Origin of the sequence: Candidatus Tisiphia endosymbiont of Dascillus cervinus, from assembly GCF_964026405.1 — a bacterium.
Classification (GTDB): domain Bacteria; phylum Pseudomonadota; class Alphaproteobacteria; order Rickettsiales; family Rickettsiaceae; genus Tisiphia.
Genome location: NZ_OZ032146.1, coordinates 807,400 through 1,038,085, shown reverse-complemented (window position 1 = coordinate 1,038,085; position 230,686 = coordinate 807,400). Strand labels below are relative to the sequence as shown.

The window sequence follows — 230,686 nt, the reverse complement described above, 5'->3', positions numbered from 1 at the left end:
CACTAATGTCATAGATACCTGAAAGGTCGTTAGCTGCATAGCGGACAACGACTACATTTTAGTATAAATGATATCGCACTTTAAATATTGATAGATTATTTGAGGAGGAAAAATGGAACAAATAACAGATGGTCTTAAAGAACAATTTGCTAAAAATATCAGCCTAGTTATTCAACAAGAAGGTTCTAAACTACGAAAATGCGTTACTAATGGTACGCAAGACACTGAGGTAATTAGTTTTGAGTCAATGACTACCCATGAGGTAGAGAGTAGAACTAGACACCCTATTGACCCTGATAATCATCTACATGGACATTATGCGGATGCTAGACACCCTGCTAGGCTAGAACAAATAGAGTTTAAAATTCCAACTATTTCAAGACGCTTTTTGACGGCATCGAGCTATCATTGGAACGCTACCATGGATAGGAATGATAAGTTAAACCTATTAACCGATCCCACCTCACATTTTCCTAAAATGGCAGGTTGGGCAATGGGTAGACAACAAGACCGGGTAATTATTAGTGCTTTTGCCAGTCCAGTCAGAGCAGGACGAACAGGCAATAATGTTATTAACTTTGACGTCGCTAATAATGTGATACCGGTAGGAATTAGGGTTACTGCTGCTAATTTAACCTTAAATGCTCAAGCTGCAATTGCTGCCAACAGAGGCATCATTAATTCGAAAAGAGCCGGGTTAACTGTCGACAAACTAATAAAAGCTCATCATATCTTAAAAAAACGCTCCTTTGGTATGTATGATAAATTATACTTACTATGTTCAAGCAATCAAATCTCAGACTTACTACGCGATCCACAAATTACCAATTATGACTATAATAACGTTAAAGCTTTAGTAAGTGGTGAAGTTAATAGCTTCTTAGGCTTTACTTTTATTACTAGTGAGATGTTGGGTGGTATATTTGATAATACTGGGGATGCGGTTCAATCTAGATATGCTGTGAAGGATTGCTATGCCTTTAATGAAGGAGCTATAAGATTTAACACGGTCAGTGGTTCTAACAAGAAGGGTATTGAAGAGCTGGTACAATACCACTATGCCAAAGTATTATATTACAGTGAAGCCTTTGGGGCTAGCCGTGATAATGAACAAGCAGTAGTAGTAATTAAATGTTTAGAGAATTATGACCGAACCAGCCATAATGGCTTACTGTGGCAAGCAGTAGCCAACCGTCCTCACCAAAAAGGAATACATAGCATGACTGTGCCATGGCAGATGTTTGGTAATCAGTGTCGTAATATTGATGATAGTGCGAATATCAATGATAATGATTTAGCAGTAATAGCCAACAATAACTTAGCTACTACTAAAAAGCCACAAGTAGTAGTAATGAGAAGAGCAGGTGATGTTGCTGCTGATGGTGTTGATATTGGTATTGGTGGTGTTGGCATTGCTGGCGTTGATGTTGCTATTGGTGATGATATTGTTGAGGATGATAACTTTGGTGTTGTTGAGAGTGAGTATGAGGATGCATAGTTACAAAATTTATTCAATAATGTAACTACCGTGAAATATGAGATTATCAAGAAGGCAGTAGTACTACTTGGCTCAAATGTTGGTATTAGTAGCATTGGTGGTGGTAGAGTATCAAAAACTGAGGAATTGTGTGAGGAGTTTGTTAATCCTGCCATTGAAGATACTGTGCTAATAGTTAAATGGTCATTTGCCTTACGGAGAGTCGATAATATTGAAGGTAATAGACAAAACTTTACCGAAGTGCCGGACATTAATGATTGTATTAAATGTGCGGTAATAGTGCCATCTAATCTACAATTTTATACGGAAGCAGGTAAGATTTACTTCAAAGGTGGTAAACTTACCTCGCTTTTTTACTACAGCAGAAAGATTGTTGATAATTTACTAAATAACGATACGGCTATTTGGCAACAAGTGCCTGCTAGCTTTAAGTTATTAGCGGCTTTATCGTTAGCCTCACAAGTATCATTTGCTATGTATTCCGATAGTGTGTTTACTGATGGGTTAAAGAAACAATATTTAATCAAATTAGAAGAAACAAGAAGGATTTACGCGGTTGATTATAATCTGATTAATTCCGGCGAAGTATGAAAAAAAATTTTTCACATTACGCGTAAAAATAGCAAATAATTTGTTTACATGTAACCTTAAGCGGAATATTTATTATTAAAGTAACTACTAATAATTAAAAAATATCATGCAACAAGAGCAATTTGTATATTCGCAAAAAAACAACTTTTCAGGTGGTGAGCTAACGCCAACCATTGAAGGAAGGACGCGGAGCTAGCATTATATCAGAATGGTGTTAAAAAGCTGATTAATTTCATGCTATTGCCATCAGGTGGCATTATGCGTAGACATGGTACACAATTTTTCATTTGTTCACTGATAATGTGCCAAAGAAAATGGCAGCTGTGATGTTCTCAAGGAAATTATCCTACTTGCTGGTTTTTGAATCGCACCCGCTAGAGACTCGTTGCTTATTCTTTGTTGGTGGTGAATTGCTGTTAACTAGTAAAGTTATACAGGATGAAGGGCAAAATTTTCATTTTCGTCCTAAGGATTTTTCTTATGTAGTGTTTCAAGGAATTGCTTATATTTCATTTGGTGATAAGAGACCAATTTTTAAATTCTCCGTTGATCCACAAATTGTCGAGCAATTTTACCAACATATTGAAGAGGAAGCAAGAAAGAGACAGGCAGAATATGGTGAAAGAGCTGAGATAGCGTCCAGTAGCAGCTATGAGCTATCCAGCAATTTCCCTAACAAAACCCGAGTTGCCAATTAATTATACTGGCAAAAGCTATATTTAACGCTGGTTTCATGTGAGGCTCGATACTAAAACATTTTTAATACAAACATATTTCTAAAAAATATAGTTTTTATTAAGTGTTTTAATGTTACAAATTAACTTCAAATGTTCATAAAACCTAGCTCTGCTCTTATAAATTAATTGGCAACTCGGGTTAACAAAGATAAGATGTTTATCATTGAATCATTGAAATGTCAGGTTAACTATTTTTCGACAGGACGAAGTGACCAAAGAGAACGCTTAATACAAAAACCTTTTAATGAAGTAATCTACGGAGCAGAGGTAGACAAAATTAATGATGAGCTAAAAGCTATTCACCAACGAGCAGCTAACCTATCAACTGGGCAAAGCGATATCTACCAAGCCACGTCGGAGAAATTATATTGTACTTCAGTGGTTACTTTTGAAAACCGATTATGGTGCTTTGGGGTTAATAAAAATATTCATTCAATTTGGGCAAGCTATAAAGGAGATTTTAGTGATTTTAGGATGGCATATAGGACTTTACTAGAAGCTCGTAACCCGTTAAGTGCTTTTTCGGCAACCTTCTCTTCATCTACTTTTGATAATGTCCTATGGTCAGTGCCTTTTGCCGATGAATTATTATTAGGTACTAGTGACGGCATTTATTTAGTCAAAGAAGGAGATCGAGCTAAGGGAGAGTTTGTTAAAATCCATAAAGAGATTGAGCTACCTATATCACCACTGAAACCAGTAGTAATCGGTAAGACTATCTTTTTTGTTGAAGGTAATGGTTGTAAAATCAATAGTTTGTATTATTCACAAGAAAAAGGCGGTTTTCAGATATCAGACATCACTGCCTATGCTGAGCATATATTTGCTGGCGGTATTAGACAAATTGTCGGCTGTAATAGTCCATTTTCAATGATAGTGGCAGTGCTAAAAAATGGCTCTTTTGCTAGTTTCATCTATTCGCATGATTTAAAAATTATGGGCTGGTCACAACATTGGCTGGGTGGCAATGGTCAAGTATTAGGCATCACGCCAATCTATGCTGAGAGTAGCGATATGTTATATTTGCATGTTCGGAGAAGTGATGATACTGGTAGAAGCAGCAAGGAATATCTAGAAGTGCTGCAAACTCGTTATTTTTCTGCTAAGCATTTTGTTACTGATAAAGCAGTTTATGCTGATTGTCATGTGAATATTCAACAGCCCGGAGAGAATGCCGCCTACCGAACAATCATACAGGCATTAAAAGACGATAGTGATTATGAGTTTAGAGGTGATATAACCAAGCTAGAGCATATTGTACAAGCTCAAGCAGAAACTATTTTGAGACTTAAGCTCGATAATGTTGGTGATTGTTTTAAATACAAAAATAGGCTAGTTGCTAATTATGATGAACATAGAGCTGAGATAGAGAATTTTTTACAAAAATATTATCAAAATTATTTGCCTAAGATTATGAATATTTTGGCGGTATCTTTTGCCTATCATCGAATATTCTCGCGTATTTATGCAGAGTTAGACAATTTGTTTTTAAATAATCCTGAAAGCTTTGTGACAATCGAGCAATTATTATATGATGGGGAGCGACTTGGTGGTGATATTATTGAACTCGTGAAACTACTAAACGAAATAGATGTGCCGGATATTTTAAGAGATGGTGGTTTGATGGAATATCTGCCTAATAGTGCTTTTTCCTTTCGTCCAACTATTTGTGTACAAATAAAGAAGCTAAATACCGAACTAATTAGGTTCATTGCTGGTACGGTGCAAGATATTATGGCAACTGCTAAGCAAAATATTGATCTGCAATTTGAAATAAGTAGAGAAATACAAGAGATGCGACTAGCGGTTAGCCACATCAATAAAAAAATATTGCTATATTATGCCGAGCAGGATAGTGATAAAAAATCCGGTCTGCTAGTTAATTTAAAAAAGTTTTTTGCCAAAACTGGAGTGGATTTTTACTCGGAATTGCTAAATATCGCTCATCCGGAACTGACTAAATATATATTTGGTGAGCAAACCAAACAATTAATTGACCAGCAAATTATTGGATTTAACCAACATACTAGTAAACAACAAATAAATGATAAATTATCAACTATTACTAATCAATTAATTGATAAATTACAACAAATACATAATGATAACAAGATTTATGAGCTGACCAATTCAAAAAGACGAGAAGAAATAGTTGATTGTCTAAGAAATATCATACTCGATAAACCATTAAGTAAAGATGTTAGGGAATATATTCTGTCTGATAGTTTTAGTCAAACTATCGATAGGATTTTAGATGAAGTAACAAACAGAATTGCCCCGATAATGGGAAGAAGATCGTAAGTCTTCATTATCGTCCTCTAGAGCATCAGTATATAGCGAAGCAGATTATACTGACCCATTAGCGAGTAGAATATTTGAGCAAATGCAAGAACTCAAAGAAGGGCTAGCTTATTTGCAGCGTAACATTATTGAGTATTGTCAGTTAATTATGCCGAGCTTTCATCCAGCTTTACTGAAAGATATCCTTGAAGATGAGAAGAGTATAAAATTAGAGAAATATTTACTATTATCAAAAAGATATTTTCCAGTTTTTAAAAAACTATTTCCTGATATTGGTGGTTATGAATTAAGTAGTATAGCCCGTAACTGCTTGCCATCATTTCAGCAAATAAATATTGCAACTATATTGCCAATTTTTCAGAAAATTGTCGTATCTATCATTGGTGATGAGGAATTACATGATTTGAGGATTATCGATAATGAGCTGATTAAGCTAAAACATCCGGTAAGACATTTGTCGGTAGGCTTTCCTTATTCTTCGATATTACAGACTTTTCCCCTAATATTCCCGGATGAAGTAGAACACGCTCCGAAAAAAGATGCGGAACTTGGATTGAAGGTCTTTAATAGTAAAGGTGGCTATATTGAAGAAAGGCTTGATAATGGGCAAATAGACAGGCAACATATTAATAATAGATATGTGGATAGTGATGCGTTGATTAGATTGGTTAATGATAAAAAATATTTAACAACATCAACAGCTACCAAAGAGGTGTATGACTTATTTGCCACTCCTTACCAATCAGGCTGGGTGAATTTTATTATGCACGGGGAAATTAAAACTGATATTGATGTTACTTTTAAGGTTGATAAACCTTATCCAGTTAGTATACTGAAAATATATGCTAAGGCAAAAATCTTGCCAAATTATAAGGATATAGCTTAAGAAAGGAAAATGGTGAAAGGTTTTGCATTCGAACAAAGTTTGCCTTATTGTACGCTTCCAAATTATTTTAAGTGTTGGTTATAACTTGCTTGTTAGATTAAAGAATTGCTAAAAAAAATAACTAATTAAAGTCAAGAATTGTGGTAATTTATAAAAAGGAATCTTATGAAAGATAAACTTAGTCCTCCAATTTCTGTAAACCTATCTTGTAATAATGTACATCTTACAATTTTTGGTTTTGATCACCGTATGGAATATGATAAATGTCCTAAAGAGTATATGGATTGGCTAAAAGAAGCTAATATATTACTTCAAGAGGGGGAGCATGGTATTATTGGGGTAGAGCCATTTAGCCATAAGGAGGAGTGTGTTAGAAATGATGAAGATACATGGTATGAACAGTTAGATGAAGAAAAACAAGCTCTTGTACAAAAAATAGTAAATGAATATTGTGCAAATATTTTTTATGTTGCAAGTACTCCATCTGCATCTAGTTTATCATTTTCAGCTATATATCAAATAGTCGAGAATTTTGACTATTGGTATAATACTATTCATCCTAAAATTGATAAACTATTTAGGACACAAAGCAAGACCATTGTAGATTTAGATGTTGAAGATACGATACCATTGGAGGACTCTGACCCAAGGACATTCAAAATATTTTTAAAAATTTTAGAGAAGGTGCAGGAATTGTTAAAGCAAAACTGTGGAAAAGTTAGACCAGAATTAGAAGAATACTTAGCAGTTAAAGCAACACGTAACGATATTGAAAAGCTACGTAATGAAGAAAAAGAGTTTTGGCTCAACAAAGATAGTGACGAATATAACTCAATGGTTATTAACAGAAATCAGAAATGGTGTGAGCTACTAGGTAAAATTATTACACAAGATCATCCCGATGGGGAAGTTGTACAAATTGCTCTAGTTTGTGGTAAGCTGCATATACCAGGGTTAGTGGATTTATTAGGTGAACCTAATGGAGAGTTTTACCTAGAAGAGCTATAATTAAGCTCATTGCTTATTACGTATAGTTTAACCAAACAATATGGCGACATCAGTCAAGAGTACACAAACTGCCTGAAATAAACTAGAGAGATTATAACTTTTTGCTGATTTTACTATACTTTTATCCTCTTGTAGGCATCTCCCCTATTTAAACTATAATGGATGAAATGATATTAAAGCGAGAGACCCCTAACTAACACAGGGGTCTCCGACCGAGTTCCTCAGTCCATGTCATCCTTGCAGACAAGTACCAATCGTATAATGCCCTAATTCCCCGAAAGAATCGACTGCCAAAAGCAGATTTTTCAGCACATTACACAACTAATACTAATTATAGTGTAACATATTTTTCAGCTAGCTCAAACAAATTAAATGCTAAAAAGTAAAATTCTAGGTAATGATAAAAAAACGATAAAATAACTTAGTGACAGAATAATTAGTGATAAAATAATTTAGTAAGTAATAAAAAAGAAAAAACTATGTTTGATTTTTTAAATTTTTTCTCGAGTGGAGCAAGTATATTTGCTACAGGAGCATCTTTATTTAACACTTACGCCCAACTAAGAAGTAATAAAGAGAAAACCAAGCAGTCTTTATATGAACAGCAGCATTTATTGAGACAACAACAGGAAAATGTCAGGTTTGACCGTCAACAACTAATGGAAAGAACTGCGGAATATGGGGCAATATCAAGTTATCATGTTGATATGCTGAGACAAGAGCAGTTATATAATCGCCAACAGTTGGGCTATAATATCCTGAAAACTGGTATTGGTATAACTGGCACTGATTCAGCTGGCTTATTACTACGACATATGGCTTATATGGATGAGATGAAGGCAAGAAGCGTAGAAGCTGAACATTTTCACCAACGACCGAGATCAAACTTAAATACAGCAATGATTGACTTAAATAAGGAAGCAATTAACCGTAATATTAGTTCGATCAAGTCAGCCTCACCTTGGCAGAATCTTGGTACAATTTCAGGCGGTATATCTGACCTTGCTAAGATATCAAGAATTAATGAAGGAATAATAGAAAAGAAAAAGTGAAGTGATAAACAAAGATGAAATGGCAAGTTATAGCAGGGATAAGTCAGAAAATTAATGAAGAAGCTAAAGGCTATTTGATACGCAAGCTTGAGAAAGATGCTAGCGTAGAAATGCCGAATTTATGGGCAGACTTTATTAAAGATACCACTAACCACTTGCATCAATCACAGAGCAATATTGAAGTAGCTAGCGATAACAAAACTGGTGGTTTTAGTTGCTTGACGCAATTTGATGAACTGCATCCAGATTTCTCAGAAAACAACAAACCGTTCAGCGACTATTTTTTAGGCAAGTATGATCAGCGGGCTGTAGATTATCTGCAACGAGCTAAGAACCCACTGACCAAGCGTATGTTACAAGCTAAGATTAATGAATATAAAATATCTTTAGCTGGGCATATAAGCCATACAGAAGGCAAGCTAATTGATGGTAAACGTCACCATTTAGCAATTGAAGCTATCGAAAAGTTTAAGATTGCTACTTATGATAATCCTGAGTTTTATAGTAGTAATTTACAAGATAGCATAGTAGCTATTAGCTCTTTATCGTTACTGCCCCAAGAAAAAGAACAAATGCTGATTAATGCTAGACAATCTTTGGCATTTGCTGCGGCACTAGGTACTTTAAAACATTCGCCGGATGCTATATTAAATCCCAATATCAAGGCTGAATGGAAGGAAGATTTATCGCTTGAACAAAGGGTTAAGCTAGAGCATCAAGCAAATAATCTACTGCATCATCAGCAATTACTGAGACAACATCAATTTAGTTCGCTTATCAATGCCGATTTGCACAGTATCCTAAATACTGGAGAGCGTGTTAAGGGCATTGAAAACCTACTGCAAGCCAGCTTTAATGCTGGTGATCCACGATTACTGCAATTTAGAAGCCAAGAAGCTTTGTATAAGCAGGCTTTTGTTATCTCACAACAAATAAAACACTTACCATTCAACCAATGTCAGGAAATATTACAACAAATTGCCCCAAAAGGCGGAGATGTTGATTATGACAAAAAAGAGAAACTATATCATATTTTAGCTGAGCAGTTTAATAAACAACTTAAATTGGCTCAAACAGACCCGGCTAGGCTGGCTGAAGAAAACGGTGAAATACCCAAAGAGACATACCATTGTTACAACGTTTATTGCTTAGGAAACAATTGCAACAGCAAAAAGGCATCCCTAGTTACGATCAGAGATATTTAATGAACAAAGAACGTGATGAGTATTTAAAAAAAATTGAGACTAAAGATGTTAACCAAATTCAACAAACCACTGACAGTATAATTAGTCTGCGAGATGATGAAGGGGGTAGTAATCAATATGGTTTGGAGATACTGGAAGAAATCTTAAGGGATAAGGGGGATTTAGGGTTATTAACTCGTCTGTATGCTGAAAATAGACTTTACGACCGTAAGACTGCTTCAGCCTTTATACAGATGATAGTATTAGCTAACGAGCTATCATTAAAAAGTCAGCCTTTATTTACCAATCATGAAATTACAGAATTTAACAAAGAAATGAACGAAAATGGTATATTCAAACAATGGAGTAGCGATCTAGTAAGAAGTAATATACAAAATGAGACAGAGATTAATCAAATACGACAAGGCATAAAATATTTAGCTAAATATTACCAACATACTGAAGATTTAGATATTGACAAAGCAGTAAGAAAAGCAACAATCAAATTGATTAGTGAGGTCGATATGCGAATTAATAATATGCAAATACCCCGTCAAGTGGTGGTACAACGTATGATTCATGATTTGAATGCTGATAACATAGAGGCTAGTTTAGTAGAGATACAACTTGCTATTATTAATGGTAGTATAGCTTGTGATTATGGGACTATCGTAGCTGAGGGTAATGTTAATGACCCAACAGGACAATATACTGCCGCTGCAAAAGTACGCGAATCTTTACAACAAGGTAAATGGCAACTAACATCTGACAAAAAGAGTGTCTATTATACTTTCCCTACCAAAGATGGTCGGTATTTGCCGGTTGTAGCAAAGGATGGTAAAATATTAAAATTTGATTTGCTAGAGTTAAATAACCCTCAAGCTTTAGAACAACAGAAGCAAAGAATATTACAAGGTATCTCTGAATCATATACAATAGATTAGTATGATGAAAAATAATGACAGCTTAAATAATTACTCAAATGACCAATCACTTTACTATTCTATCTTAATACCGAGTTTTAGAACTAATAGTATCGTTGATTTATTAGGTAGTAGTAAATTAGATGTTTGGTGGGCATCAGCTAAGCAAGCTTATGCCGATAGTCCAAGCCTATCAACTTTATGGCAAGCTTTTGACCCACAATATGTTATTGATCCTGAACTGCAGGATATTGTTGAATATTTTAAAACTTACAATAATAAATTAACCAAGAAAGAGTTTGAGCAAAAATATGCTGAATCAGGTTTAAAGTATGACCCTAATTTTACCGAAACACAAGTAGAAGATATTTTAGAGAGGAAAAAGCAGCGAGAAATTAATGAATATATTATTGCTGCGGGTAAAGGCGGATTAGTTGAAGCTATTGGCAAATTTGGAGCTGAGATAGTATTTGGTAATTTATCACTAATTAACATTGCTGCTAGCTTCGTTCCTATTGGTAAACCAGCAATGTGGGCGGCGGCTAGCCTAAAATATGGCAAACTTCCAACAACATTAGCTAAGGGTTTGGTTGGTGGTGCTGTAGGTCAGGCAGCTATCGAACCATTTCTTTATAATGAGCGACATACTGAACAAAGACCTTATGACTGCTCGAACAGTTTGATTAATATTATAGAAAGCGGTTTATTTGGTGCAACATTGCATGGTCTTGGTTATTCAGCTAAATATTTGCGAGACAGATTGTATTTATATTCGAATAAGCTACGCCCTGAAATTGAGACCTTACATCCGATAGTTGATAGTCAGTTGAAAGATAATATTGACACTGTACTAAAAGAATCATCTCCTCAGGAGAATATAATAGAAACTGAGCAAGTTGATAGTCAAGTACCAACAAGTACCGATGCTAATATTGGAAACAGTTCTTTATCAAGGTTAGCTGAGTTACAAGCAAAGAAGTTACAATTAATTACGGCAGCCGAGCAACAATTTCCCTCATATTCTGCCCAGCAAAGGCAAATAGCAGAATTACAACAACATATGCATGATCAGTTTGGTACTAATGGCAAGACTGAAGCAATACCAAAATGGTTCTTGGATATTTTACTAGAGGAAGAAGGCAAATTACAGCAATTACATCAGGAGCATATTAATAACCCGGAGTTTCAGGAATATTTGATAGCAGTAAAACAATTAGATCAGCAAATTATCAATAATTTACGACGTCAGCAATGGGAAACTAAAGGCTATGATTTATCACCTGAAGAGTTATATATAGCAAGAAAGCAGTTAGAGGAAGGCAAACATATCAATCTTGATAATCCACAAGAAGCTGAATCTTTTTACCATGGTGATGATGAGAAATTTGATAATAACAATGCCACCCCCAATCTACAAGAACATCTAGCTTCTTTAGAAACTGAAATAGCCAATTTACCTGAACAACAAAAGGTTAGTTATCAAGCAGAAAGCAACAAGCAAGATGTTATTTACCAACGAACCGAAGAAATCTTACGTAAGATTAAGCAAGGGGCTAACCCTTCAGAACTAGAGGAATTATTTAAAACTCTAAGTCTCATCAATCCACAGCTAGTGGATGAGCTAAAAACTATCCATAAAGAGTTTGTCGGACAGAAAAGATTAGATTTGTTAGAGAGAGACAAAAAAATAGATATGTTCATTGATGATTTTAAGAAGGAGTACTTTGTAAAAAAAAGAAATAATGCCCTGAATTTAATCAAAATGGCTACCATAGAGAGATTTGTTAGAAATCATCCCAATAAGGTTGCTGCGATAAAAGAATATTTACGGCAAGTTGATTTACGGCAACAAACTATTGCTAAAGAGCTGTTATTTGGTCTTACAAGAGATTTAGAGAAAGCTGGTGTACTACACGAGTACGGCGATATTGCTTATGAAAAGGACGTAATACAGGAATTATGGAATATCAGCCATCCTAATAAAAAGCCGACTGGGAGTAGGAGGGCAATGATAGTTGCTCAAATAATCAATAAATGGCAAACAATCGCCATCAATAGAGCTAATCTAGCAGGTGGTTATATAATCCCGCTAGAGGGTTATATTACTAAACAACAGCATAATAGTCTTAAACTCCGAGAAGCTGGTTATGAGGCATGGTTGAATTTTATCTATCCGCTACTTGATCACCAAAAAATTGCTAAACTAAATGATAAAATAGATTATAAGGCAATATTTAATAATCTTGCTAGTAGTATTCATTTAAAAGATACTGACCAATATTTAAATATAGCATTTACTTACGTTAGAGGAAGTAACGTAGCTGATGTGGTGTCAGCTAGTAGGAAACTACATTTTAAATCGGCAGAAGCTTGGTTAACATATCAGAAGGAGTTTGGTAATTACGTACAAAATAACCTTGTTGACAAGCTCATTAGCCCTTTAATTAAAAGTCGATCCTTCATTGCTGATTCGATAGTTAGTAACCTTAATATACTAGGTCGGAGTATTGGGGTGATGGAGAGTATGGGTTGTAATCCTGAGTTAATGCTACAATCAATTAAAGGTACTTTTACCAAGGAGCTACAAGAGTCAGCAATTAAAGACCCAGCTATTTTAAAGCAATTAGCAGTACTTAGTAACCCAAACAGTTTTGTCAATCAATTAGACCTAATGCTAGGAGTTAAACCACAAATACCATCAGTTGACCGTATCCTTGGGGCTTATCGTGCTTGGAACTGTATGGCAAATCTTGGCAAAGTGGTACTTTCTTCAATACCTGATATGATAAGTTTTATCAGTGAGTTACAGAATAATGGCATACCACTAATGCAATCTTATACGAATATATTGCAAGTGGCGGCTACAGGCTTTAATGGTGAAAAGAAAAAGGAAATTGGCAGGTTGCTTGGTATCGCTGTAGATTCACTGCTTAGTCACAGTCATTCTCGTTTTGCAGGAGAATACCCAGTATCTGGTAGCATATTTAAACTTACCAATGCATTTTTTAAACTAAACTTTATGGAATGGTGGGATAATACTTGGAAATCTACAGTTGGTAATTTGTTATCGCATAATTTAGCATTACAAGTCAATAAGCCCTTTAACTTACTATATCATAACTTACAAACTTTGCTTAATAGATATGGCATTAATGAAAGTAATTGGCATCTTTATCAGCATTTAGTACAACAAATAGAGAATAAACCATATTTAATACCTGATATGACATTACTACCTGATCATTTGCTAGACCAGTATTTACAACAAAATAGTAATAGTATAGTCAGTGATCTCAATAGAACTAGACTTAAGCAGGATTTGACCAATAATTTACGAAGATATTTACTTGACCGGGTCGATACAGCTATTGCCACTCCGCATACTGCCGAAAGAAATGCCGTGTTACTCGGCAATTTAGGTGTTAAAGCAGGTTCGCCAGCTTGCCGCGGTAATTCAGTGTATAATGCAATTCAAAACTTTTGCCTATACTTACATTACTAGACCGTTAAAATCAGTAACCATCGATCAGATACCACTTCATCAACAAGTAGGTAGTGGCAATTTATTGGATTTAGCAACATGGAAGGATATTGCTAAATCAATGAGAAACCCAACTACTATTAAAATGTTGTTTCAATTATTACCGGGTTCTATAGGGCTTGGTTACTTATCGATCAATGCTAAAAGGTTATTTGACGGAAAAGAATGGATTGCACCAGATGAAGAAGGAGTATTTATGGCATCTTTATTACAGGGCGGTGGTCTTGGATTATTTGGGGATTTTTTCTTTAATGAGTATGATAGTTATAATAATCTGCTTAAAGCGTTAGCAGGAACGACAGGTAGTGACATCATTGATTTTGGCACAATGCTTACTTTAATCAAAAATGGCGAGTTGGATAAGGCAGAAGAATTGCTTAAAAAATCCCTTCAAAGACACATCCCGGGTAGGAATTTATTCTATCTACAGCCAGCTTTATGTGGTTTCCATGACTGCCATAGCTTGAATTGGTAGGAGAAAATTATAAATCTAATTTAAGCAGACATATGAAGTAATATTTTAACATGGGAAACATCAATATTTTTTTTGGCATTCCAGATATCATACTGCTGTTGAAGATTAAGCCAGTATTCAGGGTTTGTGTTTGGAAATGCTGCAGATAAACGAATAGCCATAGAAGAACTAATGTTAGATTTTTCGTTGATCAGAAATGATAAAGTTTTACGGGTAACTCCAAGCGATAGAGATGCTTCAGTGACAGTTAAATTTAAAGGCTCTAAATATAATTCTTTTAATATACTACCTGGGTGTGGGGGATTGAACATAATAACCTTGCTTTAATGATAATCTAAATAATCAACGTCATAGGCATCTCCATTATTAAAACGAAATATCAGACGCCAGTTGCCATTAATTTTAACTGACCAAAAGTCTTTCATATGACCTTGCAGCTTGTGCAGTCCAAGCCCTGGTAAATTCATGTTTTCTACCTTAGTTGCAGCATTTAAGTTAGCCAGTAACAGCCTGAGTTTTTTTATATGATCGCTCTGTATTTTTGTAGTATCGCCATTATTAAAGAAATTGTTTAGACCTTTATGGCTAAAAGTTTTGATCATATCCTAAACAATATTACCTTATGATAACTATAACATATAACGTTACAGTTATCAAGATAATTATCTAATAAAACTAAATTTACTAATGAACTTTATAGTTTCAATTTAACGGATATTGATTAAAAAAATAAGTTTATTATTGATGGCTTACAGTAGACAGCTCTAACATCCATGCTGTAAGCCATATTCTCTATGACTTACAGCGTAAAAGAAAATCTGCAGAAATTGAAGCTGATAACTCATTAAAATCCAAAGAACTAATTTGCCAGCAAATTAAAATCAAAGTTCAATACCCTAAACTTTCGGTATCCCCAGTTATTCCAACATCTTGTTCACCTGTTTCAGATAGTGGATGATTATATATATCATACTCTAGTTGTCCTACTTGCTGTTGCAATCCATAGTAGTCTGTCACAAACTGTTGCAGAACTTTATTTTCTGCTAACTCAGCGATTATAATCTCATATTCCTCAAATTTTGGCATTGTACTATTATAATTAAATAAGTAATCTTTGATCTTTTCTATAAATTGGTTGACTTGTGCTAAAATCTTTTGTTGTGCTATGGTAATATCCTGTGGTGCTTTAACATCTATCATAGCTGCTCCCAGTTCTGCAAGGCTCTCTTTTAATTCTGCTTTCTCTTCAACAAACTTTATTAATTCTTCAGTTAATGCAGCAATAAATTCTTGAATATTGCTTTCTGTAATAGACGTCCTTTCTTTTTCTTTTTTAGCCTCTTCTTCTTTCAATTTATTGAACTTATCAAGAAATATTGGGTTTATTTCAGTTGCACTATTAATAATCTGGCTCCATGTTCCTAAAATGCAAGCAGTCATGTCGTCATAAGTTGTAGCAGCCATGTATATTCTTGCTGCTAAAGCAAATTCTTTTTGTTCTCTCCATGTTTCTTCTATATCTAAATTACTAATATCTTTAAATAGTTCTGATATTATCTGAGGAGTCTTTTGTATAATAGGATTGCTTTCTAAGAATTTATGACAATTGCTAGAATTTACTAATACTTTTAACGGAACATCTATTCCCAACTTTTCTTGTATTATTTTTAGTTTATCTTTTACTAATTTCGGGAATTTTACCATTAACGTTACCAGCAATTCCCGTTTATCAGCAACCGGAATTTCCATAGTATCTATTAATGATTTAACAAGTCCCAAAGATTCAGGAATAGTAACTGTATGATCTTTATTATCATCATATCGTAGTTCATTTGTAGAATACCCCCTTACTAAATATTCTGCTGTTAGTGCTTTACTAGCTGTATCCATTATAGTATGAACAAATTTTTGATCATCTGGTACAGCTTGCCCACTCTTTAATGCATTTCCCATTGTGTCCCGCTTAGATGCATCAGTCAAGCTAAGTAATGCTAATTTAACTGTAGTATTAAAGAAATTAGTAGAGTCTTTTAATTTATTATTATATGCCGTTGCTATCTCTTGTAACGATTCTTTTGTACCTTTATAGTCTTCAACTAACTTATCTGTAATAAAATTCGTTAAATCTACTACTTCTTTTGTATGAATAGATTGCCTATCCTTTACTAAGCTGGGCAATATTCCGTCTTGTGGTTCTTGCTCTGGCACAATACCATGTTGAAAAAGGAATTTCTGTATCTTAGGTTTGTCATTATAAAAATGTAATAATGAGTGTCCTTCTAAGTCTCGTGAGTTTATAGCAAAGGGGTATTTTTCTGGATGGTTTATTATATGTTTTATCAAATCTTCTTCATATCTGACGTTATAATCATGCAGTGTAAACATCATATTTTTAACTTTTTCATGCGTAAGATTAACTTTTGGGTTGTTTGCATTTTGCATAAACTTAATGATCTCTGTGTCTTCTCCCTTAAATAAGATTTCACAATTAATCAAATTAGATAATTTTTCTATCACTGTAAAATTGAAGTAGCTATTTTTAATCTTAAGTTTACTAAGCTTAGGAAGCTTAGCTATTTCAACTTCCCATTTATTGTTTAAGAAATTATCGCTTATGTTTAGTTCAGTAAGATTAGTGAGTTTAGCTATTTCATCTACACCTGTATTATGTACTTTATTATTCCCTATGTTTAGATTAGTAAGTTTCAAGAGTTTAGCTATTTCAGCTGCACCTTCATCACCTAGATCATTATAGTTTTCATCAAGGATAGTAATATTACTATTATTTATCGGCTTTATTAATAATTTAATTTTATCGCTATTAATCTTACATTTTCCTAGCTTAAGTCCTGAGACACGTTCATTCCTTTGTATAAATGAACTAAATGCCTCTAAGCTCTTCTGATTACTTAATATATTAGACAATATCATTGCCTTGTCATCAAAATTTAGGTAAACACCTTCTGCAAATATACTAAAATCTGTTATCGGTGTTGTTGCCTCTGTTGTCGTTGTTGTTGCCTCTATTGTCATTGTTGTTGCCTAATTAAGATTAATAATTTTAATGAATGGACTACCCAACCCATAATTTTCTGCCGTATTAAACGGATTTATATTTTATGGCGGGGATACTATCAGATAAAATTAATATTGCAAGTATTATTTTTATTAATCTCTGTGGTTATATTATTGATCTGCAAATATTTCTAAGTGTTTGTGCTTTTTTATTGGTAAATTTGTTTTGTTATTGATTTTTAACATTAGTAGTCATAAAATTAATTCCTATTTTTGTCATAGATAATAGACGCTGGGGTTAGGTTGCATTGCTTTCCCTAACCTCAGTGTGTGACAACCACCACACGTGATATCCTGATTTAAGGCAGTTTTACCGGTATTTGCAAAGTAAAGGTTGTACTTTTACCCTGCTGGCTATTAACATCAATTGTGCCCTTTATTTCATGAATAAATTGTTTGACTAGACTTAAACCTAGACCTAATTCTAAATTTGATTCTGAGTTTGAATCCGTCGCTAATTCATCATCACTAGCTTCGAGACCATTTAATTGTTGATAGATAGATTGTCGCTGTTTTTCAGACATACCAACCCCTGTATCATGAACAATCAATTGTAAAATATCTTTGACTTTTTGTGTGTCTATAGTGTTTGTACTATTATACTCTCTATCCTTTTGTAATGTTTTAGTACCTCCAGGAAAAAAATAGGTGGTTAAGGTAATACCGCCTTGTTCAGTATATTTAATGGCATTGGTAATTAACTGGGTTAATATTGCCTCAAGTCGGTAACCGTCACCAATGATGATGGTTGGAATGTCCTTGGTGAAATTATTTGCAAACCTTATGCCTTTATTCTTAGAGGATAGCATTAGTTTATTAATAACGTTGTTTACTAACGTTTCAGGGTTGAATTTCCTAGAAGTTGTAGGGGCAGGTACTACGCTTGTGGTAGCAATTGAGATTGGGTAGCTAGTAAAATTTACTATATTTCTAGAGTAATACATTAAGTCCTTAGCATAAGCGACAATCGCAGCTATAGTACTCTTTTTGTTGTGTTCATCCTCGCATTCATATAGTACTGTAGAAAGAGCAAACATCTCACTACAAGGTTTGTTTATGCTAATGGATATAGTTCTTACAGAGTCTTGGTGGATAAAATTAGCTAGTCCTAGATTTTTTTCATGGGTAGATTTGTTTTCTTGTTGATTTTTAATATCGGCAGGCATAGAATTAACTCCTATTTTACTATCGTGAAGTAGACACTGAGGTTAGAGAAAAATTTTGCGATTGTAATCTAACCTTAGTGCTTAACATTTACATTATTGTAACGTCGTCTTAACAAATACTCTTATTTTTCCTCAGAGTACAGCGGTTTTTCCACGATTAGTAATTTTTTTATAAAATTTTTTAGAATAGTGTTAAACTAGAGACAGCAAGTAAAGATTATCATTGATAATTGATGGATAAATAGCTGAGAAGTAAGCCGTAAATTAGCTGTTCAACAAGCTGGCTAATGCGGTTAATTGAATAAATATCTAATTATCTACTTACATTTTAAGGCAAATATCAGCCTAAAATTGTATCAGGTTTTTTTGCACCAAACAAAGCTAATTATTTAGTAGAAGAAATGGTGTACTTTCATTAACTGTGATTTTTAAACCACCATTTTTACCAATATACTGACGATTTTTGTAGCATTTCTGTGATATTTATGATACAATGAGTAAGATATTTATGTACCTGAATAATGAATACTTACCATCGTGGCTACTACTAAAAATAAGCCGTTACCATTCTTTAATTGGGTTGGCGGCAAAAGAAAACTTGCCGATCAATTGATACAATATGTTCCTGATACTTTCAATAATTATTATGAGCCTTTTCTTGGTGGTGGGGCATTATTCTTCAAAATAAAAGATAGGTGTCAGAAATGTTTTCTATCTGATATTAATTTAGAATTAATTACCAGCTACAATGCTGTAAAAAAGAATCCAACGGCAGTAAGTGATTTATTTGCAACCCATAAAGGACATCCACTCGAAAAAATATTATTATCGTGTACAAAAACGTAATGACAGTAATGACCCGACTAGTATAACGGCTATATTTCTCTATTTAAATAAATATTCTTTCATGGGTATGTATCGAGTTAATAAGAGTGGTAGGCTTTGTTTGTCCTTTTCTTCTAAGAAATATAATAGTGCTAATATTGATAAGAAACTACAGCAATGTAGCAATTTTCTAAGTGATGCCTCAATTTACGTTACTGACTTTTCGTTTATCGAACCTAAGGAAAATGATTTTGTTTATTTTGACCCACCTTATTGCCAAGTCGGGGAAAGATTTTATACTAGGCTGCCCTTTGATAAGAATGAACAAGTTAGACTAAGAGATTTCGTTAAAGAACTAACTAGCAGAGGTGTAAAACTAATGATTTCTAATAGTAATACTGACTTCATCAGAGAAATATACCAAGACTTTACAATAAATACTATTGACGCCAAATATGCCCTAACCGGACAGAAGAAAATAACTAGAGAACTTGTAATTACTAATTATGTAAGGTAATTAGTAATTACACACTTTACATTGCCCTTGCGTTTTGCCTATATTTAAGCTCTCTTATCTGTTGTTCCAATTCTTCTATCTTTCTTTGTCGTGTTTCATTTTCCCTTCTATGTGTTTCCATAGATTTTCTAACTTGATCGTTCATAATATCACATATTTTGGTTGTGCTGATATCTTGATAACCTAAAGTTTCCCATATTCTCTCTTTATCCTTTCCAGCTTTACTCATCCAAATATCATGCGTCATTAAACCGTCAATACCAGTCAATTGGCAAATTTTCTGCCAACTCTTAATCGCCTCTTGTAAATGATTACTATTTTTACTATCAGGAAATACCCATACTGAATCAAGATTATTCTCCTTATACCTTCTTGCTAATATGGTTAGGGCATCTTTCACTAAATGAACTTTTTTTGACTGGTTGCACCATGTCATATCTTCAAAATTAATATCCTGCCATCTCATAGATAAAACCTCACCTTTCCTTGCTCTAGTGAATAACACTATTAAGAAAAAATCTGCCATTTTCCTATTTAGCTCGGCATTAATTACCTCAAAAAACTTTGACATTGCTTCTTTAGTACCGATAAATCTTCTCCTGATTTCTTTTTTACGTAGTTCAATATCTCCTGTTGGATTTTTCTTTTTTATAGCTTTGTTAGTACAATAAAGTAAAGTGGTTGTCATATGATGCCTACTTAAATTATGTTGTTGGTGTCAGTAGTGTTTTTTTTGTCAAAAATATTATCAGCTTTTTCCATAAATTCTCTAACAGGGTCTATACTTAATCGTGCATAAATTGCTGTTTATCTAGGGCTTTTATGGTTAAGAGCTTTACCAATAACATACTGACTTGCTCCAGCAATAGCCATCCAACTTCCCATAGTTCTACGAAGATCATGTAACTTAAAATCTTTAAGTTCAGCTTTTTCCCTAATCTTGTTCCATGCTCTTTTGGGATCTTCTAGGTGTCCACTTTTACTATTATGATCACTTGGAAACACCCAAGGACATTTGCTATGACGTTGCTCATTTCTTGCCTTTAAGATTTCCACAGCTTGTTTTTTTAAAGGAACTAAATAAGGTTCACCCTTTTTAGGGTTGGGTACATACCATGTGCATCAGCTAAATTGATATTATTCCATTGCATTGACAAAATATCGCCCTTCCTAGCTGCAGTATACAAATGTATAAGAATAACATCTTGTATTATTTGAGGTTCTTCTTTTACAACCGCAAGAAAGCGTTCTTTTTCTTCAGCTAGTAAATATCTATCCCTTGACTTTTCCGGATGTTGTATAATACCAGTTATCGGATTGTTTGCTACTATCCCCCATTCAACAGCTCTATTAAATATTCCTATGAATCTCTGAACACATTTATTAGCCATAGTTTTTTTGCCATCTTTGGTGAGGTCATTAAAAATCTTTTGTACATCATCTCTATTTATACTAGATAGTTTTCTAGTAAAGAGATGATCTGCTTGCCTATTAATATCAGCATCAACGTTCTTCCAACGCTTTATTTTGTGTTTGGCGTAGTCTTCAATATATTTTTTATAAAAAAATTCTTTAAAGGTCATTTCCTGTTTTTTCTCTTGTAACTCTTGAGCTTTTGGCAAAATAGGATTTATCCCTTTAGCAAGCTGGTTTTTTAATTCTGCTGCCTTTGTTCTTGCTTCTGTAATAGAAATATCATCAGGAGAAGGATTTAGTTTATTAGGAAAAGAACCTAATTTAATTTTGTAACGTGTACCATTAATTTTTTTGCTTAGAAAAAAACTTTTAGGTCCTAAATATGATACATTTAGGACTAGTCCTTTTTCTTCGGTATCTCTATAAACATGTTGGACAATTTTAGGGCGAATAATTTTGCCCTTACTATCTTTTTCTGCTTTAGGTGGAATAATTTTTTCTAGAATCTCTTTAGTAAAGTTAAATGAATTTTTTGCCATAAATACCTACCTTAAAATTATATTTATTAGGTGATAAAACTAACCTAGCTCAATCTAATTGTCTTAAAGTTAGTTAATTGAATTAACTAATTTTACACTAGTCATAATTAAATAATTACCGCTGATAGAAATAGTTTGCAAGAGTTAATTTATAAGAATGAGAATTAAAATAAGGAAGTGTTTAAAAGTGGTATTTTGACAACTTGAATTATATTTTTAGTAATTAAAACTAGGACAAGCAATTATTTTTAAAATTGTAAGACTCAATTTTAAGTTGATTTAATTCATTGTTGATGATAGAAATAATTAACTATTTTTAGTTGTATATTTTAATAATGAAGTACTTAAAAGTAGTATTTTGATATGTAATCGATATGTAACTTTTCCACCAAAAAAACCTATAAATTAATTGTAAATTGACAAGTAATAAAATTTTCTATACTATTAAAATTTAGTCTAATTAACCGGAGGAAACACTATGGATATAAGGTTTTTAACGAAAATATCACTAAGTAATTGGTGGGCGATAGTGGATTCGAACCACCGACCTTTACGATGTCAACGTAATGCTCTAACCAACTGAGCTAACCGCCCTTGCTTTTCTGATTTAATTTTATACTTAAAACAACAAAGTATACTCTTCTGCTTTAAAGAATTGCTTTTTCAAATACTTGCAGAGTCTATCGCGTACTCACGTAGCAAATGTACGCCTAGTCCGGTTACCCCTTGTTTGTTGTCCCAATTCTTCAAATCATTTGAAATATATATTAAGTTTTCATAGTAACATCTCTAATCTATAATAGCTTCAATTTCAAGTTTTATTTGCATTATTTTAAATATTCAGCTAGAATTCGGCATAAAATTATAAGTAAATGACCTTAAAATCTCAAGCTTTTAATATTAGCAATAATTTTGTAGTGGCACTGGATGGTCCAGCAGCATCGGGTAAGAGTACAATTGGTCAAATGTTAGCACAAAAACTTAAGCTTACTTACTTTCAATCAAGTATTGTATATAGAAGCCTTGCTATTTCTTGTATAAACCAAAAAATTGATCTTACTGACATAAATGGAATAATTGAATTATCCAAATCTACGGAATATGTACAAAATTCAGAACTTGATAGTGAGATTGTAGGTAATGTAGCATCAAAAATTGCTATTATACCGGAAGTAAGAAATAACCTAGGAAAATATCTAGGAAAATTAATAAAAACAACTCCTAGAATTATAATGGAAGGTAGAGATATTGGAACAGTAGTGGCCCCAAATGCTGACTTAAAGATTTTTATCAGAGCAGATATTGTTATTAGAGCAAAGAGAAGATATAAAGAGTTGCAAGAAAAAGGAGGAGAATATATATTTGATACAGTTTTGGAACAACTAAAAATAAGAGACAAACGGGATATAGAGCGTGATATTGCTCCAACTCTTCCCCCACAAGGAGCTTTAGAAATTGATACTTCTTATCTATCACCAAAAGAAGTGATTGATAAGATCATGGAGTTTATTTCAGTTAGGTAACATCAACATATTTTATGTGCCATAGGTTGTTTTATCTACATTTTATTAACCATTCATAGTTAATTTAGTTGAATTTGATTACTTAAGGCAAAGAACAACTTGCTTATGTAAATTCAAGTCAATTAACTATAATTTTTATACTAGACGGCACAACTAGTATTAGAGAATAATATGCAAAAATTTAAGAAAAAATTTGTTTCTCAGCTTGCTGAAATTAGCATTCAATCTCACGAAGATTTTGCACAAATGCTTGAAGCCGTAAGTACTAGTCACGTAAAAGAAGGTACTGTTGTCAAAGGTCAAGTAGTAGGGATTGCTAAAGGCATTATCATAGTTGATGTTGGATTAAAGAATGAAGGCAGAGTTCCTATAGAAGAATTTGCTCTAGTTAGTAATCAACCTTTACCAGAAGTTGGCGAGATAGTTGATGTATATATTGAGAAAATTGAAGGACGTAACGGTAGAACTATATTAAGTCGTGAAAAGGCCATTAGAGAAGAATCATGGGGACATTTAGAAATTGCATGTGCCAATAAACAGTTTGTTGATGGTGTAATATTCGGACGTGTTAAAGGTGGATTTACTGTTGACGTATCAGGGGTTGTTGCCTTCTTACCTGGAAGTCAGGTAGATGTTAGACCAATAAAAGATATTGCTTCGTTAATGGGTATCAAGCAGCCATTCCAAATTTTAAAGATGGATAAGAAACTTGGGAATATCGTAGTTTCTAGAAGAGCTATACTTGAGGAATCAAGATCTGAGGCTAGAGACGAAATGTTATCGAAAATTAAGGAAGGAATAATATTAGATGGTACAGTAAAAAATATCACTGATTACGGTGCGTTTATTGCTTTAGGTAATTCAGGTAATGTAGACGGTCTATTGCACGTTACTGATATTTCATGGAGCAGAATAAATCACCCTTCTGAAGTTTTATCTCCAGATCAAAAGGTTAGGGTTATAGTTATAAAATTTAATGAAGAAACTAAGAGAATTTCACTTGGTATGAAGCAACTTGATCATAATCCATGGCAAAGTATAAAAGAAGAATTCCCAGTTGGCAAAATAATGACTGGCAAAGTAACAAATATTGCTGATTATGGGGTATTTATTGAATTAAAAGATGGTATTGAAGGACTCGTTCATTCAAGTGAAATTAGTTGGGTAAAATCAAATCAACATCCTAAGAAAATGCTTACTATTGGTCAAGAAGTTCAATTCACAATTCTAGAAGTTGATACCGATAAACATAGAATATCTCTAAGTATTAAACAGTGTCAAGATAACCCAATTATTGGGTTTGTGCATAGTCATGCAATAGGTAGTATAATTAAAGCACCAATACGAAATATCACTGACTTTGGTATGTTTGTAGCACTTGATGACAACATTGATGGTATGATTCATGAAACAGATATAAGTTGGGAAGGCAATGGTACTGAGCTGTTAAAAACATATAAAAAGAATGATCAAATAGAGTGTAAAGTCTTATCAATTGATATTGAAAAGGAACGTATAAGCTTAGGTATTAAACAACTAAGCTTTGACCCCCAGCAAGATGAATTTGACATGTACAAAAAAAATATGGTCGTTACTTGCTCAGTTACTGAAGTTAAAGATGATGGGATAGAAGTTATTTTAGACGACAAAATACCGGGCTTCATCAAAAAAGCTGATCTTTCTAGTGAAAAAGCTGATCAAAAAACTGAAAGATTTGTCCCTAATGACAGAATTGATGCAAAAATCATTACCATTGATAAAGCATCTCGTAAAGTTACTTTGTCAATAAAAGCACTTGAAATAGAAAAGAGAGAAAAAGCTATTAAAGAATATGGTTCTGCTGATAGTGCTGCTAGTCTAGGAGACATACTTGGAACAGCTCTTGACGATAGTAAAAAATGATAAATTTTTTATTTAACTAATACAGCTACTATATCGCTTTAAACCTAATTGACTTATACCCGAATTTGATATAACAAGTTATATCAAATTCGGGTTATAGCACTTAACATATATGTTCATATTAGTGCTACAGTTGTAGATTGAATAAATTCTCTAACCGTCATTGCGAGAAGCCACTTTAGGCGACGAAGCAATCCAAAAGTTGTAACAGCACGCTGTTTATTTGGATCGCCACGAAATGGCGTGGCTCGCGATGACGGTTGTTCGTTCTTATAACCTAGCACTAATATGAACATATATGTTAAGTGCTATATTATATATATTGAGGAATTCCTATGGATAGTTTAATAATTCAGGGTGGTATCCCCCTTGAAGGTAGTATTAGTATTAGCGGAGCTAAAAATGCAGCATTACCGATTATGACAGCTGCACTGCTTACGGATAAGCTTAGTATTAATAATATTCCAAAGCTTACCGATATTCTCACAATGAGAAAATTACTTGAGAATTTAGGTAGTGTTGTCACTGTAACTGAGCATCAAGATCACTTGAGCATGGATATCGATAGCAGCAATATTAATAATTTTACTGCCCCATATGATATAGTGCGTAAAATGCGTGCTTCTATTTGGGTTCTAGGACCTCTACTCTCCAGGTTTTCTAAAGCTAAGGTTTCCTTACCTGGAGGATGTGCTATAGGGGCTAGGCAAGTAGATCTACATATAGCAGCTCTGCAAGCTATGGGAGCCAATATTAATGTTGATCATGGTTATATTAATGCTACGATCAAAGGCAGATTAAAAGCTGTACATTTTGTTTTTAAACAAATATCTGTTGGAGCAACAATTAATTCCATAATGGCAGCTACTTTGGCTGAAGGAGAAACGATATTATTTAACTGTGCTAGAGAACCAGAAATTGTTGATCTATGCCATTGCCTTAACAAAATGGGTGCAGAAATAGATGGAATTGGTACAAGCGAAGTAAGAATTATTGGTAAATCTTATTTAAAAAATACCAACTATTCAGTCATGCCGGATCGTATTGAAGCTGGTACCTACATGATGGCGGCTGCCATTACTAAAGGCAATTTAAATATTTATGGAATTAACAGCAATATTGTTGAAAATATAGTATTAAAGCTCATTGAAGCTGGCATAAAAGTTGAACCTATTGATAATGGTTTAAGAGTTTCTTATGTAGACAGATTAAATCCCGTGGATATCCATACAAGTCCATATCCAGGTTTTGCAACAGACTTACAAGCTCAGTTTATGAGCCTTATGACTCTTTGCAAAGGTTCTTCTATAATTACAGAAAATATTTTTGAGAATCGCTTTATGCATGTTCCTGAATTATGCAGAATGGGTGCAAATATAACAGTTAACGGAAAGAGTGCTATAATACGGGGTATACCTTTTTTGACAGGAGCAGAAGTAATGGCAAGCGACCTCAGAGCATCAGTATCCCTAGTATTAGCTGGACTTGCCGCCAACGATACAACAAGAATACACCGAATCTACCACTTAGATCGTGGATACCAAACATTGGAGAAAAAACTAACCAGTTGCGGGGCAAATATAGTACGAATTACTGGAGATAATGTTTAAAAAAACAGATAAGCAATTCTAATATGACCCCAAATATTCATCCATCAATAAGAAAGCTAAATATATCTGAAAAAGCTAAGATGTATTTTAATGAGCTAGAGTTTTATGAAATTATCGAAGATCCCATTGTTTTGAGTACTAAGGATAATCGGATTAATGAATATAGCGAAAATCGTTGGGGTTTTCAAGTTGATTACAACTTTAAACTATGTACAAAAAAAGAACTAAAAACTTTTTATGAAGCTGTAATTGCTGCTAGGGCAAAAGATTTAACAACAAATCATCCTGGTATAAGAATGATATTTTATACTTGGTATGATGATATGTCTGGTAATCTTTATTTCTCTTTAACCCAAAATCAATGGAAAAATTATAATATTAATGAAGTAACTTCTATAGACAATATTATCCAAGATTTTATTGATGGTCCCGATAGAGGGGTAATTCCAATGGTTAGGCTAGAAGTAGCTTAAGTTTTATAATACGGAATAAAAAAATGACTAAGCCCCTTCCTTACGATTTTTATAAATATAGGTGTATAAACATAAATGATGTTGTGGTAACATCAAGAATGCTTAGACGAAGATTAAATGTATTAAAGAAATGGTCTGAGAGTTTTAAGGATTTTTATCCTAATGATGTATATAAAGGTATATACTGGAACTTCAAGATACCGATTTTAGATAGTATCTTAAATAAAGATACAACTTTTGAAATTAGAAGAGAATGTATACAATATTTAGTTGATGCTGTTTGTCATATGCTAATAACTAAAGTGTACAATAATATAACAACTCCATCAAAAATTATGTGTCTAATTGATGTACCTAGAATGTTCGGCAGCGAAGTAACAGTATTTGTTGATAAGGAATATTATGAAAATTTTTTTATTCGTAACTCAAAAAAACACAAGCTAGTTTTAATTACAGATACGAATAGAAGCCTTATAAAAGAGTTTAATATTAAAATATCAGATACTGTAGTACTACAGGAGCAAGGTTATATTGAAACTATTAACGATGAAGATACAAAATACCAAGGAGAATTATGGTCTATTGGACAATTAGACTCTTGGTAAGTATTTATTTAAACTGTATAATACACGGAGTACCTTTTTTGACAGGAGCAGAAGTAATGGCAAGCGACCTCAGAGCATCAGTATCCCTAGTATTAGCTGAACTTGCCGCCAACGATACAACAAGAATACACCGAATCTACCACTTAGACCGTGGATACCAAACATTGGAGAAAAAACTAACCAGTTGCGGGGCAAATATAGTACGAATTACTGGAGATAATGTTTAAATAAATTTATTCTACTTAGGTAGAACTTCAAGAATTAAGATTCCCGTGACCTAAAGATTGAAGCTGCCCCATTACTCATGTACGTTACGCTGCTCGACTTTGCTACTGCCTAGCTCTTCCTGAAGTTATATACTCTTCTGCTTTGAAAAATTGTTTTTTGGAAATATCATGGATTCGCATGCGTGACTATACTATATGTACGTTCCGCTTGCTCACCATTCATTTTCAAATCCAATTCTTCAAATCATTTGAGTATACTATCGTCTATCAACTCTTGAAATCATAGCAGTATATCACCTCAGGAAAATGAATTTTCAATTTACGCAGCGAGCTTATCTCTCAATACTTCAATTAATTTATTAATTGCTTCGTCAGGATTTATATTCTCAAGAATTGCAAGCTCCCCAGCTAGCCTATTTAAGGCTGATTCATAAATAGTCCTTTCACTATAAGATCGGTCACTATCAACATTCTTATAGAGATCTCGTACCACTTCTGCTACAGATACTACATTACCAGAATTTATTTTACCCTCATATTCTTGTGCTCTTCTACTCCACATCCTATTACCTTGCTTAGCTTTACCCTGAAGCGTTGAATATATTACAGCTAAATCAGTTTTACTAACAAGTTTTCTAAGACCCGAAATAGCAGCTCTGTTTACCGGTACTTTCAAAGTCATTTTGTCTTGAGGGAATGATATTACATAAACCTTAATATCAGTACCAGCTATGATTTGGTGTTCTACATTTACTATCTCTCCAACTCCATGAGATGGATATACAATTCTTTCTCCTACTTTAAATTCAGACGATGTTGACATGCTTACTCCTTTCCATTATAAAAACTTAGACCATGGTCAATTGATTTGAATTTGTGTCAGTGAGTTGCAAATAATTAAATCATAACTATAGATATTTTGCAAATCACAATACTAAAGATAACACTCCCTAAATATACTTGAATGTGACTCCAAATTAGATTTGAAAATGAGGAGAGAACACACTAGACGTACATACGGTACGGGAGTCCTTGATATTTTCAAATAACAATTCTTCGAAACAGAATTAGTATACAATACAAACTAATTTTACTCTGTGGTAGTATAGCATATTTTAGAAGGATAACAAAGTATAAGTTATAAAAAAATATTACCCTACCTAAAACAAAAGAAAAACAAGTTGCCTTTTGCTCTAATATTGGTTAATATCTCAGCTCTTTAGGCTAGGTAGCAAAGTGGTAATGCCGTGGACTGCAAATCCTCAATGCGCCGGTTCGATTCCGGCCCTGGCCTCCATTAAAACAAACTGTACGTAATATGGTAGAGTTTATCGAACAATTCCTAGAAATGATGATAGCGGAGCGTGGTGTATCTAATAATTCCGTACTTGGCTACAAAGGTGATCTGTTAGATTTCCAGAAATTTTTATCACAGAATAAATTGTTAGAGCTGAATATTAAAGCTGAAAATATTAGAGACTGGATAGAATATTTGGCGGGAAATGGCTTGCAGGCAAGATCAATCAACCGGAAGATATCCACTATAAAAAACTATTATGAATTTTTAATTAGCGAAAAGCATATCAATTATAATCCTGCTTTGATGGTAGATTTACCAAGATATCAAGCTAAACTTCCTTCTACATTATCAATTGATAAAATCAAAGATTTACTTTTCTATTGCAATCAAGACAAAAACCCTGATTCCATACGCCTAAAAGCAATGATTCATTTATTATATGCAAGTGGGTTACGTGTTTCTGAGCTTGTCAGTATAAGGTTAACTGATATTTTAGTAAATCAAATGTCCCAAAATATTAGAAAAATATTTTCAATAATCGGTAAAGGTAATAAAGAAAGAATGGTGATAATCAACGAACAGGCTACCATAAGTTTGTCTGATTATTTAACTATTCGTAGTAAATTTATAAGCAAAAAACACCCTAAAAGTCAAATTTATTTATTTTGCTCTTCTTCAACTAATGGTCATATGACTAGGCAGAATTTCGCAATTCTGTTAAAACAAGCATCTATTAAGGCTGGGCTAGACCCAAGTAATATCTCCCCACATACTTTACGTCACAGTTTTGCAAGCCATTTGTTAGAAGGCGGTGCAGATCTTAGGGTAATTCAAGAACTACTTGGACATGCTGATATTAGTACTACCCAAATTTACACACATATACAAACAAAGCATCTAAAACAGGCTTTAGATCATCATCCGCTTAAATTATCTATACTCAAATGATGTAAAGAATTAGAGCGTAAAACAAGGGGTGAATGAGCATTTTCTAAAATAGCAATTTATAGTTTAATCCTCTTTGGGGATGATGATTGTCCCATTTTTTAACTTTTCAAGTCGTGCTTACCACGCCTCCTAGCAATAACGAAGTAGCTATGGTTAAAACATTTCCAAGTTAGCTATATAATAGACCTCTTTCGAAACTCGCTTGTGCTGAGAGATTTGAAGGAGACGCTTCACCTCGAACCGCAGCGTACTCTAATTCCGTTACGGATTCGAGTACCGCATCGATGTACAAATCACCAACAGAAGTAGAGTTTCGAAGGAGGTCTAATGGAGTTCTGCCATTTATATCTTTGGCATTAATATTAAAGTTAGGCGACTTTAACATTCTGCGTACTAACTCAATATTTCCCATCTTAACTATATCATGTTGTGGTGCAGTGCTAGTTACTGTTAGAACACTACAGTTATTACTCTCTGAAGTATCTTTACTCATCTTATCCTCTTTTATATAATCATTATAGTTGAATTATATCATATTTTTCCTACCCACTAAGCATATTTATAAAAAAATTTATACAACATAGGTTAGAAAATATGCATCTTTTTAAAAATAAAAAGCAATAAATGCTTTAAATAGTAAAAATTTTAGTTTATAATAACTTTATAATTAAAATATCATGGTTTCTTATGGAAGATGTTAATAAACCCGAGTTGCCAATTAATTATACTGGCAAAAGCTATATTTAACGCTGGTTTCATGTGAGGCTCGATACTAAAACATTTTTAATACAAACATATTTCTAAAAAATATAGTTTTTATTAAGTGTTTTAATGTTACAAATTAACTTCAAATGTTCATAAAACCTAGCTCTGCTCTTATAAATTAATTGGCAACTCGGGTTAATAACTATTGGGATAATTCAAAATACCAGTATTGTGCATATGCTGAGAGGTTGCTTAAGGAGTTAATTTTGCTAAATGAAAAAGTAAAGCAACCAATAAACATGTATGAAGTCAAAAAAGCATCTACTATGCTAAAAAATATCATGGCAGTCAAATGAGACAATCCGGCGAGCCGTATTATTCCCATCCGATTGAAGTGGCGTATATGCTTGCCCAGTACACAGCCCTAGAAATTCCACGATTGTTTAGAACCGACATGATTGTGACTGCGTTACTACACGACACAATTGAAGATACAAAACTGACTGAACCCATGATTACTTACATCTTTGGCAGTCAAGTAGCTAGTCAAGTGCAAGACTTGACTAGGGTCAAGCCTCATGGCAAGATTAGCTCGGCAGAAACACTAGATTTATTAATTCAACAAAAAAAATATGATGTAGCATTGATTAAACTTTTTGATCGGATTCATAATTTAGAAACTGTTGGTGTAAAATCTCCAGAAAAGATTAAGAAGATTATAGAGGAAACTTTTAAAAGTTTTATAACTGTCAGCATGTATTATAGAACAACACAACTAGAAAATATACTAACTGCTTTATGTTACAAACATTTATCAATTACTGCATGCCCCTTAGATTCTACAACAATTAGCCGACATAAATACCGGCTTCCTTCTCTAACTTTTGAAAATGACACAAAGCAAAAGCAAATCCTAGACCTATTGGAATCATAATAATTAATAATCCCCAATGACCAAAATATTTTGTTAAAAAAATAATACCAAAAGAGGTAATAACATACATAAAAGCACGTGCTACAGCATATATCATACTATTGTAAGTATAACGCTTAAACACTGGAAAATGTCTGAGAAATATCGAAACATCTGGTACACGACCAAAATCGAATAGTACAAGAACAGCTTGAAGTAAAAATAGAAAAAATGGATTGGTTATATTGTTCAAAATATAAGGAGAACATAAAATAAAAATAGAGAATATTACAAATTTTACCTTTAGGATTTTCAGTGGATATATCCTATAACTTAAATAGCTTATAAATGACATACCAGCGAACTGTATCATTGAAACAATAAAATTTTGGTGTATTACTTGTTCCGCACTATAGCCAAAAGAACTTTTTAGGAGATTGCCACAATGTATATAAGCAAAATAAAAAGATACAGGACACGCACAGTTAATTATAAACAAATACAATACTGATTGTTTATTAACTTTTTCGTTAACAATTGGGTCATTGTCTAATTCTTTTATATCAATATTAGCTTTCTCATATTTCTTTTTTAATCGAAGTTTTGCATTGACAAACTCAGGTGTTTCTCTGAGAGTTGTTCTAGCAATACCGCCAATCAAAGCAATTACTGCTCCGATCCAAAAAGCAATACGCCAATTAAAACCGTAAGATGTAACAAGCGAAGCAATACCTAAAGCAGCTACTGTACCTATAACAGAAGCAACGGCAATAAAGGCTACTACTGGATATTGTATTGGTGGTTTTATAGTTTCTGTTAAATAAAGTTCTGCTCCTACTATTTCGCCTACTGATGACATACCTTGTAGTACACGACAAACCGTAATTATTACAGAAGCGGTAATGCCAATTTGGGCATAAGTTGGAACATTGGCCATTATTACACATGAAATTGCCATCATAATAGTGGTAATAATAACTGTTGCTTTACGTCCTACTCTATCCCCGATATAACCAAAAATTAATGCTCCAATTGGACGGAAAATAAAAGTAGAACAAAAGGCAAAAGCTGTCAGTATAGATGCAGCAAAAGCTTCATATTTAGGAAAAAACAACTCATTTAGTAATACGGCTAAATGCACATAAAGCATCAGATCAAAATACTCCAAAAATGTACCGATTGAAAGTAATCCAACTGCTTCTTTTTGTTCTTTAGTGAGGCTTCTTTGTTCTTGCTGATATCCTATCATTTATTCACCTTAATATATTTATTAATACTAATAGATATTATGATTTGGTTGAACGATAGCAAGAAAAAATAATATAGAAAATTGAAATAATAAATCTTGGTTGTAACAATATCACGGTTCTATAAACAAATTAGAAAGGGAAAAAGAGATATTGGTAAAAATGTAGGCTTAGATCAAAGGATGTTAAATATCAGAACTAATATAGTTGCGAGTAGAATATTGGACATTGTTTATATATGAAAAAATAATTAATTTTTTTATTAAAAATTAAGTTGACTATTATTTTAGAATTGATTCTAATTAAAATATGGTAACATAAATAATACAGATACCAGTACTTTAGTAAACAATCCTATTTGGACAGAAAAAGTTAATAAAAAAACAATATTAGCTCTTTTTTTCTTACAATGTGCTTTACCTGTAGGTTTTGATTTTATTTATATATATTGTAGTAATATTTTACAAAATAACTTTGGTTATACAATTGCTGAGGTTATTCATCATAATTTTATTCTATGTCTAATACAGCTCTTGGTCGTATCAATATTATCTTATTTAAGTTACAAAATATATCCACTATTAACCATGAAAATTATACTCATAATATGTTCTATTTTTATCATATTTTGTCCATATTTTTTGAATAATCTTCATTCTCCGTTTGAGTTATTTTTAATTCAACTCTTTATCATTTTATTTAACGAATGTTTAGGTCCTGCTATGCCAATTATTTATAAACATTTTCCTGTATTTAAACGTTTCACCTGTGCTAGCATTATATTCGCTATATCACGTGCTTTCGTATCCGTTATTACTGCTTTTGGCTTCACTTATCTTGTTAACCATTTTGGCTATTGGGGATTATGGGTTATTATGATCCCTACAATTGTGGGGTTCGCATACGGGCTATTACATTTTGAAAAGTTGGAGAAAGTGGCGAATTATCCATAGAATTTTGATGATTATGTTGATCAAACTGCTGTATGGATAAATTTTTATAACATAATGCAGTTAAGTCTTGTGTTATTGTTGGTATTTTTAAATGCATAGCAATGATTATAAAATTTTTTACGGTTTCTTCAATAATCTTCCTAGCTTTTTCAGGTGATTTAACTCCTAGAGTTTGTAAGTTGTGAACTCGGTCAAATAATTTAATCAATGCCACATCATATTTTTCTTGTTGAAGTAATATATCTAATGTTTCTGCCGAGCTAATCTTCCCGTGAGGCTTGTTCCTGCTTAAGTCTTCTACTTGACTAGCAACCTGCTCCCCAAAGATATAGGCAATCATCTTTTTGGTAAGTTTTGTATCCTCAATGGTGTCATGCAATATGCTGGTAACAAGAATGTCAGTGCGGTAAAGATAATCAGAGATCATATACGCCACCTCTAGTGGATGAGAGTAATAAGGCTCGCCTGACTGCCTCATTTGGCTGCCATGATATTTCTTGGCGTAATAAATAGCCTTTTTAACCTCATCAATATCTATTGACCGGTTTATTTTCTCATTCATCTTACGTAATTTGTCCAGTAACCTAGTAGCATATTGACAAGGTGCATACTTTGAGTTGTCCCAATAATTAATATCTTCTTCCATAAAAACCATAAATATTTTTTATATTCAATTTATAGATTAAACTAAAATATAAATTATTACCAAGGATTTTTTATCTATTTTTAAAAAAGATGAATGTTTTTGCATTTTGTTGTTGTATAAATAGACAGCTACTCCCTTTATGTTCACTTATCCCCCTCCTCTAATTCCTTATGATATAATTTATAATATTCGGCTTTATTTTCTATAAGCTGCGAATGAGTTCCTTGTTCAAATATCATACCAGATTTCATAACAACTATATGATCAACATCCTTAATACTCGATAAACGATGTGTTATAATTAGGGTGGTTTTATTCTCACGAATATTTACTAAAGAATTTAGAATTAATCGCTCAGAATTTTGGTCTAAAGAGCTTGTTGCTTCATCCCAAACCAAAATTGCTGCTGATTTCAAAAAAGCTCTAGCTATCGCTAAACGCTGACGTTGTCCACCTGAAAGTGTTGAACCTTGATTACCAATGATCGTATCATACCCTGCAGGCAGATTTGAGATAAATTGATGAGCATCAGCATATTTTGCTGCTATAATAATCTGATCACGAGTTGTATTTGGATTACCATAAGCAATATTTTCTGCAACACTAGTGTCAAATAATGTAGTATCTTGAGTTACTAAAGAAATTTGCTGCCTTAAAGAGTCAATCCTTATATCTTTAATATCATAATTATCAATTAAAATCTGTCCGCTAGTTGGGTTATAAAATCTTACTAATAAATTAGATAACGAAGTTTTTCCACTGCCAGAACGTCCAACAAAAGCTGTAGTTTTCCCTGGCATTATTTTTAGATTAATGAGCTTTAAAGCTACTTTATTATTAAATTTTAGCTCGACATTATTAAAAATTATTTGTGGATTAACTAACTGAACATTTTGAGCATTTACACTATCTTTAATAATAGGCTCAGTATCTAGAACATTAAAAACTCTTTTTGTTGCAGCAATACCCTCTTGTAAATTTACATTTAAAGAAACCAAGCTTTTAAAAGGTCTATAGGCTGCAAGAAAGGCAGTAATAAAAGCAAAAAATGCTCCTGGTGTAGTTTCTCCTTTTATGACTAACAACCCACCGTACCAAATAAGCCCTCCAACTGTAATACCACTTAACACTTCCATGATTGGTGAGACCAATGCATCCAATTTTGCAGTTTTCTTTAAAAAATGTAAAATATTACTAGAGAGCAATAAAGCTCGATTGCTTTCAATTTTCTCTCCTAAGAAAGACTTAACAATTTTAATTGACTGAAAAGTTTCGTCTAACCTAGAAGTATAATTAGCTAATTCCTCTTGAGCTTGTCCTGATATTCTACGAATTTTTTTCCCTAATTTCTGTATTGGATAAATTGCTAGGGGAAATGCTAGAAATACTATACAAGATAACCTAGGTTCTAACTTAAACATCACTACGATAAGACCTATTACTGTTAAAAAATGTTTGGCACATCCTACTAGTAAATTTGATACAGCACCTCGCATCATGGCAATATCGTTAGTAAAACGTGATATTAAACGTCCCGATGATTGAGATTGAATAAAGAGAATATCAGCAAACAATAAATGCTCATACATCTTAATTTGTAGATCAGTTAAAATTCTCTGACCAACAAATTTAATTAAATAATTTGAATAATATTCAGCTATCCCTTTAATAGTAAATGTTATTACTACCATTAACGGTAAAAATAATAACATTTGACGATTGCCTGTTAAAAATATTTGATCAATAGTTGGTTGCACTAAATTAACGCTGTAAGCAGCACATATAGCCGCAATTACCATACAAAATACCGCCATGCCGATCTGTTTAAGATATGGCTTTATATGATCAACTATTAACCTTCTTAAAGTATTATAGGCACTATAGTCATAATTTATTAGGTTATGTTTTTTTTGCAAAATTCTCTCCTTAGATCTAGTGGTTTGTTATAACGTTTGTACTATACAGAAAAATTACTGTACTGAACAATATTAGTAATAATAGCATAAAAAATCCTAGCACTAAGTATATTGCATTAAAATATTGCCATAATAACATACAAAAAAATGGTGTTGTCGATGAAAGTATCATACCGCCAAGTGAATGGGATAGACTACACATTCTTGCCCTAATATTAGTTATAAACATAGATTGGACAATAATTTGTAATGGCACTACGTAAAATGGGGCAAGTCCGATAAGCATTACTGGAAAGTAAATTACCAAGATTTCTTTATATAGTAAAAATTGTACAATAATTATCACTAACAAACTTAATAATAATGCGATGATGATTTGTTTTTTAGGGTAAAATCTATCAGCTAAAAAACCAGACAATACTGACATAATAGCGTAAATGCTTATTAAAGCTATATTGATAATTTGAGCTTGATTGCTATCCATAATTAATGCACTTTTTACAGCAAATACTCCCCAAAAATAAATTAGAAAATGGTAAATACCTCCTATGCAACCACTTATTAATATTGCTATAATAAATTTTTTAAATGAATCTTTTACAATCTTTGTTAAATAAAAAAAGTTATAATCTGGAGATTTATGATCCTTTTTAGAATTTAAGAACTCCTCACTTTCATGAAAATAGTGCCTTAGGAATATGATAAATAAGCCAAAAACTCCACCAATAATAAAATTTGCCCGCCATAAATAAGCTGCTGAGTCAAATTCTGTAGAAAAATGATAAATTGTTGCAGCAAGCAATGCTCCAACCTGACTACAAAATGACACGATACCACTAGCACAATTTTTGCTAGTCTTACCTACTTTTTCTACAACGTAAATTTTTATAGCATCACTTTCTCCTGCTAAGCTCATTAAAAATGTCATACGACAAAATATTAAGATTATTGTAGCCACTATGCCAATTCTATCAAAATTAGGAGTTAATCCTATAAGAATTGTCGAGATAGTAGCTAAAAATACCGAGATTCTAACTGATACAATTCTACCATATTTATCGCTAATAAAGCCAAAAATGATAGAGCCAATAGGGCGAGCTATTACAGCTATACTAAATATAGCAAAAAATAATAATATTTGTTTATCATTTGAGTCTAATGGCAAAAAGTTCTTGGATAAAACTATTGCTGATAAACCAAAAAGAGCATAATCATAATAACGCACAATTGTTGTAAAAAAAGCAATTAGGAATGCCGGTCTTGTCATACATCTATATCTATTATGTTTTTCATGGTATACTCTTCACCGCCCATATGGTAACTAAAGTAATTATTGCAATATAGACTCCTATGGTTATAGAAGAGCCAGTAAAATGCCAAAGAGCTATACATATTGAGGGAGTAAATTTCCCAAATACTGAAGTACCTATAGCATCACCAATACTAACCAGCATATATTTATCTGAACCATGGAACAGACTATTAAGCCAATAATTTAGTGGACATAAGAAAATTACCCCTAGGATAATAATCCATAAACGAACAAAATTAACATACCATACAGAAGCATCAGACATATATAACCATAGTGGTACTATGCTAATAAATAGAATACTAGTGCTTACAATCATTACATCAACAGGGCGATATTTCTTAACAAAATATCCTATTATTGGAATCATTGCTGCATTCATAATTAATAAGATTGTATTAAACGTCATCATCCTCTCCAAAGATATAGAGGTAATAAGAGGTATAAAACTATTCATCACGACAAAAGGTATCACATATGTCATATAGGAAAAGCCACTAACTATAGACACACGCAGAATATTGCATTTATTATTCAATATCGTATGTAAAGTATAAGACTTTTGTTTTATTGCATTCTGCAACATATTAGAATAACGTCTAAGATAAACCCCTACAATCCCAGTACTTCCTCCCAATATAAAACATAAACGCCAATATTCATGATGATTAGAACTAACTAGAATGGTACTTACAAAAGAGGCAATAATAATGCCAAACATTGTTGACAGTTGGTATAGATAAGATGCTTGTACGCCTTTAGTCTGTACCTTATTTTCTAAAATATATAATTTGGCAATAGAGCATTCTCCTTCGGCAAAAATTCCTTGTATCATTCGAATAATGGTCAGCATAAACGGTGAAAACCAGCCAATTGTTTGATAAGTTGGTATAAATCCTATTGATATAGTGGTAATGGCAACACCTATTAATGAGTAAGATAGAGCCAAAGCTGCTCCTCGTTTTTTTACAATTATACTAAAAATTATTGCCCCAATTGGTCTAGTAATTATTGAAGTTGCTAGTACGCTATAAGTTAAGATCAAAGCAACTATAGGATCGTCTTTGGAGAAAAAGATTATTGATAAAACTGGAGCAAGAAAACTATAAATAGCCGTATCAAAATGATCTAGAGCATTAGCTATTAAAATTGATAAATCTTTCTTTTTCATGAGGAACCCTAAATTTCTTGTTAACAAATTATCTACTAGCTTTACATGGGCTACTATATACTGCTATGATTTCAAGAATTGGTATACTCAAATGATTTAAGTATATACGTGGTAAACATACACTTAAAAACTAATTAGGCTATATTTAAATTGCAAAAATTATTTGACTATTTAAAAATTACCTCTCAGATTGAACCTAAAATTTTATGTTGTGACTCTAGACTAGTTAAATCAACTAGTCTATTCTTCGCCATTAAAGGAGTAAGTTCGGATGGTAATAAGTTTATTGATGATGTAATAAACAAAGGAGTAAAATTCATTATTACCGATGATGCTGAAAGTTTAAAAAACCCTAACATTATCGCTAATGGTGTACATATAACGCTTGTAAGTGATGTGCGGGTGGCACTAAGCCAAGCTGCTAATATTCTCTACCCTTTATTACCACAATATATGGTAGCTGCTACTGGTACTAACGGTAAAACCTCGGTAGTATCCTATTGCAGACAGCTATACACATTGCTAGGAGCATCCAGTTGTTCTATCGGGACCATTGGCGTAGAATGTTCGGGTGGTTTGGATTTAACAAGCATCCAAGAAATTTTAGACAAATCCCCGGCTCTTACTACTCCTGATCCTGTAACTTTCAGGCATATTCTACATAAGCTAGCTGAGAATGGCACAAAATATCTAGCTTTTGAGGCTTCTAGCCATGGTCTAGAACAGCAAAGATTATGTGGTATAAAAGTAGATGCTGCCTGCTTTACTAGTTTTAGTCAAGATCATCTTGACTATCATAAGAATATGGATAATTATCTTTTAGCCAAACTAAAATTATTTACAGATAATTTATCGCAGACAGGAGTTGCTGTACTAAACTCGGAAATAGAACAATTAGATTATATCAAAAGTTATTTACAGGAACGTAATATAAAATTTTTAACCGTTGGTATGAATGGTGATCTGAAAATTATCGACAGCACAATTTGTACTTATAACGGGCAGAAATATAAGTTTACTACCGATATAGTTGGTAGTTTTCAAGCAACCAACTTGCTGATTGCCGTTATGATGGTGCATTTGACTGGCTTTCCTTTTGAACAAGTCATATCGAAATTACCACAAATTAAAGCAGTTAAAGGACGTTTAGAGAGAGTAGCTAATAGCAATATTTTTATTGACTACGCTCACACTCCAGATGCCTTAGAAAAAAGCTTGCTAGAACTAAAAAAAATAAAATCAAATAAGGGGTTATTGAAAGTAATTTTTGGTTGTGGCGGGAATAGAGATAGCAGTAAAAGACCCTTAATGGGGGAAATTGCGGCAAAAATTGCTGATGAGGTTATTATCACTGACGATAATCCAAGGAATGAAGACCCAAAATTCATACGGCAGCAAATTATACAAGGTATTATAGCTATCACTAATAGATATATAGAAATAAATAATAGAAAAATTGCAATTATTGAAACAATAAATAATCTACAAGAAGATGATATTTTGCTGATTGCCGGCAAAGGTCACGAAAATTATCAGATAATCGGTAATGAGAAACTACCATTTAGTGATTTCGATATAGCCAAGGAAGCTCTACAAAGCAGAAAAAGATTTTGAATTAAAAAATATCAACTAATAATAAAATTATATGCAAATTTTTAGAATATTCTTAGTCTCCTTCTATATAATTCTACCATCCTTATTAACTATACATTCTGTATATGCCACTCCATTTAACCATCCAGAAACATGGAAAAAAGTTGATATCTCAAAATTACTTAAAACATCTACAATACACCATATAGAACCTATGAGAAAGTTTCTCACAGAGAAATGTAAAAAAGCGGAATTCAATGGAGAAGTTTTTTTAGTTACTTTAGATGATCAGGTAAAAGCTGTCTTTAAAAAATTACCTGCAGATGATTTAGGAGATGCACAAGCTGAAGTAGCAGCGTATCAAGCTTCTCTAATTCTAGGTTTCCCTCATATTCCTCCAACAGTAATGCGTAAAATTAATGGAATGACAGGATCATTGCAACTCTACATTGATACTAAAATTGATCCTTTAGTACCTGAAGAGTATGAAAAAGCTCTTCAAGAGGTTTCCATAGAAGATCAAATGAACCTACGAACTTTTTACTTTATTTTTGGGCAGTGGGACTCTGGATCACATAATTTATTAATATTTAAAGATATTAATAAAACATATTTTATTGCAATAGATAATTCAGGTATTCGTAATCGCCAACATGTTAAATTTGGTGAACTTCCTTTTGTTAGAGTACTGTATAGTGATAAATTAAATACCAATGATTGGGATAAACCATTTCCTTTTGATAAACCAGAGGTTATTGATCTCCCTAATGAAGAAAAGCTAAAACAAAGATTTAAAAAATAAATACCTCATACCTTTTACAAAAATTTTCAGTCTTATAACAAACCTTTGCGGTTTGTTATTTATCAAAATAACCTATGGCGTCAATATCATGCATTTGATAAGAGTTTTATAATATCTTATCCAACACAATGTTATGACGACACTATAAAAGCTATAAAAAAATTAGACTTACCTATTCTTAGAAAGATTTTTATAGCAGCAAAAGGTTCTGATTTTTTAAATAATTCTTACCTTAATGCTATATTAGAACGCCGTGATCAAGTTTTAAGGCATTGCCTTAAAATTAAATAAGAGAAATTTCATCCTATAATTTTATTAATTCTGCTTTTTTTGTTAAAGATTCTATGCCATTTAAGTCAGTTGCAGTCACCCATAGTTGTAATCCTAATTCTAGGAAGAAATCAATTAAGTACTGTCTCCTTTTGTTATCAAGATGTACAAAAACCTCATCTAACAGTAAAATAGGCATAGCAATGTTTTCTTTAATAGAATAATTAACTTGGGCAAGTATTATGGCAATGAGCATAGCCTTCTGTTCACCGGTGGAACAGTGTTTAACTAAAGCATTTTTTTCTTTATGAATAACTACAAAATCACTTTTATGCACTCCAAAATTAGTTCTATTAGATATCTTATCACGAACACGAGACACCACTAACTCATTTTTTATAAAATCAATATCTATTTCAGAATTTTTTAATATTATATCTTCTATAACCCCATTAATTGATAAAATAGCTTTAGGAAAATCATTATCCAAATCTGAGATAGCTTTTTGCATATGTTCTAAAATTTTTAGCCTATTAATAGCGATCTCAATTGATAATTCTGCCATTTTTTCTTCAACCACTCTTAGCCAATTTGTATCCACTTGGTCTTGTGCTAGTATTTTGCTACGTTCATACATATAATATTCGTATTTACTAACTATTCCTGCATGCGATGGATTAAAGTTATAAACAATCCTGTCAAAGAATTTACGCCTATCGCTAATACTGGAAGAAAAAATACCTTCCATTTGGGGTGTAAGCCAAATCATAGCAGAGAACTTACTTAGTTCATTATTTTGTATTTTAACACCGTTAAATTCTGTAAAATGTCTATTAGATTCACGCTTTAAATTCGTTGAAATTTCAACTAAGCCAAGTTTACTGTGTAATAATGCATAAGCTAAGCAATGATCTTCTCCCCTTTGACAAATATCATCTAATTTAGCTGATCTCAAACCTTTACCAGGTGAAAATAGTGATATTGATTCTAAAATGTTAGTTTTTCCACTACCATTCCCCCCTATTAGTATAACAGGATTATTACCAGCACTAATATCTAAATTCTGAAAATTACGATAATTTAGTAATTTTAATTTTTGTAGATAAATATTATGCATAACTTATTTGAAATAGTGAGAAAAAAACCTAATCAATTAAAATCAAAAGCTCTTTTGAATCTAAACATATACTGCTATACTCAAATGATTTGAAGAATTGGATTTGAAAATGAATGGTGAGCATGCTAGGTGTACATATAGTATAATTACGCATGCGAATCCATGATATTTTCAAAAAACAATTCTTCAAAGCAGAAGAGTATATAATTTCAAGAGTGGGTAGACGATAATAACTTCAAGAAGAGCTAGCTGTGCTGTGATATTTAGGGTACGATGACCTTAATTCTTGAAGTTCTATACCCTTCGCCTTTCAAGTGTTGGCGTTGTGGCACGATGGGACTTCGCGTAGGAACAACGGTTTGACTACGCCTAGTCCGCTCGCCACTCGTACGCCTAGCCAACTCTTGAAATTCATCGGGTATACCTGAGTATATACTCAAATCTAATTCAAACAACTAAAATATATCCATGACTTTATCCATGTCTTTAGAAGAATTTCGCCATAAATATAATTATGATCAATCAACAAAGATGATGCAACAATATTTAGACATCAAATTTGCCAATCTTGATTGTCTTCTATTGTTTAGAATGGGTGATTTTTATGAAATGTTTTTTGATGATGCAGTTCTTGCCAGCCAAGTTTTAGGTATTGCTCTTACCAAAAGAGGGTCTAATGGAGCCTCTGAGATTGCTATGTGCGGAGTACCCCATCATGCTCTTGAGACATATTTAAATAAATTAATTGAAGAAAATTACAAAGTTGCTATTTGTGATCAACTAGAAACACCGGAAGAGGCAAAGAAACGCGGTGGCTATAAAGCTGTAGTAAATAGGGATGTAACGCGTATTATCACCCCAGGTACTATTATCGAGGAATCTTTAATTTCGTCATGCGAACCTAATTATTTGGCAAGCTTAGTTTTGCTAAAAAACAGGGCATCAATTTGTTATGTTGATCTTTCCACTTCAGAAATTTCAGTTATAGAGATTCCGCAGGATGAGATTCTAAATGAACTATCACGTCTTAAGCCTAAAGAGATTTTACTTAGTGAAAATTTGCAGGGAGAGCAATTAGCTAGTAGTATTCAGCACCAATTACATTTCCGTGTCTCGTATCAAGTTGATAGTTTTTTTGCTCCTAAAAAATGCCATAAAATTATTTTAGATTTTTACAAAATCAATGATCTAAAAGCCATAGGGGAAATATCTGAATGTCAAACAAGTAGTATTGGTAGTATCTTAGAATATTTATCACTAACGCAAAAGCAAAATATACCTTCGCTACCTTTGCCTCGGTTGGTCAATTACCATAATTTTATGATTATTGATTCGGCGACTCGGCGGAATTTGGAAATTACTAATAATTTATTAGGAAAAACCAAGGGTAGTTTACTGGTCACTATTGATCATACAGTTACTAAGGCTGGTAGTCGTTTACTATATCACTTTTTATCTACACCACTAATAGATATTGATGAAATAAATTATCGACAAAATATCACAGAATTTTTTTATTCAAATATTGAACTAGTAGGGAATATTAAAAAGTTACTCAAGAAAACTGGGGATTTAGAACGTTGCTTGGCTAGAATTACCATGAATCGTGGCTGCGGACGAGATCTGCTAAATATTAAATATACGTTAAATGCTGCACTGGAAATAAAAGGAGAGTTTATTTCCCATTATGGGCTAAATTTGCTAGATTATATAGAGAAGTTAATTAAACCTCTATCTGGAGATGAACAGTTATATTCATTAATAGATCAAGCAATTAGAGAGGATGCACCTAATACTATCAATGAAGGTGGGATAATAAATCATCATTATCATCCTAAAATACAAGAATTATATGACTTAATTAACAATGGCAAAGCCCATGTAGAAAAATTAAAAAATGTATATCGCCTTGATACTGGCATCGACACCCTAAAAATATCTCATAATAATGTACTTGGGTTATTTATTGAAGTTACCCTAAGACATAGTGATAAAATGTACGCATCAAAATTTATTCACCGACAAACAACTTCTAATGCTAGTCGCTATACTACTATTGAATTACAAAAGTTAGAAAGCGATATGGTGAATAGCAGGAGTTTAGCGTTTAGTCTTGAACTAGAATTATATAATAAAATATGCCAGCAAGTTATTGATAAAGCTATATTTTTACGATTACTTAGCTGTTCCTTAAGTCAGCTTGATGTATTTTGTAATTTTGCTTATATTGCTGATGAATATAATTATGTCAAGCCTAGATTAAGCAATGATTTGAGTTTTGAGATTATTGAAGGGCGGCATCCAGTCGTTGAGCAAAGTTTATCAAATGATAAAAAAAGCTTTATTCACAATAACTGTACTTTATCGGAAGCTAATAGAATTTGGTTAATTACTGGACCTAATATGTCAGGTAAAAGTACTTTTTTACGGCAAAATGCCCTAATAGCCATATTAGCTCAAATTGGTAGTTTTGTGCCGGCTAAAAGTGCCAAAATAGGTATTGTAGACAAGATATTTAGTAGGATAGGTGCAGGGGATGATTTACAAGCAGGTCAATCAACTTTTATGGTGGAAATGCTTGAAACATCAGCTATTTTAGCACAATCTACTAAAAATTCTTTAGTCATATTAGATGAGGTTGGTCGCGGAACTTCTACCTATGATGGTGTATCAATTGCTTTCGCGGTGCTGGAATATATTCATGATAATCTCAAATGTCGATGTTTGTTTGCATCGCATTATCACGAATTAACCAGCATGAGTAATTTTTTGCCAGCCTTGCAAAATTATACGGTGGCTATTGAGGAATTAGGGAAAGAAATATTATTTTTGCATAATATTATAGCAGGGATGGCTGATAAATCTTATGGAATTCATGTAGCCTACTTAGCGGGCCTACCAAAATCTGTTATAATTAGGGCGAATGACATTTTAACAAAATTAGAAAAAACCGCAACGTACAAAAGCAAAAATATATTAAACACTGAATCAAACAACTTAAGTTTATTTAGCCTGCCAGTAGAAAGTAAAAAAGAAATAAAATTTAATAAGTTAGAAGAAGAACTTATTAAAATCGATCCTGATCAGCTCTCCCCTAAACAAGCCTTAGAGTTGGTTTATAAATTAAAGAAACTAATTTTTTAAAATAGGGTTGCCTTACATGATAGTACCACTAGAACCCAAACGTTCAGTAAATGGAAAAATTTGGCAACAGCGATCAGTAAACGAGGATGATGTTTCAGAACTTTGTCGTTCTGTAGGAATCAGTGATTTTCTAGCACGGGTTCTATTTCCTCGCTTAGAGAACTTGTCACAAGCTATAGATTTTTTATCACCTAAGCTCAAGAATTTACTGCCAGATCCTTTTCATTTACTTGATATGCAAAAAGCAGTAGATAGGACTATAGAAGCTATTATAAATAAACAGAAAATCTGTATATTTGCTGATTATGACGTTGACGGAGCTACCTCTTCATCACTACTTAAGAATATATTTAGAGATTTGGGGCAAGAAGCTGATATTTATGTTCCAAACCGAATTGCTGAAGGGTATGGACCAACCCCAGCTGCTATGCAGAAAATTAAGGATAATGCTACTGAGCTACTTATTACTGTTGATTGTGGAGCAATGGCACATGAGGCTCTAAAATATGCAGCACAAGTAAAGCTTGATGTAATAGTTATCGATCATCACATTAGTAGTGATATATTGCCTGACGCTGTTGCTGTTGTTAACCCGAATCGTATCGATGAGACCAGTAGATATAAGTACCTAGCAGCTGTAGGAGTATCATTTTTATTTGCTACCGCCTTATTATCCGAGTTAAAAAAACAAAATTTCTTTACCGATCGTCATTGCGAGGAGCAGCTTCGCTGCGACGAAGCAATCAAGAAAAATGGTGATAAAAGAAAGCATTTAGATTGCTTCGTCGCTGCTGAAGCATCTCCTCGCAATGACGCCAGTTTGCTACGGACTATACCCAACTTAATGCAATATTTAGACTTAGTCGCACTTGGAACAGTATGCGATGTAATGAAGCTTATTCACTTAAATCGTGCTTTTGTTGCTCAAGGATTAAAAATCCTTGGTCAAAGAAAAAATTTAGGTATGAAGACTTTATGTGATGTTGCTGGTTTAAATGAAAAACCAAACTGTTATCATTTGGGATTTGTGTTGGGGCCTAGGATCAATGCCGGTGGAAGAGTTGGTAAATCATCCTTGGGTGCTAGTCTTTTATCTACCGAATGTGCAACAGAAGCAAATCTACTTGCACAGGAATTGGAGAAACATAATAATGAGCGAAAAGTAATAGAGCTGATAATGATAGAGGAAGCTACTCAAATAGCTTTAACCCAAGAAAATGATAGTTCATTATTTATAGTTGGTAAAGGGTGGCATCCGGGTGTTATCGGCATTGTCGCTGGCAGATTAAAAGAAAAATTTAATAAACCAGTTGCAGTTATAGCTTTAAATAATGCAATCGGTAAGGCTTCTTGCCGTTCTGTCAAAAATGTTGATTTTGGTAGTAAAATTATCAATGCCAAGGCTAAAGATTTAATCATAGCTGGCGGGGGACATGCAATGGCAGCTGGATTTACAGTATTGGAAGAGAAATTACAAGAGTTACAAGAATTCTTAAATCACGCCTTTAAGATTGATATTAGTAATCAAAATGATATTGTCTATGAAGAATATGATGCGGAACTTACTACAAGTAGTGTAAATTTACCTCTAATGGATGAGCTAAGTAAACTCGAACCATTTGGCCAAGGAAATCATGAGCCAATATTTAAATTCTCTAATCTTTTTGTATTAAAAGCTGACATAGTCGGTGGTAAACATATAAGATGTTTGCTTGCTCCTTCTAAGGAAGCTTTTGGTTCTAAACCGCTGCATGCTATTGCGTTTAATAGTGTATCTAGTCCTATAGAAAATATTTTACTTAATATTAAGTCATATAATATTTCTGTAATTGGTTCATTAAAAATGAACAGTTGGAAAGAGTCTAATACTATTCAATTACAAATAAAGGACTTGATAATATGATATTTGTTAGCTATAGAAAATTAAGAGGATGGATATACTCTTCTGCTTTAAAAAAATGTCATCCCTGCTTCGGTGCAGGATATCATAGTACATTTTTTATATAACCACTATTAAAATGGCTGCTGATCGTCATTGCGAGGAGTCGCTGAAAGCGGCGAAGCGGCAATCTTTATGCAATATTACACCTCACTTCACTAGATCGCCACGGCACCTAAAGGTACCTCGCGATGACGATTATACAAAAAATGTACTACGCTATTAGCCTTACAGGCTGACTTTAAAATTACCCTAGCTTGAAGTGGTAAGTTTGTGGTTTATTCTTTAGAGCCTTCGCTGTCGTCTCCTAATATTGGTCGATCATCCTGCTCGTCTGAACCGTAAGGTAGCATTTAAATTAGACGTTAAGGAAGGCTGTAAGGTATTATCAGTAGCATTAGGAAACTGTAAGGCATTACTAGGGGTAGTAGTATTATTAGGGGGAGTAAACTGTAAGACTAAGTCATTAGCTTTGCAAGTAGTGTAGTGGTCGAGAGTCTTGATCTCGTATAGGAAACGCGTCATATATAATTGTCCTTTATTAATTTTTAGAAGTATATTATACACATAATATCAACTGTTAATTAGGAAATGATAAATTCTTTATTAGACTTTCTGCATCTTCGATGTTACCCCACAACTGTTGAAAGTTTACAAATACCTATACCACAGCGTCATTGCAAGCGTAAGCGAAGCAATTATAATTTCACCGAATTTGAGTATATAAGAATTGACAAATTCTTATCCTAAATTCGCGTGTCTTGAAAATATATTAGACTTACCTAAATAACTTATCTATATTAGATGTATATAAGCTATATTAAACTCATAAATTAAATAAAGCGGAATCATGTCAGGGGAAGTTGGAAAAAAAGAATTAAACTGTTCTTTTTGTGGTAAAAATCAATATGAAGTAATAAAATTAATTGCTGGACCAACAGTATTTATTTGTAATGAATGTATTGAACTGTGCCGTGATATTATAAAAGAAGAGACTAAAGTAACTCTTAAACAAGTTGCCTCTTTAATTCCAACACCACAAAGAATTTTTTCTACTCTTAATGATTACGTAATTGGTCAAGATCAAGCAAAAAAAGTTTTATCAGTTGCGGTATATAATCACTATAAACGATTAGAATATATCGAGTCAGGTAATAATGATGTCGAATTAAATAAATCAAATATCCTAATTATTGGTTCTACTGGCTCTGGTAAAACCCTTTTGGCACAAACTTTAGCAAAGATTCTTGATGTACCTTTCACTATGGCAGACGCCACTTCTTTAACCGAAGCTGGCTATGTTGGTGAAGATGTTGAAAATATCTTGCTAAGATTATTACAAGCAGCAGACTTTAATATAGCCAAAGCCCAACGAGGCATTGTTTATATAGATGAAGTAGATAAAATCGCTAGAAAATCTGAAAACCCTTCCATAACAAGAGATGTATCGGGAGAAGGAGTCCAACAAGCATTACTTAAAATCATGGAAGGAACTATTGCTTCTGTTCCCCCCCAAGGTGGCAGAAAACACCCACAGCAAGATTTTGTTCAAGTAGATACTTCCAATATTTTGTTCATATGCGGTGGAGCTTTCATGGGGATAGATAATATCATTAATGCCCGTACTGCTCAAAGTTCGATTGGTTTTGCGGCAAATGTCCAATCAAAACAAGAAAAAAACCACAGCGAAATACTCAAATCATTAGAAATTGAAGATCTAGTAAAGTTTGGGTTAATTCCAGAATTCATCGGTAGGCTTCCAGTAGTAGCAACTTTAGATGACCTAGACAAAGCATCTTTGGTGGCAATTTTAACTCAACCCAAAAATGCTGTTATCAAGCAATATCATAAATTATTTGAGTTAGACGATGTTGAACTATCAATTGATAATGATGCTTTAGAAGGAATAGCCGAGAAAGCGCTGGCACGAAAAACCGGAGCTAGAGGTCTTAGATCGATAATTGAGACACTGCTACTTGACAGCATGTATAATGTTACCAATCTGAAAAAAATGCATGTACATATTTCAAAAGATGTTATAGATGGCAAAGCTACCCCCATAGTTACACCAAGAAACTACGGAAAAGCTACTAAAAAGCGTATAGCGGTTTAGGGTAAATTCTATGAATTTATTAATCTATTCTAGATTTATATAATTAATAGTTGATATTCTTTCTACAGATAGTTATAATTTCCTTTATATTTCAAATTAATAGAGGGTTATATATGATAAATAATGATTCAAAGAATAATTAACCGGAATTGTCTACATCCTAAGCATGTAGCAGCTTTAAAAACCGCCCTTATAAATTATTTCAGAAACAACGGTGATAATAATTTTAATGCTAACGACAGGGTAGAGGGTAATGATTTAAATGTTAACAGCCAAAGTGTTGGCAACTTTACTACTACAGAGGCAGCTAGTCTTAATACATCTGATGCCACACTACCACTAGCAGGAGAAGCCGAACATCCTACAGAATAACTACAAATACTACCGCTTCAAGAGCTGTAAAAACAGCCCTTGAAGTTAGTTGCAATATAGTTAAAAAGGTTTTACTAATTTGTCATGAAGTAACATGATTCCCGTAGAGAAAAATGGGGTGAATATATTCTTTACTTCCAATAATAAGGATTCATTACTAATTTCTTGTTGGAAATCTTCTCTGATTAAATCAAAAATTTCCTGTAAATTTTTACCACCATCTATCATTTGTTTAAAAACATATTTGGTATAATTAGAAATTGGTATAGTAACCTCAGTTTAACGTAAGGAGCAATTTTTGTGCTTTTAATTTATTAGGCTTTATTGCTAGTTTGCGTGGCTTGAAGCAATAAGCCCTGAGATTATATTGACAAATGCATTAGTTGGACTTCGATGCCTTGAATGCTCAATTTGGCAGCAATTTTTTAACTGATCTATTACAGTCTCTACGATACCCCTTTTACCTAAAAAGAACTCTTGAATCTCTGTCATTATACGTGCTTTTATGTTCTTTCTTACTTTGGTAAATATATCTACGACTTGCTTTTTAAGCTGCTTAATAATAGGTCGTCCTAAATACCCCTTATCAACAAATAGCCAACCTTGCAATTTTTTCATTAACTTTGCTACAGGAAAACGATTATCAACATTTGCAGATGTCATTTTACAAGCCATTAACTCACCTTCATTATTAATTATCAAGTAAAGTTTTAAGCAAAAAAACCATCCCATTGAGTTTTTGCCTTTTGTTGCTATGCCCTTAAAGACCTTGTGTCTTTTTTCTCCTTTTATATGATTATATGACAAACATCTAGTGTTGTTGAATCTGCAAAATATATTCCTGTTTCTTTATCGGTAATGCCATGTAAAAAAATAGTAAGGGGCATCAAGCTACTTTCCATTAATTCAACAAATCTATTATAACTCACTACCTTTGGAAAATAAGCTTTTAGAACTCTTTGTACGCAGTCAATATAATAGTATTTAAAGGTTCGATAATGACTAATATGAAACAATATTATAATAGTCATTATCTCGGATAAACTCATGCTACAGGGCTTATTTCTTTTCTTGCCTGAATTTGCTAAAAAATAATTTTGATTATTTTTATCAAAATACTTACAAAAATCATCAATTGAACAGAATATTTCCTCTAGGGAAGCCAACATAGTTACCTCTTTAATTGTCAGTTAAAATTAGTAACTTTAATTCACTTCCCACTACACCGCAACCCTTATATCTTTATATAATCCTTCTACACTTATATCGAACTCAGGTTATATTACAACTTTAAGTAAAGTTGAGATTGAAAGCTTAGAGAAAAGCGGAGTTTTGCAATATAGTTTTTTTGAAGAACAGCTATGCGAAATAACTAGTAATGGTAAAAGATATATTTTAAGAAAAAATGGTTCTATAGCCCGAAAAGTTGAGTTTGATAGGAATAACCGAGTTAAAAAACTAGTTAGCAAGGTGGAAGAACGTAATATATATGTATCAACGCATAAGAAAGCAAAGCCAAAAACTGGTTTAAATAATATTCAAAAAATTGCTGAAGAATGGCGGATAGATAAATTTATCAACCTAAAATTAGACGGCAACCAAATAGTGGTTGAAATTGATCAAGATAAGAAAAAAGAGTTATTTGCTCTTGATGGTTGTTATGCGATTGAAACACAGATTGAAATTAAACTGATGAGTAAAGAATTGGTTGATAAAGCTTACCATAATTTACATGAAGTAGAATCGAATTTTAGCAGTATGAAGACGGGATTACTCGAAGTAAGGCCGATTTTTTTAAGGAAAAGCAATAGAACAAAGGGACATGTATTTGTCTGTATATTGGCATTAAAAATATGACACTATATGAAAAATAAGTTGAAACAGGGTTGTGGAGTAACTAAGGATGGTAAATATAATGTGACCATTGAGGAAGCATTAAGAGAGTTGGAAAAATATGTTTTTTATATTACACTATCAAAGGTTGTAAAGTAGCAAGATTATCAAAATTAACGTCTCTTCAGCAACATTTATTCAATTTATTTGATCTAACAATGCCCCAAATGACAAAATCTGCAAAATGATAAAATGTAGTCAGTAAAGAAAATTTAATTTTCTATCCCATACACCGCATACTAACCTCGTTTTATGGCACAATTTTGATCCTATCCATCTCGAAGATAAGTCGCGTGATATCACTCATCTCCTATTTTAAGAGCAGCTATAAAAGCAGATTGAGGTATCTCAACATTACCAATATTACGCATACGTTTTTTGCCAGCTTTTTGTTTTTCCAGTAATTTACGCTTACGAGTTATATCACCGCCGTAGCATTTAGATAAGACATCTTTACGCATTGCTTTGACAGTTTCTCTAGCAATTATTCTACTACCAATAGCAGCTTGAATAGCAATTTGAAATAATTGCCTTGGGATTAGATCACTGAGGCGTTTACACAATTCTCGACCTCGATATTCTGACCTTGAACGATGTACTATAGTAGATAAAGCATCAACTGGCTCGCTATTAACTAAAATAGATAATTTTACCAAATCGCTTTCCTGATAAACATCTATTTCCCAATCAAAGCTAGCATAGCCTTTTGTATAACTTTTTAACTTATCATAAAAATCAAATACTATCTCATTTAACGGTAATCGGTAAATTACCATAGCTCTACCGGCTACATAAGTTAATTCAATCTGCACCCCTCTTTTATCGGTACATAAAGATAACACATTACCTAAAAACTCATCTGGTACTAATATTGTTGCCTTAACCCAAGGCTCTAACATTGAATCGATATTTTGCACAGGTGGCAAATCAGCTGGATTATGTATTTCTAATTGATTTCCATCACGCATATTAATCTTATAAATCACACTAGGAGCGGTGGTGATCATATCAAGGTCAAATTCGCGTTCCAATCTTTCTTGTACTATTTCAAGATGTAGTAACCCTAAAAACCCACAGCGAAAGCCAAAACCTAAGGCTGTTGAACTCTCTGCTTCAAATTCAAAGCTAGCATCGTTAAGTTTTAATTTAGCTAAAGAATCTTTTAAATGCTCAAATTGCGAAGCATCTGAAGGATATAAACCACAAAACACTACCGGTAAATGCGGCTTAAAACCAGGCAGAGATTCCTGACAAGGTCTTTTCTCGTCAGTTATTGTGTCCCCAACTTTACAATCAGCAACTTGTTTTATTGAAGCAGTAAAGAAGCCTATTTCTCCTGGGTATAAAATATCTGATATATGTTTTCTAGGAGTAAAATATCCAACATTGTCAACATTATAAGTAGAATTGGTAGCCATCATTTTAATACGCATATTCTTGCGTAAAACTCCATCGATAACTCTAACTAAAATTACTACCCCTAGGTAAGAATCGTACCAGCTATCAACCAATAATGCCTTTAGAATATCTGTTTGATTAGTTTTTGGACATGGCAGCCTATTAACAATTGCTTCCAGTACCTCCTCTATTCCTATACCACTTTTTGCAGAAATCAATAATGCATCGCTTGCATCTATGCCAATTACGTCCTCTATCTGTTGCTTAACTTTATCAGGATCAGCAGCTGGTAGATCAATTTTATTTAGGACTGGAATAATTTCATGATTATTATCGATCGCTTGATAAACATTTGCTAGAGTTTGTGCCTCAACACCCTGGCTACTATCCACTACTAACAAAGAACCTTCACAAGCAGCTAACGATCTACTCACCTCATAAGAGAAATCCACATGACCAGGAGTATCCATTAGGTTTAGATAGTAGGTATTACCATTTCTTGCTTTGTAAGTTAATCTAACAGTCTGTGCTTTGATAGTGATACCACGTTCTTTTTCTATGTCCATTGAGTCAAGTACCTGATGACTCATTTCCCGAGCTGCCAACCCCCCACAATATTCAATTAATCTATCTGCTAGAGTAGACTTACCATGATCAATATGAGCAATGATTGAAAAATTTCTGATAAAGTTTTGATTATTCATGGTATATTTGGTATAATGTTAAAATTAGAAAGAAGTTTTATCTTTATATAATAAAATTCCATTTTATAGTAGGAAAATTAATAATGCGTGCTGAAATTGAACATTATGTAAAAAAAATCGAACAGTCTTTAGAGCTGCTCAGGAGGTCGCTTTGATTTCGATAACGCAAGCAAAAGGCTTTTAGAGCTAGAAAATATATCAGAAGATCCGGATCTGTGGAATAATCAAGAGAAGGTCTCGAGTATTCTAAAAGAAAAAAGACTTCTAGATATCAAGCTTAACTCGTTTAAACAACTTCAGTCTAATTTTACGGAATGTTTAGAACTTGAGGATTTGGCATTTACTGAAAATGATCAACAAGTTTTGCAGCAAGTTCAAGAAGATTTAGGGAAACTATCTATTATTGCCGGAAAATTTGAGACTGAATGTTTATTTTCTGGAGAATTTGACAGTAATAATTGCTTTCTAGAAATCAACGCCGGAGCTGGAGGAACAGAAAGCCACGACTGGGCATCAATTATGATGCGTATGTATTTACGCTTCGCAGAAAGGCTGGGTTTTAAAAGCGAAATTATTCATCTTATTAATGGCGAAGAAGCTGGAATAAAATCATGTACTATCAAAATTAATGGCTACCAAGCATATGGTTGGTTTAGAACAGAATCTGGTGTGCATAGGCTAGTTAGGATATCACCTTTTAATGCCGCAGGTAAAAGGATGACTAGTTTTGCTAGCAGTTGGGTATATCCAGAAATTGACGATGATATTTCCATTACAATAGATGAAAAAGATCTTAGAATTGATACTTATAGGTCTTCCGGGGCTGGGGGGCAACATGTAAACACTACCGATTCTGCAGTAAGGATTACCCACTTACCGACTAATATCGTAACCCAGTGCCAAAATGATAGATCGCAGCATAAAAATAAAGCACAAGCTATGAAAATGCTTAAAGCAAGGCTTTATGAGTCGGAGTTAAAAAAACGTACCGATGATATTAATGAACAAAATGCATCCAAGACTGAAAATGGTTGGGGACATCAAATAAGATCTTATGTATTACAGCCTTATCAGATGGTTAAGGATTTACGTACCAACCATGAAACTTCTGATACTAAGGGGATACTTGACGGAGATTTAGAGAAATTCGTTTCAGCCAGCCTATCAATGAGTGTTGGTAATATTAGTCATTAGACTAAACTATTTATATACTCAGGTAGAACTTCAAGAAGAGCTAGCCTGAATATTGTACAATCAATTATCATAATACCCACAAAGTATTGATAATATCAGGAAGTACAGTAATTTTATAAAAAATATAAATTTACAAAGTGTATTTTTAGATAATCGACCTGCATGCCTTTTAGTATAAGGTCTACACGACAGAAAATTGCTGTCATCATGCAATATTCAGGCTAGGCAGTAGCAAAGTCGAGCAGCTATATACTCGATGAAAATCAAGAATTGTGTTGTCGTTTTCAGAGATCGTAGGTAGTCACGTACTAAATGTCATATCTTTACCCACATCTTTTTAAATAGGTTATACATATCAGGTTTTAATATCAAAGATGTATTTTTAAAGCCTAATAAGTATGCCGCTTTTAAAAGATGTGGGTAAAGATATGACTAAATGTACGCCTAGCACCTCGACTTGGTAATTCCTAGCAATTCTTGATTTTCATTGAGTAATCGTAGATTCTTAAAATTCTGCTTAGTCAATTAAGAATAATTATTCTTATATCGATACTTGCTTTGTTATAAGGAAAAATGTACTCTTGAAGCAGCTGACGCGGATGCATTTTAACTTTTTTTATTATTCAATATGTGATTTTAATTATTAAAATCACATATTGAATGGAGTATTATATTTTAACAATCAGGTGGGCAGCCGCTTCAAACCTGATTGTTTCTATATATAATACTGAATTCGATGTAACTTGTTACATCGAATTCAGGTTAATTGACGTAAGTGGAGTTATTTGCCTCCCCACGAAACACCACCATCAACAGTAATACATGAACCTGTGACATACCTAGATGCTTTGTTTGAGGCAAGGTATAAAATTGCACCATCAAGGTCAGTAGGTTCTGCTACAAAATGTAGTGGTATAAGTTCCTCTAATTCTTTACGTTGTTTCTCTGTACTTAATTTGTAATCTGTAAGCGGTGTATGAAATACGCCAGGTATAATACAATTAATTCGAATATGTGCAGTTGCCAGCTCTCCTACTAATGCCTTTGTCATTTGAATCACAGATGCTTTAGAGGCACAGTAGCCAGCGATATTTTCACGTAAACGATTTGCTCCATTGACACTAGCAATATTGATAATAGTTCCGTGGATGTCATGGTTTTTCATATGATTGGCAACCATTTTGCTAACGTACCAAACTCCCATTACATTAGTTTTTATGACAGACTCAAAGTCATCCAGTTCATCTAACTCAAAGATTGGTGTGAGTTTTGCAATTCCGGCATTATTAATACAAATATTTATGAGTTCTCTTTGTTGCTCCAGTCTATCAAAGCCTCTTTGAACGGAGGTTTTATCTGCTACATCCATTTCCAAGGCAACAGCATTGTTAAGCTCAGAGGATAAAGTTTGCAGTTTATCTAGTCTTCTACTAGCTAATATGACTCGTACCCCTTGGCTAGAAAGAAGGCGTGCGAATTGTTCTCCAAGACCACTACTAGCTCCTGTAATTAAAGCTGTCTTGCCTGTTAAATTAAAAAGTTCCATTATTTTAACCTCAATTACTATGCTTACATTCTATTTATTTAGCAAATGAGAGTATATTCTTCTGCTTTGAAGAATTGTTTTTTGAAAATATCATGGATTCGCATGTTCACATACTATAACGCTTGCTCACCATTCATTTTCAAATCCAATTCGTAGGATCATTTGAGTATATATTCCCATAGTACCCTAAATTTTTTATGCCACTGTTGTTAAGAGTCTTTCCGAGCGTCATTGCGAGGAGTCGCTGAAAGCGGCGACGCGGCAATCTAGGATACACGAAGCGTACTAGAAAAAAACAGCTTCGCTGTTTACCTAGATCGCCACGGCATCTAAAGATGCCTCGCGATGACGATTATAAAAAAATGTAGGGTACTATGATATATTCCTAATTTGATAAAGTTTTTATTGAAAAAATACCTCAGGAAAAATAATCACATTAATTCTTCTTTATTAATCCTTTCTAGACATATCTTTTCAGTCACTATCTTTAATTCCTCTACGCGGTTAATAAGGTAAAGTAATTGTTCTTTACTAATTGTATAATCTTGATCATATCTTGCATCAACATAAGCATTTCTCAGTAACGTAAAGCACTCTTCTTGCTCAGGAGTCTCATGTGGAAATATCTTATAGAGATCGTAATGATGACTTCTAGCCCTATCGCCAAGTCCTAGTATATCATGTGACTTGGCCTTGTAACCAGTAAAAACTAACAGGATAGCATTATAAAAGCTCTCGGTAGCTTGATGGAGTTCAAAAGCACACTTATTAAAATTATTTCTTTGTAAGATATTATGGACGTCAATTATGCATTCTATACCTTTCCTAAACCAATATTTAAAATCTTTCTCAGCTATTGGTCTACGTTCCTGCCATGATAGTTCCTTAGCTTCAGATAGTATAAATTCACCACTATCATATAAAAGAATTCCCTCTTTCTTGATATCACTAAAGAAATACTGACCTTTTTCCAGTTGCCTATTTACCAGTTTAATAGGTTCAAGTATCAGAGTAATTGGTGGTTTTTCATCTAATGAGAATTTTTTACCTAGTCTGTTCTCTATCTTATATTGTAGGTTTATAGCTGGATAGCCAGCATATTCTCCGTTCTTTAAAATCAACAAAAGATCAAAATCACTTTGATACTTATAATAACTAATATCTCCTACCTTCTCTATATCTTCTACCCAATCTCCTCTAGCATAGGAGCCAAATAAGATAATCATTGCTATTTTTGATTTGCCTACATATAGGATTTCTTTAACAATATTATCTAGCTTTTCTTTAATCACTAGTGAACGACTAGGTAAGGTAGTTTTCATAAAACTGCTTTTTTATTCCAAATCAATCATATACTAAATATAGCAAATAGTCAACAATAATTTAACTGTAAATTGATTTATTTTCTCAAAGTTGCTATGAAAGTTAGCAACACTTCTTTTATTAACTTAAACCATATTTAACTCATTAATAAAGCAATGATCTATTTTGATAGTGTTTATCCAAGTTTTTATTACTTGTTTATGAGTTACAACTATTACGTATTTATAATCTAAATACCTTCTTAATACATTATTTGCTCTATTACTTAATAACTCTTTTGATTCCCATCTTTTACTAATACCAGCTGGATATACCCCCTTATTTTTTTCATAATCCTCAATTGTACTTTTTAATTCGTATTGATTTTTTATCATAAGATTTAAATCCGGTTGCCATTCTCTTAAATCAAATTCAACAATAATATCTAGATTAATATTTTTTGATATAATTGCAGCAGTTTGAAGTGCTCTAGTATAAGGAGAAGATAAAATTATTTCTGCTTTTTTTAATCTATGGTCTTTAGATACTTCGTTAGCTTCTCTTGTGCCATTTTCTGTCAAACAAGGTAAATCTCTACTTGCCCCTTTTAGTTTATACTTTTCGTTTAATGCCCAATCGGTTTCACCATGCCTTATTAAGAAGAAAACTGTCATTTTTTCAATAATCCAATTAAGAATCCTCCAGCTGTAAGCACAATAGATAGCCAAATAAAACTCATCATCGGTTTGTAATATATTTTTGCGTGAATTACATCATCGTCAATTTTACTTAATACTGCGTAAAGATCATAAGTTAAATAAGAATATATATTACTTTCTTGGGATAGTTGTTTTTCTATTATATATAATCTATTCTCAGGCTTTAAGATGGTGATATTATTTTGTTGATCCTCAATCCAAAATTCAGCAATTTGCCGATAATAATTTTGGGCTGAGGATACTCTCATATCTTTTAAGGTAACTTCAAACCCACCGGCTGTTACCTTGTCTCCAACTTTTCCTATAAAATCTACTTCACTTTGTAATAATGAATTAACAGTAATAGTTAAAACAAGTAAGCCAAAGCCTAAATGCCCTAAGATCATAGCAATATTGGCTTTTAGTTTGGTTCTAAAAAAATTGCTTTTTGCTAATACATAATAACAATTTTGTATTATTAGAAAAAGAGAAAATGTCACGGCACATGCTGAAATAAAACCATACTGAATTTGGTATGAGCTAATAACAGTTATTGCAAAAGAAATAAATAGTAAACAGACGTCATTGCGAGGATGCATAAGCCTACGAAGCAATCCATTTCTAATTACTTTTCTGGATTGCTTCGTCGACATTATCTCTCCTCGCAATGACGTCTGTGAGTTAGTCGGGTTAGCTATATGATTTGTTTGAGCAATGCCAGCTAGTAGAACTGTTGGAATAATAAAGATTGTGAAATTATTAATAAAGAATATTTCACTAATGGTAATAGATTCTTGATATAATAAAGAATAAACTACTGGGTAAATGGTGGCACATAGTAATATTACTAGGGCTGTTAAGAAAAATATACTACCCCAAATAATAAGTTTGTACTTAAATTTATGCTTGTCTAATCCTGCTGGATCGGGTTGAGTGATATTTTGTCCTTTTACTAATAGTAAAACTAAACTTGATATAGCAATAATAGCAAATATTACCAACATGTAAATTGCTCGCTCAGGTGATGAGGCAAAAGAATGGATTGAGATGATTAGCCCTGAGCGTACCAAAAACGTACTAAATACTACCAATAAAAAAGTGATGATTGATAAGGTTATCGTCCAATTTTTCATTTGCCCAGATTTTATCGTTACCAAGATTGAGTGATGTAGAACGATAGCCGACAGCCATGGTAGCAGGGAAATATTTTCTACTGGATCAAAAAACCAAAAACCACCCCAGCCAAGTTCTCTATAAGCCCACCATGATCCTAAAGCTATTCCTAAGGTTGAAAATAGCATTCCTAGATTGGTAAATATTTTAATTGCTCTGAGATTAACAAAGTCTAAACTAGACGTAAGCAGGATTACGCAAGCAGATGTGAAAGGTACGACGTAACAGACGTAACCTAAATATAATATAGGTGGATGTATTATTAGTGCAATATCTTGCAGCATGGGGTTTAAGCCGAGCCCCTGGGCGGGACGGAAGGATAGGCTATCAAATGGGTTAGAGGTAAAATAAATGAAACTACCGAACAAGATTTGTATTAGTGCTAGTACAATTATGTGATAGACTTGAATTGGACGGCTATTGAATAGTGCAATATAAATAACACCTATAGTTTGCAATAAACATAGCCATAATAGGATAGATCCCTCATGACTCGCCCAGCTAGCAGCAATTTTAAATCCAAGAGGTTTTAATGTACTAGAATTCAGAAAGACATTCTGCACAGAAAAATCTGATATGATAAATCCATATACTAATAGCAAGAAAGATAATAATGTTGACAGGAAACTAAGGTAGAAAAAAAAAGTAGCAGAACGATATAAATATAAAGAACTAACAACTGTTAGTATGCTGAATAAAATTGCAGATATTTGTAAATAATTGCCAAGACTACTTATCACTTTCAGATTCTTTATTTGGTAGAATAATGACTTTTATGCTATCAAGTCTGTTACCTATTTTTTTGTTAATAGTGATACTTAAATTAAATATCTTGATAGATTCTCCTTGATTGGGAATACGCTCAAGTTTATGGATAATTAAGCCAGCTATGGTATTTGCGTCATCATCAGGTAGACTCCAATTTAATTCTCTATTTACATCTCTTATGGTTACAGATCCATCAATAATAAACTCCACATCAGATTTTTTTACAATTGTGTTAATAGGATAATCATGCTCATCGATAATAGGACCAACAATCTCTTCTAGAATATCTTCTAGAGTAATAATACCTTGTAGATCACCATATTCGTCAACAACACAGGCAAAATGGCTCTTTCTTTCTCTAAAAGCATGAAGTTGATGAGTTACCAAAGCATTATCAGGTATAAACCAAGGCTGATTTACTAATTCTTTGATATTAATTTTTTTTGCATCGTTATTCTTTTCATAAAGAGTCCGGAGTAGATCTCCCATGTGAAGTACGCCAATTATGTTGTCCTGAGTATCCTTCCATAATGGTATTCTTGTATGGGGGCTAGATAATAATGCTCGCCTCACTATCTCCTCTTTAGGCAAATCTACATTAATGGCTACTATGTTACTTCTATGTATCATAATTTCAGATACTGTCATTTTCCTAATATCTAATATACCCCCTAACATGTCACGGTCAGATTTATAAACATTACCTTCTTGATGATAATGTTCAATAACTCCTCTGACTTCTTCTGCTCCCGAGATATTTTGTTGTAGATTAATACGGAAAATAAAACAGAACAGCTTAACTATAACTTCAAAAATAGAATTAATTGGTTTCAAAAGCTTTAGGAAAAATATAATTGCTGGAGAAGTGAATAATGCTAACTGTTCTGCTTTTGCTACAGCAATAGCTTTAGGTATTATCTCGCCGAAAACAATTATCACGAAAGCCATCACTGCTGAAGCTACGACAGTGCCGCTATCACCTAGGCAATCGATAAATATACTGGTAGCAATGGTAGTGCAAACAGTATTAAGCAGAGTATTACCAATCAATAATGTGCCAATTACTTTTTCTTTATTCTTGAGAACTTGTAATACAGTGTTACGTTTAATAGCTTTTGCCTTAAACTTTTGTATTTTCCCCGGAGAAGACGCGGTGATGGCCGTTTCAGTAGCTGAGAGCAGTGCGGCACATCCTATCATTAGAACAATAATGATTGTCAAAAAAATAGTCATTGATCCTTGTGTAAATTATTAGCGTAAATCTAATTATATTGGCAACTGTGCAATTCCCCTAATACTTTTTTAGTATGCTCTTGCCTCATGGTAATTTAAAAGTCGTAACTGTAAATAACCTAAATCTACTAACTTACGCCAGTTCGACGTAAGGAACAATTTGGGGGCTTTTAATTTATTAGGCTTTATTGCTGGTTTGCGTGGCTTGAATCAATAAGCCCTGAGATTATATTGACAAATGCATTAGTTGGACTTCGATGCCTTGAATGCTCAATTTGGCAGCAATTTTTTAACTGATCTATTACGGTCTCTACGATACCCCTTTTACCTAAAAAGAACTCTTGAATCTCTGTCATTATACGTGCTTTTATGTTCTTTCTTACTTTGGTAAATATATCTACGACTTGCTTTTTAAGCTGCTTAATAATAGGTCGTCCTAAATACCCCTTATCAACAAATAGCCAACCTTGCAATTTTTTCATTAACTTTGCTACAGGAAAACGATTATCAACATTTGCAGATGTCATTTTACAAGCCATTAACTCACCTTCATTATTAATTATCAAGTAAAGTTTTAAGCAAAAAAACCATCCCATTGAGTTTTTGCCTTTTGTTGCTATGCCCTTAAAGACCTTGTGCCTTTTTTCTCCTTTTATATGATTATATGACAAACATCTAGTGTTGTTGAATCTGCAAAATATATTCCTGTTTCTTTATCGGTAATGCCATGTAAAAAAATAGTAAGGGGCATCAAGCTACTTTCCATTAATTCAACAAATCTATTATAACTCACTACCTTTGGAAAATAAGCTTTTAGAACTCTTTGTACGCAGTCAATATAATAGTATTTAAAGGTTCGATAATGACTAATATGAAACAATATTATAATAGTCATTATCTCGGATAAACTCATGCTACAGGGCTTATTTCTTTTCTTGCCTGAATTTGCTAAAAAATAATTTTGATTATTTTTATCAAAATACTTACAAAAATCATCAATTGAACAGAATATTTCCTCTAGGGAAGCCAACATAGTTACCTCTTTAATTGTCAGTTAAAATTAGTAACTTTAATTCACTTCCCACTACACCGCAACCCTTATATCTTTATATAATCCTTCTACACTTATATCGAACTCAGGTTAACTAACCAACTGATGTAATGAAATAACATTGTAGAGGTAAACAGAATATTAAGAAATTCCAACCTAGAATATGCGAAAGAAAATGATAATGATGGTAAATAAGACAACCTTAGCTTACAAAAAAACTGATTTATCCAATGGCTCTTTGAAGGCGACAAGTCGATAAGTATAGTTTGTAAGCCAGCGAATTCCATCAGGGTTGTAGAGTAAATTTTATCTGTATTATTGAAAATATTAATAAAATTCACTTTGCTATAAGCCGGATACATGGCTGCATTTGCTTTTTTGCTATTGACGTTATTTTTTTTTCTTGCATTATAGGGTAGATCCATACATGAACTAGGGGCGATTCAAAAATTGCTGGATTTAAACATAGTAATAAGGTATTGTAGGCTGAATTTAGTTCGTTATTAAATAATAATTATGCAAACAACAACTGCGGTTACCAACAAAAAAACACAAATTAAAGAATATACGTCTTTTATCTTTACAATATTTTTGGCACTGATGATAAGATTTTTTGTCATGGAACTTTTTTTTGTGCCAACAGGTTCAATGAAAGCAACAGTGCTAGAGAATGATTATATTTTTTCAACAAAATATTCTTATGGATATAGTAATTATTCTTTTCCTTTTAGTCCCAATATTTTTAATGGGAGAATATGGGCGTCACAGCCACAAAGAGGAGATATAATAGTTTTTCGCCCACCAAATAATATGGATATTCGATTTATAAAAAGACTAATTGGGCTACCTGGAGATAAAGTACAATTAATCAATGATGTAGTGTATATAAATGATAAAGCCATAGAACGCACTGAAATTGGTACATATACAAGTGAAGAAGGGAAAAATTATATAAAATATAAGGAAATATTACCTAATAGTGTAAGTTATTTTTCTTATAAATTAAAACAAAATAATCATTCATTAGTAAACAAATATGGTAATACGGAAATCTTTTATGTACCTGAAGGTAAGTATTTCTTTCTTGGAGATAACAGAGATGAATCGAATGATAGTAGGATAGATCTAGGATTTGTACCGTTTAAAAACTTTATTGCCAAAGGACAATTTATTATTTTTTCTACAAAAGAAGAATTATGGCAAAGTGATATTGGGATAATTAATCAAATACTCCGTGTTGGTACTTGGCTGGCATCTATTAGATTTAACAGAATATTTACGTCCCTTTATACAGATAAAATACAAAATGATAACAAGTAAAGAATCAGCTCTTTCTGCTCCGGAAAAGCTTGAACAAGATATAGGATATAATTTTAATAATAAAGCTCTTTTACTCGAAGCGTTAAGTCATCCTTCTCTTAAGCAACATGTACTAAAGCATGGAATTCAAAAAAACTATGAACGTTTAGAATTACTTGGTGATGCAATAATTAATTTTATCATTACTGAAATTTTATTTAAAAATTTCTCTACTTATGATGAGGGGAAATTAGCAAAAATTAGAGCATATCTAGTCTGTAAAGAATCACTTTGCAAAGTAGCTGCAAAAATCAATTTGTCAGACTATATTATTATGACCCATGGCGAGGAAGTATTAGGGGGAAGGCAAAATCCTAATAATATTGAGAATACTATGGAAGCATTAATTGCTGCCATTTATCTTGATAGTAACATTGATACGACCCAAAAAATAGTATATAATTTGTGGTATGAGTTTATATCTATTACTGATTTAGCTGATTATGACCCTAAAACTACTCTTCAGGAATTAGCACAAAGAAAGGGAATTGAAAGACCCGTGTATGAAGTGATAAAAAGAGAAGGATCACCACACGCATCTATCTTCACTGTATTAGTAAAAATGGAAGCCTACCAACAAACTGGTACTGGTCATTCAGTTAAAGAAGCAGAAAAAGTTGCTGCTCGTAAATTAATGAACTATTTTAATCTGAGTTCGACGTAAGACATTGATTTAATGGTTTCGATGTTCCCTCTATATATCAAATTCAGGTTATTTTGAGCTGGTGAATTGTATGCCTCAGAAGACAATATCTTTATGTATAATCGGCAAACCAAATGCTGGTAAATCATCATTATTAAACAAACTTATTGGACAAAAAATCTCCATAGTAACGAATAAAGTTCAAACGACTCGCTCCATTATAACTGGAATAGTTACCATAAAAGATACGCAGCTGATAATATTAGATACGCCAGGTATATTCGAGCCAAAGAAACAACTGGAAAAAGCAATGGTACGGTGTGCATGGTCAAGTTTATATGGTGTAGACCTAGTTTTATTGATAATAGATAGTACGAAACCTATTGATCAATTTACGTTACAAATACTTAAAAAGTTGCAAACTCTTAAAATAAATTTAATCTTTTTGTTAAACAAGATTGATAACCCTTCTGAATATCTAGAAGAAATAGAAAATACTCTAAAATCTCAGTTCATAGATAATTATATATTGAAGACGTCCGTTTTATCCGGTAAAAATATCAATAAATTACTCAATTATATACAAAGCCAAGCTAAAGAATCGCCTTGGTTGTATGAAGAGGATGATGTTACTAATTTGCCTATGCGATTTTTAGCTGCTGAGATAACTAGGGAACAATTATTCTTGAATCTTCACCAAGAATTACCTTATAATTTAACTGTTCAAACTGAAATGTGGCAAGAGAATAATGATAAGTCTATTAAAATTCATCAGGTCATAGTGGTTTCAAAGAATTCTTATAAGACTATTATTTTAGGAAACAATGGTTGTAAAATTAAAGAAATAGGATCTAAGGCAAGAATAGAGATGCAGCTAGCTTTTGATTGTAAAATTCACCTTTTCCTTTTTGTGAAAGTACGTGAGCTTTGGGAAAATGATCCGCACTCATATAGATATATGAGATTGAAACAAGTTTAAATATGAATTTTAAAGATATAGGTATAATAATTGCCAAAAAACCACTAAAAGAAAATACGGCTATTATTACAGTTTTTACTGAGAATCATGGCTTATATTCCGGTGTAATACGAGAAACATCTAAAAAATTTGGTTCTGTAAATCAACAAGGTAATATTGTTGATTTTTTTTGGCAAGCTAGATTACACGAGCATCTAGGAATGGCTAAATGCGAATTAATAAAATCTTACGCTGGTCTTTTAATAACTAATAAAATTAAGCTTTACGCTTTTAATTCAATTATTAGCCTTATTAAGATGGCATTTCATGAAAGAGAAAATCACAATAAATTTTTTCCAATTTTTGTAAAATATTTAAGTAGTCTAGCAAATAATTTTATTTTTGAGGAATATATTAAATTTGAATTAGCCATACTTCAAGAATCAGGTTATGGTCTTGATTTGCATAAATGTGCAGTAACAGGTACTAGGGAAAATCTATCTTACGTCTCGCCAAAATCTGGAAGAGCTGTATGCTTATCAGAGGGATTACCATATCAAGACAGGCTTCTAATCTTACCACAATTCTTAACCTCCACTAATAGCCAAATTACTAATAATGATAAAAAACAAGCTTTTAATTTAACTACATATTTTTTTAACCGGTATTTCTTTCACAACCAACAACAACTACATGTACGAGAGAATTGCATAGAATATATTATTCGATTTGCAACATTCACATAAAATAAAACCTATAGAAAATCAGCCTCCAAAAGCAGATTCTGAAGAATTGTTTTGCTTTCTAGAACCACCCCGAAAACTACTAAGTTTTTTAGATCTAGTCGGATGCTTCAATTTGCGTAGTGCTTTGGACTCTATTTGCCTAATACGTTCCCTAGTAACGTTGAATTGTTGTCCAACTTCTTCTAGTGTATGATCGGTACTCATTCCTATACCAAATCTCATCCTTAGAACTCTTTCTTCACGAGGAGTAAGAGTTGCTAAAACTCTAGTTGTGACCTCTCGTAAGTTCGATTGAATTGCTGCGTCAAGCGGTAATATAGCATTTTTGTCTTCAATAAAGTCTCCAAGATAACTACCATCATCATCGCCTATTGGATTTTCTAAGCTAATTGGTTCTTTAGCTATTTTCATTACTTTTCGTACTTTATCAACTGGCATAGAAAGGCGAGCAGCAATTTCTGCCGGAGTCGGTTCATAACCTAGCTCGTTAAGCATTTGCCTAGAGGTACGAATAATTTTATTGATCGTTTCAATCATATGCACGGGAATACGTATGGTTCTAGCTTGATCAGCTATAGCTCTAGTAATAGCTTGCCTAATCCACCAAGTAGCATAAGTGGAAAATTTATATCCCCTACGATAGTCAAATTTATCAACAGCCTTCATTAACCCAATATTTCCTTCCTGAATTAAATCTAAAAACTGTAATCCACGATTTGCATATTTTTTAGCAATTGAGATAACTAGACGCAAATTAGCCTCTATCATAGCTTTTTTTGCCCTAAGGACTTGTCTTTCACCCTTTTGTATTGTATGCACTAACTTTTTAAATTCAATAATTGGCAAACCAATAGTCATTTCCATGGTTTTTAATTCACTAATTATTTGATCAATAGCATCAGATTCTTTAGCAAGGAAATTCTTCCAATTAGATTGCTTGTTTTTTTGCATTTGCCTTTTCCAGTTTTCATCAATTACTGCTCCCATATATTCATTTAGGAAGTTCTGACGACTTATGCCATATTTTTCAGCTAATTTAAGGAAGTTCCCTTCTTTAGTTACTAATTCTCTATTTAGACTATATATTCTATTAAGAATTTTTTCTGTCCTTTTAGAGTGAAAATGGATACTAGAAATTTCAATAATTAGTAATTGTAGATTCTTGGCATATTTTTTGTTATCATGCAATCCCTTAGGTTGAGGATAACGTGTGTAATGTTTTTTTGCTTCAATTAACAACTCTTCAGAAAGTCTAGAAACTCTTTCCATACGCTTGACAACACTAGGTAATAACTGTAACTCAATAGTAGCTATTGATAAATTACTAGCTTCTTCATGCTCTTCATGATCTGATTCTATATAATTATTTTGATTCTCTTCAGAACTACTATCATCCCCGTTAACCATATTAGCTTCTAGATCAATCAAATCTCGGAGTAGTATTTTTTCATTAACTAAATCTTCATGCCATTTTATAAAGAATTTCATCGATATTGGATTTTCACAAAGTGACTTAACCATTATCTCTTTGCCTTCTTCAATATCTTGGGCTACTTCTATTTCAACCTCACGAGAAAAAAGTCCAACTCCTCCCATATCTCGTAAATATAACCTTACTGGATCATCGGTTGTACCTAAGTTTTCTTCTTCACTTTCGTCTTCAGGCTCACGATCAACATTATTAGACAGTTTAAATTCATCATCTACATTAATATCAAGTTTGATCTCGTCATCATCACCTTCTATAATATCAACTCCAGCCTCAGAAAACTTTGATATTACCTTTTCTAGATCTTTTACTGATATATTATTAGTCATTGGAATGACTTTATTTAGATCATAATAAGTGACTGCAGTGCCTTTTTCTTTAGCTGTTTTAACTAGGTTATCAACTGCAGTACTTTTTACATCTATTTTCTCTTTTGCTTCTGTCATAATTTATAAACCTTGGGTCAATTAGTAAAAGATTCGTTTAGATTATAAATCTCTTTGGAGATTTTCAAAATTTCTTCTCGATATAATATAGCTTTTTTTAGCTCTTCGTCTGAGCCATTTTGAATAATTGAGCTATATTCTTGTTTTAATAGTACTAGGTGATGTTTTTTATGCAACCATTGCCAAAGTAAGTCAGAATCGATATCATCCTGATTAAATGACAAATCTAGAAATAGATTATTGGATTTTGACAATACTGAAAAAGTGTCATAAAATCCAGTTTTTTCTGCCAAAGCAATAATATTTTCCTGATCTAATATATCGTTGCTAATAATTTCTGCAAAATACCAATCACGAAAAGCTTCAAGCATTTTATTTTGGAAATTTAACGTTAATAAGAAATCCTTTATTTCTTGCTTTTTGATTATCTTTGGACACTTTACTAACATTATACAAAAGACTTGTTCTAACATCTCAATATCTGAATAATCCGGAGTTGACAATGTTACATTTGAATTTTTTACAGTTATTTTACTTTGATGTTTAATTAAATTCTGCCATATTTGATCTTTAAAATACCTATAGTAATTATGGCTAAGTAGCTTATCTTTTATTTGTTTACAATAATCTTCAAGATTCCTTTCCAAAATAGCTTTGTCTTCTGGAGTCGAGAAAGTCTTACCTTCATATTCGGAACGCCAAATCATTTCAGATAGATTAATTCTTTTATCAAAAATTTGTGTGAAACTTTCCGCTCCATCTTTATTTATAATATCATCAGGGTCACTTCCGCTAGGTAACATCACAAAGGAAATTTTCTTATTGCCATTTATCAGAGGTAGTACTAGATTAATTACCCGATGGGTGGCTTTTATTCCTGCTATATCACCATCTAAACAGAGTACTATTTCATCTCCAGCACGCCATAATTTTTGTAGGTGATTCTCTGTAACCGAAGTACCAAGACTTGCCATTGCCTCTTTAAAACCAGCTTGGTGCAAGGCAATAACATCCAAGTACCCTTCAACTAAGATTGAATGATTTTTTTTATAGGCAACACTAATTGCATTATTCTCCCCATATAATGTTTCATTTTTTTGAAATAATATGGTTTCCGGAGAATTTAAATATTTAGGTAATCCATCACCAAGCACTCGCCCCCCAAAACCAACTACTTTATTATAAACATTTTTAATCGGAAAGATTATCCGATTATAAAATATTTCATATATTGTACCATCATCTCGCTTGCCCACTAAGCCTGCTTTTTGAAGTTTTTTCAAAGATATTGATTTTTTTTCAAAAAATTTCTGTAGTGCTTTAGCTGGAGGAGCAAAACCGATAGAGAATTCCTTAATTGCTTCTTTACTAATACCGCGGTCATGTAAGTAGCTACATATTTCTTGTGACAATTGTGATGTAAAAAATCTTTCAGCCATCTCTAAGATATCAAATAGTTCATCCGATTCTTCATAGAGTTTTTGTTGTGCTGCTGTTAATTTAGGCAATTCAATGCCATAATCATTAGCAAGTTTAATAGCTGCTTCCTTATAAGATAAACCGCTAAAGTTGGAAACAAACTTTATAACATCCCCGTGAACAGCACAGCCAAAGCAATAATAAAACTTCTTGGCATCATTTACAGTGAATGATGGAGATTTTTCAACATGGAAAGGACATAGTCCCAAGTAATTTCCAGATTTCTTAGTTAAGACTACTTTTTGTCTAACAACATCTGATAAATTAATCCGAGTTCTAAGAAGTTCATAAAATTCTAATGGAATTCTCATAAACTTAAAATAAAGGTGAATATGATTGTAGAGAAGCAGTAGCTAAGAGGTATTAATAAATTATCGTTTATTGATAACTCTTTTGAGTAGAATTCACTAATAGTAGCAACTATAGAACTAATTATGATAACAGTAAAACTAGTGTGATAGCCGATGAAAAAATACACTAATATGCTAATAAAAATTGCAGAAATTAGAAAGGCAATGGAACCTTCCAATGACTTGCCATTTTTTAGAGGCGTACCTATTTTTGTACCCACTAGTGCAGCAAAACAATCAGCTATTATCAATATAAGCCAAGATGAAATCGCTAAACCTTTTGAAAATAAAAGAGCAGTTAAGAAAAATCCAACTACCATAAAACTGCTACCACTTAGTCTGAATAAACCACTCTGTTCTTCAGGTCTCATAAACTTTCCAAGAAATTTATCTGTAAATTTCTTAACATATAAATTATAATGCCTTGTAATATCTATATATAATACACATATTATAAGTAGAAATAATAGTGTAGTAACAACTAATTTAGATGAAAATAAATAAAAAAGTGGTATAATCAAGCTGTATAAGTGGAAAGTTTTACGTTGTATTTCAAAATTAAAGAGTTTAGTTTGCATAATAACCTAAAAGACCTATTTGACAAAGTTTGACACAACAAATATACTAGAAAACTTAACTTAGACAAGACATATTATTATGGCAGATTTTCCTATTACACATAAAGGGTTTGATAGTTTAGAAAAAGAAATTAAACATCTTAAACACATAGAACGACCAAAAGTAATTGAAGCTATAGCAACAGCTAGAGATTTTGGAGATTTATCTGAGAATGCAGAATACCATGCAGCACGGGAAAAACAAAGTTTTATTGAAGGTCGCATTTTGGATCTTGAAGATAAAATAGCAAGAGCTAAAATTATTGATACCTCAAAACTCTCCGGTGATACCATAAAATTTGGGGCGTTAGTTAAGTTGATCGATGATGAAACAGAGGAAATAGTTATATATCATATTGTTGGAGAGTATGAAGCAGATATAACCAAAAAGAGGGTATCCATAGTATCGCCAATTGCTAAGGCTCTCATCGGTAAAGGGGTCGGAGATATAGTAGAAGTAACCACTCCTAAAGGTTCAAAATCTTATGAGGTTTTAGAAGTATCCTATCAAGAATTAGTAGATATTTAAGATAATAACTATTAGTGCTAGCTTATTTATATGTTATAACCTGAATTCGATATAACAAGTTACATCGAATTCAGTATTGTATATAGAAACAATCAGGTTTGAAGCGGTTCTACTCGATAATCAAGTTTTTTAGAATTATTAAAAAATACGTCATTGCGAGGAGTCACTTTGGTGGCGACGAAGCAATCCACAAAAAATATAATAAGTAATTTGGATTGCAGTGTCGCCACTAAAGTGGCTTCTCGCAATGACGTTTGACTACAAAGTTGTATACATCTTACTAATTTTGTGTGCATCGCCTAGGTTAACGGGGTATTACCCCTGTGGAAACTTTTTAAGAGCTTAAAAAATGATTAAAAATGAAATATTATCTTACCCAGAAGTAAAAAGTTTGAATGGTCAATGTAAAAAGTTTGTTGTGTTGTTACATGGGCTTGGTTCAGATGGGCATGACTTAATAAGCTTAGTTCCCTTTATATCTAAGGAATTGCTAGATTGTCATTTTATCTCGCCGCATGGAGTTGAAAAATTTGACAATGCACCGTATGGTAGACAATGGTTTAGTCTAAATGATCGTACTCCTCATGTAATAGGGGAATTAGTTGCTAAAAATAGTGGTTTAGTTACAAAGATAATTCAAAAAAAACAAGCAGAACTAAATTTAACTAATAAAGATACTATCATAATTGGTTTTTCACAAGGCACTATGATGGGACTATATTTAAATTTGGTACAAAAAGAGCCTTTTGCTTGTGTGGTAGGCTTTTCTGGTAAATTAATCGCCCCACTAGAATGTATCAATAAAACTACGCCAGTTTGCGTAATACATGGCGAATTAGATGATGTGGTTGATGTAAGTAGCATGGACGAGATAATAGAATATTTACAGAAATATAATATTGATCATAGTAATTACAAGATACCAAATCTTATGCATTCTATTGATGATAGGGGACTACAATTTGCCGTCAAGTTTATAAATACTAAAGCACAGTAAATTGTAATACGACGTTTTTTTAAGTACTTAATCCCAAGGAGTTTAGCAGATGTTTTACTGCTTAGGCAAGTAGCTTAAAACTTCAAATCATTTGAGTATATATGATTAGCTTATTATTGAATTTTTTATATATATTAAGAGTGGTAAGCAAGCAGCAAATACTGACTTATCCTGGTACAATAAGATTACCATCTAGGTTAAAAATTCTTGGCTGGATGATAACCATAGTATTTTATCCAATTGGTCTATTGAAAACACCAAAAGATGATTTTGGTATAAGGTTAACCGATTGTTTTAAAAAATTAGGTCCTGTTTATATAAAATTTGGTCAAACTCTTTCCACAAGACCGGATCTTATAGGAGTTAAGATTGCCCATTATTTGCAGTCTCTTCAAGATAAGTTGCCACCTTTTAGCAGTAGTATAGCACGAAAGATTATTGATGAGTCTTTTGGTCAAAGTACCGATGAGTTATTCTCTGTCTTTGAGGATATACCAATTGCAGCAGCTTCGATTTCTCAAGTACACAGAGCTAAGTTGAAGTCTGGTGAATTCGTTGCAGTAAAAATATTACGTCCGAGAATTCATCATACATATAATAAAGATATTAAACTTTTATATATTCTTGCTAAACTAGTAGCAAAAATATTTATAAAATTTAAAAGATTGCGACCAGTAGCGGTAATAGATGTATTTAATACTACTATGAAATTTGAGCTTGACCTACGTTTAGAAGCAGCAGCAGCTTCAGAACTATCTGATAATCTGCAAAATGATGTTGATATATATATTCCTAAAGTTTATTGGCAACTGACTCATGAATATATAATAACCACAGAATGGGTAGATGGAATATCAATTTATGCTCGAGATAAGCTTATAGAGCAGGGCTTAGATCTAACTAAAATAGCCCAAAGATTTGCTACAATATTTTTTAACCAAGTATATAGAGATGGTTTCTTTCATGCAGATTTACACCCCGGCAATATTTTAGTTAGGTCGGATGGTAGCATAGTATTACTAGATTTTGGTATTATGGGTAGGTTATCTGATAAAGACAGAATGGCAATTGCTGAAAGCCTATTTGGTTTTTTAAGTAGGAACTATAAGTTAGTAGCACTTGTCCATCTTAGGGCTGGTTATATTCCTCAGAATACTGATCTTGATCTTTTTGCTCAGGCGTGTAGAGCAGTAAGCGAACCGATTATAGGATATGCCGTTAAAAATATTTCCATAGGTAGGTTACTTGCACAATTATTTAAAATCACCGAAGATTTTGGCATGGAGGTACAACCACAATTGCTATTGTTACAGAAAACTATAGTAGTAGTAGAAGGGGTAGGGCAGCAGCTTGATCCAAAAATTAACGTATGGCAACTTATAGAACCATGGATCAAGAAATGGGCGGCTAAGAATCTTAGCCCAGAGGCAAAAATTCTTAGAATTCTAAAGCATGTTGTAGTGGAAATATTGGAGAGATTTAATAAATGAAAATAGTAACCTGGAATATTAATTCGGTACGCTTGCGACTTAGTTTGCTCAAAAAGCTAATTGATGAACATCAGCCTGATATTATATCACTGCAGGAGATTAAAACAATTAATGAACTATTTCCTTACCAAGCTATTAATGATATGGGCTATCAGCATATATATTGTTCAGGAGAGAAGTCTTATAATGGAGTAGCAATTTTATCAAAATTGCCTTTTACCAATAAATTCATTCTTGAATTGCATAATAGCGATAAAAGGCATGTAGCAGTAGAAGTTTTAGGTATTGAGATACATAATTTTTATGTACCGGCTGGTGGTGATATAGCTGATGTGAATGTTAATGAAAAATTTAAACATAAATTGGCATACGTAAAATTAATACAAGAATGGTTAACCAATAATCGGAGTAAAGATAGTAAGATTATCATAACTGGAGACCTAAATATTGCTCCTCATGAACATGATGTATGGTCTAGCCGTCAATTGCGTAATGTTGTTAGCCATACAGACATAGAGCGTTCAACTCTGTTGGAATTACAGGATTCCTTAGGTTTTATCGATAGTAGCCGCTATTTCATACCGCATAATGAGAAATGTTATACTTGGTGGAGTTATAGAAATATAGACTGGCAAAAATCTAATCGGGGACGTAGATTAGATCATATTTGGACTAGTTCTAACTTACAAGATAAGATGCTATCTGTTAGCTCCTTATCAGAAGCTAGGAATTGGCTTATGCCCTCTGATCATGTACCTTATTTTTTAACATTGGGGAGTGTTGAGTAAAAGGTCAAAACTTACGCTATGAGAAAAAAAAATGGTACATTATGTTGAGTATAATTTACAAATGCCAAGAGGATAAAATTGCAAGCAATACCAGTTAATAGGACAGATTACTGTCAATTTCTAATAGTGAGTCAAAAGAATTATAGTTTGACCTACTATGCTGAACATGCCAAAAAATGTAGCCATGATGTTATTAATAGATTTTTAAAAAATGAAAAATATACACCTTCTTTGTTATGGGAACATATTAAGGATGATGTTATTTTATCGCCTAACGGATATACAATATTTGATGATACGGTGTTAAATAAAAGAAATACCAAGAAAATAGAAATTGCTAGATCACAGTACAGTGGGGCTACAGGTGGTATTACTACTGGTATAGGAGTAGTAAGTTTGGTATATTATAATCCGGATATTAATAAGTTTTGGGTAATAGATTACCGAATTTTTTCGCCCGAACATGATGGAGCGACAAAAGTAGAACACCTATTAAATATGTTAAATAATGCTGTGTATAGCAAAAAGATTCCTTTTCAAACTGTGCTTTTTGACACATGGTATGCTACGCATAAAATTATGCAACATGTTGATTCCTTGGGTAAATATTATTATGCTCCTATTAAAGCAAATAGAAACGTTACTAAAACTTCCTCTTCTAAGCCTTATAAAGCTGTTAGCAAGTTAACGTTTTCAGATGAGGAAATTAAGAGCGGAGTGGAGATTCATATAAAGGGCTTTGCAAAAGATAAGCATGTTAATTTGTTTAAACTTACTGTTTCTACCAACAGAGTTGATTATATTGTTACCAATAACAAAACTCAAAAATCTTCTAAAGCCGTACAAGATGAGTGTGGCTTTCGTTGGGTAATTGAGAGCATGCATAGAGAAATCAAGCAACTTACCGGTATAGAACGATGCCAATGCAGAAAACAACGCATCCAGCGTAATCACATTAGTTGTGCATTTTTAGTGTGGGCTTTTCTAAAAAGAACTGCACACAAAATAGGTAAGACGGTTTATCAAATAAAGTTAGGGCTTTTAGATCATTATATGCAACAGCAGTTACGTTCACCCTCTTTACGCTATTTAGAACCTTACATAGCGTAAGTTTTGTTAATAGAATGATTTAAAGCTTTTGCCACAACAGTACTGGAAAACATTAATGGTAAAATAGCCATGACTATCAACTTCTTGATATTTAACATAAATTTATCTCCATAATGTTTATTAATTTTCATCATCATTTTTATATCCTAGTAGTTTTATATTTCTCTTCTTAATAGCTTCTTGACTGATTTCAAGATTATCTGCTACTTGCTGGGCGGTTCTAACAATTGTAGAGTCTGAAACCTTATTAAATTCATCCTGAATTTGCTGAGTTTTATCTTTTATTTTATCAGGTAACTGATTAAGAGTTTTTACTTTTTCTCCTTCATATTCAGTTGTATTATTTATCAGCACTTGTTCTACACTCTTATCATAAATGTCATTTTTTCTATTATCAATAATAGCTTGATCATTTAATTGCTTGGTATTTTTATCAAAAGCTAATCGTAGTTCTTGTTTAGATGGAATATTACTACTACTGTTAGAACTAAGAGCTTTAGGTACAATATTATTAATTTTAGCTATATCTAAAGCTATTTGCTCTGCTTCTTTTTGGTGCGTACTTGCCCATCTAGCTGCTTGCTCTTTACTGGTAACTCCAGGAATATTTTTTGCTACTATGCTGTCCAGTACTGGTTCATTTAAATTACGGTCAATTGAAGCAGAGTTTTGTGATACATAATTCACATTATAACTAAGCTGCTCCATATTTTGTTTAGTTCTAGCTATTTCTTGTCCAACAGATTGTTGCTCAGAGAAGTTACTATTAAGATTATTACTTAGTGATTGCACGTCACTGTTAGATTGATTAAGTCTGCCTTCTTTAGTAGCACTCTTAATTTTCGATAACGCTTCATTATATGATTGTTGCTGATTTACGGTTTTTCCTTGATCTTGCTCATGTCTATTTTCTGATCCAACCTTAACTCCTATGCCTATCCCAACATTTCCACCTATACTTGCCTCTGCATTAGTACTAGTTCCTTTTCTATTGCTATTAGAAGTATGTTCTGTAGCAGACTCGCTATCTGAATTCGTTTGCTGCAGGGCTAAATACTGACTATCAGTAATTCCTATAGATTTAGCTTCCTCATAACTTAATCTCTTACCTATCTCAGTTGCTAAAGATTCTCCTGTTGTTGTCAGATCACTGTACCTATCAGTTAATCCATCAAGATAGCTTTGTGAGTTGGTAAACTGACTTTGATAGCTATCTTGTAATAATTTAGAGGAGCGATAATTATTTACCAGTGAATCTACTGACTCAGTAAGCATTTGCTTGCCACTATCGGTGCTGGTAACTCTCATGCCTCCATCATCTATAATACCTCCTGCCATTTGTAGAGTTGGGGTTAAACTCTGCTGGGCAATTGTTCTATTGCCGATATTATAGTTATCCATGGAAATATTATTATCAGCAATGTTTGCTCCTATGCCACTTGCCACTGATATTGGGGAAAATTGGTTAGCAAGCGTGGTGGTAGCGTGAACACATCCCTTTAATACTGCCCAAGATAACATGGGGACGCAAGTAGCTAACATCTGGAAGGTAGCGTAACTATGCAGTATCATTTCAGAAAAACTTCCTTGGGATAAGATATTTAAACCAGTTAATCCACTAGAGCTAGATTTACCAGCTAAACTAATCATTCCCAAACAATGAATGATGGTAAAAAATACTGACCAACTAGCAACCCAGATTATCAATAATAACCAGGTTTTTAGGATATTAAAGCCACCCGGCAGCATTGACATTGGAAATACTATAAAGATCATGCAGGTCACAAGTGCAAAAAATACTGACTGCAATATTGGCATAATAGTTGCTGCCATTTCTCCGGCTACTAAATAGGAAAATAATTGTTGAAATAAGCCTCTAGTGGCGTTCATTGATACTAATTGCGGATATATTCTAGCTAGCGAGAACTTTTCCCGCCAATCATCATATGATTCCCGATTAGCATTTAACAACATTGCTTGTTTCATCCATTGATGAATATCTGTTTGTTCCTTTTTGAGATATTTCAGCGTATCGCCGGTCATAGCTTTTAATCTTTGGTTTAACTGTTCTGGTCTATCAGATTGCACCCCTATGCTAGAGGCAAATTTAGTTAGTAATCCTTCATGTAACTCTTTATTAATAGCTGCCTTGATTAATGGCGTTACTTGCCTACAATTTTTAAAACTAATAGCAGAATTACTTGGATCTTTATAATAAATACCAAAATTATTTGGCATGTTTTGTTCTATAAAACCAATTATATCGTTTGTTTTTTGTGCTGCTCCTTTTTTACCTAAAATATTACCGATAACATAAGGTTTTATAAAACATTGTCGTAAAAACTCTTTACTATTGGTTAAAGTTATTGGATCTTCTATTTGGATATCTTTGATTTTACCTATAGCTTTAGCACCAAACATAATACCATTTTTTCTATTAGATAATCCCTCATCTGCAGGCAAAAGATGCTTTTCTAGCATCTCTGATAAAGAATAACTGATTTTTGATGCACTGGAAGCAAAAAAAGCAATGCCAATTGGAATATTATCAATTTTAACAGGAGCATTCATTGATACCTCATCTTTTAACCATATAGTGGCTTTTGGCGTGAATAAAAAAATAAAAATAAAAAAAGATGGAAAAAACCACTCCATGGCAAAAATACCAATATTGCCTTTAAAAATAGCTCTAGTTGCAGCCCAAATACCTCCCAAGGTTAAAGCAAACTTACCTACCGGGGTAAAATATTCGCTATCTGAAGCAAATACTCTACCTATGCCATTAAATATATGCCATAATATATCTCCACCACCAAATGTATGTATTACGTAATCCATAATTTTATCCAAATTAGTGTCATTGCGAGGAGCTACTTTAGGTTGCTTCGGCGGTGCTTTGCACCTTCTCGCAATGACAGCTTCATTTTAGCTCCGTTCTTTTACCATTAGATGTTTGTTCTATCAGTCTGGCTCTTCTATCTATCTGATTGCTACTTGTCAGCATGTTACTCCATTTCTCTTGAGCAAAAAGTTGCACTCGATCCAAGGCTTTTAAATATTCCACTAAATGTTGATCTGCAACTTGCTTAGTTTGTAGCAGAGTTACTGCTTTACGTACTTCAGATATTATTTCTTTCAAATGCTGCAATAAACTATAACTGGCAATTAATTCTGATGAACTATCTAAAATAGTTATTCCTGAAATTGATTCTAAAGTAATATAATCATAAATAGGAAATGCTTCACCTATTGAGGACAAGAACATTATATCTATGTTGTTAAACTCACTATTACTTGCTAATTTGCTTTTTAGACCATCCAGCTTGGTTTTTGCTTTACCTTGATAAGATTGCTCAGTTAGAATACTAATATTCCGCTGTAATGTTGGATTCAAACAACTACTATTATCACAAGCATAAATTGACGCAGATTCTCCACCTTTAAGATGTGTAATCCAACTTTTCTCATCTTTTGCTAAAGAATCAAAAAAATAGACATTTTTATTTTTAACGACAATAGTACCAGTCATCGACATAATTGAACTACGCATATCTAATGGAATACCAGCTTTTTCTGCCGCTTTGATAAAAATATTATAATCTTCTAACATTAACTCAGGGTTTTTATTTTGTGCTTGTTGCAATGCTTGTTTCTGCTCTAAGTCATTACGACATCTCTTACCAGCATCAAAATAATCCATACCAGATTGTGCTTGCATATCTTTACAAACTGATTCTCGCATAGCTGAATTTTTTGGCAGGACGGAAGCAAAAATCGCTTTCGTTATCTCACAATCGCCTTTGGCAAATTGATTCATTTCCATAGCGAGATTGCGAAAATCTTTTAAGGAATTCTCTATTTGTGGAGCAAATGTTTTCATACCCAATGAAAATACATATGGTTTAGATTGTGCACCAATATTTTTCATCAACTGTATTAGTTCATCACCTGAAATAATAGAGAAACTACCAAGGTAGGCATCTATACCATTACAGCTCATGCTCAAAGATGGTGCAGTCATTGAAATGGGATTAAAGGATGTTTTACTAGTTCGCATCGATAATCCTCCCGCAGCATAATAACCAGCCGCTTGGTCTTGGTAAGAACCTGGCTTAGTAACATTAGTACTCATTCCTTGAAACACATCCCCGATATTCCACGCTAAAGCAATAGGTACATTAATCAACCACATTATGACTATTATACTAAAATAATAATTAACACTAATAGCTAAACTAATATTTTTTACCATTATTTTTACTTTTTGCTAAATTTTGATAATGCAGATCAATTGCTATAATATTTTCTATTATTTTATCATCAGAAACCAAACTTCTAGCAATTGGATATATCCTCTTGCCATTATCAGAAACCAAGTATAATACCGGCACAACATTTTCAGGATTTAAAGCTTGTAATAATCCTGTATCTGCTGTAGTCTTAATATTTTGGAAATTCGCACCACTGTTAGAGACCAACAATAACTGAAAACCATATTTATTGGCAAATTGATGAACAATAGGAACGAAAGCATGACAATAAGGACACTTGTTATTTACCTGTAAAATCAGTCCCCAACTCTGTAACTTTTGACCATTATTTTGCTCAAGTAATTCTTGATATAATCTTTTATGTAAGCTGTTAACTGGTTCGTTAGCGTTAGTTAAACTAGGATCAATTAAAGTTGCTAATTGCCACATAGCAGCAAATTTTTGTGACTTCTCCATTATTATTTTTTGCAATCTTTGAGCCTTGATTACATTCTCTAAAGTTGGATTATCCAGTGCTATACGTTGAGATCTGTTAAATTGCTGCTTTAGAGCTTCTATTCTTTGATCATGAGGTTCTTGTTTGACTTCCGATGATAATTTTGACTTAGAATGTGATGGTGATTCTTGCATTTGTTTCTCATTATACCACAAGAACCCTTGTGGTTTGTTTAACCAATCTTTACTGTCATTTTCTTTTTGCATCAGCATTGTATTTTCTATCTCTGTTGTATCAGCCAATAATTCTGTCTGCCAATAATTGATTAAAGTCAAAACAGCTATTATTTTTATGAACCAATTCATTATTGTACACATAATTACCCACTTTAACCCCTCAATATGATAGGTTAGGGTTATGATTCTTACCATTAACAGGTATTTGCTTCTGTATTACCGGCATTTGATTATTCAGCTGCTGTGGAAAACTTTTGCCCATCTTATTTTTAGCTTCTATCAATAAATCAGCAAATAATTCTTCTAAATCAAACTTTGAAAAATCTATTCTTTGTAATTCATCTACGGTAAATCCACGACAATTTGGATATTCGCTGGAGCCAAAACCAATACCAAGCTGTCTTTTACCTTGCTCTTGAAAAACCCGTGCAAGCTTGGAGTTAAAACAACAATAAGTCGACTTTTTAGTTAAACATTTCTTAAATATTGGATCTCGCTCGCTGCAATAAGTGCCGATAAAATGGCATTGTCCTTTCTCTCGCTTTAAGGCAAGAGCTTTTTCCCCTGCTTTGCATCTAGCTAGTCCCAAATCCTTTCCCCAACCTTTCATCGATGAACAACAATTAAGGAAATTAATAATATTTTTCCGACAGCCATTTGATTCTCCTTGAAAGACATAAATCGGATTAGTTTGCATATCTTTCTTCATCTCATTTAACATGGCTAAATAACCAACATTTGATATGTCATTATTTTGCTCAATAGTAGGTGTATGACAATCTCCACCAAGACAGAAAATAGTTGCACCTTTTAAAGAAGAACTTATCTCTCTTTTCTCTCCAAAACATGTGTAATTTTTTTGCCATAATAAGCAGATATTACCGGTTCTTTTTAAACAATTACTATTTTCTAATTGGCATCCTTGGGATTTTAAATGTTTACAACCATCTTGTGGTTCAGAATAACATTGATAACCAATTTGTTCCTTCCAACATGGGCGGCTTATAATATATTTATCACAAAATGTCTTATTGCCACTTTCAAGACATCTTCGGCTTATTTCATGACATTCATTCTCTTCTGCTAATTTTTCTGCTTCTTCAGTGATAACTTGCCAATATTCGCCTTTTTCTTTAAATTCTTTTATTTTTTCTCGATACTTATAATTAAGTGCCGTAGCAATAGGCGTGGTTATACGATGAAATATATATGTTACCTCATCACTATATCCAACTTTTACCTCACCAATATTTTCGAGTAAGATATGTTGTTGAGTTGCAATCATCGCTCTTAATTGTTGTTGTACATTACCATCTTCTTCCTTTATTCTATGATATTCTGCTCTCCACCAATTATCTTTATCGTAATAATATTCCTTAGTTTTTAGTTCAGTCCAAGTATTATCAATATCATCCTCGCTTATCGGCATACTTCGTTCTTGCCACTCTCCCCATCCTTCAAATAATCCACATTCTACGACTAATTGTTTGATGATATCTATCTCAAACTCAACACCTTCCTTGCAGCTTTTACTAATCTTGGTTTTGCTAATTGTTTCACTGGAACTAAAGCTACCTTCAGTATGTCTTAACGGATCAGCTTCAATTTTCTGTGAGTTAATTAGTAAAGGATTGTTAGTGTTCAAATCATATTGTTGCATGGCATCAATTTTCTTCATCTCCATCTGCTGCAACAGCTTACCTTCTTCACTATTATTTATAATATGCCCACCTCTATTGGTTAAATCATGATCTCTCATGTTAGTTAAGTTTGATACATTAGCATCTTTATCAAATATTACCTTATTACCAGTTTGATCAGGATTACCAAGCCTTAAGCTGTTTCTATATTGCTCTGCCTGATTGTAACTATTTTGCATGCCATATGCTAAAGTACAATTTAAATCTTTGATCATTGACCATAAAATAACCATAATAACTATTAACCAATTACGACAAGTTTTTCCCAATATTTTTCTCCATGATCTCTATAGCTTTCAGTAAAGGTATATGACCTGTCAATTTTTTGATCAACCCCTGACCGTCATCAACTATTATTGCTGGTATCATTGTTACTTGATATTGCTTAAACAAATTTGGATCAATGTTAAAACTAATACCAAGTTTATCAACCTTTGCTTTAGTTTCAAAAAACGAATTATCTTTTAATCCTCGCATTACTAAAATAGCCCCTATTTTTTGTGCTTCTAAATAATAACTTTTCAGTGCTTGGTCATTCATAGAAAATGATACAAAAATATAAATTTGGGATTGTGCTGCAATATTAAAACTACTTAACAACAAACCTAGTAATGTTAGTATTATAAAATGTTTCATGATACTGCCTCAAATTTCCTTAATCAAAACATACAACAATCCCTACGACGCCAAATCAAGTAACCAAAATCCTCACCCTTAAGAGGAAATTCCCGTCCAGTTTGCCATAGTATCTCTGTCTCGCCAATCTTTTTACAAGAGCTAGTTTCTGGTATTGGATAAGTCATCTGCAAGCGATATTGGCTCTTCTGAATTATTGGCATTGGATATTTACCGCATAATCCTTCTGTGCCTATATAACCCCACAACATTAACTGCCTATGTAACTTTTGCCATGAATTTTGAGACTATCAACACTGAAGTTCCTACCCCGCCATTATGATGTCCTGTTGTTCCAGTAAATGGGTAAAGTGAACCCTGACAACCAGCACACCAAAACATTCCATCATTTGATAATTGCCCAGCACTACAACTGATACAATCAGCTATACAAGCTGACTGAGCAATAATATTACCAAATATTAACGCTTCTGGATTTAATATGGCTGACTTCATATCATCCCCCCACAATGGGTCAAATTCAGTGAGATATGCTACATCTACTCCTGACATCTCTAAACAAGCAAAATCAAGTAAGATTTCTAACCAATACATTACTGGATAAATATACCAATGGACGTGATAAAAGGCTGTACCTTCTATATCATCTTTTACTCCTCTTTGACTACTTGTCCCCAATTGCATGCCACCAAGACTAACAATACACATTGGTGATTTAGTAACATCGACTAACCTTACTGGCTCCCAAAAGCCAATTGGAATACCCGGTACTGGCACAGGGATACCTGGTCTTGGACAAAAACATAATATATTGCTAGGGGACTTTGTATCAGCCATAGGACTACCAGCTATTTTCACTCCTGCTATGGTAATGGGGAATAAGCATTTCCAACAAACATCAGTGATAGGATTAACAAATCTTCCTACGCAACCAATTGCTGCGTAACAATTGGTCGATGTTAAGAATAATAAAATTATTATTAATCTTTTAGTCATATAATTCTATATGTATTCAGTTAATATTAATTTCCTTAATCCTGAGTCTTTTACCATCTTGCACCACAATTGCTGGTACTGCTTAAATCTTAAAACGTTCAATTAACATTCCACCCTGATCAAAGTAAATATCCTGACCTAGCTTTTTACCTAATTCCATAGGACTACCATTGGTTAACACTATTATTCCTTGTTGTGATTTAGCCCAAACTACCTGACTTTGATCATCACCATCAATTAAAATTAGTGGTTCACCCCAACTTACACTATCTAATGGATTAACGCGAGTAGCAGCTGGCACTATTATTCTACCATTTTGGTCTTTTATGCTGGTTTTTTGTGTAAAAGTTGGATCATAAGTCCAACTTCTATCCTTGGTCGCTTTATGTAACCCTAATATAGCAGTAGGTCTTGCTACTTTCTCCTTTACTTTTTTTTTAAATTCATCTTGCATTTTATCTAATAAACCCTTTTGTTTTGCTAATGTAAGTTTTGTCATAATAACTTCAAGTAATGATTGTTCAATGATTGGAAAAGTATGACCTCTAACCCCATAATCTTTTATTATTGTTCTATTATCCTCTGCTAAACTATTAGAAACAACTATAGTACTAAAGCAAAAACTTAAGATCAGTCTCACTAGACTAAAACTCACTTGAGTCATCCTCTCTCGGTTAAAATATCATCAATTGCCTTTGTAACACTCATTCCTTGCTGCATACGATCTTCTATTGCTTGATAGTCCCTAGCATTAGTTGAAGTCAGTAACAAGGTAAATGGATCAATTATCAATCTACCAATAACTCCTGTAACATTAGGACTATAAATGGCTGCTTCACTATAATGCGGTGGATTGGAATGAATAGATTGTAGCAAATTTATCTTCCAATCCTCATCAACAAAACCCGCAAGTTTAGGGTTAGCACGCATTGCCTTAAAGACTTCCGGATTTTGTTTTAAAATTACTTTATGTGATGAATTCTCAAATGCTTTCTCAGCAGCAGAGCCTTCTGTACGAAAATAATCTGTTAGTTGTTGGGTAGCTAGAGTAATTGAACCATTATATTTCCTGGCTATTCTGCCTACTTCTTCAATAAATTCTCCTGAACGTTTGCCAGCTAGCAATTTCCATGCTTCATCAATCATAATCAAAAATGGTCTATCTCTACTGCCTTTCACCATTGTTTGGTTAATGTGAACAATCATTATCTGAACTATTACTACCAGTAATTCTGGACTACTGCGTAAATGATCAGTTTCGATTACTACTACATCAGAATTGAGTGATAATTTAGCCTTGCCACTGAAAAATTTACCATATTGACCATCTTTAGTGAATGGAAACAACATATTACCCAGTTCCTGAGCATATGATTCTTCTCGTAGCAACAACCAGTCAGCAATATCAGTGATTTCTGCACTACTACCCTTGGCTTGCCAAACGGCAATTAATGCCTTTTGCAGCATTGGTTGTTGTAAATCACTAGTGCCATATTGTGGAGCTGCCATGGTCGCTAATATCGATGGAAAACTTGCTAGAAAATCAGCTCGTGCTTCAAGTGCTTTGCTACTATCATCCTCTGCTACTTCGGAAAATGGATTGATAGAAATGGGATTTTTTGTATCAAATTCTATGTAATTACCTGCTAGAATTAAGCATGTTCTTTTAAATGATCTACCATAATCAAGGACAAATACTTTACCTCCTACTCCTAAAATCGACAACATTAATTCTTGCATAAATACTGATTTACCTGAACCTGGAACTCCTGCTATACATAAGTTAAAATTTTCATTAGGAGCTGTACTCTGTGATTTTACTGTAGGTAGTAAAGCAGAACCAAAAGGAGACCAATACATAATCTGACCCCGCCTACCAGTTAGTAACATACCAGGAGAGCTTAAATCGCCTTTCCATTCACCGACTATCGGTAGTAACACTTTACTTTCTGATGAAATAGTTTTTTTACCTCGACCAAGAGAGCTTAAGGCTACTCCTAATCCTCCTATTCTTGAGCCAAATATCTTATTAAACCTATTAGTTATGGAATATGGCATTTCCTCCACTAATTGCATTGGCATTGATGCTAGCACTACTGCTAAATGATCATATTTACAAGGAACAAAATACCAACCACTACGGCGTAACATTGAGCAAAACTGAGATGCTGATTGTTTAGCTTTTTCCTTTTTATCCCACATTATAACATTTAGATGAATATTTACTACTCTATCACCAGTTTGTAAGTAGGAGACTGCACTGCCTAAATCCTCTGCTTCATGTTGAAGATCAGGAAAAAATTTTGCCATGCCAGCTGCAATATTCCTCTCTAATGCTTCTCTTTTGGTAATGGCAGCTGTTCTAGCTACCATTTGCTTAGGTAAGATTTGCAAACCAAAATGAATTAAAAAATTTGATTTTATATATTCATCCCGTCTCATTTCATTGCCTAAAAATAAATCCATGGATGATAATCTCCACTCTGTTGGTCTTTTACCGGCTTCTAAGCTAATGAATATTTGATTATCATTAAGACTTACATAATCTTGTTTTTCAAACAAAGAAAAGTTGCTTGGCAAAATCTGCTCTGCTAATATCTCATAAGGATTTAATTCTGCTTGTTCGTTTGCAGATAAGCCAAATATTATCCGAATAAACTTTAATAATATTTTTGCATCAACATTTTCAGTTATTAGACCAATTGACTTAAAACTTCTCGTCTCCTTACCATTTCATTGATCTCAATATTGTGCTTTAAGGTAGGAATAGTAACTGAGATTAACAACACTACATCTTTTACAGTTCCGTTCTCTTGTGCTTTTTTCTGTAAAAACTCCGTTCTCTTTTTAGCTAGTTCAATAAAAATTTCACCTTTCCTATGTAATTGCCAATTAGTTAAAAAATGCTCAATATCATCAGAACCAATCATTAATACTTGTAAACTACTGCCATCTGGTAAATTTTCATCATTCTTCAAAAACTCAGCAATTTCTCCTTGAGCTTGTACACTAGTACCAACTAGTGGCCAGCCCAGTAAGACAAACCCTACTGATCCTCTATTGAAGAATAGCCCAGAATCTTGGTCATATGATTCATAGACAAAATGCTCTTGTAGTTTAGAAGGAACTTTAGAAAAATTTTTAACCTTATTAAAATTACTATAATGCTGATAATTTGTACCATTTTGAGAATAATCAGTAGTAGTTGGTGGTAATAATCTATTGACATTTTGACTTGCATCATCTTGTTTTAAATCAAAACCTTTTCTAAACACCACATCGACCACTCTACCAGAAGCCACGACAATTACTGGACTCATTGATTCAGCCCGTTTAATAGCAAAATCAGCTAATTTCTCTAAAGCATTACCAGCTCCTGCATAGATACCACCTTTTAGTGCATCTTTGGCTTTTAAAGCATTCTGATGACCAGTAATCGGTGATATTGGAAACATACCACTGGTTGCCTGGTTCTGGAAAAACTGAGCTATACCACCAAGTACACCATTAAGTACTGCCATTCTTGCTACGTCAGATGATCTATCTACTACTACTCCTTTAATGCCAGGTCTACCATCCTCCCCTATTATCCAGCCTTCTACTGACTTTTCAATAATATCACCGTTACAATTTAGCAGTGAGACAGTTTCTAAGCGACATTTAGCCCTTTCTGATGAAATATCTCCACTACAAGAACCGATGAGAATAGCCTCCTTTATTTGTTCTGTCTTATTGCCTTTCGAAAAAATAGCTGTATCGACTAACCTAAGCATTATTGGTTCAGGGGCTGCAGCATTATTAGTACCAGTACCTATACTACTGCTCCAGTTAGTAAGACTCCCCTAGCAAAACTGCCAGTGGTGATATAATCCTTAACATCTTTTTTTACTTGATACTCAGCTCTTTTAACATATCCAAATTGTCTTTTTGCTGGTAAATCTGCTACTATTTGTTCATGTTGCTCATTTGTTAAATCTTGTACTTGCTGATTATTATTAAAACTATTACCATCATATAATATAGTCTCCTCATGAGCCTTACTTTCTAATAATTCCAATTTTTGCTGAACATCATCAATTGTATTTTTAGTTTCTAAATATTTATTTTCTATTAAACTCTCTAAACGATTTTTCATATCTTTTACTTCATTTAACACTTCTTCTGTCCATCTAGCTCTTGGATCTATTGCCTTCTCTATTCCAGACATCTCAGCTCGTGACTTACGATCTTTTTCAAGACTTGCTATATTCTCTACTTTACTTTCAGAAAAATAATAAAATATTAAGATGGCTATTATTCCTATACAGGACAAGGAAATTATAGGTTGTTTGCTAATGATATCTATAAATTCTGATAATCTTTTATTACAAAACTTACGCTATGTAAGGTTCTAAATAGCGTAAAGAGGGTGAACGTAACTGCTGTTGCATATAATGATCTAAAAGCCCTAACTTTATTTGATAAACCGTCTTACCTATTTTGTGTGCAGTTCTTTTTAGAAAAGCCCACACTAAAAATGCACAACTAATGTGATTACGCTGGATGCGTTGTTTTCTGCATTGGCATCGTTCTATACCGGTAAGTTGCTTGATTTCTCTATGCATGCTCTCAATTACCCAACGAAAGCCACACTCATCTTGTACGGCTTTAGAAGATTTTTGAGTTTTGTTATTGGTAACAATATAATCAACTCTGTTGGTAGAAACAGTAAGTTTAAACAAATTAACATGCTTATCTTTTGCAAAGCCCTTTATATGAATCTCCACTCCGCTCTTAATTTCCTCATCTGAAAACGTTAACTTGCTAACAGCTTTATAAGGCTTAGAAGAGGAAGTTTTAGTAACGTTTCTATTTGCTTTAATAGGAGCATAATAATATTTACCCAAGGAATCAACATGTTGCATAATTTTATGCGTAGCATACCATGTGTCAAAAAGCACAGTTTGAAAAGGAATCTTTTTGCTATACACAGCATTATTTAACATATTTAATAGGTGTTCTACTTTTGTCGCTCCATCATGTTCGGGCGAAAAAATTCGGTAATCTATTACCCAAAACTTATTAATATCCGGATTATAATATACCAAACTTACTACTCCTATACCAGTAGTAATACCACCTGTAGCCCCACTGTACTGTGATCTAGCAATTTCTATTTTCTTGGTATTTCTTTTATTTAACACCGTATCATCAAATATTGTATATCCGTTAGGCGATAAAATAACATCATCCTTAATATGTTCCCATAACAAAGAAGGTGTATATTTTTCATTTTTTAAAAATCTATTAATAACATCATGGCTACATTTTTTGGCATGTTCAGCATAGTAGGTCAAACTATAATTCTTTTGACTCACTATTAGAAATTGACAGTAATCTGTCCTATTAACTGGTATTGCTTGCAATTTTATCCTCTTGGCATTTGTAAATTATACTCAACATAATGTACCATTTTTTTTCTCATAGCGTAAGTTTTGAACGATTAATAATATGATTGATAGTAGAAAATTTTTCATATAATGAAACTGTTAAAAAATAAATTATGCCCTAACGGTACGTATAAAACATATTATACGCATAACTATAAAGTATAAGCAAAAATAACTCAACTTAAGTTTGAATATTAATAATAATCATCATTAAAAATACGAATAGAGAATTTTTATGAGAAAAATTTTAATAATTCTAATTTTGCAATTTATCGTAATAGAAGCATTTGCAAGTATTGAAAGAATAAAGCTACATTCTTTTGATAATTTAGTTGATCAAATTAAAAATGACCCAATAAAAGGTAAAGATACGCTAATTGTATTTGATATTGATGGAGTTATTCTTTGTCCTAAGGACAGCTATTTAAGCCATAATAATCGTGAAGTACGTCATAAATTTCTTGATGACATTGAAAAATCACAAGGTCTAGCTCAGAGAAAAAATATATATGCACTTATTGCTGCTCAGATGGAATATAAGCTAATTGAACCAAGCTTAATGAACCCGAGTTGCCAATTAATTATACTGGCAAAAGCTATATTTAACGCTGGTTTCATGTGAGGCTCGATACTAAAACATTTTTAATACAAACATATTTCTAAAAAATATAGTTTTTATTAAGTGTTTTAATGTTACAAATTAACTTCAAATGTTCATAAAACCTAGCTCTGCTCTTATAAATTAATTGGCAACTCGGGTTAATGAAACACTTTTGGTTTCTAAAGTTCAATGGTTACGACGTTATTGCCTTAACATCAATGGGACCAAATAATCCATATTTTGATCAGGAACAAGATCGTGTTGATATGCTTAAAGATAAAGGATTATTGTTTGATAAAAGATATCACGGTCAAATAAAAATTGATAAACAAAAAAGACCCCAGCCAAAAGCCATTGAGGGAGTTATTTTTGCAAGAGGATATGAAAAGGGATTAGTTCTCAAGGCATACCTTGATCAACAACATACTGCCTATAGCAAGATAGTGGTGATAGACGATAAACCTCAAAATTTAGATTCTATTGAAAAACACCTAGAAAATCAGATTGGTAAAATAGTGCTAGTAGAATATAGCTATGATAAATTTGTAGAACAAAAATTTACAAACAATATTTCTACTTTGCAGCAAAACTTTCTTAAAACTCAATCTATTTGGTTAAGTGATAAACAAGCCTCAGTTTTATTACAAATGAGGAATAAAGCCAAAGTTGAATAATGTAAAGAAAAATTAGGTTAAATGTGAATTATAAAATTAGCCTTTGTGAACATTTCTAAGTAACCTCAGCTTCAATTCGACATACAGTTTACCATCCTACCACTATATATAACTGATCATGTTATATTTATCATGGTTTTTTTATTAGACTTCTTTCGAAACTCTACTTCTGCTGGTGATTTGTACGTCGATGCGGTACTCGAATCCTCACGTACATTAGAGTACGCTGCGGTTCAAGGTGAAGCGTCTCCTTCAAATCCCTCAGCACAAGCGAGTTTCGAAAGAGGTCTATTGTATGAGCATATGTTTTAATCTCGTTAACCGAAGATGCTTGTACAATTTGAGCATTTGCTTCAAAAGCGAAAAAGCCCATGAACACCATGAATACAATCTTAATATACTCAAATGATTTGGAGAATTGGAGCGTAAAACAAGGGGTGAGAGGACTAGGCGTAGTAAACCGTTGCTCGTATGCAAATTCTCCGCAAGTATTTGCAAAAGCCAATTCTTTAAAGCAGAAGAGTATACCCAATTTAATTTGGTTCAAGTAATTTTTCATCATTACACAACCTATCTTGATGATATCTATTTTTAGTCGCCATTTGGATGAATGGTATCCCAATATACTTCTACTTTTTGCTATAACAACTTAGTTAACGGTAGTGCCTATGAGTTTTAAACATCTAAATTAACTACATTCAAAGCATTTGCTTGAATGAATTGTCTTCTAGGTTCAACAAAATCTCCCATTAATGTTGAAAAAATCATCTCGGCACTATCTTGCTCATTTATTTTAACTTGCAGTAAAGTTCTTTTTTGCGGATCTAATGTTGTCTCTCCTAACTGATCGGAATTCATCTCTCCAAGACCTTTAAAACGTTGAATAGCTATACCTTTTTTACCATGTTCTAATATATAATTCAGCAACATACTAGGTAACGTAATCATAAATTCCTGGTTTTTGATCAACAGCTTTGCTTGTCCAATAAATAAATTTACAAGTGGGGTAAATGCTTTAGCTAGCTGAATAAATTCAAAAGACTCAAGCTGTTCTTTTGATAAAATTTTACTTTCTTTTACCCCCCGAACAAAACGGAAAAATTCTATATTATTTGCGTTAACTATAAACTGCCAGTCTGTCTTATCAGGTGTGATATCACCAAGATTTAAAATATTTAAAGCCTGATTTATTTCATTCGTTTTATTTTCATCAAATATTTGATTACCTAATAAACCTTTTATAGCTAGACATTCTGCAATTTGCCTATTAAATTTTTTGCTTACTTGGTCAAGTAACGTAGTAAACCTGATAACCGCCTTTATTGGCCCCTCAAGATCATTACCAATGATCTCTGCCCCATTATACAGCATAATTGTTGCATCACTAATAGTAGATTTGACTAAATAATCTTGCAGAGCTTGTTCATTTTTTAAGTAAAGCTCGTTATTACCTTTTTTTACTTTATATAAAGGCGGCTGAGCTATATATAGATATCCTTTATCAATTAATTGACGCATATGCCGGTAAAAGAAAGTAAGTAATAAGGTTCTGATGTGCGAACCATCAACATCAGCATCAGTCATAATAATTATTTTATGATATCTTAACTTATCCAAAGAAAAGTCTTCATTACCAATAGCAGTGCCAAGAGCTGTTATTAGAGTCCCTACTTGCTCAGAGTTTAACATTTTATCAAATCTAGCTCTTTCAACGTTTAAGATTTTACCTCGCAGTGGCAAGATTGCTTGAAATTTCCTATCTCTACCCTGCTTTGCTGTACCACCGGCAGAGTCTCCTTCCACAATAAATAACTCTGAAAGAGCAGGGTCTTTCTCTTGACAATCGGCAAGTTTCCCAGGTAAGTTAGAAATTTCAAGAGCCGATTTCCGACGAGTTAATTCCCTTGCTCTTTTTGCTGCTTCTCTAGCAGTTGCAGCTTCAATAATTTTATTAATAATTATTTTTGCGTCACTAGGATGTTCTTCAAACCATTCTAAAATCTTAGTATATACGGCACTTTCTACGATAGGCCGAACTTCAGAACTAACTAATTTATCTTTAGTTTGTGAAGAAAACTTAGGGTCTGGTACTTTTACTGATAAAATACATGAGAGACCTTCTCTCGTATCATCACCAGTGAAATTTACTTTATTTTTTTTGTTAAGCTGAGTATTCTCAATATAAGTTGTGACAACTCTAGTAAGAGCGGCTTTAAAGGCAATAAGGTGCGTACCACCATCACGCTGCCTTATATTATTGGTAAAACATAAAATATTTTCATGATATGAATCATTCCAATTCATAGCTAGTTCGAAAGTAATCCCTGTTACTTGGTTATTGGTATTAAGTGATATACATTTATGTAATGAAGTTTTAGCTTTATCTATATATTTGACATAAGCTTCTACACCACCAGTAAAACAAAACTCTACTTCTTGTTGTTCAGCAAAACGATGATCCTTTAGTAATATCCTAACACCGGAATTCAAAAAGGCTAGTTCTCTAAGTCTATGCTCTACAGTAGCAAAATTAAATTCAATTGAGCTAAAAGTGGTAATAGATGGAAGGAAAGTAATCTCAGTGCCTTTTTTTTCTACGGACTCTCCTTTTAGTACAAGTGGCGTTTCAGCCGCCCCATCTCTAAATTTTATAAAATATTCCTTATTATCCCGCCAAATTCTAAGTTCTAACCATTCTGACAGAGCATTTACCACAGATACACCAACACCATGCAATCCACCAGATATTTTATAAGAATTTTGATCAAACTTACCACCAGCATGTAATTGGGTCATAATAACTTCAGCTGCTGATATACCTTCTTCTTCGTGAATATCAACAGGTATCCCACGTCCATTATCACGTACTGTTACAGATCCGTTAGCATTTAGGATTACTTTAATTAGGTCACAGTGACCAGCTAAAGCTTCATCTATGGCGTTATCAACGACTTCGTAAATCATATGATGTAATCCTGAACCATCGTCAGTATCACCAATATACATACCAGGTCTTTTCTTAACTGCCTCAAGACCTTTTAAAACTTTGATGGAGTCAGCTCCATATTCTACTTCTGCTATTGATTTTAATTGTTGTTGATTAGTTGACATATTGTAATACATAAAATGAAAGATAAAGAATAACTATACACCAAAATTATGCAAGTGTATAGTTTTCAAGTAGTTTACTAAAATTATAGTCCATTCAGGAGAAGTGGGTAGTAGGAGCGACGAGTGACGACGTCACCAAATTCTCATCAATTGACTATATATACTAAATATTACCTTTTTCGTACTACACCTTGGGTTTTACTACTACTATTTTCAAGGACTACTTTCATAGCATTTCCTACTCGTAGTAGTTCAGGCAATGATTCTAACGGGGTTCTTAACGATGTAAGGTTTTTCAAAAAATATGCTGGTAGAATATTCTTTGTCTTATCCTTAACTAAATTCGCAAAAGATGTGGTGATTTTTTCCCTGTCAGGTATTAATTTGACTGTTTCTTGTATTTTTGATTCAATAATCAATATATTTTTGGCTGCTTTTTGGCAATATCCTAACTTCTCAAGAATGCTTTTATTGGGATCTAATGCAGCAATGAGGTTTTCTTTTATGTGAGATAATTCGGTTTCAATTAATTTTTTTAGATCTTTTCCTTGATTAGGTATATTTCCAAGGATTTTAGTCATACCTTTACGCAGAAGACCAATACCCCCCATTATACCATCTTTAGTATGAGGGATTTCTTCAGATAAGTCAATAAGTTTTTTAAAAGATTTTTTTTCTTTTGGATCTTGTACAACCAATTTATTAACTTTCTTCAAAGAGTCAATATCTAACCCTAATTCTGCTACAGCTACAGGTGATACTCCTGCTATTTCTGCGATTTCAACAATCTGCGTAGCTTTGGAATATTTTTCTTTAAGGTTTGTACTTTTTTCTATTTCGGCTCGTTTTTCTCTAACTATTTCTAGTTTTTCTTGCCAATTTTCTACTGTCTTCGTTAGATTCTCAGTACTGAGAAAAGATTTTACTGAGTCTAATAAGCCACTTCCCTTGAGTATTAAACCAACTACAGGCATTTGTACAGCTATTATACCAACTAATAAATTACCTAAATAATCAACTATATCTTTTGACGCTCCAGGATACAAGTTATCTAGTTTATTTTGAAACTCCAAAATACTTTCAAGAACTTTTATTATTAGCTCAATGAAAGCATCTTCAAAGAATAATATCTCTTCCTTTACCTGTTGCTGTTCATCAATGTACTTTTCTAATTCATCTAAGGAATTACCTACTGTTTCTCTGAATGATTCAGCTATTTCTCGTTCCCTTTGTTGATCTTCTGAATCTAGAAATATGTTATATATATAGCCAACTCTTTTTTTAATAGCTCTTAAGTTCCTAGGAAACGTTTTGAGTGTTTTCATAGAATCAAACTTTAACTGTTCTATAGCACTAGCAATAGAAGCATTTGATAAGATAGTGGGTAAAGCGACTTTTGAAAGGAAAGAGTATATATTAGGCATAATAGATAATTGAATTATATTAAAATTTTTAAATTATTACTCAAATAATACAAATAAAAACTACACTTTAAAACTGTTATATTGCTCTGACAGTTAGTTTTTGATATGTTATAGCTACTTACGCGAATTTGGGATAAGAATTAACTAATTCTTATCCCAAATTGTGGCTACTTGATCTGATTAAATATTTTGAGCTATACGTGCTAGCTTTATCACAACAAATCAAGTTTTAGATCAAGAATACCTTTAACTTCTTGCATAAGCTAGCAAAATTTTTTAACATAAACATATTTTTAGAAAACCAATTATGCATAAATTCATATACTTCACCGTTATCATTTTATTAAACTATTCAGTTTATGCTATTAACTTGTCTGATGCTCTAACTAGTGCGTATAATAATAATGGTGAGTTACAAATCAATAGGCAGACTTTTTTAAATGAAATTGAACAGTTCCCTGCAGCTTTTTCAGGTTTTATGCCCAGTGCGTCTTATAATATTGATTCTGCTATTAATACGAATAAACCAAATAGTCAATATGCTCCTTCTAATAAAAAAGAGCTGAAATCACAACAGGGAGCTTTAGTAATAGAGCTGCCTCTATTCAGTGGTGGGAGTAGTGTTGCAAATTTGAAAGCCGCCCAATCAGCTTTTAGGGCATCACGTGCTAAATATTATGCAGAAGAACAAAAAATTCTTCTTAACCTAATAAAAACTTATCTCGATTGTTATGAAACAAAAGAAAAATATGAGATTTCTGAAATTAGTGTAAAAGCTAACAAACAGCAATTAGAAACCATTGAAGAAAAACTAAAATTAGGTGAGGCAACATCAATAGATTTAGCTAGTGCCAAGGCTGGTTTTGCAAAATCTGAAACTGAGAAGTTAACCGCATATGCTAATTATCAAGCAACAAAAGCAAGCTTCATTCGAATGTTCGGTATAGAAGCAAATGATATTGATATGCCTCCTATACCTGATAACTTACCTACTTCATTAGAGGATTTAATGCAAAGAGCGATAAATGTTAATCCTAACATAGATAGTACAAGACATAGTGTTAAAAGTCATAAAGCTAGTGAACTGGCAGCAAAAGCTGAACTTTTACCCAAGGTAAGCTTTAAAGTTCAATCTGGTAAAACCTATTACACTCCAGAAAGTCCATATAATACCAACAATAGAAGTACTACATCTACATTATCAATTAATATACCTATTTATTCTCACGGGGGTAGCGAATATTCAAGAATTAGGAAAGCTAAAAATAGTACTAGGAGTGCAGCTATTCAACTTGATGATACAATAAAGCAAATTAGGGCAAGTGCTATTGGTAGTTGGGAAGGATTTGAAGCAGCAAAGTCTAAAATTATTGCCACATCACAAGGTGTAGAAGCCGCTCAAATAGCTTATAATGGCACAATACAGGAAGAAATTGTTGGTTCTAAAACAATCTTAGACGTTTTAACTGCTGAAGAAAAATTACATAGTGCTAGGGTGTCAAAAGTTGATGCACACAGAGACTCTATTTTAGCAGCTTACCAAATGAAATCTTTAATTGGGGAATTGACAGCAAAAAGCTTAAATTTGAAAGTTAAATATTTTACTCCTGAAGATGAGTTTAAAGGACTTAAAAAGAAACTTATTATAGGTTTTTAATGAGTAAAGATCATAGAAAAAACCAAGACATGTCAGTTGAAGAGATATTGAAATCAATTAAAGGAGTGATTGATAGTCGTGCTACAATCAATGCAGGAGGATTGGGTAATAGGAGCGATGGAGCGACACCGCCTACATATAAAGATGACTCTACCGACTTCTCCTCAATTAACTATAGTAATAGCCAATCTAACGATGATGAAATACTAGAATTGACAAATATAGTAGAGGATGAGGCAAATAAGTTAGAAAATAATAGGCATAGTGAACTAGAAGAGGAACTATTGCAGACATCCTTGGTATCCGATAAATCTGCAGCAGAAACTACTAAGATTTTTCAGCATTTCTCTAAAACAGCTCAGGAGATTAGTGCAAATGCTTCGAACCCTACGGTCAAAACATTAGAGGATATAATTATTGAAATGTTACGACCACAATTGAGTCAATGGTTAAATACAAACTTGCCTTTATTAGTAAAACAATTGGTAGAAAAAGAAATTCAAAAATTAATACCAAATGATAAAAAATGACTTAGTAGAGGATATCATTTGTGTTAGTCTTATTTTAACAATATACTGCTCGTAAATGAAGAGTTGATAGACGATAGATCAAAATCATGATAGTAGCAGGAGTCGAAAGATCGAGGTGCTAGGCGTATATATAGTACGTGGTCACCTATGATCCACAACTGTCGAAAGTTTACAAACACCTATACCACAGCGTCATTGCGAACGTAAGCGAAGCAATCTAGGAAACAATCTATAATGATGTTATTGGATTGCTTCGTCGGCCTTACAGCCTCTTCGCTAATAGACGTATAGGGAAGCTGTATTTACTAACTTTCGACAGTTGTGACCTATGATCCCTGAAGACGACAACGCAATTCTTGATTTTCATCGAGTATATAATAAATTTAACGTGAGAATAATTATAAATGTACTTTAACATGGAAAGTAAGAAGATTATCTTAGGTAACAAATTTTTTATAGTCCTAATAACTATCTTTTTGTTTATGGATAAGGCTGATGCTGCTCCACCACCTCTTCCTCCAGCACTGCCACAATTAGAAAGTGATAAAGTGAATAAACAGAAAGAAGAGGCAGATTCTTTGCTGGGAAAAATACAGCAATTTATGCATTCTAAGAAAATTGATAATGAAGTATCAGGATCAAGCAAACCAGCATCCACACCGCAAGATACTAATAATGAAGAAGGTGAGACAGATTCCTTCATTGATTTAGGGAATAATAAATTACCAACCTTAGAAAATACAAAAGAATTGGATCAATTAGATAAACATCCGTACCAAAAAATTGATCTAGATACACCTAGTAAGAATGACAGTAATACCAACAAAGATTCTCCTACTCTTCCAGCAACTGAGGTTAAAGATGCTGTACCTATTAAGCCACTTGATTCATCTGCCCAGTCTAAATCTCAAATAGATATTCCAAGTAGTAATAAGTCTGAGCCACAAGCTACTGTACCTTCTGTAACTATACCTGATAAAGAGAAATATCCAGTAATATTACAGCAGCCAAGTAATGCAGATAATAAAGAAGTGGTTGCTCCTAATCTAGATATATTGCCTTCTTCGCAAGAAAAAAAACCTACTGAACCACAAGTAACTGCTCCTATCGTACCGATAGTATCACCTAAGGAAAATACTGAATCTAAAATGACTAATCCTCAAACTCCTATACCAGTATTTGTAAAAAAGGATAAGCAACTAGATGACTCTAATAAAACTGTCCTAGAGAAAGATAGTAATGTAACCAAAGAAGTGCAAGAAGTAAATAAGCATCAACCTAATCAATCTACAATTACAAAAGATAAAGCTAGCACCATCAAAGAAACATCTCCTAAAATAACTGAATTTGTACAAGATGAAGCACAAATGTTACTTTTACCAAATGATGATGTCGTATTGGGAGAGCTTACAGAAGAGGCAAGATTAGAGCAAATGGATATGTATTCATTTATTCAAATGTTTAAGAAAATTTATGATAGTGACAATAGAAAGCAGCAAAGAAAGATGATAGATAATTTTATTGATAATTATGATAGTGCTTTCCATACTACTATAGTTAAGTGATGCAACGGATAGAGCATTTGAGGCAGTTAGAAAAAATAATTTATTTGTTCTTAGGGTTCTTTTGGATAATTATCCAATCATCCAAAGAAGGGGGAATGATAATTATACTCTTTTACATGAAGCTGCAGAAACTAATAATTACTATATAGCAAAATTGTTAATTATGCGTGGTATAAACATTAAGGCTACTAATTATCATTGTAGAACGGCATTGGACATCTCTGATGAACAAAATAATAATGTGGGCTGTTTGATAATGAAAACAACAGCAAATTAGTTTGGAAATGCTCTAATATCACTTGTTATAATTCAGGTAAATAATGGATTCAAAAGAAAATTAGTTTACTCACCTTACGCATAACCCCTATGGCAATTCAAAAATTGCAGAAAAGTACAAGACGTCATTGCGAGACCACGTAGTGGTCCGTGGCAATCCACATTTATTGGATTGCTTCGTTGCCACCAAAGTGACTCCTCGCAATGACTCTAGGCTATTTTCCCTATAACTTTTAAATGCCATGCGTAAGGTGAGTTAGTTTATTTTTGCTAATCTAGCACTATGCCTTCCACCTTCAAATTTAGTCGTTAAAAATTTATCGATCATTTTACAAGCTAGTTCCTCATTAGGTATTTTAGCTCCTAACACTATTATATTAGCATCATTATGAGCCCTTGATCTTTCTGCCATAAATAAGTCAAAACATAAAGCTGCCCTTATTTCAGACGTACGATTTGCGGCAATTGACATACCTATGCCAGTTCCACAAATTAAAATTCCCAAAGGAGCTACATTTTCTAAAATCCCATCAACAACTTTTTTAGAATAATCTGGATAATCCACTATTTCTTGATTGTAAGTACCACAATCAAGAATAGATATATTTTTATCGTGTAAATAACTGATAATTTTGCTCTTGAGTAGAAATCCAGAGTGATCACTGGCTATTATAAGATCGTAAGTTTTCATAATTACTTAATTTTGATAAAAAAATACTAGACTTGATTCTATATTAAAGTTAGTTTATTGCATAATAAAATTGCAAATTTTTTGGTAAGTTATGAAGAGTAATATAGTTTTTGTCTATTTTATAGTCTTTTTGATTTCTGGATGTAGCACACAACCTCCAGCCCCTATTGAGTATAATCATGGAAAGGATTTTACCAAAAAGTCTACAACCATCAATTCACCAACTACAGCATATTCCGAGAATAAGAACATATTAGAAAGCGATGAAGATGAAATAATAAGTAGAGAAATTGATGAGAAAGAAAAAGATTTTGACGCTCCAACTGGTTTCTTAAAAGATCGTAATGCCATAGAAACTGAAAATCGAGACGATGTAATAATAGTTCCAAAAGTGAAACCAAATGATAGTAAGCTAATCTACCACGAGGTGCAACAAGGAGAAACATTAGTATCAATAGCAAATGATTATGGTCAGAAGGTTGAAGAATTAGCTGAGCTAAATAACATATCTGCACCATATCATCTTAATGAATCCCAAATTATCACAATAAAAATTAGTACTGAGTTATTAAATAAAAAAAATCAAGAAAGTCTTGTAAGAAAAACGAAAAATGCTGTTCAAACTAATACACCAAAATTTATCAAACCAATTGAAGGTAAAATTATTATCAAATTTGGTGAACAAACATCTAAAGGAAAAAGCAAAGGAATTAATATTGCTGCAGACGAAGGAACTGCTGTAGAATCTATTGCAACAGGTCAAGTAGTGTTTGCAGGTAATGATACAAAGTTTGGTAATTTATTAATAATAAAGTTAGATAATAGCGACCTTTATGTTGCTTATGCTCATTTGCAAGACCTACTTATTCAAAAAGGAGCAACAATTTCACAAGGCAAGATAATAGGACATGTAGGGAGTACTGGAGATGCTAAATATCCTCAGCTACATTTTGCTATTCGCGAGGGAAAGATAGCTGTTGATCCGCTGAAATATGTAGACTATAAAAAATAATGAATAGGAATACAATAACAATTGTTATGTTTTTAAGAATTGATTAATAATAAGTTTCTTAGGAACTCACACTTGAAGCACTGCTATCAAGTTCACAATTGAAGAAACAGGATTGAGTGATTTGTTTCCTAGAAGGAGCGAATTCTATTAGGAACTATAGGACAAATTAAGTTGATTTATTAACTATGAGTCAAAAACGTAGCTGTATTTGTTTTTTCTACTATTGATATGATTTCTTCTTGCACTATCTATGTTAAGTCTATAACATAAGTAAAAAGGTTCTGATAAACAAATATAGAGAAATAATATGATTATTAACACTATGTTGATAGAACAACTTGCTGCAGAGGCTTTTTGGTTCTTTGTATATAAGTATGACATGCAAAGTACAGGCTTTCCTGACTCTATAGATGACATTCCTGACTTGATGTGGTCTAGGGAGATTGCTAGGAAAAAATTAATACAGTTAGGAGAAGCAGATGAAGAAAAACTAGTAGAACGACTCTATATGTTGGTTGCAAATGTAATTGCTACTCATGGGAAAGAAGAGAAAAATATTATTGGTACAATATATGTTGAAGACTTTAAAGAGTGTAAAGAAAAAGATTTTCCTTATACACATCTTATTACACAATTAGTTAATGATTCTGATGAAAATTATGATTTAAAAATAAAAGGACAAATACCACATGTTGGTACATTACTACTAAGAACTCCTTTTCCTTCTGGGGTGTTATTGAAAGAAATTCCTGTAAAATCAAATTTATTAATTCCAAATACAAACAATGCATTAGGATTTAAAAAAACGATGGTTCTAATGCCAAAAAGTATATCAATATTACCTGATAATGCCTACGGTTATCGTGCATTTATTTCAGGTATATTTTGTATTTCTACCACAAAACCTGCAGATACTATTTGGCATAAAATTATTCCAAATAGTATTTGTTCCCTTGAAACACAAAAGTTTTACAATATATCCAAATGATTTGAGTATATATTTGTTACTCTATATTTTCATGCTTTCTTATTTTTATCATCTGGCAGAAATCCTCCAATTTGTGCATCCCACAGGGTTTTGTAGATTCCTCCTTTAGCGATTAACATAGCATGAGTACCGTCTTCCACAATTTTGCCACGCTTGAATACTAAAATACGATCCATATGCAGCAATGTTGATAAACGGTGAGCAACGACTATAGTTGTAGCATTACTGGTCTCCAAAACTTCATCAATAGATTTTTGAATTAGAGCCTCGGTTGGTGAATCAAGTGCCGATGTTGCTTCATCTAAAATAAGGATTGGTGCATTTTTTAAAATAGCTCTAGCAATTGCAATCCTTTGCCGTTGTCCGCCACTTACTTTTACTCCTCGTTCACCAACTATTGAATGGTAACCATTGGGCATTCGTAGAATATCATCATGTATTCTAGCTTTTTTACATGCTTCTTCAATCTCTGGTAAAGTAGCATCATATTTAGCTAGCTGCAAATTTTCTAGAATAGAACGATGAAACATCGTAATATCTTGCGGGATTACTGAAATATTGCTTCTTAGCGACTCTTCCGTTACCTGTGAAATATCATATCCATCAACTAAAATAGCTCCGCTTTGCAAATTGAAATATCGGAGTAAGCATTTGATCAAGGTAGTTTTTCCAGCCCCTGATGTACCAACTATCCCTATTCTTTCTCCAGCTTTGATATGCAATGTAAGATTGTCAAATATATTATCTCCCACCACTACCATAGTTGAAGGTGACATCTTGATATTTAATGTCACCTTTGATAGGAGGAAGCAGCTTAGCATTTTCTGCATCGGTAACATCTGAGATAGTATTAATAAAGTTATATGAAGATTTGATGGCAGCGATTTTAGGATTGATGGAAAATATTATATTGTCTAATAACTGATCAATCGCCCATTCAATGTTAGAAGTAATTATTATACTAACGGCAAAATCACCAGCAGTGATTTGTCCAGTTTTGTATAAATATGCTGTCACAAATATTTGGGCTGCTGCCAATAGAGTAATTAATATGCTATCGGTTAAATCTACATAATAAGCATCATATACCCGAGTTTTTCGATCCCAACCTTTCCACTTATCAATGGCAGGTAGGAGTTTTAATTTCAGCTCTGTCCAAACATTGCCAATAATTTTAATACCAAAAATGTTGGCAATAGAGTCGTTGATAATGCCTACTGCTTCTTGTCGTGCCTTAACATATTCTTCTTGCAGCTGCCCTTGTTTTTTTAATAAAACTGACATTATTGGTACATACACAACAAGAAAAGCAATTACAACCCCTGCTATTTTATAATTCATCATGAACAAAAATATTATGCCACTTACCATAGTTGTAAGATGTACCAAAGAACGATTGAGAACAGTAATTATGGTTATAATACCATCTTGAAAATCAGTGATTTTACTGGCAATTTCTCCTGATAAATGAGAATCAAACCAATGTAAAGAGTGTCTGATAGTTTTGCCATAGGTGCTTTCGACGATTTCTGCAAGCATCGCTGGCTTGTATTTAATATCAAAGAGCCTAACGATAAAAAACGTACCGTGATTCATCATTTTATATAATACGAACAAGATAAGAAGTAGAGTAACATCTATTTTTGGATCTTTGGCAATAGTATCAGTAATTTCTTTAATTTGATAGTTAACGAATAAAGTAAATAGTGAAGCACCAATGGACATAAGCGTAAGGCTAGCTAGGTATATGCGGTATTTGTAAGCCAAGCAGTATAAATACGATTTTAGTTGGTAGTTTGAGTCCATAAAAATATTTCTTCTAGATTATGCAAAAATGCACTTTATTATAGCAGGTTACAATATCTCCACTAAGTACTATCTTCAGTATTTTTTTATTAGTGGTAAGGTTATAACCTGCTATAATGAATTCTTTACATAAATTAAAAGAGAATTGTAGTGCAAAAATTTCTAAAATATTCAGTAGCGTTACTCATTTTAATAATTGTTATACTGCTAATAACGCCTCTATTTATTTCCTTAGAGTCATATAAAAGACTAGCTTCTGATAAAGTCAAAGAAATAACTGGTAGAGAGCTGCAAATTAATGGAGATATCACCATCTCTTTGTTGCCCACTCCGACTATTACCATTAAGGATGTAACTCTTACTTCTCTACCTAATGCCCATTACCCTTCTTTATTGGAAGTTAAGGAAGTATCTGCTTCTCTTTCTATATTATCCTTACTTAAAGGAAAGATAGACATTTCAACGATTGAAATTAACAAACCAGTAGTTAATTTAGAACGGATGCGTAATGGTGTGGCTTCTTGGGAATTTTCCAAAATACCAGGCAATGTTAGTAAAACTTCAACGGGTGAAATGAATGATAGCAAGGCACCGTTTTCTTTATATATCAACTTAATTAAAATTGTTGATGCTAAGTTAAATTATGTTGATTTTGCTGATAAGACTAAGGGTAATAATGCTATCCCAACAACAATATATATTGATAGGTTAGAAATCAAAGAGCTTCACGGTCCATCTGATTTAGCTTGTCAGTTTTATTCTTCCGGTAAGAATTATGATGTCAAAGGTAATATACAAGACAAGCAAGGTGTCATAGCTTTAACCGTAGATTTAAATGCCCTACAAGAAAAGGTTAATTTCTCAGGTAACTTTGCTTACGACAATATGACTTTTGCTGGACAGCTCAAACTGGAAGGAGCTGCTAAAAATCTGCAAAGTATTTTTCCTGATATACCTATCCTACACGATTTAGATCATAAACTAACTTTTAATATTAATAGTGATAAGAAATCATTAAAAATTAGTGACATTGATTTTACTGCAGGTAAGATATTAGCTAAGGGTAACGCTAACTTCCATTTTGCAGATAATAAGGTAGATTTAAGAGTTAAATTATTAGATAAGACATTTTCTCTAGCAACAAGCTTTGCCTATTTAGATCAAAATTTATCTCTAAATGACATTAATTTTGCTGCAGATAAAGCTAATTTAACAGGCAATGTTGGGGTTAAGGATTGGGATAAAGAGCTAGTGGTTTCTTATAATGTAAAAATTAGTGAGATACCCACCATTGCTAGTTTATTTGGTAAGACTCTACCGACTAGTCTTGGAGATATGTGGCTAAAGGGTGAGACTATTAAACAACAAGAATTTTTTAAAACTAATATAAATAAATTTACTCTTGAGTTTAACAAGAAGCCTATAAACTTCAGTGGAGCAGTAACTATCAATTTAGCGTCTGCTAAACCAAAAATTTTATCAGATATAATGATAGCTTCCCTAAATTTAGATGATTTCACTGATGTGCCATCTAATAGCTTATCTACTAGTTCTGGGCAAAGTGTAAATAATTCTGTGCCTTGGTCTAAAGACATTATAGATTTATCATTTTTAAATAAGCTTGATGGAGACTTAACTTTAACTATACAAAAGATCATTAAAGGAAGCCTGATCTTTGATAATGTCAAAACTACTATGTTACTTGCAGGTGGTGTGCTGGATATTAAATCTTTAAATGGTAATTTATTTGGGGGAAGTTTAACCGCTACTGGACAAATTTCTTCACAAGTTAATCAACCTGTTAGTTTTAAAGCTAGTCTTAAAGATGCTAAGTTAAAAAATATAGTCTCACAGGGCAATAAAATTAAAGTTACGCAAGGGACGGTTAATCTAATAACAGATATCAAAACAAAAGGTCAAAGCCAATCTCAATATGTAGGTAACTTATTCGGTAAAGCAACATTAACAGCATCTGACGGTATAGTTAGTGGATTTGATCTGCAAAAACTATTAGATAGCCTTAGAAATATTAAAAATCTGGCAACTATTTTAAAAATGCTAGATGCTTCTTTGGCAAGTGGTGAAACAAAGTTCCAAAAACTAGTAGTAGATAGTGAAATAACAGAAGGTATAATTAACATAACAAACGGTAAGTTAGATGCTGCCTCGTCAGAGATAACAGTTACTGGAAATGTTAACCTGCCTAAATATACACTTGATATAGATAGTGTTGTTAATGTAAATATAAATTCGATACCACCATTGAAAGTTCGCCTGTATGGCAATCTGAATAATCCACAACATACACTTGATACTAACGCATTAAAGGAATATCTTACGAAAAATTTAGTAAATAGTGTGGTTGATGGCGTTAAGAAAGGTACAAAGCCTGAAGATATATTAAAAAATATTATTGGAGGAAGAAAAAATAAACAATCTGAAGGAGAAGGAACACAAAACGATCAACATGTAGAACCTTCTAATAATGTTCCTGTCAACAAAGTAAAATCTACCATTGAGAAAGGGTTGAAAGGGTTATTTAAATAGTCATCCTGAACCGTCATATATGGACGAAGTCCATTGATGGGTTTGGACGGAGTCCATGCCATCATCGCGAGCCACGAAGTGGCGTGGCAATCCAAATAAACAGCGTGCTGTTGCAACTTTTGGATTGCTTCGTCGCCACTAAGGTGGCTTCTCGCAATGACGGAAAGGCTTTTACCCAAACGTCATTGCGAGGAGCTGCGACAGCAGCGACGTGGCAATCTTTATGCAGTATTACGCCTCACTTCACCAGATCGCCACGACACTAAAGGTATCTCGCAATGACGATTACACAAAAAATGTAGCTATGGGTTAGTATACTCAAATAATTTTCTAAAAAAAAATCTTTTGTTATTAGTGGCACTAAATTTTATGCTATATTATCCATGTGATTAATAATATAACTCAAAAATAGAGGGTTTATGGCAAAAATTAAAATAAAAGATACTGATCTAAGCAAATACAAATCAGAATCAGAATTTTTAAATAAGGCTTTTATATATTCTATTAGGTCTCATAATGGTAAAGCACTCGATGTATTATTTGAGAAAACTGATTTATCAAAGTGCCTTAGCATTACTTCCGAGGATTTATTTCATGAATTAGTACCCTTAGTTAGAGATGATAAAAATAATAGTATAGTACAAAGAATATTCCGTTATGCTTCATCTCTCCTAGATCAGTTAAAACAACAAGAAGATTCAACAATAAAGGCAACTTTACTTGCCGAAGCTGTCATCTATGGAGCCGAAAACATTGTAGGTTTTTTACTCAGCATAGGATTTGATCCTAATCATCAGGATATTAAAGGACACACTCCATTACATCTTGCAGTAATAGCTAAGAATTTAAATATCGTTACTAGTCTCATTGTTAAGAATGTAAAGTTACACATTCAAGATAAGCAAGGCAATACGGCACTTCACCTAGCAACTATACAGCAAGATAAGAATATAGTAGATAAATTAAAATTTCATGGAGCACAGACACATTTAAAAAATAACGTAGGGCTTGATTATGACAAGCTCGATAGATTAGTGAAAGCAGGACAAGTAACAGCTAAGATGGGAGTAGTAAAGTCATCTAATGTAACTGAAGATTCAGAGTTTTATAAAGGAATGGCCTGTTTTTATCAGGCTATTTTTTCGCATGAGCATGATAAGCAAGTAGGATATTTTAACGAGGCTATTAGTTATATAAAAAAATCCCTTGGTAAATTACCAAGTCCTTTAAAAGAAGAAAAAACTGCTATCGCCCAGCAAAGTTTATCGATACTAATTGCAATATATGAGTACTACAAGTTTAAAGATAGTGATAAATTACAAAAATATATAATAGAGAAAGCTGAAAGTTTGAAATGCAATGCTCTGCTAGCAGATTTATATAATTTAATTTGTACAGAGTCCTTAGAAGTAGCAGATTACCATAATGCTATTAAATATGCTAATCTTGCATATGCTCAGTTGGGTGTCACAGAACAATCTAACCCCAATCTAGAAAGTCAATATAGTATCTTATTTAATCTAGGGTTAGCGTGGAAATATCTTGATACAACAAAGTCTTCAGACTATTTTGCCCAAGCAGAAGAAACAAAGCCAGGTGATCAGGACGCAATAATAGAGCAATTTAAACATTATCTTACTCTTGTTGATATTGCTAATGCTTCAAAGCAAATAGAGAAAATTAAAGATGGTGATCTTAGAGATTTATATGAAATAATGCTTAATATTGTTAAATTTACTCCAGATGCTCTCAGTGTAGCATCATTAACAAATCATGCACAGAAGGTAACAAATCCAACACTTAAAGATTTATCTAGTATAATGCTTGAATTTGCATCTAAACCAGATTCTGTCCTTTCGCAATTATTAAGTACGTTCTTCCAGGAGAATACACTTAAAGGTCTTGGATCTTATCTAGAGATTTATAAAGAAATATGGATAAAATTCTTTTTACAAAAGAAGGAATTTAATAAGGCCATTGAGTGTTGCGATGAAATCAATATTTGTATGGAGGAACATAATGTACCAACTCAGCTATTTAAAATATTGGAAATTTGTAAGAAAGCTGGGTTTTGGGATAAAGGGTTAAAATTTATTGAAGAGAAGTACCAAAAACATAACGAAATTTTACAACATCATGGTTTCCTTCCTCTTAAATATCTAGAATTTGTATTTTATAAGCAAAATAACTTGGAAGAAAAATCTGAAGCCTGCTTAAATTCCCTAAAAACTAATGCTAATTTAGGTGACAAGTCAGCTCTATTACTATCTTATGCTAATGAGTTTGCTTTTTACATAAATGTAGAAAAAGGAGAATTTGACAAAGCACTTTCTTATTTAGGGGATGCAACTAGTTTAGATTTGTTAACAAAAGAGAAATTTATTTTATTATTAAAAGTGCTTCAAGCGAAGCAAGAAGAAATAGAAAGACAGCAAGCGAAGCAAGAAGAAACACCCGTCCAGCCTGCTATCACAGAGACTACAAAAGAAAGTAATATTGTTTCAATCGGTTTTATAGAAGGGTTTGAAGAGTTAGACGATTTTATTGCTAAGCTTGATCCAAGGATAGTTCATGATTTCTTTCAGAAAAGAAAACAAGATTTACTTACAAGATCAGTAGACACTACTATTAAAGAACAACCATATATTTGGTGTATTGGTAAAGATACTTATGCTTCTAATCAACAGGATGTTTATCCTATAGAAGGCAAACCAGACTTCTATGCGGCGATCGATCGAAAGCTAGCGGGTAAATTGGATCATCAACTACTCAAGAAATTTGAGATTGCCATATCACAAGGGTTAATTAATAAAGAGCATAAGAGTAAAGGGATAAAAATTATACCTAACAAATTGATGGAAGTTAAAATTCCTAGCGACAATAAGCGAATATATACAGATGAGATATGTAAAAATCCTGAAAACAAATACTTAATTGTTTTTAACAATCACGGTGATCATAATGATGTAAGGAAGGCGGCAATAGCAAGCAAATATTTAAAAATTATTTGCGTAGATGATGAAACATCTTATTTAGCTTCTCTTCCTAGAGAGCCTGAGTGTAGTACTAGTACACAAGAGTTAGATTTAGACTTGATTTTAGCAATGAACTTACAAAGAGAGGGGATAGAACCATTAGGCGTTAATGATGATAATGATACTAGCATTTAAGTTACGGCAAGATAGATTAGTTTTTTTGAGTTATTTTATAAAAAATGGTTCCTATTTCCTTCAAAACTTACGCTATGAGAAAAAAAATGGTACATTATGTTGAGTATAATTTACAAATGCCAAGAGGATAAAATTGCAAGCAATACCAGTTAATAGGACAGATTACTGTCAATTTCTAATAGTGAGTCAAAAGAATTATAGTTTGACCTACTATGCTGAACATGCCAAAAAATGTAGCCATGATGTTATTAATAGATTTTTAAAAAATGAAAAATATACACCTTCTTTGTTATGGGAACATATTAAGGATGATGTTATTTTATCGCCTAACGGATATACAATATTTGATGATACGGTGTTAAATAAAAGAAATACCAAGAAAATAGAAATTGCTAGATCACAGTACAGTGGGGCTACAGGTGGTATTACTACTGGTATAGGAGTAGTAAGTTTGGTATATTATAATCCGGATATTAATAAGTTTTGGGTAATAGATTACCGAATTTTTTCGCCCGAACATGATGGAGCGACAAAAGTAGAACACCTATTAAATATGTTAAATAATGCTGTGTATAGCAAAAAGATTCCTTTTCAAACTGTGCTTTTTGACACATGGTATGCTACGCATAAAATTATGCAACATGTTGATTCCTTGGGTAAATATTATTATGCTCCTATTAAAGCAAATAGAAACGTTACTAAAACTTCCTCTTCTAAGCCTTATAAAGCTGTTAGCAAGTTAACGTTTTCAGATGAGGAAATTAAGAGCGGAGTGGAGATTCATATAAAGGGCTTTGCAAAAGATAAGCATGTTAATTTGTTTAAACTTACTGTTTCTACCAACAGAGTTGATTATATTGTTACCAATAACAAAACTCAAAAATCTTCTAAAGCCGTACAAGATGAGTGTGGCTTTCGTTGGGTAATTGAGAGCATGCATAGAGAAATCAAGCAACTTACCGGTATAGAACGATGCCAATGCAGAAAACAACGCATCCAGCGTAATCACATTAGTTGTGCATTTTTAGTGTGGACTTTTCTAAAAAGAACTGCACACAAAATAGGTAAGACGGTTTATCAAATAAAGTTAGGGCTTTTAGATCATTATATGCAACAGCAGTTACGTTCACCCTCTTTACGCTATTTAGAACCTTACATAGCGTAAGTTTTGCCTTATATTTAGATCATAATCCGTCGCTGTTGTTTGTAGAAAAAGATCAAGAAGTAAAAATTTGTAATAAATGACTATTGACAAAAATATACCAAATTATCTGACGATAGCTCGTATAGTGGTTATTCCAATTATTGTAATGACCTTTTATTTAGATGGTTCTAAACTCGCTCATAGAATTGCAGCGATATTATTTATTTTGGCTAGTATTACTGATTTTTTTGATGGTTATCTTGCTAGGAAGTTCGATTTAGTATCAGGGTTTGGTAAAATGTTTGATCCAATAGCTGATAAATTATTAGTAGGTTGTGTAATTATAATGTTGGTAAAAAAAGGAGCAGCTGGAGAGATACCGTGCTTATTAATTTTAGCTCGTGAATTTTTAGTGGCTGGACTACGTGAATTTCTAGCTTTAATTCAAGTAAGTATTCCTGTGTCTAGATTAGCTAAGATTAAAACATTTACCCAAATGTTTGCTTTGTCAGCGTTAATTCTTGGTTCTAAAGGTTCAGGTATAATTTATATGGATTTAATAGGTCAAATAGCTTTATGGATTGCTGCACTTTTAACTGTAGTAACCGGATATTCATATTTGAAGGCCTGTAGTAAATATTTTTGAGCAAATTAGTCCCTAAGCCAAAATATCACTATTGATTTAAATTTTACCATCTAAGAGCAATTATTTATTATAATAAAAAAATAAAATTATTGATATAATAGTAACTTAGTGTAGCATAAAAAGTATGATATATAATTAAATAATAGGTATTAATCCTAGATGTTTTAGATATACTCGATGAAAATCAAGAATTGCGTCGTCATTATCCAATATCTGCGGTACTCACGTACTATATGTACGCCTAGCACCTCGACTTGGTAATTCCTACTACTATCATGATTTTGATTCTATCGTCTATCAATTCTTCATTTACGAGCAGTATACATTACGCAACTATTATAAGCAGCCAACTTACGTTTCGAACAAAAGAATAGCTGTGTAATCTCTAACTATTAGTTTATTGGGTTATGAAGGAGCAAAATTCACCATATTTAGATAAATTAAAGCAAAATTTATTCCATATATTTATCTTAATTTTTATAGTTTATAGTACAATCATAGCTTCATTGTATAAATATTATAATGCTAAAGTTGAAATGGAAAAAACACAAATTCTACAAAACCAGTATAATAAAATACTAGCAGTAAGTATGAATAAAATCTCTTCTCTAGCGTATCATTTATCTAGCAATATTCAGGAAAAAAATGTTACAATCAATAGTAATGGTAGTGAACTTGAGATATGTAATGAGGCAGAAAAATGTATAAACTATAATCTTTTTAATTTGGGAGCATTATTGAATAAGCATATTCCGGAATTCATTTATTACAAGATAGAACTCAATAAAAAATTTCTTTATTCAAATATCAAAACTCAAAATTATCAAATAGATAAAATATATCCTATCAACGCTTCTAACCAACTTAATATTAGTTTGGCAATTAATAGTACATATTGGCATAAAGTAAAAGCAGATATTAAAAGACCATTTTGGATATTAACAGCATTTATTACTGCTAATCTTCTATTGTTATATTTTCTCTTTAAAAGCTTATTTAAGAGTTTCAATAAATCGTATGCTTTACATTATCAAGACAAACATGCTACAGAATTAGAACAGCTTAAGTTTAATTATCAGCAGGAATTAAAAAATTGCGAGACCTCTTTAATGAGAAAAATTTGGAATAATGATTTCAATAAACAAAAAGATTTAGAAATTAATTGTTTATTTGCTCAGGAAGCTAATCAAATATCCTTGCTTGATAAGAGTTCTAACAATCAAGAAGATATGATCAAGGATTATAGGTTAAAAAACTTTGGTGATAAAGTACCTTGCTCTATACTTCTGTATCAAGAAAATAAAATAGCAAAACTTACGCTATGTAAGGTTCTAAATAGCGTAAAGAGGGTGAACGTAACTGCTGTTGCATATAATGATCTAAAAGCCCTAACTTTATTTGATAAACCGTCTTACCTATTTTGTGTGCAGTTCTTTTTAGAAAAGCCCACACTAAAAATGCACAACTAATGTGATTACGCTGGATGCGTTGTTTTCTGCATTGGCATCGTTCTATACCGGTAAGTTGCTTGATTTCTCTATGCATGCTCTCAATTACCCAACGAAAGCCACACTCATCTTGTACGGCTTTAGAAGATTTTTGAGTTTTGTTATTGGTAACAATATAATCAACTCTGTTGGTAGAAACAGTAAGTTTAAACAAATTAACATGCTTATCTTTTGCAAAGCCCTTTATATGAATCTCCACTCCGCTCTTAATTTCCTCATCTGAAAACGTTAACTTGCTAACAGCTTTATAAGGCTTAGAAGAGGAAGTTTTAGTAACGTTTCTATTTGCTTTAATAGGAGCATAATAATATTTACCCAAGGAATCAACATGTTGCATAATTTTATGCGTAGCATACCATGTGTCAAAAAGCACAGTTTGAAAAGGAATCTTTTTGCTATACACAGCATTATTTAACATATTTAATAGGTGTTCTACTTTTGTCGCTCCATCATGTTCGGGCGAAAAAATTCGGTAATCTATTACCCAAAACTTATTAATATCCGGATTATAATATACCAAACTTACTACTCCTATACCAGTAGTAATACCACCTGTAGCCCCACTGTACTGTGATCTAGCAATTTCTATTTTCTTGGTATTTCTTTTATTTAACACCGTATCATCAAATATTGTATATCCGTTAGGCGATAAAATAACATCATCCTTAATATGTTCCCATAACAAAGAAGGTGTATATTTTTCATTTTTTAAAAATCTATTAATAACATCATGGCTACATTTTTTGGCATGTTCAGCATAGTAGGTCAAACTATAATTCTTTTGACTCACTATTAGAAATTGACAGTAATCTGTCCTATTAACTGGTATTGCTTGCAATTTTATCCTCTTGGCATTTGTAAATTATACTCAACATAATGTACCATTTTTTTTCTCATAGCGTAAGTTTTGATAGAAGAAATTAATGCCAGTAAATTAGTTGACTTATTTACTGATAGATTTAATCAGGAAGACGAAAATATATCGATTGAAATTTTAAGCAAAGCAAAAGTATTATATTTTGCTTCTAATGCAGTGTTGTACCAAATCATTTATAGTGTTATTAACTATCTATTTTTTTTGTTAAAAAAACAATCTGCTACTACCAAACACAATATTAGGTTAACTATCGATAATATAAAACAAAAAATAGAGCTACGTTTTGAATATGACGGTTATCCTATAATGACAGCAGAAGAACTGCTCAAAACATCAAATCATTTTTTCAAAACGCATGCTAACCCTTTTTTACTTAATTTAAGTCAAGTATTTAATATATTAAGAGCTGATGGATTCAACTATAAAATAAGTTATAACCAAAGCAATATTATAGAAATCTATCCAAATGATTCAAGCATAAGACAGGAAAATAAAAGTAACCAACAACCAATAAAAACAGAAAATAATGTGATTATACTAGCTTCTTTAACGAGGAAAAAAAATGAATAAATATTTATTACCACTTATGGTGTTATTTATAGTCAATAATTCATTTGCCCATACACAAATATCTAATTTGATCACTCCAGTTAGCTATTTTATTAATCATGAGCAACAAATTAAAATGCTTGAGAAACATTTAGGTAAATATAGACAAGCAAGTATAGTTGGTACTAGTGGTATAGGTAAAACTCAGTTAATTAGGATGTATAGTTATGAGAATAAAAATAATTATGATCTAATCTGGTTGTTTGATTGTAACCTAGACCTTAATGAACAATTTGTTAAATTAGCCCAACAACTCAATATGGTCAAACAAACTAATATATCTGAGGCAGTAACTCTAGCCAAAAAAGAAGTAATGTCATATTTAACTTCTACTAGTAAATGGTTATTGGTGTTTGATAATTTAAAAGTTAATGAAAATAAAAAAGTGCAAAACTTTATTGATTGGGAACATAATGGTCAGGTCGTGTTTTGTTCTCAAAATAACGAAAGATTACCTAATGTTATATTAATGACCTTATTTGATAAACCTACTATCGTAACTTTGGCTAATACTTTATTAGATAATAAAGATAAAAATAGTATCGAATTTTTAACGCAATCTTTTAGTGGTTATCCAATACTTATAGTTCAAGGAATCCAATTACTAAATAAAATTAAAGGTCTAGATAAAGAAGAATATAAAAAGAAAATTTATCAATCAACTGATAAAATAGCAACAAATATTAGTATGGCTATAAAGGAATTAAAGCCTAGTGCGGTAAAGTTACTTAATAAAATAGCTTTGATAAATAACCAAAGTTTCTCAAAACAATTACTTGCTATAATTACTGATAACAAGAATACTCTCGATGATGATATATACCAATTATCTAAGTTTATGTTGATTAGCAATATTGATTCTAATCAGGATAATCCTATTTTTGAAATGAATGATGTAGTTAGCAACAAAATAATGGAGATAAATGGGGATAAAAACAATAAAATATGTTTAGAGGATATTATTCTAAAATTACCTAAACTCAAAGGAGTGCATTCTGCCCATGTATGGAGAGCTACTAAGACTATATCCGAAAATTTAGAGATTATTTTTCAAAATGCTGAAAAATATAATATTAACATATATTTAATGCTTAACTTAAGATTGCAATTGTTTGCCTCATATATGAATGCCTGGAATCTATACAAATCAAAGCCAATGGTTAACTGGTTTGAGCAAAAAGAACAAGACGAACAGTTTAAATTTTGGCAAATGTCTACTTATCAAAAATTCTGTTACGCTAGATATTTAGTAGGAGTAGGACTTTACAATAGAATAACATCGATAAATTATCAAAAAACTATTTCTTATTTAACTAAAGCACTTAAAGTTTTAGATACCCTAGGTGATGATTATGATTATATTTATTCTAAATTTAACTGTAGCTTAAACATTGCTCTAACTCATGTATATTTAGGTAATATAAAAACTGCTGAAGAAATTATTAACGAAATGGAGAAGCTATTTAAACATAGGATAGAGGGAGGAGATATATTTATATTATATCATGTAAAAGCTAGAATATTTTTTATTCAAGGTAAATATAATGAAGCTTTAGAATACGTCAATAAAGGCATCGAGGTATGGAAGACGTTAGATCCTAATGATCTAGGTTTTACTAGAGATTATTTACTTAGGGCAGCAATATTAAGCTCTATTGGCAAATATCAAGAATCTTATGTTCAAACTCAACAAGTATATAATATGCATAAATCTGTAAACCAAGAGGCATTAGGTTATATTTATACACAAATGGCAAAAAGTGAATTAGGATTAAATAAAATAGATATTGCTTTAGATCATATTAATAAAGCTATAACAATATTTTTAGCAGATGAACGTAGAAATCCTAAGAATATAGATCATTTGGAAGATCCAGATTTAGCAGCAGGTTATGTAGTACAAGGTGATATTTTACTTGCTCAAGGTAACATTAAAGGAAGTATAGAATCTTATAAAAAAGCTTATGCTATATACCACTATTTCTATGGGGATAAAAGTAAAAATGTTGTTCAAGTAAGTGAGTTATATAACAAAGGAGCAAAAGCAGCTTGTAAAAACAAAGATTTATATAATTATAAATTCTTTGGTAAACCACAAATTAAGGAATTTGGAATAAATCACCCTAATACTATTGCCATGTTTGAATATTGTAAACAATATGACATGGATTTATGGGTAAAGCAAGATTAAGGTTTGTGATATTTATCAATCATCCAATCTATAAATGTATTATCAACAGACTGTTTTTTCAGTGCATATTCATATACTTCTTTTATTAGAACTGTAAGATTTGTAAATGAAAAATTTAAGTTTCTTTCAATTAACATATTAATTGTTGCACTAGTGGCTTTACTAAAAATTTTCATTTGATCAATAGTTAGCACTTCATGGCTTATTTCGTTATCAACAACAAGAGCTTCTAGGCTAATATCTAAGGCTTTTGCAATTAATTGTAAATTATTAGCACTAGGGTTTTTTGAACTACCATACAAAATGCTATAAACAGTATTTCTACTTAATCCAGTTTTTTTCTCTATCTCTACAGCATTTATATTTTTTTGCACCATTAATGAGCTAAGTTTGGTTTGTAAATTTGCCATAGATAAGATTCTATATATAAAATTAATATTTCTAGATAATAAGGTATAACCATCAAAAAGTAAATAACTAAACCCCAGTTGCCAATTAAATAGGAGAGATGAAAGGTAGATTTTAAAAGGGACATAGGTTATTTTATCTTTTTCAACCAATAACAAAATAACCTATGAAAAAAGATTTTACCGCAATTTACTGTTTTGTCGACGATTTTATAAAGAATTTGGAAAATAATTTGCCTACAATTAATAGTAGTAAATTTAAACCTGGTGTAAGTAATTATTTATCAATAAGCGAAGTATTAACCATATTAATTGGTTACTATGATTCATATTGTGATTGTTTTAAGCATTATTACAAACAAGTAATCTTACATAATTATACAGAAGATTTTAAACTTGTTAGTTATGAACATTTTACTAAATTGATAGGTAGAAGTATGCCTTATTTAGCAATATTACTGAATCATTTGCTTGCTGAATGCACAGGTCTGTCTTTTGTAGATGCTACAGGTATAGCCGTATGTAAGAATTATCGTATAAGTTCACATAAGGTTTTTAAAGGAATAGCGGCAAGAGGAAAAACCACTAAGGGGTGGTTTTATGGACTAAAGTTACATTTAATCATAGATTCCGAAGGTAATCTGATAAAGGTATCTTTCAGCAGTGGTAATAAGGATGATAGGAAAGGACTTAAAGGAATGATATTTGGTATATATGGCAAAGTTTTTGGCGATCGCGGTTATATATCTAAAGAATTATTTGATGATTTGTATGACAAAGGCATCCAACTTATTACTCGGGTTAAAAAGAATATGAAAAATATATTAATCCCTATTATAGATAAGGTTATGTTGCTCAAAAGAACTCTGATAGAAACCGTAATAGGCAAACTTAAATTTCTTGATAAGTTAGAGCATTCTAGACATAGATCAGTTACAAATGCATTTAGTCATATGCTATCCTGCCTAATCAATTATCAGTTGCTAGAAAACAAACCTTCTATCAAAACTTTGCTTCCTATAGAACTTTTTGATATACAAAATTAATTGGCAACTGGGGTTAACTAAAATAATTAATTATAATTAATTATTTTAGATCATGGGAGTTTGTAACACTAATTTTTAATGATCTACTAAAAAATTTACAAAACTTACGCTATGTAAGGTTCTAAATAGCGTAAAGAGGGTGAACGTAACTGCTGTTGCATATAATGATCTAAAAGCCCTAACTTTATTTGATAAACCGTCTTACCTATTTTGTGTGCAGTTCTTTTTAGAAAAGCCCACACTAAAAATGCACAACTAATGTGATTACGCTGGATGCGTTGTTTTCTGCATTGGCATCGTTCTATACCGGTAAGTTGCTTGATTTCTCTATGCATGCTCTCAATTACCCAACGAAAGCCACACTCATCTTGTACGGCTTTAGAAGATTTTTGAGTTTTGTTATTGGTAACAATATAATCAACTCTGTTGGTAGAAACAGTAAGTTTAAACAAATTAACATGCTTATCTTTTGCAAAGCCCTTTATATGAATCTCCACTCCGCTCTTAATTTCCTCATCTGAAAACGTTAACTTGCTAACAGCTTTATAAGGCTTAGAAGAGGAAGTTTTAGTAACGTTTCTATTTGCTTTAATAGGAGCATAATAATATTTACCCAAGGAATCAACATGTTGCATAATTTTATGCGTAGCATACCATGTGTCAAAAAGCACAGTTTGAAAAGGAATCTTTTTGCTATACACAGCATTATTTAACATATTTAATAGGTGTTCTACTTTTGTCGCTCCATCATGTTCGGGCGAAAAAATTCGGTAATCTATTACCCAAAACTTATTAATATCCGGATTATAATATACCAAACTTACTACTCCTATACCAGTAGTAATACCACCTGTAGCCCCACTGTACTGTGATCTAGCAATTTCTATTTTCTTGGTATTTCTTTTATTTAACACCGTATCATCAAATATTGTATATCCGTTAGGCGATAAAATAACATCATCCTTAATATGTTCCCATAACAAAGAAGGTGTATATTTTTCATTTTTTAAAAATCTATTAATAACATCATGGCTACATTTTTTGGCATGTTCAGTATAGTAGGTCAAACTATAATTCTTTTGACTCACTATTAGAAATTGACAGTAATCTGTCCTATTAACTGGTATTGCTTGCAATTTTATCCTCTTGGCATTTGTAAATTATACTCAACATAATGTACCATTTTTTTTCTCATAGCGTAAGTTTTGTTAGTATTAGCAAAGCTTTAGAAAATAATAAAACGCTAACCCACATAAATCTTCGTAATAGTAATATTGACGATGAGGGAGTCAAGATAGTTGCTAAGTTTTTGCAAAACAACAACACAGTAACTAGAGTAGATATAAGCAACAATAAAATTGGTGATATAGGTATAGCATAACCCACTATGACACACTGCAAATATGGGATGTTTTTCCTAAATTTGGGACAATAAAAAGTTTGTATAAAGATTTACAATATTGTAAACTGGGACGTTTAAATAAGTACATCACAAATAAGGTTTAGAGTAATGGATAGAGCAAAATCAGAAAAAAGTAGAGAAGGGTTTAAGCAACCAGCACAAGTGATAGAAAAGCAGCAAAGTATAAGTTCTGCTAAATCTTCAGATTCATCAACATCTTTAAGAACCATCAGTGACAGTAGTATAATACCGCATTCTACACCTATGGCTTCTTCACGTATTATAAAAAAATATAAACCGTATATTTATAATTTTTTAGAGAATTTATTTAAAATAAATATGAGTCAAGATGCGTTAGTAGATATTATCATCAACGATGATATAGACAATAATCAAATCATAATAGTTGGACGTCCAAAGATATTAGGAAGTTCTAAAAAACAAATGCGCCATGTAACTCCATATTCTTTTGTAGAAGCAGCTATTAAAGCAACAATTGTGGCAACTGAAAAGCCTAAAGGATATGAATCATATATAAATAGTGTAGTAAAAGCTATTAAGCCGCTAATAAAAAGCAAGGAAGGTATATGTTTAACAAATGAACAATATTCTAAACTAAGTTCTAGTATTACATTACAAGATGAGGAATCTAAAGTGTTCAAGTTGTCCACTATCGGTAAGAAACAAAAGAAAAATGAATATCATTTGATATATAATGAGATAGTGATTACAAAATTTATGGCTGAAGAATGTCAGATTTTCTCAAAAGAAGAAAAAGAGAAAGCTAGGAGTGATTTCAAAAATAAATTTGAAAAATACATCAATTATGGTATCAGATACCTTACTAAGGAAATAGTGAATCCAAAAGATCTTAATGCTATAACAATAACTTGTGAAGGAATTGCAAGAATAATATTAACTTTATTTAATCAAGAGAAATACGCTGCTTTTCCTGAAGAAGGTAATTCTTTGTTAGAGGAAATTCGTGTATACACCTGTGTGGAGGATGCAGAACAAGCAGCAACGTTAAAACTAGAAAAGCAAAATTATAGTGTAGTATCTCATGCTAAAATTACAAAGAATATATTTAAATATGATAAACTTATCAGAATTGTAGATAATGAAGGATCAATAGTAAAAAGAGCAGCGAAAGCATTAGATATTATAAATTCCTTAGTATCTAGTAAGATACATAATCGTCTCACAACAGAAGTTCAGGATTATCAGAATCAATATAACACTAAGCAATATAATTTTAATATTAAAATAAATGGTGTAGATCTTGCTAAATATAATCAACAAATTGATTTCGATAATAATTTACATAATATTTTCTCACATCATGTAGCAAAACATTTATATTCAGTATTTGATTTTAAACCATTGGAAACAATGGTATTAGCACCTATGCAGAAAAATGAGAAGCGTACTATAACAGTATATCCTTCTGCTGGTGGCAAAACAACAGCACAATATTCACTACAAGAAGGCAAGGAGTATAGAAAGTTACAATACAATTCTAGAAAAGGTTATAATGAGGATGCAATATTTCGTTCAGAAATGGATGGCAATGATACAAAAGATATATTACAGAAGAAAATTATTAATCATGTAATCATCTCACTAATACCTTTTGAAGAATTAAAAATAGGATGTACACAAAATGAAAATCAAGAAGGAATGAAAGAAATACTTAGTGCATTTGTGGAATTAGTACGAAATGACTATAAAAATTCTAAGGATTGTTATGGAAAAAATATTTCCCTTACTAAATCTTGGGAAAAACAGATTACTGACGAATATGTGAGATATAATGAATCTATTAATTTAACTGGTGTATCTGAACCTGCAATAGATAATTATGAAGTATAATATTAATATTTTATTAAGTGAAATATCTGAACCCATGGTAATTTGAACTTGAGGTTGCCAAGAATCAATAACTTTATCGTAGTAAGTTATTGAATGCTTAGTAATAGATGGTGGAAGACCCACCGGGATTGGCTAGCACGAGCAGATCCCAAACAACCGCACGGGTGCTGTTTCTTTCAAAGAGATGGTGTTGAGCGGATGGGGAAAAGGCGATGTAGATCGTCACGTAGGATTCAAGGAGACGAGCGAAAGCGAACCAATCGATGAGGTGTCGAAATAAATTTTAACAACTGTCAAAACTAGAGATTCTGACTTATCTTTAGGATGTAAACTAATCGGTAATGTGTGTTTTGGATTAGTGACAGTCGGCGTAGAGCTTACTATTACCCACAAAATAACAATGGAGAGAAAGAAGTAAAAAGAATATACTGATTTGCAATTAAAATATTGCATTGTAGAGGTATGGTATGAGTCAAGAAATAATAAATAATTATTTGACCGAGGAATTTAGTGGAGCTATTTTGGGTGATAAAAGGCTGACAAATAGGTTAATAAAGATAGCTGATAATTTTGCAAATATACCTGAAAGTTCAATTAATCAAGCATGTGGAAATTGGGCAGAAACAAAAGCAGCATATCGTTTTTTTAAAAACGATAATGTTAAGGAATCAAAAATATTAGAAGCCCATATTGCTAAAACAGTAGAAAGAATTAAAGAGCATGATAAAGTTCTTGTGGTGCAAGATACTAGTTATATCACATATACTAGTCATAAAAAACTACAGGATTGGGTGTGTTATCAAGAAAAGAGGGCAAGAATGTTAAAAATATCGAATGTAAAGGTCTGATAATGCATACTGGCTTTGCGGTTGCTACCAATGGATTAGCACTTGGGTTGTTGGATCAAAAGATTCACAATAGACCAGCAGTGTCTGAAGAAATACAACAGTTAAAAAAACTAGTCATGGTAATGCGGTACATATTAAAGATAAAGAAAGTATGAAGTGGCTTAATGCATTAAATAACACTGTTAATGCAACGGATAATAGTAATACCCAAATTATAACTGTTTGTGATAGAGAAGCTGATATATATGATTTTTTTGAATTGGCAGAAGCTCAAAAATCTAAAGTTTTATTTAGAGCTGCACAGGATAGAGAAATAAATAAAAAGTCAAAATATTCCAAAAAAGATAGACAATATTTGTGGAAAGTAGCATCAGGTTTCCAGTGTGCTGGAGAAATAGTAGTTAAAGATACTAATCAAGAAAATAAAGCTAATAGGCTTAGACATTTGGAAGTTAGATTTGGAAAATTTATAATGAATCCTCCTGAATGTAAGACATAAAACAGAAATATTACCAAATTTACCAGTATATGCCATCAATGTTATTGAGCGTTGTCCTCCTAGTGGAACAACTCCGTTAGAATGGATGTTACTAACTAATATAGTTATCAATAATTTTGAAGAAGCATAGAGAAAGTAAGATGGTATTGTTTAAGATGGAGAATTGAAATTTTTCATAAAATTTTAAAATCTGGATTTAGGGTTGAACAATGTAGACTTGCAACAGGAGAAAGATTAAAAAAATACTTGACAATCATGAGCATATTTTCTTCTTTCTATTCTCCCATGCTGTAAATCTATATTCTCCGTAAAACTCTTAATTTCTTAACCTTCTGCCTGTATTTTATCAAATATTTGTGTACTATGGTAATGTAAATTAACCCCAGTTGCCAATTAATTTTGTATATCAAAAAGTTCTATAGGAAGCAAAGTTTTGATAGAAGGTTTGTTTTCTAGCAACTGATAATTGATTAGGCAGGATAGCATATGACTAAATGCATTTGTAACTGATCTATGTCTAGAATGCTCTAACTTATCAAGAAATTTAAGTTTGCCTATTACGGTTTCTATCAGAGTTCTTTTGAGCAACATAACCTTATCTATAATAGGGATTAATATATTTTTCATATTCTTTTTAACCCGAGTAATAAGTTGGATGCCTTTGTCATACAAATCATCAAATAATTCTTTAGATATATAACCGCGATCGCCAAAAACTTTGCCATATATACCAAATATCATTCCTTTAAGTCCTTTCCTATCATCCTTATTACCACTGCTGAAAGATACCTTTATCAGATTACCTTCGGAATCTATGATTAAATGTAACTTTAGTCCATAAAACCACCCCTTAGTGGTTTTTCCTCTTGCCGCTATTCCTTTAAAAACCTTATGTGAACTTATACGATAATTCTTACATACGGCTATACCTGTAGCATCTACAAAAGACAGACCTGTGCATTCAGCAAGCAAATGATTCAGTAATATTGCTAAATAAGGCATACTTCTACCTATCAATTTAGTAAAATGTTCATAACTAACAAGTTTAAAATCTTCTGTATAATTATGTAAGATTACTTGTTTGTAATAATGCTTAAAACAATCACAATATGAATCATAGTAACCAATTAATATGGTTAATACTTCGCTTATTGATAAATAATTACTTACACCAGGTTTAAATTTACTACTATTAATTGTAGGCAAATTATTTTCCAAATTCTTTATAAAATCGTCGACAAAACAGTAAATTGCGGTAAAATCTTTTTTCATAGGTTATTTTGTTATTGGTTGAAAAAGATAAAATAACCTATGTCCCTTTTAAAATCTACCTTTCATCTCTCCTATTTAATTGGCAACTGGGGTTAAATTAGGTTCATTAGCTTTAAGAGTAAGCTCAAATTCTCCACCTTGTTCAACAATTTTTTCACATATAGCTTCATGAGTAAAGGATGCATCTGATGTTACAATTTTTCCTTGCATGTCATAGTTTGATAAAAATTCAAACATTGATTTATATTCATCTTTATTTTCTATTTCTCTAAAACCAGTAAGAGCCTTGAGATGACTACTAAACGATGTTAAAATTTGTACTTGTTCTCCAGTACCGTAAGTATTACTACCTCTTAACGTTTTTCCATCAATATGAATTAGATCATAATTTCCCTTACTTTGGCATATATACTTGATACATTCTGATATCACCTCTTTTATACTATCAGGACAAAATTTACGAATCATTAATGTTAAATTACTATAGCACGGCTCTTGTTGCCTATGAAAACCTAGCATTTTCAATTCTTCTTTGCTAAAACTTTTTGCAAACCTTGATATCGATTTTAAGTTATTCTTATTGCTTAACAACCCTGCTACTATTAGTTTAACTACACTTGCAATGTCGTACCTTCGTCCCCGCACTTTTCTAAAATCTTTGACTTTTTCTAAACATGTAATTATGCTCATAAATAGCTCCGTTATTTTAAGTTGTAAATCTATTAACGGAGCATTTTATACAAACTTTTACATTTTACAACTATTCATTACAACTCTTTCTTGCTATCTTTACCACTTTCTAGATACCTCATCTCCTAGCTTGCAGTATCTTTTATTTCTGTTCTAAACATTTGTAATCTCCTTCTACTCACTGTTTCTATTCACAGTTGCGACTTTTAAACTGCCCTAGCTAGAATCAGTATATAACTATTGCTAAATCAAAAGTTATATACTATAATACCGTTTATTTGTATTATAGAAAAATTACAGGAGAACATATATATGTCTAAGAGTACTTTACAAAGAGCATTAGAGTCAAGTCATTCGAAATTTTTAGTTAATGGAATCCGTAAAGGTACTGATTCTATTACGCAATGGGTAGAAGAAAATTTAATTAAGGAGAATCCCAGTACAGATGCTAAATCAAAAATTGCTTTTTTTGAAGCAGAAAAATCACTGATCATTGAATATATTATGGAGAATGATTTTTCTGGATTAAAAAATCTTATTGACGCGATTGATAATGAAAAATTTGAAAATAATCAAAAATTAAAGGTAAATGAATGTAGGGTTTTAGCAAATGCTATACTAGAAGCACAAGAGTACAGATGCGTAAAAGAAAGTACAAGTATGCATAGTAATCTTTATAATTTATTAGATACTAAGTATAAAGAATTAACAGATGAGGGATATAAGAGTAAGATATCAGATAAAGTGATGGAAGCTTTATCAATTGTTCAATATACTGCTACTGACTTCTCAGAAGTTTCTGTTACAGGAGAAACAAGTGGTTAGTTAGTCGCTCTCCGTCAAAAAGGCTATAGACATAAGAGATGATACATGTTCGTGGTCAAAAATTACATCAAAATCCATAAGATTTTTACCTTATTTTGTCAAAAACCTTATGGATTTTCAGAACTTTATAGTTTAACCAAAGAATAATGTTTGTCATGTATGGAACTACCCAAAAATGCAAGAAAAAAATAATACTTGACAGAAAAAAAAGCAAATGCAGTCATGTATTCGACTTAAGGCTCAATAAAGTGCCATAGCCCTGATGGAATTCGCTAAACGAACTTTAACATTATCATTCCTACGGCTTCTATGAGCCTATGACACTATCAGTTTTTTCGTAAGCTAAGGTTTGTCTTATTCGCCATCAATATTATTATCTCTCGCATATTCCTTGGTAGGAATTCCTTACTTTAATTATTTTATTCCAACCGTTGATTCTTAAAATTTAAACCTTATTTATTTAAATTTTTAAAAAATCAGCCACCATCATAAAAATAATTAATATTAAACTTTTACTAACATACTTTTGTTTCACTATATGGCTGATCATTTTTCAGTACTGCAAATACTACTCTTGCTAATTTATTTGCCACCGCCACTACACTAGTATTGTAACCTCGTATCTCTTGTAGTTTGAGCATCCAATCAGTGCATTTGCTCTTATCATCTGTTACTTTATCTAATTTCTTAGTTCTTAATACCCTAGCTGTAAAAACAGCCCGGGCTCCATGGATTAATAAATTACGTAAATATACGTCACCTCTTTTACTAATTCCTAGCAACCTTTCTTTCCCACCAGTTGAGTGCTGTTTTGGCACTAAACCAAGCCAGGCTGATAATTGTCTACCATTTTCAAAGTTTGCTGCATTGTCAATTGAGGCTATTAATGCCGTTACAGTTATTAAACCTAAACCTTTTAAAAAATCAGCGGTTGGAATAAAATAATTAAAGTAAGGAATTCCTACCAAGGAATATGCGAGAGATGATAATATTGATGGTGAATAAGACAAACCTTATCTTACGAAAAAACTGACGACGTCATAGGCTCATAGAAGCCGTAGGAATGATAATGTTAAAGTTCGTTTAGCGAATTCCATCAGGGCTATGGCACTTTATTGAGCCTTAAGTCGAATACATGACTGCATTTGCTTTTTTTTCTGTCAAGTATTATTTTTTTCTTGCATTTTTGGGTAGTTCCATACATGACAAACATTATTCTTTGGTTAAACTATAAAGTTCTGAAAATCCATAAGGTTTTTGACAAAATAAGGTAAAAATCTTATGGATTTTGATGTAATTTTTGACCACGAACATGTATCATCTCTTATGTCTATAGCCTTTTTGACGGAGCGACTATTTAGCTACCAACTATTATAATAAATTTTACAAGAAAATCACTAATAGTGAAAAAAACCGCTGTACTCCTGAGATTAATGAGGATATCTGTGAAGATGACACTACGTGGTGTAGTTGAACACTGAGGTTGGAAGCAACAATCATCAAATTTTTAAATCTAACCTCAGTGTCTATTTTCCTAACGAACAATATGGGTTAATTGTATGACGAGCGATGTCAGAAATCAACAACAAAATAATTCAACAAATGAAAAAATAAATAATATCACTAACATTGCTGCCCAAATACTTAGAGAAGTTTTGCAGAGCAATAATATAACTTATATAGAACTTATCGAAGTTCGTATAGGGTTAGAAGGAATTGAAATAGTTGGCAAAATTTTAGAACATAATAAGCTTATAACTGCATTACGTCTTTGCGACAACGATATTGACCTTGAGGGGCTAAGTCTGCTTATCGAACTGTTAGAGAATAATCATAGTTTGAGTAATATAGATATTGGGTATAATAATATCGGGGTTCAAGGACTAATCATACTAGATGAATTTCTAGAAAATAATAAAACCATAAAGCAAATAAGTCTTAGAGGCAATGATATTGGTGATGAGGGAGTGGATATACTGGCAGGACTTTTAACAAATAATGAAATTATAAAGCAAGTGGATATCTGTAGCAATAATATTAGTGATAAAGGAGCAATCATACTAGCAAGATTTCTAAAAAATAATAACACTATAGAGAAAATATCTCTTAGCAATAATAATATTGGTGATGTTGGGATTGTCCAGCTTGTTAAAGCTTTGGAAACTAATAGAACTATCAGCCAAATAAACCTTAGCTATAACAATATTACTGACAATGGGGCAATAACACTGGTGGGACTTCTGGAGTCTAATAATAAAATTACAAGCAAAATAGTAATAGAGTTTACATATTTTGACAATGAAAATATTAGTTATCAAGTACAAGAGCTGTTAATTGAGACTCTAGAAAGTCACAACAAAAAACAGGGGGTATAATTTTAAAAATATTCATTTTCTGTGTTCTATAAAATAGTAAATATATTGATACGGTTAAAAAGGTATTTATTACACCAAAAAAGATTATGTTTTGCTTGCTACAATATCACGGTACTCAAATAAAAGCCTAAATGTTATAGGGGAGATTTTTGTACATAGGTGAATTTACAAAATTCTTTTTGCAATATCTGTGCCAATTGTAGTAATCTGCATTATAGATAGCTGCATTACTAAATATATGAAAACTGTTTTACCTGAACGATCCCTGATAATTCAAGAAAGACTTGATAATATTGTCAGAGAGATTATGAATGTATCAAAGCACAAGATTGCGATGATTATTTTATTTGGCTCTTATGCAAGGGGCGATTGGGTACAAGATGAGTATAAAAAAGGTCACATTACCTATAGCTATCAAAGTGATCTCGATATTATGTTGGTGATGAAGAAAGGCAAACATGCCAGTCTTGCCGGGTTAGCAATAGAAGATAAAATAGAAAGAAGGTTGGAAAAAAAATCATTAAGAAATCCTTTTGAGTTATGGGTAACTTTGGTGCTAGAATCAATCAAGACGTTAAATAGCCAGTTAGAGAAGGGGCATTATTTCTTTTCTGATATTAAGAAAAAAGGAATACTCTTATATGATAGTGGCGAGTTTCAGCTGGCAGAAGCTAAAAATTTACCTTGGACAGAAAGAAGACAAATAGCTGAAAAAGATTATGAGTACTGGTTTACAAAAGGAGCAGAGTTTTTTTAGAATGTGGATATCCTTTAGAAAGCACCAAACAAACTGCTGCACATTTGTAAAAACATAAACAAACTTTGGTAGTGAGCCATCAACAACAAGGTATAGTGTTTGCGATTATTGTGTGTTAAAGTTACAGTTAGCCGAGTTGGTTAAAGAGCTATAACCGACCACCACAATGGTGCAGCTTTAAGGCAGCCCGTATGATAGCATGGTTTTGGAGTTGTTGGTAATATCATTGATGGCATTATGTGTTTATGATACATAAGAGACCTCGTTTAGGAGATTAATTTTTTCATTCAATACTCCAACTTAAAATTAGCTCGGTCTAATTCTTAGTGTAGGAGATGATATGACAAATAAAAAGAATGATAAACAGAAACTATCTGTAATTAATCCTGATGCGGCAGGTATTGATATTGGCTCTAGAGAACATTACTACTTTACCTTATTGCTAGAGTTAAAAAATTAAAAACAGTGACGGAAAAAATTTGCTTGGAAAGGATTAATAAAGAGATAATTTAAGCTCCTTAATATAGACAAAGTACGTCTCGCAATGACCTATAAGTTTGAGGTATTGGGGTGTAGTAGTTTTATTGTTACAAATTATTATAACAATCTTTGCAGTGTTGAGTTATTAGTATATTGTTTTATCTACTAAAAGCTTTAGAATATAAGGCTTACAGCGGTGCATTATGGGATAGAAAGGTTAATTTTGTTGCATATAAAAATGATAAAAGTGAGTTAATGCTTTTGGTGTCTTCAATTAAAATGGAGTTTGCTTTAGCAATCAATCCCCTAAGTTCGATTAAGTGACGAGTACGCACTATTTCTTTCTATAATGTTAAGTTTAGCTTCTTTAGTAATAATTTTGGCTTTCTTTTGTTGTAATTTTAATCTTTGTTTTATGACATTATCCATATGAGTATAATATTTTAGACATTATTGTTTACATGTCATGAATGCACAATAAATTTAAGAAGTCCAACATATTATTTAAGTATCAATAAAAAATCCTTCATATTTTTTTCTGAACTAGATAATTGATACAATCCCCGTTGCCTACCGAACCAGCAAAATTAATATAAATTAAGATAATTGTCATTATTGTAAGTAACAGCTGAAAAGCTACGGAGGGAGAGGTTATTAACCTAACTTTAGATTAGGTTAATACGCAATATATAAACTAAAGTTTATTGCTTTTTTTGCCGGTTCATTTGATCTAGATTCTACTCAATGATTTAAAATTTGCATGGTAATGTAATGCAAGATTGAGATAATGAACAATAAAGAATTATGGCGATACAATTTGCAAGGATCGAGATAGTAAGTAACCCGAGTTGCCAATTAATTTATAAGAGCAGAGCTAGGTTTTATGAACATTTGAAGTTAATTTGTAACATTAAAACACTTAATAAAAACTATATTTTTTAGAAATATGTTTGTATTAAAAATGTTTTAGTATCGAGCCTCACATGAAACCAGCGTTAAATATAGCTTTTGCCAGTATAATTAATTGGCAACTCGGGTTAAGTAGAAGCTCAGGAAGAAATAGCTGTTGTAAAGCTGCTTATAATGCGAGGATGATTATTAAAGATCATCAGACTAATGTTACTTATAATTTTGCCAGAAAAGGAGATAACGTCTATCATACAGTTTTACTACCTAGCTATGTAGATGGAAGATTTAAAGACCCTGCAATATTGATGAATGATGTAGAACGAGCAGAAAAAAGAAAAAATAGCCAGTTATTAAAAGATGTTGTTATAGCCTTGCCTGACGATAAGGAGCTAGATTTACAAGATAGAATAGCCATTACCCATGAAATAATAGAAGAGATGGCATGGGTAAAAAATGGTTTAGGAGTGCAAGTAGATATACATAAACCCCATAATGGAGAACGAAATTGGCATGCTCATCTGCTTGTTACTACTAGGAGATTTACAGAAGACGGTAAGAGTTTAGGAGCAAAAGCAGTAGATTTAAACCCCGAATTTAAAAAAGTTAACGGTAAAGCATTTATTATTCCGGAATCACAGATGATTCATCAGAGAGCCAAAGAAGTAATGAACAGATATTTTGCTAAATTAGGTTTAGAAAATAGAGTGGATTCAATAAGCATGATACCACAACAACATCTTGGTCCTGTGAGAATGAGAGGCATCATTAATGAAATAGCAGAGCAAAATGAGCTACGCAAGCTAGCTCATCTAAAAATTATTAAAGATAGTGATAGGGTATTAAATCGTATTATAAGACATCAAGCTATTTTTACTAAACAAGATGTAGTAGGAGCGGTTAAAGAAATTCAAGGAAAAGAGGAAAAGCAAAAATTAATTCAAGATGTATTAAATTCCGACAGGTTAGTAAAACTATATAATGAAGATGGCAAAGATACTAAATATTACACTACTTGCGACGTTCGAGAGGAAGAATCGTGTTTACTTAGAATAGCTAATAAAATTCATGATAATATCAATTATCATATAGTCGGTAATATAGCAAGTTTAAAAGAAGATATAGCAAAACTTTCTAACATTAGCGAGTCTCAGAGAGAAGCACTACAACATATTTTACTGCAATATAATGGGATAAGAATGCTGCGTGGTAGAGCCGGTACTGGTAAATCACAAATACTAGCTACTGCCTATAAACTTGTTACTCACCATGGACAAAATATTATAGGGCTTAGCCCTACTCATAAAGCTGTATCAGAGCTAAAAAGTAAGGGTTATCAACAATGTTATACGGTAAAGGGATTTTTATTTAAATTGTATAATGGTAAAATTACTCTGCCAAATAATAGTTTGCTAGTAGTAGACGAAGCAGGAATGGTAAGTAATAGTGATTATTTAGAATTATTTAAGGTAGCAAGAAGCTCTAATTGTAATGTAATATTAGCAGGAGATGAGAAGCAACTAACCTCAATCGAACGAGGTGGAATGTTTGAAATATTTGCCAGTACATTTGGTTCATATGTACTCAGTGATATTAGAAGACAAAGCCAACAATGGGCAAGAGAAATGGTTTTATGTTTTGCTAAATCAGATATTGCAGCTGGGCTACTGTTATTAGAGAGGCATAATGGGTTAAAGATTGATCATACTTTGGAAGAATCAATGACAAGATTAATTAATGATTGGAATAGTAGTAGATTTAATCTGCAAGAACGTTTAATAATTACTGTGGGTAACCAAGAAGTAGATAGTATTAATCAAGGAATAAGAGAATTATTAAAAGTAAGTGGCATACTGACTGGTAAAGAATATCGTCTCTTTATTCTAGACTCAAAATCAGATAAGCAATATGAAGATTATATGCAAAACTTACGCTATGAGAAAAAAAATGGTACATTATGTTGAGTATAATTTACAAATGCCAAGAGGATAAAATTGCAAGCAATACCAGTTAATAGGACAGATTACTGTCAATTTCTAATAGTGAGTCAAAAGAATTATAGTTTGACCTACTATGCTGAACATGCCAAAAAATGTAGCCATGATGTTATTAATAGATTTTTAAAAAATGAAAAATATACACCTTCTTTGTTATGGGAACATATTAAGGATGATGTTATTTTATCGCCTAACGGATATACAATATTTGATGATACGGTGTTAAATAAAAGAAATACCAAGAAAATAGAAATTGCTAGATCACAGTACAGTGGGGCTACAGGTGGTATTACTACTGGTATAGGAGTAGTAAGTTTGGTATATTATAATCCGGATATTAATAAGTTTTGGGTAATAGATTACCGAATTTTTTCGCCCGAACATGATGGAGCGACAAAAGTAGAACACCTATTAAATATGTTAAATAATGCTGTGTATAGCAAAAAGATTCCTTTTCAAACTGTGCTTTTTGACACATGGTATGCTACGCATAAAATTATGCAACATGTTGATTCCTTGGGTAAATATTATTATGCTCCTATTAAAGCAAATAGAAACGTTACTAAAACTTCCTCTTCTAAGCCTTATAAAGCTGTTAGCAAGTTAACGTTTTCAGATGAGGAAATTAAGAGCGGAGTGGAGATTCATATAAAGGGCTTTGCAAAAGATAAGCATGTTAATTTGTTTAAACTTACTGTTTCTACCAACAGAGTTGATTATATTGTTACCAATAACAAAACTCAAAAATCTTCTAAAGCCGTACAAGATGAGTGTGGCTTTCGTTGGGTAATTGAGAGCATGCATAGAGAAATCAAGCAACTTACCGGTATAGAACGATGCCAATGCAGAAAACAACGCATCCAGCGTAATCACATTAGTTGTGCATTTTTAGTGTGGGCTTTTCTAAAAAGAACTGCACACAAAATAGGTAAGACGGTTTATCAAATAAAGTTAGGGCTTTTAGATCATTATATGCAACAGCAGTTACGTTCACCCTCTTTACGCTATTTAGAACCTTACATAGCGTAAGTTTTGAGGTAAAACTGTTATGTTAAATTCGTGTTATTGATGATTAATAATTTAAAAATTGTTGACATGAGTCCATCTCTAATTATATTAGATATGTACAATTATTTTTGTTTAATATAAAAATTGCTTTTTACGTTTAAATTATAAAAAATATCTTAATTATGTAAATAAGAGGGAAATGTGCGTTTAAGTACACTAATAATGATATTATCTGTTTTTCTATTTTTAACAGGGTGTGTTGGAGATGGGGTTTTGATGCCGAAGGCTAATTTAGCCCAAGATATTAAAGGTATCCAAGTAACATATATTTTACCACATGGGGTTGAACAAAGTGCTGGGACAGTTAATGGACTAAGGTTCAAGCAATATAATTGTGGACCTGAGAGTAAAAGAGAAAGGTTACATATTAATTCTAAACACAATGGTTTGTTAATAGAAAGAAGGACTGACAATGGGGTGGCAGGTTCTGGTGTGATTTACAATGTTGACGTAAATACTATATCTAAGCCTGATAGCACATGGGTTATACTAACGCCTAAGACTCAAGAAACATACCAACAGGGTGTAGTTTTGCCATTTCCTGTGCCTGATTTTGATATAGAATCTTATTTATCAAGTGCTGTATTTGATTATGTATTTGAACTCAATTCAGAATATAATGGTGATTCAATAAAAGCAAACTTTGATCGCCTGTTAGGTAAAGATAGCACTAATTACAGATTAAACCTTAATGATGAGCAATTTGACATTTCTATAAAAATATATCCTTACAGAAATGGAACAAAAGTTGTTGCCGATATTACGATATATAATCAAAAAACAAAAAATGGAGTGATTAATGTGATTCAAAAAATAGAAAGAGTCAAAGAAGAAATACGCAGAATAGTTAATTCTTAAGCAAGGTTAAGTAAATAATCTTAGGTATAGCTAACACGTTTAAGGTAGGTGATAGCCTTGGTGTCATTCCCGCGTAGGTGCGGAATCTAAATATGATCTTACGATGTCATCCCTGCGTAGGTAGATATCTAAAATAACTTTAACACCTATCTTGGTCATTTTTTAGATTCCTGCATACGCAGGAATGACATAAACCTTCGCGGGATGACATCGCTTTCTAGCTAAGCAAGATTAACATATACCTAAAACCTTTTCAGGTTAGCTATAATATAATTTTAAAATTGTGAAGATAACTTTATTGCAATCTAATCTTACCTCTTTATTATTTTAAAAAGTTATTAAAATAATAGAAGGTATGGAATTAATAAATGAAAGTTCAGGATTATAAATTTTATAATGATTTAATATCACAGATTGTGGTTGAGGAAGTTTGGTTATTTGGTTCTAGGGCAAGGAACGATAATCAGGATAGAGCAGATATTGATTTAGCTATAGTATGTCATAATGCTACTACTAAGGATTGGTTGAAATTACAAGAAATTGTTGATAATGCTGATACACTCTTAAAAATAGATTGTATAAGGCTTGACGAATTAGAGGATTCATCAGACTTAAAATTATCTATAATACGAGAAGGGGTGAAATTATATGAAAGATCCTAAAAAATATACTAAAATAGAGTTAGGTTTTTCAAAGCTAAGTAGAGCTTTAATATCTTTAGAAGATATTGTATTTAAGCCCGTGCTAGAAGATCGAAGTAATATAGATGCTACCATTCAAAGATTTGAGTTTACAATAGAACTATTTTGGAAATTATTAAGGGTAATTCTTGAAAGCAAAGGAGTAGAAGTACAATATCCTAAAGATGTTTTAAGAGAAGCATTTAAAGGACATCTGATTGATCATGAACAAGAGTGGTTAAAAATGCTGCTAGATAGAAATATTACCTCTCACACTTATGATGAGCAGCTAGCGGATAAAATTTATAATAATATTAGATCTTACATTCCCACATTAAGAAGTACATTTGATAAATTGAACTTTCTTAATCACTTACCTTACGTATAATCCCCATGGCGATTTAAAAGTTATAGGAAAAACAGCCTAGCGTCATTGCAAGGAGGCATAAGCCGACGAAGCAATCCATTTTTGGTTATTTTTTGGATTGCTTCGTCGACCTACGGTCTTCTCGCTAATAGACGTTGACCACATACAACTTTTAAACTGCCCTGCCTAAAACCGCTGCCTCTTCGAACTTTCGACAGTTGTGGATCGTAGGTAACCTGAATTTGATGTAACAAGTTACATCGAATTCAGTATTATATATAGAAACAATCAGGTTTGAAGCGGCTGCCCACCTGATTGTTAAAATATAATACTCCATTCAATATGTGATTTTAATAATTAAAATCACATATTGAATGATGAAAAAAGTTAAAATGGACTCGCGTCAGCCGCTTCAAGAGTGCATTTTTCCTTATAATAAAGCAAGTATCGATATAAGAATTATCAATTCATCGAACTGAGGTTAGGTAGCCACGTACTAAATGTACGCCTAGCACTTCGACCCTACGACTCCTGCTACTATCATGATTTTGATTCTATCGCGTCTATCAACTCTTCATTTACAAGCAGTATACCATTACTTACGTTGGCGTTTTTGGTCTACTTTTTCTGTACTCGTCTGTGCTATAACTTTATTTACAAACAGATAGCAAGGTAAAAATAAGAGTGCTAACCCTAAGTTAAACGTTGCTATCTTTAAGAATCCTTTTTTATATATCTCTAAGGACTCTAGACAATCTACTTCCCCATTTATGGAAGGGATTGACATGAACTTCGATATTAAAATTCCTGCTAAATTAGCAAATGCTGCAAATAACATTATTATACCCATTACCAAGCCTTTTAAGTGTTTAGGTGCAAGTAAAGTTGCTTGTTCTTGTATTAATGGTCCTATACATAGTTCTCCAAGCCCTATAAATGCTATACCACTTACTAAGTATAGTAATCCTATCTTTCCTTCTATATTTGCATTTAAACATCCTATATATAATATAAAAAAGCATATAGCCATGGTAGAAATACCAAAAGCAAATATAGGAGTGGCATATTTTTTATCAAATTTCATATATGCCCCTAATAGAGAACCAAATATTATAATTGAAAAAGGGTTTATTGCTTGAAAAGCAGCAGGTGGAATTGTTAACCCCAATATTTCATTTACAACATTTCTTTGAGTAAATAAGTTGACTAGTGAGCCAAGTTGCATTTCTAATGCAAAAAAACACATAAAAAATGTAATTAGTATTAATAATACTGTTAATCTTTTTCTTTGTAGTGGCGATGATTTTACTATTATGTAAATAAATATACCTAAAATTAGAATACCACACAAAGCAAGTATATTAGCAAAGAACTCACTTGATATAAGCATTCTAGCAACTACAAGAGCAAAAAGAAGGCTAGCTATCATTAATATAGTAAAAATATTTAACCCTAGTATTTTCTTATTCATCAGTTCTGGTCGTGGGGAAATACCATTATCTCCTAACAAATGTTGAAATTTGATAAAAATAGTAAGTCCTAAGATCATACCACCCCCAGCTATACCAAAACCATAGTGCCAACCATATAAATAAGCTATATAACTACATGATATGGATGCCATGAATGATCCTAGATTTACACCTACATAAAATAAAGTAAATCCTCTACTTCGTTCTGGGTCGTCTTCCTTGTAACATGAACCTAACAAATTAGTTATATTCCCTTTAAACATACCAGTACCTACAGCAATTAACGCCAGGCCTATATATATTAGCTCAGACTCCAATTCAACTAAAGTTAAGGACAGGTGACCAATAGTGATAATGATACCGCCAAGTAGTACCATATTACGAAATCCTGTTAATTTGTCAGCGAGGAAGCCGCCAAGCACAGGATCTGCATAACCAACCGCTGCAAATAATGAATAGATGGCATAAGCTTTTGCATCTTCATACCCTAGACGGGAAGTCAAGAAAAGCACTAAAAGAGACCTCATCCCATAATAACTAAACCGCTCCCACATTTCAACAAAGAATAGTATTATTAAAAATTTGGGAAACCTCGTTGAATTTGGTACATTTAAAATTGCACTCATAAAACACCTACAATATAATGTTAGAATTTGAATGTTATATGAAAGTAGGTCATTCTAAGGTCAAGCCAAAGAACTTACTAAAACTTAATAAGATTCTTTAGCACGCACGTCAAACGACAGCACTTTTCAATAACATTTTTTAAAAATTCACATAAATTAAGCAAGAAAACAAAAAATCGCGGTTAAATTATGTGTTGTTAAATTAAGAATTAAAGCTTTTTGGAAAAATAGAAATAAGGTGATTAGCACCAATACATGTGAAAATGATGAGGATATGCGGCAAAAGGAAAGAAGATAGAAGATAGAAGATAGAAGATAGAAGATAGAAGATAGAAGATAGAAGATAGAAGATAGAAGATAGAATTTTCGTTAGTATTTTTAACGATTATTGATAATCGAGGGTTTTTTAAATCATCTGATTCTTTTAACATAAAAATAACCTATAATAGATAGAAAATGTTATGCCATATATTTAATATGACATATTTAGTATAATATAGTAGGAAAAAGAGTCAAGTAATTTAAATATAAAGAATTTAAAATACGGTAGCATTTCACAAGCTTCTATAGTAGAATGAGCAAATCTACTATGTATAAAAAGGTTATTAGTATGTTAAAAAATTATTCGTGTTTAAAGGGAATCGTATCACAGGATTTAGAAGATCATATAAAACACACAATGACTCATCATAATCTTATAGTACAAGCTAATGGATTAGACTATCAAGTAAATATAAACACTCAGTCCGATTCGATACCTAATGTTAAGGTGTACTATACCGATCAGTTCAGTAATGAGCTATTAACTAATTTAGATAAACTAGGAAATGAAGGATTATTTAGTTTGGATAAGTACCTTACACTTCTAGGCTTGATTATCTTCGTAGTGAAATTTTAAAAGTAGCTGATTTAAAGAATATGCTACCAAAATCATGGCAAGAAATATCAGCTTTGTTAGACCAATATCTTATATGTGGTACAAAAGTGTGTATTTTAGGTGAATCGTATTATGATAGTGAAACAATGCAAGAGATGCCTTATGGCTTACATCTAAGACAAACATATAATCATCTACCTCCTAGAGGTATACATGATATACATATGAACCAAGGTGCTTCTTTAATGATGCCGCAAAGTGCAAGTAATGGTATTTATCAAGATGGAGCTATATTTGTAGAAACGCCTAATAATACAAATAAAGCTTTCTTCTTTAAATTCACGGAGCAATCTTTGGTTATTGATGATGACGGTAACCCTCTTGATGAACAAGGTAAGTCAAAAGCTTGGGCAGATGAATAGAACCTCATTTCGGGATAAGAATTAACTAATTCTTATCCCGAATTCGTGTAATAGACTTCTTGCATAAGCTTAATATAGAAGGTAGGAAAAGGAAAAGATTGTTATGAAAAATTATAGAATTGAAACTGATTCATTTGGAAAAATTAAAGTAGATAATCAATCTTACTGGGGTGCAGGAACTCAAAGGTCTCTTGCAAATTTTAAGATAGGTAACCAAAAAATGCCTATCCAATTGATTAAGGCATTGGCAATTTTAAAAAAATGTGCAGCAAAGGTCAATAAGGAATTAGGTGATCTTAAGCCTGAAATAGCAGAATCAATAGATCAAGCTACCACTAGAATATTAGATGGGGAATTTGATGATCAATTTCCTTTAGTAGTATGGCAGACCGGGTCTGGTACACAGACTAATATGAATATGAATGAAGTAATCGCCTCTATTGGTAATGAACAGCTAGTAGGTAAAAAGGGTGGTAAATCACCAATTCACCCTAATGATCATGTGAATATGGCACAATCATCCAATGACTCCTTCCCAACTGCTATGCATATAGCAACCGTACTTGCTAGTAAGCAACAATTGATTCCAGCCTTAACAAATCTGCATTCGGCGTTAAATACCAAATCTCAAGCTTGGAATAAAATAGTTAAGATAGGGCGTACTCATCTACAGGATGCTACACCTATAACTCTTGGACAAGAATTTTCTGGATATGTAGCACAAGTGGCATATGCTATAGAACGGGTTGAAGAGTCACTAAAAAGAGTATATTTCTTGGCACAAGGTGGCACTGCAGTAGGTACTGGTATTAATTGCCGTAAAGAATTTGCGATAAAATTTTCTGATAAAGTTGCCTCATATACTAACTATCCGTTCAAAAGTGCTGCTAATAAATTTGAAGCACTAGCTACTCATGACGCATTAGTAGAATTCTCTAGTACCCTAAATACTATAGCGGTAAGTTTAATGAAAATTGCTAATGATATTAGACTGCTCGGATCAGGGCCAAGATGTGGTTTTGGTGAATTACATCTACCAGAAAATGAACCTGGTTCGTCAATTATGCCAGGTAAAGTCAACCCAACACAAATTGAAGCATTAACTATGGTTTGTGTTCAGGTCATGGGAAATAATCTTGCAGTAACTGTAGCCGGATCAAACGGTTGCCTCGAGCTAAATACCTTTAAGCCTGTTATAATATATAATATTTTGCAGTCAATAGACTTAATGTCTTCTAGCATCAATAATTTTGTTACGCACTGTATTGATGGGCTAGTACCCAATATAGAACGTATTAATAAGCTCAGAGAACAATCGCTAATGTTAATAACAGCATTAAATCCACATATAGGCTATGATAATGCAGCAAAGATTGCAAAAAAAGCCTATCAGGAAGGTATAACTTTAAGAGAAGCGGCTATAAAATTAAATTTTTTATCAGGTGAAGAGTTTGATAGCTTAGTGCTAGCAGAAAATATGGTATGATATAATGGGCAGATGAAGTCTTGCAAGAAGTCTATTGACATATATCACGATATATGTCAATGTTACGTACATTATATGTATAATAAGGGGAATTTATGGATAATGTTGACATTAGGCTACGTATTTCTTCAGAAATTAAGGATGAGGCAGAATTAGTATTTCATGAGATGGGTATGACATTGTCTGAAGCTATCAGGATATTTATAAAGCAATCCATCAATTCTAGAGGACTACCCTTTAGACCACATGTAAAAAAGCCAAACCTTGAAACTTTACAAGCATTTAAAGAAAGTGAAGAAGGTGATTACACTAAGTCTTCCTTGGCTGAATTTAAACAATCTTTAAATATTGACTAAAGTTGAAACAGATTATACAGGTTACAGTTTTTAAGCGTGACTTAAAGCGTATTGTTAAAAGAAATAAAGATTTAAAAAAACTATATAAGGTGGTAGAAATATTGGTACAAGGTATTCCTTTGCCAAGTAAATATCGTTCACACAAATTAATTGGAAATTATGGTTCGAAATATGAATGTCATATTGAACCTGACTGGCTTCTTATTTATGAAATAACTGATGACTTAGTTATATTACACCGCAGTGGTACTCATGTTGATTTATTCGAGTAATTTAAAACAACTCTTAACTATAAGGAAGGTTATTTTATGGTAGAAATTTTTGGATTCTTTACTATACTAACAACAATTTAACTTAACAGGTAGAGTATTATTATGGCTTTACATTTCAAAGCACTAGAGAATATAGTTCTTAAACCAGTTATTACAGTATTTGGTGTTGGGGGAGCTGGTGGTAATGCGGTAAATAATATGGTACTTGCAAAATTACAAGGAGCAAATTTTGTTGTTGCTAATACTGATGCACAATCACTGGAACATTCTTTATGTGATAATAAAATACAGTTAGGAGTTGCTATTACTAAGGGTCTTGGAGCTGGTGCATCTCCAGAGATTGGTGCTTTAGCCGCTGAAGAATCAGCTAACGAGATTAAGGGATACTTAGAGGGTAGCAATATGGTGTTTATCACTGCCGGGATGGGTGGAGGCACTGGTACAGGTGCTTCTCCGGTTGTTGCAAAGATAGCCAAGGAACTAGGAATTCTTACTGTCGGAGTGGTAACTAAGCCTTTTCATTTTGAAGGAAAGCATAGAATTAGAACTGCCGAGCAAGGTTTACTAGATTTACAGAAATTTGTTGATACTTTGATAGTAATACCGAATCAAAATTTATTTCGTATAGCAAATGAGAGTACTACATTTGCAGATGCCTTTAAAATGGCAGATGATGTATTACATGCTGGAGTTAGAGGGGTTACTGATTTGATGATCATGCCAGGGCTTATCAATCTAGATTTTGCCGACATTAGAACGGTGATGAGCGAAATGGGTAAAGCTATGATGGGTACAGGGGAATCCTCTGGCGAGGATAGGGCAGTTAAAGCTGCTGAAGCAGCTATCTCTAACCCATTATTAGATCATAACTCAATGCGTGGTGCTAGGGGGGTTTTAATTAACATTACTGGTGGTACGGATATGACATTATTTGAAGTTGATAGTGCTGCTAATAGAATTAGAGAAGAAGTAGGTGATAGCGATGCTAATATTATTTTCGGCTCTACGTTTAATCCAGAATTAAATGGTGTTATTAGAGTATCGGTAGTTGCTACTGGTATTGATGCTGATCACTCAATAAGTAGCAAATCCCAACCTATTGAATTAATAGCAAGTACTACTACGAGTTCTGAACAGATGGATAGTCAGTCCAATTCGATAGAAACAACAATATTAGAAGAAATTCCAGATTTTGCTCAATATACTGGTGAAAAGCCTAGTTTAGTGGATTCTGAAACACAACATTTAAATTTAAGTGTTCAAGCAACATCAATTGATATGCTAAATCAGCAAACTATAAGCAGTAATGATGCAAAATCATCTTTACTAAGTAGAATGTGGAATTCACTCAGATCTAATACTACTCAAACTCAGGAGCAAATAAAAAAGCCTACACCCCCTATTCTTCAGAAGGATAATGTAGAAGTTGATATCCATGATATTCCAACCTTTCTAAGGAAACCAAAATAATTTGTTAACATAATTTATTTTTTTATGAGAGATTTTTTAGGGTAGGTTTTTAAATTACCCTACAATTTTCAACAAATATATTTTACTAAAAATATTTATTGTCTATTATCATCAGATTATCCTATAAGTATAGTGTGCAAAATGACAAAACTAGATTTTAGACATATTTCATCTGTAATAGATGATTATGATGTTTTTTTATTTGATCTTTGGGGAGTGGTAGTAGAAGGTAACCAAATTTATCCCGGAGTAGTTGACAATATTAACAAGATACTTAAACAACAAAAGAAAGTTTTTTTTGTTACTAATGCCCCACGCAACACATTTTCCTTATTTACTAAAATTAACAGCTGGGGCATTAACGCAACGAAAGAAATGATTATTAGTTCTGGTGAAGTAGCAATTGATATGATACTAGAAAGTGATAAAAGATTTGGTATAAAAAATCCTATAGTTTATCATCTTGGTCAAGAAAGTAACGATCTTATGGAAGGATTACAGACACCTACTACCACAAACATAAATGAAGCTAATATTTTGCTGTTAACGCTTTATCGTGATGAAGGAAAAAATTTAAATTTGGATGAGTTTGACGATTTATTAAAAACTGCAGTTAAAAGAAACATGGTTAGCATATGTGCGAACCCAGACCTTGGAATTAGACAACAAGGAATACAGAGATATTGTGCTGGATACTTTGCTGCAAAAATAAAACAATTTGGTGGTGAAGTAATTTTTACCGGCAAACCCTATATAGAAATATATCATAAAGTATTAACCCAATTACCAAATATTGCATTGGAACGTATTCTTATGATAGGCGATACTTTCTATACTGATATTTTAGGAGCGAATAAAGTAGGAATTAATTCAGCTTTAGTATTAACAGGTAATGCTACAAAGTTTCATAACCAGTATCATACTATTGAAGAAAAAATGTACCATTTGGAAATTGCAGCAACTGAGCAGGGAGTAGTGCCAAATTTTGTTATTCAATTGACTGCAGATTGACTCAGATACTTGAATACTTTGAAGAATTGGCTCTTGCAAATACTTGCGGGGTATTCGCCACAACTGTTGAAAGTTAAAAAAAACCGTCTATTAGCGAGGAGACCGTAGGTCGGACGTGTGAGTAGACCTAACCAATTGCTTGGTTAAGCTCCTCCTCAGAACCGGACATGCAGAGCTACCGGCATCCCCGGCTTCCGAAAGGTAAGATAGGCTACAAGCCTATCTTGTTGGTTTTAGAACATTGAAATGGTCTTCCACTTGATTTGGAAAGAGTCAATCATTTTTTTTGTGTAAGTTCATTTTTTATTTTCCAATAAATCATATTTAAAATCCCCACAAAGTATTTCAAATTGATGAGTCAATAATTTTTTTTGTGTAAGTTAGTTTGATCTATATATATATTACGTTGATCAACTCAAGCTTTTATTAAAGCATTATATTGCAAATCTGTATTCTATCTTTCATTTTCAGACAAAACTCTCATATATCCAACCAACATTCGTAAAACCAATGACAAAAGTTGACGAGAAGTTTTGCTTAATTGTTTACCACAATTGTTAGTAAGATTGCACCACTCAGGTGGGATAAAATTACCCACCAAATTGTAAAAAATGGTATCAGGATTTTCAATTAAATTGTCAGAAAATTAACGATTCTGTCATATTTCCTCCCCGTGAAAAACGGTTAAAAATAGACTATTTTGTAGGTCAAATTTGGAGACTTTTGGTGGGAAACCAAAATAAAACCAAAATAAAAATACTTTTAAGAAATTATAAAAACCTTTGAAAGGTTGGAGGTATTTGGTGGAGACAGGGGGAATCGAACCCCCGACCTTTTGAATGCCATTCAAACGCTCTACCAACTGAGCTATGACCCCTAAATACCCTATATATTCTTTTGCGGTGAGTATACTCATTATAGCTAACCCGCTTAGCATTTAGCCATAGTAAACTGGTGTCATTGCGAGGAGGCATAAGCCGACAAAGCAATCCATTGCTAATCACTTTTATGGATTGCTTCGTCGCTACTAAAGTAGCTACTCGCAATGACGTTTGTGAATTTGGCTAAATATTAGTCGGGTTAGCCATAGTCCAGTTTTATACTATAGTTATAAAGATGAATCCATAAATTTTTTGAATATTTCGTTATTTTCTAATATTTTAAGCTCTTCCTTACACCAAGGGGAAAATTTTGTTGGGTATTTTTCCATATATAACTTAAAGTCTACCCATTTAAGTAATTTTACTTCTGCTATTTCTTGTTCATTTATTTTTATGATATCATCTGATGAAGCCAAATATACCGGGCATATTTCATTTTCTATAATATTATTTATAGCAAATTTATAGCGATAATTAGCAATAATATCTACTCTCTGTAGGCTTACTAAACCTAATTCAAATTTTGCATGCCTATAAATTGCTTGTTCATAAGTTTCGTTAATTTGTGGATGTCCACAAAAACTATTTGACCAAAACCCACCCCAAGTTTTTTTGAGTAAACTTCTTTTTTGTATCAAAAATTCTTTTTTGCTATTGAAAAGAAATACAGAAAATCCCCTATGCAATGGAGTATTAGAATTATGAGATTTTAACTTATCCTCTATTCCAAGGATATTATCTTGTTCATCAACTAATACCACATGTTCTGAGTATAACATAACATTAATTTCCCACTAAGTGTTTTTCTATAATATTTAAATAATTACCCAAAATTTGTTGGTTTTTATTAACAAATTCCAAAGCATTAGCCTGATAAACTTTAGCTTCCTGAGTACCAGTCTCAGATAGAAGATACTCAATTTTATTCAGCAAATCGTTTTCATCTCGAATTTGAGTAGCAGCTTTATTAGTAAGCATTTCATTAGTAATATTAGCAGAATTACTCATATCTGGTCCAAATATAATATAATTGGCAAAATATGCTGGCTCAAGTACGTTATGTCCACCTTGTTTAAATGAACCGCCAACAAATGAGATATACGCTATGCTAAAAAATAATCCTAGTTCTCCAAATTTATCAACGATGTAAAGATCATCAGTCAGAATAGGTATGTTTTGTTCAGACTTAATGCTATAGGTTAAATTTAATTGAGTACATGCTTTTCCTATATCATTTTTACGTTCAGGATGGCGTGGAATTAGAATAAAATAGCAATTTGGATATCGTTGTTTTATTGGTTTTATAACATTAAGTAATACTGATTCATCTTCCAGATGGGTGCTGGCAAATACGATGATTCTTTTAGTACTCATATGTTGTGCTAAAATTGCTAACTCGTGTTCATTCACGGATAATTTTTTGTTGGCAAATTTGATGTTGCCTAAATTTTCTATATTGTTCATGCCAAGTTGCATGAATTTCTGAAAATCGGTGTTACTTTGAACAATAATTTTACTAAAATTACAGGTAATTGACCTAAAAAATGAACTTATTTTTTTCCACGATTCAAATGATTTATCAGAAATACGTGCATTCAATAATAATAGTTCACAATGTTTTGCCCCTTCACTAATGAGACATGGCCATAACTCTGATTCAACAAAAATTCCTAGGTTTGGTTGCCAATTTCTAAAAAACTTTTTAACAAAAATAATATTGTCTATAGGAATGAATTGATGAATGGCATTTTGCGGTAGTTTTTGTTGTAATATTTTTCCAGAAGATCTAGTTCCCGAAGTAACCAAAAACTTTAAGGAGGTTTTTGGCATAGTTCTTTTTAACCAAAGATTATTAATATTTTCAACTAAGGTAAGAGCTATAATAGATTCCCCTACACTGGCTGCATGTATCCAAACTAAAGTTTCATTTCGTTTAGTATGTGTATGCCCAATAGCAAAACGTTCACCAATATTTTTTATCTCTTCTTTACCAACAATAACTCTCCATAGTAGTAACAGAACATACAGTGGAAGGAACAAAAAACTTAAGACATGATATAAATAAATCATAAGTTTATTTCACTGATGTTTAATGCTTGTGCCAAATTAATATCATCTTGATTTTCATTGCCTATAAAAACTAGTGGTGAACCTATAAAAGCTGTTATTTTACCAAAAGGTAGCGGCATAATCAGTTTATCCCAACTCTTAAGTAAAAAATATCTAGAAGCCTGACAAGAAACCGGTATTAATTTTATATTATATTTTTGAGCAACTTTGTTAATATTACTATTTATTTTATAAATAGGTCCACGTGGACCATCTGGTGTGATCACTATATTACTACCGTTATGTAACTTTTTGACAATTGTTTTTAAAGCTGCTACGGAATTTTTATTAGTCGAACCATTTATTACCCCAAAGCCAAACTTATTGACAATATTACCAATTATTTTACCATCCGAATGAGGAGAAACAAGTGCATAAATATCTTTATGACCAGCAAATATTCCTGGACCGAAAGCCAGCCTATTATGCCAAAAAGCAAAAATCACCCCTTTTTGTGCCAAGAATTCTTGCTTATTGTAATTATCTGAAAAAACAAATTGCCAGCGACAGGTAAAATAAACCACTCTCAAATAAGTATACAATAACTTAGTAACTACACTAAGTACAAAATTGTTTTTTTTCAGAAGTTTCTTGATCATTTTAATTGATGACAAGCATTTTTTATACGCAAGCATGCTTGCTCCAAATTTTCTATCGAAGTTGCGTATGAAATTCTAAAATAACCTTCTAGACCAAATGCAATACCAGGAATAACCGCAACGTTACATTCTTCAAGCAGATATTCTCCAAAATCGTTACTATTTTTGATAATTTTACTAGTGGGAGTTTTCAAACCAAATAATTCATTACATTTAGGAAATAGATAAAATGCTCCTGCTGGTTTATCACAACTAACACCTTTGATATCACTTAGAATTGATAAGGTTAGGTCACGTTTTTTTTGAAAGTTTTTTGCATTAGGTTTAATAAAATCTTGAGTGCCAGTTAAAGCTTCAATAGCTGCCATTTGGCTTATAGAGCAGGGGTTAGAAGTACTTTGTGACTGAATAATAGTCATTGCCTTAATTAATGATTTAGGACCAGCCCCATATCCTATACGCCATCCTGTCATAGAATAAGCTTTTGATACACCATTAACAGTAAATATTCGATCTTTTAAATCCGGTGCTACTTGGGCAAAAGTATAAAATTTAAAATCATCAAAAATAATATGCTCGTAAATATCATCTGACATAACATTTACATTGGGATATTTGCGTAGTAACTCAGCAATATCTGCTAACTCTTGGTAAGAGTATGCAGCCCCTGTTGGATTACTTGGTGAATTAATAATTAACCATTTAGTTTTTTGGGTAATTACTTGTTCTAGAGCTTCAATAGTAAGTTTAAAATTGTTGTCAATGCCACAATTAACAAATACTGGAATCCCTTCAGCTAACATTACCATATCTGGGTATGAAACCCAATAGGGACTAGGAATAATCACTTCATCACCTGGGTTAAGAGATGCCATAAACAAATTATAGATTACTTGCTTTCCACCGCTGGACACGATTATTTCGTCTAAATTATAATCTATATTATTCTCATACTTGAATTTGTTCTGTACCGCTTGTTTAAGTTCCGGCATACCATCAACATTAGTATATTTTGTGAAACCATCTCGCACCGCTTTAATGGCAGCCTCTTTGATGTTATCTGGCGTATCAAAGTCAGGTTCACCAGCCCCAAGAGAGATTATATCTCTACCTAACTTTTTTAGTTCAAATGTTTTTTTGACTAAGGCTAAAGTTGGGGATGGTTTTATTAAATCTAAACGTTTAGCAATAAGTGACATGATTCTGTAGAACCTTATAATTATTTTCGTATTACGCGAATTTTGGATAAGAATTTGTTAATTCTTATCCAAAATTGGGGTGTATTATACTATAATTGTTAAAAAAAAACAATTCTTGAAAGCAGAATTTAGTACAATATAATTTATTACTATTAAGTATTAGTGTCATTTGATATATATGTTATCATATGATGAATATATGTTTAAAAAATCAAATTTATAGCAATTTATGTTCGGCAGCAAAATTATTCGTAACAGTTACGGCTCAATAAAAGACAAAATAAAATTATACTATAATTATATTAAGAATTTCCCATCTTGGTATAGGGAGAAAATCTTGACATCTATCAATTATTTTGTCGATGTAAAATATAAGGTAACGCACTTAAAAGAAACTAATTTTAATCTTGGTATAGAACATTTGTATAAAAATAACTTAAATGACGCTATACTAAGGCTTAAATTGGTTGACAAAATTCTTTGTCCTAACGACCATCAAGCTAATTATTGGCTTGGTTGGACATATTGCTTAAAAAATAATTATGAAAAAGCTTTGTATCATCTACAAAGAGCTTTTGAAGCTGATCAAATAAAGTTAGCATCTTTTCTACAAAATCATAATAATTTGTCAGAGATTCCACCGCAAATTTGGCATCAATATAAAAATCTTACCGCTGAATATTATGGCAATAAATTTCGTAGTAATAATAAACTATACCTACCTTACAGTTTTGTAAGTACAACTATGAATAACATAACAGACTTACCTGATAATTACCATATTTTGGAGTTAGGTAGTAATATAGGCTTAGTGGGTTATGAAGTGAAAAAGCGTTTTCCTGATGGCTTTACTTTTACCGGTGTTGAAAATTCAGAAATTATGAATAAGCTTGTTACCATATATGGCAATATTTATGATCAGTTATTAGAAATTTCAATATCGGATTTTATTAAACACAACTCTAATAAATATGATGTAGTACTGAGTTTTAACTCTCTTTCGTTTACTAAAAACCTATTAGATTATTTTAATTCTATTTATTCTATAGTTAATGTATTAGGATATTTTGCATTTTGTTTACCAATAGATAACGTCACAAACCTTTCATTAAAGAGAAAAGAATTTATTTTTACTATAGCAGATATTAAGAAAGCTTTAGGTCAAACTAAGTTTACCATATTAAATAGTGAAGAATTAGCTCTAGAAAAAAATGATAAATACTATATGGTGATTTGTAAGAAAAACCATTAATGAAGCCATGAAGCAATTTATATTACTGTTGTTAATTAATTTTTCTAGTATAATTGCAATAGCGAGTACTCAAAATACTCAAGATGATGAAGATTTTAGGTATGTTTATAATGAAGGTAAGGGATGTGCTCAAGTCTATGACCCTTATGAGAAACTAAATCGTAAATTTTTTGCCTTTAATTCTGTTTTAGACTATCTATTCTTACACCCTATTAGTATAGGCTATAAACGAATTAGTAATAATTATACTAGGGTTAGAGTGAATAGTTTTCTAGATAATATTAGTATGCCTTTGACTGTTGTCAATTATGGCTTACAAATGAATTATGATCAAACTATGAAAAGTCTGTGGAGATTTTTAATCAATGCTACGTTTGGTATAGGTGGGTTATTTGATGTAGCAGATAAAATTGGATTGAGAGTTACCAAACAAACTTTGGGCAGCACTTTTGCCCACTATGGAGTTGGTCCTGGACCATATTTAGTCATACCATTTTTTGGTAGTACTAATGCAAGAGATAGTACAGATGCTATATTTACAAATAGTTACTTAAATCCTATAATGTACCCGGTACATAGAGATTTTGAAATCATAGTTTCTAGTGTACAAGTTATACATACTAGGTTAGGATTATTACCATTTACTGACTATATAGGATGTAGTTCTACTGATCCTTACATAGCTGTAAGATCAGCTATGCATCAAAATCGTGAATCGGTCATTGTCTATCCTAATCAATTTAAATGCCCTAAACCTAATTAAGAGTAGTTACATTATGAAAAAAATCATTGTTTGCTTAATTTTAAGTTGTCTGTCTTTGTCAGCCTATTCTGCTACTGATGACAAAATGGCGGTTGATAATTATGTTAATCAACTAATAAGAGCTGGGCTAGATGTATGTAATGATGAGAGTTTAGATCAAGATGCCAAAATAGCTAAAACTAAAAAGCTAATTTTAGCTAACTTAGATCTGAATTGGATGGCTAAATTCACCCTTGGTGTTTATAGAAGAACTCTAACTCCTGAACAAATTAAACAATTCACAGAAGTTTACAGTAATTATGTAAGCAAGGTCTATGCTGATTTAGTAAAGAATTACCATGGTCAAGAACCTAAAGTTCAACAAGTGCGTGTTCTTGATGAAGGAGAGTTTATGGTAGAAATGTTAATAGGAACTGCTAAAGTAAATTACTTAGTACGTCAAGTAAAGGGTACAAGCGATAAAACTAATTTAAAAGTCTCAGATGTTATTACAGAAGGTGTTAGTCTTATCAATTCTCAACAGTCAGAGTTCATGAATATTCTCAGTAATAGTGGTTTTGATAAGTTAATAGATGAATTGGGAAAGAGGTCATAAAACCTACGAAGATTGATATCATTTTTTCTGCTATTGAATAGAAATATTTTTTATAAAACACTTAGTGCAAATTATAATTATTGTATACTACAAAAAATTAAACCAATTCTTAAACCAATTATTATAATTAGCATGAAAATTCTTGCAGGTCTTAGTCATAAAAAATTAGCCAGATATTTAGCTGAGGAACTAAATTGTCAATATGTGGAAACTTATATTACAGCTTTCGATGATACTGAAACAAGGGTACAAATCCTTGAAGATATGCATAAGTGTGATGTTGTTATAGTACAATCTACTTCTAGACCAGCCAATAACCACTTGATGGAACTTTTATTATTAGTTGATACGGTAAAAAGAGCAGGAGCTTCACAAGTAACTGCGGTTATACCGTATTTTGGTTACAGCCGCCAAGATCGTAGATCTTGTAGTTTTACTCTAGTATCGAGCCGTCTTGTAGCGAGTATGTTGGAAGTTGCTGGTGTTAATCATGTAATAACTGTCGATTTGCATTCACAGCAATTAGAGGGTTTTTTTAAAATTCCAATACAAAATCTTGATCCAATAAGTTTATTTGCTCCGATTATTGAAACTTATAATAATTCTATTATTGTATCTCCAGATGTTGGTGGTTTTGTACGTGTACGTGATGTGAATAGGCTTTTTAACATGAATATAGCTGTTATTAATAAAAGTAGAGAGGTCAAGAGGTCTACTAATAAATGCCAAATGTCAGAAATAATAGGTAACGTTTCCGGCAAGCATTGTGTATTAATTGATGATATTGTTGATAGTGGCGAAACCCTGTGTAAGGGAGCTAAGCTATTAATGGAAGTAGGAGCTTTATCTGTCAATGCTTTTATAACTCACCCAGTGCTTTCTAGCATGTCCAAAGAAAATATTCAGAATTCTGATATAATGAACGTATATATAACTGATACAATAGAAACTACTGATTTACCATCTAAGTTCCATGTAATATCAGTTGCTCCAATTATTATAGCAGCATTACAAAAATCTACAAAATCATGAGAATTTAAGACTTTATGCATACTGATAGATGTACACTTGAAATAGACTTAGCAAAAATTCGTGCTAATTATCGTATTATTTCTAAAATTTGTAAAACTTCAGAGATTGCCTCCGTGGTAAAGGCTAACAGCTATGGACTTGGTGCTGATGCTATCGCACCAGCCTTACAGATGGAGAATTGTCAGAGTTTTTTTGTAACCTCAGTTGATGAAGGAATATCATTACGTAAAGTATTGGGACAAAAATCTAATATTTTTGTGTTTAATGGTGTATTTAGCAATGACGTTGAGGAATTTAGAAATAGTAATTTAATTCCTGTGCTTAATAGTTTAAAACAAGTTGAAATTTGGCAAGAGTTTGCCTCTCTTAAAAAAGAAGTATTACCTTGTACAATCCATGTTGATACTGGTATGAATCGCTTAGGAATGATTGACACAGAAATGCAACATATAATAGACAAACCTGATCTATTAGTTGGCCTTGAATTGCAGTATATTATAAGTCATTTATCTGCATCTGAAATAGTTGATGATCCTTATAATTTACAACAATTAAAAAAGTTTAAGCATTATTTAAAATATTTCCCAAAAGTCAAAGCTAGTCTAGCTAACTCTAGTAGTATATTTCTAGGGAAAGAATATCATTTTGACTTAATACGCCCTGGTGCTGCATTGTATGGTATTAATCCTTTGGGTAATACATTTAAAAATCCAATGCATAATCCGATAAGACTAACTGCTCCAATAATACAATTGCAAGAATTACCACCGGAAAGTTACATTGGTTACAATATGACCTTTAAAACAAATAGTAATAGACTAATTGCTACCTTGCCTCTTGGTTATGCTGATGGCTATCCCCGGGCTTTTAGCAATTGTGGGGTAGTAGTTATTGATTCGCATTCAGCTCCTGTAGTTGGCAGGGTATCAATGGATTCAATTACTATTGATGTTACTGAACTCCCACCAAATAAAATTTTTCTAGGGCAACAAGCTGAAATTATAGGGAATTATTGTACTTTAGATAAAATAGCGAATATAATAAATACCATTGGTTATGAAATTCTTACTCTACTAGGCAGCAGATATAAGAGAGTATACAAAAATGATTCTTGATACCGTTAATTTATTAGGTAAACATACTATTGGTTTTGCAAGGACTATAGGGGCTTTTTCTCTATTTACTATTGCGGGAATCACTAGTATTTTTAAGAGACCTTTATACTACAACTTAGTATTAAAGCAGTTATTGTCTATAGGTTTTTATTCTCTACCAGTTGTAGCTATGACTACCTTTTTTTCCGGTGCTGTGCTGGCATTACAAAGTTATACAGGTTTTTCTCGTTTCTCGGCTGAAAGTTCAATAGCTACGGTGGTAGTCCTTTCAATAACTAGAGAGCTTGGACCAGTTCTTGCTGGTCTTATGGTTGCTGGTAGGGTTGGTGCATCAATTGCTGCTGAAATAGCTACTATGAGGGTGACTGAACAAATAGATGCACTTTATACTTTGTCAACTGATCCCATAAAATATTTAGTTTTTCCAAGAGTACTAGCTGCAGTTATTACATTACCATGTTTAGTATTAATAGGTGATATATTAGGAGTAATGGGTGGTTATTTGGTAAGTGTTTATAAGCTTGATTTTAATAGTTTTAATTATATAACGAATAGCTTTAAGTTTTTAGAACCAATAGATGTCATTTCTGGTTTGGTAAAAGCAGCAGTGTTTGGTTTTATTATCTCAATAGTAAGTTGTTATAGTGGTTATTATTCAGGTACAGGAGCAAAAGGAGTTGGGACGAGTACAACTTCCGCGGTAGTAAATTCTTCAGTTCTTATTCTAATCAGTAATTACTTGATAACAGAGTTGTTTTTTAAAATATAAGACTCGAGAATAGATTATGGATGAATCAAAAATAAAAATACGCTCATTATATAAATCTTTTGGCGATCATAAGGTACTTGATGGTATAGACTTAGATATAAAGCAGAATAGTTCAATAGTAATTCTTGGGGGATCAGGAACTGGTAAATCAGTGTTAATAAAGACTATAGTTGGTTTAATTCAGGCTGATGAAGGTAGTATAGTTATTGATGAAGTGGAAACTGTAAATATTTCAAGTAAAGATAGATTTAAAATGATGGAAACCATGGGGTTTCTATTTCAGGGAGGAGCTCTTTTTGATTCTTTAACTGTTCAAGATAATATTACATTCTTTACTGAAAAACTGTATAAATTATCTCCAAAAAATAAAGAGGAGTTAGCCGCATCTAAACTTAATTCTGTAGGTTTGTCTACAAAAATACTAGGTCTTTATCCATCTGAGCTTTCCGGAGGTATGCAAAAGCGAGTATCTCTAGCTAGGGCTATTTGTGGCGATCCGTTAATTCTTTTCCTTGATGAACCAACTACCGGTCTTGACCCTATAATGGCTAATGTTATCAATGAATTAATAATTAAAGTTCAAGAGGAGCTAAAGGCTACTACCATCACCATAACTCATGATATGAATAGTGCTTATATGATAGCTAAAGAGGTTGCTATGATTTATAAAGGGAAGATTTTATGGTTTGGTAAAAAAGATGAAATAAAAAATAGTGATAATCCTTACTTGCAACAGTTTGTTAATGGTTTAACTACTGGACCAATTGAGATTTAGTCATGGTGTATTCAATAATAGAAAGTCAACTAAATCTACAAAATTAAATAACAACCTCCATAGAACCTAATGAGTTTCTTAACCAAGTTTTTTGAAAATTGAAAAAATGTTATAATTATTTCAATTTTAGGTATATTTTTTAATTGACTAGCTAATGTATAAGTTGTAAAATATGTCTTTTAAGTAGCTTCTTGGTATACTGCTCGTAAATAGACCTCTTTCGAAACTCGCTTGTGCTGAGGGATTTGAAGGAGACGCTTCACCTTGAACCGCAGCGTACTCTAATGTACGTGAAGATTCGAGTACCGCATCGACGTACAAATCACCAGCAGAAGTAGAGTTTCGAAAGAAGTCTAATGAAGAGCTGGTAGACGATAGTATAACTTCAAGAAGAGCTAGGCAGTAGCAAAGTCGAGCTGCTAGGCGTACATTAGTACGTGAGCAGCTTCGATCTTTAGACATGACGACGCCAATTCTTGAAGTTCACCGAGTATACAAGCATTATTTATCGATAGCTTAAAAAAATTATCGTATATTACTTAGTGCTTGAGAGTTTTTTTGCTATACTACTAATGAGTATCATATAATTTAAGTTATTTATTATGGCTATTTCCCGTTTTCTTGATCCAAAAAATGATTTTTGCTTTAAGCAAATCTTTGGTACAGAGAAAAATAAAGATATATTAATTCACTTCCTTAATGATATTTTGGGATATCAGGGAAAAGATCAAATTATTGAGGTTAGTTTTCTTAAAACCATCCAAGATCCTGTAATTGCTGCATATCGGCAATCTATTGTCGATGTTTTGTGTAAAGATCAGAATGGCACGCAAGTAATTGTTGAAATGCAGGTTGGCGAACATAAGGGATTTGAGAAAAGAGCTCAATTTTATGCGGCTAAAGCCTATTCACAGCAAATACTTAAAGAAGATGAAAATCATAAAAAATTAGCAGTATATGCTAAGCTTAAAGGGGTGATATTTTTGGCTATTGCTGATTTTATCATGTTTCCTGACAAGAAAGATTGGAAATCAACCCATAGATTGTTAGATTCCAAGAGTTATGAGCATGATCTTAAGGATTTTTACTTCATCTTTGCTGAACTAAAAAAATTCCATAAAACCATTGATCAGTTAGAGAATATTGAAGAAAAATGGATGTATTTCTTTAAACATGCCCATCATAGTACTTTAGTAGAAATGGAGCATTTAATTGGTCACGATATTATCATTAAAAGAGCTTTCCAAGCAATAGATCAAGCCTCGTGGACGGAAGCAGAGTTAAATACCTATGATCATATAACCAAAACCCAACTAGATAATCTAGCAGTAGAGCAGTTCAAAATCGAACAAGCTGAAAAAGCTGCTGAAACTAGAGGTGAGGCTAGAGGCGAAAAGAAAAAAGCTATAGCTATAGCTAAAATTTTACTTAAAGAAAATATGACGTCTGAGTATATAGCCAAGATTACCGGTTTGAGTATTGAAGAAATCAACAAGCTAGAAAAGTAATTGATTACTTAACCATTTCTGTCCTCTAATTGAAAGTAGAGGATAAACTTGTTGTTTAATTTTTTGATAGTATTGTTTTATATAATTTATCTCATCTGCGTTTAGTATTCTGCGATCTATTAAATCTTTTGCATAAGGAACAAGGGTGAGAGTGTCAAACTCTAGATAATTTTCATCCTGTGAAGCATTTTTGACATACATCAGATTTTCTATTCTAATGCCAAATTCATTCGTTTTATAATAACCTGGCTCATTGGATACAATCATACTAGGTTCTAGAATAACGTTACTGCGTAAACTAATATTTTGTGGTCCTTCATGAACACTTAAGAAGCTACCAACACCATGACCTGTACCATGTGGGTAATCTTGTCCATCTCTCCATAAAAACTGCCTAGCTAGCACATCTAAATTACCTCCTGTAATAAGATTAACTGGAAACTTAATCATCGACAAAGCAATATGCCCCTTAAGAACTTGAGTGTAACGTAATTTTTGTTCTTTGTTAGGATACCCACCTATAGCAAAAGTCCTAGTTACATCAGTAGTACAACCGTTATATTGACCACCAGAATCAATTAATAATATACCTTTACCTAAGATTTTCTTTGCCCCCGTGCTTGTTGCTCGGTAATGAATTATAGCACTATTTTCCTTAAAGCCACATATAGTCGGGAAGCTATCCATAACATATTGATCTTGCTTAAATCTAAACTCTGTTAATATTGCTCCTAAATCATATTCAGTTTGATCTTGCAAATTTGGTAGTTCGAATAAATATGCAAAGAATTCGCATAGTGCCACCGCATCCTTAATATGGGAATTAATTGCATGGTTAATTTCAATATCGTTTTTACGGGCTTTAGCTAATTGACAGGGATCATTAATTTTTTCTATTATCTTAGTGCTTAGCAAATCTATGATATAATTGGAAGTGAAGTTTTCGTCAATTAGGACTTTATTAGCTTGACTCAATATATCAGCAAATTGTGCAGAAGGTAAGATAGTTACATGAGGACGAGCAAGTATAATATCTTGGTCTACCCTATTTGGATTAATAAATAAATATAGTTGGTTCTTAGTAATTAGGACTATAGCAAGCATCAATGGTGAATATGGAATGTCACTTGCTCTGAGATTTAATAACCAGCATATTGAATCTGCTGCAGTAACAATCATGGTATCTGCAGAATATTTAGTGAGTAGATTACGACACATGGTAATTTTATCACTATACGATTGACCAGCAAACTTATCATCATAAATATATATTTTTGATGATGGCTCAGCTGGTCTATTACGCCAAATTTGATCTACTAAATTATTAGATACTTTATGTAAACGAGGCTTTATTTTAGAAAATATTTTTAACTTAACATTAGTGAAGAGTTTCGCATCATATCCTAATATACCATCATTACCTAAATAATCATCCCAAGGAAAATAGGGTAAATCTTTAATATCAAAAATCTCAAAAATTTTTGGATCTAGTTCACGCTTACTTTGTTCTAGATAACGACCATCTGTGAAAAATATAACATTATTTTTGCAGATCACCACAATACCATTTGACCCACTAAAGTTAGTCATATATTGCAGTCGTTTAGCACTTTCATGAACATATTCGCTAAAATATCGATCATTAGACGGTACTATATAGGCATCTATTTTATACTTAGCGAAAAGACCCCTAATATTGCTAATACGTTCTTGCATTAAATTATTATCAATAAAAAAGAATTATCTTTCTCTGCTACTATTAGGCGATTTCTTAATTAAAGAACTCACATGGCTGGGAGCAACATTATCTGTAGTCAGAGCTTTAGCTGATATATCACTTGCAATGGATTTCCCAATCAGTTGAGCGGCTTTTAGAACTTCAGGGCTCAATGTTTTTAAGTTACCTAAAGATCTGTCTACCTGCTTCTCTCTTCCAAGCTGCGAAGTTCTACCTAGCATTCCATCAATAGGAGCTTTAAAATAATCAGCAATAGCTATAACTGCTCCAGTACTTAGCATTTTTTGGTTATTATCATCTTCTCTTAAAAAAGCTCGAATGCTGTCTGGACTACCACCAATTTTTGGTCCTAATTCGTATTGAGTCATTTGGTTTTTATTCATCTTCTCGGTGATAAAACTCTTCAAATTAGCACTTAATGCTTCTGGAGATAGTTGCATATATTCTTGTTTTTCTTGAGGCTTAAACTCCTTTCTACCTACCACTTCATCAATAGAGCAGTCAAAATAATTTGCAAGTTTGATTATGTTTTTTATTTCAGGACGTCGATTACCCAACATCCCTCTCATAGTAGTCGTAGGAATGCCTGCAAGTTCAGCAAGATCACTTGCCTTTAGTTGCTTCTCTTCCATTTTATTCCTAAGGAATTCTTTTATATTTTCAATCCAGCCCATTGTAAATATTTTTTTTATAAATTTGATCCGTGAAAAACGGTTTTTTCTTGACAACAAAGAATTGTCACAGTAAAGTTGTTTATCTTACTAAATGAACCAAGGAATTATTTAGTAAGATAAACTTTAAAAACTAAAACTATTCAGTACATAAATTCAACTACTACAAATATAGGTAAGTTGAATAAAAACGAAATAATACTAAATGTTAGTTAAGCACAAAACCTCAATCATAAAAGGAAATGCCCTATGAATATATACAATATTTGCTCAGTAATCAAATTTATTCTTGCTTATTTAGCAACTTTCTTTTTAAAAATGCAACCTCAACTACCCTATCTAATAATGAATAGGAATATTTTACCTACAATCATAGTAAGAGGGTTTTATGCAAAATGATTTTAATGATAAAGATCTAAAACAACTATATAGCAAGATTATGACTATATCAGGTTACATAGTTGCCATGAGATCAGAGTGTATAAGAGAAGCTAAAAAAACTGAAGATGCTCTAAAAATTCTAATCAAGCGTACATATGACATTAGAGGTGGGCTTTGGATATGTTTGATTACTATATGGTTTTTAGCCATACTTTTTTTGCAAAAAAACTTTTAGCCAGTACTTATTAAATTTACATTTTCGGCTACATGTTATTATTTGCAGATTTTGTCATCTGGGGCATAGTTATTCTTCTTCCATCTATTATGAAACCAAAACCATTGACCTGGATTTTCTTTAACCCAATTACCTAAAATTTGGTTAATGGTAAACATTATATTATAACAATCTGTTTTACTATTATTAGTTTTTTGTAATTGTATTGGTGGATGGATAATAGCTTTAAAATAACTGTTATTACTATTAGTGCGAACCACTTGTAATGGTATAATCGGGTAGCCGAATTGCAAGGCAATTTTAGCAATTGCGTGAGCAGTCATGGCCGGTCGGTCTAAAAATGGTACTTCAATGCCATTATTCATTTTTTGATCTACAAGCATGCCAATTGCGTATCCTGATTTGATTGCAGATATGAGATCTCTTACACCCTTTTCTCCTTTTGGAATTAGCTTTATATCACTAGTTTTACGCCTATCATTAATCAGCTTATCAATATAAGGATTATTTAATTTACGATAGATAATAGCAAATTTAGGATAAAATTTATTTATAATTTTAAGTGCAAAATCCCAATTAGCAAAATGCCCCGTAAATAATAAGAAAGGTTGGTGTGATTTCTGAAATTCTATTATATTATCAAGTCCGATTATTTCTACCCTTCTAGATAATTCTTCCTCTGACATATTATTAACATATGGAAATTCTCCTATAAAACTGCTAAAATTATCCCATACTTGATCAATGGTTACTTGAGTCTCCATGCTTAAACCATTTGTCTGATTCTTGCCAAAAATATTTTGAATATTTTCTTTTGCAATTTTATTGACTGGCAATAGAGGACCTATTTTCCTTGCTATATACCGACAAATTTGTACAGATTTGTCGATACCAAATGTTCCTAATATCTTTAGTACTATTAAAACGAAAAAATACTCAAGCAAATACTTAATATTTTTAAAGAATTTTTTCATATATTAAATCTGCTAATAATTTTTGATTATTTAGTAATAAATGTACATCACAACATATTATTGACAAGTTAGTATCACATATTTTTACGTAATCTTTTCTAGTTGTTATTAGAAGAGAATTAGATTTTTCTGATTGTTCTTTTAAATAGTCTAAATCTTCTTCACGATATTGATGATGGTCCGGAAAAATTTTATTACCAACTAACTGCAATCCATAATTTTCTAATGTAGAAAAAAACCGTTCAGGATTACCTATACCACTAAAAGCAAAATATCTCTTTGTTTTATCTATGTCTATAGTTGGAACTATTTGGACTTGAAAAAAGGGAAGCTCCTTATATAAGAAAGAAGGAGCAACATTACTCGAACCGACGAGAATAACTATATCCGCTTTTTCAATAGCTTGTTTAGGATACTCACGCAAAGGACCGGCTGGAATTAACAATTCGTTGCCAAATAACCTGTCAGCATCAACTGACAGAATAACAATATCCTTATAAAAATTAGGATTCTGCATTGCATCATCTACTATAACCACCTTTGGCTTAATTTTCTGTATAAAAGGCAGTATATATTGAATTTTCTTGCTAGCTATGACTTTACCATATTTTAATAGCATTACTGCTTCATCTCCGACATCTAGTGCTGTATGATGTGGTTCAACTAACAACGCCGTTTGCAGTTTACTGCCATAACCTTTAGTAATAATTATAAAATCAATATTAATAGCCTTCAACATTTTCGCAAGGAAGATCACTATTTGAGTTTTACCAGTACCTCCAATGCTTATATTACCGACACAAATTACTTTACAAGGAAATATTATAGGGCGTGCAATTATTTTTCTTAAATAACTAGCAAAAAGATATAACCAACTTAGTGGTAATAATAAATATGCTATAATGTTCTTGGTGTACCAAAATTTAGGATAAATAAGCCTGATCATAAGTTTAAGACAACTTAAGCCCTATCATAGAAATTATCATAGTCGTAATAAAGAAAACTCGCATGGCAGAGTATGGCTCGTTAAAACACACCATCCCTACTATTACTGTTCCTACAGCTCCGATACCAGTCCATATAAGATAAGCAGTACCAAGAGGAAGTTTATCTAGAGTTTTACTTAGACAAACAAAACTCAATATAGAAAAAATAATAAAAGCTATAATGGGTTTTACTTTGGTAAAACCCTCTGACAACTTCAGCGATATAGAGAAACCTACCTCAAATAATCCTGCAAATATAAGGAGAACCCAAGTTACTAGCATATTGTTACCTTTGTTTAATTTGTCCTGAAGATTTGCTATTTTTGTTATTTTGTAAAGACTTTTTACTAGGTAAGTTAACCGATAGCTGATCTTTTATTATATCTAATTTGTTAGATTTTAGATTGACTACCGACTTTATTTGACTATCTAATTTTTGCATGGATACATTATGCTCTACTGCTCGCTGTTGAGACAAGAATTCCTTATTATTTTTCCATAAATTAGTTTTTAGAGCGGTAATTTTTTCTTCTTGCACACTCATGGATTTATCCTGACTCAGAATTACCCCGCCAATTTTTTCGCCGATTTTGGGAGCATATTCTATTGCTAGAATAGAAGCTGGTACTACCATAAAAGCGAATGTGGCACCAGCTGTTGCAACACTGATAGCCCCAACTGCTAGAACAGAAATAGCAGTTATAATTTTACTAGTTGCTTGTTTAAATATTTCAATTTTCTTATTATGTTTTACTGCAACATTTACTATTCTATTAATTTCTAATCTAGCATTAGTGCTGACTTCCTTTGGGTTTTGATATTTTTTCACCGCATGCATTACCGTTGTACAAAATACTTCTGGTTCAAGCTGTATAAAATTTGTTAATTCATAACTATTCCTTGCTGCCAGTAAATCTTTTAACACTTGTTTTATTACTTTTCTCTCTTCAGAATTTGCCTTACCAAAATTTGTATTTATTAGTGTATCAATTATTATATCTTCTGATTTGTTTAGAATATTATCTCTATCTTGATATTCTACTGCATCAGGAGAGATTGCTACCGAAAATAACATTAAAACTGTTGAAAAACTATCATCCGTAATAACTTTCTGACCGAGAAAAATTCTTAATTTACCAATACAATTACTTATATGGACATCAATCTCAGGTGTTGATTTAAGTCTAATTTCGTAATCAATAGCTATTATATTAGCAAGTGTTAAACACGCATGTTTTGTTATATTATTAAATAACTCTTCACTTATTCTTTTTTTACATATAGAAATGTTTATACTGCTAAGTTCATTAGTCTTTGGCTCTTTATTTTTTAACATGAGAGTGTTTTTTTACAAATGAAGCTATCGTATCCTCAAAAAAAATAAATTTTTTATTTAGTAAGTCAATTTGCTTAGTTTTTTCATCTTCTGTTAAGAAAGAATATTTAATACTATTAGACACTATTTCTTTTAGCTTATCATAAGATGGTTTATAGCGAGTGACAAATTTTAAATATTCATCAGTTAAATTATTACGTGACACCCCTGGATCATCAGTAGAAATTGCAATTGGTACTCCATACTGCATATAAAGTCTCACTGGATGATCGTTACCTTGTACTCCTAGTAACGCTTCATTACTAGTCAAATTAATTTCTACAAGTATATTTTTGTTTAATAATGTATTTATTAATTGGTAGGGGTTAGATTCATGCATAATATCGACACCATGTCCTATACGGTTTGCCTCTGCCACATTAACCGCATCATTAATATGATAACTCAATTCTTCAGGAGCAACTTGACCTAAAGTAAGCTCTCCCGCGTGCAGCGACAATTTTACATTAGGAAATCTTTGTTTTAAGAAACGAAACATTTTCATATGCAACTTATAATCACGTAAAGCAATAGGATGAGCCTCATTACCAACAATGTTAACTCCAACAAATTTGGTATTATTCTTTACCATTAAAAACGCTGAATATAATCCAGAAAATATCAGCGATGGGTTGTTGAAACGTACTACATATGGTTGAAATCGCATACTAAAATCATCATCATCAATATCTTTGGAGTTAGATACGATTTCACATAAATTTTGAGCGATTTCATTTTGTATAATGCTATCTTTATCTAAAACATCAACAGCCTGACTTAAAACACTATTGATAGTGGCATCATCTGTATTACTTGTTAGTTGATTAACCTTATCAAGTGCAGGATTGTCACTAATTAGGGCTAAGAACAATATAGTTTCAATATATTGGATATTTTCTGATTTAGCTCTTACTTTTAATAAGGTCAAACTACTTTTGACATCAACTGCTTCTATTGGACCTACATATCCAAAAACATTAAAGAAATGTTTTAATCCATCTTCTTGAGTACAGTTATGATCGTAAAAGAATCTACCATATGACCAGCGACTTAAAAGAGCGGTATATAGATCATAATTATCTTGGAGAGCAGTAATACTAAGGCATGTTTTATTTAGTTTATTTGGTTTATTTTTTTGCACGTGATAGCTATTTTTATCTATACAAAAACCAGCCTTATTAATAAGATCTAAATAATTTTCGGCATATATAGCTCCACTAAAATGATGATGAAGCTCCCCTCCTTTGGGTAATAAACTTAAAAACATATTAAGCTCTGCCATATCGTTACTGGATATCAAATTATGGTAATATTGACTAGTAGCGATATAATCTTTTGTTTCTTTTGATGAGGAGTTACTAGCCATCGTCACTTCTGCAATAAAAATAATATTTAAAATAATGATAACTCTTACTAACTTTTTTACAACAATATTCATATATTTTTCTAAGATTTATTAATAATTTTGTTATAAACAATATACAATAACTACTTAAGATTACAATTACTTATTTGCCGTTATTTCTCTTATACGCATGTTAAGTTTTGTAAATATCATATCAGGTGTTCTTTCTGTTGATAGTTTATAAACAACCTTAGGTTCTAATACATCTTCTTTCTTTATGTCTATAGATAGTACAATAGTATTCTCCGGCATACAAGAATAGATTTCTCTTATAATTGTCAAGAAAGTTGCAAAATCTTTAGTGGCAAATCTTATGTAAACATCATAATTCTTTATCCTTATAGTATCCTGCTTTGTTCCCACCATTGGGGTAATACCACTAAAGAATTCTTGTTTAATTGATATAGTAATAGGCTCATTTAAGTTGTATTTTTTTGAGAAACTATCAATTGTTGTTATTAACCTTGCTCGTTCTAAACAATTTTGTCTAGCAGAAATAGATAATAGTTTTGAATATCTTGCATAAGTTTCTAGTATTTTATGTTTGGAATTTATTATAGAATACAACTTTAACGTTTCTTGAGCTAGAGATTCTTCTATATTTTGATTCTTGGCAATTGATTCCATATAATCTTTATTAATACTTTGCAGCAACCATAAAATAGTAGAAATACACAGACAACACATAATAAACTTAAAGAATATAACATTTTTTAGATGAACAATAAAATTTTTAAGCATCTCTTATCCTTTTTTCTTAGTAATAATAACCTCAGCAGGTATTACTACTCTATTAGGTAACTCTAATATTTGATCAGTAAATATCGTAAATTTAATATCCATATTGCTAAATATTTTACTAAAATTTGCAATTTCTTGTTTTAAGAGCTGAGTAGCATCTTCAACTAGCATATCACTAACGATAAATTTTAATAATATCTCGATTTTTATATACTGATTAGATGATAATAACGTATTATCTAGATCCGACCTTTGCCATTTAATCTCCTCTAGGTGCAGATTAGGTGGTAAATTTGTTAAAAACTTTTCTAACGAGTCAAATGGCGTTGGTACGGGGATTTGCAATAATGCTTCAAATACGTATAAATCAGCTAAATTAGTGGTATTTTGAATATATGGATAGGTTTGCTTAACATTATAATAATCTTGTTCAGCACTAAAATAGTGTGAATTTAAAAGATCCAATTTTCTGTAATTTGCTACGGTTTTAATTTTGATAGCACATGCAGCAAATATCAATACTATTATTATAGTGATAAATGGTTTGAAAATTAAAGAACTGATAATATTGAGTTTAGCTATGGATTCTAAATATTTGTTAGAGGCTAGAAAGCTTTTTTGTTCATTAAATAACTTGACAACCATTGCATCTGAAAATTTGCTATTATCACCTAATACACTGCTAGACTTACATATTACTGGATGTTCAGCAAAACTGGATTGTTCTAATAACAACTTTAGACTTTGGTCTACTATAAGAATTATACAAACTTTAAGGGTTAAACTATCAATATAGCTTTTACAAGATATCAAACAATCTTCCACTTCTTGTTCAATTATACCTTGAATATATAAGTCTGACTTATCAGCTGGATAATCAAATGTTTGAATTGAGATTATATTACCTTGATGTTTAACAACAAGTTTAATACCGTTTGTACTTAAAATACATACAAAAATTTGTAAATATTCACTATACTTATTATTTTCAACATTTTTTACAATTTTATCTATAATTGTTTTCCATTCCAAAGCTAAAAAATAAATCCCACCAAACTTTTGCCTCTTACTTGCCAAAAGATTCATAAGTAACTTACTTAAAGGTGGGGTATAAGGAGTAGATACCAGCAAGGTATTCCACACCTCACTATATTTGGTATTGATGTTATAGACATTGTAAGCAACTATATCATCTATAGAAAAATACTCCTCTATAAACTTTTCTACAGGATTGGTTTTTAATATTGAATGTAGTACAGGTACTATATCATGGCGTACTTCACATGCAGAACCGTTTAATAAGAAGAAAACGTAATAGTTTTTGAATTTACCAAAAAATTCTTTATAGGAGCCTAAATTATCTTGGTTTTCAGCAGAAACAAATAAAGTATCCACAATTTTATCGTGTATTAAAGCACAAAGAAATGTACCTTTATCGCCTATTAAAATAATAATATTTCTTTTATATAAAAAATATACAACCAATTTATGTAGTTTTTTTAGTAAAACTTGTAGTTTAGGTAGTTTGGATATGTTAATCATGTAACTAATACTTAGACTTAAATATTTAAACATAGACTATTATAACAGCAATTATCTCTCCACTAAGCGGATTTAGTATTTTTTTATGATTTATCTATAAAAAAATACTAAATCCTATTGAATAATTATAATATTATCCGTTTCAAACGGATAATGGCTATGTGAATGATATTAGGTGCAAAACCTTAAATTACTATTATTTTAAAATAAATTTTTATTTTTGTAATATTTTGTTGAACATTCTTAAATAATAAATATACTCTCCTTGAGTTAGGTTATTATAACGAATTATAAAGGACGATAACCTAATAAAATTCTAATGATCTTAATAATTGAAAAATGAGCATACAAAATATAGATACACCTTATTAGGTAAGAATAGTATATTTTGTAGTATTACAAAATCAATTATTAGTAATATGTTGAACTAATTGAGGATTACATTATTATGGCTAAACAACAAAATTATTGGTTTACAAAACAGGATGTAGAGAATGCTTTGGTGATACTTACAGCTGTGCAAGCAAAAAACATTAAAGCTATATACACAATAATAGGTTTACCTAGTGCAATACAAGAGAAACTTACTGGTAAAACTAGTATAGACGCTGAAAAGATATTGACTACACAATTCCCAAAGTTAAAAAAGAGTTATGCTAAAGATGAAAAAGAAATACCACATATAGACCCAAAGTCTCAAAAACTCAAACTAAACGCATTATGCACAAAATTAGCTGCAAAAAAACAAGAATTAGAACAAGTAAAAAAATGTCTAGATTTGATTCATGCCATTAATGATCCAAATGTATCTATTAAACAAATACTTAATATGAGCGACGTATCTTATCGTATAATAGACGAACTGAATTTAGACAATAAGTATACAACTATACCTACAGTTGTAAATGAATTGAATAGCTTATTGTCTACATTTGATGCTCCATCACTAGAAAATGATTCTGATTATGCATCTGGCGATGAACTTCTTAGTAGATCAACTAGTAAAACACAACACACAGTGAAATCTCTAAGTAATATATTAACAAATCCACAACATGACCTATTGTTAAAGCTCAAGGAAGCAGCAAATGAATTCACTCTAAAGAGAGGACTCGACAACACTGCACATACAAATAATCATATTGATGACGTTATCGTAGCAGGAGAACATCATGATACGCATTAAACTATAGCTAGCACGGAAAGGTTAGTTACAGTAATGGAATAGAATCAATGTCATTCCCGCTTACGCGGTAATGACATCTTTTCTTCTCTTCATAATGTTTAAACTACCATGGCAGTTATATACTAAAAAAGTTGTTATTGCAGTAGACACCACACCCCAAATTCTCTATAATACTGCTATCTTCAAGAATTTTACAATATTAAGAGCCTAAATTATACCCTAAATTTGAGATTGCTAAGTTTTAATAACTCTTGATTTGCAAGTATGTAGAGTCAGTATAATTCCCAATTGAAGAGGTGAATTTAATAAAGAGAGTTTAGTATGAATAAATTGTTGAATATAATTCACCCCCATCCTTCTAAAGACATATCAGATAAAATTGGGGGCAAGGAGAGTTATATCAATATGACAGTAGGCAATCCAAATTTCAACCTTCCTGAAAAACTTTTGAATAGTTTAAAGGCTACAATAGAAAGCAATGATAGTACCCTTAATAAATATGCAGATTCAAGAGGTTTTTACCCTTTACGTACCGCAATTGCAGAAAGATACAAGATAAAATACAACATTAAGCTGCAACCAAATAACCAAATACTTGTTACTAACGGTTGTGCTGAAGCTATTTGGTTAACAATCTTTACTACAACTAACATAGGAGATGAGGTAATAATTCCTGATCCATGTTATATGCTTTATGAACCTATTGTTATTTCATTAGGACGTTTACCTGTAAGAAGTGTTACTTCACATCTTAATAGATTTGAATTAGATGTTGACGATATTTTAAAGTGCATAACTCCTAAAACCAAATTAATCATCATTAATACTCCGTGTAATCCAACGGGTACAGTTTATACTTTAGAAACATTAAAAAAATTGTACCAAATTATAGTAGAAAAAGATATTTATCTTATGCAAGATGAAGTTTTTGATGATTTTATCTTTACAGGACAATCTCATATACCAATAATTAAATTTTGTGATAACATGCATAATTTAATTGTTGTAAACAGCTTTTCAAAAAGATTAGGCATTACTGGTTGGAGAGTAGGATGGCTAGTTGCATCAGAGAAGTTTACTACACAAGCACTAAAGGCTCATACTTATAATTGTTTGGCTGTCAACACATTGATACAAACAGCACTAGCTGAGGTAATGAATGATCAAGAGGTCATAAATACGACCAAAAGTAATGTATCACTGTTAGAGAAAAAGCTAACTCGCTTTTTCTATTCACTGCAAGAAATTGATGGTTTTAAGCTTGATAAAGCTCCAAATTCAGGTATGTATTTATTTCCTAACATTAGTACCTTATACAAAAAGATTCCTAATAGCTATCAGAATAATTCTGTAAGTGAATCTGTTGCTAATTTTATTTTAGATAAAACTCGTGTTGCGGTTGTCCCTGGGACAGCCTTTGGTAAAGCCGGAGAGAATCATATAAGAATATCCATAACTGGCTCAGAAGAAAGTTTATTGGAAGCGATAGTAAGACTTAATACACAGTTAATAACATAATAGACTTTTTTTAAAGGATCATTATTAATGACTAAATTTACCACTGAAGAAATTAGAAATAAATTTATAAGTTATTTTGTTGCCAATAATCATCTGCATGTTCCAGCTAGTTCTCTTATTCCTCATAATGATCCTAGTTTAATGTTTGTTAATTCCGGGATGGTACAATTTAAAAATGTTTTTACTGGTCAGGAAAATAGAGACTATCAAAGAGCGGTTACTAGCCAGAAATCACTACGAGCTGGTGGTAAACATAATGATCTTGAGAATGTTGGCTATACCGCAAGACATCATACATTCTTTGAAATGTTGGGCAATTTTTCTTTTGGTGATTATTTTAAGGAAGAAGCAATATATCATGCTTGGAATCTTTTAACCAAGGAATTTGCTATAGCTAAAGAAAAACTATATGTAACGGTTTATCATACTGATGAAGAAGCAGCTACATATTGGAAAAAAATTGCTAATTTAAGTGATGACCGAATTATTAAAATAAAAACCACTGATAATTTTTGGTCAATGGGAGATACTGGACCTTGTGGACCATGTTCAGAAATTTTTTATGATCATGGAGAGCAGATAAAAGGTGGATTACCAGGAACGAAGGATCAAGATGGGGATCGCTTCATTGAGATTTGGAACATGGTCTTTATGCAATTTGAACAATTGGATAATGATACTAGGATTGAATTGCCTAAAAAATCTATTGATACAGGAATGGGGTTAGAGCGTATTAGTGCTGTAATGCAAAACGTGTATAATAATTACGACACAGATTTATTTAAGGAAATAATCGCCTATACCGAGAATATAGTAAAAGTTAAAGTAGAAGGAGAGGCTAAGTTTTCTTACCGAGTTATTGCCGATCATTTACGTGCTTGTGCTTTTTTAATTAGCGATGGTATCATGCCATCAAATGAAGGTAGAGGCTATGTACTTAGGCGTATTATGCGTCGGAGTATGAGGCATGCCCATATACTTGGTAGTAGTGAACCTTTGATGTATAGATTACTTCCAAAATTAGTAGATATGATGGGAACAACTTATCCTGAACTAAGGAGGGCTGAGGCTTTTACCAGTAATATCTTGGAACAGGAGGAAATAAGATTTAAAGCAACTCTTGAACGAGGCCTTAAGCTGCTGGATGATGAGACACAGCATCTTAGTAAACATTCAGAACTATCAGGAGAAATAGTATTTAAGTTATATGATACATATGGTTTTCCTGTTGATTTAACTGAAGATATATTAAAAGCTAAACAAATCTCCATTGATCTTGATGGCTTTAATAATAAGATGCAAGAGCAGAAAGAAAGGGCTAGAAAATCTTGGTTAGGTTCGAATGAGTCTAAAACAGATAAGATATGGTTTGATCTTAAAGCAGAATTTGGTAGTACCGAATTTTTGGGTTACTATTTGAATGAGGCGGAAGGTAAGATATTAGCTCTAATTAAAGATAATAAATTAGTTGATATTATAGAAACTAGTGAAGAAAAATTTATTGTAATTAGTAATCAAACTCCTTTTTATGGGGAATCTGGTGGACAGATGGGAGATATAGGTTATATCAAATCTACCAATAGTAAAATTAGAGTAGTAGATACTGTAAAATATCTTGGTTCAATAATTGCTCATATATGCATTTTGCAGGAAGGAATCAGCATCAAGATTGGAGATAGTGCCGATTTTGCTATTGATATCAAATATCGTAATAATTTAAGAATTCATCATTCTGCAACTCACATATTACATACAGTATTACATCAAGTACTGGGTAAACACGTAACGCAGAAAGGATCGCTCGTAGCGTATGATCGTCTACGTTTTGATATTAGCCATATGACAGCATTGACGACAAAAGAAATTATATCGATCGAAGATAAAGTAAATCAGATTATTACGGATAATTCGAAAGTTACTACAACATTAATGTCAACAGATGAAGCTATTAAGGCAGGTGCTATGGCTTTATTTGGTGAAAAATATGATTCTGAAGTAAGGGTGGTAGCAATGGGAAATCCGCTTGAACTAAATTCACTTGAACTCTGTGGTGGTACACATGTTACTAGAACTGGTGACATTGGAATATTTAAAATTATTAGCGAAAGTAGCGTTGCAGCTGGCGTTCAAAGGATAGAAGCTGTTTGTGGTGAATTTGCCTTAAAATTAATTAGACAAAACGATACTATAATTGATGACTTGTCTTCAACCTTAAAAATAGGTAAGAATGAAATTACTGATAAAGTAAATAACCTGATTGCCAGTAAAAAACAATTAGAAGATAAGTTAGTAGCTACTCAGGTCTCGATGCTTGACTTGAATATTGAGCAGATTGCCAAAGAATCAGTCAGTATCTCCGATATATACTCAAAGCAGAAGAGCATACAATTTATCTATAAACTAGTACAAAATTCGGATACTAAAATATTACGCTTATCTGCTCAGCGAATAGTTGATAAGTCAGATAATCTAGTGATTGTATATATAGGTATGCCTGATTTGCAGGGTAAATTATCTATTACTATTGCGGTTAGTAAAGAAATTAGCAATAAGGTACATGCAGGTAACTTAGCTAAAGAAGTGTCTGTATTCCTTGGCGGTAGCGGCGGTGGTGGTCAGGCGAATATAGCTCAGGCTGGTGGCACGGATGTAAGTAAAGTAGGAAAGTTACAAGATATGATAAGGGAGTTGTTATCTAAGTTCTGAATTATTAAACGTCGGCTATATACGATATTTTTACCACATTTATCCAAGAGTTTAATGCTAAAACTATTTTAGGCTTTTAAGTAACAGTATGATAATATATAATACACAGGTAGGATGTTTAACAATTTTTTCTGTTAAGCAAATATGATCAATAGCTTTATTTAAATTAAGGAGTTTGTTATGCTAATAAAAAAAACTACAATAGCTTTTTTAGCACTATTTGTACTTTCTGGATGTCATCATAGAAAAAAACCGGCGGAAGTGGAGGTAACTCCTAGTGTTGAGGAAAGTTCTTTAGCTGCTGATTTCGAAAGAAATGTTGGTGATAGGATATTTTTTGCTTTCAATAAATCAGATCTTTCAAGTAAATCAAAAGAACAGCTAAATAAACAAGCCGTTTGGTTAAAAAAACATTGTTGTACTAAAGCTACTATTGAAGGACATTGTGATGAAAGAGGCACAAGAGAGTATAACTTAGCACTTGGTGAAAGAAGAGCAGAATCTGTACGAAAATACTTGATTGGTCTAGGAATTGATAATAACAGACTTGATACTATTTCTTACGGTAAAGAGAAACCAGCTGTTATGGGTTGTGACGAAGCAGCTTGGGCACAGAACCGTAGAGCTGTAACTGTTATAAAATAAAGTATCCTACTATTTGCTCTTTTCAAGAGTTGTTTTTACAACTCTTGAAAGTTAAAAAATCGTCATTGCGAAGCACCGTTAGGTGCTGTGGCAATCTTCATGAAGTAAGGTCTCCTTCACAAGATTGCCACGTCGCCGCTTTGCGGCTTCTCGCAATGACATTTATGCATTTTAAAAAACAAACTTTTCTATCATTAGTTGGGACTTTTAAACTGCCCTGCAAACAGCAGTCATTTCTTGTATATCACCACTACAATGTAGTACTAAGTCACAACCAGCTACAATAGTTTGTCTAGCAACTTCAACTATACTTGTAACAAATTCTGCCTTCAGTTTTGGGAATTCTTCTACTAAATATTTTTTTAGTCCGGTTTGGTCGGATTTGTCTTTAATAATTCCGTATTCAATAAGTTTTTCTAAATCTTGATTACTTATCGTAGTTGTAGAATCCTGCTTTTCAAAAATCGTCAGAGGTTTTTTAACTATTGAGTATTTAGCTCCAATTTCACCATGCAGGGCAAGCATACAAATATCATCTGAAACTAACATACCTTTAAAACCAATGTCATTTCTAATGAACTTTATAGCAGTGGGCGATAAAGTTACTGGTAGATTGGTATCTAAAGCCTCAAATACAATGTGAGCTGTCATAGCCCATCCTGCCTTAGCATTTTTAGATAGTTGTCTAAACACTTCAAAATCTGTATTATTTAATTCAGCAAGCGAACTGGTAACACGCGGCAACTTATAATGACTATCACACGTAGCTCGACCATGCCCTGGTATATGCTTAATAATGGCAATGCCTCCCTGCCCTTCTATCGCCTCTATTGTTTTTGCACATAAGCCAACTACTTTTACTACAGAATCTCCAAAGCTACGATCTCCAATAGCATTATCAGTATAAGGGTAACGCAAATCAGCAACTGGACAACATGGCGAGTCTATTCTATATTCTTTTAAACTCTTCATCAGGCTTGAATAATTTGCAAAAACTTTTAAATATGCATTCTCTGCACCTTCTTGATCATATATTCTACCGAAATCACCAGCAGGGGGATATTCTAGATCTATGATAGGTGGCTTCAACCTTGCAACCCTGCCCCCCTCCTGATCGACAAAAATCAATATATTATAGTCATATAAGCCTCTTAAATCTTGTACTAACTTTAGTAACTGTTCTCGATCTACAATATTTCTTTTAAAGAGAATAAAGCCATATATTGGATTTTCTAAAAATAATTCCCTTTCTTGCACAGTCAAACTAGTACCAGCAATGCCAAATATTAAAGGTTTCTTGAGCATTTATTATTCCTATAACGCGAATTCGGGATAAGAATTTGTCAATTCTTATCCAAATTCAGTGAAATTATCGAAACAATCAGATTTGAGACGGCTCTGCATCTGATTGTTAAATTAATATTTTGCTAAAAACATGATTTTAAAAGATTAAAATCATGTTTTTAGCTTTAGAAAAGTTTAAAATGCATTCGCGTTAGCCGCTTTAAGAATGCATTTTTCCTTATATTAAAGCCCATTCGGGATAAGAATTAACTAATTCTTATCCCGAATGGGGGTCTATAGTGTTTTCTGTAAATTACTAAATTTTGAATACTGACCATCATAGTGAAGTTTTACGCTACCAACACGACCATTACGATGTTTTGCTATTATAATATCCGCAATATTATATACTTGATTTATATTATTTTGCCACTTTGCATGTTCTTCATTACCTGAAGAAGGCTCTTTACGAGTTAGATAATATTCTTCTCGATAAATAAACATCACTATATCCGCATCTTGTTCAATAGACCCAGATTCTCGCAAGTCAGATAACATTGGTCTCTTATCTTCTCTAAGTTCTACAGCTCTAGATAATTGTGATAAAGCAATTACTGGAATATTTAATTCTTTGGCTATAGCTTTCAATCCTTGAGTAATTTCTGAAATTTCATTTACTCTATTATCATATTTATTTATCCCTCTAATTAACTGCAGATAATCTATAAATAATATACCAAGGTTATGTTTACGCTTCATTTTTCTTGCCCTAGTACGAATAGCTGCAATAGATAAAGCTGGCGTATCATCAATAAAAAATGGTAGGCTTGACAGATCTATAACTTCTCTACGTAATCGATTATAATGTTCTTCCGTCACATGACCTGTACGTAGCGAAGACGAGTTAATTTCAGTATGCATGGAAAGAATACGAGTAGCAAGCTGCTCAGATGACATTTCAAGAGAGAAAAAACCTACTGACTTATCTTTTTCTTGTTCCTTATTTTTTAACTTCATAGAATTACAAGCATTTATCGCAAGATTTATGGCAAAAGCTGTTTTCCCCATTGATGGGCGTGCAGCAATGACAACTAAATCTGAGTTATGAAAACCTGATAACTCCTTATCTAAATCAATTAATCCTGTAGAAATACCTATTACATGATTAGAATTCTTCATTGCTCTGTTAATATTGGCAAGGGACTCCGAGAGAGAAACAGCAATTTTAACAAAACTCTTGTCATTAACTCCTTCACTAGCAAGGTTATAGAGTTTACCCTCTGCATGCTCTATTTGTTGACTTGCATCATATTCTAAAGAGGAGTCATAAGCATTATTAACTACCTCCTCCCCTATCTGAATTAAATTACGCCTTACTGCCAAATCATAGATTATTCTTCCATAATCAAGAGGATTAATTACCATCATTGACAGAGTAGCCAGCTTATTTAGATAGTCACTGCCACCTAATTGCTGAAATAATTCGTCTCGTTCTAACATGCTTCTAAGCGTTACCGGAGTAGCAATTAAGCCTTTTTCGGTAATAACTTTAATAGCATTATAAATCTTTTGATGTATCGGCTCAAAAAAATGATCTGGTCTTAGGAATTCTGAGACAGTATTTAAGTAATCATGGTTGACTAAAATTGCTCCTATTAACATTTGCTCGGCCTGAACATTTGCTGGCAAAGTTCGAGCAACAGGCAAAATTATACTTGACTCACTTGATCCGCTTGACTTATCTATTTTATCACTCACTTTTTTACTACGAGACATAATTTTAATTTAATGATTTAAAAACTTTTCTACTTCCAAAGCCGCCATGCATCCTGTACCAGCAGCGGTAACTGCTTGTCTAAAAATTTTATCTTGTACATCTCCAGCAGCGAAAACACCTTTAACACTGGTTTCCGTTGAATTTGGTTTAGTAATAATATAATTATCACTATCTATATCTAGTTGCCCTTTGAACAAACCAGTATTCGGCATATGACCAATTGCTACGAATATACCAGTACAATTAATTGAACTAAGCTCCCCTGTTTGAGTGTTTTCAAGCTTGGCTGAATTAACCGATTTAGGATTATCAGTACCAATGACCTCAATCAGTCTATGATTCCAAATGACCGATATTTTGGGATTTCTAAATAATCTCTCTTGTAAAATCTTCTCGGCTCTAAAACTATCCCGGCGATGAACAATAGTCACCTGACGTGCATGATTAGTTAAATATAATGCCTCTTCAACAGCACTATTCCCCCCACCAATAACTAATACATCCTGATTCTTGAAAAAAAAACCATCACAAGTAGCACAAGCTGAAACACCATATCCTTTGAATTGTGCTTCGGAAGGAATATTCAGCCACCTTGCTTCTGCACCGGTACATATTATAACGCTGTCCGCCCTAATTATACCAGACGAGGTGGTTACCACTAAGGGTTTTTTTGAAAAATCAACCTTTTCTACATAATCATAGATAATTTCTGCACCAACATTTTTTGCCTGTTGCGTCATTTGTTCCATTAACCATGGACCTTGAATAGGCTCTGCAAAACCTGGATAATTTTCAACATCTGTAGTAATAGTTAGCTGCCCACCTGGCTGCATACCATGCAATAATATTGGTTTTAGTGCTGCCCTAGCTGTATAGATTGCTGCACTCAGTCCAGCAGGACCTGACCCTATAATAAGTACTTTAGTAGAACGATTCATAACAACCTAAATTTTTATATTTTCAAAGCATTTACCCAAGATTTTATATAACTAATCTGATCATCGGTCATTAATGAAGGTACATGACCAGCATAATCAACAACGAACAAATCAAAATCTTTGGTTTCTTTCATCTTCTCAATAGTAGATTGTTGCAAAATTTCTGATTTAGCCCCGTGGATAACCAACAATTTACAAACAATCTTATTCCATATAGTCCATATATCAACATTTTTTGGCTTATTTGCATTAGCATTCATACCTTGTACTATGGCAGGATCATAATTCATTTTATATTTTCCATCTTGGATTTTTATAAAACTATATTTGGTAAGATGATCCCAATCTTCCTCACTACTAATACCGAATTGGCTATATATTAGCTTTAAATGTTGCTTGGCACTAACTAAATCAACAAATGAGGGAGTTTGACCTGCATATTGACCGATTTTAACTAGAGTAGATGCTGGAATAAAAGGTCCTACATCATTTATAATCATTGCTTTGATAAGTTCCTTATATTTACTAGCTAGCACATAACCAATTATTCCACCCATGGAAGTACCAAGCCAAATACAGTTGTTAATACCTAATTTTTTTAAAAAAAGCACCGTATCTTTTACATATACTTGATAATTATAATGCTTTTTCGTTTTAAAAACATCACTATCCCCACGTCCTGGATAATCTATAGCAATTACTCGAAAATTATCACTTAATACCATAGCGATTTTATCAAAATCATGAGCATTCCTAGTTAAACCATGGGTACAAATTATTACATTTTCATTATTAGGGTCACCAAACTCAAGATAAGCTATTTTATGAGCTGGAATATATTGTGAGCCTAACCAATTAATATAACCCGAGTTGCCAATTAATTTATAAGAGCAGAGCTAGGTTTTATGAACATTTGAAGTTAATTTGTAACATTAAAACACTTAATAAAAACTATATTTTTTAGAAATATGTTTGTATTAAAAATGTTTTAGTATCGAGCCTCACATGAAACCAGCGTTAAATATAGCTTTTGCCAGTATAATTAATTGGCAACTCGGGTTAATATAAGGTCCAACTTGGATAAATTTTTGTATCATTTTTTTATATCATTAGTGCTATAGCTAACCTGACTAGCATTACACCAAATTCACAGACGCTATTAGCGACGAAGCAATCTATAATTTCGCGTTAATCAGGTTAGCTATAATAATTAATTCAAATCACTTAAAAATATAGTTACCATAACTGGTATATATACTACACCAAAAAGCAGGGAAAGAAATACTGTGGTAGCAACTTTTTCTGGATAGAATTTTTGTAAACTGGCTATGACAATTACGTTTGCTGCCATAGGAGCAGTTGAAAGAAGCCTTAAAGCATTGTAATAATTCTCATCATACCATCCTAAAACAAACTTATCCAAAAGAATAAATATGTTAACCCCTAGTGGATAGAATAAAAATTTTGCCATGAAAGTAGCTAAAGTAAACTTTATGTCTATTTCAAACTTTTGCAAAGCTGAAAGAGCTAAACCAACCATAACCATACCAAGTATAGAAAATGCCCCCCGCATGTTATATATAAAATCATCTAGGAAATCAGGTAAAGTAAAACCAGCAAAACTAAATAAACAACCAAGTAAAAAACCGTTTAAAATTGGTAACTTTACAACCTTCAAGATACTTTCACTACTATTAGCAAAGCTCCTAGCACAAATATAAAAGCCTACTGATGATTCGAAAATATTTATTCCTATAACTGCCATCATATAGATGCTTAAAACATAATCATCAAAGAGAGTAGCGGCTATTGGCAGCATAAAATAACCACCATTAGCGGTACCTGCAGATAATGCTATAATGTTTCGTGTATGATCAAGCCAATATCGCCCAAAAAAATAGTAGGAAAATATTGATAACGAAGTGGCAATGAAAAAAACAACTACAGTAACGCTTAATGCTGATAAAGTCAAAGTAGTACTGGCGGGAATAGCAAAAAAAACAATAGGAGATATAAAATAGAATAACAAAGAAGCTATACTATCTCTCTCAACTTTAGAATATCTTCCTGCTAAAAAACCAATTACTACACTCAGTAATACAGAAATGGTTTTAAAAAAAACTATAGTAAAAATTGCCATGCTCTAAAAGCCAAAAGATATCAGATGCTGTTTTACTTAACCTTTTAGAAAATAGCAAATTTATTCCACAATTAACATAAATAAAGTACCTTTATTCACCTAATTCTTGTATAGCAAGACACAGATCTGCTAATTGAGTTCTATATTTTTGTTTACTAAGATAGCGACTATTTAATTTAAGATTTTCAAAATCTTTATTACTGGTAGGTAAATATTGACAAATCTGTACTAATTCCTCATCAGAAATAAAATGTCTCCTTGGTAAATCTATTGTACTGGCTTGTTCCTCCCGATAAGCTGCCATAATTTTCATTTTATGAATAAAAGACTCTGAATGATTATTGAATCTAACTTTTTGCCAAGCTTTTTGTACATTAATAATATAATTTTCAATATTAAGCAAAGATTTTATTTGCTTGTCATATTCGTTTTGTAAGTTATTATCTTGAATTATTTGTTGCAATACCTTGTAAATCGGCTCTAAATATTCAACATCTTTAATAGCATAATTTAACATATTAGCATTAATTGGACGCTTTAACCAATCAGACCGTTGGTAAGTTTTATCAATGTGAACTAAGCAAATTTTGCTACATATATCCGAATAACTCAAATATTTACCAAAATCACAAATACCAGCTGCAATTTGTATGTCAAAAACATTTTTTGGTAGTTTCTTAAATAAACGATAAAATATCTCAAAATCCTCTCTAGGGGCGTGAACTATTTTAAGAATTTTATCGTTCAGAAATATTTCGTTAATAGGAGAAAGATCCAAATTGCTCAAAGTGTCAATTATCACTTTATAACTACTGGTCATAATTTGAATTATGCTAAGCTGAGCAAAATAGGTATTTTTACGCAAGAACTCAGTATCAACACTTATAGTCTTACAATCCAATAACTGTCTACAGAATTCATTTAATGCTTTCTGATTATCAATAATAAGTATTTTTGAAGTATTAGTAATTAAATTGCTCCTATATAATAAACTTGGTATTTTTCTATACGCGAATTTGGGATAAGAATTTGTCAATTCTTATATACTCTTCTGTTTTGAAGAATTGTTTTTTGAAAATATCATGGATTCGCATGTGTAACTATACTATATGTATGCTACGCCTTCTCACCATTCATTTTCAAATCCAATTCGTAGGATCATTTGAGTATCCTAAATTCGGTGAAATTATATATTGCTTCGTCGACCTACGGTCTCCTCGCTAATAGACGTTTTATAGACGTATATGTCTATTAGCGAGCGAACGTATGTGAGCGTGGCAATCCATTTTGCTAAAAACATGATTTTAATCTTTTAAAATCATGTTTTTAGCTTTAGAAAGGTTTAAAATGTATTCGCGTTAACCGCTTTAAGAATGCATTTTTCCTTATATTAAAGCCAATTTTGGATAAGAATTAACTAATTCTTATCCAAAATTGGGGTTCTATGCTTTTTTGTGGTTAAAAGTAGCGTAACACTTTTACGCTACTTTGTCAAAGATGGAATCCTTAATTTATAAAACTCATCTTAAAATAAGTGTTTCATAAGTGCTACAATTAAAAAAACAATTAAGACATTTCAAGAAACAGATAATCGGAACTATTAAACCGATGTCTCCCATCGAACTAAGGTAAAATAGTCAAATAAGATTCTAATAATACTATTAACGCGAATTCGGGATAACAAGTTATCCCAAATTCGGCTGTATATATAGAAACAATCAGGTTTGAAGCGGTTCTACACCTGATTGTTAAAATATCATTTGCGTTCAATAGATGATTTTAATTATTAAAATCATCTATTGAACGGTAAAAAAGTTAAAATGTACTCACAGAACCGCTTCAAGAGTACATTTTTCTTTATATCATAGCTAATTCGGGATAAGAATTATAATTCTTATCCCGAATTAGGGTTATTAGAATTTCATAAGTGTGAATTTTAACTATATCCACTCTTTCAATTCTTGTATATTACTAATTGGGCAAATTAGGTTATTACTTAACTTTTCAAGTTTGGAGCAAATTAATTTATTGAATCCTAATTTCGTTGCTTCTTTTATTCTCATTTCTGCTGCATTGACTTTTCTTATTTCACCAGATAAACCAATTTCTCCAAAAAAAACACTATGTTCTAGCACAGCTTTATTATTTGCTGCAGAAATTAAAGCAGCTGCAACAGCTAAGTCTGAAGCTGGTTCTGAAATTTTAAGCCCACCAGCAACGCTTAAATATACTTCCTTAGAAGTTAAGTTAAGACCAAACCGTACATTAAGTACAGCTATTATCATTGATAATCTATTTAAATCCCATCCTACAACCGAACGTCTTGGCATTGGCATATTGGAAGGGGCAATTAATGCCTGAATCTCAATTAATAACGGTCTAGATCCTTCAATTCCAGCAAATACTGTTGTTCCGCTAACATTTTTATCCCTTTTCATCAGAAATAGCTCGGAAGGACTAGAGACTTCCATAAGACCACTAGCAGTCATCTCAAAAACACCGATTTCTCCTATTCCACCAAATCTATTTTTAATAGAACGCAAAATACGAAAATGACTATTAGGATCACCTTCAAAATATAGTACGGTATCAACAAGATGTTCGAGTAACTTAGGACCAGCTAATTGTCCATCTTTTGTCACATGACAGCTAAGTAAAATAATAATATTATTTTGCTTAGCATAGCTAACTAATTCATTAGCACAGGCCCGAATCTGCGAAATAGTGCCAGGTGGTGATGATAGTGTGCGAGTTACCATTGTCTGAATTGAATCGATTACTACCAAATCAATATTGTTCTTATCAGCATCAATAGTTGAGATAATATCTTCGATATTAGTGGCAGCTAAGATAGATGTTGTTTCATTATTAAGACCTAATCTTAAGGCTCTTAGCTTTATTTGGTCAATGGATTCCTCACCAGTTATATATAAGCAATTCATTCTAATTTTATCACAAAAAGAACCTGCCACTAAGTGTAATAATAAAGTTGATTTACCAATTCCAGGATCACCACCAATTAAAATTGCCGAAGAGGAAACCAACCCGCCACCCAACACTCTATTTAATTCATTTATAGGCGTAGGAGTACGTAATGATTCCACAACGACACCATCAAGCTTTTGTATTTGTTGTTTATTGCCTAACCTAACTTGTACTTGACTAATTACCTCTTCCTCAATCGCTCCCCATAAGCCACAATCAAAACATTGTCCCGCCCATTTTGATGTACTATTACCACAATTTGTACATATATATTGCTTTTTAATTTTACTCACTTTCCTAATTTTAATTCCTTTTCGCCCTATATGATATTATGCAACCAATAATTGCTCCAACAGACTATTCGCTTCCTCTATAATATCTTTTCCTACCAATGTTTTGGTAAATACTAACTTAGTATCCGGTTTTATTTTGGTTTGCTGAGGATGTTTTATAACAAAATTCCTAACCTTATCAGCTATATCTGCTTCTTTATAAAATTTTAAAACAAATCCTCGATCACCAGAGTCTAAATTTTCAATATTAAGCTTACTGCATTTATGCTTTATTTTTACTATATTAAGTAGATTATTAAATTCTGATGGGATAGGACCAAAACGATCAACCATTTCGTCCTTAAAATTTTCAATATCTACATCATCAATTAAATTTCCAACTCTTCTGTACAAACTTAGTTTAAGAGCAGAATCTGCAATATAATTGTCAGAAATGAAAACAGGTAATCCCAAATTAATTATTGGCACAAAAGCTTTTGGCTGCTCAATAACTTCATCCTTAAGAATTGCTATTTGTTCATCTAACATCTCCTGATAAAGCTCCACTCCTACTTCTTTAATCTGCCCAGACTGCTCTTCTCCTACTAAATTGCCAAAACCACGTAAATCCATATCATGGCTGGCAATGGTAAAACCAGAACCAAGAGTACAGCTACTTTGCATTATTTCTAGCCGTTTTATTGAATGTGCGGTCATTTTCTTATAATTAGCTAAGGTTAAATAGGCATAACCTCTGACTTTACTTCGTCCTATCCTACCTCTGAGCTGATATAACTGACTCAAACCAAGCATATCAGATTTATGAATAATCATTGTATTAGCTTCGGCAATATCTATACCTGACTCAATTATTGTGGTAGAAACAAGTATGTCAAACTTACCATCACAAAATTCACTCATAATCTCATCTACTTTGGCAGCTGGCATTTGGCCATGAGCAACTTTGTACTTTAGTTCAGGTACAACCTCCTGTAAGTATTTCTCTATATCCGGAATGTCCTTAATTCTAGGCACTACATAGAAACTTCTACCACCACGGAAACGTTCTCTAAGTAAAGCATCTCTAATAATCACCGGATCAAACGGCATAACTATTGTCCGAACTTCTAGCCTATCAATCGGTGGTGTGGCAATGATACTAAGGTCTTTCAGCCCTACCATAGACATCTGCATTGTACGAGGAATTGGTGTTGCCGAAAGAGATAGAACATGCATTGTAGTTCTTAGTTTCTTTAAATGTTCCTTTTGAGCAACACCAAAATGTTGTTCTTCATCAATTATTAATAATCTGAGGTTACTAAATTCTATATTCTTACTCAGCAAGGCATGTGTACCAATTATTATATTAGCTGTACCCTTTTTGATTTGTTCTTTAACAATTTTAGCCTCACTATTGGTAACTAGGCTAGATAATTGTACTATATTCAGCCCTAAATCCTTAAATCTTTTACGAAATCTTAAATAATGCTGCTTACCTAGAATAGTAGTTGGTACGACAATGGCTACTTGAGGGGAGACGTCACAGTTTGCGTCACAGTTTGATTTAGCTACCATAAAAGTTGCCCTTATTGCCACTTCAGTTTTTCCAAAACCAACATCACCACAAATTAATCTATCCATTAAAATACCTGAGTCAAAATCTTTTCTAATATCATTTATGGCATTTAATTGATCTTCAGTTTCGGTATATTTAAATCTCTGACAGAATTTGTCATATTCTTCATGATCAAACTCTATTGGATTAGTTACAGTTAATTTCCTCTTAGCGGCTATTGCTAATAATTGCTCGGCAATTTCTGTAATACGATTCTTGAGCTTAGCCTTACTTCTTTGCCAGCTACTGCTACCTAACTTGGCTAGCTGTGCTTCACTACTACCATATTTCTTAATTAGCTCTATATTCTCAACAGGAATATATAATTTATCATTATTCTCATATAAAATTTTTAGGAAATCATGAGCTTTGCCTTTAACATCTAGTGTTTCAACATTAAGAAATTGACCAATACCATGATCCTTATGAACAACTAACTCCCCTTCGCCTAAATTATCTAATTCCATTAGAATGTTTTTAAGCTTACGTTTAGCACCTTGCTGGCGAACGTTTACCGCACTTTTTCCTAAAATATCGTGAGCTGCAATAAACAAATATTTATCACTATAAAATCCTTGACTAAGTTGGACATATGCAAGATTTATCACACCAATTTTTGCCTGTTGTAGATTGTCTATCTCGATATATTTCTCGTGAGTAGCTATTTATCAAGCTCTTCAGTCTTTCCAAATTACTTTTAGACTGACAAAAAATAATTGGTATTTTAGTATTATTGTTCTCTATAATCTCAAATAGCTTATCAAAAACTGTCTTATCCTCAATAAAACTAGTTGCAATAATTTTTTCTAATGAATATGCATAAGATGAATCTTCAGGACTAATTAAAATATTCTTATCCTGTTCTAGTAAAGTTTGTATTTCTTTACTGGTAAAGTAAATCTGCTCAGGAGGCAATGCAGGATAGAATGTGTTTAATTTTATTTTGTTAGACTCAATCCGCGATCTGTAAAGATCTGTATAATTATTCTCCTGCTCAATAATTGATTGTAACGACAAATTATCATAAATAATAATAGGGTCATCTAAATAATTAATTAAGCTACTGAAAGAATTATAGAATAAAGGAGATAAATGTTCATATCCTTGAAATTTTTTTCCTTCAATTACTGATTCATATAAAGGGCTATTCACGTAATTAACACCAAAAGCTTTTAGATAATTATCTCTAAAATTCTTTATTGTTTCTAGATTTAATATTACCTCACTGGCAGAATTAATTATTAACTCCGTACAGCTATTAGTAGAAATTTGACTATCAATATCAAATTCTCTTATTGACTCTATGTGATCCCAACTAAAATTAATACGATAGCCCTTATACCCTGGCAAAATTATATCTACTATCTCTCCTCTTACTGAAAATTCACCACTATCAATGCTACTACTACTCCTTGTAAAACCATTATGTACTAGGAATTCGGCGAGCTTGCCCGCTGAAAACTTCATTTTATTATGTAATTTCAGAAAAGACTTAACTAAGAATTCCGAAGGTGGTAATTTGCTCAGTAAATTCACCGCATTAGTAACTACCAATTTTTTTTCATTATTAGTTGCTAAATAACTTAGTGCATTAGCTCTTTCTGATAAAATGTTAGACTGGGGCGAAATGCGATCATATGGTATAGTATCAAAACTAGGAAAATATAATATATTACTAGTCTTAATGCTTTGTGCAAAAAATAATAATTGTTTATGGCTATTAATTGCATTATCTTCACTGGCAAAAATAAGTAAAATATTCTTAGTTGGTTTATTTGAGAAATACTCATTAGCAAAAAAACTTTTTGCACTGAGTGGTAGAGGTTGTTGTATCATTGTTTATTAAGCTTATAGGCGGTTAATATCAAAATTAAGTATTTGTAACATCACTTTTGAATTTAAGTGAACAGGAGGAGTTATTTTATTGGTAATCCAATCATAAATATCTATATCATTTTGATTAAGTATTAAAGCAAAATCTGTTAAACTATCTATATCCATATTAGCAAGAAATTGTTCAGCAAATTTACCTAATATTAACCCGGTTTCTTTGCAACCACGATTTTTGCTTTGGTATAGTAATTTTTTAGCTAGGAATGCTTTTTTTAAATAGTCCATATTGATAATCTTATAAAAAAATATCATAATATGATTCAGATAGTTTGACAATTACCAAATATAAAATGTAAACTGTATATTAAGTAGTATATACTCAATTAGTCTAAATCTTGTTCTTATTCAATAAATTTTAATATATTCAAAAAAATGCAGATGCCTATAAGTATCAAAAATATATCTTCCTTAGAAGCTTATAAGTTGCTAGAAATGGATGAGTGTACCATTGTTGTTAATATTAGAACTACTGAAGAATGGCAAAAAATAGGTATTCCAAAGCTTGATAAATATCAAGTACTTTTTCTTAGCTGGCGTTTATTACCTGATATGTCATTAAATCGTGAATTTAACAACCAGTTTATGTCGAAAGTCAGTAATAAAAATAATGTATTATTCCTTTGTCGTTCAGGTGCCCGATCTCATGAAGCGGTCTTGTGTGCTGGTGGTTTAGGTTATACAAAATGCTACAACATCGTTGATGGTTTTGAAGGAGGAGGTAATGGAGCTGGTTGGAAACAAAATAATTTACCATGGCAAGTTCTGTGAATACTAACCAAAATCAATTGACTGTAGAAAAGGAAGTAGCTCATTATAGAGATATTTGGCAGCATGTGTGTTCTGATCTTAATAAACATTACGGTGAGTCTTTGTATAAAAGTTGGTTCAGTAAGATTAACTTTCTAGAAGCTTCTACTACTACTGTTATACTTTCTACACCAACAAATTTTATCCGAGATTGGATAAAATCAAAATATGCATGTGATATATTGCAATCTTGGCAGTCTTATGACAAAGATATTAAATCAATTGAGATAGTTACTAAAGAATTACTAGAACAAAATCCAAATATACCTGAATATTTAGCAAAAATTCCATCAATAAAAGAAGGAATGGATCTCAATTCCGAAGGCATTTTTTCAGCATTAGACTTACGATTTACTTTTGAAAATTTTGTAGTTGGTGGACCAAATGAGTTAGCATATGCAGCCTCTAGAGCAGTTGCTGAATCAGAAAGTGCCGTAGCTGAATCTAACCCCTTATTTTTGTATGGGGGTGTTGGTCTTGGTAAGACACACTTAATGCATGCTATTGCTTGGTATATAAGACATAATAACCCGACTCGCAAAGTAATTTACATGTCGGCAGAAAAGTTTATGTATCAATTCATCAAAGCACTTCGTAATAAAGATGTTATGTCATTTAAAGAAGAATTTCGTTCAGTTGACGTGCTAATGATCGATGATATTCAATTTATATCTGGTAAAGATAGTACTCAAGAAGAGTTTTTTCATACTTTCAATGCTTTGATTGATAATAATCGTCAAATGGTTATATCATGTGACCGTTCACCGTCAGATTTAGATAATATTGAAGAGCGGATTAAGTCTAGGCTTGGTTGGGGCTTGGTTGCAGATGTTCACAGTACTACTTATGAACTAAGATTGGGGATATTAGAATCTAAGCTTGAACAGATGAATATTCACATACCTAAAAATGTTGTAGAATTCTTAGCATCAAAAATAACGTCAAATGTCAGAGAGTTAGAGGGGGCTCTTAATAAAGTTATTGCTCATTCAACTTTAGTTGGTAGAGAGATAACTTTAGAAAATACCCAAAATATTTTACGTGACTTACTACGTTCCAATGAAAGAATTATAACGATTGAAGATATTCAAAGAAAAGTAGCTGATCGTTATAATATTAAATTTTCTGATATGTCTTCTCCTAGACGTATTCGCTCAATAGCTAGACCAAGGCAAGTAGCTATGTATTTAAGTAAAACATTAACCCCAAAAAGCCTTACTGATATCGGTAAGAAATTTGGTAAGAAAGATCATACTACAATAATGCATGCTATCAAAAAAGTAGAAGAATTATGTGAAATTGATACAGAATTTCGTGAGGAACTTAGTCTGTTAATGAAAATACTGCAAAACTAGATTACTATGAACTTAAAGAAAAGCACGTTTCCCATAATAGAAGTCTTATCCCGAATTGGCTTTAATATTTCGAGGTATTATGCTATTATAACCTCAGCATCCGTAATGGAAGTCAATAAGAAAATAATAACTTAACATAAATTTTCATTGCAAGAAGAATTATTTTTGACAATAGAGTGCATAAAAGCTAGTAATTTACGCATAACAGCAACAAGAGCAACTTTTGCTGGTTTATGTTTAGCAATTAAGTGGTCATAAAAATTACGTAAACGCTTATTACATCGTAAGGCAGCTACTGCAGCCATATAAAGAATTCTTCGAAGATTACCTCTACCTGCAAAAATACTTCTTCTACCTTTATAACTACCGCTTTCTCTAGCAAAAGGAGCAAGACCTACCAAAGATGTTAACTGTCTAAAAGTAATATTGCCAAGCTCTAGTGCTTCACATATTACTTTTAGAACCTGAATGGCGAAATCTTACTAAGTGGTAAACAATTAAACAAAACTTCTCGTCAACTTCTATCTTTGATAGTGTCTCGTATACAATTTTATAACAAATGCTAGAGAAATAGAATATTTTTTTGAATATTAATATATATACTCGGTGAACTTCAAGAATTGGTGTTCCTGCGACCAAAGATCGAAGCTGCTCCGTTACTCATGTACACCTAACAGCTCGACTTTGCTACTGCCTAGCTCTTCATTTACAAGCAGTATATATAACATGTGTTTATCAGACATCTGAGTTAGAGAACAAAAAATATACAAAAAGGGCAAAAAAACTATACGACAAACTTTGCCGTTTTGGTATAATGTATGAATAAAAAATATTATGTTTTACGAATATTGGTTGAATATGTAAGAGTTTCGTCTGAAAATGAAAGATAGAATACAGATTTGCAATATAATGCTTTGATAAAAGCTTGAGTTGATCAACGTAATATATATAAAGATCAAGCTAACTTACACAAAAGAAATTATTTACTCGATGTTAGTTATATGTGGACCTACCGCTAGTGGCAAGTCTTATTTGGCACATTATTTAGCTAAAATATATAATGCTGAGATAGTTAACTGTGATTCTATGCAGATATATAGGCAGATTCCCATTATTACTGCCTCGCCATCACAAATATACCGTAATGAGATTCCTTATCATCTTTATAATTTTTTATCTATAGAACAAGAATTTTCGGTAATACAATATATAAATTATGCTCTTGAGAAAATTACAGACATTCGTAGTAGAGGCAAGTTACCAATAATTGTTGGTGGTACTGGGTTATATATTAATTCATTACTTTTTGGTTATAATGAAATACCATCAATATCTCCTAAAATTAGGCAATATGTTAGAGAGCTACACTCTAAGATTGGTTCGACCCAGTTTTTTTATAAACTAAAAGAGCTAGATAACCTAGCTGTTCAGAAGTTAAATGAACACGACACTCAAAGGGTTATAAGAGCCTATGAAGTATTTATGGAAACCGGGCAATCTATATTTGCTTTCCAAAGTTTACAAAATAAATCTATTCTTCCAGCATTTGATTTTAAGGTAATTTTTCTACATCCAAAGAGGGAATTTCTTTATCAAACATGTAATACTAGGTTAGAAAAATTATTTAATGAAGGAGCAATTGAAGAAGTAGCTCAAATTAAAAAAGATTTTCCTGATATATATTCTTCTGCAATAAAAACCATTGGTCTACGGGAAATATTATGTTATTTAAATAATGAAATTACTTTGCAAAATGCCATAAATCTAGCACAAATTAAGACTAGGCAATACGCAAAAAGGCAAATTACTTGGTTCAAAAACCAAATACAAGACAAGATAACTCTACAATATTCTAATAATCAGCAATTTGAAGAGTTGATTATTGATTTGTCGATGATTTTATAAAAAATTTATCAAATAATTTGCATATATCTATTAGTGTAGTTGATTTTTGTGATATATTGTCATGCGGGAAGGATGAGTTTTATAGTTAATCCATTATATGTTCTAGATCAGGAATCTATTCGAGTTAGCTATAACGAATCTATAGGGTATTGTGGTTCAATAACTTCTTTCGAAACTCTATTTCTGCTGGTGATTTGTACATGATACCGACACTCTACTCCTCACGTACATTCAAGTATGCTACGGTTCAAGGTGAAGTGTCTCCTTCAAACCCTTGCACATAAGTGAGTTTCGAAAGAAGTCTAATTTATTGGCTTTTATGTTAAATGAACGTATAACTGAAAATATTGTTAGGAATCTATTACGAGAGAAAGGTTATTATGATGATAACCTTATAATAGAAGAGCAATCATCAATAAATCCCAAAATAGATAAATTACTAAAAAATTCTTCAAAAAGTGGTAATGGTGCAGGACGTCTAGAATTTATTATATCTTTTAAAAATAATCCGGATAATTTAATTGTCATAGAATGCAAGGCAAGCATATCACAACATGAAAGTAAAAATAGAAACCTATATAAAGATTATGCTGTAGATGGTGTTTTATTATATACTTGTTATTTAAAAGATGCTTTTAATATAATCGCTATTGCAGTTAGTGGACAAAATGAAATAGAGCAAAAAATCTCAACTTTTTTGTGGTTAAAACAACATTATACCTATAAGGGTATGCTCGACAATATTTTTCTAAAATCCATAGAGATTGAAAATATTATCAAACAGCAATCTAAGCCATTTGCAGAAGAAGAGCTTATTAAGAAAGCAATAGAATATAATTCATTTTTGCATAATTATTCTATACCATAAGTCGAAAGATGTACGTTAATAAGTGCAATTTTAATTGCATTGCAATATGCTCCCTTTTTGAGTAGCTACAAATATTACACATCCAACAAAGAGCTAACTGAAGCCCTATTATCTGCTTGTGAAAGTGTTTTGAAGCAAAATGATTTAGATTCTGAGAAAAGACAAATTATAATTTTAGAATACTCGAAATTTAGAAACAATAATGATTTTAGTTCTGATATAATTTACAATAAAAAGACAAAGAAAGATGAGAAAAACACCCTTTTGAGGGATTTTATTTTATCTATCAATCAAGATATTTTACCCCATATTGATGAAAGTCAATTTGATATTTTAGGAAAATTTTATACCCAATTTATAAGATATGCTGGAAGTGACAAAAAAACTGGTCTTGTATTAACCCCCTGCCATATTACAGATTTCTTTTGTGATATCGCAGAATTAAGCACTGATGATATTGTTTTTGATCCTTGTTGTGGAACGGCTGGTTTTTTAGTAGCTGCAATGAATTACATGCTTAAAAAAGCAGGAAATAATACAGATAAACATAAAAAGATAAAATCAAGCCAATTAATTGGCATCGAGAAAAGAGCTGATATGTTTTCTCATGCTTGCTCTAATATGATGATGAGAGGAGATGGTAAAAGTCATATTTTATATGGTAGTTGTTTTGATGAGAAGAACAAAAAAATAATAAAAGAACAAAAGCCAACAAAAGGCTTTTTAAATCCACCTTACCAAGATGGAAACGCTGATGAACAATTAGAGTTCATAGAGAATACTTTAGAATGTTTGACTAAAGGTGGCATTTGTGTTGCTATTTGTCAAATGTCCACGGTTGTTTCTGAAGCTAGTAAAGTAATTGAAGTTAAAAAAAGATTGCTAGAGAAGCATAGTTTAGAGGCGGTTTTTTCTATGCCAAACGATTTATTCCATCCAATCAACGTTAATAGTTGTATATTAGTTCTTAAGGCACACTATACACATTTAAAAAAATAAAAAAACTTTTTTTGGTTATTTTAAAAATGATGGATTTGTAAAACAAAAAAATAGCGGTAGAATTGACAAGAATGATTGCTGGAAGAATATAAAAGATTTTTGGTTAGAAAAATACATTAATAAAGAGAGTGTTGCTGGTATAAGTATAATAAATAATGTTACCGCGGAACAAGAATGGTGTGCCGAAGCGTATATGGAAACAGATTACACCAACTTAACGGAAAATGACTTTATTAAAACTATTAAAGATTATGTTGGATTCCTATTTCTGAATAACTATATACAACTTGCAACAGATAGTATATCTTCTAATCAGGATATTAGTTTAGAAACTGCAAATTGGCAATATTTCTACATTTCAGACATATTTGGAATTTTAGAAAAAGCTAAATGCGGTAATGCTTCAGTACTGTTAACTAGTGGAGAGGATGTTTTTTACATAGGAGCTAAAAAGACCAATAACGGTGTTATGGAAAAAGTTGTAACAGTTGATAATCTAATCTCCAAAGGCAATAGTATAGTATTTATAGGCGATGGACAGGGTTCGATTGGATACACAAGTTACCAACCATTTGATTTTATTGGTTCCACGACATTAACCTTAGGTTATAATCAGAAATTAAATAAGTATAATGCCATGTTTTTAGTAACTGTGCTTGATCTGGAAAGATACAGATATTCTTTTGGTAGAAAATATGGGAAGAATATTGTCAATAGTGCAAGAGTTAAATTACCAACAACACGACAGGGAACACTAGATTGGGAATTTATGGAAAACTATGTAAAATCATTACCCTATAGTGGTTCTCTATAAAGAGAATAACACTATACTCAAATCATTTGAGTATACTATACCTTTACTGTCAATTTTAATTTGATCAATTAAATCATCGAAAGAAGTCTATTGCTTACCGCAAACCGTCTTAAGTAAGTTAAGCCAAGCAATCCAGTCACGTTTACCTAAATCTTCTTCAAAGATAATAAATCTTGTACCGATTTTCTACAAGTTTCTTGAGATGGTATGATTAACTCCTGATTTGTGGAACATGCTAAACATTGGGTTTTACATGCTTGCTCTAAATGATAAGTATAAAACATAGCTTCATGTATTGTCCTACCACATACTAATATTCCGTGATTACGTAGAAACATAACATAATTTTTCCCAAGATCATCAAGCATTTTATTACTGTGATTAGACGTAAGTATAAGAGAGTTATATTCATGATAAGATAGTCTTTCATAAAAATGCAGTGCCCACTGACTTATTGGCATTAATCCTACTCGCATAGATGATACAGCAACAGTTGCGGGAGTATGCAAATGAAAGATAGATGAAATATCCTCTCTTGTTTTATAGATATTACCGTGAGTGACGTAGCCGGTTTCATTGTAACTATATTCGCTACCCTCTAAAACTGTTCCATCCAAACTAACTTGCAGTAAATTATCGCTAGTTACTTCCTCAAACCTTAAGCCAAAAGGATAAATATAGTAAAAATCAGCTCCTTTAGGTCTTGCCGATAGATGAGTATATGTATGATCATCTAAGCCCAAAATTGCAAGAATTTGGTAGGCAGAAGTTAAATTAGATTTGATCTCTAAAGTCATTATTATATCATTTTAGTTAATTACTATTTTGAAATATTTTTAATTTGAATTCAGGTAGCACTGCAAACAAATGATCAAAAATATCTGATTGAATATCTTCATATATACCCTTCCTTATTTCATGAGTAAAGACATATAACTCTATTGGTAAGCCATTAGGAGTTGCAGGCAGCTGACGTACTAGAAATGTAAAATCTTGTTGATATATCATGGGGTGATTTCTCAAATATTCTTTTACATATAATCTAAATATCTTGATATTTGTTACATAGTCACCTAGCTGTTCCAAACTCACTTTATCCATTGCTTCTTTTGTCAAATATGATGATTTTTTCAATTCTTGTATAAAAGATACAGTTGAGAGCAATACAATAGTATTTATGTCAATACAGATTGGTCCCTGGATTTTTCTTGCCATTGAGTCACTTATACCTCGCGAGTTTACTACATTAGTTGTTAAAAGACTAGAAGTGGGTATTGTCGAAATAGTTTGATCACTATTCCTAATTTTAACGGATGTAATAGTAATTTTCTCTACAGTACCTTCAACATTATACTGGCTAATACTAACAAAATCGCCAATTCGTATTATATCCTGCGAAATTAGCTGTAAGCTTGATATCAAAGCCACAACAGTATCCTTAAATAGAAAGGTTAACAACGCTGCTGCTGCTCCTAAGCTAGTAAAAAATGCACTAAGGGAAACATTTGGAATACTGGAAATAATTATAATGGTAGCAATAGAAATAATAAATATTTTCAATATTTGAGTGTATAAACTTAAATAGGATTGGATAGAAATTGTTAGTCTGTTTCGATAAATATCTGCAAAAGCATCGATAAGAGATAAGATTAGCATTGTAACGAAACCGCCTGTATAGAGGATTATCGCAATATTCTTGATGCTAATTATCCAAGATAAAGTAGGAGGTGGTTGTAAGATATTGCACCAGAATATAATGTATAAAGCTAGTAATGTATGTAATAAATAGGTGTATATAGAATATTTTTTAAATATTTTTTCATAATCATGATGCCATTGATCAATATATTTTTTGATCATTGAAAATATTATTTTTTTAATAAAAATAATCAATGGAATGATCGAAGCTATCATAATGATTAACATTAAAATTTCTTGATCATATTTATGATAAAGAGCTAATAAATATTGTACTGTCATAAAACAACCTTTTTGTTAAAGAATAGATAACATTAATTTGGTATAAGAATAATTATTTTTCTACCTAATTCTTATAGTATACAATAATTATAATGTACACTAAGCATTATTATGAATCTTTTATAAAAGATATTATATTTGACTAAATATAATATCTATTTAAGTGGTAGTTAATGTTTCTTCTCCGATTGCTTGCAATCGATAAAGCTTGCGTATATAATAACCGTATGACCTTTCCAAATATCAATCCTGTTATTTTCTCTATTGGACCATTTAGCGTTTATTGGTATTCCATGGCTTACGTTTTTGGTATATTAGCTGGGTGGTTCTATGCTTATAAAATTATAAAAAAATTTAAAATTGGTGTTACTGCTGCAAACTTAGAAAATTTTGTTACTTGGGCTATTCTTGGTATCGTAATAGGTGGAAGATTGGGCTATGTGTTACTATATGATCCGATTAAATATCTTTCTAATCCTATTCTTATTTTCAAGACTTATGAAGGCGGTATGTCATTTCATGGTGGGATGATTGGCTTAATCATATTTAGTTATTTTTTCTGCCATAAGTACAAAATTAACTTCTTATTGCTATGTGATATATTAGCTACAGTTGGTTCTATCGGTGTATTTTTAGGTAGAATAACCAATTTTATTAATGGGGAATTATATGGCAGAGTGACTACAATGCCTTGGGGAATGATTTTTCCAAATAGTGATCTACAAATAAGACACCCCAGCCAACTTTATGAAACATTTTTCGAAGGAGTTATATTATGCTTAATTCTAGCTTATGCCACTTTTAAATACAAAACTATAAAGATCCATGGTTTGAATTTAGCTATATCTTTAATAGTATATTCAGTATTTCGAATTATTATAGAAATATTTCGTGAACCAGATTTCCACATAGGATTTATTTTTAATAATTTAACTATGGGGCAAATTTTATCATTACCTATGCTAATAGTAGGAATTTATTTAATAATACAAATTAAATGCCAATCAACTCCAAAATAAGAAAGCTTATTGAACAGAATGGTAGTATTAAGCTTGATGAAATGATGCTCCAAGTAACATCTGTATCCCCTTCTTCCTATTATCAAAAACAGAATAAATTAGGTTGCTTAGGAGATTTTACGACATCTCCAGAAATCTCTCAGCTTTTTGGTGAAATGATAGCTTTATGGGTTATTGACCAATGGTATAAAATGGGTTGTCCTCAAAAAACTAATTTAGTTGAGTTAGGTCCTGGGCAAGGAGTATTAATGCGGGATTTGCTCAATGTTGCTAAATTAGTTCCAGAATTTTACCAATCTCTCTCAATAGAATTGATTGATATTAATCCCCATTTTATCAAGAAACAACAAGCAAACCTAAAGATGGTAGGTTTACCTATCAAACACCATACAGCAGTACAATATATCTCTAAAATTCCTTCTATTATAATAGCTAACGAATTTTTTGATGCTATGCCAATTAAGCAATATGTTAAAACCAAAGAACTTTGGTATGAATCAACACTTATTATTGACCCAGCCGATGGTAAAATTAAATTCGATAAAATAGAAGTTAGTAAGGAATTGCAACGCTATCTACTGCAAGAACACTTAAATGCACATGATGGAGCAGTAATAGAAGAATCACCCAAATCATTAGAAATCATAAAATTTATCAGCAAGCATATCATGAAATTTGGTGGGGCGAGCTTGGTTATCGATTATGGTTATGATATAGATCCAATAAAAAGGACACGTAATCAATATAATCCTACTTTACAAGCAATAAAAAATCATAAATATTATCCTCTGCTTGAAACTTTAGGGGAAGCTGATTTATCAGCACAGGTTGACTTTTATGCCCTAAAAACAGTAGGAAAAAATATAGGAATAAATGTTCATGGCTCAATAACTCAACGTGATTTTTTAATTAGTAATGGTATATTATTACGAAGTCAACTTTTACAAAGTAAATTACCTACTATAGAAGCAAATATAATAGCAAAACAAGTTGATAGGCTAATCGCTCTCAATAAAATGGGACTATTGTTTAAAGTATTGTGCCTTGTATACTGCTGTGATTTCAAGAGTTGGGTAGACGAAGGTCAACTTCAAGAAGAGCTATGAGTGTCAAAGTCGATCTGCTAGGCGTACATGAGTAACGGAGCAGCACAGATTTTGACACGACGACGCCAATTCTTGAAGTTCACCGAGTATACAGTAAGAAATTATTTAATCACCTCAATTTCGGATTAATTTTATTAATCCGAAGTTGGAATGAAAATTTATGTTAAGTTAACCCGAGTTGCCAATTAATTTATAAGAGCAGAGCTAGGTTTTATGAACATTTGAAGTTAATTTGTAACATTAAAACACTTAATAAAAACTATATTTTTTAGAAATATGTTTGTATTAAAAATGTTTTAGTATCGAGCCTCACATGAAACCAGCGTTAAATATAGCTTTTGCCAGTATAATTAATTGGCAACTCGGGTTAAGTTACTATTTTTTATTGACTTCCATTACGAATGCTGAGGTTTCTTGAAGTTATACTATCATCTAGCCAACTCTTGAAATCATAGCAGTATACTCGAATGATCCTACGAATTGGATTTGAAAACGAGGGACGAACATACGCAGCGTACATGAGGTATGTGATTATGCGAATCCCTGATATTGTCAAAAACTAATTTTTTAAGGCAGAAGAGTATACTCTTCCCGATTTACCCAATATAATCCCCTGCTATTCAAGAAAAATTATTAAAAAATTTGATAAGTTAAGAAATGCCATTACGGAAGCTCTATCTAAACTTTTCTGGATTAACTATAAGATTATATAACCCCAGTTGCCAATTAAATAGGAGAGATGAAAGGTAGATTTTAAAAGGGACATAGGTTATTTTATCTTTTTCAACCAATAACAAAATAACCTATGAAAAAAGATTTTACCGCAATTTACTGTTTTGTCGACGATTTTATAAAGAATTTGGAAAATAATTTGCCTACAATTAATAGTAGTAAATTTAAACCTGGTGTAAGTAATTATTTATCAATAAGCGAAGTATTAACCATATTAATTGGTTACTATGATTCATATTGTGATTGTTTTAAGCATTATTACAAACAAGTAATCTTACATAATTATACAGAAGATTTTAAACTTGTTAGTTATGAACATTTTACTAAATTGATAGGTAGAAGTATGCCTTATTTAGCAATATTACTGAATCATTTGCTTGCTGAATGCACAGGTCTGTCTTTTGTAGATGCTACAGGTATAGCCGTATGTAAGAATTATCGTATAAGTTCACATAAGGTTTTTAAAGGAATAGCGGCAAGAGGAAAAACCACTAAGGGGTGGTTTTATGGACTAAAGTTACATTTAATCATAGATTCCGAAGGTAATCTGATAAAGGTATCTTTCAGCAGTGGTAATAAGGATGATAGGAAAGGACTTAAAGGAATGATATTTGGTATATATGGCAAAGTTTTTGGCGATCGCGGTTATATATCTAAAGAATTATTTGATGATTTGTATGACAAAGGCATCCAACTTATTACTCGGGTTAAAAAGAATATGAAAAATATATTAATCCCTATTATAGATAAGGTTATGTTGCTCAAAAGAACTCTGATAGAAACCGTAATAGGCAAACTTAAATTTCTTGATAAGTTAGAGCATTCTAGACATAGATCAGTTACAAATGCATTTAGTCATATGCTATCCTGCCTAATCAATTATCAGTTGCTAGAAAACAAACCTTCTATCAAAACTTTGCTTCCTATAGAACTTTTTGATATACAAAATTAATTGGCAACTGGGGTTATATAAGGTATCACCTGCTGTCTTATGAACCAATGCAGATGGGTGAAAATAATCAAAGAACAGATAGTTGCAAATCTCATACTTACTACATGGGGGATTATATGTAGCTCTCAACTCTCCTGTTAATATTAACTCTAGTAATGTCATAAGATTTTGATGATCAGCTATATCCGAAACGCAAGCCTTGGAGATATTCTTCCCTTTTTTCTTGTAATCAATGATCACATTCTTTAACGTATTATTTATATCAAATAGTCTTATATCAATTTCTGGATACATTTTTCTAAAGTTCTCTATTTTATCATTTAACTTTTGATTAAAATCCTGCGTTAATTGTGTAGCCACTAATTGTTTATTGGTATTGATAAAAGCCGGGATCAATCCTATATCTGGCACATTACCCACGACTATATGTTTGACATTTCTTTTTGCTAGAAGCTCAAGGACATTAGATATTTCAGTAATACTCTCATTAATTATTCCAACAGCATCTTTAGAAAAAACGGCTGCCATAACATCATTTCTACCAATCATGATTATAAATAAGTCGTCTTCTCCAATATCTGGATGATGTCTAATAAGGGTATTAAATTGATTCTTTAACTGAAACTGATTAAATAATAGGATATATGGTAAGTCATTACCAACAGATGCCCATTTGAAACAGCATAATTGGTACCAATTTGATCATGTAGAGTATAAGTCGTCGTACTTCTTAAACGTTCTTTTTGCAAAATCTGTTCAACTGGTATTGATAATTCTTTAGATTTTTGCTGTACAATCCATTGTTTAAATTCTGGTGTTATGTTAAAACTCCAACCAGCTGTTATCGGTAGACCTAACCCCGCAGCTACATATTCAACAGCTACTGGACCATCACTAAAGGATACTCCTTTATAGAATGGTGGAGAAAAATAGATTTTCTTAATCCACTTCAATGCTTGGAAGTCTTGTTGCATAATGCTCAATGCATTGTTAAGAGTTCCAATGAAAGCTCCGGTGTCAGATAAACTGTCACCCATAATATACAATTGCCTGTATTTTATATCGGTTTGAGATGTGGATATCTTTTGTTTAGACAACAAGCTGAGTGGAACATTTTTGCATCTGTTACTGCCGCAGCCAATTAGTAACAACGATAATAGTGACATCAAGAAAAATTGACTCAATAACTTCATAGCAATATACCCAAATATGAATCCTCTCAGACTATGCTGAATCAGATAATTTTAAAAAGCGAAGATACTTATAAACCTCAATTTCAGATTAATTTTATTAATCTGAAATTGGAATGAAAATTTATGTTAAGTTACTATTTTTTATGAACTTCCATTACGTATGCTGAGGTTATAACATCTTCAATGATGATAAATTATGACTCTAACTGATTGTATATTGAAAAACAAGTGAATTTTATTATTGTTTAAAACCTCAATTTCGGATTAATTTTAATCCAAAACTGAGGTTTAAAGTATTGTGCCTTGTACAAGAGTAAGGTATAATTCCTATAGTAACCTCAAATATTGATGAAAGAAAAAGTATAATTTTTATTATTTAATACCATTTTGCTATTAGTGCTAGCATATATTTAGGATATTATACTAAACACAGAATAAATATAAGAAACAGTTTTGTATGATAGATGATGCTAAAATAGAAAATATAGACTTTGGTAATGCATTATCAGAGCGTTACCTCTCTTATGCCTTATCAACAATTATGTCAAGATCCTTGCCAGACGTTCGTGATGGATTAAAACCAGTGCATCGCAGATTATTGTATGGCATGCTCCAACTAAAGTTAGAACCGACCTCTGCCCATAAGAAATGTGCAAGAGTTGTCGGTGATGTAATGGGTAAATATCACCCACATAGTGACGTTGCACTGTATGATACATTAGTACGTCTTGCACAAAATTTTTCTCTCAGATATCCACTAATTGATGGACAAGGAAATTTTGGTTCTATTGATGGAGATAACGCAGCAGCTATGCGTTATACAGAATCAAGAATGACAGAAATTTGTACCTTATTAATGTCAGATATAGATCAAGATACTGTCGATTTTCGTGCTACATATGATGATTCCGATACCGAACCGGTAGTTATGCCCGCTATGTTTCCTAATTTACTGGCTAATGGTTCAGAAGGTATAGCAGTTGGAATGGCAACCAGTATACCACCACATAATTTACATGAATTATGTGATGCACTAATATATTTAATTGACCATCCTCAATCAAATGTTAACGATATTTTGCAATTTGTCAAAGGCCCTGACTTTCCAACCGGTGGAATAATTATTGATAGAATAGATTCAATCCGCCTAGCCTATAGCGTAGGGCGTGGGAGCTTTAGAGTAAGAGCAAGATGGGCAAAGGAAGACCTAAGTTATGGTTTATATCAGATAGTAATTACTGAAATACCTTATCAAGTACAAAAATCTAAACTTATCGAACAAATAGCTGTACTGTTAAAAGACAAAAAAATTCCTTTAATAAGCAATATTAGAGATGAATCTACAGAAGATATAAGATTAATTATTGAACCTAGGGATCGTAATTGTGATCCTAATGTAATTATGGAGTCATTGTTCAAATTAACAGTTCTAGAAAATAGAATTCAACTTAATATGAATGTTATAGGTTCAAATAATATTCCTAAAGTAGCTAATATACTGGAAATATTGCAGGAGTTTTTATTACACCGACAAAATATTATTACTCGCAGATCTAAATTTCTTATTGGCAAAATTGAACATAGGTTGGAAGTTCTCAAAGGTCTAAGAATAGCTTACTTAAATTTGGATGAAATAATTAAAATTATTCGTGAAGAAGATGAACCTAAACAAGTAATGATAGCTAAGTTTGCTTTAACTGATGTGCAAGTTGAAGCAATTCTTAATACAAGATTGCGATCTTTAAGAAAATTGGAAGAACAAGAAATTATTAACGAGCATAATCTACTCGAAAAAGAACATGCGAATTTACAGAAAATTCTACAAGATCCGAGTGAATTAAAAAAGATAGTTAAGAAAGAAGTTAAAATGGTGCAAACAAAGTTTGGTTTTAGCACTAAATTGGGGTTACGCCGAACTAGTTTTGAAGAAGCTAATATTGTCGCTCAGATTGTTGATATTTCAGCTTTTATAACCAAAGAACCTCTTACCATAATATGTTCCAAGATGGGGTGGATTCGCTCTTTAAAAGGTCATAATAACGATTTATCAACTGTTAAATATAAGGAAGGAGACGCAGAAAATTTTATTCTAGAAGGCTATACTACTGACAAAATTCTTATATTAAGTGCAGCGGGGCGTTTTTTCACTATCCTAGCCGATAATATATTTAAAGGCAAAGGCAATGGAGAATCTATAAAATTGATGATAGATATAGGTAATGAAGAAATCGTAAGTATGTTGGTCTATAAGCCCACCCAAAAACTTTTACTGGCAAGCAGTATTGGTAAAGGATTTATTATTGATTCAGATGAGGTAGTAGCACAAACTAAACTCGGTAAGCAAATTATGCAAATTCCTGCAAATCATTCCTGTATTGCTTGTGTGCCTGTAGAAGGTGATTGTATAGCTTGTATAGGTGAGAACCGGAAATTACTAGTATTTAAACTAGACGAAATACCAATAATGAAACGAGGACAAGGGGTAATTCTACAAAAGTTCAAAAATGCTAAACTTATGGATGTCAAGATATTTGATAGTAGTTTAGGACTAAGCTGGAAAGTAGGAGAAAAGATTAGGGTAGAGAAAGATCTTTTACCATTTCTTGGACGACGAGGTTCGGTTGGTAAAATCCCTCCTAGTGGATTCCCTAGAAATAATAAATTTTCTTAAGATGAAAATATATGAATAATTCCTCTAATTATATTAATAGACCTCTTACAAAACTAGAGATGAATACTACTAAAAAAATCTCTAATAGCTCAGTTATGGACTATATCCTACTCATGAAGCCAAGAGTTATGGCACTTGTTGTATTTACCAGCTTTTCCGGTCTATGGCTTGCTCCATACCCCATCCATCCATTTATAGCTTGCATCGCTATGCTCTGTATTACACTTGGAGCTGGTAGTAGTGCAGCTATTAACATGTGGTATGATAGGGATATTGATGCGATAATGAAACGTACACAAAATAGACCTCTAGTTATTGGGGTTATAGAACCACAGGACGCTTTAGCTTTTGGTGTGGTTGTAGGGTTCTTCTCAGTTTTTTTGATGGGACTTTGTGTTAATCTACTATCTGCTTTATTATTACTAATAACCATATTGTATTATGTCTTCATTTATACCATGTGGCTAAAACGTTCAACAATGCAAAATATAGTTATTGGAGGGGTTGCAGGTGCATTGCCTCCTATGATTGGCTGGGCAACAGTAACTAATGAGATTTCACTTTTCTCCTTTTCTTTATTTATGATTATTCTAACCTGGACACCGCCACACTCGTGGGCATTAGCAATTTTTCGCTCAGAAGACTACAAAGATTGTGGTGTCCCAATGATGCCGGTAGTAAAGGGAGAATATTATACCAAAAAGCAAATTCTTGCCTATAGTATCATGATGGTTATTACTTCATTTACGCCCTTTTTTTTAGGAATAAGTAATCTTGTATATTTAGTAACTGCATTGATACTGGGTCTAATTTTTTTATACTATGCTGCCTCTCTGTTTAGTGATAAAGATCATAAACAAGCTAAAAAACTATTTGCCTACTCGATATTTTATCTTTTTAGTATTTTTTTAACATTAGACTTCTCTCGAAACTAGCCGCTTGTGGATAGCAACAGAACAATAGACCTCTTTCGAAACTCGCTTATGCTGAGGGATTTGAAGGAGACGCTTCACCTCAAACCGCAGCGTACTCTAATTCCGTTACGGATTCGAGTACCGCATCATGCATCATTGTCCAAATCACCAGCAGAAGTAGAGTTTCGAAAGAGGTCTAATTTAAAAGCCGGGCTGTTTAAACAGCCCAATTTTAAAATTACCCTGAGCAACTATCCCTCCTACCTCAAAAGCTGTTAATGGCTTTGAAGTAGGAGGAATAAATTATGGGACTTTATTCACTATATTATTATGAGTAGCCTTAAGACTCGTTAGCAGCACACAAACCGAGGATATCGGCAGTATATCCTTCATTAGGGGGATAAATATAGAGTGTAGGATTCAAGTAATGAGTTTTGTATTCTGCTTGCATATCCTGACAGAATTCTGGAGATTTGTTTAGCAAAGGATAAAGCATTGAATAGAGCCCATAGACTTTGCCCTCAAACCCAGTAGGGTTTGACTTCGATATTTGCTTAACCGATTGGTACAATTGCTCAACAATCTTTTGTCTTTTAGTAGCAGTAGCATCTGTATGTGGGTAACAATCTATAGCTTGTGCTTGCTGATATACTTTACCACCTAAACAGACCTTAGCTAAGCAATCCCTCTCTGGCTCTTTATATCCATCTTGAGCAACAATCTTAGATATTTTCATCTTCCTATTAGTATCAACTACATACGTATTTTGTTCATTTTTACAAATAAAACGAAAATTCATAACTTTACTATAAATTTGTTCAGCCTTTGGTTGATCTGAAGGTAAAAGAACTCCAGCTAAATTTAGCAAAACTATCTCTTCCACAGTAGATTCCCATATATTTGGATCACGTTCAAGAGCTTGTTGACAAACTATTCTTCCTTCCTCTATCTTATTTGAAGACAAAAGAAAGTCAGCAAAAAGCAGCAAAATTTTAGGATCACTAATAGTTTTATATACATTAGGATTATTTTTAACAACGTCACTCAAAATGCTTTTAACCTTATCTTTATCAATCTTATACTGTTCCTCATAATGATTAAGTGACGTAATCAAGTTAGCTAACTTAGTTAACTCAGTTAAAACCGTCTCGTCAAGAGGCTTAGCTATAGGAGCTGTAGGAGCTGAGGGAGTCTCTTGAGCAAGTTGCAAATATTTATAATTACTTATATCGATACTGGTATACGCTGGTGGTAGAGATGAAGTAGTAGAAGAGTCACCGGCTTCATCCCCTTTAGTATCTTTTGTAGGTGAAGCTTTAGGTTTAAGTGCCTCTAATTCAGCTTTGTGTTCAGTTTTAAGTTTCTCTAATTCAGCTTCGTGTTTAGCTTTAAGTTCTTCTAACTGTTTCTCCTGTTCATCAACAGTTATAACCGTCTTTAACTTAAGGGTAGATTTGTCATATTTCTCTTTATCTCTTTCAACTTCTTTTACAGCTTTCTTTATAGCTTTCTTTACAGGTGCCGTAGCAACTGTTGGATTTGAGTTGTACTTTAAAACATAGGCAGCAGCTTTGGCAGCAACTTCTTTATCATTAACTTGGTTACTAAGGTGATTTTGCCATTTTTTAAGGATATTATGAATATCTTGACGTTGTGTAAGATTATTCTTTGATTTGTCTTCAAAATACTTCAAAGCTTCATTTGGATCTTTTATTGTACTAAAGTATAGATCAAATATTTGGAAATTATGGCTATTTTTATTCAAATACTCCATTTTTGCACGAGCTTGGTCATATTTTCCAGTCTTAATTAGTAACTGAACTTCTTCTTTGACCTCTTTTAATAAACTATCGTATTGTGGAGAAATACTGGGTACGTCTTTTGCATTTGCACCAAGTGTTTTATATATCTCCACCCATCTTTCTAGTCCTATTATAGATTTATCTCTATCAGGACTATACTTGTTATACGCATGCAATAAATGTTCATTATGTTCTTTAAACTCACCTGCTCGGAAAGCACTAATAGCTTGATACTCGTATATCTTAAATAATAATTGCTTTGTTTCCTCAGGTTTAAGGATACAGTCTTTTTTGATATCGTTATATAAAATTTTATATTGAGCCTGAGCCGCAGTATAACTGGATTGATCGAGAGCCGTACCGATCTTTTGTATATCACCATATTGTTGATTTAAAGCTCCAAGCGTGTCTTGGAAATATTTAAATTTGAGTGCTAAAACAGGATCAGTACTAGTACTCCTATCTAGACTAGCACTCTTATTTGGACTAGATCTCTTCTGAAATATCTGAGCTATTTTAGACATAATATCCTCCTGGTATAGTTATTGTTTTCATTATTTAATTAGTAGCAGTTAGATTTTATATTATCTAAACCTGCTGCTAAACTACTTTAGTTGTGTAATACTACACACAGAGCTGTCATCCGAGCTACGGCAGGAATGACAGCGTTTGTACTACTGGTACTCCAGTATTACATTTTTAGTACGTAGAAATAGGCTCTTGCATAACTTCATTCTTGTAAGGTAATCTTATTGTCAAAATTAAGTAAGGAATTATACATATCTTGTTCCACTTATACTCCTTACTTAATTTTTTTCCAAAACTTCCTCTTTCATAATTTAGCGATACAAGACGTCTTCAGTATATTAAGACAGGTTTATAGCCGGTAATCAAGTAATATCAAATAACATCACGAAAATTATATTAATAACCCTAATAAATAGTAACTTTTTTGTAACTTATGATATTTTTGCAAATACTTCAAGTTTTTCAGTAGACCTCTTTCGAAACTCGCTTGTGCTGAGGGATTTGAAGGAGACGCTTCACCTCGAACCGCAACGTACTCTAATTCCGTTACGGATTCGAGTACCGCATCGACGTACAAATCACCAGCAGAAGTAGAGTTTCGAAAGAGGTCTAGTATAGTTAACCTCAACTATTGATGTAAGACATCGGTTTAATAGCTCCGATGTCATCAACTGTTGAAAGTTAGAAGAGGAAGCGGTTTTAATATAACACTCCATTCAATATGTGATTTTAATTATTAAAATCACATATTGAATGATGAAAAAAGTTAATGTTTTTATTTTAGCAAAATGGATTGCCACGCTCACGTACGTTCGCTCGCTAATAGACATATACGTCTATAAAACGTCTATTAGCGAGGAGGCTGTGGTATAGGTATTTGTAAACTTTCAACAGTTGTGCGTTAGGTGTCGTGGCGATCTTGTGAAGTAAGGGTTGCTACTTCAAAATATTGCCACGTCGCCGCTTTCAGCGACTCCTAGCAATGACGTATTTTTTAATAATTCTAAAAAACTTGATTATCGAGTATTAGGCATTTTCTTTTCAAATATTCTCCTTCAACCAAATTAGAAATTTTTTAAACCAACTAGTATCGTTATTATCATTAATATCAAAATTATTTTTTTGTATTTTTAAAGATTGATTTTTTACCATACCTATAGAAGTGGAGTATATATGGGGATTATAATCTTCAGCAAAACCTAGTAAGACCTCTGGTTTACCAATTCGTACTTGTTTTTCAAAAATTTTGCTTGCCAGTTCTTTTACTCCTCGGAGCATTGCCCCACCGCCGGTAATAACAATGCGATAAGCGATCATATTGCCTGCAACAACTTTGTCATATTCTGCTTGAACCATCAATAATATTTCTTCTACTCTTGGATTAATGACAGATGCAAGATATTTTGAAGTAATTGTTGGTCTGCCGCTATCAGGAATCTCCATTTCAGAATCTTCTAAAATAATAACACTATCTTTATCAAAAAAAGATGGCATAGCATTACCATGAAGAATTTTAAGTTTTTCTGCAACATCAAGGCTTACTGAAAAGACTTTTGCTATGTCAGATGTAATATGAAAGCTACCTATATCTATGTAGCTTGTATATAGTAATTTACCTGAGACGAATACACCAAATGAGGTGGTTCTAGCACCCATATCAATTATAATAGAACCAAGAGCTTTTTCATCTTCTGAAAGACAAGCAATTCCCGAAGCGTAAATTGCTAATATAATATTATTTACTTCAACATGACATTTTGCAAAACAATTGGTAATATTCATCAGCATATTAGAATTTGCTGTAATAATATGTAATTCACACCCTAATTCTTTGCCAAACATCCCAACTGGATCTTCAATAGCATTATTATCGTCAAGAATAAATTCTATAGGAAAATAATGAATAATTTCTTGGTCTTTAAGCTTGAACTCCAATAGGGCTTTTTTGATAAGTTTTTTGATATCTTGCTGTGAAATTGGCTGATTAGAAAGTTTTATTTTATTATTTATGTAATAAGACTTAGTGCCATAGCCTGTTAGTGATATAGTTATTTTTTTTATGTTTTTACCGCAATCTTTTTCTAATGCATAAATCGCCCCGACTATGCTATTTTCTGCCTCTTTTAAATCTAATATGACTCCTGATTTAATGCCTTTTGAGTAATACAGATTTTGGCTTATTATTTTTGCTTCCTCTCTTTTGTCAATATATGCCGCAATGCAAGCTATTTTACTACTACCAAGGTCAAGAGTAACAAAGTTAGACAATTTGGCTTTCATAACTTTTAATATTTTTCCATGTAAACTTTACTCGAATCTCGTAAATCTACAATTTTATAGTTCTGATTAAATAATATATTTTTCATATCCAATCCTGCAAGATAATCTAAAGCATGTTCAAACCTTAAGTCCGGCATTTTAACAGTAATACCTTGTTCTAGATTTAAATCCCAACGTCTTCCTCCATAACGTACAGAAGAGATAATTTTTTTAGCTAATTCAGGGTGTTTAGCTAAATCATGAATTAATTTGCTAGTATAAATATTAGCATCTGATCCCACAACATGCAAAAGATTAGAGAAACTACCTATATTATTGGTAATTTTATATCCTTCTTGATCAATAAGAAAAACTTGCCAGTTAATCTGCCAAATAGCAATGGGTATTCTTTCAATTAGCCTTATGTAGAGAGTATTAGGTAATCTTCTCTCAATAATTGAGACATTTTTAATCCAAGGATTGCGTCTCAAATTACTTTTTATTAAATCCAAATCTAGAGAAAAAATAGCTGTACCCTTATCGGCATTTAAAGTAGCCAATATATCTTCTTCCTGAGTATTATACTGTCCTTCTATTAAAACATTTTCAAGTTTAAATCCAATATCAGAAGTAAATTCGTAAGTATTTTGGATAATTTCTTGTCTTATAGGAGCAAAATAGCTAGTAAAGAAAAATGCAGACAGCAAAACCACTAGGGCAATTTTAATAAAAAATACCACCCTAACATACACCACTCCAATCTTTCGTCGCAGCGGTATATTAGCTTTTTTTTTCTTATTAAACATCTTATTCTTTTTCATGGGTCAATGCTTGCTGTTTCCAAAATTTTTTCAATTAGCGAGCAGAAATCTATTCCCTGTGAAGCAGCTATTTCTGGTATAATCGATAAAGGGGTCATACCAGGATGAGTGTTAATTTCTAGAGCAAAAAATTCATTTGTGCTTTCATCCAAAATAAACTCTGCTCTAATTGCACCCCGGCAATGCATGATTTTATATATTCTTTCAGACTCTGCTAGTAACTTATTATACATATTTTGTGGTAATGGAGCTGGGCATAAATGCTGTGCTAACCCTTCTGTGTATTTAGTATCATAATCATAAAAACGCCGTTTTAGGAGTTTTATTTCCAATACCCCTAAGGCTTTGCCGTTTAGAACGGCTACCTGCATTTCTCGCCCCTTAATATATTCTTCAATCATTACCTGATCACCATAAGGAAAATCATAATCAGCAAAAATAAAATCATCCTCAACAAATATCACCTCAACGCCTATACTTGATCCTTGAGCAATAGGTTTTATAACATACGGTCTTGGCATAGGGTCGTTGCTAATATTGTCAGATTTATTAATGACAATACTCTTGGCTATCTTAATATCATTAGCAACAAACCATGCTTTTGCATGTATTTTACTAAATGCTAAAGAAGAAGCAAGAACACCACTATGAGTATAAGGAATCCTTAGGATATTGAGTAATCCAGGCAGACAGCCATCTTCACCATAAGTGCCATGCAAACAATTATAAACTATATCAGGTTTTACCTGCAAAAGTACTGATGCAATGTCTATTCCCATATCAATAAAAGTTACTTTATAGCCACTATCTACCAAAGCTTGGTTAACTCCCGAAGACGATACTAAAGAAACTTCTCGCTCAGCCGACATACCGCCACCTACTACTGCCACATGTTTTTTTCCTTTATCGCTTAATATTGTAACCTTAGAATTGGCAATAAAGCTTGCTTGATATTTATGCATATTTCCCTATTCGTTTAATCTCCCATTTTAGACTAATTCCACTATCTTCAAATACCTTTTTTTTAACAAGATCACCCAAATCTTCCAAATCACGAGCAGAGCTATTACCATGGTTTATCATAAAATTACAATGTAGTTGTGACATAGAAGCCCCACCAATTCTGTATCCCCTCATACCAGCTTTGTCAATTAGTTGCCATGCTTTATGATTCTCTGGATTAGCAAATGTACTACCGCTCGTCCGTTCTTTAATCGGCTGGGTTGCTAGCCTATTTTTATTTATTTCATCCATTTTTGCTAGGATCATCTCTCGCTCCCCAATAGTTGCCTTAAAGATAGCCCTAGTTATAATCAAATCTTGTGGTAAATTATTACCACGATACTTAAAACCTATTTCCTCGTTAGGGATTAGGATAAAATTCCCTCTAGAGTCTATTGCTTCAATTGCTATGATGATATCTTTAAACTCTGAACCATACGCCCCAGCGTTCATAACCACTCCACCACCTATAGTACCTGGTATACCACTTAGAAACTCAAAGCCAGTAATTGCATGCATCTGACAAAATTTAGCAAGGTTAAAATTAAGGCAACTACTCCCTACCGATATTTGATTATTCGGCATTAATTCTATATTAGTAAAATTTTGACCAAGTTTTATTACAACTCCCTCTATACCACCATCTCTAATAATAATATTTGATCCAGCCCCTAAAACAGTTATTGGTCTCTGTTGTTGGTTTTGTGCTACAAAATCTGCTAAAGTCATTGAGTCTAATGGTTTAAAAAATATCTCCGCAGGTCCACCAACTTTAAACCAAGTTAGATGACTTAGATTGTAATTATTCCTATATTCACCAAGTAATTCCATAATTATAAAATATCTACTTAATAAATTTGTTAAAATAACGTCATTGCGAGGAGCTACTTTAGTAGCGACAAAGCAATCCAAAAAATGACCAAAAATGGATTGCTTCGCTGGCTTACGCCTTCTCGCAATGACGTTCTCGCGTAAATTGCTGATGCAAATCATTGGCCCAAGCAGAAATGCTCCCAGCACCCATCATTACTATTATATCATTTGGCATAGCTTCACTAATAATAATTTTAGCTATATCTTTGTGATCCTCGATAAAAGCTGCCATTGGATGAGATTTAGTATTGTTGATTTCATCCACTATACTTTTTCCTGTTATACCATCTATTGGCTGTTCACCGCCAGCATATATATCCGTGATATACACCTGGTCAGCATCAACAAAACAAGTCAAAAAATCATCAAACAAATATTTAATCCTTGTGTACCTATGTGGTTGGAAGATTGCTATAATCTTACTATTTTGCTTGTTAGCAATATTTCTTGCTGTAGCAAGTGTAGCCTTTACTTCCTCCGGATGGTGAGCATAATCATCAATTATGGTAGCACTGTTATATTCGGCTACCTTAGTGAATCGGCGTTTGATCCCTTTAAAACTATTAAATCCATTTTTAATGATTTTAATACCAAAATCAAGTTCCACAGCTATCGCTATAGCAGCAAGAGCATTAAGGATATTATGTCTTCCTGGGGTTGGTAAGGTGATTCGCTCTATAATTGTTACACCATGTACGTTAGGTAAGTTAATTAGCACATCAAAAGTTGATGATGTAATATCAAAATTCAAATTAAAGGCTTGTATATGAGCATCATTTGAGTCTATGCCATAAGTTATAATTTTACGCTCAAAGATGCTACTTACTAAATTTCTAACAACTTTATGATCAATACAAACAACTGCAAAGCCATAAAATGGTAAATTAGTTATAAAGCTCCTAAAAGCTTGAATTAAACTATCAAAATTATGGTAAAAATCTAGATGTTCAGGATCGATATTAGTTATTACCGCAACGGTTGCTGGTATGTGAATGAAAGTTGCGTCAGACTCATCGGCTTCGGCTATCAGATAATTCCCAGACCCAAGATAGGCATTAGTAGATTTACTATTAACAATACCACCATTAATTAAAGTCGGACAAAGCCCGGCAGCTTCAAATAAACAAGCAACTAATGATGTTGTAGTAGTCTTTCCATGCGAACCAGAGATTGCTACAGAGCATTTTAGCCTCATTAATTCAGCCAGCATCTCAGCCCGCCTAATTATTGGTATCTTTCTATGTAAGGCTTCCTGAATTTCAGGATTATCTTTATTTATAGCTGATGATACCACTACATATGAAACATTAGTGACATTTTGTCCTTGATGACCTAAGAAAACCTTAATACCATTATTTTCTAGTCTTTTGGTATTATAATTTTCTGCTATATCAGACCCTTGCACTTTATATCCGAGATTATGTAGTATTTCAGCAATGCCACTCATACCGATTCCTCCGATACCTATAAAATGCATCGTATCAAGAGTTCCGTTTATTTTTTTTAGTTCTAATAAAAACATTTTATATAATAATAGTTATAGTTGTTTATCTCTTGCATAATCAGTTTTTAACCAAAGGTCAAGCTTTTAAGAAAAAATTTCGATTGATTTGAGTATATATTCCAAAATCTTGAAATTCATTGAGTATACTCACTAAAAATCACAGGTCTCTGTGACCAAACCCATTAACTGATCTATTTCAGGTTTTATTTGTGATTCCCAAGTTTTAGCAAGTGGGCAATCCATAGGATCAATAAGCAATACTTTTGTTTTTGCTGTAAATTCGCGATCTGCTACAATAATTTCATAAGTCGCTCTCATTTTATTAGAATAATGATTGTACTCATCTACAGTCATTTTTGACTCCCAACTTTTACTATTACTACATTTAGCCATTATTTGTGATCTACTAAAAGAATTAACACAAATAAATATTATATCAGGAAATTGTACGGTCTTATGAGTAGTTTGCACCTGATCTGTATAATGTTTTTTTACCATCTCCCAACTAAATCCTTGATCTTGACAAACAGCACCTTGGTATCCCACTACTTCTGGAAACCCTCCTTTACAAAATATGTACTGATTATTTTTTAAAGCAGTACTAATTAGGTTATCATAGATATTACAGCTTGCACTTATATATAATGCTCCACTTACTGTATTGTTAATTTTATCTTCTACTCTATCAAATTGAACAATTTTCTCTCCAAACTCAGTACTTTTGGGATCATCTACAATCGAGATAAGTTCTGGTGCAACCTTTCTTTCTTGTATAAGATACTCTACAGACATTTGTCTATATTCTTTTTTTCCAGCAAAACTCATACCACAAAACATTATATATTTATTCATAGTTATACCTCCTTTATATATATATTTTATTATAATAACATAATATAACTAAACACTAAGTACCTTAGATAAATTTTTACAATTAATATAAGAATTCCCACGATAAGAATAAAAAAAGTTGACAACTCTACATGATGATTCAATTACCCGGTGCTTTACAAAAAGGTCAAGTATGCGTATATATGTTCTTTTAGTAAAAGTTAATTACTATAATTTAATAATTTTGTAATATTTATCTTATATTAATTAACATTTATTAGATTATATCTTTAATTAATACTAATGAGAATAAATTTATGACTGATAGTCTTCCATCTAATAGCTACTTTAGTAAATCAGCAAAAGTAGAGGATGATACTCTTGTTGTTAATCCTGCTGTTAATCTTGATACACTTTCTCCCCCACCCTTCTCCTTGCCCTACCCTGTTGCTAACTCAACGTTTTACACTTCCCTTGTCGATTTACAGGGAAACACGAACAACCATAATAACGACCACAATTAGGGAATATAAAATTATAGAAACCCATTATGAAAACAAATATGACTATTGCTAAAAAAATATCCACCTACACTTAGTGCAGCTATATTACATGATATAATGCCTTATATTAACTATAAATATAAGGCATTAATATGTTTGGTCAGATTCTAGGTAGCATAGGAAGTAGCATTGGTGGTGTTTTTGGTGGCGGTATATTATCCACTATTGGACGATTTGCCGGTAGGACACTCGGTGATTACTTAGAACATTTAAATTATGAACCTGAGGAGTATTACCATTTTAAAAATATTAGAGAAAGTTTTTCCTTATCAAAAGCCGTATATGGGCATCCAATAACCTTAGTTTTTGGTACGGCAAGGGTCAATGGTAAAATAATTTGGGCAAATCAAATTAAGGAAGTACAAGTTACCAGCGTTGCACAACGAGGTTTATCAGTTACTACCGAAACTGCTTCTATCCATAATTTAACGGAATGTGAATATTATTTATCCTTTGCAGTTAGCTTATGTGAAGGCGAAATAGCTGAAATTGGTAGAGTATGGGTTAATGATCAGTTACTCAATCTTGAACAATATAAATTCAGACTTTATTTAACCCGAGTTGCCAATTAATTATACTGGCAAAAGCTATATTTAACGCTGGTTTCATGTGAGGCTCGATACTAAAACATTTTTAATACAAACATATTTCTAAAAAATATAGTTTTTATTAAGTGTTTTAATGTTACAAATTAACTTCAAATGTTCATAAAACCTAGCTCTGCTCTTATAAATTAATTGGCAACTCGGGTTATTTAGGGTCAGAAGAGCAATTACCCGATCCTTTAATTGCTGCAACTGAAGCTCAAGGTCAAGCACCAGCATTTCGTGGATTAAGTTATGCTGTATTTGAAGACCTACCCTTAGCTGATTTTAATAATTCGGTGCCTAATTTTTCCTTTGAAGTAACTAGGAAGGCTAATATTCCCAGTAACGTTGAAGACGATAATAGCTCTATTGCGAAACTGTATATGAGAGAGGAATTTTTAGGAAAAACCAAGCAAAAAACCGGAGCATACTTTAGCGTATGTGAGGATTTTGAGCTTGATTTTGACAACAAAATTACCTCTCAGATACAGTTTCGGAGTGTAGAAGATTTAGTTGAGGCTGTTGACATAATCCCAGGATCCGGAGAGTTTGTTTACGACACTATAATACAATACAAAACTCTTTAGGCGGTATCATTAGTAAAAAACCAATAAATTCAAATAATTACCGTAATATTGCTAATAGTCTGTATAGTCTAAATCAAATGAAAATTATATGCCCTAACATCAAATGGGTTGCACCAGTTGTATGTTGGTTTGGCGATAGTTTGGATATTGCAAGTTGTACTATTAAACCTGCTGTGGAATTTAATGATCCAAATACACAATATTCAGAACAATGGCAAGTTGGGAAATATTTACGTGATACGGCAAGGCTAGTATCACGAGATGCAGATGATTTTCCTAAATATGGCGGCAGCGTCAATGATGCTAGCTTAATCCGTTACTTACAGGAATTAAAACGTAGAAACTTTAAAGTTATGTTTTATCCAATGTTTTTTTTGGATGTTTGGCAAAAGCCATGGCGTGGTCATTTAACAGGCTGCGTAAATTCAATAGTAGATTTTTTTAATAAAGATGAGGGTTATAATAATTTTATCCTACATTATGCTAAATTGGTTAAAGATCATGTTGATGCTTTCGTAATCGGTTCTGAACTAATAGGTTTAACTAGTGTCAAGGATCAATATAATAATTTTCCCGCTGTTAGCCAATTGATAAAATTAGCAAAATTAGTCAAAGAAATCGTGGGTAATAATGTACTTGTTACTTATGCAGCAGATTGGTCAGAGTATCATCACACACAAGATGGATGGTATAATTTGGACAAATTATTTGCCTCAGAATATATAGATTTCGTAGGTATTGATGCTTACTTTCCTGTAACGAGAAGCATAAATTCAGGAATTTTACCAGAAGAAATCATGAAAGGCTGGCAATCAGGCGAAGGATATGATTACTTTATAGATGAAAATGGTGGCAGACATCAGTTAGCTGCCGATTATGCTTGGAAGAATTTAAGACATTGGTGGGAGAATTATCATCGTAACCCTGATGGTGTTACAACAGAATGGCAACCAAGAATGAAAAAAATTTGGTTTACGGAATTTGGCTTTCCTTCCATTGATAAAGCAACTAATCAACCTAATATATTCTTTGATCCTTTATGTAGTGATGGTGGAGTACCGAGATATTCTACTGGTGAAGTTGATTTTTCTATTCAGCGTAAAGCTATTCGAAGTTTTATTGAATATTGGCAAACACAAGAATATATCGAACAAATGTTTTTATGGACTTGGGATGCTAGGCCTTACCCAGCTTGGCCACATAGTAATATTTGGCAAGATGGTAACTTATGGGCAAAAGGGCATTGGGTTAATAATAAGTTTGGGGTTTGTAGTTTAGCGGCAATAATTCTCGAATTGTCTTATAAATGCGGTATTCCATTAAAGCACATCGATATATCAACTCTCGATGAAGCTGTAGAAGGGTTGGTATTAAATAAAGCTTTGTCTTGTATTGATGTTATTAACCTTTTGCGTATTATATATTTCTTTGATATCATAGCTTATCAGGAACAAATTAAGTTCACTAAACGTGGATATTCTACCCCTAGTCATATTAGTCCCAAAATATTGGTTAAACTATCAAACAATAGCTACTTAGAACAAATAGAAATTTCTAAAACTAGCATTATTAGTAAACTAGCACTAAACTTTATCGATCGGTATGATGATTATAATAATAGCTTTTGCCAAATAAATAGTGAGAATTTTTCACATAGACCTATTCCTAACTTAAAACTACCTATTATACTATCTTATCTTGAAGCTGAAAGATTAGGGCAGTTAATCCTAAAAAATGCCGCTACTGAAACTAAAATTTTAAGATTTATCATGCCAGCAAATTTTATCAAATATCAACCCGGGGGATTTTATCATATTATATTATCGGAATTATCAATATCAGATTAGAATTATCTCCATGAGATTATTTCGCCTAACAACTGAAATTCACGGAATTATTGATGAAGTTGAGAGTTATATATTCAAGTGAATAGCAGTATATATAAGCAGCAAGAATTTATTTGGAATCTATCCAAGATATATTCCCATCCCGACGATAATAAACTACATTCATGCGATTAGTATGACTATTTTGAAACATTAAAGCAGGAAGGTTCTCAAGATCCATTTTCATCACTGCTCCACTTACTGATAGAGTTAATATTTCTACAGATTTTTCTGCTATAATTACAGGATTATCATATGCTGCCACATTATCTTCGTCTTCATGTTCATATTGATTGGGTGTTATAGTATATTTAACTGCTTTAGATGTTACTTCGGATATTTTAACTCTATCATGACGATCCTTGAGCTTAGATTTATACTTTCTAAGCTGCTTTTCAAGCCTAGCAAGAGCAATATCAAACGCTGAATATATGTCATCTGAAGCAGCGTTACCTTTCAATATCATATGTCTGCCTGTACCATCATTCACTACAATATCACAAACTAGTTGGAATCCTTGTTTAGAGAAATGCACGTTTGCACTAATTATTACATCACAAAAATACTTTTCTGACACCTGCATAGTACGGTTTCTTACATAATCTTGCAAAGAATTCCCAATAGAAATATGTTGACCTGATACTGATATTTGCATAAAATCCCCTTTAATTTAGTTAAGTCAAATATTATATGTAATAATCAGATGCAGAGCCGTCTCAAATCTGATTGTTTCGATAATTTCACCGAATTAGGGATAAGAATTAACAAATTCTTATCCCTAATTCGCATAACTACCTATCTATACAACTAATGTATAATCATGTGAATTTCAAGCCATTATTTTAAAATTTTTATAATGACTTGATAATTGCTTTAGATAAAATATAAGCTTATAACGCCAAAACTTACGCTATGAGAAAAAAAATGGTACATTATGTTGAGTATAATTTACAAATGCCAAGAGGATAAAATTGCAAGCAATACCAGTTAATAGGACAGATTACTGTCAATTTCTAATAGTGAGTCAAAAGAATTATAGTTTGACCTACTATGCTGAACATGCCAAAAAATGTAGCCATGATGTTATTAATAGATTTTTAAAAAATGAAAAATATACACCTTCTTTGTTATGGGAACATATTAAGGATGATGTTATTTTATCGCCTAACGGATATACAATATTTGATGATACGGTGTTAAATAAAAGAAATACCAAGAAAATAGAAATTGCTAGATCACAGTACAGTGGGGCTACAGGTGGTATTACTACTGGTATAGGAGTAGTAAGTTTGGTATATTATAATCCGGATATTAATAAGTTTTGGGTAATAGATTACCGAATTTTTTCGCCCGAACATGATGGAGCGACAAAAGTAGAACACCTATTAAATATGTTAAATAATGCTGTGTATAGCAAAAAGATTCCTTTTCAAACTGTGCTTTTTGACACATGGTATGCTACGCATAAAATTATGCAACATGTTGATTCCTTGGGTAAATATTATTATGCTCCTATTAAAGCAAATAGAAACGTTACTAAAACTTCCTCTTCTAAGCCTTATAAAGCTGTTAGCAAGTTAACGTTTTCAGATGAGGAAATTAAGAGCGGAGTGGAGATTCATATAAAGGGCTTTGCAAAAGATAAGCATGTTAATTTGTTTAAACTTACTGTTTCTACCAACAGAGTTGATTATATTGTTACCAATAACAAAACTCAAAAATCTTCTAAAGCCGTACAAGATGAGTGTGGCTTTCGTTGGGTAATTGAGAGCATGCATAGAGAAATCAAGCAACTTACCGGTATAGAACGATGCCAATGCAGAAAACAACGCATCCAGCGTAATCACATTAGTTGTGCATTTTTAGTGTGGGCTTTTCTAAAAAGAACTGCACACAAAATAGGTAAGACGGTTTATCAAATAAAGTTAGGGCTTTTAGATCATTATATGCAACAGCAGTTACGTTCACCCTCTTTACGCTATTTAGAACCTTACATAGCGTAAGTTTTGTCATTAATACTAGAACTTTTTCTCAAGAACAAGTATCTAATTTAATCACCCCAGTTAGTTATTTTGTCAATCATGAGCAACAACTTAAAATCCTTGATGAATATTTAAGTAAATATAGACAAGCAAGTATAGTTGGTACTAGTGGTATAGGTAAAACTCAACTGATTAGGATGTATAGTTATGAGAAAAAAAATAATTATAATCTAATTTGGTTTTTTGATTGTAACCTTGATTTTGATGAACAATTTGTTAAATTAGCCAAACAACTTAATAAGGTTAAACAAACTAATATATCTGAAGAAGTTGCTTTAGCAAAAAAAGAAGTAATGTCATATTTAACTGCTACTAATAAATGGTTATTATTGTTTGATAATTTAAAAGTTAATGAAAATAAAAAAGTACAAGATTTAGTTGAATGGGAACATAATGGTAATGTGGTGTTTTGTTCGCAAGATAATGAAAAGTTACCTAATATTATAGCAATGCCCATATTTGATAAGCCTACTATTATAGCTTTAGCTAATAACTTATTGAACAATAAGGATAATAATAGTATCGAATTTTTAACGCAATCTTTTAGTGGTTATCCAATGTTGATAGTGCAAGGAGCTCAATTACTTAACAGAGTTAAAGGTTTGGATAAAGAGGAATATAAAAAGAAAATTTATCAATCGACTGATAAAATAGCAACAAATATTAGCATGGCTATTCAACAATTAAATCCTAGTGCAGTAAAGTTACTTAATAAAATAGCTTTGCTAAATAACCAAAGCTTTTCGAAGCAGCTTCTTAGCACCATTACTGATCATAAAGATACTTTAGATTATGATATATATCAATTATCTAAATTTATGCTAATCAGTAATATTAGTTCTAGCGAAGATAACCCTATTTTTGAAATGCATGATATAGTTAGTAATAAAATAATGGAACTAAATGGTGATAATAATAAAATATATTTAGAAAATGTTATTGCTAAGATACCTAAGGCGAAAGGAACTCACTCAGGATATTTGTGGAGGAGTGCTCAAACTGTACTAGAAAACCTAGAAATTATTCTTATAAATTCTGAGAAATATAATGTTAACATATATGCAATGCTTACCTTAAGAAGTGAATTATTGTCTCTATATATAAACGTTTATAATAATAAAGCTCAACAAATGGTTAATTGGTTTAATTGGAAAGATAAAAACAAAAAATTTAAATTGTGGCAAATGTCTGAATATCAAAAATTTTATTACGCTAGATATTTGGGAGCAATAGGAGTGTATAATAAAATAATATTAAGAAATTTTGAAACAGCGATTTCTTATTTTACTAAATCATTAAAGATTTTAGGTAAACTTGATGATGATGAATCTATTTATTCTCTCAAATTTAATTGTATATCTCTATATCTGGATCTTATATGTTTTTAGGAGAGATAAAACTTGCTGAAGAATTTCTTAAAAAGATAGAAAAATTAGTAAAACAAAGAATAATACAAGAAGCTGATGTATCTATAATATATTCTTTAAAAAGTACATTATTTAATATGCAAGGAAAATATCATGAGGCTTTAGAATATGTAGATAAAATTATTGAGCTGTTTATAAAAAATGGATCGCATATTAATGACCCATACTTTACTGGGGTTTACATACCTAGAGCAAAGATATTGAATTCCCTTGGTAGATATCAAGAAGCTTATGCTCAAGCTCAACAGTTATATTATATACATAAGCCCATAAAGAATGAAGATAATGAAATATTTGCAGATATTTATAGAGAAATGGCAAGAAGTGAATTAGGTTTAGGTAAAATAGATAAAGCTTCTGAATACATTAATAAAGCTATTTCCATATTTTTAGCAAGTGAAAATAGCAATTCGAAGCAAACAAATTATTCTAATAATTTCGGCTTGGCATCTAGTTATATAGTACAAGGTGATATTCTATTTACCCAAAATAAGCTAAAGCAGGCTATAGAATCTTATAAAAAAGCATTTGTTATATACCATTATTTATATAGAGATAGAAGTAAAAATATTGCTCAAGTAAGTGATTTATATAATCATGCAGCAAAAGCAGCTTGTAAAAGCAAAGATTTATATAATTATAAATTTTTTGGCAAGCCACAAATTAATGAGTTTGGCATACACCACCCTAATACAGTTGATATGTTTGAATATTGCAAACAATATAATATGGATTTGTGGAGCAAGAACAATTAAACATTAAGGTTGCTGTTGACAGATCATCTTTAGGTTAAAGAATAGATTTTTAATTTTTAGTTGTAATTTTTAAATCACTATGATATTAATATTTGTAATTATTTTACTGGATTTTCCTCGTATGTTACTTTATAAATTTAATTTGATTTTATTAAGCTGATTCTAGAAATGAACGTTATAGACAAAGAAAGAGCATTGCTTGCTGCAGTTAGCCAAATTGAAAAAAGTTACGGCAAAGGTTCTGTCATGAAACTCGGTCAACGTCCTGCTGTAGATGTTGAGGCAATACCAACAGGATCGCTAGGGCTTGACTTGGCACTCGGTATAGGTGGGTTACCCAAGGGAAGAATTATTGAAATTTTTGGGTCGGAAAGTTCGGGAAAGACCACTTTAACTCTACATATGATTGCTGAAGCACAGAAGAAAGGTGGTACTTGTGCTTTTATTGATGCAGAACATGCTTTAGACCCAGCATATGCCAAAAAACTTGGCATAAATATTGACGAGCTTATTATTTCTCAACCAGATACTGGGGAGAGCAGGCACTTGAAATAACTGATACTCTAGTACGCTCTGGAGCTATTGATATGGTCGTTATAGATAGTGTCGCTGCTCTTGTGCCTAAAGCAGAGATTGAAGGGGAAATGGGTGACTCTCATATGGGGTTACAAGCTAGATTAATGAGCCAAGCACTTAGAAAACTCACTGCATCAATTTCAAGAACTAATTGTATAATTATTTTTATTAACCAAATTAGAATGAAAATAGGTGTCATGTTTGGTAGTCCAGAAACTACCACAGGTGGTAATGCTTTAAAATTTTATGCCTCAGTAAGGCTAGATATTAGAAGAATTTCAACAATCAAGGATAAAGAAGATATAGTAGGAAGCCAAACTAAGATTAAAGTTGTTAAAAACAAAGTTTCTCCACCGTTTAAAACGGCAGAATTTGATATAATGTATGGTAGTGGTATTTCTAGAGAAAGCGAGATAATTGATCTTGGTGTTAAATTTGAAATAATAGAAAAATCGAGGGCTTGGTTTTCATATAATGACACTCGTATAGGTCAAGGTAGAGAAAATGTTAAACATTACCTAAGAGAACACCCTGCTATCTGCTCTGAAATAGAACAACTAATTCGTCAAAAATCTTCTCATAATACTAGTGTTACTTTTGATAGCGAAACGATAACTATAGAAGAGGAAGAATAGAAATGATAGATTTAACTGCTAAAAAATCTCTAATTACTGGAGCATCTGGGACAATTGGTGGTAGCATTGCTAAGCTATTCCACTCTCTTGGTAGTCATGTGATAATTAGTGGTAGTAACCAAGAGAAACTACAAGAACTTGCAAATAACTTAAAAGATAATTATACGATAGTACCATGTAATCTAGCAAATATTGATGAATGTACTAACTTGGTGTCTAGTCTTGAGCAAATCGACATTTTAGTTTGTAATGCCGGAATCACTAAAGATATGCTGGCAATAAAAATGTCCAATGAAATGTTTGATCAAGTTATAGATATAAACTTAAAAGCTAGCTTTATTCTAAATCGTGAAGCGATAAAGAAAATGATGAAAACTCGTTATGGTAGAATAATTAACATATCATCTGTGGTTGCAGTTTCCGGCAATCCAGGACAGGCAAATTATTGTGCTTCCAAAGCTGGTTTGATCGGTATGACAAAGTCTCTAGCAATTGAGGTAGCAAGTAGGGGTATCACAATTAATGCAGTTTCTCCTGGTTTTATTAAATCAAACATGACTGATAAATTAAACGAAGCTCAAAAAGAGGCTATAATGCAAAAAATTCCTCTTAGAACTTTCGGAGAAGCCGAAGATGTTGCAAACGTAGTAGCTTTCCTAGCAAGCGACAAGGCTTCCTACATCACCGGTCAAACTATCCATGTTAATGGTGGAATGTTGATGATATAATTGAAGAAGTGAAATTATTAAATGGAGCGACGCCTATTGTAATAGGCGAGCGAAGACGATGCTACCTACTTCTCATCAGTTGACTATAGTAACCTCAACCTCAGTTCGACATAAGAATTATTAATTCTTATGTCGATACTTGCTTTGTTATAAGGAAAAATGCACTCTTGAAGCGGCTGACGCAAGTGCATTTTAACTTTTTTCATCATTCAATATGTGATTTTAATAATTAAAATCACATATTGAATGGAGTGTTATATTTTAACAATCAGGTGGGCAGCCGCTTCAAACCTGATTGTTTCTATATATAACACTGAATTCGATGTAACAAGTTACATCGAATTCAGGTTATAGTAGTAAATTATTGTTCGTGCATGCACACCTCAAAGTTTTGCGATAGCTTTTCTTGAAAGCGGAAGAGTATACTCTTCCGCTTTCAAGGATATTCTCTTAGTAGGTAATTAAATTCTGCACCATATATAAAAATCATGTTAATAATATAAAAAAATATTAAAGTCACTATTATACTACCAAGTGAACCATATATTATACTTAATTGGTTATAATATATTATATAGGTAGATAATAAATATCCACTTATCACCCATAAAATTACCGTTAATAAAGCTCCAGGAACTACGTCTGTAAAATTTAATTTTGCATTAGGGATTATATAATATAGTGATGAGGAGGTAATAAATAATGAGCAGAAAATGATAACATATCGAAAAAGGGTTAAAGTGTGCTTATGTTCTTCTATCATTTGTAAAATTATTGGTAGTTTTGTTAATATTATTGGTACTATAATAAGAATAAGCATGGCAAAGGTAATGAATATACTGATTACTAAAAACTGTGCTATGCTAAGTAATCTTCGTCTTATGTAGGTGGGAGGAGATTTTATCTCATATACCCTATTTAAAATTGTTCTTAAACATTCAACAAAAGATGAAGCAGTCCAAATACTTCCCATTATTGCTAAGGTCATTAGGCTCTGAGGAGGAGTTTTCCCAAGTTCATTTATCCTAGTTTTTATTGAGTCAGTAGCCAGTTCTGGCATACTTTCAAGAAGAATAGTGATAAAATTCTTTCCAAGTTCTGATGCTCCAACAAAACTTGTTAGTGCTAACAAAAAAACTAAAAAAGGAAAGATCGTTAGGAGTACCATAAATGACATATACCCTGAATGTTCAACACCATCGTGTTCAATTGTTCTAAAGGCTGCCTGATATAGGCATTTTATAATTCTTTGCATCAAGTAACTTTCTTTTGTTTTATATAATCATTCAAGTATATATATAAAATTCAACATTATCACTTATTTATATTAAGTATATTTTTTAAACCTCAATAGAACCTAAATTATTCTAGCCATTTTTAATTTTAATACAAAACTGAAGTTTTAATATTCTGCAATAATTCTTTAAAAATCATAGTTAATTCTATGATTTTAATTTTTTTAGTCTTATTCTATCTAGAATAGTAAAAAAAGGTTAAAAAAATACGATAAAAATGAAATTATAATTTACAAGGTTGCTAAGTATCTATAAGATCAGTATAATTATATAATAGTTAAAAAATATTAAGTACTACTTGTACATAAACAAAAAATATAATCAATACTTACTGATAGTAGACAGTTTACATGTGGGTATTCCTATGTGAATTGTTGGCTTTCTAGGTTATATAATATATGACAGTAATCTTTTTATTTGTTAATAATCTATTATATTCTTAAAATTTAATAGTTCATGCATAAAGGAGTTAATTATGGTACGAAGAAATGACTACATACAAAAAGTTGATCAATTTATAGGTGGGAAAATCTATTCTTTAAGGCTTGCCAAAGGGTTGTCACGTCAACAACTTGCAGAGGTAATAGAGGTAACACATCAGCAGTTACAAAAATATGAGAAGGGTATTAATAGAATATCAATAGGTAGGTTGGTTCTTATTGCTAAAGCATTAGATAAAAATATCGATTATTTCTATCAAGGTTTAGAAGATGCTGACAATGTCGAGCCTGTGCTTACTCAACATCAGCGTATGTGTATAGAAGTATCAAGGAATTTTATGAAAATTCGTAACTCAGAACATCAGCAAGCAGTTAATGCATTGATACGTTCTTTGATTAAAGAAGATTAGGTGAAATGAAAAAATCATTGGTTCGTTATAAAACTAATAGTTGACAGAGATAAAATAGTATAGTAATTGGATACGAGTAGTTAATAGGAATTAAGTAGCTATTTAGAAGAAAATAATTACATATTAATCAAAGATGTTTATGCCAATTATTATTTTAGTAGCACCTCAAATGGGTGAGAATATTGGTGCTACTGCTAGAGCAATGAAAAATTTTGATGTTTCAGAGTTGAGAATCGTTTCACCTAGAGATGGTTGGCCGAATGAACAGGCACGTAGTATGGCGGTATCAGCGGTAAATATCATAGATAATGCTAAGATTTATGATAGTTTGGAAGCAAGTATAGAGGATATTGATTATTTATATGCAACAAGTTCAGCAACACGTAATATCAATAAAAACTATGTTCTATCAGAGAATTTAAGTCAGGATTATCCTACAGGTCTTAAAGTCGCTATCATGTTTGGTCGTGAAAATTGTGGTTTGCGAAATAGAGAAATTACTTATGCCCATAAAATTATTAACATTAATACAGGGGGTTTTAGTTCTCTTAACATTGCACAGTCAGTAATTATTATATGTTATGAGCTATTTCGTAATAAACAGCTGAGAATAAATGTTAATAATGAACAGGACGTAGCATCAAAAGGAGAATTAGGATATTTCTTTGAACATTTGTTTACTGAATTAAACAAAAAGAATTTCTTTAAAGTGCCTGAGAAAAAATTACACATGACTCAAAATATTATGAATATTTTTACTCGTATAGATAAATTATCTAGTACAGAATTACAAACTTTAAGGGGGGTAATTGCAACCCTAAGTTCATAAAATAGCTAATCTAGTCAATGTTGTTAAAAACTCGTTGCTTTTATAAAAAAAATAGCTATAGTTCCACTTGTTGCCGCTTAATAGTGAAAGTGGTACAGTATATAGTTTTCCCTATAGATTTAAGGGTTGATAGATAAATATCAAAAGGAAAAATTTGGAGTATTGAATGCCAACAAACAATCAGTTAGTACGTTTTGGAAGACAGTCGAAGATTCGTAGGACAAAATCTCCAGCTTTGGAATCTAATCCATTTTTGAAAGGTGTTTGTGTAATAGTGAAAACTGTTACTCCTAAGAAACCTAATTCTGCTCTTCGTAAAATGGCACGTGTTCGCTTAAGTAATGGGCAGTACGTGAATGCTTACATACCTGGTGAAGGGCATAATTTACAAGAACACTCTACGGTGTTGGTAAGAGGCGGAAGGGTTCCTGATCTTCCAGGTGTTAAGTACCATATAGTACGTGGTGCTTATGATACTCAGGGTGTAAAAAATCGTAAGCAAGGACGCTCACGTTATGGTACATCAGCGAAGCAAGCTGTAAAAAAATAATTTGAAATAGAGAGATAAGATGTCACGTCGTCATGCCGCAGAGAAAAGGGTTATCTTGCCTGATATGAAATATAATAGTCCTCTGCTTGCTAGGTTTATTAATAATATCATGAAGGAAGGGAAAAAAGCTCTAGCCGAAAAGATAGTATATTCTGCTTTTAGTAAAATAGAAAAAAAACATAGGGTAGATCCTTATGAAACTTTCAATAATGCTATGAATAATGTAAAGCCATATCTTGAGGTTACCTCAGTGCGTGTGGGAGGTGCAAATTATCAGGTCCCTTCCCCTGTTGATGAAAGAAGAGGGTATGCACTTGCGTCACGTTGGATTATCAATGCAGCAAATAAGCGTTCTGAAAAAATGATGATTGATAAGTTGGCGGAGGAATTATTTGAAGCATCAAATAATAGAGGGGTTGCTATTAAAAAAAGAGAGGACACTCATAAAATGGCTGAAGCTAACAAAGCTTTCGCTCATTTTAGTCCCAAAAAATCGCAACCAAGGTAATTAAATCATATGGCGATTACAGAATTTTCTCTTGCTAATACTCGTAATATAGGTATTTGTGCTCATATTGACGCTGGTAAAACTACTACAACCGAGCGTATTCTCTTTTATACAGGAAAATCACATAAAATTGGTGAAGTTCATGAAGGTGGTGCCACTATGGATTGGATGGCACAAGAGCAGGAACGTGGTATCACCATTACTTCTGCTGCTACTACCTGTTACTGGAAAAATATAAGGATTAACATTATTGATACTCCAGGTCACGTAGATTTTACTATAGAAGTAGAAAGGTCTTTACGTGTTTTAGATGGAGCGGTGGCGGTATTTGATGGTGTGGCCGGTGTTGAACCTCAGTCAGAAATAGTTTGGAGACAAGCTGATAAATATAAAGTACCTAGAATGTGCTTTGTCAATAAAATGGACAGAATGGGTGCTAATTTCTACAAATGTGTAGAAATGATTAAAGATCGTCTTGGTGCAAAACCTCTAGTAATTCAGTTGCCAGTTGGTATTGAAGAGAATTTCAAAGGAGTTATTGATTTAATCAAGATGCAGGCAATAATTTGGAAGGATGAATCTCTTGGAGCTGAATATTCGTACCAAGAAATCCCTGCTGATATGTTAGAAAAGGCTGAAGAATATCGTGCTTTGCTAATTGAAATGGTTGCTGAGGCTGATGATCATTTGATGGAGAAATATTTATTAGGTGAAGAATTTACTGAGGAAGAAATTCAAGTAGTAATAAGGAAAGGAACGATTGACCGAGTCTTTTTTCCTGTGTTATGTGGTAGTGCCTTTAAAAATAAAGGTGTGCAACCTTTGCTAGATGCGGTTGTTGACTACTTACCTTCACCAATCGATATTGGAATAGTCAAGGGAATAGATATTAATTTTGGAGAAGAAAAAGATTTTAAAATATCAGCATCTGAACCTTTCTCTGCTTTAGCTTTTAAGGTAATGACCGATCCATTTGTGGGATCTCTTACATTTATCAGGATTTACTCTGGTAAGATTAGTTCAGGTGCTACTGTCATTAATACGGTAAAAGACCAAAAAGAACGAGTAGGTAGGATGCTTCTTATGCATGCTAATGAAAGAGAAGATATTAAAGAAGCTTTTGCAGGAGATATTGTTGCTCTAGCTGGTCTTAAAAATACCACTACTGGTGATACTTTGTGTGATCCGGATAAGCAGGTTATTTTGGAGAGAATGGAATTTCCTGAACCGGTTATTGAATTAGCTGTAGAGCCAAAATCAACTGCTGATCAAGAAAAAATGGGAATGGCATTGTCTAGGTTAGCTGCTGAAGATCCATCTTTTAGAGTATCAACTGATCAGGAAAGCGGTCAAACTGTTATTAAAGGTATGGGTGAACTGCATCTAGAGATTATGGTTGATCGTATGAAACGTGAGTTTAAAGTTGAGGCTAACATTGGAGCACCACAAGTAGCCTATCGAGAAACAATTACCAAGCTTTGTGAAATTGATTATACTCATAAAAAGCAATCTGGTGGAGCTGGGCAATTTGCACGGGTTAAAATAATATTTGAACCTCAAGAAGCTGGAACAGGATTTGCTTTTGAAAGCAAAATTGTTGGAGGATCTATACCCAAAGAATTTATTCCTGGTGTTGAAAAGGGTCTAAATAATATAAAAGATACAGGTGTAGTTGCCGGCTATCCAATGATTGATTTTAAAGCAACCTTGATAGATGGAGCGTTCCACGATGTAGATTCAAGTGTACTTGCATTTGAGATTGCTGCAAAAGCTGCTTTTAGAGAAGGTATGCCAAAAGGTAATCCAAAATTACTTGAACCAATTATGAAGGTTGAAGTAATTACTCCTAATGAGTATATGGGGGATATTATTGGTGATCTAAACAGTCGTAGAGGGCAAATGCAAAGTATGGATCCAAGAGGTAATGCACAAGTTATAACTGCAAATGTGCCATTGGTCGAGATGTTTGGGTATGTTAGTACTTTGAGATCTTTATCACAAGGTAGATCTCAATATAGTATGGTTTTTTCTCATTATGAGCAAGTACCATTACAGGTGGCCGAAACTATTAAAGCTAAGAAATAAAAAAAATTATTAAGATAGCTATTAGTGTATTACATATAATATGCTATAATGTTATTTTTTGTGAATAATAAGGAGATGAGGAAAAATGGATTTTTTAGGCAACGATGAAGGATACTATACAGATAACAAATGGTCATGAGATAAGCCGAAAAGCAGTTATCAATTAGTGTATCATGTATAATATGATATTATATATGACATCAAAAATGAGAAGTGACTTTTAAATTGCCTTGGCTAATGGCATCATTCGAATAAGTAAGAATTTTATTGAAATTAAAACACTTGACTTTTTGATAAAAATATGATAGGAGTGTAGCTCAATTGGTAGAGCGTCGGTCTCCAAAACCGAAGGTTGCGGGTTCGATTCCTGTCGCTCCTGCCAACTATAATGAGTTCGTATAATATGTTAAAGGAAAATAGAGTCTACAAATTTTACGAGCAAGTAAAGCAAGAAGTTTATAAAATTGTTTGGCTTGGTAAGAAAGAGTTGATAACTTCAACTCTTATAGTAGTGGTGGCTGTATTTATTTTTAGTATAATTTGTTTGGTGTTAGACTACGGTATACATAGCATAATGCAAGTTTTACTTAATATTGGGAAGTAAAGAATAGGTTTAGGGAAAAATTGTGGTGCAGTGGTACGTTATTCATACATTATCAGGCTCAGAAAAGCGTGTAAAGCAAATGATTCTCGATCAAATTGCTAAACAGGGTATGTCGGAGTTTTTTGAGGATATCGTTGTTCCGGTTATTGAAGTACCTGAAGTTAAACGTGGTAAAAACGTTAAGACAGAAAAGAAATTTATGCCTGGTTATATTCTGATTAAAATGAATATGACAGATGATTCTTGGCATTTGGTAAAAAGTGTAACTAAGGTTACAGGTTTTTTAGGTGGTAAAAGTACACCACAAGCCCTTAGCGAAAAAGAAATACAAAATATTTTTAGTAAACTGGAAGCTGAAACCAAAGATGCTAGGGTTTCGAAATTATATGAAATTGGTGAGGCAGTAATTGTTACTGACGGTCCGTTTGAGACTTTTACAGGGGTTATAGAAGAAATTGATTATGACAAAAATAGATTGCGTGTGTCTATATCTATTTTTGGTAAAGCAACTCCTATAGAACTAAATTTTACGCAGGTTAAGAAAAATAATTAGGGTTTGTTTAGGGTAGGGTGTGTACTCAAATGATCCTACGAATTGGATTTGAAAATGAATGGTGAGCAGGCGTAGCGTACATATAGTATAGTTACGCATGCGAATCCATGATATTTTCAAAAAACAATTCGTAGGAGCAGAAGAGTATGCAGCTTATTGTCTCTAGCATCCTAGCTAAAGGTGCATGAGTGTCAACTTAAGCAAACTCTATGTCATCCCAGCGTAAGCTGGTATCTAAAAAGAGCCTTCTAGGTTGTTTAGACCTCTGTCTACGCGGGGTGACATTAGCACTAATAGGGATGATACTAAGCCTAGTATTAATTTGTTATCGAACTGAGGTTAAGCTGAATTCGATATAATATTACCGTGTGATGTAATCCTAACGTAAGCTGGGGTCTAATAGTCTTTTAGGCTGCTTTTTTAGATTCTTGCCTACGTGGGAATGCTTTGCTAGCGTGGATCAAAAACGGTAACGTTAGTATGGTACTTACAAGGTCAAAAACGATATCATTCCTAGCTAAAAGCGGGAATCCAAAAAATAGCCTGCAAAGGCTATTAGATATTATGGATTCCTTACCGAAGCGGGAATGACATACTAGTGATTCATGCGGGCAATGCTTTTAGCTAGGAACGAGAGTGTATTGACAAGGCTCACGTGAATAAAGCTATTAATTAAATAAGTAAGGATAAGATTATAATGGCAAAAAAAATAACCGCTTATATTAAGTTAACTGTGCCAGCAGGTAAGGCTAATCCATCCCCACCTATTGGTCCTGCACTTGGTCAGAAGAAACTTAATATTATGGAGTTTTGTAAGGCGTTTAACGCTGCGACGATAGCTATTGAACCAGGGACTCCTATCCCAGTCGTGATTACTGCTTATGAAGATAATAGTTTTACTTTTGTAACTAAGACTTCTCCAGCATCGTATTACTTAAAACAATTTGCTAAAATTCCTAAAGGTTCCAGTGCTACTAAAAAAGAAGCATTTGTTGGTAAGGTTACCATGTCAGATTGCATTGAAATTGCAAAAATTAAAATGGTAGATCTTAATACTGATAATTTAATAGCTGCCGCTAAAATTATTCGTGGTACTGCTGAATCTATGGGTCTTGAAGTGGTAGGAGATTAATGTATGTTAGTTGATAAAAAATTAGTTGGTGGCAAAAAGATTAGAGAAGCAAGAAAAAAAGTAGCTCTAGTTGGCAATCGCACTTTAGCAGAAGGAATAGAGCTACTCAAGTCTGTGTCTTATACTAAATTTGACTCTACTTTGGAAATGGTGATGAAATTAGGGGTAGATCCTAAGCACTCGGATCAAATGGTGCGTGGTGTTGTCGCATTACCAGCTGGTACGGGTAAAGTTAGTAGAGTTGCAGTGATTTGTAAGGATGAAAAGATAGAAGAAGCTAAAGAAGCTGGAGCAGATATTGCTGGTTCTACAGAAATTATCGATGATATTAAAGCAGGAAAAATTAATTTTGACGTTTGTATTGCAACACCAAATATGATGCCAGCA

Annotated in this window: 191 protein-coding genes, 4 tRNA genes and 14 pseudogenes (1 of these 209 cut by a window edge); 117 read left to right on the top strand and 92 right to left on the bottom strand. The window is 32.4% G+C overall.

Annotation, left to right across the window (positions count from 1 at the left end; translation table 11 throughout):
• The first annotated feature begins 112 nt into the window (after positions 1-112).
• The 11 genes from AAGD19_RS05035 to AAGD19_RS04985 all read left to right on the top strand — a co-directional run bounded on the left by AAGD19_RS05035 (position 113) and on the right by AAGD19_RS04985 (position 14,196).
• Positions 113-1,498, top strand: coding sequence for a phage capsid protein (locus AAGD19_RS05035; protein ID WP_341747400.1), 1,386 nt, complete (start codon positions 113-115; stop codon positions 1,496-1,498).
• Between the two features lie 30 nt (positions 1,499-1,528).
• Complete coding sequence (locus AAGD19_RS05030; RefSeq protein ID WP_341747399.1) at positions 1,529-2,089, top strand: hypothetical protein; 561 nt, start codon at positions 1,529-1,531, stop codon at positions 2,087-2,089.
• 287 nt (positions 2,090-2,376) lie between these two features.
• A complete protein-coding gene (locus tag AAGD19_RS05025) occupies positions 2,377-2,787 on the top strand; it encodes a hypothetical protein (RefSeq protein ID WP_341747398.1) in 411 nt (136 codons plus the stop codon).
• Positions 2,788-2,952: 165 nt separating this feature from the next.
• The gene (locus AAGD19_RS05020; RefSeq protein WP_341747397.1) at positions 2,953-5,127 is read left to right on the top strand and encodes a hypothetical protein; all 2,175 of its coding nucleotides are present in this window, start codon (positions 2,953-2,955) and stop codon (positions 5,125-5,127) included.
• An 82-nt stretch (positions 5,128-5,209) separates the two neighbouring features.
• Positions 5,210-6,013 carry a hypothetical protein gene (locus AAGD19_RS05015; RefSeq protein ID WP_341747396.1) on the top strand — a complete coding sequence of 268 codons (804 nt, stop codon included), beginning with the start codon at positions 5,210-5,212 and terminating at the stop codon, positions 6,011-6,013.
• 165 nt (positions 6,014-6,178) lie between these two features.
• Positions 6,179-7,021, top strand: coding sequence for a hypothetical protein (locus tag AAGD19_RS05010; protein WP_341747395.1), 843 nt, complete (start codon positions 6,179-6,181; stop codon positions 7,019-7,021).
• A 479-nt stretch (positions 7,022-7,500) separates the two neighbouring features.
• Positions 7,501-8,073, top strand: a complete 573-nt coding sequence (locus AAGD19_RS05005; protein ID WP_341747394.1) for a hypothetical protein — start codon at positions 7,501-7,503, stop codon at positions 8,071-8,073.
• 14 nt (positions 8,074-8,087) lie between these two features.
• Positions 8,088-9,278, top strand: coding sequence for a hypothetical protein (locus AAGD19_RS05000; protein ID WP_341747393.1), 1,191 nt, complete (start codon positions 8,088-8,090; stop codon positions 9,276-9,278).
• A complete protein-coding gene (locus tag AAGD19_RS04995) occupies positions 9,278-10,201 on the top strand; it encodes a hypothetical protein (protein ID WP_341747392.1) in 924 nt (307 codons plus the stop codon). Before AAGD19_RS05000 ends, AAGD19_RS04995 begins: the two co-directional genes overlap by 1 nt.
• 4 nt (positions 10,202-10,205) lie before the next feature.
• Positions 10,206-13,682, top strand: a complete 3,477-nt coding sequence (locus AAGD19_RS04990; protein WP_341747391.1) for a hypothetical protein — start codon at positions 10,206-10,208, stop codon at positions 13,680-13,682.
• Positions 13,645-14,196, top strand: a complete 552-nt coding sequence (locus tag AAGD19_RS04985) for a hypothetical protein (RefSeq protein WP_341747390.1) — start codon at positions 13,645-13,647, stop codon at positions 14,194-14,196. The genes AAGD19_RS04990 and AAGD19_RS04985 overlap by 38 nt, the downstream gene beginning before the upstream one ends.
• A 20-nt stretch (positions 14,197-14,216) precedes the next feature.
• Here AAGD19_RS04985 and AAGD19_RS04980 read toward each other — a convergent pair whose 3' ends face one another.
• The 4 genes from AAGD19_RS04980 to AAGD19_RS04965 all read right to left on the bottom strand — a co-directional run bounded on the left by AAGD19_RS04980 (position 14,217) and on the right by AAGD19_RS04965 (position 18,437).
• A complete protein-coding gene (locus AAGD19_RS04980; RefSeq protein ID WP_341747389.1) occupies positions 14,217-14,507 on the bottom strand; it encodes a HigA family addiction module antitoxin in 291 nt (96 codons plus the stop codon).
• Between the two features lie 12 nt (positions 14,508-14,519).
• The gene (locus AAGD19_RS04975; protein WP_341747388.1) at positions 14,520-14,798 is read right to left on the bottom strand and encodes a type II toxin-antitoxin system RelE/ParE family toxin; all 279 of its coding nucleotides are present in this window, start codon (positions 14,796-14,798) and stop codon (positions 14,520-14,522) included.
• 286 nt (positions 14,799-15,084) lie between these two features.
• Positions 15,085-17,229, bottom strand: coding sequence for a hypothetical protein (locus tag AAGD19_RS04970; RefSeq protein WP_341747387.1), 2,145 nt, complete (start codon positions 17,227-17,229; stop codon positions 15,085-15,087).
• Positions 17,230-17,570: 341 nt separating this feature from the next.
• Complete coding sequence (locus AAGD19_RS04965; RefSeq protein WP_341747386.1) at positions 17,571-18,437, bottom strand: HAMP domain-containing sensor histidine kinase; 867 nt, start codon at positions 18,435-18,437, stop codon at positions 17,571-17,573.
• A gap of 534 nt (positions 18,438-18,971) precedes the next feature.
• Here AAGD19_RS04965 and AAGD19_RS04960 point away from each other — a divergent pair.
• A pseudogene (locus AAGD19_RS04960) lies at positions 18,972-19,779 on the top strand (DNA adenine methylase).
• 16 nt (positions 19,780-19,795) lie between these two features.
• On the opposite strand, the gene AAGD19_RS04955 reads toward AAGD19_RS04960, so the two are convergent.
• The 4 genes from AAGD19_RS04955 to AAGD19_RS04940 form a co-directional block, all read right to left on the bottom strand.
• Positions 19,796-20,467 (bottom strand): tyrosine-type recombinase/integrase, encoded by a 672-nt coding sequence (locus AAGD19_RS04955; protein WP_341747385.1) that lies wholly within the window; start codon positions 20,465-20,467, stop codon positions 19,796-19,798.
• A 119-nt stretch (positions 20,468-20,586) separates the two neighbouring features.
• Positions 20,587-20,835, bottom strand: coding sequence for a tyrosine-type recombinase/integrase (locus AAGD19_RS04950; RefSeq protein WP_341747384.1), 249 nt, complete (start codon positions 20,833-20,835; stop codon positions 20,587-20,589).
• A gap of 20 nt (positions 20,836-20,855) precedes the next feature.
• Positions 20,856-21,734, bottom strand: a complete 879-nt coding sequence (locus AAGD19_RS04945; protein WP_341747383.1) for an integrase family protein — start codon at positions 21,732-21,734, stop codon at positions 20,856-20,858.
• A 517-nt stretch (positions 21,735-22,251) separates the two neighbouring features.
• A tRNA-Val gene (locus AAGD19_RS04940) sits at positions 22,252-22,328 on the bottom strand.
• Between the two features lie 278 nt (positions 22,329-22,606).
• Between AAGD19_RS04940 and cmk the strand changes: the two genes are divergently transcribed.
• From cmk to AAGD19_RS04910, 6 genes and pseudogenes are all read left to right on the top strand, one after another.
• Positions 22,607-23,257, top strand: coding sequence for a (d)CMP kinase (cmk, locus tag AAGD19_RS04935; protein WP_341747382.1), 651 nt, complete (start codon positions 22,607-22,609; stop codon positions 23,255-23,257).
• Positions 23,258-23,428: 171 nt separating this feature from the next.
• The gene (locus AAGD19_RS04930; RefSeq protein ID WP_341747381.1) at positions 23,429-25,159 is read left to right on the top strand and encodes a 30S ribosomal protein S1; all 1,731 of its coding nucleotides are present in this window, start codon (positions 23,429-23,431) and stop codon (positions 25,157-25,159) included.
• Between the two features lie 335 nt (positions 25,160-25,494).
• Entirely contained in the window at positions 25,495-26,769 is a 1,275-nt protein-coding gene (gene murA / locus AAGD19_RS04925) for a UDP-N-acetylglucosamine 1-carboxyvinyltransferase (RefSeq protein WP_341747380.1), read from the top strand.
• 23 nt (positions 26,770-26,792) lie between these two features.
• Positions 26,793-27,242, top strand: a complete 450-nt coding sequence (locus tag AAGD19_RS04920) for a hypothetical protein (protein ID WP_341747379.1) — start codon at positions 26,793-26,795, stop codon at positions 27,240-27,242.
• A gap of 23 nt (positions 27,243-27,265) precedes the next feature.
• Positions 27,266-27,847, top strand: a complete 582-nt coding sequence (locus AAGD19_RS04915; RefSeq protein WP_341747378.1) for a DUF3916 domain-containing protein — start codon at positions 27,266-27,268, stop codon at positions 27,845-27,847.
• A gap of 26 nt (positions 27,848-27,873) precedes the next feature.
• Positions 27,874-28,074, top strand: a pseudogene (locus AAGD19_RS04910) (UDP-N-acetylglucosamine 1-carboxyvinyltransferase); the annotation flags it as partial.
• A gap of 319 nt (positions 28,075-28,393) precedes the next feature.
• On the opposite strand, the gene AAGD19_RS04905 reads toward AAGD19_RS04910, so the two are convergent.
• The gene (locus AAGD19_RS04905) at positions 28,394-28,897 is read right to left on the bottom strand and encodes a CarD family transcriptional regulator (protein ID WP_341747377.1); all 504 of its coding nucleotides are present in this window, start codon (positions 28,895-28,897) and stop codon (positions 28,394-28,396) included.
• A 399-nt stretch (positions 28,898-29,296) separates the two neighbouring features.
• Here AAGD19_RS04905 and AAGD19_RS04900 point away from each other — a divergent pair.
• A tRNA-Cys gene (locus AAGD19_RS04900) sits at positions 29,297-29,371 on the top strand.
• Between the two features lie 21 nt (positions 29,372-29,392).
• The gene (locus tag AAGD19_RS04895; protein ID WP_341747376.1) at positions 29,393-30,322 is read left to right on the top strand and encodes a site-specific tyrosine recombinase XerD; all 930 of its coding nucleotides are present in this window, start codon (positions 29,393-29,395) and stop codon (positions 30,320-30,322) included.
• Between the two features lie 169 nt (positions 30,323-30,491).
• Here the strand turns inward: AAGD19_RS04895 and AAGD19_RS07525 are convergent, their stop codons facing one another.
• A complete protein-coding gene (locus AAGD19_RS07525) occupies positions 30,492-30,815 on the bottom strand; it encodes an ankyrin repeat domain-containing protein (RefSeq protein WP_410520804.1) in 324 nt (107 codons plus the stop codon).
• Between the two features lie 394 nt (positions 30,816-31,209).
• Here AAGD19_RS07525 and AAGD19_RS07520 point away from each other — a divergent pair, with 394 nt between their 5' ends.
• The gene (locus AAGD19_RS07520; protein WP_410520803.1) at positions 31,210-31,383 is read left to right on the top strand and encodes a hypothetical protein; all 174 of its coding nucleotides are present in this window, start codon (positions 31,210-31,212) and stop codon (positions 31,381-31,383) included.
• A complete protein-coding gene (locus AAGD19_RS04890) occupies positions 31,380-31,961 on the top strand; it encodes an HD domain-containing protein (RefSeq protein ID WP_410520802.1) in 582 nt (193 codons plus the stop codon). The genes AAGD19_RS07520 and AAGD19_RS04890 overlap by 4 nt, the downstream gene beginning before the upstream one ends.
• Here AAGD19_RS04890 and AAGD19_RS04885 read toward each other — a convergent pair.
• The 5 genes from AAGD19_RS04885 to AAGD19_RS04865 all read right to left on the bottom strand — a co-directional run bounded on the left by AAGD19_RS04885 (position 31,876) and on the right by AAGD19_RS04865 (position 39,185).
• The gene (locus AAGD19_RS04885; RefSeq protein WP_341747375.1) at positions 31,876-33,189 is read right to left on the bottom strand and encodes an MFS transporter; all 1,314 of its coding nucleotides are present in this window, start codon (positions 33,187-33,189) and stop codon (positions 31,876-31,878) included. The two genes, AAGD19_RS04890 and AAGD19_RS04885, sit on opposite strands and share 86 nt — an antisense overlap.
• A gap of 880 nt (positions 33,190-34,069) precedes the next feature.
• Positions 34,070-34,795 (bottom strand): HD domain-containing protein, encoded by a 726-nt coding sequence (locus AAGD19_RS04880; protein ID WP_410520801.1) that lies wholly within the window; start codon positions 34,793-34,795, stop codon positions 34,070-34,072.
• Positions 34,796-34,929: 134 nt separating this feature from the next.
• Complete coding sequence (locus tag AAGD19_RS04875) at positions 34,930-36,702, bottom strand: ABC transporter ATP-binding protein (RefSeq protein ID WP_341747373.1); 1,773 nt, start codon at positions 36,700-36,702, stop codon at positions 34,930-34,932.
• Positions 36,703-36,718: 16 nt separating this feature from the next.
• Entirely contained in the window at positions 36,719-37,969 is a 1,251-nt protein-coding gene (locus tag AAGD19_RS04870) for an MFS transporter (RefSeq protein ID WP_341747372.1), read from the bottom strand.
• Between the two features lie 22 nt (positions 37,970-37,991).
• Complete coding sequence (locus tag AAGD19_RS04865; protein ID WP_341747371.1) at positions 37,992-39,185, bottom strand: MFS transporter; 1,194 nt, start codon at positions 39,183-39,185, stop codon at positions 37,992-37,994.
• Between the two features lie 177 nt (positions 39,186-39,362).
• Between AAGD19_RS04865 and AAGD19_RS04860 the strand changes: the two genes are divergently transcribed.
• From AAGD19_RS04860 to AAGD19_RS04850, 3 genes are read left to right on the top strand one after another with little or no spacing between them, the layout of a single operon-like run.
• Positions 39,363-40,799, top strand: a complete 1,437-nt coding sequence (locus AAGD19_RS04860; protein ID WP_341748465.1) for a UDP-N-acetylmuramoyl-L-alanyl-D-glutamate--2,6-diaminopimelate ligase — start codon at positions 39,363-39,365, stop codon at positions 40,797-40,799.
• A gap of 31 nt (positions 40,800-40,830) precedes the next feature.
• Positions 40,831-41,580, top strand: coding sequence for a hypothetical protein (locus AAGD19_RS04855; RefSeq protein WP_341747370.1), 750 nt, complete (start codon positions 40,831-40,833; stop codon positions 41,578-41,580).
• Positions 41,581-41,625: 45 nt separating this feature from the next.
• Complete coding sequence (locus AAGD19_RS04850; RefSeq protein WP_341747369.1) at positions 41,626-41,871, top strand: hypothetical protein; 246 nt, start codon at positions 41,626-41,628, stop codon at positions 41,869-41,871.
• Positions 41,872-41,884: 13 nt separating this feature from the next.
• Here AAGD19_RS04850 and recF read toward each other — a convergent pair whose 3' ends face one another.
• Positions 41,885-42,967 carry a DNA replication/repair protein RecF gene (recF, locus tag AAGD19_RS04845; RefSeq protein WP_341747368.1) on the bottom strand — a complete coding sequence of 361 codons (1,083 nt, stop codon included), beginning with the start codon at positions 42,965-42,967 and terminating at the stop codon, positions 41,885-41,887.
• 480 nt (positions 42,968-43,447) lie between these two features.
• Between recF and mutS the strand changes: the two genes are divergently transcribed.
• The 4 genes and pseudogenes from mutS (at position 43,448) to AAGD19_RS04825 (ending at position 50,535) form a co-directional block, all read left to right on the top strand.
• Positions 43,448-46,111 (top strand): DNA mismatch repair protein MutS, encoded by a 2,664-nt coding sequence (mutS, locus tag AAGD19_RS04840; protein ID WP_341747367.1) that lies wholly within the window; start codon positions 43,448-43,450, stop codon positions 46,109-46,111.
• A 40-nt stretch (positions 46,112-46,151) separates the two neighbouring features.
• A pseudogene (recJ, locus tag AAGD19_RS04835) lies at positions 46,152-48,014 on the top strand (single-stranded-DNA-specific exonuclease RecJ); the annotation flags it as partial.
• Positions 48,015-48,900: 886 nt separating this feature from the next.
• A complete protein-coding gene (clpX, locus tag AAGD19_RS04830; RefSeq protein WP_341747366.1) occupies positions 48,901-50,163 on the top strand; it encodes an ATP-dependent Clp protease ATP-binding subunit ClpX in 1,263 nt (420 codons plus the stop codon).
• Between the two features lie 123 nt (positions 50,164-50,286).
• Entirely contained in the window at positions 50,287-50,535 is a 249-nt protein-coding gene (locus tag AAGD19_RS04825; protein WP_341747365.1) for a hypothetical protein, read from the top strand.
• Positions 50,536-50,595: 60 nt separating this feature from the next.
• Here AAGD19_RS04825 and AAGD19_RS04820 read toward each other — a convergent pair whose 3' ends face one another.
• From AAGD19_RS04820 to AAGD19_RS04810, 3 genes are all read right to left on the bottom strand, one after another.
• On the bottom strand, positions 50,596-50,763 hold the full coding sequence (locus AAGD19_RS04820) for a hypothetical protein (RefSeq protein ID WP_341747364.1): 168 nt from the start codon (positions 50,761-50,763) through the stop codon (positions 50,596-50,598).
• A gap of 99 nt (positions 50,764-50,862) precedes the next feature.
• Positions 50,863-51,342: an IS982 family transposase gene (locus tag AAGD19_RS04815; protein WP_341747363.1), complete on the bottom strand. Its 480-nt coding sequence runs from the start codon at positions 51,340-51,342 to the stop codon at positions 50,863-50,865.
• A complete protein-coding gene (locus AAGD19_RS04810) occupies positions 51,324-51,704 on the bottom strand; it encodes a hypothetical protein (protein ID WP_341747354.1) in 381 nt (126 codons plus the stop codon). The genes AAGD19_RS04815 and AAGD19_RS04810 overlap by 19 nt, the downstream gene beginning before the upstream one ends.
• Before the next feature lie 163 nt (positions 51,705-51,867).
• On the opposite strand from AAGD19_RS04810, the gene AAGD19_RS04805 reads away from it, so the two are divergent.
• Positions 51,868-52,392: a hypothetical protein gene (locus tag AAGD19_RS04805; RefSeq protein ID WP_341747362.1), complete on the top strand. Its 525-nt coding sequence runs from the start codon at positions 51,868-51,870 to the stop codon at positions 52,390-52,392.
• 335 nt (positions 52,393-52,727) lie between these two features.
• Here AAGD19_RS04805 and lepA read toward each other — a convergent pair whose 3' ends face one another.
• Positions 52,728-54,530: a translation elongation factor 4 gene (lepA, locus tag AAGD19_RS04800; protein WP_341747361.1), complete on the bottom strand. Its 1,803-nt coding sequence runs from the start codon at positions 54,528-54,530 to the stop codon at positions 52,728-52,730.
• A gap of 83 nt (positions 54,531-54,613) precedes the next feature.
• Here lepA and prfB point away from each other — a divergent pair.
• Positions 54,614-55,724, top strand: a protein-coding gene (gene prfB / locus AAGD19_RS04795) for a peptide chain release factor 2 (protein ID WP_341747360.1) whose coding sequence is annotated in 2 segments (ribosomal slippage) — positions 54,614-54,682 and positions 54,684-55,724 — 1,110 coding nt in all. Because the reading frame shifts where the segments join, the coding sequence is not laid out codon by codon here.
• 781 nt (positions 55,725-56,505) lie between these two features.
• On the opposite strand, the gene AAGD19_RS04790 is transcribed toward prfB, so the two are convergent.
• From AAGD19_RS04790 to AAGD19_RS04760, 7 genes are all read right to left on the bottom strand, one after another.
• The gene (locus AAGD19_RS04790) at positions 56,506-57,270 is read right to left on the bottom strand and encodes an SDR family oxidoreductase (RefSeq protein WP_341747359.1); all 765 of its coding nucleotides are present in this window, start codon (positions 57,268-57,270) and stop codon (positions 56,506-56,508) included.
• Positions 57,271-57,701: 431 nt separating this feature from the next.
• On the bottom strand, positions 57,702-58,592 hold the full coding sequence (locus AAGD19_RS04785) for a HEPN domain-containing protein (RefSeq protein ID WP_341747358.1): 891 nt from the start codon (positions 58,590-58,592) through the stop codon (positions 57,702-57,704).
• Positions 58,593-58,718: 126 nt separating this feature from the next.
• Complete coding sequence (locus AAGD19_RS04780) at positions 58,719-59,246, bottom strand: histidine phosphatase family protein (RefSeq protein ID WP_341747357.1); 528 nt, start codon at positions 59,244-59,246, stop codon at positions 58,719-58,721.
• Entirely contained in the window at positions 59,243-61,180 is a 1,938-nt protein-coding gene (locus AAGD19_RS04775; RefSeq protein ID WP_410520836.1) for a heme lyase CcmF/NrfE family subunit, read from the bottom strand. The genes AAGD19_RS04780 and AAGD19_RS04775 overlap by 4 nt, the downstream gene beginning before the upstream one ends.
• Positions 61,173-62,444 (bottom strand): HlyC/CorC family transporter, encoded by a 1,272-nt coding sequence (locus AAGD19_RS04770; protein WP_341747356.1) that lies wholly within the window; start codon positions 62,442-62,444, stop codon positions 61,173-61,175. Before AAGD19_RS04770 ends, AAGD19_RS04775 begins: the two co-directional genes overlap by 8 nt.
• A gap of 185 nt (positions 62,445-62,629) precedes the next feature.
• Entirely contained in the window at positions 62,630-63,115 is a 486-nt protein-coding gene (locus tag AAGD19_RS04765; protein WP_341747355.1) for an IS982 family transposase, read from the bottom strand.
• Positions 63,097-63,477, bottom strand: a complete 381-nt coding sequence (locus tag AAGD19_RS04760) for a hypothetical protein (RefSeq protein WP_341747354.1) — start codon at positions 63,475-63,477, stop codon at positions 63,097-63,099. The genes AAGD19_RS04765 and AAGD19_RS04760 overlap by 19 nt, the downstream gene beginning before the upstream one ends.
• Positions 63,478-64,011: 534 nt before the next feature.
• Between AAGD19_RS04760 and lepB the strand changes: the two genes are divergently transcribed.
• From lepB to recO, 4 genes are all read left to right on the top strand, one after another.
• On the top strand, positions 64,012-64,815 hold the full coding sequence (gene lepB, locus AAGD19_RS04755; protein WP_341747353.1) for a signal peptidase I: 804 nt from the start codon (positions 64,012-64,014) through the stop codon (positions 64,813-64,815).
• A complete protein-coding gene (gene rnc, locus AAGD19_RS04750) occupies positions 64,802-65,518 on the top strand; it encodes a ribonuclease III (protein ID WP_341747352.1) in 717 nt (238 codons plus the stop codon). Before lepB ends, rnc begins: the two co-directional genes overlap by 14 nt.
• 70 nt (positions 65,519-65,588) lie before the next feature.
• Positions 65,589-66,476, top strand: coding sequence for a GTPase Era (era, locus tag AAGD19_RS04745; protein WP_341747351.1), 888 nt, complete (start codon positions 65,589-65,591; stop codon positions 66,474-66,476).
• Positions 66,477-66,478: 2 nt separating this feature from the next.
• On the top strand, positions 66,479-67,201 hold the full coding sequence (gene recO / locus AAGD19_RS04740; protein WP_341747350.1) for a DNA repair protein RecO: 723 nt from the start codon (positions 66,479-66,481) through the stop codon (positions 67,199-67,201).
• Positions 67,202-67,219: 18 nt separating this feature from the next.
• Here recO and rpoD read toward each other — a convergent pair whose 3' ends face one another.
• Genes rpoD through AAGD19_RS04725 form a run of 3 tightly spaced genes read right to left on the bottom strand, consistent with a single transcriptional unit; the run spans position 67,220 to position 71,543 of the window.
• Positions 67,220-69,136 (bottom strand): RNA polymerase sigma factor RpoD, encoded by a 1,917-nt coding sequence (rpoD, locus tag AAGD19_RS04735; RefSeq protein WP_341747349.1) that lies wholly within the window; start codon positions 69,134-69,136, stop codon positions 67,220-67,222.
• 17 nt (positions 69,137-69,153) lie between these two features.
• Entirely contained in the window at positions 69,154-70,926 is a 1,773-nt protein-coding gene (gene dnaG, locus AAGD19_RS04730) for a DNA primase (RefSeq protein ID WP_341747348.1), read from the bottom strand.
• The gene (locus AAGD19_RS04725; protein ID WP_341747347.1) at positions 70,923-71,543 is read right to left on the bottom strand and encodes a diacylglycerol/polyprenol kinase family protein; all 621 of its coding nucleotides are present in this window, start codon (positions 71,541-71,543) and stop codon (positions 70,923-70,925) included. The genes dnaG and AAGD19_RS04725 overlap by 4 nt, the downstream gene beginning before the upstream one ends.
• Before the next feature lie 76 nt (positions 71,544-71,619).
• Here AAGD19_RS04725 and greA point away from each other — a divergent pair, with 76 nt between their 5' ends.
• From greA to AAGD19_RS04700, 5 genes are all read left to right on the top strand, one after another.
• A complete protein-coding gene (gene greA, locus AAGD19_RS04720; protein WP_341748463.1) occupies positions 71,620-72,111 on the top strand; it encodes a transcription elongation factor GreA in 492 nt (163 codons plus the stop codon).
• 349 nt (positions 72,112-72,460) lie between these two features.
• Entirely contained in the window at positions 72,461-73,108 is a 648-nt protein-coding gene (locus tag AAGD19_RS04715) for a dienelactone hydrolase family protein (protein WP_341747346.1), read from the top strand.
• A gap of 101 nt (positions 73,109-73,209) precedes the next feature.
• Complete coding sequence (ubiB, locus tag AAGD19_RS04710) at positions 73,210-74,598, top strand: 2-polyprenylphenol 6-hydroxylase (RefSeq protein ID WP_341747345.1); 1,389 nt, start codon at positions 73,210-73,212, stop codon at positions 74,596-74,598.
• Positions 74,595-75,386 (top strand): exodeoxyribonuclease III, encoded by a 792-nt coding sequence (xth, locus tag AAGD19_RS04705; protein WP_341747344.1) that lies wholly within the window; start codon positions 74,595-74,597, stop codon positions 75,384-75,386. Before ubiB ends, xth begins: the two co-directional genes overlap by 4 nt.
• Positions 75,387-75,512: 126 nt before the next feature.
• Entirely contained in the window at positions 75,513-76,496 is a 984-nt protein-coding gene (locus AAGD19_RS04700; protein WP_341747233.1) for a transposase, read from the top strand.
• On the opposite strand, the gene AAGD19_RS04695 is transcribed toward AAGD19_RS04700, so the two are convergent.
• The 12 genes and pseudogenes from AAGD19_RS04695 to AAGD19_RS04640 form a co-directional block, all read right to left on the bottom strand.
• The gene (locus AAGD19_RS04695) at positions 76,484-76,627 is read right to left on the bottom strand and encodes a hypothetical protein (protein ID WP_341747343.1); all 144 of its coding nucleotides are present in this window, start codon (positions 76,625-76,627) and stop codon (positions 76,484-76,486) included. The two genes, AAGD19_RS04700 and AAGD19_RS04695, sit on opposite strands and share 13 nt — an antisense overlap.
• Positions 76,617-79,337 carry a conjugal transfer protein TraG N-terminal domain-containing protein gene (locus AAGD19_RS04690; RefSeq protein WP_341748462.1) on the bottom strand — a complete coding sequence of 907 codons (2,721 nt, stop codon included), beginning with the start codon at positions 79,335-79,337 and terminating at the stop codon, positions 76,617-76,619. Before AAGD19_RS04690 ends, AAGD19_RS04695 begins: the two co-directional genes overlap by 11 nt.
• Before the next feature lie 84 nt (positions 79,338-79,421).
• Positions 79,422-80,688 (bottom strand): annotated as a pseudogene (locus tag AAGD19_RS04685) (conjugal transfer protein TraH).
• Between the two features lie 43 nt (positions 80,689-80,731).
• On the bottom strand, positions 80,732-81,571 hold the full coding sequence (locus tag AAGD19_RS04680) for a conjugal transfer protein TraF (RefSeq protein ID WP_410520835.1): 840 nt from the start codon (positions 81,569-81,571) through the stop codon (positions 80,732-80,734).
• Positions 81,572-81,599: 28 nt separating this feature from the next.
• Entirely contained in the window at positions 81,600-83,408 is a 1,809-nt protein-coding gene (locus tag AAGD19_RS04675; protein ID WP_341747341.1) for a conjugal transfer protein TraN, read from the bottom strand.
• Entirely contained in the window at positions 83,389-83,775 is a 387-nt protein-coding gene (trbC, locus tag AAGD19_RS04670) for a type-F conjugative transfer system pilin assembly protein TrbC (protein WP_341747340.1), read from the bottom strand. The genes AAGD19_RS04675 and trbC overlap by 20 nt, the downstream gene beginning before the upstream one ends.
• 23 nt (positions 83,776-83,798) lie before the next feature.
• Positions 83,799-84,771: pseudogene (gene traU, locus AAGD19_RS04665) on the bottom strand (conjugal transfer pilus assembly protein TraU).
• An 82-nt stretch (positions 84,772-84,853) separates the two neighbouring features.
• Positions 84,854-85,426: a conjugal transfer protein gene (locus AAGD19_RS04660; protein ID WP_341747339.1), complete on the bottom strand. Its 573-nt coding sequence runs from the start codon at positions 85,424-85,426 to the stop codon at positions 84,854-84,856.
• 5 nt (positions 85,427-85,431) lie between these two features.
• Positions 85,432-87,887: pseudogene (locus AAGD19_RS04655) on the bottom strand (TraC family protein); the annotation flags it as partial.
• A gap of 195 nt (positions 87,888-88,082) precedes the next feature.
• A pseudogene (locus AAGD19_RS04650) lies at positions 88,083-88,544 on the bottom strand (TraB/VirB10 family protein); the annotation flags it as partial.
• 38 nt (positions 88,545-88,582) lie between these two features.
• A complete protein-coding gene (locus tag AAGD19_RS04645) occupies positions 88,583-89,083 on the bottom strand; it encodes a hypothetical protein (protein ID WP_341747338.1) in 501 nt (166 codons plus the stop codon).
• Positions 89,084-89,144: 61 nt separating this feature from the next.
• Positions 89,145-90,128: a transposase gene (locus AAGD19_RS04640; RefSeq protein WP_341747233.1), complete on the bottom strand. Its 984-nt coding sequence runs from the start codon at positions 90,126-90,128 to the stop codon at positions 89,145-89,147.
• Positions 90,129-90,435: 307 nt separating this feature from the next.
• Between AAGD19_RS04640 and AAGD19_RS04635 the strand changes: the two genes are divergently transcribed.
• Together AAGD19_RS04635 and AAGD19_RS04630 are read left to right on the top strand one after the other, a co-directional pair.
• Positions 90,436-90,822, top strand: coding sequence for a hypothetical protein (locus AAGD19_RS04635; protein ID WP_341747337.1), 387 nt, complete (start codon positions 90,436-90,438; stop codon positions 90,820-90,822).
• A gap of 140 nt (positions 90,823-90,962) precedes the next feature.
• Complete coding sequence (locus AAGD19_RS04630; RefSeq protein WP_341747336.1) at positions 90,963-91,475, top strand: DUF2608 domain-containing protein; 513 nt, start codon at positions 90,963-90,965, stop codon at positions 91,473-91,475.
• Between the two features lie 675 nt (positions 91,476-92,150).
• Here AAGD19_RS04630 and gyrB read toward each other — a convergent pair.
• Positions 92,151-94,586, bottom strand: a complete 2,436-nt coding sequence (gene gyrB, locus AAGD19_RS04620; protein ID WP_341747335.1) for a DNA topoisomerase (ATP-hydrolyzing) subunit B — start codon at positions 94,584-94,586, stop codon at positions 92,151-92,153.
• Between the two features lie 170 nt (positions 94,587-94,756).
• On the bottom strand, positions 94,757-96,010 hold the full coding sequence (locus AAGD19_RS04615) for a hypothetical protein (RefSeq protein ID WP_341747334.1): 1,254 nt from the start codon (positions 96,008-96,010) through the stop codon (positions 94,757-94,759).
• Positions 96,011-96,317: 307 nt separating this feature from the next.
• Between AAGD19_RS04615 and AAGD19_RS04610 the strand changes: the two genes are divergently transcribed.
• The 4 genes from AAGD19_RS04610 (at position 96,318) to AAGD19_RS04595 (ending at position 100,039) form a co-directional block, all read left to right on the top strand.
• Positions 96,318-97,667, top strand: coding sequence for a TolC family protein (locus AAGD19_RS04610; RefSeq protein ID WP_341747333.1), 1,350 nt, complete (start codon positions 96,318-96,320; stop codon positions 97,665-97,667).
• Entirely contained in the window at positions 97,667-98,197 is a 531-nt protein-coding gene (locus AAGD19_RS04605) for a DUF2497 domain-containing protein (protein ID WP_341747332.1), read from the top strand. Before AAGD19_RS04610 ends, AAGD19_RS04605 begins: the two co-directional genes overlap by 1 nt.
• A 416-nt stretch (positions 98,198-98,613) precedes the next feature.
• The gene (locus AAGD19_RS04600; RefSeq protein ID WP_341747331.1) at positions 98,614-99,762 is read left to right on the top strand and encodes a hypothetical protein; all 1,149 of its coding nucleotides are present in this window, start codon (positions 98,614-98,616) and stop codon (positions 99,760-99,762) included.
• A gap of 61 nt (positions 99,763-99,823) precedes the next feature.
• The gene (locus AAGD19_RS04595; RefSeq protein ID WP_341747330.1) at positions 99,824-100,039 is read left to right on the top strand and encodes an ankyrin repeat domain-containing protein; all 216 of its coding nucleotides are present in this window, start codon (positions 99,824-99,826) and stop codon (positions 100,037-100,039) included.
• A gap of 255 nt (positions 100,040-100,294) precedes the next feature.
• Here the strand turns inward: AAGD19_RS04595 and rpiB are convergent, their stop codons facing one another.
• The gene (gene rpiB, locus AAGD19_RS04590) at positions 100,295-100,729 is read right to left on the bottom strand and encodes a ribose 5-phosphate isomerase B (RefSeq protein WP_341747329.1); all 435 of its coding nucleotides are present in this window, start codon (positions 100,727-100,729) and stop codon (positions 100,295-100,297) included.
• Positions 100,730-100,820: 91 nt separating this feature from the next.
• On the opposite strand from rpiB, the gene AAGD19_RS04585 reads away from it, so the two are divergent.
• The gene (locus AAGD19_RS04585; RefSeq protein WP_341747328.1) at positions 100,821-101,741 is read left to right on the top strand and encodes a LysM peptidoglycan-binding domain-containing M23 family metallopeptidase; all 921 of its coding nucleotides are present in this window, start codon (positions 100,821-100,823) and stop codon (positions 101,739-101,741) included.
• A 307-nt stretch (positions 101,742-102,048) separates the two neighbouring features.
• Positions 102,049-102,729, top strand: a complete 681-nt coding sequence (locus tag AAGD19_RS04580) for a hypothetical protein (protein ID WP_341747327.1) — start codon at positions 102,049-102,051, stop codon at positions 102,727-102,729.
• Positions 102,730-102,758: 29 nt separating this feature from the next.
• Here the strand turns inward: AAGD19_RS04580 and AAGD19_RS04575 are convergent, their stop codons facing one another.
• Both AAGD19_RS04575 and AAGD19_RS04570 read right to left on the bottom strand, forming a co-directional pair.
• Positions 102,759-103,481 (bottom strand): ABC transporter ATP-binding protein, encoded by a 723-nt coding sequence (locus AAGD19_RS04575; RefSeq protein ID WP_341747326.1) that lies wholly within the window; start codon positions 103,479-103,481, stop codon positions 102,759-102,761.
• Positions 103,471-104,454: an ABC transporter transmembrane domain-containing protein gene (locus tag AAGD19_RS04570; RefSeq protein WP_341747325.1), complete on the bottom strand. Its 984-nt coding sequence runs from the start codon at positions 104,452-104,454 to the stop codon at positions 103,471-103,473. The genes AAGD19_RS04575 and AAGD19_RS04570 overlap by 11 nt, the downstream gene beginning before the upstream one ends.
• 231 nt (positions 104,455-104,685) lie before the next feature.
• Between AAGD19_RS04570 and AAGD19_RS04565 the strand changes: the two genes are divergently transcribed.
• The 5 genes from AAGD19_RS04565 to AAGD19_RS04545 all read left to right on the top strand — a co-directional run bounded on the left by AAGD19_RS04565 (position 104,686) and on the right by AAGD19_RS04545 (position 113,511).
• The gene (locus tag AAGD19_RS04565) at positions 104,686-107,082 is read left to right on the top strand and encodes an AsmA family protein (protein WP_341747324.1); all 2,397 of its coding nucleotides are present in this window, start codon (positions 104,686-104,688) and stop codon (positions 107,080-107,082) included.
• 419 nt (positions 107,083-107,501) lie between these two features.
• Positions 107,502-110,252 (top strand): ankyrin repeat domain-containing protein, encoded by a 2,751-nt coding sequence (locus tag AAGD19_RS04560; RefSeq protein ID WP_341747323.1) that lies wholly within the window; start codon positions 107,502-107,504, stop codon positions 110,250-110,252.
• A gap of 181 nt (positions 110,253-110,433) precedes the next feature.
• Positions 110,434-111,417 carry a transposase gene (locus tag AAGD19_RS04555; RefSeq protein ID WP_341747322.1) on the top strand — a complete coding sequence of 328 codons (984 nt, stop codon included), beginning with the start codon at positions 110,434-110,436 and terminating at the stop codon, positions 111,415-111,417.
• A gap of 76 nt (positions 111,418-111,493) precedes the next feature.
• Positions 111,494-112,042, top strand: a complete 549-nt coding sequence (gene pgsA, locus AAGD19_RS04550) for a CDP-diacylglycerol--glycerol-3-phosphate 3-phosphatidyltransferase (protein WP_341747321.1) — start codon at positions 111,494-111,496, stop codon at positions 112,040-112,042.
• Between the two features lie 407 nt (positions 112,043-112,449).
• On the top strand, positions 112,450-113,511 hold the full coding sequence (locus AAGD19_RS04545; RefSeq protein WP_341747320.1) for a hypothetical protein: 1,062 nt from the start codon (positions 112,450-112,452) through the stop codon (positions 113,509-113,511).
• 37 nt (positions 113,512-113,548) lie between these two features.
• On the opposite strand, the pseudogene AAGD19_RS04540 reads toward AAGD19_RS04545, so the two are convergent.
• Positions 113,549-114,388 (bottom strand): annotated as a pseudogene (locus AAGD19_RS04540) (transposase); the annotation flags it as partial.
• A 69-nt stretch (positions 114,389-114,457) separates the two neighbouring features.
• Here AAGD19_RS04540 and AAGD19_RS04535 point away from each other — a divergent pair.
• Positions 114,458-114,997 carry a hypothetical protein gene (locus tag AAGD19_RS04535; RefSeq protein ID WP_341747319.1) on the top strand — a complete coding sequence of 180 codons (540 nt, stop codon included), beginning with the start codon at positions 114,458-114,460 and terminating at the stop codon, positions 114,995-114,997.
• The gene (locus tag AAGD19_RS04530; protein WP_341747318.1) at positions 114,990-117,227 is read left to right on the top strand and encodes a tetratricopeptide repeat protein; all 2,238 of its coding nucleotides are present in this window, start codon (positions 114,990-114,992) and stop codon (positions 117,225-117,227) included. Before AAGD19_RS04535 ends, AAGD19_RS04530 begins: the two co-directional genes overlap by 8 nt.
• Here the strand turns inward: AAGD19_RS04530 and AAGD19_RS04525 are convergent.
• Positions 117,224-117,793: a helix-turn-helix transcriptional regulator gene (locus tag AAGD19_RS04525; protein ID WP_341747317.1), complete on the bottom strand. Its 570-nt coding sequence runs from the start codon at positions 117,791-117,793 to the stop codon at positions 117,224-117,226. The two genes, AAGD19_RS04530 and AAGD19_RS04525, sit on opposite strands and share 4 nt — an antisense overlap.
• An 8-nt stretch (positions 117,794-117,801) precedes the next feature.
• Between AAGD19_RS04525 and AAGD19_RS04520 the strand changes: the two genes are divergently transcribed.
• On the top strand, positions 117,802-118,680 hold the full coding sequence (locus AAGD19_RS04520; RefSeq protein WP_341747213.1) for an IS982 family transposase: 879 nt from the start codon (positions 117,802-117,804) through the stop codon (positions 118,678-118,680).
• Positions 118,681-118,784: 104 nt separating this feature from the next.
• Here the strand turns inward: AAGD19_RS04520 and AAGD19_RS04515 are convergent, their stop codons facing one another.
• Positions 118,785-119,768, bottom strand: coding sequence for a transposase (locus AAGD19_RS04515; RefSeq protein WP_341747316.1), 984 nt, complete (start codon positions 119,766-119,768; stop codon positions 118,785-118,787).
• An 86-nt stretch (positions 119,769-119,854) separates the two neighbouring features.
• Between AAGD19_RS04515 and AAGD19_RS04510 the strand changes: the two genes are divergently transcribed.
• From AAGD19_RS04510 to AAGD19_RS07505, 5 genes are all read left to right on the top strand, one after another.
• Positions 119,855-120,061 carry a hypothetical protein gene (locus tag AAGD19_RS04510; RefSeq protein ID WP_341747315.1) on the top strand — a complete coding sequence of 69 codons (207 nt, stop codon included), beginning with the start codon at positions 119,855-119,857 and terminating at the stop codon, positions 120,059-120,061.
• A gap of 129 nt (positions 120,062-120,190) precedes the next feature.
• Positions 120,191-121,954: a hypothetical protein gene (locus AAGD19_RS04505; RefSeq protein WP_341747314.1), complete on the top strand. Its 1,764-nt coding sequence runs from the start codon at positions 120,191-120,193 to the stop codon at positions 121,952-121,954.
• A 467-nt stretch (positions 121,955-122,421) separates the two neighbouring features.
• Positions 122,422-122,802, top strand: coding sequence for a transposase DNA-binding-containing protein (locus AAGD19_RS07515; RefSeq protein ID WP_410520800.1), 381 nt, complete (start codon positions 122,422-122,424; stop codon positions 122,800-122,802).
• Between the two features lie 151 nt (positions 122,803-122,953).
• A complete protein-coding gene (locus AAGD19_RS07510; RefSeq protein WP_410520799.1) occupies positions 122,954-123,301 on the top strand; it encodes a hypothetical protein in 348 nt (115 codons plus the stop codon).
• A 126-nt stretch (positions 123,302-123,427) separates the two neighbouring features.
• Positions 123,428-123,595 (top strand): transposase, encoded by a 168-nt coding sequence (locus tag AAGD19_RS07505; protein WP_410520834.1) that lies wholly within the window; start codon positions 123,428-123,430, stop codon positions 123,593-123,595.
• Between the two features lie 99 nt (positions 123,596-123,694).
• Here AAGD19_RS07505 and AAGD19_RS04495 read toward each other — a convergent pair whose 3' ends face one another.
• Positions 123,695-124,573 (bottom strand): IS982 family transposase, encoded by an 879-nt coding sequence (locus AAGD19_RS04495; protein ID WP_341747213.1) that lies wholly within the window; start codon positions 124,571-124,573, stop codon positions 123,695-123,697.
• A 75-nt stretch (positions 124,574-124,648) separates the two neighbouring features.
• On the bottom strand, positions 124,649-125,263 hold the full coding sequence (locus AAGD19_RS04490; protein ID WP_341747313.1) for an ISAs1 family transposase: 615 nt from the start codon (positions 125,261-125,263) through the stop codon (positions 124,649-124,651).
• A gap of 312 nt (positions 125,264-125,575) precedes the next feature.
• On the opposite strand from AAGD19_RS04490, the gene AAGD19_RS04485 reads away from it, so the two are divergent.
• Positions 125,576-126,088, top strand: coding sequence for a hypothetical protein (locus tag AAGD19_RS04485; protein ID WP_341747312.1), 513 nt, complete (start codon positions 125,576-125,578; stop codon positions 126,086-126,088).
• A 712-nt stretch (positions 126,089-126,800) separates the two neighbouring features.
• Here the strand turns inward: AAGD19_RS04485 and AAGD19_RS07500 are convergent.
• Positions 126,801-127,008, bottom strand: a pseudogene (locus AAGD19_RS07500) (transposase); the annotation flags it as partial.
• A gap of 639 nt (positions 127,009-127,647) precedes the next feature.
• On the opposite strand from AAGD19_RS07500, the gene AAGD19_RS04475 reads away from it, so the two are divergent.
• Positions 127,648-128,463, top strand: a complete 816-nt coding sequence (locus AAGD19_RS04475; protein ID WP_341747310.1) for a hypothetical protein — start codon at positions 127,648-127,650, stop codon at positions 128,461-128,463.
• Between the two features lie 238 nt (positions 128,464-128,701).
• A complete protein-coding gene (locus tag AAGD19_RS04470) occupies positions 128,702-129,220 on the top strand; it encodes a nucleotidyltransferase domain-containing protein (RefSeq protein ID WP_341747309.1) in 519 nt (172 codons plus the stop codon).
• Between the two features lie 786 nt (positions 129,221-130,006).
• On the opposite strand, the gene AAGD19_RS04465 is transcribed toward AAGD19_RS04470, so the two are convergent.
• Positions 130,007-130,129 (bottom strand): hypothetical protein, encoded by a 123-nt coding sequence (locus AAGD19_RS04465; protein WP_410520798.1) that lies wholly within the window; start codon positions 130,127-130,129, stop codon positions 130,007-130,009.
• A 554-nt stretch (positions 130,130-130,683) separates the two neighbouring features.
• Between AAGD19_RS04465 and AAGD19_RS04460 the strand changes: the two are divergent.
• The 5 genes and pseudogenes from AAGD19_RS04460 to AAGD19_RS04440 all read left to right on the top strand — a co-directional run.
• Positions 130,684-132,528: pseudogene (locus AAGD19_RS04460) on the top strand (AAA family ATPase); the annotation flags it as partial.
• A gap of 120 nt (positions 132,529-132,648) precedes the next feature.
• Positions 132,649-133,632, top strand: coding sequence for a transposase (locus tag AAGD19_RS04455; RefSeq protein WP_341747233.1), 984 nt, complete (start codon positions 132,649-132,651; stop codon positions 133,630-133,632).
• A 201-nt stretch (positions 133,633-133,833) separates the two neighbouring features.
• Positions 133,834-134,529 (top strand): hypothetical protein, encoded by a 696-nt coding sequence (locus AAGD19_RS04450; protein ID WP_341747308.1) that lies wholly within the window; start codon positions 133,834-133,836, stop codon positions 134,527-134,529.
• Positions 134,530-134,897: 368 nt separating this feature from the next.
• Positions 134,898-135,191 carry a nucleotidyltransferase domain-containing protein gene (locus tag AAGD19_RS04445; RefSeq protein ID WP_341747307.1) on the top strand — a complete coding sequence of 98 codons (294 nt, stop codon included), beginning with the start codon at positions 134,898-134,900 and terminating at the stop codon, positions 135,189-135,191.
• A complete protein-coding gene (locus tag AAGD19_RS04440; protein WP_341747306.1) occupies positions 135,178-135,597 on the top strand; it encodes an HI0074 family nucleotidyltransferase substrate-binding subunit in 420 nt (139 codons plus the stop codon). Before AAGD19_RS04445 ends, AAGD19_RS04440 begins: the two co-directional genes overlap by 14 nt.
• Before the next feature lie 574 nt (positions 135,598-136,171).
• Here the strand turns inward: AAGD19_RS04440 and AAGD19_RS04435 are convergent.
• Positions 136,172-137,674: an oligopeptide:H+ symporter gene (locus tag AAGD19_RS04435; RefSeq protein ID WP_341747305.1), complete on the bottom strand. Its 1,503-nt coding sequence runs from the start codon at positions 137,672-137,674 to the stop codon at positions 136,172-136,174.
• 574 nt (positions 137,675-138,248) lie between these two features.
• Between AAGD19_RS04435 and AAGD19_RS07495 the strand changes: the two genes are divergently transcribed.
• From AAGD19_RS07495 to AAGD19_RS04405, 7 genes and pseudogenes are all read left to right on the top strand, one after another.
• Entirely contained in the window at positions 138,249-138,572 is a 324-nt protein-coding gene (locus tag AAGD19_RS07495; RefSeq protein WP_410520797.1) for a DUF2278 family protein, read from the top strand.
• A gap of 20 nt (positions 138,573-138,592) precedes the next feature.
• On the top strand, positions 138,593-138,973 hold the full coding sequence (locus AAGD19_RS04430; protein WP_341747304.1) for a DUF2278 family protein: 381 nt from the start codon (positions 138,593-138,595) through the stop codon (positions 138,971-138,973).
• A 103-nt stretch (positions 138,974-139,076) separates the two neighbouring features.
• Positions 139,077-140,459: a class II fumarate hydratase gene (fumC, locus tag AAGD19_RS04425; RefSeq protein ID WP_341747303.1), complete on the top strand. Its 1,383-nt coding sequence runs from the start codon at positions 139,077-139,079 to the stop codon at positions 140,457-140,459.
• A gap of 95 nt (positions 140,460-140,554) precedes the next feature.
• Positions 140,555-140,815, top strand: coding sequence for a type II toxin-antitoxin system RelB/DinJ family antitoxin (locus AAGD19_RS04420; RefSeq protein ID WP_341747302.1), 261 nt, complete (start codon positions 140,555-140,557; stop codon positions 140,813-140,815).
• A 2-nt stretch (positions 140,816-140,817) separates the two neighbouring features.
• Positions 140,818-141,087, top strand: a complete 270-nt coding sequence (locus AAGD19_RS04415) for a type II toxin-antitoxin system YafQ family toxin (protein WP_341747301.1) — start codon at positions 140,818-140,820, stop codon at positions 141,085-141,087.
• A 102-nt stretch (positions 141,088-141,189) separates the two neighbouring features.
• Positions 141,190-142,162 (top strand): annotated as a pseudogene (gene ftsZ / locus AAGD19_RS04410) (cell division protein FtsZ); the annotation flags it as partial.
• A gap of 536 nt (positions 142,163-142,698) precedes the next feature.
• Complete coding sequence (locus AAGD19_RS04405; RefSeq protein ID WP_341747299.1) at positions 142,699-143,568, top strand: TIGR01459 family HAD-type hydrolase; 870 nt, start codon at positions 142,699-142,701, stop codon at positions 143,566-143,568.
• Positions 143,569-144,369: 801 nt separating this feature from the next.
• On the opposite strand, the gene AAGD19_RS04400 is transcribed toward AAGD19_RS04405, so the two are convergent.
• The 5 genes from AAGD19_RS04400 to AAGD19_RS04380 form a co-directional block, all read right to left on the bottom strand.
• Positions 144,370-144,445, bottom strand: a tRNA-Ala gene (locus AAGD19_RS04400).
• 231 nt (positions 144,446-144,676) lie between these two features.
• Positions 144,677-145,228, bottom strand: coding sequence for an isopentenyl-diphosphate Delta-isomerase (gene idi, locus AAGD19_RS04395; protein ID WP_341747298.1), 552 nt, complete (start codon positions 145,226-145,228; stop codon positions 144,677-144,679).
• Positions 145,229-145,232: 4 nt separating this feature from the next.
• Complete coding sequence (waaA, locus tag AAGD19_RS04390; protein ID WP_341747297.1) at positions 145,233-146,519, bottom strand: lipid IV(A) 3-deoxy-D-manno-octulosonic acid transferase; 1,287 nt, start codon at positions 146,517-146,519, stop codon at positions 145,233-145,235.
• Positions 146,516-147,157, bottom strand: coding sequence for a lysophospholipid acyltransferase family protein (locus AAGD19_RS04385; RefSeq protein WP_341747296.1), 642 nt, complete (start codon positions 147,155-147,157; stop codon positions 146,516-146,518). Before AAGD19_RS04385 ends, waaA begins: the two co-directional genes overlap by 4 nt.
• Positions 147,154-148,356: a pyridoxal phosphate-dependent aminotransferase gene (locus AAGD19_RS04380; protein WP_341747295.1), complete on the bottom strand. Its 1,203-nt coding sequence runs from the start codon at positions 148,354-148,356 to the stop codon at positions 147,154-147,156. The genes AAGD19_RS04385 and AAGD19_RS04380 overlap by 4 nt, the downstream gene beginning before the upstream one ends.
• Positions 148,357-148,585: 229 nt before the next feature.
• Between AAGD19_RS04380 and AAGD19_RS04375 the strand changes: the two genes are divergently transcribed.
• From AAGD19_RS04375 to AAGD19_RS04340, 8 genes are all read left to right on the top strand, one after another.
• A complete protein-coding gene (locus AAGD19_RS04375) occupies positions 148,586-149,608 on the top strand; it encodes a class I SAM-dependent methyltransferase (RefSeq protein ID WP_341747294.1) in 1,023 nt (340 codons plus the stop codon).
• A 7-nt stretch (positions 149,609-149,615) separates the two neighbouring features.
• Complete coding sequence (locus tag AAGD19_RS04370) at positions 149,616-150,371, top strand: VacJ family lipoprotein (protein ID WP_341747293.1); 756 nt, start codon at positions 149,616-149,618, stop codon at positions 150,369-150,371.
• Between the two features lie 13 nt (positions 150,372-150,384).
• Entirely contained in the window at positions 150,385-150,966 is a 582-nt protein-coding gene (locus AAGD19_RS04365) for a phospholipid-binding protein MlaC (RefSeq protein WP_341747292.1), read from the top strand.
• Positions 150,967-150,978: 12 nt separating this feature from the next.
• Positions 150,979-151,998 carry a ribose-phosphate diphosphokinase gene (locus AAGD19_RS04360; RefSeq protein WP_341747291.1) on the top strand — a complete coding sequence of 340 codons (1,020 nt, stop codon included), beginning with the start codon at positions 150,979-150,981 and terminating at the stop codon, positions 151,996-151,998.
• Positions 151,999-152,012: 14 nt separating this feature from the next.
• Positions 152,013-153,113, top strand: coding sequence for an alanine racemase (locus AAGD19_RS04355; protein ID WP_341747290.1), 1,101 nt, complete (start codon positions 152,013-152,015; stop codon positions 153,111-153,113).
• Entirely contained in the window at positions 153,103-153,882 is a 780-nt protein-coding gene (locus AAGD19_RS04350; RefSeq protein WP_341747289.1) for an ABC transporter permease, read from the top strand. Before AAGD19_RS04355 ends, AAGD19_RS04350 begins: the two co-directional genes overlap by 11 nt.
• Before the next feature lie 16 nt (positions 153,883-153,898).
• Positions 153,899-154,657 carry an ABC transporter ATP-binding protein gene (locus AAGD19_RS04345; RefSeq protein ID WP_341747288.1) on the top strand — a complete coding sequence of 253 codons (759 nt, stop codon included), beginning with the start codon at positions 153,899-153,901 and terminating at the stop codon, positions 154,655-154,657.
• A 602-nt stretch (positions 154,658-155,259) separates the two neighbouring features.
• On the top strand, positions 155,260-156,165 hold the full coding sequence (locus AAGD19_RS04340) for an Rpn family recombination-promoting nuclease/putative transposase (RefSeq protein ID WP_341747287.1): 906 nt from the start codon (positions 155,260-155,262) through the stop codon (positions 156,163-156,165).
• On the opposite strand, the gene AAGD19_RS04335 is transcribed toward AAGD19_RS04340, so the two are convergent.
• Together AAGD19_RS04335 and AAGD19_RS04330 are read right to left on the bottom strand one after the other, a co-directional pair.
• Positions 156,154-157,881, bottom strand: a complete 1,728-nt coding sequence (locus tag AAGD19_RS04335) for an aminopeptidase P family protein (RefSeq protein ID WP_341747286.1) — start codon at positions 157,879-157,881, stop codon at positions 156,154-156,156. The two genes, AAGD19_RS04340 and AAGD19_RS04335, sit on opposite strands and share 12 nt — an antisense overlap.
• A gap of 24 nt (positions 157,882-157,905) precedes the next feature.
• Entirely contained in the window at positions 157,906-158,535 is a 630-nt protein-coding gene (locus tag AAGD19_RS04330; RefSeq protein ID WP_341747285.1) for a helix-turn-helix transcriptional regulator, read from the bottom strand.
• 427 nt (positions 158,536-158,962) lie between these two features.
• Between AAGD19_RS04330 and AAGD19_RS04325 the strand changes: the two genes are divergently transcribed.
• Entirely contained in the window at positions 158,963-159,190 is a 228-nt protein-coding gene (locus tag AAGD19_RS04325) for a hypothetical protein (RefSeq protein WP_341747284.1), read from the top strand.
• Positions 159,191-159,228: 38 nt separating this feature from the next.
• On the opposite strand, the gene AAGD19_RS04320 is transcribed toward AAGD19_RS04325, so the two are convergent.
• The 7 genes from AAGD19_RS04320 to AAGD19_RS04290 form a co-directional block, all read right to left on the bottom strand.
• Complete coding sequence (locus AAGD19_RS04320; protein ID WP_341747283.1) at positions 159,229-160,164, bottom strand: lipid A biosynthesis lauroyl acyltransferase; 936 nt, start codon at positions 160,162-160,164, stop codon at positions 159,229-159,231.
• On the bottom strand, positions 160,148-161,110 hold the full coding sequence (gene lpxK / locus AAGD19_RS04315; protein ID WP_341747282.1) for a tetraacyldisaccharide 4'-kinase: 963 nt from the start codon (positions 161,108-161,110) through the stop codon (positions 160,148-160,150). Before lpxK ends, AAGD19_RS04320 begins: the two co-directional genes overlap by 17 nt.
• 4 nt (positions 161,111-161,114) lie before the next feature.
• Entirely contained in the window at positions 161,115-161,432 is a 318-nt protein-coding gene (locus tag AAGD19_RS04310) for a DMT family transporter (protein WP_341747281.1), read from the bottom strand.
• A gap of 4 nt (positions 161,433-161,436) precedes the next feature.
• Positions 161,437-162,486 (bottom strand): RP853 family protein, encoded by a 1,050-nt coding sequence (locus tag AAGD19_RS04305; RefSeq protein WP_341747280.1) that lies wholly within the window; start codon positions 162,484-162,486, stop codon positions 161,437-161,439.
• Positions 162,473-163,963 carry a hypothetical protein gene (locus AAGD19_RS04300; protein WP_341747279.1) on the bottom strand — a complete coding sequence of 497 codons (1,491 nt, stop codon included), beginning with the start codon at positions 163,961-163,963 and terminating at the stop codon, positions 162,473-162,475. Before AAGD19_RS04300 ends, AAGD19_RS04305 begins: the two co-directional genes overlap by 14 nt.
• Positions 163,964-164,029: 66 nt before the next feature.
• Positions 164,030-164,671, bottom strand: coding sequence for a hypothetical protein (locus tag AAGD19_RS04295; RefSeq protein ID WP_341747278.1), 642 nt, complete (start codon positions 164,669-164,671; stop codon positions 164,030-164,032).
• Positions 164,672-164,674: 3 nt separating this feature from the next.
• The gene (locus tag AAGD19_RS04290) at positions 164,675-166,246 is read right to left on the bottom strand and encodes a hypothetical protein (RefSeq protein WP_341747277.1); all 1,572 of its coding nucleotides are present in this window, start codon (positions 166,244-166,246) and stop codon (positions 164,675-164,677) included.
• A 415-nt stretch (positions 166,247-166,661) separates the two neighbouring features.
• On the opposite strand from AAGD19_RS04290, the gene AAGD19_RS04285 reads away from it, so the two are divergent.
• The 4 genes from AAGD19_RS04285 (at position 166,662) to pal (ending at position 172,268) form a co-directional block, all read left to right on the top strand.
• Positions 166,662-167,399 carry a hypothetical protein gene (locus AAGD19_RS04285; protein ID WP_341747276.1) on the top strand — a complete coding sequence of 246 codons (738 nt, stop codon included), beginning with the start codon at positions 166,662-166,664 and terminating at the stop codon, positions 167,397-167,399.
• A 321-nt stretch (positions 167,400-167,720) separates the two neighbouring features.
• Positions 167,721-168,917 carry a pyridoxal phosphate-dependent aminotransferase gene (locus tag AAGD19_RS04280; protein WP_341747275.1) on the top strand — a complete coding sequence of 399 codons (1,197 nt, stop codon included), beginning with the start codon at positions 167,721-167,723 and terminating at the stop codon, positions 168,915-168,917.
• Between the two features lie 27 nt (positions 168,918-168,944).
• Positions 168,945-171,623 (top strand): alanine--tRNA ligase, encoded by a 2,679-nt coding sequence (alaS, locus tag AAGD19_RS04275; protein ID WP_341747274.1) that lies wholly within the window; start codon positions 168,945-168,947, stop codon positions 171,621-171,623.
• Between the two features lie 180 nt (positions 171,624-171,803).
• Positions 171,804-172,268, top strand: a complete 465-nt coding sequence (gene pal / locus AAGD19_RS04270) for a peptidoglycan-associated lipoprotein Pal (protein WP_341747273.1) — start codon at positions 171,804-171,806, stop codon at positions 172,266-172,268.
• Between the two features lie 207 nt (positions 172,269-172,475).
• Here the strand turns inward: pal and AAGD19_RS04265 are convergent, their stop codons facing one another.
• The 9 genes and pseudogenes from AAGD19_RS04265 to AAGD19_RS04225 form a co-directional block, all read right to left on the bottom strand.
• Positions 172,476-173,573 (bottom strand): glycoside hydrolase family 3 N-terminal domain-containing protein, encoded by a 1,098-nt coding sequence (locus AAGD19_RS04265; RefSeq protein WP_341747272.1) that lies wholly within the window; start codon positions 173,571-173,573, stop codon positions 172,476-172,478.
• A 273-nt stretch (positions 173,574-173,846) separates the two neighbouring features.
• Positions 173,847-175,328, bottom strand: coding sequence for a replicative DNA helicase (locus AAGD19_RS04260; protein ID WP_341747271.1), 1,482 nt, complete (start codon positions 175,326-175,328; stop codon positions 173,847-173,849).
• A 9-nt stretch (positions 175,329-175,337) separates the two neighbouring features.
• Complete coding sequence (gene trxB, locus AAGD19_RS04255; protein WP_341747270.1) at positions 175,338-176,267, bottom strand: thioredoxin-disulfide reductase; 930 nt, start codon at positions 176,265-176,267, stop codon at positions 175,338-175,340.
• A 14-nt stretch (positions 176,268-176,281) separates the two neighbouring features.
• Positions 176,282-177,145 (bottom strand): alpha/beta hydrolase, encoded by an 864-nt coding sequence (locus tag AAGD19_RS04250; RefSeq protein ID WP_341748461.1) that lies wholly within the window; start codon positions 177,143-177,145, stop codon positions 176,282-176,284.
• A gap of 332 nt (positions 177,146-177,477) precedes the next feature.
• Positions 177,478-178,407 carry an AEC family transporter gene (locus AAGD19_RS04245; protein WP_341747269.1) on the bottom strand — a complete coding sequence of 310 codons (930 nt, stop codon included), beginning with the start codon at positions 178,405-178,407 and terminating at the stop codon, positions 177,478-177,480.
• Between the two features lie 91 nt (positions 178,408-178,498).
• A complete protein-coding gene (locus AAGD19_RS04240; RefSeq protein WP_341748460.1) occupies positions 178,499-179,359 on the bottom strand; it encodes a ribonuclease D in 861 nt (286 codons plus the stop codon).
• 988 nt (positions 179,360-180,347) lie between these two features.
• A complete protein-coding gene (gene radA / locus AAGD19_RS04235) occupies positions 180,348-181,685 on the bottom strand; it encodes a DNA repair protein RadA (RefSeq protein WP_341747268.1) in 1,338 nt (445 codons plus the stop codon).
• A gap of 36 nt (positions 181,686-181,721) precedes the next feature.
• A pseudogene (mfd, locus tag AAGD19_RS04230) lies at positions 181,722-185,115 on the bottom strand (transcription-repair coupling factor).
• 12 nt (positions 185,116-185,127) lie between these two features.
• Positions 185,128-185,397 (bottom strand): succinate dehydrogenase assembly factor 2, encoded by a 270-nt coding sequence (locus AAGD19_RS04225; protein WP_341747267.1) that lies wholly within the window; start codon positions 185,395-185,397, stop codon positions 185,128-185,130.
• Positions 185,398-185,550: 153 nt separating this feature from the next.
• Between AAGD19_RS04225 and AAGD19_RS04220 the strand changes: the two genes are divergently transcribed.
• The gene (locus AAGD19_RS04220) at positions 185,551-185,940 is read left to right on the top strand and encodes a rhodanese-like domain-containing protein (protein ID WP_341747266.1); all 390 of its coding nucleotides are present in this window, start codon (positions 185,551-185,553) and stop codon (positions 185,938-185,940) included.
• Positions 185,925-187,334, top strand: coding sequence for a chromosomal replication initiator protein DnaA (gene dnaA / locus AAGD19_RS04215; RefSeq protein ID WP_410520796.1), 1,410 nt, complete (start codon positions 185,925-185,927; stop codon positions 187,332-187,334). Before AAGD19_RS04220 ends, dnaA begins: the two co-directional genes overlap by 16 nt.
• A gap of 131 nt (positions 187,335-187,465) precedes the next feature.
• Here the strand turns inward: dnaA and AAGD19_RS04210 are convergent, their stop codons facing one another.
• Positions 187,466-187,759, bottom strand: a complete 294-nt coding sequence (locus tag AAGD19_RS04210) for a transposase (protein WP_341748458.1) — start codon at positions 187,757-187,759, stop codon at positions 187,466-187,468.
• A gap of 565 nt (positions 187,760-188,324) precedes the next feature.
• Between AAGD19_RS04210 and miaA the strand changes: the two genes are divergently transcribed.
• The 4 genes from miaA to AAGD19_RS04190 all read left to right on the top strand — a co-directional run bounded on the left by miaA (position 188,325) and on the right by AAGD19_RS04190 (position 191,920).
• Complete coding sequence (miaA, locus tag AAGD19_RS04205) at positions 188,325-189,239, top strand: tRNA (adenosine(37)-N6)-dimethylallyltransferase MiaA (RefSeq protein WP_341747265.1); 915 nt, start codon at positions 188,325-188,327, stop codon at positions 189,237-189,239.
• A gap of 319 nt (positions 189,240-189,558) precedes the next feature.
• Positions 189,559-190,107: a hypothetical protein gene (locus tag AAGD19_RS04200; RefSeq protein WP_341747264.1), complete on the top strand. Its 549-nt coding sequence runs from the start codon at positions 189,559-189,561 to the stop codon at positions 190,105-190,107.
• A 129-nt stretch (positions 190,108-190,236) separates the two neighbouring features.
• Entirely contained in the window at positions 190,237-191,106 is an 870-nt protein-coding gene (locus AAGD19_RS04195; protein WP_341747263.1) for a class I SAM-dependent DNA methyltransferase, read from the top strand.
• A 193-nt stretch (positions 191,107-191,299) separates the two neighbouring features.
• Positions 191,300-191,920, top strand: a complete 621-nt coding sequence (locus AAGD19_RS04190) for a restriction endonuclease subunit S (RefSeq protein WP_341747262.1) — start codon at positions 191,300-191,302, stop codon at positions 191,918-191,920.
• An 87-nt stretch (positions 191,921-192,007) separates the two neighbouring features.
• Here the strand turns inward: AAGD19_RS04190 and AAGD19_RS04185 are convergent.
• A pseudogene (locus AAGD19_RS04185) lies at positions 192,008-192,717 on the bottom strand (class II aldolase/adducin family protein).
• Between the two features lie 16 nt (positions 192,718-192,733).
• Positions 192,734-193,900, bottom strand: coding sequence for a mechanosensitive ion channel family protein (locus tag AAGD19_RS04180; protein ID WP_341747261.1), 1,167 nt, complete (start codon positions 193,898-193,900; stop codon positions 192,734-192,736).
• Between the two features lie 227 nt (positions 193,901-194,127).
• Between AAGD19_RS04180 and lgt the strand changes: the two genes are divergently transcribed.
• From lgt to AAGD19_RS04165, 3 genes are all read left to right on the top strand, one after another.
• On the top strand, positions 194,128-194,919 hold the full coding sequence (gene lgt, locus AAGD19_RS04175) for a prolipoprotein diacylglyceryl transferase (protein WP_341747260.1): 792 nt from the start codon (positions 194,128-194,130) through the stop codon (positions 194,917-194,919).
• On the top strand, positions 194,898-196,025 hold the full coding sequence (locus AAGD19_RS04170) for a class I SAM-dependent methyltransferase (RefSeq protein ID WP_341747259.1): 1,128 nt from the start codon (positions 194,898-194,900) through the stop codon (positions 196,023-196,025). Before lgt ends, AAGD19_RS04170 begins: the two co-directional genes overlap by 22 nt.
• Before the next feature lie 805 nt (positions 196,026-196,830).
• Positions 196,831-197,709, top strand: coding sequence for an IS982 family transposase (locus tag AAGD19_RS04165; protein ID WP_341747213.1), 879 nt, complete (start codon positions 196,831-196,833; stop codon positions 197,707-197,709).
• On the opposite strand, the gene AAGD19_RS04160 is transcribed toward AAGD19_RS04165, so the two are convergent.
• Positions 197,647-198,264, bottom strand: a complete 618-nt coding sequence (locus AAGD19_RS04160; RefSeq protein ID WP_341748457.1) for an SGNH/GDSL hydrolase family protein — start codon at positions 198,262-198,264, stop codon at positions 197,647-197,649. The genes AAGD19_RS04165 and AAGD19_RS04160 overlap by 63 nt on opposite strands.
• 59 nt (positions 198,265-198,323) lie before the next feature.
• Positions 198,324-198,746 carry a hypothetical protein gene (locus AAGD19_RS04155; RefSeq protein WP_341747258.1) on the bottom strand — a complete coding sequence of 141 codons (423 nt, stop codon included), beginning with the start codon at positions 198,744-198,746 and terminating at the stop codon, positions 198,324-198,326.
• 616 nt (positions 198,747-199,362) lie between these two features.
• Between AAGD19_RS04155 and parC the strand changes: the two genes are divergently transcribed.
• Both parC and cyoE read left to right on the top strand, forming a co-directional pair.
• Positions 199,363-201,573 (top strand): DNA topoisomerase IV subunit A, encoded by a 2,211-nt coding sequence (parC, locus tag AAGD19_RS04150; protein ID WP_341748456.1) that lies wholly within the window; start codon positions 199,363-199,365, stop codon positions 201,571-201,573.
• A gap of 59 nt (positions 201,574-201,632) precedes the next feature.
• Positions 201,633-202,508 (top strand): heme o synthase, encoded by an 876-nt coding sequence (cyoE, locus tag AAGD19_RS04145; RefSeq protein ID WP_341748455.1) that lies wholly within the window; start codon positions 201,633-201,635, stop codon positions 202,506-202,508.
• A gap of 319 nt (positions 202,509-202,827) precedes the next feature.
• Here the strand turns inward: cyoE and AAGD19_RS04135 are convergent, their stop codons facing one another.
• The 7 genes from AAGD19_RS04135 to AAGD19_RS04100 all read right to left on the bottom strand — a co-directional run bounded on the left by AAGD19_RS04135 (position 202,828) and on the right by AAGD19_RS04100 (position 212,128).
• A complete protein-coding gene (locus tag AAGD19_RS04135; RefSeq protein ID WP_341747257.1) occupies positions 202,828-204,813 on the bottom strand; it encodes a hypothetical protein in 1,986 nt (661 codons plus the stop codon).
• A gap of 1,045 nt (positions 204,814-205,858) precedes the next feature.
• Positions 205,859-207,097: a cell division protein FtsA gene (gene ftsA, locus AAGD19_RS04125; protein ID WP_341747256.1), complete on the bottom strand. Its 1,239-nt coding sequence runs from the start codon at positions 207,095-207,097 to the stop codon at positions 205,859-205,861.
• 5 nt (positions 207,098-207,102) lie between these two features.
• On the bottom strand, positions 207,103-207,897 hold the full coding sequence (locus AAGD19_RS04120; protein WP_341747255.1) for a cell division protein FtsQ/DivIB: 795 nt from the start codon (positions 207,895-207,897) through the stop codon (positions 207,103-207,105).
• The gene (locus tag AAGD19_RS04115) at positions 207,894-208,859 is read right to left on the bottom strand and encodes a D-alanine--D-alanine ligase (RefSeq protein ID WP_341747254.1); all 966 of its coding nucleotides are present in this window, start codon (positions 208,857-208,859) and stop codon (positions 207,894-207,896) included. Before AAGD19_RS04115 ends, AAGD19_RS04120 begins: the two co-directional genes overlap by 4 nt.
• Positions 208,852-209,730 carry a UDP-N-acetylmuramate dehydrogenase gene (gene murB / locus AAGD19_RS04110; protein ID WP_341747253.1) on the bottom strand — a complete coding sequence of 293 codons (879 nt, stop codon included), beginning with the start codon at positions 209,728-209,730 and terminating at the stop codon, positions 208,852-208,854. Before murB ends, AAGD19_RS04115 begins: the two co-directional genes overlap by 8 nt.
• A 112-nt stretch (positions 209,731-209,842) precedes the next feature.
• The gene (gene murC / locus AAGD19_RS04105; RefSeq protein WP_341747252.1) at positions 209,843-211,294 is read right to left on the bottom strand and encodes a UDP-N-acetylmuramate--L-alanine ligase; all 1,452 of its coding nucleotides are present in this window, start codon (positions 211,292-211,294) and stop codon (positions 209,843-209,845) included.
• Between the two features lie 132 nt (positions 211,295-211,426).
• On the bottom strand, positions 211,427-212,128 hold the full coding sequence (locus tag AAGD19_RS04100; RefSeq protein ID WP_341747251.1) for a hypothetical protein: 702 nt from the start codon (positions 212,126-212,128) through the stop codon (positions 211,427-211,429).
• 634 nt (positions 212,129-212,762) lie between these two features.
• Between AAGD19_RS04100 and AAGD19_RS04095 the strand changes: the two genes are divergently transcribed.
• Positions 212,763-213,242, top strand: a complete 480-nt coding sequence (locus AAGD19_RS04095) for a hypothetical protein (protein ID WP_341747250.1) — start codon at positions 212,763-212,765, stop codon at positions 213,240-213,242.
• Positions 213,243-213,921: 679 nt separating this feature from the next.
• Positions 213,922-215,691 carry a glycoside hydrolase TIM-barrel-like domain-containing protein gene (locus AAGD19_RS04090; protein WP_341747249.1) on the top strand — a complete coding sequence of 590 codons (1,770 nt, stop codon included), beginning with the start codon at positions 213,922-213,924 and terminating at the stop codon, positions 215,689-215,691.
• Positions 215,692-215,800: 109 nt separating this feature from the next.
• On the opposite strand, the gene hpf is transcribed toward AAGD19_RS04090, so the two are convergent.
• Positions 215,801-216,385 carry a ribosome hibernation-promoting factor, HPF/YfiA family gene (gene hpf / locus AAGD19_RS04085; RefSeq protein WP_341747248.1) on the bottom strand — a complete coding sequence of 195 codons (585 nt, stop codon included), beginning with the start codon at positions 216,383-216,385 and terminating at the stop codon, positions 215,801-215,803.
• A 364-nt stretch (positions 216,386-216,749) separates the two neighbouring features.
• Between hpf and AAGD19_RS04080 the strand changes: the two genes are divergently transcribed.
• The 5 genes and pseudogenes from AAGD19_RS04080 to fabG all read left to right on the top strand — a co-directional run bounded on the left by AAGD19_RS04080 (position 216,750) and on the right by fabG (position 221,893).
• A complete protein-coding gene (locus AAGD19_RS04080) occupies positions 216,750-217,733 on the top strand; it encodes a transposase (RefSeq protein WP_341747233.1) in 984 nt (327 codons plus the stop codon).
• 176 nt (positions 217,734-217,909) lie between these two features.
• Positions 217,910-219,160 carry a hypothetical protein gene (locus AAGD19_RS04075; protein ID WP_341747247.1) on the top strand — a complete coding sequence of 417 codons (1,251 nt, stop codon included), beginning with the start codon at positions 217,910-217,912 and terminating at the stop codon, positions 219,158-219,160.
• Entirely contained in the window at positions 219,151-219,954 is an 804-nt protein-coding gene (locus AAGD19_RS04070; RefSeq protein WP_341747246.1) for a hypothetical protein, read from the top strand. The genes AAGD19_RS04075 and AAGD19_RS04070 overlap by 10 nt, the downstream gene beginning before the upstream one ends.
• Positions 219,955-220,122: 168 nt before the next feature.
• A pseudogene (gene recA / locus AAGD19_RS04065) lies at positions 220,123-221,165 on the top strand (recombinase RecA).
• A gap of 2 nt (positions 221,166-221,167) precedes the next feature.
• Positions 221,168-221,893, top strand: coding sequence for a 3-oxoacyl-ACP reductase FabG (gene fabG / locus AAGD19_RS04060; RefSeq protein WP_341747245.1), 726 nt, complete (start codon positions 221,168-221,170; stop codon positions 221,891-221,893).
• A 436-nt stretch (positions 221,894-222,329) separates the two neighbouring features.
• Here the strand turns inward: fabG and AAGD19_RS04055 are convergent, their stop codons facing one another.
• Positions 222,330-223,148 (bottom strand): YihY/virulence factor BrkB family protein, encoded by an 819-nt coding sequence (locus AAGD19_RS04055; RefSeq protein WP_341747244.1) that lies wholly within the window; start codon positions 223,146-223,148, stop codon positions 222,330-222,332.
• A 515-nt stretch (positions 223,149-223,663) separates the two neighbouring features.
• On the opposite strand from AAGD19_RS04055, the gene AAGD19_RS04050 reads away from it, so the two are divergent.
• From AAGD19_RS04050 to rplA, 10 genes are all read left to right on the top strand, one after another.
• Positions 223,664-224,038 carry a helix-turn-helix domain-containing protein gene (locus tag AAGD19_RS04050; RefSeq protein WP_341747243.1) on the top strand — a complete coding sequence of 125 codons (375 nt, stop codon included), beginning with the start codon at positions 223,664-223,666 and terminating at the stop codon, positions 224,036-224,038.
• A 139-nt stretch (positions 224,039-224,177) separates the two neighbouring features.
• On the top strand, positions 224,178-224,867 hold the full coding sequence (locus AAGD19_RS04045) for an RNA methyltransferase (protein WP_341747242.1): 690 nt from the start codon (positions 224,178-224,180) through the stop codon (positions 224,865-224,867).
• A gap of 166 nt (positions 224,868-225,033) precedes the next feature.
• Complete coding sequence (gene rpsL, locus AAGD19_RS04040) at positions 225,034-225,417, top strand: 30S ribosomal protein S12 (RefSeq protein ID WP_341747241.1); 384 nt, start codon at positions 225,034-225,036, stop codon at positions 225,415-225,417.
• A gap of 19 nt (positions 225,418-225,436) precedes the next feature.
• Positions 225,437-225,925, top strand: a complete 489-nt coding sequence (rpsG, locus tag AAGD19_RS04035; RefSeq protein WP_341747240.1) for a 30S ribosomal protein S7 — start codon at positions 225,437-225,439, stop codon at positions 225,923-225,925.
• A gap of 9 nt (positions 225,926-225,934) precedes the next feature.
• A complete protein-coding gene (gene fusA, locus AAGD19_RS04030) occupies positions 225,935-228,010 on the top strand; it encodes an elongation factor G (RefSeq protein ID WP_410520795.1) in 2,076 nt (691 codons plus the stop codon).
• A gap of 306 nt (positions 228,011-228,316) precedes the next feature.
• Positions 228,317-228,392 (top strand) — tRNA-Trp (locus AAGD19_RS04025).
• A 21-nt stretch (positions 228,393-228,413) separates the two neighbouring features.
• On the top strand, positions 228,414-228,614 hold the full coding sequence (gene secE / locus AAGD19_RS04020) for a preprotein translocase subunit SecE (RefSeq protein ID WP_341748453.1): 201 nt from the start codon (positions 228,414-228,416) through the stop codon (positions 228,612-228,614).
• 19 nt (positions 228,615-228,633) lie between these two features.
• Positions 228,634-229,167 (top strand): transcription termination/antitermination protein NusG, encoded by a 534-nt coding sequence (nusG, locus tag AAGD19_RS04015; protein ID WP_341748452.1) that lies wholly within the window; start codon positions 228,634-228,636, stop codon positions 229,165-229,167.
• Positions 229,168-229,864: 697 nt separating this feature from the next.
• Complete coding sequence (gene rplK, locus AAGD19_RS04010) at positions 229,865-230,299, top strand: 50S ribosomal protein L11 (protein WP_341747239.1); 435 nt, start codon at positions 229,865-229,867, stop codon at positions 230,297-230,299.
• A 3-nt stretch (positions 230,300-230,302) separates the two neighbouring features.
• A protein-coding gene (gene rplA, locus AAGD19_RS04005; protein WP_341747238.1) for a 50S ribosomal protein L1 crosses the window boundary here: on the top strand, positions 230,303-230,686 show its 5' portion. 324 nt of this gene lie beyond the right edge of the window; 384 of the gene's 708 nt are visible here — the first part of the coding sequence; it begins with the start codon at positions 230,303-230,305; its stop codon lies off the right edge, out of view.

What these genes read in the sequence shown, in the direction of transcription:
- AAGD19_RS04295 (WP_341747278.1), bottom strand. Translation starts at nt 164,671, where the DNA reads ATGCTTAAAAATTTTATTGTTCATCTAAAAAATGTTATATTCTTTAAG.
- AAGD19_RS04310 (WP_341747281.1), bottom strand. Translation starts at nt 161,432, where the DNA reads ATGCTAGTAACTTGGGTTCTCCTTATATTTGCAGGATTATTTGAGGTA.
- AAGD19_RS04075 (WP_341747247.1), top strand. Translation starts at nt 217,910, where the DNA reads ATGTATAGTTATGAGAAAAAAAATAATTATAATCTAATTTGGTTTTTT.
- AAGD19_RS04570 (WP_341747325.1), bottom strand. Translation starts at nt 104,454, where the DNA reads ATGTCCATTGGTGCTTCACTATTTACTTTATTCGTTAACTATCAAATT.
- AAGD19_RS04220 (WP_341747266.1), top strand. Translation starts at nt 185,551, where the DNA reads ATGCCTATAAGTATCAAAAATATATCTTCCTTAGAAGCTTATAAGTTG.
- AAGD19_RS04245 (WP_341747269.1), bottom strand. Translation starts at nt 178,407, where the DNA reads ATGGCAATTTTTACTATAGTTTTTTTTAAAACCATTTCTGTATTACTG.
- rnc (WP_341747352.1), top strand. Translation starts at nt 64,802, where the DNA reads ATGATAACAAGTAAAGAATCAGCTCTTTCTGCTCCGGAAAAGCTTGAA.
- AAGD19_RS04335 (WP_341747286.1), bottom strand. Translation starts at nt 157,881, where the DNA reads ATGCAAGAACGTATTAGCAATATTAGGGGTCTTTTCGCTAAGTATAAA.
- waaA (WP_341747297.1), bottom strand. Translation starts at nt 146,519, where the DNA reads ATGATTTATTTATATCATGTCTTAAGTTTTTTGTTCCTTCCACTGTAT.
- dnaG (WP_341747348.1), bottom strand. Translation starts at nt 70,926, where the DNA reads ATGAGAATTCCATTAGAATTTTATGAACTTCTTAGAACTCGGATTAAT.
- AAGD19_RS04600 (WP_341747331.1), top strand. Translation starts at nt 98,614, where the DNA reads ATGGAAAGTAAGAAGATTATCTTAGGTAACAAATTTTTTATAGTCCTA.
- AAGD19_RS04790 (WP_341747359.1), bottom strand. Translation starts at nt 57,270, where the DNA reads ATGGAACTTTTTAATTTAACAGGCAAGACAGCTTTAATTACAGGAGCT.
- AAGD19_RS04440 (WP_341747306.1), top strand. Translation starts at nt 135,178, where the DNA reads ATGAAAGATCCTAAAAAATATACTAAAATAGAGTTAGGTTTTTCAAAG.
- AAGD19_RS04905 (WP_341747377.1), bottom strand. Translation starts at nt 28,897, where the DNA reads ATGTCAACATCGTCTGAATTTAAAGTAGGAGAAAGAATTGTATATCCA.
- AAGD19_RS04945 (WP_341747383.1), bottom strand. Translation starts at nt 21,734, where the DNA reads ATGGCAAAAAATTCATTTAACTTTACTAAAGAGATTCTAGAAAAAATT.
- AAGD19_RS04430 (WP_341747304.1), top strand. Translation starts at nt 138,593, where the DNA reads ATGCTACCAAAATCATGGCAAGAAATATCAGCTTTGTTAGACCAATAT.
- AAGD19_RS04450 (WP_341747308.1), top strand. Translation starts at nt 133,834, where the DNA reads ATGATATTATCTGTTTTTCTATTTTTAACAGGGTGTGTTGGAGATGGG.
- AAGD19_RS04165 (WP_341747213.1), top strand. Translation starts at nt 196,831, where the DNA reads ATGAAAAAAGATTTTACCGCAATTTACTGTTTTGTCGACGATTTTATA.
- AAGD19_RS04380 (WP_341747295.1), bottom strand. Translation starts at nt 148,356, where the DNA reads ATGTCACTTATTGCTAAACGTTTAGATTTAATAAAACCATCCCCAACT.
- AAGD19_RS04045 (WP_341747242.1), top strand. Translation starts at nt 224,178, where the DNA reads ATGCCAATTATTATTTTAGTAGCACCTCAAATGGGTGAGAATATTGGT.
- mutS (WP_341747367.1), top strand. Translation starts at nt 43,448, where the DNA reads ATGTCTTTAGAAGAATTTCGCCATAAATATAATTATGATCAATCAACA.
- AAGD19_RS04475 (WP_341747310.1), top strand. Translation starts at nt 127,648, where the DNA reads ATGACGAGCGATGTCAGAAATCAACAACAAAATAATTCAACAAATGAA.
- AAGD19_RS04890 (WP_410520802.1), top strand. Translation starts at nt 31,380, where the DNA reads ATGAGACAATCCGGCGAGCCGTATTATTCCCATCCGATTGAAGTGGCG.
- rpiB (WP_341747329.1), bottom strand. Translation starts at nt 100,729, where the DNA reads ATGAAAACTTACGATCTTATAATAGCCAGTGATCACTCTGGATTTCTA.
- AAGD19_RS04985 (WP_341747390.1), top strand. Translation starts at nt 13,645, where the DNA reads ATGCAATTCAAAACTTTTGCCTATACTTACATTACTAGACCGTTAAAA.
- AAGD19_RS04180 (WP_341747261.1), bottom strand. Translation starts at nt 193,900, where the DNA reads ATGACAGTACAATATTTATTAGCTCTTTATCATAAATATGATCAAGAA.
- trbC (WP_341747340.1), bottom strand. Translation starts at nt 83,775, where the DNA reads ATGAAACATTTTATAATACTAACATTACTAGGTTTGTTGTTAAGTAGT.
- AAGD19_RS04630 (WP_341747336.1), top strand. Translation starts at nt 90,963, where the DNA reads ATGAAACACTTTTGGTTTCTAAAGTTCAATGGTTACGACGTTATTGCC.
- AAGD19_RS04340 (WP_341747287.1), top strand. Translation starts at nt 155,260, where the DNA reads ATGGCTATTTCCCGTTTTCTTGATCCAAAAAATGATTTTTGCTTTAAG.
- trxB (WP_341747270.1), bottom strand. Translation starts at nt 176,267, where the DNA reads ATGAATCGTTCTACTAAAGTACTTATTATAGGGTCAGGTCCTGCTGGA.
- AAGD19_RS04780 (WP_341747357.1), bottom strand. Translation starts at nt 59,246, where the DNA reads ATGACAGTTTTCTTCTTAATAAGGCATGGTGAAACCGATTGGGCATTA.
- lpxK (WP_341747282.1), bottom strand. Translation starts at nt 161,110, where the DNA reads ATGATCAGGCTTATTTATCCTAAATTTTGGTACACCAAGAACATTATA.
- AAGD19_RS04305 (WP_341747280.1), bottom strand. Translation starts at nt 162,486, where the DNA reads ATGTTAAAAAATAAAGAGCCAAAGACTAATGAACTTAGCAGTATAAAC.
- AAGD19_RS04115 (WP_341747254.1), bottom strand. Translation starts at nt 208,859, where the DNA reads ATGCATAAATATCAAGCAAGCTTTATTGCCAATTCTAAGGTTACAATA.
- AAGD19_RS04370 (WP_341747293.1), top strand. Translation starts at nt 149,616, where the DNA reads ATGAAGCAATTTATATTACTGTTGTTAATTAATTTTTCTAGTATAATT.
- AAGD19_RS04135 (WP_341747257.1), bottom strand. Translation starts at nt 204,813, where the DNA reads ATGTCTAAAATAGCTCAGATATTTCAGAAGAGATCTAGTCCAAATAAG.
- murC (WP_341747252.1), bottom strand. Translation starts at nt 211,294, where the DNA reads ATGTTTTTATTAGAACTAAAAAAAATAAACGGAACTCTTGATACGATG.
- AAGD19_RS04760 (WP_341747354.1), bottom strand. Translation starts at nt 63,477, where the DNA reads ATGTTGGCTTCCCTAGAGGAAATATTCTGTTCAATTGATGATTTTTGT.
- AAGD19_RS04865 (WP_341747371.1), bottom strand. Translation starts at nt 39,185, where the DNA reads ATGAAAAAGAAAGATTTATCAATTTTAATAGCTAATGCTCTAGATCAT.
- cyoE (WP_341748455.1), top strand. Translation starts at nt 201,633, where the DNA reads ATGAATACTACTAAAAAAATCTCTAATAGCTCAGTTATGGACTATATC.
- AAGD19_RS04635 (WP_341747337.1), top strand. Translation starts at nt 90,436, where the DNA reads ATGAGAAAAATTTTAATAATTCTAATTTTGCAATTTATCGTAATAGAA.
- AAGD19_RS04605 (WP_341747332.1), top strand. Translation starts at nt 97,667, where the DNA reads ATGAGTAAAGATCATAGAAAAAACCAAGACATGTCAGTTGAAGAGATA.
- AAGD19_RS04300 (WP_341747279.1), bottom strand. Translation starts at nt 163,963, where the DNA reads ATGAATATTGTTGTAAAAAAGTTAGTAAGAGTTATCATTATTTTAAAT.
- AAGD19_RS04715 (WP_341747346.1), top strand. Translation starts at nt 72,461, where the DNA reads ATGATTAAAAATGAAATATTATCTTACCCAGAAGTAAAAAGTTTGAAT.
- AAGD19_RS04975 (WP_341747388.1), bottom strand. Translation starts at nt 14,798, where the DNA reads ATGATCAAAACTTTTAGCCATAAAGGTCTAAACAATTTCTTTAATAAT.
- ftsA (WP_341747256.1), bottom strand. Translation starts at nt 207,097, where the DNA reads ATGAAAGCCAAATTGTCTAACTTTGTTACTCTTGACCTTGGTAGTAGT.
- lgt (WP_341747260.1), top strand. Translation starts at nt 194,128, where the DNA reads ATGACCTTTCCAAATATCAATCCTGTTATTTTCTCTATTGGACCATTT.
- AAGD19_RS07510 (WP_410520799.1), top strand. Translation starts at nt 122,954, where the DNA reads ATGAAGTGGCTTAATGCATTAAATAACACTGTTAATGCAACGGATAAT.
- recO (WP_341747350.1), top strand. Translation starts at nt 66,479, where the DNA reads ATGAATTTTAAAGATATAGGTATAATAATTGCCAAAAAACCACTAAAA.
- AAGD19_RS04070 (WP_341747246.1), top strand. Translation starts at nt 219,151, where the DNA reads ATGTTTTTAGGAGAGATAAAACTTGCTGAAGAATTTCTTAAAAAGATA.
- AAGD19_RS04090 (WP_341747249.1), top strand. Translation starts at nt 213,922, where the DNA reads ATGAAAATTATATGCCCTAACATCAAATGGGTTGCACCAGTTGTATGT.
- cmk (WP_341747382.1), top strand. Translation starts at nt 22,607, where the DNA reads ATGACCTTAAAATCTCAAGCTTTTAATATTAGCAATAATTTTGTAGTG.
- AAGD19_RS04560 (WP_341747323.1), top strand. Translation starts at nt 107,502, where the DNA reads ATGGCAAAAATTAAAATAAAAGATACTGATCTAAGCAAATACAAATCA.
- AAGD19_RS04810 (WP_341747354.1), bottom strand. Translation starts at nt 51,704, where the DNA reads ATGTTGGCTTCCCTAGAGGAAATATTCTGTTCAATTGATGATTTTTGT.
- rpsG (WP_341747240.1), top strand. Translation starts at nt 225,437, where the DNA reads ATGTCACGTCGTCATGCCGCAGAGAAAAGGGTTATCTTGCCTGATATG.
- AAGD19_RS04420 (WP_341747302.1), top strand. Translation starts at nt 140,555, where the DNA reads ATGGATAATGTTGACATTAGGCTACGTATTTCTTCAGAAATTAAGGAT.
- AAGD19_RS04915 (WP_341747378.1), top strand. Translation starts at nt 27,266, where the DNA reads ATGACTAAGCCCCTTCCTTACGATTTTTATAAATATAGGTGTATAAAC.
- rpsL (WP_341747241.1), top strand. Translation starts at nt 225,034, where the DNA reads ATGCCAACAAACAATCAGTTAGTACGTTTTGGAAGACAGTCGAAGATT.
- AAGD19_RS04880 (WP_410520801.1), bottom strand. Translation starts at nt 34,795, where the DNA reads ATGGTTTTTATGGAAGAAGATATTAATTATTGGGACAACTCAAAGTAT.
- AAGD19_RS04510 (WP_341747315.1), top strand. Translation starts at nt 119,855, where the DNA reads ATGTACCATTTTTTTTCTCATAGCGTAAGTTTTGTTAGTATTAGCAAA.
- secE (WP_341748453.1), top strand. Translation starts at nt 228,414, where the DNA reads ATGTTAAAGGAAAATAGAGTCTACAAATTTTACGAGCAAGTAAAGCAA.
- AAGD19_RS04100 (WP_341747251.1), bottom strand. Translation starts at nt 212,128, where the DNA reads ATGAATAAATATATAATGTTTTGTGGTATGAGTTTTGCTGGAAAAAAA.
- AAGD19_RS04095 (WP_341747250.1), top strand. Translation starts at nt 212,763, where the DNA reads ATGTTTGGTCAGATTCTAGGTAGCATAGGAAGTAGCATTGGTGGTGTT.
- AAGD19_RS04520 (WP_341747213.1), top strand. Translation starts at nt 117,802, where the DNA reads ATGAAAAAAGATTTTACCGCAATTTACTGTTTTGTCGACGATTTTATA.
- AAGD19_RS04885 (WP_341747375.1), bottom strand. Translation starts at nt 33,189, where the DNA reads ATGATAGGATATCAGCAAGAACAAAGAAGCCTCACTAAAGAACAAAAA.
- AAGD19_RS04470 (WP_341747309.1), top strand. Translation starts at nt 128,702, where the DNA reads ATGAAAACTGTTTTACCTGAACGATCCCTGATAATTCAAGAAAGACTT.
- rplK (WP_341747239.1), top strand. Translation starts at nt 229,865, where the DNA reads ATGGCAAAAAAAATAACCGCTTATATTAAGTTAACTGTGCCAGCAGGT.
- AAGD19_RS05010 (WP_341747395.1), top strand. Translation starts at nt 6,179, where the DNA reads ATGAAAGATAAACTTAGTCCTCCAATTTCTGTAAACCTATCTTGTAAT.
- AAGD19_RS04545 (WP_341747320.1), top strand. Translation starts at nt 112,450, where the DNA reads ATGAAGGAGCAAAATTCACCATATTTAGATAAATTAAAGCAAAATTTA.
- AAGD19_RS04385 (WP_341747296.1), bottom strand. Translation starts at nt 147,157, where the DNA reads ATGATCAAGAAACTTCTGAAAAAAAACAATTTTGTACTTAGTGTAGTT.
- AAGD19_RS05000 (WP_341747393.1), top strand. Translation starts at nt 8,088, where the DNA reads ATGAAATGGCAAGTTATAGCAGGGATAAGTCAGAAAATTAATGAAGAA.
- AAGD19_RS04405 (WP_341747299.1), top strand. Translation starts at nt 142,699, where the DNA reads ATGACAAAACTAGATTTTAGACATATTTCATCTGTAATAGATGATTAT.
- AAGD19_RS04190 (WP_341747262.1), top strand. Translation starts at nt 191,300, where the DNA reads ATGGAAACAGATTACACCAACTTAACGGAAAATGACTTTATTAAAACT.
- AAGD19_RS04120 (WP_341747255.1), bottom strand. Translation starts at nt 207,897, where the DNA reads ATGAAAAAGAATAAGATGTTTAATAAGAAAAAAAAAGCTAATATACCG.
- lepB (WP_341747353.1), top strand. Translation starts at nt 64,012, where the DNA reads ATGCAAACAACAACTGCGGTTACCAACAAAAAAACACAAATTAAAGAA.
- AAGD19_RS04505 (WP_341747314.1), top strand. Translation starts at nt 120,191, where the DNA reads ATGGATAGAGCAAAATCAGAAAAAAGTAGAGAAGGGTTTAAGCAACCA.
- AAGD19_RS04355 (WP_341747290.1), top strand. Translation starts at nt 152,013, where the DNA reads ATGCATACTGATAGATGTACACTTGAAATAGACTTAGCAAAAATTCGT.
- AAGD19_RS04375 (WP_341747294.1), top strand. Translation starts at nt 148,586, where the DNA reads ATGTTCGGCAGCAAAATTATTCGTAACAGTTACGGCTCAATAAAAGAC.
- AAGD19_RS04870 (WP_341747372.1), bottom strand. Translation starts at nt 37,969, where the DNA reads ATGACAAGACCGGCATTCCTAATTGCTTTTTTTACAACAATTGTGCGT.
- AAGD19_RS04995 (WP_341747392.1), top strand. Translation starts at nt 9,278, where the DNA reads ATGAACAAAGAACGTGATGAGTATTTAAAAAAAATTGAGACTAAAGAT.
- AAGD19_RS04330 (WP_341747285.1), bottom strand. Translation starts at nt 158,535, where the DNA reads ATGGAAGAGAAGCAACTAAAGGCAAGTGATCTTGCTGAACTTGCAGGC.
- AAGD19_RS04465 (WP_410520798.1), bottom strand. Translation starts at nt 130,129, where the DNA reads ATGGATAATGTCATAAAACAAAGATTAAAATTACAACAAAAGAAAGCC.
- AAGD19_RS04855 (WP_341747370.1), top strand. Translation starts at nt 40,831, where the DNA reads ATGCAAATTTTTAGAATATTCTTAGTCTCCTTCTATATAATTCTACCA.
- AAGD19_RS07515 (WP_410520800.1), top strand. Translation starts at nt 122,422, where the DNA reads ATGAGTCAAGAAATAATAAATAATTATTTGACCGAGGAATTTAGTGGA.
- AAGD19_RS04770 (WP_341747356.1), bottom strand. Translation starts at nt 62,444, where the DNA reads ATGACTATTTTTTTGACAATCATTATTGTTCTAATGATAGGATGTGCC.
- AAGD19_RS04260 (WP_341747271.1), bottom strand. Translation starts at nt 175,328, where the DNA reads ATGTCTCGTAGTAAAAAAGTGAGTGATAAAATAGATAAGTCAAGCGGA.
- AAGD19_RS04970 (WP_341747387.1), bottom strand. Translation starts at nt 17,229, where the DNA reads ATGACAATAGAGGCAACAACAACGACAACAGAGGCAACAACACCGATA.
- AAGD19_RS04200 (WP_341747264.1), top strand. Translation starts at nt 189,559, where the DNA reads ATGTTAAATGAACGTATAACTGAAAATATTGTTAGGAATCTATTACGA.
- AAGD19_RS04290 (WP_341747277.1), bottom strand. Translation starts at nt 166,246, where the DNA reads ATGTTTAAATATTTAAGTCTAAGTATTAGTTACATGATTAACATATCC.
- AAGD19_RS04050 (WP_341747243.1), top strand. Translation starts at nt 223,664, where the DNA reads ATGGTACGAAGAAATGACTACATACAAAAAGTTGATCAATTTATAGGT.
- AAGD19_RS04055 (WP_341747244.1), bottom strand. Translation starts at nt 223,148, where the DNA reads ATGCAAAGAATTATAAAATGCCTATATCAGGCAGCCTTTAGAACAATT.
- AAGD19_RS04285 (WP_341747276.1), top strand. Translation starts at nt 166,662, where the DNA reads ATGGCTAAACAACAAAATTATTGGTTTACAAAACAGGATGTAGAGAAT.
- AAGD19_RS04610 (WP_341747333.1), top strand. Translation starts at nt 96,318, where the DNA reads ATGCATAAATTCATATACTTCACCGTTATCATTTTATTAAACTATTCA.
- AAGD19_RS04825 (WP_341747365.1), top strand. Translation starts at nt 50,287, where the DNA reads ATGATTCAAAGAATAATTAACCGGAATTGTCTACATCCTAAGCATGTA.
- alaS (WP_341747274.1), top strand. Translation starts at nt 168,945, where the DNA reads ATGACTAAATTTACCACTGAAGAAATTAGAAATAAATTTATAAGTTAT.
- AAGD19_RS07495 (WP_410520797.1), top strand. Translation starts at nt 138,249, where the DNA reads ATGAGCAAATCTACTATGTATAAAAAGGTTATTAGTATGTTAAAAAAT.
- idi (WP_341747298.1), bottom strand. Translation starts at nt 145,228, where the DNA reads ATGTTATACTCAGAACATGTGGTATTAGTTGATGAACAAGATAATATC.
- recF (WP_341747368.1), bottom strand. Translation starts at nt 42,967, where the DNA reads ATGCATAATATTTATCTACAAAAATTAAAATTACTAAATTATCGTAAT.
- era (WP_341747351.1), top strand. Translation starts at nt 65,589, where the DNA reads ATGCCTCAGAAGACAATATCTTTATGTATAATCGGCAAACCAAATGCT.
- AAGD19_RS04225 (WP_341747267.1), bottom strand. Translation starts at nt 185,397, where the DNA reads ATGGACTATTTAAAAAAAGCATTCCTAGCTAAAAAATTACTATACCAA.
- murB (WP_341747253.1), bottom strand. Translation starts at nt 209,730, where the DNA reads ATGGAATTACTTGGTGAATATAGGAATAATTACAATCTAAGTCATCTA.
- AAGD19_RS07525 (WP_410520804.1), bottom strand. Translation starts at nt 30,815, where the DNA reads ATGAGTAAAGATACTTCAGAGAGTAATAACTGTAGTGTTCTAACAGTA.
- AAGD19_RS05015 (WP_341747396.1), top strand. Translation starts at nt 5,210, where the DNA reads ATGCAAGAACTCAAAGAAGGGCTAGCTTATTTGCAGCGTAACATTATT.
- AAGD19_RS04350 (WP_341747289.1), top strand. Translation starts at nt 153,103, where the DNA reads ATGATTCTTGATACCGTTAATTTATTAGGTAAACATACTATTGGTTTT.
- AAGD19_RS04615 (WP_341747334.1), bottom strand. Translation starts at nt 96,010, where the DNA reads ATGCCTAATATATACTCTTTCCTTTCAAAAGTCGCTTTACCCACTATC.
- AAGD19_RS04485 (WP_341747312.1), top strand. Translation starts at nt 125,576, where the DNA reads ATGTCTAAGAGTACTTTACAAAGAGCATTAGAGTCAAGTCATTCGAAA.
- AAGD19_RS04785 (WP_341747358.1), bottom strand. Translation starts at nt 58,592, where the DNA reads ATGAAAACTACCTTACCTAGTCGTTCACTAGTGATTAAAGAAAAGCTA.
- fumC (WP_341747303.1), top strand. Translation starts at nt 139,077, where the DNA reads ATGAAAAATTATAGAATTGAAACTGATTCATTTGGAAAAATTAAAGTA.
- lepA (WP_341747361.1), bottom strand. Translation starts at nt 54,530, where the DNA reads ATGAATAATCAAAACTTTATCAGAAATTTTTCAATCATTGCTCATATT.
- AAGD19_RS04725 (WP_341747347.1), bottom strand. Translation starts at nt 71,543, where the DNA reads ATGCAAACTAAACTCTTTAATTTTGAAATACAACGTAAAACTTTCCAC.
- AAGD19_RS04695 (WP_341747343.1), bottom strand. Translation starts at nt 76,627, where the DNA reads ATGAAAATTAATAAACATTATGGAGATAAATTTATGTTAAATATCAAG.
- miaA (WP_341747265.1), top strand. Translation starts at nt 188,325, where the DNA reads ATGTTAGTTATATGTGGACCTACCGCTAGTGGCAAGTCTTATTTGGCA.
- pgsA (WP_341747321.1), top strand. Translation starts at nt 111,494, where the DNA reads ATGACTATTGACAAAAATATACCAAATTATCTGACGATAGCTCGTATA.
- fusA (WP_410520795.1), top strand. Translation starts at nt 225,935, where the DNA reads ATGGCGATTACAGAATTTTCTCTTGCTAATACTCGTAATATAGGTATT.
- AAGD19_RS04495 (WP_341747213.1), bottom strand. Translation starts at nt 124,573, where the DNA reads ATGAAAAAAGATTTTACCGCAATTTACTGTTTTGTCGACGATTTTATA.
- AAGD19_RS04325 (WP_341747284.1), top strand. Translation starts at nt 158,963, where the DNA reads ATGCAAAATGATTTTAATGATAAAGATCTAAAACAACTATATAGCAAG.
- hpf (WP_341747248.1), bottom strand. Translation starts at nt 216,385, where the DNA reads ATGCAAATATCAGTATCAGGTCAACATATTTCTATTGGGAATTCTTTG.
- ubiB (WP_341747345.1), top strand. Translation starts at nt 73,210, where the DNA reads ATGATTAGCTTATTATTGAATTTTTTATATATATTAAGAGTGGTAAGC.
- AAGD19_RS05005 (WP_341747394.1), top strand. Translation starts at nt 7,501, where the DNA reads ATGTTTGATTTTTTAAATTTTTTCTCGAGTGGAGCAAGTATATTTGCT.
- AAGD19_RS04490 (WP_341747313.1), bottom strand. Translation starts at nt 125,263, where the DNA reads ATGAGCATAATTACATGTTTAGAAAAAGTCAAAGATTTTAGAAAAGTG.
- AAGD19_RS04435 (WP_341747305.1), bottom strand. Translation starts at nt 137,674, where the DNA reads ATGAGTGCAATTTTAAATGTACCAAATTCAACGAGGTTTCCCAAATTT.
- gyrB (WP_341747335.1), bottom strand. Translation starts at nt 94,586, where the DNA reads ATGTCAACTAATCAACAACAATTAAAATCAATAGCAGAAGTAGAATAT.
- AAGD19_RS04280 (WP_341747275.1), top strand. Translation starts at nt 167,721, where the DNA reads ATGAATAAATTGTTGAATATAATTCACCCCCATCCTTCTAAAGACATA.
- AAGD19_RS04320 (WP_341747283.1), bottom strand. Translation starts at nt 160,164, where the DNA reads ATGAAAAAATTCTTTAAAAATATTAAGTATTTGCTTGAGTATTTTTTC.
- clpX (WP_341747366.1), top strand. Translation starts at nt 48,901, where the DNA reads ATGTCAGGGGAAGTTGGAAAAAAAGAATTAAACTGTTCTTTTTGTGGT.
- AAGD19_RS04980 (WP_341747389.1), bottom strand. Translation starts at nt 14,507, where the DNA reads ATGTTCAATCCCCCACACCCAGGTAGTATATTAAAAGAATTATATTTA.
- dnaA (WP_410520796.1), top strand. Translation starts at nt 185,925, where the DNA reads ATGGCAAGTTCTGTGAATACTAACCAAAATCAATTGACTGTAGAAAAG.
- AAGD19_RS04990 (WP_341747391.1), top strand. Translation starts at nt 10,206, where the DNA reads ATGAAAAATAATGACAGCTTAAATAATTACTCAAATGACCAATCACTT.
- AAGD19_RS04820 (WP_341747364.1), bottom strand. Translation starts at nt 50,763, where the DNA reads ATGATAGATGGTGGTAAAAATTTACAGGAAATTTTTGATTTAATCAGA.
- AAGD19_RS04265 (WP_341747272.1), bottom strand. Translation starts at nt 173,573, where the DNA reads ATGCTCAAGAAACCTTTAATATTTGGCATTGCTGGTACTAGTTTGACT.
- AAGD19_RS04920 (WP_341747379.1), top strand. Translation starts at nt 26,793, where the DNA reads ATGACCCCAAATATTCATCCATCAATAAGAAAGCTAAATATATCTGAA.
- AAGD19_RS04445 (WP_341747307.1), top strand. Translation starts at nt 134,898, where the DNA reads ATGAAAGTTCAGGATTATAAATTTTATAATGATTTAATATCACAGATT.
- AAGD19_RS04955 (WP_341747385.1), bottom strand. Translation starts at nt 20,467, where the DNA reads ATGACAACCACTTTACTTTATTGTACTAACAAAGCTATAAAAAAGAAA.
- murA (WP_341747380.1), top strand. Translation starts at nt 25,495, where the DNA reads ATGGATAGTTTAATAATTCAGGGTGGTATCCCCCTTGAAGGTAGTATT.
- AAGD19_RS04930 (WP_341747381.1), top strand. Translation starts at nt 23,429, where the DNA reads ATGCAAAAATTTAAGAAAAAATTTGTTTCTCAGCTTGCTGAAATTAGC.
- AAGD19_RS04365 (WP_341747292.1), top strand. Translation starts at nt 150,385, where the DNA reads ATGAAAAAAATCATTGTTTGCTTAATTTTAAGTTGTCTGTCTTTGTCA.
- AAGD19_RS04530 (WP_341747318.1), top strand. Translation starts at nt 114,990, where the DNA reads ATGAATAAATATTTATTACCACTTATGGTGTTATTTATAGTCAATAAT.
- AAGD19_RS04170 (WP_341747259.1), top strand. Translation starts at nt 194,898, where the DNA reads ATGCCAATCAACTCCAAAATAAGAAAGCTTATTGAACAGAATGGTAGT.
- xth (WP_341747344.1), top strand. Translation starts at nt 74,595, where the DNA reads ATGAAAATAGTAACCTGGAATATTAATTCGGTACGCTTGCGACTTAGT.
- pal (WP_341747273.1), top strand. Translation starts at nt 171,804, where the DNA reads ATGCTAATAAAAAAAACTACAATAGCTTTTTTAGCACTATTTGTACTT.
- AAGD19_RS05035 (WP_341747400.1), top strand. Translation starts at nt 113, where the DNA reads ATGGAACAAATAACAGATGGTCTTAAAGAACAATTTGCTAAAAATATC.
- rpoD (WP_341747349.1), bottom strand. Translation starts at nt 69,136, where the DNA reads ATGACAGAAGCAAAAGAGAAAATAGATGTAAAAAGTACTGCAGTTGAT.
- AAGD19_RS04580 (WP_341747327.1), top strand. Translation starts at nt 102,049, where the DNA reads ATGATTATTAACACTATGTTGATAGAACAACTTGCTGCAGAGGCTTTT.
- AAGD19_RS04585 (WP_341747328.1), top strand. Translation starts at nt 100,821, where the DNA reads ATGAAGAGTAATATAGTTTTTGTCTATTTTATAGTCTTTTTGATTTCT.
- fabG (WP_341747245.1), top strand. Translation starts at nt 221,168, where the DNA reads ATGATAGATTTAACTGCTAAAAAATCTCTAATTACTGGAGCATCTGGG.
- AAGD19_RS04345 (WP_341747288.1), top strand. Translation starts at nt 153,899, where the DNA reads ATGGATGAATCAAAAATAAAAATACGCTCATTATATAAATCTTTTGGC.
- AAGD19_RS04965 (WP_341747386.1), bottom strand. Translation starts at nt 18,437, where the DNA reads ATGCCTGCCGATATTAAAAATCAACAAGAAAACAAATCTACCCATGAA.
- AAGD19_RS04895 (WP_341747376.1), top strand. Translation starts at nt 29,393, where the DNA reads ATGGTAGAGTTTATCGAACAATTCCTAGAAATGATGATAGCGGAGCGT.
- AAGD19_RS04155 (WP_341747258.1), bottom strand. Translation starts at nt 198,746, where the DNA reads ATGGGTGACAGTTTATCTGACACCGGAGCTTTCATTGGAACTCTTAAC.